165 protein-coding genes and 2 pseudogenes are annotated in these 189,692 nt (G+C 55.1%); 89 read left to right on the top strand and 78 right to left on the bottom strand.

Translation table 11 applies throughout. From position 1 onward, the window contains the following. The first annotated feature begins 738 nt into the window (after window positions 1-738). Together V6575_RS15030 and V6575_RS15025 are read left to right on the top strand one after the other, a co-directional pair. Complete coding sequence (locus tag V6575_RS15030) at window positions 739-1,041, top strand: helix-turn-helix transcriptional regulator (protein ID WP_340275457.1); 303 nt, start codon at window positions 739-741, stop codon at window positions 1,039-1,041. Continuing rightward, complete coding sequence (locus tag V6575_RS15025) at window positions 1,034-2,251, top strand: type II toxin-antitoxin system HipA family toxin (RefSeq protein ID WP_340275455.1); 1,218 nt, start codon at window positions 1,034-1,036, stop codon at window positions 2,249-2,251. Before V6575_RS15030 ends, V6575_RS15025 begins: the two co-directional genes overlap by 8 nt. A gap of 711 nt (window positions 2,252-2,962) precedes the next feature. On the opposite strand, the gene V6575_RS15020 is transcribed toward V6575_RS15025, so the two are convergent. The 7 genes from V6575_RS15020 to V6575_RS14990 all read right to left on the bottom strand — a co-directional run bounded on the left by V6575_RS15020 (window position 2,963) and on the right by V6575_RS14990 (window position 11,225). Next, a complete protein-coding gene (locus V6575_RS15020; RefSeq protein WP_340275453.1) occupies window positions 2,963-4,774 on the bottom strand; it encodes an ABC transporter ATP-binding protein in 1,812 nt (603 codons plus the stop codon). A 66-nt stretch (window positions 4,775-4,840) separates the two neighbouring features. Then, entirely contained in the window at window positions 4,841-5,794 is a 954-nt protein-coding gene (locus V6575_RS15015; RefSeq protein ID WP_340275450.1) for an acetamidase/formamidase family protein, read from the bottom strand. After that, window positions 5,784-7,412: an ABC transporter substrate-binding protein gene (locus V6575_RS15010; RefSeq protein WP_340275448.1), complete on the bottom strand. Its 1,629-nt coding sequence runs from the start codon at window positions 7,410-7,412 to the stop codon at window positions 5,784-5,786. Before V6575_RS15010 ends, V6575_RS15015 begins: the two co-directional genes overlap by 11 nt. A gap of 84 nt (window positions 7,413-7,496) precedes the next feature. After that, a complete protein-coding gene (locus tag V6575_RS15005) occupies window positions 7,497-8,417 on the bottom strand; it encodes an ABC transporter permease (RefSeq protein WP_340275446.1) in 921 nt (306 codons plus the stop codon). Then, a complete protein-coding gene (locus V6575_RS15000) occupies window positions 8,418-9,344 on the bottom strand; it encodes an ABC transporter permease (RefSeq protein ID WP_340275445.1) in 927 nt (308 codons plus the stop codon). After that, window positions 9,322-9,939 (bottom strand): ANTAR domain-containing response regulator, encoded by a 618-nt coding sequence (locus V6575_RS14995; protein ID WP_340275443.1) that lies wholly within the window; start codon window positions 9,937-9,939, stop codon window positions 9,322-9,324. Before V6575_RS14995 ends, V6575_RS15000 begins: the two co-directional genes overlap by 23 nt. Next, on the bottom strand, window positions 9,936-11,225 hold the full coding sequence (locus V6575_RS14990; protein ID WP_340275441.1) for a transporter substrate-binding domain-containing protein: 1,290 nt from the start codon (window positions 11,223-11,225) through the stop codon (window positions 9,936-9,938). Before V6575_RS14990 ends, V6575_RS14995 begins: the two co-directional genes overlap by 4 nt. 653 nt (window positions 11,226-11,878) lie before the next feature. Between V6575_RS14990 and V6575_RS14985 the strand changes: the two genes are divergently transcribed. The 19 genes from V6575_RS14985 (at window position 11,879) to V6575_RS14895 (ending at window position 31,004) form a co-directional block, all read left to right on the top strand. After that, window positions 11,879-12,595, top strand: a complete 717-nt coding sequence (locus V6575_RS14985) for a FadR/GntR family transcriptional regulator (RefSeq protein WP_340275440.1) — start codon at window positions 11,879-11,881, stop codon at window positions 12,593-12,595. Further along, window positions 12,585-13,610 carry an ABC transporter ATP-binding protein gene (locus V6575_RS14980; protein ID WP_340275438.1) on the top strand — a complete coding sequence of 342 codons (1,026 nt, stop codon included), beginning with the start codon at window positions 12,585-12,587 and terminating at the stop codon, window positions 13,608-13,610. The genes V6575_RS14985 and V6575_RS14980 overlap by 11 nt, the downstream gene beginning before the upstream one ends. Next, a complete protein-coding gene (locus V6575_RS14975; protein ID WP_340275437.1) occupies window positions 13,607-14,731 on the top strand; it encodes an ABC transporter ATP-binding protein in 1,125 nt (374 codons plus the stop codon). The genes V6575_RS14980 and V6575_RS14975 overlap by 4 nt, the downstream gene beginning before the upstream one ends. A 1-nt stretch (window position 14,732) precedes the next feature. Continuing rightward, entirely contained in the window at window positions 14,733-16,238 is a 1,506-nt protein-coding gene (locus tag V6575_RS14970) for an ABC transporter substrate-binding protein (RefSeq protein WP_340275435.1), read from the top strand. 57 nt (window positions 16,239-16,295) lie between these two features. Continuing rightward, complete coding sequence (locus V6575_RS14965; RefSeq protein WP_340275434.1) at window positions 16,296-17,243, top strand: ABC transporter permease; 948 nt, start codon at window positions 16,296-16,298, stop codon at window positions 17,241-17,243. A gap of 8 nt (window positions 17,244-17,251) precedes the next feature. After that, on the top strand, window positions 17,252-18,118 hold the full coding sequence (locus V6575_RS14960; RefSeq protein ID WP_340275479.1) for an ABC transporter permease: 867 nt from the start codon (window positions 17,252-17,254) through the stop codon (window positions 18,116-18,118). Between the two features lie 32 nt (window positions 18,119-18,150). After that, the gene (locus V6575_RS14955; RefSeq protein ID WP_340275432.1) at window positions 18,151-19,938 is read left to right on the top strand and encodes a gamma-glutamyltransferase family protein; all 1,788 of its coding nucleotides are present in this window, start codon (window positions 18,151-18,153) and stop codon (window positions 19,936-19,938) included. A 301-nt stretch (window positions 19,939-20,239) separates the two neighbouring features. After that, complete coding sequence (locus V6575_RS14950; protein ID WP_340275430.1) at window positions 20,240-21,079, top strand: transporter substrate-binding domain-containing protein; 840 nt, start codon at window positions 20,240-20,242, stop codon at window positions 21,077-21,079. An 81-nt stretch (window positions 21,080-21,160) separates the two neighbouring features. Then, window positions 21,161-21,904 carry an amino acid ABC transporter ATP-binding protein gene (locus V6575_RS14945; protein ID WP_340275429.1) on the top strand — a complete coding sequence of 248 codons (744 nt, stop codon included), beginning with the start codon at window positions 21,161-21,163 and terminating at the stop codon, window positions 21,902-21,904. Window positions 21,905-21,916: 12 nt separating this feature from the next. Then, a complete protein-coding gene (locus tag V6575_RS14940) occupies window positions 21,917-22,600 on the top strand; it encodes an amino acid ABC transporter permease (protein ID WP_340275427.1) in 684 nt (227 codons plus the stop codon). Beyond that, a complete protein-coding gene (locus tag V6575_RS14935; RefSeq protein WP_340275426.1) occupies window positions 22,600-23,265 on the top strand; it encodes an amino acid ABC transporter permease in 666 nt (221 codons plus the stop codon). Before V6575_RS14940 ends, V6575_RS14935 begins: the two co-directional genes overlap by 1 nt. A 15-nt stretch (window positions 23,266-23,280) precedes the next feature. Beyond that, the gene (locus V6575_RS14930; RefSeq protein ID WP_340275425.1) at window positions 23,281-24,210 is read left to right on the top strand and encodes an N-carbamoyl-D-amino-acid hydrolase; all 930 of its coding nucleotides are present in this window, start codon (window positions 23,281-23,283) and stop codon (window positions 24,208-24,210) included. Next, window positions 24,207-24,875, top strand: coding sequence for a flavin reductase family protein (locus V6575_RS14925; protein WP_340275424.1), 669 nt, complete (start codon window positions 24,207-24,209; stop codon window positions 24,873-24,875). The genes V6575_RS14930 and V6575_RS14925 overlap by 4 nt, the downstream gene beginning before the upstream one ends. Continuing rightward, window positions 24,872-25,810: a dihydrodipicolinate synthase family protein gene (locus V6575_RS14920; RefSeq protein ID WP_340275423.1), complete on the top strand. Its 939-nt coding sequence runs from the start codon at window positions 24,872-24,874 to the stop codon at window positions 25,808-25,810. The genes V6575_RS14925 and V6575_RS14920 overlap by 4 nt, the downstream gene beginning before the upstream one ends. Further along, window positions 25,800-26,588 (top strand): SDR family oxidoreductase, encoded by a 789-nt coding sequence (locus V6575_RS14915; protein ID WP_340275421.1) that lies wholly within the window; start codon window positions 25,800-25,802, stop codon window positions 26,586-26,588. The genes V6575_RS14920 and V6575_RS14915 overlap by 11 nt, the downstream gene beginning before the upstream one ends. A 22-nt stretch (window positions 26,589-26,610) precedes the next feature. Then, the gene (gene hydA / locus V6575_RS14910) at window positions 26,611-28,074 is read left to right on the top strand and encodes a dihydropyrimidinase (protein WP_340275418.1); all 1,464 of its coding nucleotides are present in this window, start codon (window positions 26,611-26,613) and stop codon (window positions 28,072-28,074) included. A 22-nt stretch (window positions 28,075-28,096) separates the two neighbouring features. Further along, window positions 28,097-28,747, top strand: coding sequence for an aspartate/glutamate racemase family protein (locus V6575_RS14905; RefSeq protein WP_340275417.1), 651 nt, complete (start codon window positions 28,097-28,099; stop codon window positions 28,745-28,747). 29 nt (window positions 28,748-28,776) lie between these two features. Beyond that, a complete protein-coding gene (locus tag V6575_RS14900) occupies window positions 28,777-29,676 on the top strand; it encodes a LysR family transcriptional regulator (RefSeq protein ID WP_340275416.1) in 900 nt (299 codons plus the stop codon). Between the two features lie 401 nt (window positions 29,677-30,077). Beyond that, complete coding sequence (locus tag V6575_RS14895; RefSeq protein ID WP_340275414.1) at window positions 30,078-31,004, top strand: MYG1 family protein; 927 nt, start codon at window positions 30,078-30,080, stop codon at window positions 31,002-31,004. Here the strand turns inward: V6575_RS14895 and V6575_RS14890 are convergent. Beyond that, window positions 30,951-31,556 (bottom strand): annotated as a pseudogene (locus V6575_RS14890) (hypothetical protein); the annotation flags it as partial. The gene V6575_RS14895 and the pseudogene V6575_RS14890 sit on opposite strands and share 54 nt — an antisense overlap. 80 nt (window positions 31,557-31,636) lie before the next feature. Between V6575_RS14890 and V6575_RS23350 the strand changes: the two are divergent. Next, window positions 31,637-31,795 (top strand): annotated as a pseudogene (locus V6575_RS23350) (helix-turn-helix domain-containing protein); the annotation flags it as partial. Here the strand turns inward: V6575_RS23350 and V6575_RS14885 are convergent. Beyond that, window positions 31,796-32,005: a hypothetical protein gene (locus V6575_RS14885; RefSeq protein WP_340275412.1), complete on the bottom strand. Its 210-nt coding sequence runs from the start codon at window positions 32,003-32,005 to the stop codon at window positions 31,796-31,798. It lies immediately after the preceding pseudogene. A 54-nt stretch (window positions 32,006-32,059) separates the two neighbouring features. Here V6575_RS14885 and V6575_RS14880 point away from each other — a divergent pair, with 54 nt between their 5' ends. The 3 genes from V6575_RS14880 to V6575_RS14870 all read left to right on the top strand — a co-directional run bounded on the left by V6575_RS14880 (window position 32,060) and on the right by V6575_RS14870 (window position 36,340). Beyond that, entirely contained in the window at window positions 32,060-32,455 is a 396-nt protein-coding gene (locus V6575_RS14880) for a hypothetical protein (RefSeq protein WP_340275411.1), read from the top strand. Window positions 32,456-32,590: 135 nt separating this feature from the next. Then, window positions 32,591-33,721 (top strand): metallophosphoesterase family protein, encoded by a 1,131-nt coding sequence (locus V6575_RS14875; protein WP_340275409.1) that lies wholly within the window; start codon window positions 32,591-32,593, stop codon window positions 33,719-33,721. Further along, window positions 33,722-36,340, top strand: a complete 2,619-nt coding sequence (locus V6575_RS14870) for an AAA family ATPase (RefSeq protein ID WP_340275407.1) — start codon at window positions 33,722-33,724, stop codon at window positions 36,338-36,340. Between the two features lie 11 nt (window positions 36,341-36,351). Here V6575_RS14870 and V6575_RS14865 read toward each other — a convergent pair whose 3' ends face one another. From V6575_RS14865 to V6575_RS14805, 13 genes are all read right to left on the bottom strand, one after another. Next, window positions 36,352-37,578, bottom strand: coding sequence for a hypothetical protein (locus tag V6575_RS14865; RefSeq protein ID WP_340275406.1), 1,227 nt, complete (start codon window positions 37,576-37,578; stop codon window positions 36,352-36,354). Then, window positions 37,572-38,222: a hypothetical protein gene (locus tag V6575_RS14860; RefSeq protein WP_340275405.1), complete on the bottom strand. Its 651-nt coding sequence runs from the start codon at window positions 38,220-38,222 to the stop codon at window positions 37,572-37,574. Before V6575_RS14860 ends, V6575_RS14865 begins: the two co-directional genes overlap by 7 nt. Beyond that, complete coding sequence (locus V6575_RS14855) at window positions 38,219-39,154, bottom strand: vWA domain-containing protein (RefSeq protein WP_340275403.1); 936 nt, start codon at window positions 39,152-39,154, stop codon at window positions 38,219-38,221. The genes V6575_RS14860 and V6575_RS14855 overlap by 4 nt, the downstream gene beginning before the upstream one ends. Then, a complete protein-coding gene (locus V6575_RS14850) occupies window positions 39,151-40,110 on the bottom strand; it encodes a VWA domain-containing protein (protein ID WP_340275401.1) in 960 nt (319 codons plus the stop codon). The genes V6575_RS14855 and V6575_RS14850 overlap by 4 nt, the downstream gene beginning before the upstream one ends. Next, window positions 40,107-40,478 carry a hypothetical protein gene (locus V6575_RS14845; RefSeq protein ID WP_340275400.1) on the bottom strand — a complete coding sequence of 124 codons (372 nt, stop codon included), beginning with the start codon at window positions 40,476-40,478 and terminating at the stop codon, window positions 40,107-40,109. The genes V6575_RS14850 and V6575_RS14845 overlap by 4 nt, the downstream gene beginning before the upstream one ends. After that, the gene (locus V6575_RS14840; RefSeq protein ID WP_340275398.1) at window positions 40,475-41,332 is read right to left on the bottom strand and encodes a DUF58 domain-containing protein; all 858 of its coding nucleotides are present in this window, start codon (window positions 41,330-41,332) and stop codon (window positions 40,475-40,477) included. The genes V6575_RS14845 and V6575_RS14840 overlap by 4 nt, the downstream gene beginning before the upstream one ends. Next, window positions 41,329-42,345 carry an AAA family ATPase gene (locus tag V6575_RS14835; RefSeq protein ID WP_422785581.1) on the bottom strand — a complete coding sequence of 339 codons (1,017 nt, stop codon included), beginning with the start codon at window positions 42,343-42,345 and terminating at the stop codon, window positions 41,329-41,331. The genes V6575_RS14840 and V6575_RS14835 overlap by 4 nt, the downstream gene beginning before the upstream one ends. A 286-nt stretch (window positions 42,346-42,631) precedes the next feature. Then, a complete protein-coding gene (locus V6575_RS14830) occupies window positions 42,632-43,543 on the bottom strand; it encodes an SMP-30/gluconolactonase/LRE family protein (protein ID WP_340275396.1) in 912 nt (303 codons plus the stop codon). Further along, window positions 43,540-44,487 carry an ABC transporter permease gene (locus V6575_RS14825; protein WP_422785583.1) on the bottom strand — a complete coding sequence of 316 codons (948 nt, stop codon included), beginning with the start codon at window positions 44,485-44,487 and terminating at the stop codon, window positions 43,540-43,542. The genes V6575_RS14830 and V6575_RS14825 overlap by 4 nt, the downstream gene beginning before the upstream one ends. 7 nt (window positions 44,488-44,494) lie before the next feature. Next, a complete protein-coding gene (locus V6575_RS14820; protein WP_340275392.1) occupies window positions 44,495-45,436 on the bottom strand; it encodes an ABC transporter permease in 942 nt (313 codons plus the stop codon). Then, window positions 45,433-46,845: an ATP-binding cassette domain-containing protein gene (locus tag V6575_RS14815; RefSeq protein ID WP_340275476.1), complete on the bottom strand. Its 1,413-nt coding sequence runs from the start codon at window positions 46,843-46,845 to the stop codon at window positions 45,433-45,435. The genes V6575_RS14820 and V6575_RS14815 overlap by 4 nt, the downstream gene beginning before the upstream one ends. 82 nt (window positions 46,846-46,927) lie before the next feature. Beyond that, the gene (locus V6575_RS14810; protein WP_340275390.1) at window positions 46,928-47,944 is read right to left on the bottom strand and encodes an ABC transporter substrate-binding protein; all 1,017 of its coding nucleotides are present in this window, start codon (window positions 47,942-47,944) and stop codon (window positions 46,928-46,930) included. A 317-nt stretch (window positions 47,945-48,261) separates the two neighbouring features. Continuing rightward, on the bottom strand, window positions 48,262-49,509 hold the full coding sequence (locus tag V6575_RS14805) for a cation:proton antiporter (protein WP_340275388.1): 1,248 nt from the start codon (window positions 49,507-49,509) through the stop codon (window positions 48,262-48,264). 144 nt (window positions 49,510-49,653) lie between these two features. Between V6575_RS14805 and V6575_RS14800 the strand changes: the two genes are divergently transcribed. Beyond that, window positions 49,654-50,922, top strand: a complete 1,269-nt coding sequence (locus V6575_RS14800) for a GAF domain-containing sensor histidine kinase (protein WP_340275386.1) — start codon at window positions 49,654-49,656, stop codon at window positions 50,920-50,922. Next, entirely contained in the window at window positions 50,919-51,677 is a 759-nt protein-coding gene (locus V6575_RS14795; protein WP_340275383.1) for a response regulator transcription factor, read from the top strand. Before V6575_RS14800 ends, V6575_RS14795 begins: the two co-directional genes overlap by 4 nt. Before the next feature lie 22 nt (window positions 51,678-51,699). Here the strand turns inward: V6575_RS14795 and V6575_RS14790 are convergent, their stop codons facing one another. From V6575_RS14790 to V6575_RS14775, 4 genes are all read right to left on the bottom strand, one after another. Continuing rightward, complete coding sequence (locus V6575_RS14790) at window positions 51,700-52,746, bottom strand: LacI family DNA-binding transcriptional regulator (RefSeq protein WP_340275381.1); 1,047 nt, start codon at window positions 52,744-52,746, stop codon at window positions 51,700-51,702. Between the two features lie 59 nt (window positions 52,747-52,805). Next, complete coding sequence (locus V6575_RS14785; RefSeq protein WP_340275380.1) at window positions 52,806-54,287, bottom strand: tripartite tricarboxylate transporter permease; 1,482 nt, start codon at window positions 54,285-54,287, stop codon at window positions 52,806-52,808. A 14-nt stretch (window positions 54,288-54,301) separates the two neighbouring features. Next, entirely contained in the window at window positions 54,302-54,721 is a 420-nt protein-coding gene (locus V6575_RS14780; RefSeq protein ID WP_340275379.1) for a tripartite tricarboxylate transporter TctB family protein, read from the bottom strand. 62 nt (window positions 54,722-54,783) lie between these two features. Continuing rightward, window positions 54,784-55,830 (bottom strand): ABC transporter substrate-binding protein, encoded by a 1,047-nt coding sequence (locus tag V6575_RS14775; RefSeq protein ID WP_340275377.1) that lies wholly within the window; start codon window positions 55,828-55,830, stop codon window positions 54,784-54,786. A gap of 224 nt (window positions 55,831-56,054) precedes the next feature. Here V6575_RS14775 and araD point away from each other — a divergent pair, with 224 nt between their 5' ends. Genes araD through V6575_RS14760 form a run of 3 tightly spaced genes read left to right on the top strand, consistent with a single transcriptional unit; the run spans window position 56,055 to window position 59,476 of the window. Beyond that, window positions 56,055-57,797, top strand: coding sequence for an L-arabinonate dehydratase (gene araD, locus V6575_RS14770; protein ID WP_422785580.1), 1,743 nt, complete (start codon window positions 56,055-56,057; stop codon window positions 57,795-57,797). A gap of 35 nt (window positions 57,798-57,832) precedes the next feature. Next, window positions 57,833-58,732, top strand: coding sequence for a dihydrodipicolinate synthase family protein (locus V6575_RS14765; RefSeq protein ID WP_340275376.1), 900 nt, complete (start codon window positions 57,833-57,835; stop codon window positions 58,730-58,732). Between the two features lie 33 nt (window positions 58,733-58,765). Continuing rightward, complete coding sequence (locus V6575_RS14760) at window positions 58,766-59,476, top strand: ribonuclease activity regulator RraA (RefSeq protein WP_340275375.1); 711 nt, start codon at window positions 58,766-58,768, stop codon at window positions 59,474-59,476. Between the two features lie 272 nt (window positions 59,477-59,748). Here the strand turns inward: V6575_RS14760 and V6575_RS14755 are convergent, their stop codons facing one another. Further along, window positions 59,749-60,150, bottom strand: coding sequence for a VOC family protein (locus V6575_RS14755; RefSeq protein WP_340275373.1), 402 nt, complete (start codon window positions 60,148-60,150; stop codon window positions 59,749-59,751). Between the two features lie 255 nt (window positions 60,151-60,405). Between V6575_RS14755 and V6575_RS14750 the strand changes: the two genes are divergently transcribed. Then, complete coding sequence (locus V6575_RS14750) at window positions 60,406-62,064, top strand: alpha/beta hydrolase (protein WP_340275371.1); 1,659 nt, start codon at window positions 60,406-60,408, stop codon at window positions 62,062-62,064. A 49-nt stretch (window positions 62,065-62,113) separates the two neighbouring features. Here the strand turns inward: V6575_RS14750 and V6575_RS14745 are convergent, their stop codons facing one another. From V6575_RS14745 to V6575_RS14725, 5 genes are all read right to left on the bottom strand, one after another. Beyond that, window positions 62,114-62,626, bottom strand: coding sequence for a GNAT family N-acetyltransferase (locus V6575_RS14745; protein ID WP_340275370.1), 513 nt, complete (start codon window positions 62,624-62,626; stop codon window positions 62,114-62,116). Between the two features lie 65 nt (window positions 62,627-62,691). Beyond that, window positions 62,692-63,090 carry a rhodanese-like domain-containing protein gene (locus V6575_RS14740; protein ID WP_340275369.1) on the bottom strand — a complete coding sequence of 133 codons (399 nt, stop codon included), beginning with the start codon at window positions 63,088-63,090 and terminating at the stop codon, window positions 62,692-62,694. Window positions 63,091-63,207: 117 nt separating this feature from the next. After that, on the bottom strand, window positions 63,208-63,951 hold the full coding sequence (locus V6575_RS14735) for a class I SAM-dependent methyltransferase (RefSeq protein WP_340275368.1): 744 nt from the start codon (window positions 63,949-63,951) through the stop codon (window positions 63,208-63,210). A gap of 10 nt (window positions 63,952-63,961) precedes the next feature. Then, complete coding sequence (locus tag V6575_RS14730) at window positions 63,962-64,414, bottom strand: DNA polymerase III subunit chi (RefSeq protein ID WP_340275472.1); 453 nt, start codon at window positions 64,412-64,414, stop codon at window positions 63,962-63,964. A gap of 471 nt (window positions 64,415-64,885) precedes the next feature. Next, window positions 64,886-66,385, bottom strand: coding sequence for a leucyl aminopeptidase (locus V6575_RS14725; protein WP_340275470.1), 1,500 nt, complete (start codon window positions 66,383-66,385; stop codon window positions 64,886-64,888). A 235-nt stretch (window positions 66,386-66,620) separates the two neighbouring features. On the opposite strand from V6575_RS14725, the gene lptF reads away from it, so the two are divergent. From lptF to rsmA, 6 genes are all read left to right on the top strand, one after another. Continuing rightward, window positions 66,621-67,808 (top strand): LPS export ABC transporter permease LptF, encoded by a 1,188-nt coding sequence (gene lptF / locus V6575_RS14720; RefSeq protein WP_340275366.1) that lies wholly within the window; start codon window positions 66,621-66,623, stop codon window positions 67,806-67,808. 4 nt (window positions 67,809-67,812) lie between these two features. Then, a complete protein-coding gene (gene lptG / locus V6575_RS14715) occupies window positions 67,813-68,907 on the top strand; it encodes an LPS export ABC transporter permease LptG (RefSeq protein ID WP_340275364.1) in 1,095 nt (364 codons plus the stop codon). Further along, the gene (locus V6575_RS14710) at window positions 68,900-71,326 is read left to right on the top strand and encodes an LPS-assembly protein LptD (RefSeq protein WP_340275363.1); all 2,427 of its coding nucleotides are present in this window, start codon (window positions 68,900-68,902) and stop codon (window positions 71,324-71,326) included. The genes lptG and V6575_RS14710 overlap by 8 nt, the downstream gene beginning before the upstream one ends. A 167-nt stretch (window positions 71,327-71,493) precedes the next feature. Then, window positions 71,494-72,414: a SurA N-terminal domain-containing protein gene (locus tag V6575_RS14705; RefSeq protein ID WP_340275361.1), complete on the top strand. Its 921-nt coding sequence runs from the start codon at window positions 71,494-71,496 to the stop codon at window positions 72,412-72,414. A 4-nt stretch (window positions 72,415-72,418) separates the two neighbouring features. Next, the gene (gene pdxA / locus V6575_RS14700) at window positions 72,419-73,438 is read left to right on the top strand and encodes a 4-hydroxythreonine-4-phosphate dehydrogenase PdxA (protein ID WP_340275359.1); all 1,020 of its coding nucleotides are present in this window, start codon (window positions 72,419-72,421) and stop codon (window positions 73,436-73,438) included. Window positions 73,439-73,441: 3 nt separating this feature from the next. Next, window positions 73,442-74,290, top strand: coding sequence for a 16S rRNA (adenine(1518)-N(6)/adenine(1519)-N(6))-dimethyltransferase RsmA (gene rsmA, locus V6575_RS14695; RefSeq protein ID WP_340275357.1), 849 nt, complete (start codon window positions 73,442-73,444; stop codon window positions 74,288-74,290). A gap of 101 nt (window positions 74,291-74,391) precedes the next feature. Here rsmA and V6575_RS14690 read toward each other — a convergent pair whose 3' ends face one another. Together V6575_RS14690 and V6575_RS14685 are read right to left on the bottom strand one after the other, a co-directional pair. Further along, the gene (locus V6575_RS14690; protein ID WP_340275355.1) at window positions 74,392-75,033 is read right to left on the bottom strand and encodes a LysE family translocator; all 642 of its coding nucleotides are present in this window, start codon (window positions 75,031-75,033) and stop codon (window positions 74,392-74,394) included. 154 nt (window positions 75,034-75,187) lie between these two features. Next, entirely contained in the window at window positions 75,188-76,081 is an 894-nt protein-coding gene (locus tag V6575_RS14685; protein ID WP_340275354.1) for an MBL fold metallo-hydrolase, read from the bottom strand. 214 nt (window positions 76,082-76,295) lie between these two features. On the opposite strand from V6575_RS14685, the gene V6575_RS14680 reads away from it, so the two are divergent. After that, window positions 76,296-77,216: a LysR family transcriptional regulator gene (locus tag V6575_RS14680; protein WP_340275353.1), complete on the top strand. Its 921-nt coding sequence runs from the start codon at window positions 76,296-76,298 to the stop codon at window positions 77,214-77,216. Window positions 77,217-77,369: 153 nt separating this feature from the next. Here the strand turns inward: V6575_RS14680 and gmk are convergent, their stop codons facing one another. The 7 genes from gmk to fabD all read right to left on the bottom strand — a co-directional run bounded on the left by gmk (window position 77,370) and on the right by fabD (window position 83,901). Next, window positions 77,370-78,065, bottom strand: coding sequence for a guanylate kinase (gene gmk / locus V6575_RS14675; RefSeq protein ID WP_340275351.1), 696 nt, complete (start codon window positions 78,063-78,065; stop codon window positions 77,370-77,372). A gap of 4 nt (window positions 78,066-78,069) precedes the next feature. After that, window positions 78,070-78,963 (bottom strand): YicC/YloC family endoribonuclease, encoded by an 894-nt coding sequence (locus V6575_RS14670; RefSeq protein WP_340275349.1) that lies wholly within the window; start codon window positions 78,961-78,963, stop codon window positions 78,070-78,072. Window positions 78,964-78,975: 12 nt separating this feature from the next. Further along, complete coding sequence (gene mltG / locus V6575_RS14665) at window positions 78,976-80,103, bottom strand: endolytic transglycosylase MltG (RefSeq protein WP_340275348.1); 1,128 nt, start codon at window positions 80,101-80,103, stop codon at window positions 78,976-78,978. 149 nt (window positions 80,104-80,252) lie between these two features. Further along, window positions 80,253-81,518 (bottom strand): beta-ketoacyl-ACP synthase II, encoded by a 1,266-nt coding sequence (fabF, locus tag V6575_RS14660; protein WP_340275347.1) that lies wholly within the window; start codon window positions 81,516-81,518, stop codon window positions 80,253-80,255. An 85-nt stretch (window positions 81,519-81,603) separates the two neighbouring features. Next, entirely contained in the window at window positions 81,604-81,840 is a 237-nt protein-coding gene (locus V6575_RS14655; protein WP_340275346.1) for an acyl carrier protein, read from the bottom strand. Between the two features lie 298 nt (window positions 81,841-82,138). Then, window positions 82,139-82,876 carry a 3-oxoacyl-[acyl-carrier-protein] reductase gene (gene fabG / locus V6575_RS14650; protein ID WP_340275345.1) on the bottom strand — a complete coding sequence of 246 codons (738 nt, stop codon included), beginning with the start codon at window positions 82,874-82,876 and terminating at the stop codon, window positions 82,139-82,141. Between the two features lie 80 nt (window positions 82,877-82,956). Next, the gene (gene fabD, locus V6575_RS14645) at window positions 82,957-83,901 is read right to left on the bottom strand and encodes an ACP S-malonyltransferase (protein WP_340275344.1); all 945 of its coding nucleotides are present in this window, start codon (window positions 83,899-83,901) and stop codon (window positions 82,957-82,959) included. A 502-nt stretch (window positions 83,902-84,403) separates the two neighbouring features. Here fabD and rpsF point away from each other — a divergent pair. From rpsF to V6575_RS14600, 9 genes are all read left to right on the top strand, one after another. After that, window positions 84,404-84,871, top strand: coding sequence for a 30S ribosomal protein S6 (rpsF, locus tag V6575_RS14640; RefSeq protein ID WP_340275343.1), 468 nt, complete (start codon window positions 84,404-84,406; stop codon window positions 84,869-84,871). 6 nt (window positions 84,872-84,877) lie between these two features. Next, a complete protein-coding gene (gene rpsR, locus V6575_RS14635; protein ID WP_340275341.1) occupies window positions 84,878-85,126 on the top strand; it encodes a 30S ribosomal protein S18 in 249 nt (82 codons plus the stop codon). A 125-nt stretch (window positions 85,127-85,251) separates the two neighbouring features. Continuing rightward, a complete protein-coding gene (gene rplI, locus V6575_RS14630) occupies window positions 85,252-85,857 on the top strand; it encodes a 50S ribosomal protein L9 (protein WP_340275339.1) in 606 nt (201 codons plus the stop codon). 361 nt (window positions 85,858-86,218) lie between these two features. Beyond that, window positions 86,219-87,703 carry a replicative DNA helicase gene (locus tag V6575_RS14625; protein WP_340275337.1) on the top strand — a complete coding sequence of 495 codons (1,485 nt, stop codon included), beginning with the start codon at window positions 86,219-86,221 and terminating at the stop codon, window positions 87,701-87,703. Between the two features lie 198 nt (window positions 87,704-87,901). After that, window positions 87,902-89,068, top strand: a complete 1,167-nt coding sequence (gene alr / locus V6575_RS14620; RefSeq protein WP_340275336.1) for an alanine racemase — start codon at window positions 87,902-87,904, stop codon at window positions 89,066-89,068. A 34-nt stretch (window positions 89,069-89,102) separates the two neighbouring features. Continuing rightward, window positions 89,103-90,497, top strand: coding sequence for a DNA repair protein RadA (gene radA / locus V6575_RS14615; protein WP_340275335.1), 1,395 nt, complete (start codon window positions 89,103-89,105; stop codon window positions 90,495-90,497). 80 nt (window positions 90,498-90,577) lie between these two features. Further along, entirely contained in the window at window positions 90,578-91,189 is a 612-nt protein-coding gene (locus V6575_RS14610; RefSeq protein WP_340275333.1) for a CvpA family protein, read from the top strand. 71 nt (window positions 91,190-91,260) lie between these two features. Beyond that, a complete protein-coding gene (gene purF / locus V6575_RS14605) occupies window positions 91,261-92,733 on the top strand; it encodes an amidophosphoribosyltransferase (RefSeq protein ID WP_340275332.1) in 1,473 nt (490 codons plus the stop codon). Window positions 92,734-92,741: 8 nt separating this feature from the next. Further along, entirely contained in the window at window positions 92,742-93,470 is a 729-nt protein-coding gene (locus tag V6575_RS14600; protein ID WP_340275331.1) for an SDR family NAD(P)-dependent oxidoreductase, read from the top strand. A gap of 88 nt (window positions 93,471-93,558) precedes the next feature. On the opposite strand, the gene V6575_RS14595 is transcribed toward V6575_RS14600, so the two are convergent. From V6575_RS14595 to V6575_RS14580, 4 genes are all read right to left on the bottom strand, one after another. Continuing rightward, entirely contained in the window at window positions 93,559-94,365 is an 807-nt protein-coding gene (locus tag V6575_RS14595; RefSeq protein WP_340275330.1) for an inositol monophosphatase family protein, read from the bottom strand. Between the two features lie 84 nt (window positions 94,366-94,449). Further along, window positions 94,450-95,892, bottom strand: a complete 1,443-nt coding sequence (gene der / locus V6575_RS14590; protein ID WP_340275327.1) for a ribosome biogenesis GTPase Der — start codon at window positions 95,890-95,892, stop codon at window positions 94,450-94,452. Between the two features lie 41 nt (window positions 95,893-95,933). After that, window positions 95,934-97,280: an outer membrane protein assembly factor BamB family protein gene (locus tag V6575_RS14585; RefSeq protein WP_340275326.1), complete on the bottom strand. Its 1,347-nt coding sequence runs from the start codon at window positions 97,278-97,280 to the stop codon at window positions 95,934-95,936. Then, window positions 97,277-97,957 (bottom strand): tetratricopeptide repeat protein, encoded by a 681-nt coding sequence (locus V6575_RS14580; protein ID WP_340275324.1) that lies wholly within the window; start codon window positions 97,955-97,957, stop codon window positions 97,277-97,279. Before V6575_RS14580 ends, V6575_RS14585 begins: the two co-directional genes overlap by 4 nt. 509 nt (window positions 97,958-98,466) lie before the next feature. On the opposite strand from V6575_RS14580, the gene V6575_RS14575 reads away from it, so the two are divergent. Beyond that, entirely contained in the window at window positions 98,467-98,766 is a 300-nt protein-coding gene (locus V6575_RS14575; RefSeq protein ID WP_340275322.1) for a PilZ domain-containing protein, read from the top strand. Window positions 98,767-98,826: 60 nt separating this feature from the next. Here the strand turns inward: V6575_RS14575 and V6575_RS14570 are convergent, their stop codons facing one another. The 6 genes from V6575_RS14570 to V6575_RS14545 all read right to left on the bottom strand — a co-directional run bounded on the left by V6575_RS14570 (window position 98,827) and on the right by V6575_RS14545 (window position 105,285). Continuing rightward, window positions 98,827-99,963, bottom strand: a complete 1,137-nt coding sequence (locus V6575_RS14570) for a Gfo/Idh/MocA family protein (protein ID WP_340275320.1) — start codon at window positions 99,961-99,963, stop codon at window positions 98,827-98,829. Between the two features lie 9 nt (window positions 99,964-99,972). After that, window positions 99,973-100,719 carry a sugar phosphate isomerase/epimerase family protein gene (locus V6575_RS14565; RefSeq protein WP_340275319.1) on the bottom strand — a complete coding sequence of 249 codons (747 nt, stop codon included), beginning with the start codon at window positions 100,717-100,719 and terminating at the stop codon, window positions 99,973-99,975. Between the two features lie 184 nt (window positions 100,720-100,903). Next, entirely contained in the window at window positions 100,904-101,992 is a 1,089-nt protein-coding gene (locus tag V6575_RS14560) for an ABC transporter ATP-binding protein (RefSeq protein ID WP_340275318.1), read from the bottom strand. Between the two features lie 3 nt (window positions 101,993-101,995). Then, window positions 101,996-102,931 (bottom strand): carbohydrate ABC transporter permease, encoded by a 936-nt coding sequence (locus tag V6575_RS14555; protein ID WP_422785582.1) that lies wholly within the window; start codon window positions 102,929-102,931, stop codon window positions 101,996-101,998. Window positions 102,932-102,983: 52 nt separating this feature from the next. Further along, window positions 102,984-103,880, bottom strand: coding sequence for a carbohydrate ABC transporter permease (locus V6575_RS14550; protein WP_340275317.1), 897 nt, complete (start codon window positions 103,878-103,880; stop codon window positions 102,984-102,986). Window positions 103,881-104,055: 175 nt separating this feature from the next. Further along, window positions 104,056-105,285: an ABC transporter substrate-binding protein gene (locus tag V6575_RS14545; protein ID WP_340275466.1), complete on the bottom strand. Its 1,230-nt coding sequence runs from the start codon at window positions 105,283-105,285 to the stop codon at window positions 104,056-104,058. A 534-nt stretch (window positions 105,286-105,819) separates the two neighbouring features. Here V6575_RS14545 and V6575_RS14540 point away from each other — a divergent pair. Beyond that, the gene (locus V6575_RS14540) at window positions 105,820-106,890 is read left to right on the top strand and encodes a LacI family DNA-binding transcriptional regulator (RefSeq protein ID WP_422785579.1); all 1,071 of its coding nucleotides are present in this window, start codon (window positions 105,820-105,822) and stop codon (window positions 106,888-106,890) included. A gap of 64 nt (window positions 106,891-106,954) precedes the next feature. On the opposite strand, the gene V6575_RS14535 is transcribed toward V6575_RS14540, so the two are convergent. Next, a complete protein-coding gene (locus V6575_RS14535; protein WP_340275316.1) occupies window positions 106,955-107,992 on the bottom strand; it encodes a LacI family DNA-binding transcriptional regulator in 1,038 nt (345 codons plus the stop codon). 239 nt (window positions 107,993-108,231) lie between these two features. Between V6575_RS14535 and V6575_RS14530 the strand changes: the two genes are divergently transcribed. The 5 genes from V6575_RS14530 to V6575_RS14510 all read left to right on the top strand — a co-directional run bounded on the left by V6575_RS14530 (window position 108,232) and on the right by V6575_RS14510 (window position 114,196). Beyond that, window positions 108,232-109,863 (top strand): sugar ABC transporter ATP-binding protein, encoded by a 1,632-nt coding sequence (locus V6575_RS14530; protein WP_340275315.1) that lies wholly within the window; start codon window positions 108,232-108,234, stop codon window positions 109,861-109,863. Continuing rightward, window positions 109,853-110,851: an ABC transporter permease gene (locus V6575_RS14525; protein ID WP_340275463.1), complete on the top strand. Its 999-nt coding sequence runs from the start codon at window positions 109,853-109,855 to the stop codon at window positions 110,849-110,851. The genes V6575_RS14530 and V6575_RS14525 overlap by 11 nt, the downstream gene beginning before the upstream one ends. 76 nt (window positions 110,852-110,927) lie before the next feature. Next, window positions 110,928-111,881, top strand: coding sequence for an ABC transporter substrate-binding protein (locus V6575_RS14520; protein WP_340275314.1), 954 nt, complete (start codon window positions 110,928-110,930; stop codon window positions 111,879-111,881). A 71-nt stretch (window positions 111,882-111,952) separates the two neighbouring features. Continuing rightward, window positions 111,953-113,008, top strand: coding sequence for a sugar phosphate isomerase/epimerase family protein (locus V6575_RS14515; protein ID WP_340275313.1), 1,056 nt, complete (start codon window positions 111,953-111,955; stop codon window positions 113,006-113,008). Between the two features lie 15 nt (window positions 113,009-113,023). Next, window positions 113,024-114,196, top strand: coding sequence for a Gfo/Idh/MocA family protein (locus tag V6575_RS14510; RefSeq protein WP_340275312.1), 1,173 nt, complete (start codon window positions 113,024-113,026; stop codon window positions 114,194-114,196). A gap of 75 nt (window positions 114,197-114,271) precedes the next feature. On the opposite strand, the gene V6575_RS14505 is transcribed toward V6575_RS14510, so the two are convergent. The 8 genes from V6575_RS14505 to V6575_RS14470 form a co-directional block, all read right to left on the bottom strand. Further along, entirely contained in the window at window positions 114,272-114,685 is a 414-nt protein-coding gene (locus V6575_RS14505; RefSeq protein ID WP_340275311.1) for a Fur family transcriptional regulator, read from the bottom strand. Further along, window positions 114,682-115,506: a metal ABC transporter permease gene (locus V6575_RS14500; protein ID WP_340275310.1), complete on the bottom strand. Its 825-nt coding sequence runs from the start codon at window positions 115,504-115,506 to the stop codon at window positions 114,682-114,684. The genes V6575_RS14505 and V6575_RS14500 overlap by 4 nt, the downstream gene beginning before the upstream one ends. After that, window positions 115,499-116,368, bottom strand: a complete 870-nt coding sequence (locus V6575_RS14495) for an ATP-binding cassette domain-containing protein (protein ID WP_340275461.1) — start codon at window positions 116,366-116,368, stop codon at window positions 115,499-115,501. Before V6575_RS14495 ends, V6575_RS14500 begins: the two co-directional genes overlap by 8 nt. Before the next feature lie 166 nt (window positions 116,369-116,534). Continuing rightward, entirely contained in the window at window positions 116,535-118,475 is a 1,941-nt protein-coding gene (gene cysN / locus V6575_RS14490; RefSeq protein ID WP_340275309.1) for a sulfate adenylyltransferase subunit CysN, read from the bottom strand. After that, window positions 118,475-119,404 (bottom strand): sulfate adenylyltransferase subunit CysD, encoded by a 930-nt coding sequence (cysD, locus tag V6575_RS14485; RefSeq protein ID WP_340275308.1) that lies wholly within the window; start codon window positions 119,402-119,404, stop codon window positions 118,475-118,477. Before cysD ends, cysN begins: the two co-directional genes overlap by 1 nt. A 111-nt stretch (window positions 119,405-119,515) precedes the next feature. Continuing rightward, window positions 119,516-120,394 carry a 3'(2'),5'-bisphosphate nucleotidase CysQ gene (gene cysQ / locus V6575_RS14480; RefSeq protein ID WP_340275307.1) on the bottom strand — a complete coding sequence of 293 codons (879 nt, stop codon included), beginning with the start codon at window positions 120,392-120,394 and terminating at the stop codon, window positions 119,516-119,518. 704 nt (window positions 120,395-121,098) lie between these two features. Continuing rightward, window positions 121,099-121,752 carry a hypothetical protein gene (locus V6575_RS14475; RefSeq protein ID WP_340275306.1) on the bottom strand — a complete coding sequence of 218 codons (654 nt, stop codon included), beginning with the start codon at window positions 121,750-121,752 and terminating at the stop codon, window positions 121,099-121,101. A 244-nt stretch (window positions 121,753-121,996) separates the two neighbouring features. After that, window positions 121,997-122,365, bottom strand: coding sequence for a winged helix-turn-helix transcriptional regulator (locus V6575_RS14470; protein ID WP_340275305.1), 369 nt, complete (start codon window positions 122,363-122,365; stop codon window positions 121,997-121,999). Between the two features lie 96 nt (window positions 122,366-122,461). Here V6575_RS14470 and V6575_RS14465 point away from each other — a divergent pair, with 96 nt between their 5' ends. The 3 genes from V6575_RS14465 (at window position 122,462) to V6575_RS14455 (ending at window position 125,282) form a co-directional block, all read left to right on the top strand. Beyond that, window positions 122,462-123,298, top strand: coding sequence for a nuclear transport factor 2 family protein (locus V6575_RS14465; protein WP_340275304.1), 837 nt, complete (start codon window positions 122,462-122,464; stop codon window positions 123,296-123,298). Window positions 123,299-123,655: 357 nt separating this feature from the next. Next, window positions 123,656-124,171 carry a hypothetical protein gene (locus tag V6575_RS14460; RefSeq protein WP_340275303.1) on the top strand — a complete coding sequence of 172 codons (516 nt, stop codon included), beginning with the start codon at window positions 123,656-123,658 and terminating at the stop codon, window positions 124,169-124,171. Window positions 124,172-124,436: 265 nt separating this feature from the next. After that, entirely contained in the window at window positions 124,437-125,282 is an 846-nt protein-coding gene (locus V6575_RS14455; RefSeq protein WP_340275302.1) for an SEL1-like repeat protein, read from the top strand. A 357-nt stretch (window positions 125,283-125,639) separates the two neighbouring features. Here V6575_RS14455 and V6575_RS14450 read toward each other — a convergent pair whose 3' ends face one another. From V6575_RS14450 to V6575_RS14435, 4 genes are read right to left on the bottom strand one after another with little or no spacing between them, the layout of a single operon-like run. Next, window positions 125,640-127,106 carry an FGGY-family carbohydrate kinase gene (locus V6575_RS14450; protein WP_340275300.1) on the bottom strand — a complete coding sequence of 489 codons (1,467 nt, stop codon included), beginning with the start codon at window positions 127,104-127,106 and terminating at the stop codon, window positions 125,640-125,642. Window positions 127,107-127,112: 6 nt separating this feature from the next. Beyond that, window positions 127,113-128,072 (bottom strand): transketolase family protein, encoded by a 960-nt coding sequence (locus V6575_RS14445; protein ID WP_340275299.1) that lies wholly within the window; start codon window positions 128,070-128,072, stop codon window positions 127,113-127,115. Continuing rightward, window positions 128,072-128,917, bottom strand: a complete 846-nt coding sequence (locus V6575_RS14440) for a transketolase (protein ID WP_340275298.1) — start codon at window positions 128,915-128,917, stop codon at window positions 128,072-128,074. Before V6575_RS14440 ends, V6575_RS14445 begins: the two co-directional genes overlap by 1 nt. A gap of 11 nt (window positions 128,918-128,928) precedes the next feature. Next, window positions 128,929-130,398 carry an L-fucose/L-arabinose isomerase family protein gene (locus V6575_RS14435; RefSeq protein WP_340275297.1) on the bottom strand — a complete coding sequence of 490 codons (1,470 nt, stop codon included), beginning with the start codon at window positions 130,396-130,398 and terminating at the stop codon, window positions 128,929-128,931. 336 nt (window positions 130,399-130,734) lie between these two features. Between V6575_RS14435 and V6575_RS14430 the strand changes: the two genes are divergently transcribed. From V6575_RS14430 to V6575_RS14335, 20 genes are all read left to right on the top strand, one after another. Continuing rightward, window positions 130,735-131,676 carry a D-ribose ABC transporter substrate-binding protein gene (locus tag V6575_RS14430; RefSeq protein ID WP_340275296.1) on the top strand — a complete coding sequence of 314 codons (942 nt, stop codon included), beginning with the start codon at window positions 130,735-130,737 and terminating at the stop codon, window positions 131,674-131,676. Window positions 131,677-131,770: 94 nt separating this feature from the next. Then, window positions 131,771-132,418: a DUF2291 family protein gene (locus V6575_RS14425; RefSeq protein ID WP_340275294.1), complete on the top strand. Its 648-nt coding sequence runs from the start codon at window positions 131,771-131,773 to the stop codon at window positions 132,416-132,418. Beyond that, window positions 132,415-133,947, top strand: coding sequence for a sugar ABC transporter ATP-binding protein (locus tag V6575_RS14420; RefSeq protein ID WP_340275292.1), 1,533 nt, complete (start codon window positions 132,415-132,417; stop codon window positions 133,945-133,947). Before V6575_RS14425 ends, V6575_RS14420 begins: the two co-directional genes overlap by 4 nt. Then, window positions 133,944-135,005 (top strand): ABC transporter permease, encoded by a 1,062-nt coding sequence (locus V6575_RS14415; RefSeq protein WP_340275291.1) that lies wholly within the window; start codon window positions 133,944-133,946, stop codon window positions 135,003-135,005. Before V6575_RS14420 ends, V6575_RS14415 begins: the two co-directional genes overlap by 4 nt. 112 nt (window positions 135,006-135,117) lie before the next feature. Further along, the gene (locus V6575_RS14410; RefSeq protein WP_340275289.1) at window positions 135,118-135,972 is read left to right on the top strand and encodes a DeoR/GlpR family DNA-binding transcription regulator; all 855 of its coding nucleotides are present in this window, start codon (window positions 135,118-135,120) and stop codon (window positions 135,970-135,972) included. 325 nt (window positions 135,973-136,297) lie between these two features. After that, the gene (locus tag V6575_RS14405) at window positions 136,298-137,347 is read left to right on the top strand and encodes a C4-dicarboxylate TRAP transporter substrate-binding protein (protein WP_340275287.1); all 1,050 of its coding nucleotides are present in this window, start codon (window positions 136,298-136,300) and stop codon (window positions 137,345-137,347) included. Window positions 137,348-137,479: 132 nt separating this feature from the next. Further along, window positions 137,480-138,004 carry a TRAP transporter small permease gene (locus V6575_RS14400; RefSeq protein WP_340275284.1) on the top strand — a complete coding sequence of 175 codons (525 nt, stop codon included), beginning with the start codon at window positions 137,480-137,482 and terminating at the stop codon, window positions 138,002-138,004. Beyond that, a complete protein-coding gene (locus V6575_RS14395; RefSeq protein WP_340275282.1) occupies window positions 138,004-139,344 on the top strand; it encodes a TRAP transporter large permease in 1,341 nt (446 codons plus the stop codon). The genes V6575_RS14400 and V6575_RS14395 overlap by 1 nt, the downstream gene beginning before the upstream one ends. Before the next feature lie 12 nt (window positions 139,345-139,356). Then, entirely contained in the window at window positions 139,357-140,160 is an 804-nt protein-coding gene (locus tag V6575_RS14390; RefSeq protein ID WP_340275279.1) for an IclR family transcriptional regulator, read from the top strand. Between the two features lie 78 nt (window positions 140,161-140,238). Next, window positions 140,239-142,353 (top strand): 3-hydroxyacyl-CoA dehydrogenase NAD-binding domain-containing protein, encoded by a 2,115-nt coding sequence (locus tag V6575_RS14385; protein ID WP_340275277.1) that lies wholly within the window; start codon window positions 140,239-140,241, stop codon window positions 142,351-142,353. Then, window positions 142,350-143,525, top strand: coding sequence for an acetyl-CoA C-acyltransferase (locus V6575_RS14380; protein WP_340275276.1), 1,176 nt, complete (start codon window positions 142,350-142,352; stop codon window positions 143,523-143,525). Before V6575_RS14385 ends, V6575_RS14380 begins: the two co-directional genes overlap by 4 nt. 12 nt (window positions 143,526-143,537) lie before the next feature. Continuing rightward, a complete protein-coding gene (locus tag V6575_RS14375; protein WP_340275274.1) occupies window positions 143,538-144,734 on the top strand; it encodes an acyl-CoA dehydrogenase family protein in 1,197 nt (398 codons plus the stop codon). Between the two features lie 10 nt (window positions 144,735-144,744). Beyond that, window positions 144,745-145,878: an acyl-CoA dehydrogenase family protein gene (locus tag V6575_RS14370; protein ID WP_340275272.1), complete on the top strand. Its 1,134-nt coding sequence runs from the start codon at window positions 144,745-144,747 to the stop codon at window positions 145,876-145,878. Between the two features lie 18 nt (window positions 145,879-145,896). Further along, window positions 145,897-146,379, top strand: a complete 483-nt coding sequence (locus V6575_RS14365; protein ID WP_340275271.1) for a PaaI family thioesterase — start codon at window positions 145,897-145,899, stop codon at window positions 146,377-146,379. After that, the gene (locus V6575_RS14360; RefSeq protein WP_340275270.1) at window positions 146,376-147,203 is read left to right on the top strand and encodes an oxepin-CoA hydrolase, alternative type; all 828 of its coding nucleotides are present in this window, start codon (window positions 146,376-146,378) and stop codon (window positions 147,201-147,203) included. The genes V6575_RS14365 and V6575_RS14360 overlap by 4 nt, the downstream gene beginning before the upstream one ends. Next, on the top strand, window positions 147,200-148,231 hold the full coding sequence (locus tag V6575_RS14355; protein WP_340275268.1) for an NAD(P)H-dependent flavin oxidoreductase: 1,032 nt from the start codon (window positions 147,200-147,202) through the stop codon (window positions 148,229-148,231). The genes V6575_RS14360 and V6575_RS14355 overlap by 4 nt, the downstream gene beginning before the upstream one ends. After that, window positions 148,228-149,742 (top strand): class I adenylate-forming enzyme family protein, encoded by a 1,515-nt coding sequence (locus tag V6575_RS14350; protein WP_340275266.1) that lies wholly within the window; start codon window positions 148,228-148,230, stop codon window positions 149,740-149,742. The genes V6575_RS14355 and V6575_RS14350 overlap by 4 nt, the downstream gene beginning before the upstream one ends. 139 nt (window positions 149,743-149,881) lie before the next feature. Then, complete coding sequence (locus V6575_RS14345; RefSeq protein WP_340275264.1) at window positions 149,882-150,703, top strand: bifunctional allantoicase/(S)-ureidoglycine aminohydrolase; 822 nt, start codon at window positions 149,882-149,884, stop codon at window positions 150,701-150,703. A 7-nt stretch (window positions 150,704-150,710) separates the two neighbouring features. After that, window positions 150,711-151,205, top strand: a complete 495-nt coding sequence (locus V6575_RS14340) for an ureidoglycolate lyase (protein WP_340275262.1) — start codon at window positions 150,711-150,713, stop codon at window positions 151,203-151,205. A gap of 68 nt (window positions 151,206-151,273) precedes the next feature. After that, entirely contained in the window at window positions 151,274-151,843 is a 570-nt protein-coding gene (locus tag V6575_RS14335; RefSeq protein WP_340275260.1) for a hypothetical protein, read from the top strand. Window positions 151,844-151,957: 114 nt separating this feature from the next. On the opposite strand, the gene V6575_RS14330 is transcribed toward V6575_RS14335, so the two are convergent. The 3 genes from V6575_RS14330 to V6575_RS14320 form a co-directional block, all read right to left on the bottom strand. Next, window positions 151,958-155,047 carry an efflux RND transporter permease subunit gene (locus tag V6575_RS14330; protein ID WP_340275258.1) on the bottom strand — a complete coding sequence of 1,030 codons (3,090 nt, stop codon included), beginning with the start codon at window positions 155,045-155,047 and terminating at the stop codon, window positions 151,958-151,960. 33 nt (window positions 155,048-155,080) lie between these two features. Continuing rightward, a complete protein-coding gene (locus V6575_RS14325; protein ID WP_340275256.1) occupies window positions 155,081-156,178 on the bottom strand; it encodes an efflux RND transporter periplasmic adaptor subunit in 1,098 nt (365 codons plus the stop codon). Window positions 156,179-156,811: 633 nt separating this feature from the next. Then, window positions 156,812-158,428 (bottom strand): EAL domain-containing protein, encoded by a 1,617-nt coding sequence (locus tag V6575_RS14320; RefSeq protein ID WP_340275255.1) that lies wholly within the window; start codon window positions 158,426-158,428, stop codon window positions 156,812-156,814. A 309-nt stretch (window positions 158,429-158,737) separates the two neighbouring features. Between V6575_RS14320 and V6575_RS14315 the strand changes: the two genes are divergently transcribed. Next, entirely contained in the window at window positions 158,738-159,925 is a 1,188-nt protein-coding gene (locus V6575_RS14315; protein ID WP_340275253.1) for a hypothetical protein, read from the top strand. A gap of 132 nt (window positions 159,926-160,057) precedes the next feature. Then, on the top strand, window positions 160,058-162,256 hold the full coding sequence (locus V6575_RS14310; RefSeq protein WP_340275252.1) for a hypothetical protein: 2,199 nt from the start codon (window positions 160,058-160,060) through the stop codon (window positions 162,254-162,256). A gap of 47 nt (window positions 162,257-162,303) precedes the next feature. Here V6575_RS14310 and V6575_RS14305 read toward each other — a convergent pair whose 3' ends face one another. From V6575_RS14305 to V6575_RS14295, 3 genes are all read right to left on the bottom strand, one after another. After that, window positions 162,304-164,025 carry an ABC transporter ATP-binding protein gene (locus tag V6575_RS14305; RefSeq protein WP_340275459.1) on the bottom strand — a complete coding sequence of 574 codons (1,722 nt, stop codon included), beginning with the start codon at window positions 164,023-164,025 and terminating at the stop codon, window positions 162,304-162,306. 217 nt (window positions 164,026-164,242) lie between these two features. Then, window positions 164,243-166,024: an aspartate--tRNA ligase gene (aspS, locus tag V6575_RS14300; RefSeq protein ID WP_340275458.1), complete on the bottom strand. Its 1,782-nt coding sequence runs from the start codon at window positions 166,022-166,024 to the stop codon at window positions 164,243-164,245. 240 nt (window positions 166,025-166,264) lie between these two features. Then, entirely contained in the window at window positions 166,265-166,909 is a 645-nt protein-coding gene (locus tag V6575_RS14295) for a nucleotide-binding protein (protein ID WP_340275250.1), read from the bottom strand. Window positions 166,910-167,132: 223 nt separating this feature from the next. Here V6575_RS14295 and rnd point away from each other — a divergent pair, with 223 nt between their 5' ends. Further along, the gene (rnd, locus tag V6575_RS14290) at window positions 167,133-168,320 is read left to right on the top strand and encodes a ribonuclease D (protein ID WP_340275247.1); all 1,188 of its coding nucleotides are present in this window, start codon (window positions 167,133-167,135) and stop codon (window positions 168,318-168,320) included. A gap of 99 nt (window positions 168,321-168,419) precedes the next feature. Here the strand turns inward: rnd and V6575_RS14285 are convergent, their stop codons facing one another. The 4 genes from V6575_RS14285 to V6575_RS14270 form a co-directional block, all read right to left on the bottom strand. Beyond that, entirely contained in the window at window positions 168,420-169,946 is a 1,527-nt protein-coding gene (locus V6575_RS14285; RefSeq protein WP_340275245.1) for a Ppx/GppA phosphatase family protein, read from the bottom strand. A 16-nt stretch (window positions 169,947-169,962) separates the two neighbouring features. Further along, window positions 169,963-172,182 (bottom strand): RNA degradosome polyphosphate kinase, encoded by a 2,220-nt coding sequence (locus tag V6575_RS14280; RefSeq protein ID WP_340275243.1) that lies wholly within the window; start codon window positions 172,180-172,182, stop codon window positions 169,963-169,965. A gap of 81 nt (window positions 172,183-172,263) precedes the next feature. Continuing rightward, window positions 172,264-172,950 carry a P-loop NTPase family protein gene (locus V6575_RS14275; RefSeq protein ID WP_340275242.1) on the bottom strand — a complete coding sequence of 229 codons (687 nt, stop codon included), beginning with the start codon at window positions 172,948-172,950 and terminating at the stop codon, window positions 172,264-172,266. A gap of 12 nt (window positions 172,951-172,962) precedes the next feature. Continuing rightward, window positions 172,963-174,048 (bottom strand): AI-2E family transporter, encoded by a 1,086-nt coding sequence (locus tag V6575_RS14270; RefSeq protein WP_340275241.1) that lies wholly within the window; start codon window positions 174,046-174,048, stop codon window positions 172,963-172,965. 340 nt (window positions 174,049-174,388) lie between these two features. Here V6575_RS14270 and purM point away from each other — a divergent pair, with 340 nt between their 5' ends. The 3 genes from purM (at window position 174,389) to V6575_RS14255 (ending at window position 177,658) form a co-directional block, all read left to right on the top strand. Next, window positions 174,389-175,495 (top strand): phosphoribosylformylglycinamidine cyclo-ligase, encoded by a 1,107-nt coding sequence (purM, locus tag V6575_RS14265; RefSeq protein WP_340275240.1) that lies wholly within the window; start codon window positions 174,389-174,391, stop codon window positions 175,493-175,495. Beyond that, window positions 175,492-176,148, top strand: a complete 657-nt coding sequence (gene purN, locus V6575_RS14260; RefSeq protein ID WP_340275239.1) for a phosphoribosylglycinamide formyltransferase — start codon at window positions 175,492-175,494, stop codon at window positions 176,146-176,148. The genes purM and purN overlap by 4 nt, the downstream gene beginning before the upstream one ends. Window positions 176,149-176,521: 373 nt before the next feature. Further along, the gene (locus V6575_RS14255) at window positions 176,522-177,658 is read left to right on the top strand and encodes a DNA alkylation repair protein (protein WP_340275238.1); all 1,137 of its coding nucleotides are present in this window, start codon (window positions 176,522-176,524) and stop codon (window positions 177,656-177,658) included. Window positions 177,659-177,763: 105 nt separating this feature from the next. Here V6575_RS14255 and V6575_RS14250 read toward each other — a convergent pair whose 3' ends face one another. Continuing rightward, the gene (locus V6575_RS14250) at window positions 177,764-179,860 is read right to left on the bottom strand and encodes a molybdopterin-containing oxidoreductase family protein (RefSeq protein ID WP_340275237.1); all 2,097 of its coding nucleotides are present in this window, start codon (window positions 179,858-179,860) and stop codon (window positions 177,764-177,766) included. Between the two features lie 268 nt (window positions 179,861-180,128). Continuing rightward, a complete protein-coding gene (gene ndk / locus V6575_RS14245; protein ID WP_340275236.1) occupies window positions 180,129-180,551 on the bottom strand; it encodes a nucleoside-diphosphate kinase in 423 nt (140 codons plus the stop codon). A 461-nt stretch (window positions 180,552-181,012) separates the two neighbouring features. Between ndk and V6575_RS14240 the strand changes: the two genes are divergently transcribed. Beyond that, the gene (locus V6575_RS14240) at window positions 181,013-181,828 is read left to right on the top strand and encodes a DUF4344 domain-containing metallopeptidase (RefSeq protein ID WP_340275235.1); all 816 of its coding nucleotides are present in this window, start codon (window positions 181,013-181,015) and stop codon (window positions 181,826-181,828) included. A 260-nt stretch (window positions 181,829-182,088) separates the two neighbouring features. After that, window positions 182,089-183,972, top strand: coding sequence for an ABC-F family ATP-binding cassette domain-containing protein (locus V6575_RS14235; protein WP_340275234.1), 1,884 nt, complete (start codon window positions 182,089-182,091; stop codon window positions 183,970-183,972). Window positions 183,973-184,084: 112 nt separating this feature from the next. Here V6575_RS14235 and V6575_RS14230 read toward each other — a convergent pair whose 3' ends face one another. Next, on the bottom strand, window positions 184,085-185,323 hold the full coding sequence (locus V6575_RS14230) for a saccharopine dehydrogenase family protein (protein WP_340275233.1): 1,239 nt from the start codon (window positions 185,321-185,323) through the stop codon (window positions 184,085-184,087). Window positions 185,324-185,417: 94 nt separating this feature from the next. Continuing rightward, window positions 185,418-186,515, bottom strand: coding sequence for a carboxynorspermidine decarboxylase (locus tag V6575_RS14225; RefSeq protein ID WP_340275232.1), 1,098 nt, complete (start codon window positions 186,513-186,515; stop codon window positions 185,418-185,420). 273 nt (window positions 186,516-186,788) lie between these two features. Here V6575_RS14225 and V6575_RS14220 point away from each other — a divergent pair, with 273 nt between their 5' ends. From V6575_RS14220 to V6575_RS14205, 4 genes are all read left to right on the top strand, one after another. Further along, on the top strand, window positions 186,789-187,277 hold the full coding sequence (locus tag V6575_RS14220; RefSeq protein ID WP_340275231.1) for a peptidase associated/transthyretin-like domain-containing protein: 489 nt from the start codon (window positions 186,789-186,791) through the stop codon (window positions 187,275-187,277). A gap of 26 nt (window positions 187,278-187,303) precedes the next feature. Beyond that, the gene (locus V6575_RS14215) at window positions 187,304-187,900 is read left to right on the top strand and encodes a ferric reductase-like transmembrane domain-containing protein (RefSeq protein WP_340275229.1); all 597 of its coding nucleotides are present in this window, start codon (window positions 187,304-187,306) and stop codon (window positions 187,898-187,900) included. A 130-nt stretch (window positions 187,901-188,030) separates the two neighbouring features. Beyond that, complete coding sequence (locus V6575_RS14210; protein ID WP_340275227.1) at window positions 188,031-188,669, top strand: TetR/AcrR family transcriptional regulator; 639 nt, start codon at window positions 188,031-188,033, stop codon at window positions 188,667-188,669. Then, entirely contained in the window at window positions 188,666-189,466 is an 801-nt protein-coding gene (locus V6575_RS14205; protein ID WP_340275226.1) for a hypothetical protein, read from the top strand. Before V6575_RS14210 ends, V6575_RS14205 begins: the two co-directional genes overlap by 4 nt. Window positions 189,467-189,692: the final 226 nt, after the last annotated feature.

Genomic DNA, 189,692 nt, shown 5'->3' with positions numbered 1-189,692 from the left:
ATACTGTCCGATACCTTGGTGTGGACATCGAAGACGCTCTGGAATTGGCAGAGCATACGGAGATTTGATGGTAAGCGGCCCCGCGCAAAGTGGGGCCGTACACCATTCTAAAGTTAGTAATGCTGCCGCGCAGCAACGCATTTCCAAGTTGGTCGTTCACGGTACTGTTTACGTCACCCGAAACTTGTCGTTCGCCGCAACCTGCTAAAAGGTCGCTGAAGCGCCAGACGTAATCGGTCGAGCTAGCGTCCAGAATTGGAAGCGGCACCTAGGAAATATAGGTTGAAATCTCGCCCTTCGGTCGACAGCTCAGGCTGCGCATAAGCCAGGGCTGCATTTGAAATAACTGTCAATCAGGCTCTGATTTTTCATGGCTGATTACGCAGCTTTAAGTGGATAATCGCTCAGATTTAAGCTGTCATTCATACCAATTTCGATGCACGGCGGAAGCTACTGGAGGCCGGGCGCACAACGAGATTTTGCGGACATCGAAGTACCTCTACTGGGAGCTATGGTGGCGCTGGAGCGGGCATAGCTCCCAGCGCGACGCCCAGATTACAGAAACGTGAACCCTTATGTTCGCTCATGAATACATTATCGATTGCAATGTTAACTTGAGATAACAAAAAACAGGTTGAGTACTGTCAGGCAGATTCCATGCCACCATAGGCCGCATATTGACAGTAATGTTATCTATAGATAACATTATCGAACTTTATGTTCTTTGGAGATGGCATTATGTCCACTGCGATCAAGATCCCCCGGGCTGCGCGCAAAGAGCTTATGACCTTCGGGGAAAACATTCGTGTTGCACGTCTGCGCCGGAAGCTAACGGCCGAGATCATCGCGCAGCGTGCCGGAACAACACGGCAGACTGTGGCCAAGATCGAGGATGGGGATCCGGCGGTCAAGATAGGCACTTATGTGGCTGTGCTGCAGGCGCTCGGCCTCCTGAAAGGATGGGGGCATCTCGACGACCCGGTCGGAGATCAGATGTCTCTGGATGGGCTTCCCCAGCGGGCAAGGATGAAGAATGGTTGAGATCTGGATCGACTGGAAGGGTTTGCGCCGTGTCGGCACGCTTCACCGGGCTGGGGGACGAGGTCGGGAGCGAGTATCCTTCACTTATCATGAAGATTGGCTCGCTGATGAAAACGCTTTTGGCCTTTCGCCGGACATGCCCCTAGGACCGGGGCAGTTCGTGCCAGAGGCAGGGCAGGACATGCTCGCAGCGCTCGGGGATTCCTCCCCGGACACATGGGGCCGAACCGTCATGCGGCGCTACGAAGGGCGTATAGCCGAGGCGGAGGAACGACGCCCGAGGACGCTGCAAGAAACCGACTACCTGTTGGGCGTGAACGACGAGACCCGGTTGGGTGCCCTGAGGTATAAGGTTGATGACCAGTTCCAAGCGCGCGACGGGATAGGCGTGCCCGCGTTGCTCAGTCTGGGAGATCTGCTCCAGGCATCCCAGCGTGTTCTTCGTAGGGAAGAGACAGCCGAAGACCTCAGAATACTGTTTGCTCCGGGAAGCTCTCTGGGCGGGGCACGGCCGAAGGCCAGCATCCTTGATCAGCACGGTCGCCTTTCTGTAGCGAAATTCCCGAAGGATACGGACAACCACTGCGTTGAGCGCTGGGAAGCTATCACGCTGCAGTTGGCCCGGCGAGCCGGAATTACGGTTGCGGATCACACTCTGGAGATGGCCGGCGACAAACCCGTCTTGTTGTCCCACCGGTTTGATCGGAACGAAGAGGGCAGGATCCCGTTCATCTCGGCGATGGCCATGCTTAACGGGCGGGATGGTGAAAGCTACAGCTACCTGGACCTGGCGGACGTAATCACCTCGGAAAGCGTAACCCCGGACAAGGATCGCGAGGAACTCTTCAGGCGGGTCGTCTTTTCCATCCTCGTGACGAATCTCGATGACCACATGCGCAATCACGGTTTTCTTCGCGGGAAGGGAGGCTGGTACCTCTCACCAGCTTATGACATCAACCCGGTCACGAACCAGCCGCGCGTGCTCAAGAGCTACGTGAACGACGACAATCCGGATGCCAGCATCGAACTGCACCGTTCTCAGCACGAGAATTACCTTCTCGAGGCCAAAGAGGCCGATGAGATCATTGCGGAGGTGGCCGAGGCCACGAAGACTTGGAAGGAAGTCGCACGTGCTTTGGGCGCACCGGAGTGGGAGATCAAGGAGATGGTGTCAGCCTTCGAGCACGAGGAAATGGACCTCGTCCAGTAATGCGGTCAACGTAGGCATCGGTCTGCCGACAATTTCTAGGTCTGCTCTTGACGTAGCCGTGCCCAAAGCCGCCAGTCCGCCCTCGGCCCCACTTCAGACATTCATCAACGAAGCAGCGCTCGAGCCGACGCCTGTTACCCGAGCTCGCTGATGGCTTAGAAAACCTGTTCGGCCACCCTACCCGACCCAAAACTCTCGGCGGGAATCGGCTCGACGGTTGTTCTGAAACGAGGTTTTGCCGCGATAGGTTCAAAACTTTGATTCCGTTTGGAACAGAACTTTGGTTCTCCGGTATCGCGGACATACTTCCACTAATGATTCCAGAAAGTTACAGACCCCCTTGTTCAAAACTTTGGTTCTCTCACCAGTTGTCCCGTGTCCATGCATGCATAGGATTGCCTTTTTAGGCCAATAAGCGGCTCAAACGGCCCTGAAACAATGAACCCGCCCATCGGAGACGATCGGGCGGGTTTTTGTGTTTTTGGTTGGCAATGACCCCAGCTTTAGGACAGGATGAAGGCAGACTGTCCATTGTCGGCTTATGGCTTCAGTGTAACGAACACATAACTTGCTATATTCAAGTGTACTGAGGTGTGTTTCCGACAAGACTTAAGAAGATGGAAGTGCGTGCATATCACGAAGAAATATAAGCAATTTCGCAAAATATCGGACATTAACTGCAACACACAATTTACTTAATAGGTCCTGAGCCTATGAAAGATCTGCCTCGAGTGTTTCTGCTACAAGGTGACGGCCGCCCACATCTATGTAGCGGACTCGCTCGACTATATTTCCAACACGATGGATCGGCGAGGGAATATCGCCGACGGGTATCTTGAAAACATCACGCCGCCGGGATGGATCCGGAACAGGCACGGCTTCCAGAAGCCGCTTTGTATAGGGATGACACGGGTTCTCGAAAATCTGACTGCGGGTACCGATCTCGACAATCTGGCCGAGGTACATAACGCCCACTCTATGAGAGACCTGCTCCACCACGGCCATATCATGGGAAATGAACAGAAACGACAGACCAAGGTCGTCCTGCAATTCCTTCAGAAGATCCAACACCTGGGCCTGAACGGAAGCATCGAGCGCCGAGACGCTTTCGTCCGCAATGATGGCCTTGGGCGATAGAGCCAGGGCGCGGGCGATACAGATGCGCTGGCGTTGGCCGCCTGAAAACTCATGTGGGTGCCGGTTCATCTGCGCCGATGTGAGACCAACCCGGTCAAACAGCGCGGCGACCCGGTCGTGAAGCTTCTGCCCCTTTGCAATTCCATGAATAATCAGTGGTTCCCCAACCAGATCCCCGACAGTCATCCGTGGATCCAGTGACGCATAGGGATCCTGGAAGATCATTTGCAGATCACGGCGCGCCCTGCGGTCAGCCACCGGCCCGCCCAGCCCAACATGATTGCCCCCGACTCTAACCGTCCCCTCCCATGGCACAAGGTTCATCAGGGCCTTGCCGATGGTCGACTTGCCGCAACCACTTTCCCCAACCAAACCGAGTGTCTCTCCTGCATTAAGGTCAAATGACACGCCTTCCACGGCATGAACACGGGAGACGACATTGTTGAAAACCCCACCCCGCAGATCAAACCGGACTGTCAGGTCATTGACCTCAACAACCGGACCGATTTCTGATACTTGCCCCTTTGTCGCTTCGGCCTTACCGGCCATATCGCCAAGTTTCGGCACCGCGTCGAGGAGCTCCCGAGTGTAGGCGTCTTTCGGCGTCTCGAAGATCTCTCCTACAGGACCATCCTCAACGATATTGCCATGGTTCATGACGATGACCCGGTCCGCCATTTCTGCAACAACCCCCATATCATGGGTAATCAGAATCACGGCTGTGCCGAAGTCGCGCTGAAGATCACGGATCAGTTGCAGGATCTGCGCCTGTATGGTCACGTCCAGCGCCGTGGTCGGCTCATCGGCAATCAGAACCTTGGGATTGCAGGCCAGCGCCATTGCGATCATCACCCGCTGGCGCATGCCGCCGGACAATTCATGCGGATATTGTTTCAAGCGGCGCACGGGTTCGGACAGGCGCACAGCCTCCATTGTCTCCAATGCCCGCTTTTCCGCCTGGCTTCTTGAGAGATCCTGGTGGGCGATGATCGCCTCACGCAACTGCCGGCCGATGGTCAGAACAGGGTTGAGCGATGTCATCGGCTCCTGAAAGATCATGGCAATGTCTCTGCCACGGACCTTTCTCATGGCGATTTCATCAACTTGGCAGAGATCCTTGCCGCCCAGAAGAATTTCCCCGCTTCCGATCCTGGCCATAGGCTCGGGCAGCAACCCCATGATCGACAGCGCCGTCATGGATTTTCCCGATCCGGATTCTCCGGCTATGCAAAGGGTTTCACCTTTATGCAAGTCGAAAGACAGGTCCTTCACAACAGTACGGCTGCCGTCAGGTGTGGCCACTTGCGTGCTGAGATTCCGGACTGAAAGGACAACCTCATCCATGGCGATCTCCTTCAAGGCAGCGGTTGCGTCAAGCTCAGGCATTGGTTTGGTCACAATCTCAGGAGAAACAGCAAATCCCGGCGGAGAGCCCCCGCCGAGATATTGAAGTTATTCAAGAACGATCTTGGGGAAGTAGAAGGACACCACCCAGTTCGGCATGTCGACGATCTCGGAAATCCTGAGGTCACCGCAGACAGAGCAGAGCATATAGGCATCCACAGCGCTGTAGCCATGGCGGGCACACAGAAGGTCAATCATGTTCGAGACGGCAGCTTGTGCGCCCTCAAACAGATTTTCCCCTATGCCTGTCGTGACTTCATAGCCCTTCTCGTCAAGGTGACGGGTCACGGGACCAGGTGTTTCGAACCGCGGCATCTTTAGGTTTTCACCTTTCAGAACGTCCAGCTCGACCACCACGCTCATCGGACTTTCAATCGCCGTCCCACAGACCTCACCATCACCTTGTGCGGCGTGGGTGTCGCCAATTGAGAACAGCGCCCCTGCGACTTCAACCGGCAGATAAAGCGTCGTTCCGGCAGCAAGGTCCCGAATGTCGAGATTACCACCAACGCGGCGCGGCGGGACAATGGAATGCAGGCCTGCCTCCGCTGGGGCCAAGCCTATCGTGCCGGCGAAAGGCTTCAACGGAACTTTCCCGTGCGGGGAAAACGCCGATGTTCCAAGCTTGTCCTTGTCGTAGGACCAGAGATGAAGAGCCGGATCCTTGAACTGATCTGCCAGAAGGCCGAACCCCGGAATGTTGGCAGTCCAGCCAAACCCTGACGGCTTGAACTGGTGGATTTTCACCGCCAGCGTGTCGCCAGGCTCGGCCCCATCCACATAGATGGGACCATTGACCGGATTGATCTTGCCAAAATCCAAGGTCGCAACGTCATCAACAGTGCTCGCCGAGGTCAATTGCCCCGACGAGCTGTCGTTGCATTCGAACTCCATCACCGTTCCGGGCGTCACCTTCTCGACAGGGACAATTGAATTGTCCCAGCCAAAATGGTGCTGCGCTGCGTGGATGGTATAGCTCGCGGCTTTGCAGTTACTGCACATCTTTCGCCCATACGTAGTCATAGTTTACAGGGATATGAACCGGATCGACGAAGATGGCGTCCGGGCCACCCAGACGTTCCGAGCGCATGGTAAAGCGCTGTTCGTTGAAAATCGGTGCCCAGGCAGCATCGTCCATCACGGAGATGAAGATCTTTCGCCAAAGCTCCTCGCGTTCTGCCTTCATGGCCGGGTCGGTCATGCTGTCGGCTTCGGTCGCCAGCTTGTCCAGTTCCTCGTTGCAGTACCAAGACCAGTTCCAGCCGCCCTTGACCGCACCGGAACAGCCCAGGATCGGGCCGTAGAAGTTTGACGGATCCGGGAAATCGGCAATCCAGGCCATGCCGCCAGACCAGATCATTGGTGCCTGATCAGGCTCACCACCTGCTGCAATCACGTTGGCTTGGGCCAGTGTTTTCAGTTCAGCCTTTATGCCAATATTGGCAAGGTCAGCCTGAATAGACTGTGCAATCCGCGGGTTCGGGTCCGTGTTGTAAACGTAAAGTTCCGTTTCGAATCCGTCGCCGAGACCTGCCTCGGTCAGAAGTGCCTTGGCTGCTTCCGGATCAAACGGGTAGCCTTGGTAGTCCTTGTCGTAGCCAGGCATGGACGGCGGCAACGGCTGGTTGGCCGGAACAGCCCGACCGTTGATGATCCGAACGATCCGGTCTTTGTTGATGGCCATATTGACGGCCTTGCGGACCTCGAGCTTGTCAAAAGGAGGCCTCTTGACGTTCATCGTTACATAGCCGGTCTGCAGCTGGCCACCTTCGATGATCAGATCCTTGTATTGCGGATCTTTGGTAACCTCGAGAAACTTTGCTGGAGGAATTCCGTCGCCTGGAATATCCACTTCTCCGCGCTGAAGGCGAAGGAGAGCAACAACAGGCTCCTGGCCAACTTCGAAAGTGATCTCGTCGAGCTTGGGAAGACCGTCTCTCCAATAGCTTTCGTTGCGCTTGAACACCAAGCGCTGGCCGAGGGTCCACTCCTCCAGCGAAAAGGCACCGGAACCAACCGGGTGTTTGCCAAAGTCGTCTCCCCACTTCTCAACTTCCTCCTTCGGGACGATAGAAGAGAAGTTGATCGCCATGACATGCAAGAAGGTCGCATCGGGGCGGGACAGTTCAATCTTGACCGTGTATGGATCGACAACCGTAACACCTTCCAGCGTTTCAGTGTCTCCGCTCGCGACTGCGTCAAATCCCTTGATAGAGCCGAAAAAGCCGGCGCCAGGGCTCTGTGTCTTCGGATTGGACACGCGCTCCAGCGAATATTTCACATCTTCGGCAGTCAGCTCACGACCGTTGTGGAATGTGACGCCCTTTCGAAGGGTGAAGGTGAAGGTCTGGCCATCATCGGAGATGGTGTAATCCTCGGCAAGATCCTTCATCAAGTTGGTCGTGCCCGGCTCATAGTCCATAAGACCATCGAACAGGCTCTTGATCATGGACCAGTTCTGCCAATCGTAGCCGATGGCGGGGTCGAGAGTGGAGACGTCATCCTTATAGGTGACAATCATCGAACCACCTTGTTTGATGTCATCAGCCGCGGCCGGGAGCGCAAAGGCTGCGGTTAGAAGAGCGGCGGCAGCCACTCCCGTCAGAAATCTACTTTTCATGTTCCATTCTCCGGTTGTCTGGTTACATCGCGCGGTGGCAGCTCTAACGGCGGCCTGTCGAGCAAAGTCAATATTTTGCGCTTGTCAGCGCAGCTTGATCCGCGGATCGATCAAAGGAGCGATCAGATCTGCCAGGAAATTTCCAAGAACGATGGCGCAGGCCGAAACAAGCGTGACGCCCATGATGATCGGGATGTCGACGCGCTGGATTGCCTGCCAGGCCAACTGGCCGATGCCAGGCCAGCCAAATACGCTTTCAACCACGACAATCCCGCTCATGAAGAGACCAATATCGATGCCGATCATTGCCACAATGGGAAGAAGGGCGTTGGGGACGGCATGGCCGAACAAAACTTGAACGCGACCGAGCCCCTTGGCTCTGGCAGTGCGAATGAAATCCTGACGCAGAACATCGATCATCGCCGAGCGCATCATGCGCGTATACCAGCCCGCTCCCAGGATACCCATGGTGATGGACGGCAGCACCAAATGCATGAAAGTGCCGTACCCGCCGATCGGAAACCATCCGAGCTGCACCGCAAAAATGTAGAGCAACAAAATGCCAACAACGAATTGAGGCGAGGAAACTCCGGTAAACGACAGCACCATGAGCGTCGTGTCAGTGGTCGTGTTTCGACGCACTGCCGCAACAAGTCCCATCGTAATGCCAAGCAGAAGTTCGCAGAAAATCGACCCGGCCATCAGCAAGAGCGTCGCTGGCAATCGCGAAGCGATCAACTCGGATACTTCTGTTTTCTGCAAGTAAGACCGTCCAAGATCCCCCTGCACAAGCGCCAGTAAATACCGAGCGTATTGCTGATAAAATGGCAAGTTCAGCCCCAGCTGCTCCCGAATGTTTTCGACGGTTTGAGCCGTAGCACTCCGTCCAGCAATCTGCCGTGCTGGATCAGCGGGAACCAGATACAGAAGCACGAAGGTGAAGAGCGAGACACCAACCAAGATCAGCAGCGATTGCATCAAGCGCCGGAGGACATAAGACAGCATTTAGTGCCTCCCCTTCTGGGTTGGGTCCAGCTCTTCACGAAGTGCATCGCCGAGAAGATTGAACGACAGCGCGAGTGCAATGATGGCAAACCCCGGAATGAACACGAGCCAGGGCGCGGAGGTGAAATACGTCTGGTTTTCAAAGATGATGTTTCCCCAGGATGGCGTCGGAGGTTGAACGCCAATTCCCAGATAACTCAACGTGGCCTCAAGCAGCACGGTGGTCGAAATACCGAGGGTGCCAAACACCAGAATGGATGAAACAAGATGTGGCAGAATATGCTTGAACAGGATCCGGAAAGTTCCAGCCCCGATCGCCCGTTCTGCCAAAATGAATTCCCGCTCTGACAATGAGCGTGTCTCCGTATAGACCACACGCGCCATTTGCACCCAGTTGACCATCGCAATCACCATTGCAACGATCCAGAGGCTTGGCCGGAACAAGGCTGCCAGCGTGATTGCAAGCAAAAGCGCTGGAAACGCCATCATCAAGTCGGTGAACCGCATGAGAACCGTTTCCACCCAACCTCGGAAAAATCCGGCAAGAATGCCGACCAGTGCTCCGACTGCGACTGCAATTCCGTTTGCGACCAGACCAATGATCAATGATGTTCGAGCCCCATAGATCAAACGGGATAGGAGATCTCTTCCCAATAGATCCGTTCCAAGCCAGAAATGTTCTCCCGGAGGCAGTGGTGCTCCCTCCAGGGTCAGGCCCTCGAAAAACTGTTCTGATGGATCAAAGGGGGCAACCAAAGGCGCCAGTACAGCAGCTCCAACGATGCAGACGATTGAAACGAGTGCGAGAACCGCAAGCTTTCGCTTCATCAGGCGTCTCAACACGCCGGGCTGACGACTTTCAGGGGCCGAAGTTCCCCCCGTTTGCACAGCCGTTCGGATAACTTCAGGCTTCACGTCGACAGCCATCTGCACCTCCGGTTTGAGAGTTCATCAAATCGGCGGCTTCTTCTATCGAGAGACGCGCGGCCATTGCTAGATCCCGTAAGATCCGGTAGGCCGTTTGCGGATCACAGTTATGCAGCTGCATAAGCGACATGATTGCAGTCACCACTTGCGGGCGACGCGATAGCCGTTGTTCAAGCACGCTGATACGGTTTTCAAAGGCTCGCCGGGCATCAAAGGAGTGTTGGGCGACAACGAGGGCGCCGTAGACACCGCTTGACGTGATCGGCTTGTTCAGATGCGCCCCGGCACCGCGCCGAATGGCCCATTCGACCCGGCCTGGCGCTTCCGTGCCCATTAGGGCAATCATCGGCATTGGTTGCACATCAAAGGCCCAGGGGAACTGCGCCTCATGCCCCATGTCTGCGTCAAAAACCAGGACGTTTGCTTTTGAATGCTCCATTCCAAGTTCAGGCCAAACACAATCGACGGCAATGCCAAGGCGGTCCATCTGACGACAGACACCATCCCGATCCGAATGAGGGCGATGCAAAATTGCGGCGGTCCACCCCCTGAAGCTGGGGGTCGTGAAACCTTGAGAGCGCAGAGATGAAGTCATGAGCCCACCAGCCTCAACCCTGGGAACCGATCCGGGGCCGGCTCAACGCTTGAGGAATGCCCCAATGCCCCTGCGCTCTGTGGATCATAATCAACAAGATAAGGATCGGGAGCGAGAGGCGCTTCCAAACTGCCAAGCAAACGAAACTCCGGGTGGGACGCTGCCGCCAAAGCTCCTTCCACAACACCTATATAGGGTGTCAGATGTGTATGCTGCGTTCGACCATCAACTTGCAGGGCTCCCAGCGGCGTCATCAGCGAAGTTTTGGGCAAACGCGCTATAATGGCATCGGGATCTGCCGATCCGGTTGATGCAATTGCTCGCGCCAGAAGCCAGACTGCCAGATACGGCCCCACAAACATTGCCGAGACCTGAACATCCGGACCGCGAAGATCCCGCATCCGGGTCATGAAGGACTGGTTTTCCGAAGTTGGCAGCGTCTGAAAATAGGTCGAGGTGGAGATCAATCCTTCTGCATCTCGCCCAAGCACAGATAATTCCGCCTCGGTCAAATTGCAGCTCAGCACCGGACAGGAGGGCGGACGGAAATACGGATCCTCATCTCCGAGTTGCCGATAAGCTTTTAGAAAAGCATAGCTGCTTGTCCCAATCAGGTTGTTGAGAACAAAATCTGGCCGTTTCTGGCGTATTTCAGCAATGAGATGGGCGATGTCATTGTCACCAATAGAGACATAGCGCTCGCCAAGAACGCTGCCGCCAACCCCTGTCAGCAACTCACGCGCAATCCTGTTGATCTCCCAGCCCCAGATATAGTTCGAACCGGTCAGAAAGGCGCGATTTCCAAAGGCAGGCACTGCATAGCGGAACAGAGGCACCACATTCTGGTTCGGGCAAGCCCCAGTGTAAATAACACGATCGTGGCTTTCAAACCCCTCATAGGGAACCGTGTACCAAAGAAGCCCTTGCTGACGCTCAAGCACAGGCAAGACTTCCTTCCGGCTCCAGGACGTCTGACACCCGACAATATGAGCACAGCCCTGATTGCGCATCATCTGATCCGCAAGCATGGCATACCGTTCTGCATCACCTCCCGGATCGGCCGCAACACCGCGAAGTGTGAAATCAAACTCGCCAGAAGCATTGACCTCGTCAATTGCAGTACTAGCGCCAAGCCCACCTTCCCGGCCAATAACCGAGTAAGACCCAGTCTCTGAAAAGAGCACGCCGACGGGTATGTCCTGTGGCGCCATGATGTAGCTCTCCTCTTCATTGCCGTGCCACTCCTGAGCCAAGCCGGCTTCGCCGAGGGCAAGTGCCTCAACCATCGGAACGGCATAAAAAAACCCCGACCCACAGCCAGAAGGACTGTGAAAGATCGGGGCGAAATTGCCATGCGGCTAAACGATTGCCGCTATTTAATAGTAAATCTTGACGATCTATGACAGCTTGTCAATGCTATTTTGCATAATTTATTTACCTGCCCATTATTTGGACACCAGACCATCATGACAGGGAATGAAGCAAGACCATTCGCAACACCGCCCCACCAAACACTCATGTGAAAAACCAAAACGTCTGAAGCATCTAGCCGGCGCTTTCGAAGCTGGACAGAACTGTTCGAACACGTTCAACGCTCAATTGCCACTCATTGGTTCCCTTATACTTTACACATAATCAAGGTGAAACAAAGCGCCAAACGCGCCTAAATTGGTCGCTTAGAACGCTTAGATTTCTGGCATTTCTATTTTCCTTAGCGTCCACCCCTCCCCCAGGACACCCTTATTTCAACACTAAAAATAAATATTTATGTCTAAAATTAAACGAAAACCCTCATAAATTCAGCACTCTAGAGAGCCTTACATCTCTGACCAGCCAACATTTTCGTCGAGATCAACATCTGCCTAAAACGATGGCTTGCGCCTTCGGTAACTTCGATCCAATAATGAGACCAATCGAAATTGGTTCACTTAGGTAATTCATGGCTGATAACGAAAAACCGTCTCAACGAAATTCCAGTCTGGCCTTGGAACGGTTGCGGATCATCGTCAATCAGCTCCAGATGGACGGCCTGGACCAACTGCCGACGGAGCGTGAACTGGCCGAACAAATCGGTGTCGGCCGCCGGGCCATTCGCCGGGCGCTGGAAGCTTTGGAAACCGAAGGCCGTATCTGGAGACGCCAGGGAGCCGGGACATTCATAGGCCCGCAACCAATTCATCCAGAACAACAAATCCGGAGACTGCCGGAGACAAGCAACATGCTTGAAGTCATGGAAGTCCGGCTTCGGATCGAACCCGTGCTTGCGCAGATGGCAGCCCTGAGAGCCACACCGGCAGATGTCGCTAACATGCGAGACATTGCAGAAAAAGTTGCAAATGCCGAAGACATGGACAGTCGAGAACTATGGGATGGAGCCCTGCACCGGGCCATTGCGACGGCTGCAGGCAACACTCTATTTCTAACGCTCTTCGACATCGTTGATCGTGTCCGTCAGGATCACGCCTGGCGTCATGTTCGAGAAGCGCTGCGAACGAGCAAGGCCATATCACTCTACAAAACCCAGCACCTCGACATCATCAAAGCCATTGAACGCCGGGATCCGATTACCGCCGAACAAATCATGCGCCAACATCTCTTGACACTACAGGAGCGCCTTCTGTTTCAAACCTCGGCGGAACCAAGCAATGCAGATTGAACAGACTTCAGCAGGTCAGGACACAGGGCAGCCTTTGCTGAAAGTCGATGATCTTGCGCTCCGTTTCAAAGGCACCAAGGCCAATGTGGTCGATGGAGTTTCGTTCTCCGTCAACGCTGGTGAAACACTCTGCATTGTCGGTGAAAGCGGGTGCGGGAAGTCTGTGACGGCCTTGTCTTTGATGGGGTTGCTGCCCATGCCTCCGGGCGAGATTGTCTCCGGAACTGCGCTTTTCAATGGCAGTGACCTTCTGGCTTTGCCCTCCCGAGCGCTTGGCAACATCCGCGGCAACGAAATGGCGATGATCTTTCAGGAGCCTATGACCTCTCTGAACCCGTCCTATCGCATCGGTGAACAGATCGCAGAAGTCGTATTGCGGCACAGGAAAGTCAGCAAGAGTGAAGCACGCCAGCGTGCCCTGAAAATGCTGGAGAAGGTCAAGATCCCGGCAGCAGCCCAGCGATTTAGAGACTACCCACACCAACTCTCCGGAGGTATGCGCCAGCGTGTGATGATCGCCATGGCCCTGGCCAATGATCCCCAGCTGCTCATCGCCGACGAGCCGACAACCGCACTCGATGTAACCATTCAGGCGCAGATCATCGATCTAATAAGAACCCTGCAGGACGAGACTGGAACGGCCTTGATCATGATCACCCATGACCTTGGCGTTGTCGCAGGTATCGCCGATAAAGTCGCGGTGATGTACGCAGGTCAGATTGTCGAACAAGGCCCGGTTGAGGACATTTTCGACAATCCTCAACATCCTTATACTCTTGGATTGATGAGCTCGGTTCCTTCAATCGGCCAGCGCTCTGGTCGCCTGACCACGATCTCCGGCATGGTGCCGACCATCGACAGGATGCCAGCCGGATGCCGTTTCGCTCCACGTTGCCCCTTTTCGGCAGAAGCTTGTCGCCTGTCGCCTCCTCCCCTGACTGAGCTTGAAAGCGGTCATTCCGTTGCCTGCGTTCATGCGCCTTTGGAAACCCATTTCGCGGAGGTCGGCGCATGACGATCGCAACCAACGAGCGCATCCTTGAAACTAAGGCCATCGCCCGGCACTTCGTCAGCGGTGACAAGCTGTTTGCTGAAAAACAGGTGGTCCGCGCGGTCGACGGCGTTGATCTGATCGTAAAACGCGGCGAGACCCTTTCAATCGTCGGTGAGAGTGGCTGCGGAAAATCCACCTTGGCCCGACTGCTTGTCCGGCTGATCCAGCCGACCAGCGGGCAAGTGTTTTATGACGGCAATGACATCAGTAAATTGTCGCAAGGCGACATGCGCCGATTGCGCAAGGATCTGCAATTCGTCTTTCAGGATCCGTTCTCGTCGCTGAACCCGCGGATGACCGTGGGCTCAATCATTGAAGAGCCGCTGAAAGTTCACACCAAACTCTCCAGGGCAGAGCGCAGTCAGAAAGTTGCTGATCTTCTGCGCAAGGTGGGTCTTAGGGCAGAGTTTGCGAACCGTTATCCTCACGAGTTTTCAGGTGGCCAGCGTCAACGCATAGGCATTGCACGCGCGCTTGCGAGCGGACCCAAAATCATCATTGGCGATGAGCCGGTTTCGGCCCTGGATGTATCCGTTCAGGCGCAGGTCATCAATCTTCTGGAAGACCTGAAAGATGAGCTCGACCTGACGCTGGTGCTGATTGCCCATGACCTTGCAGTTATCCGGCACATGAGCGACCGGGTTGCCGTCATGTATCTCGGGGAAATTGTCGAGCAGGCAGAAACAAACGACCTCTACGACCGCCCTTTGCATCCCTATACGCAGGCCCTGATGCAGGCGATTCCAATCCCGTCCCCTCATGCTCGTTCGATGGGCACCGAGCTGAAAGGCGACGTTCCATCTCCCCTCAATCCGCCAGGCGGGTGCCGGTTCCATACCCGGTGCCCGCACGCAACAGACCTGTGCGCCAACAAAAAGCCTGCACTTGTTCAAGCCGATAACAACAGACTGGTTGCTTGCCATCACTGGCAGGTCGTCGCCAGCTGCCACGACACCGAAATTAGTGAACCGCAACGCCAAGCATCGGTAGAGAAGCGGTTCGCCCTTTACCGGGCCGCGAGCCAGAAAAACACGCCCCAAACAGCAGGCTCCGGTCCAATCCCCCCCCAGAGGAGTACTTAATATGCGTAAGAAGCTACTTGCAGCGCTTTTGCTAAGCGCCAGCACAATCATCACCCCGGCACTTGCGGCTGACCTGCGCATCGGCTTGCAGGAAGATCCGGACGTTCTTGATCCCGATCAGTCTCGCACCTTTGTCGGGCGTATCGTCTATGCTTCGCTTTGCGACAAGCTCGTTGACATCACTCCCGACCTGGAACTCATTCCGCAGCTGGCAACAGGTTGGTCCTGGTCTGACGACGGACTGACCCTGACAATGGACCTGCGCGAAGGTGCGACCTTCCACGATGGCACGCCATTTGATGCAGAGGCTGTCAAAGCAAATATCGACCGCTCGCAGAACATGCCGGAAAGCCGTCGTAAGAGTGAAGTCAAATCCATCGAAAGCGTATCGGTCACGGGACCGCTTCAGGTTCAGTTCAAACTGAAGAACCCTGACGCAACGCTTCTGGCCCAGTTCGCCGACCGTTCCGGAATGATGCTGTCACCAACGGCAACAGCAGCGGTTGGTACCGACTTTGGCGCTGCCCCAGTGTGCTCCGGTCCATTCAAGTTTGTTGAGCGCATTCAGCAGGATCGCATTGTCCTGGAGAAATTTGCCGAATATTGGAACGCAGATGCAATCCACTTCGACAAGGTGACTTTCTTACCGATCCCAGACACGACCGTACGCCTGGCAAACGTTCGATCTGGCGATCTGGACATGCTTGAACGTCTGGCGGCGACAGATGCAGCATCGGTAAAGGCAGATGCAAATCTGCAGTATGAAGAAGCTGTCAGCCTTGGCTATCAGGGTATTACGGTGAATGTGAACAATGGTCCAAAGGGCGACAACCCATTTGGCAATGATGCCAAGATCCGTCAAGCTTTCAGCCTGTCTCTTGACCGCGACGCCATCAATCAGGTTGTGTTCGAAGGGGCTTTTGCTCCCGGCAACCAGCCATTCCCACCGACCAGCCCATGGTACGACAAGGACTACCCAATCGAAGCACGGGATGTCGAAAAAGCCAAGGCCCTGCTTAAGGAAGCCGGTTACGACAGCCTGGACGTGGAAGTGCAAGTTGCGAACAATCCGGTTCAGACCCAGATGATGCAGGTTGTCCAATCCATGGCTGCTGAAGCTGGCTTTAACGTCAAACTGAAGTCGATGGAATTCGCAAGCCTCCTGGCGGATCAGTCCGCAGGTGAATACCAGGCAAGCCAGGTTGGTTGGTCCGGCCGTGTCGATCCGGATGGCAACATTCACCAGTTCATGACCTGCAAGGGCGGAATCAACGATTCCAAGGTTTGCATTCCTGAAGTGGACAAACTTCTGGACGAGGCCCGCGTCAGCACGGACAACGCTGTTCGCAAGGCGAAATATGATGAAGCCCGCGCAATCCTGATCAAGGAATTGCCGATCATCTATCTCTACCACCCAACCTGGATCTGGACCCTGTCCTCCAAGCTGGAAGGCTTCACGCCTTATCCAGACGGCATGATCCGTCTCGAGAACGTCAAGCTCAAGTAATGTCCTGGGGCCCCGGCGCTAAGTCGGGGCTCTCCCTTCTGATTGCGGATTTAGACCATGCTGTCCTACATCGCCCGCCGATTGGCGATTGCGATTCCGACCCTGATCCTTGTGTCGATTTTCGTGTTCGTGCTGCAAAAGCTTCTGCCGGGTGATCCGGCTCTGGTTTTGGCTGGCGAAGAACGCGATCCACAGATGTTGGAATTCATTCGGGAAAAGTATCGGCTCAACGATCCGATCATCTATCAGTATGTCTACTGGATGAAAGCCATGTTGCAGGGCGATCTGGGTGTTTCACTGCGCACAAATCAGCCAGTTCTGGAACTGATTGGCGACAAGCTGCCCGTCACCATTCAGCTGGCGACCATGGCCATGATCATCGCCTTCGTCATCGGCATTCCCACCGGCATCCTGTCTGCCGTCAAAAAAGGCACGGCAATTGACTATATCGCCAATATCGTCGCGCTGTCAGGTCTTTCCATTCCCAATTTCTGGCTTGGCATCATGTTGATCCTGCTGGTTTCAGTCAATCTCGGTTGGCTTCCGGCGTCTGGCTATGAATCCCCCTTTGTCGATCTTGGACGATCCTTGAAAACCATGATCATGCCAGCTTTTGTGCTGGGCACAGCTCTTGCCGCCACATTGATGCGACACACGCGCTCAGCGATGCTGGGTGTTCTGAAAGCGGATTACGTTCGCACCGCACGAGCAAAAGGCCTGAATGAGACCATAGTCATCATCAAACACGCCTTCCGCAATGCCCTGCTTCCCATTGTGACCTTAAGCGCACTTTTGTTTGGCGAGCTTCTGGCAGGGGCCGTTCTGACTGAACAGATCTTTACCATTCCAGGCTTTGGCAAACTGATTGTCGATGCCGTTTTCACCCGTGACTATGCCGTCGTGCAAGGCGTTGTGATGTGTACAGCAGCAGGCTTCATCCTCATGAACCTGATCGCCGACGTCCTCTACTTCCTGCTCAATCCGCGCATGAGGGCCAGCCTGTGACCACATCAATTGATCTCAACGCCCCCGAAACAGACGGTGTCCGTCTGGAAAGCCGAGCCTGGAAAAAACTGAAGTCGAACAAGAGTGCTCTTGTTGGATGCATCATTGTCACTTTCTTTGCTCTGCTTGCCATTCTTGCGCCACTGCTGCCAATTGCAGATCCAATCGCAACCAGCTGGAGCGCTGTGCGAAAAGCCCCATCAGCCGCCCACTGGCTTGGTACCGATGAAATCGGGAGAGACATTCTCTCGCGCATGATCTGGGGTGCACAGGCATCCCTGATGGCAGGTGTTGTTTCAGTTTTTATTGCCGTTCTGGTCGGCGTGCCGTTCGGACTGATATCCGGTTACTTCGGCGGCTGGGTTGATCAGGCGATCTCCCGGGTCGCCGATGCGCTCCTGGCAACACCGTTCCTGATTCTGGCCATTGCCCTTGCCGCTTTTCTCGGGCCAAGCCTGTCTAATGCAATGATCGCAATCGGTCTTTCGGCCATGCCGATCTTCGTGCGCCTGACACGCGGCCAGGTCCTCAGCGTAAAAACTGAAGATTACGTTGAGGGCGCAAGAGCCATCGGCCTGACCGACTTTGCCATCATAAGCCGCTACATCTTGCCGAATGTCTTTGCGCCCGTTCTGGTTCAGGCAACACTAACAGTTGCGACAGCCATCATCGCTGAAGCCAGCCTGTCCTTCCTTGGTCTTGGCCAACAGGCCCCCTCGCCCAGCTGGGGCTCCATGCTCAATGTCGCCAAGAATTTCATGACCCAGGCTCCCTGGATGGCCTGGTGGCCAGGTGCAGCAATCTTCCTGGTCGTGCTCGGCTTCAACCTCCTTGGTGACGGCCTGCGCGATGCGCTTGACCCTCGCGAGGGCTGATCTTTTATTGCATTAAATATAAAGAGAAAAAAATGACAAGATTTACAACTAGGCCGGAAATCAAGGGAACTTTCGGGGTTGTCACCTCGACGCACTGGATCGCGACGGCTGTCGGTATGAAGATCCTGGAACAGGGTGGGAATGCCTTCGATGCCGCTGTCGCAACCGGGTTGGTTCTTCAAGTGGTTGAGCCGCACCTGAATGGACCAGCAGGCGATTTGCCGATCATTTTATACGATGCCAAAACCGAAAAAAGCGAAGTGATCTGCGGTCAGGGCACGGCTCCGGCAGGAGCAACCATCGAGCACTACAAGAACGAGGGCATTGACCTGATCCCGGGCAACGGCCTGTTGGCAACTGTCATTCCAGGAGCCTTTGACGCCTGGATGCTGATGCTGCGTGATTATGGCAGCCTGCCGTTGCGCGACGTCCTTGAGCCGGCAATCTCCTATGCCCGCGATGGCCACCCGATGCTGGAACGCGTCTGCGCAACCATTGACGGGTTGAAAGATTTCTTCCGCGAGGAATGGCCGACCTCCTATAAGACATGGCTGCCCGGTGGCGAAACGCCCCAGCCAGACGCTTTGTTCAAGAATCTGGAATTGGCGGCCATGTGGACTCGCCTGCTGGAAGAAAGTGAAGCAAAGGAAGGCAGAGAAGCCCAGATCGATGCGGCCCGTGATTGTTTTTATCGTGGCTTCATTGCCGAGGCGATCTGCGATTACCTCAAGACCGCCGAAGTCATGGACGGCAGTGGCAGCCGCCACAAGGGTGTCCTAAGCGCGGAAGATCTTGCAAATTGGCACGCCACTGTCGAGGCTCCACTGACCGACGACTACCATGGCTGGACCGTCGCCAAGACCGGACCTTGGGGTCAGGGCCCTGTTTTGCTCCAGTCCCTTGCCTTGCTGCGCGGTTATGACATTGCCAGTCTCGATCCGGCCGGACCTGACTTCGTACATCTGGTAACCGAAGCCATGAAGCTCGCCTATGCGGATCGCGAGATCTACTATGGCGACCCGGACTTCTGCGACGTACCTATGGCCGACCTGTTGTCAGAGGCCTACAACGCTGAGCGCCGCAAGTTGATCGGTGACACTGCTTCTATCGACCTGAAACCCGGCACACTGCCCGGTTTTGAATCTCAGGTCGCGCGCACAATGGACGTGATCAACGCCACTGGCATTTCGGAAACCGGCGTCTATGAGCCAACCATGTCGCACTTGTCCGAAAAGCGCGGCGACACGGTTCATATCGACATCATAGACAAATGGGGCAACATGGTCTCGGCAACCCCATCCGGTGGTTGGCTGCAATCTTCACCAATTATTCCAGGTCTTGGCTTTTGCCTGAATTCGCGGGCCCAGATGTTCTGGCTTGATGAAGGCCTGCCTGGATCCCTTGCACCAGGCAAGCGCCCGCGCACAACCTTGACCCCAAGTCTGGCTTTCTTCGAGGGACGCCCAACCCTGGTATTCGGAACACCCGGTGGCGACCAACAGGACCAGTGGCAGCTGTCGCTGTTCCTCAGGATCGTTCATCACGGACTGAACCTCCAGGAAGCTATCGATCTGCCGTTGTTCCACACAACCCATTTCCCCGCATCCTTCCATCCGCGCCAGCGTCAACCAGGCCATATCATGGTGGAAGAAAACATCGGCGAGGAAGCTCTCAAGGTTTTGCGTGACAAGGGACATTCTGTTGAAGCGGCCCCCGAGTGGTCCGTAGGCCGATTGACCGCAGCCAAGCGAGAAGCCGACGGCCTGCTCAAAGCCGCCGCGACACCGCGCCTGATGCAGGCTTATGCAATAGGCCGCTGATTGATTACCGCTTCATCTGTCCAACAGAAGCGCCAAGTTCTTCTGTTGGACAGATGAGTTAAGTCGTCTGTGATAACGCGTCGATACTCTGCTCTGTATTCTTTATATAACTTTATATTATATATTTATTTCATATTTAATAACTGAAGTTATTGATAATGTTTGTTTTTTAATCATGATGAATTTGTGACCTATCGCTTCTCAAGTTGATCCGCAGCGCCCTCCCGCGTCTTTCAGATCATATCTTACAAAGCCTGCCTTTCCCAACTTGTTGGGAAACCGGTCTTGAATGGAGTATTCGATGAAATTCAGCAATTTTCGCATCGCAGTCGCCTTGGCAGCATCCCTGTCAATCTCCCCGGCCTTGGCCGAAGACGTCTACAACGTTGCCCTAGATGGAACATTCGCACCGCACGCCATGCCCAAACTCAGCGGCGGCGTTGAAGGCTTCAATGTCGACCTTGCCGAAGAACTCGGCAAAGAACTCGGCGCAACCATGAATGTTACGGCTGCTCAGTGGTCGGGCCTTCTGCCTGGCATGCAGGCCGGCACCTATGACTTCCTGGTCGCCCCCACTACGGTAACCGAAGAGCGCGCCGGAAACATGTTATTCAGTGAAGGATATCTGAACACGGACTTCCAGTTCTTGGTGAAAGCCGACGCAGAAGAAGTCGATACGCTAGAAGGCTTCAAAGGCAAGGTTATTGCCGTGAACAAGGGCTCGGCTTATGATAAATGGGCTCGTGGTCTGACCGACACCGTTGGCTGGACGGTAGAATCTTATGGAACAAACACTGACGCTGTACAGGCAGTCATGTCCGGCCGGGCCTTTGCGAATGTCGCAGGCAACACGGCCAGCGCCTGGGCTGCCAAAAAGAACCCAGCCCTGAAGCTTTCCTACCTGTATTCCACCGGCAAGGTATTCGCCATGCCGTTCCCGAAGGACAAACCGGAACTTCGCGCCAAGATCGAAGGCGCATTGGAATGCCTGAAACAAAAGGGCGTTCTTGCTGCGCTTTCCGAGAAATGGTTTGGCGTAAGCCCCGCCGAGGGTTCTGCCGCAGTGACCATTTACCCTGGCTACGGCGTGCCTGACCTTGAAGGCTATATCGCCGAAACTCATGAGCTTTCCTGCTCTTGAGTCCACGCATATCAATCATGATGACAGGTCCGTCACAGGGCCTGTCATTCCCATCCGCGACGATGTGCGAAAGTGATCCCTGTGCCTCAGCCCCTTCCCATTCTCAATGTCGAGGATCTTCATCTCCTCTACGGTAACATAAAAGCTCTCGACGGTATCACGCTCGAAGCTAGAACCGGAGAACTCACCTTTCTGATCGGCCCATCCGGTTCCGGCAAAAGCAGCCTCCTCCGCTGCTGCAACCGACTGGAAGATCCGAGCTCAGGCCGTATCCTGGTAGACGGTGAAGACATCACGCAACGCAACATCAATTTGAACCGTATCAGACGCGGCATCGGCATGGTGTTTCAGTCCTTCAACCTCTACCCGCATATGACAGCCAAAGGGAATGTAACGCTGGCTCTGCGCAAGGTTCTGGGAAAAAACAGAAAAGAAGCCGAAGAGATCGGTCTGGCACAGCTTGAGCGTGTCGGCCTTCTCGATCGTGCCGATCACTTTCCGAACCAGCTTTCAGGCGGACAACAGCAACGCGTTGCAATCGCCCGCGCGCTGGCGCTGGAACCAAAGATCATGCTGTTCGATGAGCCGACCAGCGCGCTTGACCCTGAGCTCGTGGGTGAAGTCCTCCGGGTCATGCGGCAATTGAAAGAAGATGGCATGACCATGGTTGTGGTGAGCCACGAGATGCGTTTTGCCAAGACGGCTGCGGATCACGTCGTCTTCATGGCCGACGGAAAGATCGTGGAAGCTGGTCCTCCGGGGCAGATCTTTGATGCACCTTGCGCCGAGCGCACACGCGCCTTCCTTCAAGAAGCCCACCATTAGGACGCTGCTCAGATGACGCGCTCCGAACGCTTTATCGATACCTTCTTCAAATATGACGTGATGCAACAATATTGGCCGGACATTCTGAAAGGCCTGTTCGTCACATGTCAGATCGCTGTGCTCGTGGTCATCTTCGGTCTTGCCCTCGGTCTTGGCCTCGCGATCTTGCGCTGCTACCGGGTTCGGCTGGTGAATTTCTGCATCATCATCTTCATCGATATGCTTCGTGCCCTGCCACCTCTGGTACTGATCCTGATTTTGTATTTCGGTTTGCCGAACATCGGGATCACCTTGTCCGGTTATCTGGTGCTTTGGCTTGTGCTCACGCTTGTGCTTGCCGCTTTTGCAGAGGAAATATTCTGGGCCGGAATCCTGTCGGTTCCACAAGGCCAGTGGCAGGCAGCCCGATCGACCGGGATGGGCTATTTCCAGACCCTGATCTATGTCGTGCTGCCGCAGGCCATCCGCATGACCATTGCGCCCCTCACCAACAGAACGATCGCCATTACCAAGAATACGGCACTCGGCATGGTTATAGGGGTTGGCGAACTTCTCAATCAGGCGACAACCGCCCAGTCCTTCGCAGGCAATGCAACGCCGCTGATGATGGCCACCATTGCCTACTTCATCCTTTTCATCCCAGTGGTCTACGCCGGCAGGCGCATTGAACAGGCATTCGCCTGGAGGAAGCGTTGATGGAACAGTTCCTCTTCCAGTTTTTCAATCTCGACATCATGATCCATGCTTGGCCGATCATGCTTCGAGGTTTCGGCATGACACTCCTGCTATGTGCGGTCGTTATTCCCATGGGCTTGGTCGGCGGTCTTCTGGTCGCGCTTGCCAGCACAACACCACAACGGTGGATACGCTGGCCGACAGCAGTGCTTGTTGATCTATTCCGCGCAGTGCCACCTCTGGCTCTGTTGATCTTTATCTCGGCTGGACTTCCCTTTGCAGGGATCCGCCTCAGCCCTTTCACGGCGGTTTGCTTGTCGTTTTTATTAAACAACTCGGCATACTACGGCGAGATTTACCGCGCAGGCATAGACTCGATAGGCACCGGCCAATCTGAAGCTGCCCGTTCCACCGGCCTCAATGCCTTTCAGTCCATGGCCTATGTTGTCTTGCCCCAGGCTGTTCGTAATGTGTTGCCTGATCTGGTCAGCAACACCATAGAGGTCGTTAAACTGACGTCTCTGGCCAGCGTCGTTGCCTTTTCCGAACTTCTATACTCGGCCGACATGGCCCGCTCCATCACCTACAACGCCTCGCCAATCGTTATGGCGGCAGGCTTCTATCTTGTGCTCCTGTGGCCTGCAGTCCGTCTGGCAAGCCGCCTGGAACGTAAGCTCTCGACATGATCAGGAGATCACTTCATGCGTAAAATCGTAACTGCTGCTCTTCAGATGGGACCAATCCAGAAATCTGAAAGCCGAAAGGATGTGGTTGATCGGATGATTAGCCTCCTCGACCAGGCCAAGGCAGCTGGCGCAACCCTAGCAGTCTTTCCCGAGCTGGCCTTCACCACATTTTTTCCCCGCTGGTACATGGAAAATCCTGCTGAAGTTGATACTTGGTTCGAAGCCGAAGTTCCGTCTGCAGAGACGAAGCCGCTGTTTGATCGAGCCCGCGAGCACGGCATTGGAATGTATGTCGGCTATGCAGAAAATACATCGGACGGCCACTACTTCAACACATCAATCCTGACCGCTCCCACTGGTGAAATTATCGGAAAATACCGGAAGGTACACCTGCCCGGACATTCGGAATTCGATACGGAGCGCGACTTTCAGCATCTAGAAAAGCGCTACTTTGAACCTGGTGATCTCGGCTTTCCGGTCTGGCATAGCCAGAGTGGCATCATGGGCATGTGCATCTGCAACGACAGACGCTGGCCAGAGACCTACCGGGTCATGGGGCTTCAAGGCGTGGAAATGATCATGCTTGGCTACAACACCCCGGCGGTCAATTCGCAAATGCCGTCAGAAGGACCCGAGGACCGCCTGTTTCATCACCGGCTCAGCGTGCAATCCGGTGCTTATCAAAACGCGACCTGGGTAGTTGCAGTGGCAAAGGCGGGTATCGAGGATGGTTTCCCCTTGATTGGGGGTAGTTTGATCGTCGATCCGAACGGAAAGATCATGGCCGAAAGCAAGACTCTGGGAGATGAAATCCTGGTGCATTCCTGCGATCTGGACCTATGTACCTTCGGCAAGGAAACCATCTTTGATTTCGCCCGTCATCGGCGCATTGAGCACTACGGGCTCATCACCGAGCGCACCGGTGCCGAAGTACCGCCAGAATGACCGACATGTTCCTCGATTTCGATGAACTGGACGGAAGGTCCCGTTACAAACTGCTGACTGCCACGGTGGTTCCACGCCCCATCGCGCTCGTAAGCACTGTTTCCGCCAACGGCGTCGTCAACGCTGCTCCCTTCAGCTTCTTCAATATCTTTTCGGAAGATCCGGCACTTGCCATCCTGGGCCTGGAGGCGCGCCGCGACACCAATGGTATGAAGGACACCACACGTAACATCATCGACACGGGCGAACTGGTGATCAATCTGGTCGACCAGAAAATGGGAGATGCCATGGCCGCCTGCGCGGCGGATCTGCCCAAAGACATAAGCGAACTTCCCTTTGCAGGTTTGACAGAAGCACCATCCAAGCGTGTTACCCCTCCCGGGATCGCAGAGTCCCCCATACGCTTGGAATGCCGCTTGTTTGAGATGCGCAAGATCACATCATCACGGCACTTATGCATCGCCGAGATCTTGGCACTTCATTCAAGGGATGGATTAATCGACCCCGAAAATCTGCATGTCGATACGTCTGCCTATACCCCGATTGGGCGACTTCATGGCGAACACTATGTTGCTGTTGAACACAGCTTCGAAATTCCCGTCCCTCATCTACCGCAGACCATAGCCGGGACATCCGGATCCCCTAAGGAGGAAACTGGCTCATGAAACTGGGCATTGACGCCAAAGGCGTCTTTATAATTTCGGCGACACCTTTCACAGACACGGGACAGATAGATTACGCCAGCGCAGACAGCCTGGTGGAATTCTATCTTGAGCGCGGGGTCACCGGAATGACCATTCTGGGCATGATGGGGGAAGCACCAAAGCTGTCCGATGCGGAATCGCTCGCATTCATGAGCCACATGATTGAGCGCGTAGGCGGGCGTGTCCCGGTTGTTGTTGGCGTTTCCAATCCCGGCATAACAAATCTGGCAAGCCTGTCCCATGCCGCCATGGATAAAGGCGCTGCTGGTGTCATGGTCGCCCCAATGCGTGGCCTGGCGACTGAAGAACGTATCTACAGCTACTTCGCGCAGGTGTTTGCAGCTCTCGGTCCAGATATTCCTGTCTGTTTTCAAGACTTTCCCTTGAGCACAGGCGTTTCCATATCCGTGGACCTTTTCACACGTCTGGTTCTGGAATTCGAACAACTTGTCATGCTCAAGCATGAAGACTGGCCCGGCCTCAACAAATTGTCTGCCATGCGCAAGTTAAGTCAGGACAGTGGTGCCCGTCGGGTGTCGGTTCTGTGCGGCAATGGTGGGATTTTCCTGCCAGAGGAAATGACCCGCGGTGCCGATGGTGCGATGACCGGCTTTGCCTTTCCGGAAATGCTGGTGGACGTGGTCGGCCTGTCCAATGAAGGCGACAGTTCTCGCGCCAGAGACATCTTTGATGCCTATTTGCCGCTGGTACGACTGGAGCAACAGCCAGGTGCCGGATTGGCCATCCGCAAAGAAATCCTCCGCCGCCGGGGTGCCATATCCAATGCTGCCACGCGAGCACCCGGACCAAAACTGTCAGCAGAAGACTGCAAGGACCTGGATCGTCTGCTCGCCCGCCTCGACGCACGCTTGAAGGAACTTGGACATGAATCTTGATCTCAACGGAAAACGCGCCCTCGTTCTGGCCTCCAGCCAGGGACTGGGCCTCGGCGTTGCCAGCAGCCTTGTCAAGGAAGGCGCACATGTTTGCCTCAGTGGACGGTCGGAAGAAAAATTGAAGGCGAGCGCTGATGAGCTGACACACTCAGGTCCCGGCAAAGCCGATTACATTATAAGCGACCTGTCCGCCTCAACAGCTGCCGAAGACCTTTACAAAGCCGCCGTTGAGAAGATGGGCGGCGTTGACATTCTGGTCAACAACACAGGCGGCCCGCCTCCCGGAGCAACGACAGACCATGCAGCTGACCTCTGGCGCAGCCAGTTTGACACCATGGTGGCACGGGTGATCGAGATCGCAAACCTCTGCTTGCCATTGATGAAGGAAAACGGCTGGGGTCGCATCCTCACCATCACATCATCCGGTGTCATTCAGCCGATCCCGAACCTCGCCATGTCAAACACGCTCAGATCCGCCCTTGTTGGCTGGTCAAAATCACTGGCAGGTGAAGTCTCTGGCTACGGCGTTACGTCGAACGTTCTGGTTCCTGGCCGCATTCATACCGCCCGCGTGGATGAGCTGGACGGAAAAGCAGCCGAACGGCAGGGCAAAGAACTCGAAGAAGTGCGCAAGGCGTCCCGTGCGACTATTCCAGCTGGACGCTATGGCGCCGTTGGAGAGTTTGCCGACGTGGCAACTTTCCTGGTCTCCGCGCGCGCCAGCTACGTAACAGGCAGTGTTGTCCGCTGTGACGGCGGCCTGATCAAATCAGTCTGAATAAAGTTCGCAGGAGAACCTCATGGCAGAATTCGACCTTGTCATCCGTGGCGGCACAATCGCAACAGCAACGGATACGTTCACATCCGACATAGGCATTCGCGATGGCCGCATCGCGGCCCTGGCTCTTGGTCTGGAAGGCGGATTCAAAACCATTGATGCTACAGGCAAATTCGTCTTGCCCGGCGGCATCGAAACCCATTGCCATATCGCCCAGGAATCAGCCACCGGTGCAATGACCGCTGACGACTATTATTCGGGCAGTGTTTCTGCGGCTTTCGGTGGAAATTCTACAATAGTGCCCTTCGCCGCCCAGCACAGAGGTCAGACCATCAAGGATGTGATCCGCACCTATGATGACCGGGCAGCTCCAAACTCCGTCCTCGACTATTCCTATCATCTGATTGTTTCAGATCCTACGGAAGAGGTTCTGCGAGAAGAGCTTCCGATGGCCTTCGAGCGCGGGATTACCTCATTCAAGGTCTTCATGACCTACGACAAAATGATCGTCTCCGACGAGCACATGCTGGACATCCTGGTGACCGCACGGGAAAACGGAGCGCTCACCATGGTTCATGCGGAGAACAATGCGCTCATTAAGTGGATGGTGGACAGGTTGATCGCCCGCGGTTACGACGCGCCGAAATACCATGCAGTCAGCCATCCGGCGTCAGCTGAGGTCGAAGCGATCCAGCGTGGTATCGCCCTCGCCTCTTTCGTCGAAGCACCGCTTCTATTCGTTCACGTCTCCACGGACGCAGGCGCGCGCGCCATTGCCGAAGCACGCATGAACGGTCAGATGATTTTTGGCGAAACATGCCCGCAATACATGTTCCTGACGGCCGACAATCTGGATATACCGGGAACTGAGGGCACCAAATTCTGCTGTTCACCGCCGCTTCGGGACAAGGCAACACAAGACGTCCTTTGGCGACACCTGAACGCAGGAACCCTGCAGCTTTATTCCTCGGATCATGCCCCCTACCGTTATGACGAGACAGGCAAATTGTCCAACGGCCCCAATCCCCCGTTCAATAAGGTCGCCAATGGAATGCCAGGCATCGAACTGCGAGCTCCGCTGCTATTTTCCGAAGGCGTTGCCACGGGACGCATCTCCCTGAACACTTTCGTTGCGCTAACCGCAAGCAATGCCGCACGTCTGTTCGGTATGAGCGAGCGCAAGGGATCCATAGCAATCGGCATGGATGCAGACATAGCCATCTGGGATCCGGAAAAGAAGACACAGGTCACGGCGACTGGCATGCATGACAACATGGACTACACCCCGTTCGAGGGCATGGAACTGACAGGCTGGCCAGTAACGGTCCTCAATCGCGGCAACATCATTGTCGATGGCGGCGCCCTTAAAGCCGAACGCGGTGCAGGACAGTTCATCAAACGCCTTCCATTTGATGCTACCGGTTTCCTGCCAACACGAGCGCCTGAAATGACACAGGCAACTAACTTTGGCGCCAAACTTTTTTAACTCGCTGACAGGGATACGGTGCATGATGAAAAAGATCCTGGTGATCAATCCGAACTCCAATCCGGCAGTTACCGAAGGCTTTTCAGATTCAATAGAAGCCTTGCGTCTGACAAGCGGCCCTGAGATCGAATGCATCACGCTCGAAGAAGGCCCCTGGGGCATTGAGACCCAGGAGCATGCTGACAGTGTGGTCATTCCACTCAGAGATCTGATGCTGGCGCGAACAGACGCCGATGCCTTTGTCATCGCCTGTTATTCAGACCCAGGCATCGAAGTCTGCCGGAAAGCCGTACCCGAACCGGTTTTCGGCATTCAGGAAAGCGGTGTGTTTGCTGCGCTTCAGCGTGGGGAACGTTTCGGCGTCATTGCGCTTGGACCAAAATCAATCGAACGGCATCTGCCCTACATTCGTCACTTGGGCGTCGAAAGCAGGCTCGCTGCAGAACTCCCGTTGAATCTTTCCGTTGAGGAGAGCGAAAGCGAAGGAGCTTTCCCGCGTATTCTGCAGGTGGCCCGTGAGCTGAGCGAAAAGGCTGGTGCCGACACGCTGATTCTGGGCTGCGCAGGTATGGCACGCCATCGCCAAAAGCTTGAGAACGCGATAGGTTTGCCGGTAACCGACCCGACACAGGCAGCTGTCTGCCAGGCCCTTGGCACGGTTCTGCTTGCATGAGAGGTCTCGCATGACCGTTGGAGAGCTCTTTGAAAATCAACCGGAAGAATGATCTCAGTCTCCGTCTTCTTGAGATATTCGAAGCCTTGATGCGCTGTCAGACGACCACAGCTGCGGCAGAAGACCTTGGAATTTCCCAACCGGCTGTTTCAAACGGCATCATCTCCCTGGAAAAACAGCTCGGCTTTACGCTGTTTGAAAGGGCGGGGCGCCAACTGCGCCCCACCGAAGATGCCCGGTTGTTTCTGGAAGAGGTCGAACCTCTTTTCTCGATCCTGAGAAATATAGAGACGGAAGCCCGGGATCTGAGGGCCGCAAAATCCGGACGCCTTCGCCTGTCAACCACGCCCCCTCTTGGACATGGGGCCTTGCCTGCTGTGCTCTCCCCCTTCCTAAACGACCGACCCAACGCTACGGTCCAATACTCCGTCCGGCGCCTGGAAACTGTCATGCAGAATGTGCAGATGGGCGTCGCCGATATCGGCTTCGTCCTCGGGCTAAAAACCCACATGGATCTCGACATTATTCCGCTGGCCGAGCGTAACATGGTCTGCATACTTCCGTTAGGTCATCCACTCACGGAACTGGATGTCATCAGCCCGGTCGATCTGCAGGGGCATACACTTATCGGACTGGAAAGCCACATCGGGACAAACATTCGAAATGCATTTGAGGAATGCGGCATTCCATTTCATGCAAAAGTGGAAGTCCGATATTGCCACACCGCCTGCATATTGGCCGGAGCAGGCATAGGTGCCTCCGTGGTCGACCCCTTTTCCGCGTTCTTCTCCAGCAACCTCAACATCATCACCCGACCATTCGTGCCTGGCACAACAATCGTTGCCAGCGCAGCAGTCCGACGAGGTTCTTCCCTACCGCGCATTGCGGTCGATTTCATAGAACTCGTGAAGCGCGAACTATCCGGTTAGCGAATCATGCCCAATCCATTCCACGGCAAGCGCCAACTATTCCTCTGCCGCCCCCAAGCACGCAGAGCCTCGTAAGACTCTGTGCATTCCTCGTTAAATCTACAGTTGCTGAAATTACCTTTGCCCATCACGGTCGCCTTGCCTCAAATTTAGGAAAGAAGGTGTCTATAAAGACAGGCGCTGTTTAAACCATCCAAAATCAATCACGGTTCCATCATTTTCATACAAATAATCCGGGCTGTTTCAGTTCGCTCAGTGAATTCACGTCTTGGACGCGAAACCCTAACTCGAATAGAAATGTTGATCTGGCCGCAATTCCTTGTAAATACGGTCTCTCAAACCACCCATGACTTCCAGGGTGGTTAACTTTTGATATGCACTTCCCCTTGGAGCGTCTCCCGATGACAACCACGACCATCACACACCTTGTGACCCATTCTGGCGGCTTCCATGCGGACGAGTTGCTCTCCTCTGTCGTACTCACGCGTCTTTTCCCTAACGCCGGACTGAGGCGTAGTCGGGACAAGCAATGGCTGACCCCTGCAGATGAGAAGATCATCTACGACGTGGGCGGAGACTATGATGCAGATCGCCAAATTTTTGACCACCATCAGCGGCCTGGTCCGCTGCGTGAAGATGATCAACCTTATAGTTCTTTCGGTTTGATTTGGGCCCATTATGGGCAAGCATATTTGGCTGCGATGGACGTCCCAGAACATGACATTGAGGACATCCATACCGCTTTTGACACAAAATTTGTGCTGCCCATCGATCTTCTGGACAATGGCGCGATTGAGCCATCAGTCGCAGGACCACTGTCGATTTTGACGTTGCCTGCTCTTTTGGGAAGTTTGAAGCCAGTGTTCGACGATCCGTCACCAACGGCTGACGACGACGCCTTTTTTGCAGCTCTGCCCATCGCACGCAGCTTCATCGAGGCCCTTGTTCGCAACATGGCAGCAAAGGCGCGCTCTCAGAGCATCGTCATGGAAGCAATCGTAAAAGCTGGCACCTCCCCCATCCTCGAATTGCCGACGGGCATGCCTTACCGCTCAGCACTTGAAAAGGCCGAGGCCGATCACATGCTGTTCGTGGTGAACCCGCGCGGAGATGACTGGACGCTGAATGGCATCAAGCTGTCGAATGACACCTTTGATCAGCGCGCTGATCTGCCTGCCGATTGGGCCGGTCTGACAGGGACTGCACTGGAAGAGGCAAGCGGCGTCAAAGGTGCAAAGTTCTGCCACAACGCACGCTTTATAGCCGTTGCAAGCTCACGTAAAGCGATCCTGCAAATGGCTGAACTTGCAGTCAAAGCCAATCAATAAGGGCAAGCTCCCCACAGCCGGATCATGTCTCATGACTTTGTAATATCTGATGCAGACGCGGCCGAATTTCTCCGGCCGCGCAAGTGTATTATTCAGCTGGAACTGCACCTGGATGGTTTTTTCCACGTGGTGCTTCTCCCCAACGGGACGTACCTTCAGATTTGCGAAGAAGGCGATCACAAGGAGTCCTGCCATACAATACATAGTCGTATTGTAGAGAGATGGTGTCGGGTCGACAGTCCCTGCCGGCGCGATTTCCATCAAGCGAGCAATGGTAACGGTTTTTGCCGTGACCAGTTCATTCAACTGATCAATTGACGCCCCGAACTTTTCCGCGAAAGCTGCCGGTTCCACCTTTGAGACAAGATCTGAAATGGCACTTTTCTTGGACATGTTTCGCAAATAGGTAATTGCAAACGGTCCAAGAACACCGGCTGTCGACCAGGCGGTCAGCAGTCGTCCATGAATACCGCCCACATGCATTGTACCAAAGATATCGGCCAGATAGGCCGGTATCGTTGCAAAGCCACCGCCATACATCGTGAAGATGATCATGGTCGCACAAGAATGACCACACCTGTTCGTACAGCCGAGAGCAAATCGTTCTGTGACACCATTATGGGGAGTGTGCAGCGGCTATTGCAGCCGCCTTCGGGATCTCCGTGCGCACTGTTTACAAGTGGCTTCGGCGCTTCTGCGAAGATGGCACAACGGGGCTTTGCCAACGCCCTAGCGTCCCAAGCATGTGTGCACTGGCCAACATGTCCGGTTGGCGTGACCTGATCTGCTGATTACGGCAATTGCATCTGACGTCGCTGGAGATATCCGCTCTTCTCAGATTTCCTAGATAAACCATCGCTCACGCCTTGAAAACCTGGGGCGTGAACCGGCTTGATCGGCTCACGCCAGCCGAACCCGTGCGCCGCTTTGAGCGAGCGCGGCAAGGCGAACTGCTGCATCTGGACATCAAGAAACTTCGCCGTTTCAACAAGATAGACCATAGAATCTCGGGACACCACAAACGCAAGCGATACAAGGAACTTGGGTAGACTTATGTGCATGTGATCCTCAACGATCACAGCCGGGTGGCCAATGTAAAGATGCTGAAGGATCAGACGGCCTTTACCTGGGCCATGTTTCTGGTCCGCGCCGTCAAATGGTTCAGGGCAAGGGGAGCACTCATCGAGCGGCTGATGACCGACAATGGTGTGGGCTTAAGGCCCGCAAGTTCAAGGCGACTGTCACTCAGCTCGGAGCAGGGCACCTGCGCACGGGGCCCTATATCCTCAAGAACAAACGGCAAGGCCGAAGGATTCATCAAAACCCTGCAAAAGGAATGGGCCTACGCCATGCAACATCAGTCCTCACAGCGCCCTAAACATGAAACTGCCAATCAACAGATTAACTCAAAAACCGTGAACAACCTCATTAGAGACAACAACTTGACTTAACTGGTTGAGTATCTGGACTTTCGACCATTTAACAGGTTCATTGCTACCAACATTCTGTACACTGACGTTTGAAAAGTTGGCTGATCCAGCGCTTTCAAAACATTATGAAAACTGGCCCAATGGAAGTCACGCTCGGTGATCAAATTTATTCATTCCTCTGATCTTCATCTTGGAAAACCCTTCGGTCGATATCCGGAGGATGTGCGGGTTCGCCTTAGGCAGGCGCGTTCCGAGTCACTACCGCGACTGGCCTCTCTGGCGCGAGAGCATAAGGCCAGTCATATCCTGCTCGCAGGCGACACGTTTGACCAAACGACGCCAGCACCAGCGGTCATCCGGCAAGCGCTGAACATGATGCGGGAAGCTGACTATGTGACGTGGATTGTAATGCCCGGCAATCATGACCACACCAATGCGACAGAACTCTGGCGCCAGGTTGCACAGGACGCCCCGCCGAATGTTGTCGTGTTACTAGAGCCTGAACCCTATATTTTAACCCCTCAGACCACCCTGCTGCCAGCGCCCCCCACCGAACGTCATCCGGGCCGCGATTTGACCGAATGGTTCGACAGCGCCGCGACACAAGACACACTGCGTATTGGATTGGCCCATGGGTCGGTCACGGATTTCGACAACAGCGAAGACGGTGGATCCTCGATCATTGCACCGGACCGCGCAAAACGCGCCGGCTTGAGTTATCTCGGCCTTGGTGACTGGCACGGACAACTTCAGATCGGACCGGAGACCTGGTACTCTGGCGCACCAGAAGCAGACGGATTCAAACACACGCAGGCCCCTTCCGCGCTGCTGGTAGAAATTGCTGGAAAAGCCGCACCTGCAAAGGTCACCTCCCTACCAACGGGTTCAATCAACTGGCAACATGTTGTGCTGGACCTCGCCGGGGATCTTCCTGACGAACAGGCTTCCGATGCAGCCCATGACGCCGTGTTGCCGCCATTGACCGAGCGGGCACTGACCATGTTTGAGCTCGTCATCACAGGTCGAGCGAAGCCTCTTGAGCGTGTGGCACTGGAACAGGCCATCACCAAGGTTACACCAGATTTTTTATGGCACAGCGCGGATCTCAGCGCTTTGGGCTTGGTGCATAATACCGCAGACCTTGATGCCATCGACCGTCAAGGCGCGCTCCGCGCAGCAGCAGAAGCTCTTGCCCTGGAAGCAGCAGACGAGACGTTGACACCGGAAGACCGCGGGGCCGCTCAGGTCGCCCTGTCACACCTCTTTTCTTTTGCATTGGAGGCGTGATTGAAGCTTCTCGCCCTTCATCTGACGAATGTTCGCAAGTTCACCGGGAAACGCGCCTCCATCACCGGGATCGGCAACGGCATCACTGTGGTCTCCGAAGCGAATGAGTTCGGAAAATCCACCTTCTTCGATGCGATCCACGCGCTGTTTTTCGAGAAATACAGCTCTTCTGCCAAGACGGTTAAGTCCCTTCAGCCCTATTCTGGCGGCGCGGTCGAGATCGCAGCCGATGTGGAGACCGATCAGGGCGCATTCCGTGTCGGAAAACGGTTTATATCCCGCAAAGCAGCGACAATTACGCAACTGCCCAATTCTACGACCATCGCACAGGATGACGAGGCTGAACGCTGGATTTACAACCTGCTGGGCGACGCAAGCGAAGGCCCTACAGGGCTTTTGTGGGTCCGTCAGGGCCTCGTCGGACTGGAGCCGGACAACACCAAGGAAAAGACGCAACTTAAAGAAACCCGCCGCGATCTACTGTCCTCGGTTGCTGGTGAAATCGACGCCATGACAGGTGGTCGGCGGATGGACCGGGTGATGCGCCGTGTTGCCGAAAGCCTCAGCGAGTTCACCACCAAAACAGGTCGAAAAGCCGGGCCGTGGAAAACTGCGTCAGATGAAGGTGAGGCGCTTGAAGCCGAGTTGGCCAATGTGACCACGAAGGTCCAAGCGCTCGACACTGCATTGAACGAGCGTAAGACAGCTGAAGCCTCTTTGAGGCGTCTCGACAACCCAGATGCCAAAGCCCGCCGGGACGAGGCATTCTCAGCAGCGAAAACCGCCATGGACGAAGCGCGAGCCCATGCGGGAACTGTCACGGCAGCAAGGCAAGAGCGTGATTTGGCAACGTTGAAAGCGAAAAGCGCCCAGTCCGATCTGGATGCCTTTTTAAGTGCAATCAATACCCTTCAGCAAGCGGAAAAGCTCGCGACTGCCAGTTCTAAAAAATCAATGGAAGCAAAGAGCGAAGCTTCCCGGTTGAAAACGGCTCTTGAGGCCGCACAGTCCCTGCACAAAAGTGCGGTTGAAGCCGTTGTCGACACCCGTAAGCAGCTTGATGACACACGCCAGCAGATCACAGCGCGAAAGGCAAAGGCTGATGCCGCCCAGCTGGATCGCCAGATCACCAAAGCGGACATCGCCAGCCGCGACTGTGACACGGCCAGGGCGATCATAAAGGCCTCCAACGCAACTGCGGAGTGGCTACGCCATGTCGAGGAAGCCGAGGCGGAGCTGGCCAAATGCAAATCTACCATAGAGGCACAGGCCACGACCTTGACCATCACCTATCAAGGCGAAGCCCGGATCACCCTGGGCGGCGCAATAGTGCAAGCTGATCAGCCCCTGCCTCTTGACGGCGACACCCATCTAGATCTTCCGGGCATAGGAACCATGACCCTTCGCGCTCAGGGCGCTGGCGCGGACGGCAAGGCCCGACTAGCTACAGCGGAAGGTACGCTCGCAAATACCTTGGCACATGCAGGCGCCGCCACACTCCAGGATGCGCGCGCATTGGCGGCAAAGCGGGCTAATGCAGTAACAAAAGCCGATCTTGATCAAGCCGTGCTGGACACGCTCGCACCGAACGGCATTGAGGCATTGCGCAGCGCAAAGGCAGATGCCGATCTGGCTGCCACCGGGGCCCATGACAACGCCCTTCCCGTCATCGCTGAGTTGGAAGCAGATCTGACCCAGACAGAACAGGCAGAAATCACAACGCGGCAAAACCTGATGAATGTTGAAGCGGACCACGCCTCCGCGCGCGAAACTGCCGTGAAACTCCAAGCCGCCGCAGAGACTGCACAACAAGAACTAGAACGGGCCACAGCCGGTGCAGGTCCGATAGAGTGCCGCGACAACCGCCGCGCGGACCATTTGCGCGATCAGGCACAGACACAAGAGGCCTTGACCAAGTCTGAGGCAAATTTGCAGACCATGATCGCAGCGGCCCCAGATCTGGACACGGCCACAGCAGAGTTGAAACGGGCCGAGGACGCAGTGATCGCAGTGCGTCAGGAACGGATGCAGGTCGGGGAAAAGCTGGCGGCGCTCTCTTCTGAAATCAGAACATTGGCCGGAAACGGCATCGAAGAACGCCGCGATGAACTGGAAGGACAACTGGAGGCGGTCCGTGCAACTGAAGCCCGCTTTGCCCGCCAGGCCGCCGCTTTGATCCGGCTGCAAACAGCATTGGGCGCTGAACGGAATGCGGCGAGAGATACCTATTTTGGCCCGGTTCAAGAAGAACTCAAACCGCTTCTGTCGATATTGCACCGGGACGCAGCGCTGAGCTTCGACAGCGAAAGCCTGCTGCCCACAGGGCTGATGCGCGCTGACGCCAAAGAGACCTTGGATGACCTGTCAGGCGGCACTCAGGAGCAGATCGCGATCCTGACGCGCCTGGCTTTCGCACGCCTGTTTGCGCGACAAGGACGGCACATGCCGATCATTTTGGATGATGCGCTGGTTTACTCCGACGATGACCGGATCATCAAGATGTTCACGGCCCTGACGCGAGTGGCACAGGATCAACAAATCCTCGTCTTCTCATGCCGTCAATTGGCGTTCCAGGACCTGGGCGGTTCACGGCCAAAGATAGAAATCACCGACGTTTGAAGGCCTGCAGGTTATTTGTTGATCCACGTCAGCTTTTTCGCAGCTCTGCGTGCTGCTGACATGGTGTTCCCGGCATCTATCGGTTTGCCGGCGAAAACTTCAGCATCCAGAGCGCTGGTGAGCTCCAAGCGCTCAGCTTCATCCAAAGTCGTCTCAGACGTCAGCAGCTCTGACATTCGGCCTCGAAATGTGGCTATGTTGCCTTCGCGTTCAAGGCGGCGCAGCTCGGCAAAACGGCGCTGACGTTCAATCCAGTGTCCCATGCGCTGAATGGGACCATAGCTGTAACGCCGGCCGAATAACCCGGCACTCACCGCAATCACAAGCCCTGCGGCAAACCCGACTGCTATCTTCGCGCCGGGTTTAAAGCCTGCTTGCCAGCCGGAACTGTCATTGTTTGCAAAGCTCGCATAGCCGATCGGAGACGACGGAATTGAAATGGATTTCACTTGCCGATCAGTGGTGTCGAAATAGGGAATTGGGATTTGCGGAATCACGCCTGGCTCGCCGGTAATCGGCCGCATATACCAGACCCAGACCACAGTGCTGACCGGACCTTCCGAGGTCAATTGCAGGGAACGTTCTTCGGGCGGTATGAAGGTGATCAACCACGGCTCGCGCATGGGCGGTTGCTGTGGCAGGAGTTCCGGCGGCACCCCAAGCGCACGAAAAACAACGCGGCGTTCAATGTTCTCACCATCGACAAGCAACGCCGGATTACCTGCCCAAGTGTCTGAAATTTCGATGGCCTTGACCGGCAACCAGTCATCCCCAGCTCCCGCAGGTTTCGCTGCGATTTCAAGGGTCACCGGCTCTGAGCGCACAAGCATGATCTGCCGCTGCTGGGCGCGGTTCATCAGCTCCAGTTCGTGGGCAATTGGCAAGAGCGTGAGAGATCCAGGCCGCTTGGCGTAAAGGGCGATACGCCGTTCAAGAATGACAGTTGGCAGACCGCCGATGCGCTTTTCAGACCATTGATCCGGCTTCAACTGGATCCAGTCAAAATCTGCCATGCGGCGCAGCTTCAGTTCTTCATTGGTGATCGTTTCACGGTAATATCCGCGCACGGTCGCCAGCACCATCTCACCTTCAATCGGCACAGTGTCGCGTGGGTCAAGTTCAAGCTCAAGCCGCACATCAAACTCAGTATCCGGGGTTCTCTCCTGTGCGCCAAGAGGACCGGCCAAAGTCAGAAAAAACACAACAAAACAACACGCGACCTGAAACCACCTCACCATTTTGACGGCTCCGCCTTGTGCGCTTCTCCTGCTGTCACCCGTCGTTCCATTTCAGCAGCCAAACGCCCCCCCAGATAGGCCCCAGGCGAATCCGCAAGGGTCTCAAGCCAATCCTCGCCAGCGCTGACCGTCCGATTGTCGATACCGCGTTCTAGCCGCCGTACGCCGTCTGTGGGGCCTTGCGCCTCTATGGCCTGGCTGGGGTTGTTAGGATCAAAAGCGACCACGTTGAGGCCAGCTGCTCTCAAGGTCACTTCAATGCGACCATGGCCGGAAGATTCACCAATGACCGGCACGACAAGGCTGGAGACGATTTCCTGATTAAGGCGAGCGTCCCTGTCATATTCATTTGAGAATAGCACCGCATCAAAATAGGCAACGGACAACTCGTATTTTCCGGTCATGGCAAGGCTGAGCGCCCGGTCATAGGTCGCGCTGCGGCCAACTCTGGTAAAGCCTTCATCGGCTTCCTTGTAACGGCCCATTTCATAGAGCGCTGCGGCTTGGGCCGCCGGATCCGACAACAAGGGATAGGCAAGCTGCGGCGCACCGGACAACCAAAAAAATTTGGCCCAAGCGTCTTTGCCAGCAGCAAGACCTGCCAGACAGGCAATCAACAGAAGTATTTTCGTGGTGCGGCTCATATCTCGCGCCTCTGCCGATAGATGGGCAACAACGCCAGAAGACCCGCCAAAAAGAACCAAGGCCCATAGTCGGTGAACAAGATTGCCCGGCTGGCTTGCTCCTGCGCACTCAAAGACCGTCGCGCGGCCAGAAGGCCTTCCAGAGGTCCGAGATTCCTTGCGCTAACGACGATCCCGCCGCCATCCTCAGCCAGGCGCTCTAATTGCTCAGGGCTGGCCGGTGTCACGCCGTAAGGTGGTGCCTTGTGGTTCACGAAAACGCCAGAGACCCGAACACCGCCCTGCGCCAGTGCTCCGGCTTCATAAAGCGCATCAGGTCCAATTCCGCCGCCATCTGTCACAATGACAACATCCGCGTTTTCCGCATCTGCATCGATCAATGTCTGTCGGGCGAGTGCCAAAGCCCGGTCGGGCCGACTGCCCCCAACCGGCATTGTGTCTGTGTCAAGAACCGCAATCGACGACTTTAGAGCCTGAGGTTCTTCTGTCGGCACACTGACCAGAAAGCTTTCGCCGGAAAACACCGAAAGCGCCACCGGCCGGGTGCCGCTACGGTCCAAAAGACGGGCAACACTGGCTTGTGCATCCGGCAAACCACCGCCTTCAACAATCGACGGCGACACATCCAGGACGATCATGATCGCATTCAGATTGCGGAAGATGGGCGCGCCTTCATTGCGCTTCGCAGGACCGGACAGCCCGATGGCCATCAGCACGCCAGAGACCGCCATGACCCAGGGCCGGAAATCCCTTGCGCCCAGATCCACATGACCAAGGCGCATGAGCGTAGGCAACAGCGCCGGGTCAATCATGCTGCGCCAACGGGCAAATCCATCGGCGCGCTTTGACGCGAGAAAAGCCATGCCGATGAGCACTGGAATCATAAGAAACCAGAGCGGGCGCAGAAATGCGACGGGGCCGAGATCGATCATGCCCAATGCTCCCGCCTGATGAAGAGCAACACGGCCAAGATCAGCAGTGCGATGCCACCTGGCCACATCCAATAGGGTTTCCAGGTCTGGATCGGTGGCGCGGATGACGGGCTGGGCTCCAGCTCATCAATGGCTTCTGTGACATCACGCAGATCATCTGTGGTCTTCACACGGAACATCCGCCCTTCTGCGGCCTCAGCAATCGCACGCAAGGTTGAAGTGTCCACCGCATCGCGCGACGACGGAGCTGTTTCAAGATCAGCCGGGCCAAGAGCAATAGTGTATATACGGATGCCGTATTCTGCCGCGACTCCGGCTGCGGCCACCGGATCCGTTGAGCCGGATGTGTCCTGTCCGTCAGACAGCAGGATGATGACGCGGCTTTTTGCATCTCGTTCCCGCAAGCGTTTGATCGCAATGCCCAGACCATCAGCAATCGCCGTAGACTTACCGGAAATGCCGATAATCGTTTTTTCAACCACATGCGCAACGGAGGCGACATCGTGTGTCGGAGCCGCGGCGACATATGCCTTGTCGCCAAATACCACCAGCCCAACGCTATCGCCTCCCCGGCCGCGGACAAACTCTGCGGCGACTTTTTGCACGGCGGTTAAACGGGACACATGCGTTCCATCGAGGCTAAAATCCTCCCGCTCCATTGAGCCTGAAAGATCCAGCGCGATGATGATATCCCGACCTGATGAGGGCAGGATGTCCAGAACCTCCTCTTGCCGAGGCCCCATGACTGCCAGGACTGCAAGGGTCCAGATCAGAGCAGGAGCCAATTGATTGGCCCGGCGCGCTGCGGCGCGGGTTTTGAGCGGCTTGAGGGCTTTGCCCACGGCCTGGGGCAGCGCCAAAGCGCCGCTTTGCCAGTCCTCAGGCGTCAAAAGCCAGCGCACCAAAAAAGGCATTGGCAGCAGGAGAGCAGCGTAAGGAAATGCAAAACCGATCATTTTGCAGACCGCGCTGCAGTCATAATGGCTTGTTCAAGCAAGACTGGATCCGTCGATACTGAGGGATTGTACATCGCCTCCAGGAGGCCAAGCCGACCAGCCGCTGGTTCATCATAGCGCTTCAGCAATTCTGCCAGTCCGACCAGCCGGGCCTCCTCCTTGAGTGTTGCAAGTTTGGCAATATCGGCGCGGACCTGATCAACTCTGCTGACCTTTCGGGTTGTCACTAGAGCAATCACCTTCACCAGCAAAAGACCGACGAGAAGTCCGAGGCACAGCGCTAGCAATGCATCACGAAAAGTGAACTCGGCAAAGCTCAAAGGAATGCGGATGGGCGCAAGATTTGCGAGCAGTTCCTCCTGGGTCAAGCCAAGCCCCCATGATCAATTGCATCAGCGGCTGGAATAACGCGCACATCGATGCCGAACCCGGCAAGTTCTTTCGCGGAGGTAGAAGCTTCAAGCCGACCCCGCTTCAGGGATTTGCCAAGCTTGGCAGAAAACACACCTTCAGGCGGATCAATCTCCAACGCATCCTGCACTAGCAAAATGGTCAGTCTGCATTTGCGCATCAACGTGCGCGCGGCGGCCTCAAAGTGATCGCCCGGCTCATCAAAGCCTGTCGCCAGAACAATGTCACAGCCCGGTCGGGCGAAGCCAATCGCCCGGTCCAGGATCACATCCAGTGTTGGCGTCTCGACATTTGCGCGCAGCGCTTCCTGAAGAGCCAAGTCATGGGACCGCGCCAAAGCACCTGCAACACTGAGCATGGCAGCTTCTCGCGGCTTGGGAGCGATGTTGTCGAAATGGTCATCGCGAAATGTAACGCAGCCGACTTGTCCGCCGCCAGCCACAACCTGCCAACCTTCAACAGCCAGTGCTTCAGCAGCAGCAACTGAACGTAACCGGCCTTGTGTACCCCAAAACATGGAGGAGCGAAAATCAGCGACAAGCAGCGCAGTGCGGTCCACTTGTTCGTGCCGACTGCGCAATTGCGGGCGACCACTGCGGGCAGAGGCTCCCGGATCAATCTGGCGCGGATCATCACCATCCTGAAACGGCCTGAGATCATAGATATCGCCGCCGTCGCCAAGCTTTGGACCGGAAGCCGAACCGACCACCGATTTGGCAAAACTCGACGAACTGGCAAGCCCGGCAAAGGCAGCCAACTCTATCAGCCGTTCAATACTGACCTCAACGCCACTGGTAAGACTTGCGCTCACAGGGGCTTCACCTGGTCCAACACTTCGGCAAAGATCGTGCGCGACGTTTCCCCGGCGGCCTGAGCCCTCCAAGTTGGCACCATACGATGGCAAATGATATCAGGTGCCAGCGCTTGCACGTCTTCCGGCACGCCGTAAGCCCGCCCATGCAGAAAAGCGCGTGCACGAACTGCGGCGGCCAGAGCCAACGAACCACGCGGCGACACCGCATGACGGATACGGCTGCCAACTGACACACCATCTGTATCCCGCCGGGTCGCCATCACCAGAGCCACGATATATTGCTTGAGCGCCATAGAAAGATGCACCTGCAGCACATCTTCTTTCATGGCCGCAAGGGTTTTGCGATCCAGCAAGGAATCCAACGGAGCAGCATGGGCCTTCAGCTCATCTTCGACCAGATCGAGGATTGCCATTTCGGCAATTTCATCGGGCAATTCCAGCACGACATGCATCAGGAAACGGTCGAGCTGCGCCTCAGGCAGCGGAAACGTGCCTTCGTTTTCCAGCGGGTTCTGCGTCGCAACCACCATAAAGGGATCAGGCAAGGCACGGGTCTTGCCGCCTGCGGTGACCTGCCCCTCGCCCATACCTTCCAGTAAGGCAGACTGCACCTTGGGCGGTGCGCGGTTGATCTCATCGACCAGCACCAGATTGTGAAACAATGGTCCGGGCAGAAACTCGGTCGTGCCGCTATCCTGGCGAAAAACCTGCATGCCGGTGATGTCACCAGGCATCAGATCCGGCGTACATTGAATGCGGGAGAAATCCCCTTCCAGGCCATCGGCCAACCGTCGTACAGATCGGGTTTTCGCCAGACCGGGTGCGCCTTCGATCAAGACATGCCCGCCTGTCAGAAGGGCAATCATCAAGCGTTCGATCAAGACTTCCTGGCCGACAAGGCCGGACTTCATGCGGTCAATAAGGCTTATGGCCGGAGCACGATTGAATTCAGCCGAATCTGAAGCCGGGAGTTCGGGTGCAAAGTCGGGCGAAGGTATTGAATCTGCCAAAGGTCATTCCTTTTTAATCCGACCACGACAAATACATGCATCGAATATTAATCCCGGCCCATGAACAAACACGGCTACAGAACTCTAAAAAGAAATTACAGACAGTCCAGCCTTCTGAGACAAATCAAACTTAATCAATAGGTCGCAATATTTACTCTCAACGCACGCAAATCAACAAAGGCGCCGATACAGAATCTGGAATACAAAAATGCATTTAAATGAAAGATAGCGGCACAATAGATCTCACCAATTCAAGCCAATGCCGTCAAAAAACATCCAGCAGCGATCACATCCCACCTCTGATTGATACGCCGATGCTGTAAACCGATGTGGTGGCCGTGATGAAGATGCGGTTGGCACGAGGTCCACCGAAGCAGAGGTTTGCGACAACTTCCGGAACCATGATTTTGCCAAGCCGCGTTCCATCGGCACCGAAGCAATGAATACCGTCAGCGGCCGAACTCCATAGATTTCCGGAAACATCTACCCGAATCCCGTCCGGCAATCCCTTGTCGATGGTCGCAAAGACCCGGTCATCGACGATATTTCCCGCTTCATCGCAATCAAAAGCACGGATGACGGATGGCACATCCGGGTCATGGCTGGACCCAGATTCCGCGACATAAAGCGTTTTTTCATCCGGCGAAAATACTAGTCCATTTGGCTGCGTAAAATCGGTAATTTTGGCTTCAAGCTGACCGGTCGCTGGATCCACCCGATAAACATTGCGGGAGGGTTGCTCCGGCTCGGCCTGATAGCCCTCATAATCACTCAGGATGCCATAAGTTGGATCGGTGAACCAGATCGCGCCGTTCGACTGTGCAATGACATCATTGGGTGAATTCAGCCGCTTGCCTTGATAACTGTCCGCAATCACAGTCCGTGAACCATCAGGCTCTGTGCGGGTTACAGACCGTGTGCCATGCTGGCAAGTGACCAAACGCCCCTGCCGGTCGCGCGTGTTGCCATTGGCATAATCTGAGCCATTGCGGAATACACTCACCTGACCATCCAGCGTCAGCCGCATGATCCGTTCGCTGGGTATGTCAGAAAACAGCAACAACTGGTGATCGGCGAACCAGACTGGGCCTTCCGTCCACTCATATCCAGTCGTGAGTTGGCGCAGATGCGCGTTCGGCTGGATCAGAGCGCGAAAGCGCGGGTCATCGATTTGATAGAGATTGTCAACCTGTGTCATGCGGAAGCCTTTCGACCGGACGCAGCCGCGACGATCGCAATAATGATTGTACCGGTCATGATCAGGCGAACCCCTGCCCCGAACCCGTATGAATTGAGCATCGACACAACGAGGAACATCAGTAAAGCTCCCCCCCAGATACCCGGCACATTTGAGTTACCGCCTGCGATAGAACTTCCCCCGATCACGACCACTGCAATTGAGATCAGAAGATACTCAGCACCCATGTTGAGCGCCGCTCCGCCTGAAAAACTCGCCAGCAGATATCCGGTCAGGGAGGCGAGGACAGCACATCCGATAAAGGTAACGGCATTGACCGCTTCCACCGGAACTCCGCTCAGACGGGCCGCGCGCCTGTTCTGCCCGACCGCAGACAGCCATCGGCCGAATATCGTGCGCTCCAGCAGAATCCACCCCACCACGGCAACCAGAATGCCGACGACCGTCATATTGGGAATGCCAAGAACAGACCCGGTGGTGAAATCGGCCAGAGCCTGCGGCGGCTTGATGCGCAAACCCCGGTTCGACCAAATCGCAAGCGATTGATACAGAAACGAGGCGGATAGCGTGGCGATGATCGGAGGAATGCGCAAAAGACGGATTAACGCATAGTTGAACGCCCCTGCCCCAAAACCAACCAACAAGGCGATCAGTAGACCCGGCAAGATCATTGAAGTCTCGCCGCCCATGTACTTCAGTGACAACGTGCCAGCGAGCGTCATGGTCGCCGGGATCGACAGATCGACGTTGCCCGGACCCATGGTGATAACGAACATCTGTCCGATACCGACAATGGCGGAGAAACTCGCAAACGTCAGAGCTGCAGATAAAAGCGCGCCGTTGCCGCTGCCTTGCGTCAACGCGAAGGTTGCAAAAAACGTCAGGCCACTTGCCAGGAAGGCCCAGAACCAAGGCCGCTGAGGCAGACGAACGAAGGTCGAAATGATGGGATTATCCATTTTTCGCTTCCTTCCACTTGGATCCACTGCGGTTGAATACAAGCCGAACCGCTAGCACCAGGATCAAGATCGCGCCCTGCGCACCGATCTGCCAATCCGGCGACAGCCGCATGAATGACAGGAAGCTGCCCGCCAGCGAAAGCGTCAGGGCTCCGATCACCGCCCCAACCGGCGAAATCCTGCCGCCGGTGAATTCGCCGCCGCCCAGGATCACTCCTGCAATGGACAAAAGCGTGTAGCGAAGCGCTATATTCGCATCGGCAGATGTTGTCAGACCGACAAGGCAAATGCCGGACAGGACACCGAAAAACCCTGCCAGAGCATACGCGCCAGCCTTGAGTTTCATGACGGACCAGCCAGCCCGCGCGACAGCCTGTGCATTGCCGCCCACAGCCCGCAACAAGGTTCCCGTCGCAGAGCGCATGATCAGAATATGCGTGACCGCCGCAATCAGCACACAGGCAACGACTGCCATCGGCACCAACGGCGGCTTGGTCGTCATCAGCGTTCTGATCCATCCAGGAGCAGCGCCACCTGGAGATGGTAGCAACAGAACGGCAAGACCGGCCCAGACAAAGGACATGCCAAGCGTCACCACGATTGCCGGCAGTTGGCGGATGTGAATGAGCGCGCCCATGGCCGCATAAACAAGGATCGCCGCGAACAGAATTGCCCCGCCTAGAAGCGGCGCGTCATAGAGAAACGTCGCCGTCACGCAAGCAACGAAACTGATAAAGGTTCCAATCGACAGATCGATGTCATTGACCATGATGATCATCATCTGGGCAATAGTCGCCAAGGCTATCGGTACAGCCAGATTGAACAGCAGATTCAGACCGAAATAGCTCATGGTCCTAGGTTGCAAATAAAACACTGCTGCAAGCAGAACTGCGAGCGACAGAACCGGCAGGAGGATCCTGTACTTAGCGCTCATGAAGCTGCCTCATGCATTTCAAACGACGCCGCCAGGATGTTTTCCTCACTGATGTCAGTGCCTGTCAACTCAGCGGAAATCTGGCCATTCCGAAAAACAAAGACGCGATCGCATTGGATGACTTCATCGGTCTCGGTAGAGTACCAAAGGAACGTTCTCCCGGCCTCGGCTTCCTGGCGGATCATCTCATAGGCTTCCTGTTTGGTCCCCACATCAACCCCGCGCATGGGATCATCCATCACCACGATTGGAGCGGATGACGCCAGGGATCTGGCAAACAGAACCTTTTGCTGATTGCCGCCAGAAAGCGACAGGATGGGATTGTTCATATTGTCCGTCCTGATACCGATTTTTTTCCTCCAGTCATCGGCGAGTACCACCTCGGCCTTTCGATCGACCAGACCACCGCGCAAGAGCTTCGGAAGTGTTGTCAGCGTCAGGTTCTGCAGAATTGACCATAGCGCCATGACCCCGTCTCGACCCCGATCACCAGCCACAAATGTGACTTCCGGATTTCGCGTGTGCCGGAGGCCTGCTGACCTCGACATGAAAAAACGTGCCAGTGCCTCGGCCTGCCCGTGACCTGCAAGGCCTGCAAGCCCGACAATCTCGCCGCGCCTTGCAGATAATCCGTCCGGCGTTGTCAGGACTTCCTCGCCGATGTGGGAGCCTCTGCCGGTGGAGGTCGCGGCCTTGGCCTTTAAACCTGCAACATGCCCCATCGCGTCGATCAGACCTTGCTGAGTGAATTCGCTGGCTGCACCGCTGACGATGACCTTGCCGTCTTTCATGACATCAATACGGGTCGCGACATCAAAGACTTCACCGAGCATATGCGAGATGAAAACAACCGCACCGCCCGCTGCACAGAATGCCCGGACATGATCCAGCAATTGCTTGGCAACAGCGGAATCGAGGGATGATGTCGGCTCGTCCAGAATAACCAGCCTTGCAGCGATGCTGCCTTCGGCAAATCCTGTGGCAATCTCGACCATCTGTCGTTCGGCCAGCGTCAAGTCGCCGACTGTCGCACCCGGGTCGATGCCGTGGCCTGGGAAAACCCGATCCAAAGCTGATGAGATCCGTTTACGCGCTGTTTTACGCCAGCCGAAACCACCCAGGTCCCGATGCGGGACGCGAATGGTTTCTTCAACAGTCAGATTGGGGCAAAGCGACAATTCCTGAAACACACTGCGTACACCGCAAGACCGTGCCACAGCTGCGCCGCGTCCTGTTCCCCCATTGGGCAGTGTGTATTCCACACTGCCGCCCGTCGGGGTCAGCCCGCCGTTGATGACATTGACCGCAGTGGATTTTCCCGCGCCATTGTGGCCGATCAGCCCGATGCATTCGCCCGGGCTGATAGTCAAGCTCACCCCGTCGAGTGCGCGCACGGCGCCAAACGCCATGTGCACATCCGTCAGGGCAACCAGCGGGCCTGCCGGTGGCGAACCACCAGCCTGTGTTACCGGTTGCAAAAGCACCGCTCCCTTATTTGGCTGCTGCGATTACAGCTTTCGCGTCGTCCAGGCTGTATTCAACGTTGGCAACAGACCCTTCCGGGGTCGCAGCAAGCGTTTCATCCAGCGTGTCCTGGGTGACTTTCAGGAACGGAACAGTCAGATCTTTTGGTACATCGGCGCCCTCAAGCACCTGTTGTGCAACCCACATGGCAAGGGTTCCAACGCCTGGCGCGATGGACAGAGACAGGGTCTCATAGCCGTTGGCATCACGTGATTCAGCCCACCATTTCATTTCATCCTGGCGGTTGCCCATCACAATGATCGGGATATCGCGTCCTGCTGCCTTGATCGCCTGCGCTGCGCCATATCCATCGCCGCCCTGGGTCACAACACCAGCGATGTCCGGAAGGCTCGGAAGAATGCCTGCAACGGCTTTCTGGGCAACATCCTGAGCCCAATCGCCATGAACAGACCCGACGATCTTGAAATTCGGATGTTCGCTCACGCCCTGCCCAATGCCTGCATGGATTTCATCATCCACGAAAACGCCAGCAAGACCACGGATCTCCAGCAGGTTACCGCCATCCGGCAAACGGGTTGCGAGATATTCTACCTGCTGCCGGCCCATTTCCTTGAAATCAACCGCGATGCGCCACGCGCAAGGCTCAGTCACGATGCCGTCAAAAGAAACGACTGTGATGCCCGCATCGCAAGCTTCCTTGACAGCACCATTGAGCGCTGTTGGAGACGCTGCATTGACGACGATTGCGTCATATCCCTGAAGGATCATGTTCTGGATCTGGGCAGCCTGTTCGGTTGCCTGGTTTTCAGATGTCGTAAAGGCGTCTGCTGCTGCGACAACCCCGTCTTCCACAGCCTTGCCACCCACCTTGCTCCAGCTTTCCAGCATGGCCTGTCGCCATGAGTTGCCAGCATAATTATTTGAAAGGGCAATCCGTTTGTCGGCGGTGTCTGCAACAGCGAACCCTGGAAGGGTCACCGAAACGAGCGCAACGGCTGCCAAGAGCTTTGCTTTGGTATTCATAGTTCCTCCCTGGCGCAGTTATGCGCCTATTGATCAATAGACGCAGTTCCCAGGCTGCATCCGATCTCAAGAGTGTTTGCTGGACGTAAAACTGTAAAGCCTTATATGCGCAACACAGTTGCGGGAACCCGCAACTGTGTTGCAGCTCATCGATTGGTAGAGGACTTTCCGCAGCCTGTTCTGTATTTCAAGTCCGCGTCAGCGTAAAATCCCCAGGCTGATGACCTCTCGACCACGAAAAGCGCCCGGTCACCTCAACCAAGGTAAACAAATGCCGCTTTGAGAATTTACACGTGTCATTGCTGGGGCCCATCGGATTATCCAGATTGACGGGGCAAAGGCCTGGCGCTCTCTGCGACCGGGCGATGCGCAGCGGCATCCTCCTGGTCGCGCATCCGACGTGCATACCAAATTGCTCCTGGAACGGCAGTAATTCCGTGCAGAACCGCGCTGATCCAAACCGCATTGATCGCAACAATCTGCACCATCTCTGCCGTCCCATTTTCCTGACCATCCACCACCAGCAGCGCAAACAAAGCTGTCGCCAACCCACGCGGACCAAACCAGCCAAAAAACAACCGTGTCGTCGGAGATGCATCAGAACCGATAAGCGAAACCCAGATCGCCAAGGGCCGGACCACGAACAGACTGACCAGGATCAATGCGAACACCGGCCAGGTCAGCCCGGCGATCGCCTCGGGCACCAAAACCGCGCCAAGCAGGTAAAAGGCCATCCACGACAGCAACTGCCCTTCACTCTCAGTGAACTCGAAAACAAACTCGCAGCGCCCACGCACAACGATGCCAAACCCCAGCCCCCCAGCGAAGGCGGCAATAAATCCGTTACCGCCAATCATCTGCGCCAGGATATACGAGGCCACCGCCAGGGCCAGCGCCGCAATTCCCTCATAAATCTCCGAGGTGGTGCCTCGCTCCTTTGCGCGGATCAGCAACCATCCGCCTATGCAACCGACAATCACTCCGGCCAGTGGCCCCAGCGTGATCTGCTTCAAACCAAACCATAGCCACCCACCGCCCGGCGCTTCGGTCTCGGCCGCCACCAGAGCTGCCATGAGCAACACCAACGGCAGAGCCATGCCGTCATTGAGCCCGCTTTCCACTGTCAGTGCCCGCCGTGAACGTTCGGGAACCATCGGATTACTCACCACCGGCTGACCAAGCGCCGCATCCGTTGGCACCAGAATCGCAGCCACCAGCGCAATTACCGCCAGTGGCCAACCTGGCAACATCAGCCAGCCAAACAACGTTCCAAGTACAAATCCCAGCGGCAGTCCAAATGCCAACATCCGCACAGGCCAGCCATGATCCCGGCGCAAGGCCCGCGCATCGGTCTGTGCCGCATCAAGAAAAAGCAGCAAAACCAATGCAATTTCCGCCACCACATCCAGCATTTCTTCTGAAAACGGCTCCGGCACCAGGCCGGCCCACCAACTCACGACGCCAAACCCCATGAAGGCCATCGGCGCAGACAGAAATGTCGAAGAAAGACGTCGCGCCAACAGCGAAAACCCAACCAAGAACAACGCTAAAAGCAAATACGCCATATTGTCTCGCCAATCCTTTTAAATACCATGTCATAGTGACCGTGTTCATCCATACGAAAGACACCATCGCGCAGGATACAACAACAACGAATCCAGCCTACCCTGCGACAATGAAGACCAGCAACGGGAGGTGCTTGTCGTCCTATGCAACAGGAAGCAAAAACAAAACACGAGGCGGAAGATACAAATCCGCTGATCTCGCTGCTGCGCATTTCCAGCCATCTGGCGGGACAAGTCGAGATTCGTGCAGCGCTTCGTTCCGTCAAGACGGAGATCGAAAATCTATTGCCTATTGACCATCTTGATGTTTGCCTGGTCGATGACAAGGGAATTTGGAATACGGTCTATGAAGTCGGGATACGCACGCGTTGGAGCCTGTCGCGCTCACCGGTTGCGCACTCACCCATACGTCGCATCCTGCACAACGAGATAGATTACATGATGAGCGGCAACGCGATGGAAGACCCGCGCTACGTCTATGAAGGCGCGCTGGCTCAACCGATCATCAAGCATCAACTCCGCAGCCGGGTCAATGTGGCCATGAAGGTGCTGGGCCGTACCATTGGCGCGCTGAATTGCTCCTCTCGCACACCTGACCTCTACGACGAGCACACCTTAAAGCGCGTGCAACATATCGCAGATGTCCTCGCACCCTATTTCTACTCTCTCCGGGCGACAGAAAAAGCCCAACAATCCGCAATTGTTCGGGCCGAAGCTCAAGCTCGCGAAGAAGGTCTGCGTCAGGGCGCGCTCGAATTGACGCAGGTTCTTGAGCAGGAACGACAGCGCATTGGCATGGACCTCCATGATCAGACACTGGCGGATCTGACCCGCATTATGCGGGACCTGGAAACAGCTGAAGCCCCTGAAGACACGGCGGCGGTGATCTGCAGCATTCAGGACTGTATCGAGGACTTGCGCCGGATCATCGACACGGCGGTGCCTACATTGCTGGAAATGTTCGGCTTTGCTCATGCCTTGCGGATCCATCTTGAGAAAGCCGTTGGGGACGTAGATGGAACAAGCCTTCTGGTGTCCGATGACACAAATGGTGGCGTTGATGCATTGAACCCGACGACCCGGATTGCACTGTTCCGGATTGCACAAGAAGCCATCAACAACGCGGCCCGACATGCAGGTGCTGACCAGATCAGCGTGAATGTCAGCCTGGAAAACTCCGAGATGAAAATCACGATAGCCGACAACGGCTGCGGCTTAGATAAATCGGCTGCCGGCGCGAATACTGACAAGGTCACCGGGGGCGTTGCGCACATGCGTACGCGGGCGAAGTTGATTGCCGCTGATTTCAAATTATCCCAACGAAATGGAACTCGGGTTCAGGTTCGCTTGCCACTGCCAGCAGGCGGCAACCCAACAGCGGACAAAAATGAGACAAGGGAGGCCGCGCAATGAAACTGCTTTTGATCGAGGACGACAAGTTTCACGCCGACTACCTCACAAAGGCCGTTCAAGAGGCCTTGCCCGAGGTCACCGAAATCATCCACGCCCTTGATGGCTACGAAGGAGAAGCAGAAGCGCGGCGGCTCGCAGCTCAATTCGTGGTCATGGATCTTCAGATGAAGGGCCGTAACGGAATAGACGCTGCACGTACCATCTGGGCCGAACGGCCGCAGACCCGAATCCTGTTCTGGTCCAACTATTCTGACGAGGCCTATATGCGCGGCATTGCCCGGATCGTGCCGCAGGACTCTTCTTATGGATATGTGCTCAAAACCGCAACGCGCGAACGCCTTCATCTGGCGTTGAGGGCCGTTCTTCTGGAAGCTCAAATTCTGGTGGATCAGCAAATTTACAAAGTTCAACGCCAGACCCAGACCCACGACACCCTGACAGACAGCGAATATTCGGTGCTGATCGACATGTCACTTGGTCTGTCCGACAAATTGATTGCAAAACGCCAGGGCATGTCATTGCGAACCGTGCAGAACCGTTTGTTGTCGCTTTACGACAAACTCGGGGTCGACAGTCTGGAAACTGCCCCCGGCAACATCGCGATAAACAAGAGAACCCGCGCTATCACCCGCGCCTTGAACTTACGTGCGATCAATCCCGAAAGCCTCGAAAGCGCCGAGCGCGACCTCCAGAAATGGCTGCACCGCAGCCGCTCCCATGAACGCACAGAAATACAGGACACCGAGACCGGCTAGGGCTGAAAGAGGGATTAAAACCTCAGGATGACGCGCGGTCCTGGATTTCGAAGCCGATGTCAATGAGCGGGGCTGTCAGGTCTATTCCTGCGAACCGTTGAACAAGCGCATCAGCAGCTGCGCGGCCAAGCGCCTCACGGTCGACCCGAACTGTGGTGATGGCCGGATGGGTATGGGCAGCGAAATCCTGATCCCCGAAACCAATCACCGCAATGTCTTCAGGCACACGTAGACCGCGCGCTTGCGCCTCGATAACAACGCCATGGGCCAAAATATCCGAGCTGCAGAAGATGACGCCATCGCCAAATCCGTGCTGATCGATCAAGTCAGAAAGACCAGCGCGCCCATTCGCAAGGCTTGCCTGAGCCTCGAAATTGCTTTCCAGCACGACATTGCCCGTCAGTGCTGTGAACCGGTCTGAGAAGGCGTTCTTCCGCCTCAAGGCCCGCTCGTCCCCAGCTGAGACGGTCGCGGCACGCACATAACCCTTGCCCGCTGCAAATTCAGCCACCGACCGCCCGGCTTCCATATGTGAGAAGCCGACACACAGGTCGATGGGCGTCTCTGTGGTATCCCAAACCTCCACCACCGGGATGCCCGCCCCAAGCAGAGACCGACGCGCAGCTACGGTATGGCGCATGCCGGTCAGCAGCATGGCGTCAGGTCGCCGCGACAAGTGGGCTGCAATGAGTTTTTCCTCATCATCTGGAGCAAGGCCCGTTTCGGACAGAAGAATTTCATACCCGTTCTGGCGCATGACTTCGTTGAACGGCTTGATCATCGAGGTATAGGTGATGTTGGTGATGGACGGCACAAGCGCCGAGATCAACATGCTTCTTTTGGAGGCTAGAGCACCAGCAATCGCATTGGGAACAAACCCTGTTGCTTCAATGGCTTCCTTGATTTTCCTCAAGGTCTCACTAGAAACTTTTGAAGGGTCTGAAAGCGCGCGCGAAACAGTCACCTGCGAGACGCCAGCCATGCGGCCAACAGCCGCCATGGTCACTGCCCGGGAGGGCGTCTTGCGCGCATTTGAAGTTATGTCAGAAATCATGTCGGTTTTGCTCATTAGCCGCATATTCCATTGCCCCCTGCCAGAGCGCAAGGGTCACGCTATGATTTCATCGTTTACACATTTTTGTTGCGCTTCGACATGATAACTGATCCAGCAATTGAAGCTATGATGAGGCCCCAAAGCAGCATGGCAATCCAGCTCTTGGTAAAGAAGATTGTCACATCGCCGAAGGATTCAAGGCTCTTGACGAAATAGACTTCCGCTGATGGTCCCAGAATAAAACCAATGATGAAGGGGGCCACTTCCAAACGAATTTTGGTCGCTAGCCAACCGAATATGCCAAAGATCAAAAGTGTCCATACATCGAACATGATGCCGTAATTGATCGTATAGGCACCGATCACACACATCATCAAAATGACTGGAAAGAGAATATGTTTTGGGATCGTCACCACCATGGCGAAATAGCGGATAGCCACATACATTATGACAAACATGGCCAGATTCGCGATCAACATGGCGAAAATCATGGCGTTCCAGGTATCCGGATTGTTACCGATGAACAGCGGCCCGACCTGAACGCCCTGAAGCGTGAAGGCCCCGATCAGCAGCGCTGTGGTGGAATCGCCAGGTATTCCCAATGACAAAAGAGGTACCAGCGCACCGCCAGTCAGCCCGTTGTTGCCAGATTCAGAGGCAATGATCCCCGCAGGCTCGCCCTTGCCGAAACGCTCCGGGTGTTTGGAAAACGTCTTGGCATTCGAATAAGCCAAAATGGAGGCGGCTGATCCACCCACCCCCGGTAGAATGCCAATGAAGGTGCCAATGCCGGAGGAGCGAACCAGATTGATGATCTGGCCTTTGAAAACTGAAAAGGAAAAGCGCGACTTGGCCCCGACTGTGATGCCGCTTGAACCATGCCCCTCTGGCACCCCGATTTCCGCCTGCTCCAGAATGGCTGCAAGCCCGAACAAGCCGATCAGCACCGGCAACAGCGAAAAGCCGCTGTCGAGCCAGTATTCTGCGCTCTCGGGAACAAGTCGAAGCTCGCCGTTGCCGCCCTTCGAGATATCATAGGTTCCGATCAACGCGACAAAAATGCCGAGAACCCCGGAGAATATGCCGATCAGCATGTCCGACGACAGAGCCGCCATGACCGTCAGCGCAAAGAAGATGATCAGAAATTTCTCCACATAGGAGAATTTGATGGCGAAATCGGCCAGGGTTGGTGCGAAAAGATACAGGATCAAGAGACTGATCAACCCGCCAACCAGGGACGAGCAGATGCCAATGCGAAGCGCCTTCTCCCCCTCGCCCTTCAAGGACATGGGATAGCCGTCAAAGGTCGTGGTGATGGAACTCGGTGTCCCAGGGATCCCCAAAAGGATGGCCGGCACCAGACCACCGGAAATACCGCCAACATAAAGGCCGAGAAGAAGAGCAAGGCCGTTTTCCAAGCCAAGCGAATAGGTGATTGGCAGGCATATTGCGACTGCCATGGTCGCTGTCATGCCTGGAATCGCACCAAAAATAATTCCGACACAGGTTCCACCAACGACAAGCGAAAGAAAAACCGGATTGATCAGCTCAATCATTATGGATCCCGCCCCTAAGGCAACGTGAGAAAGAGTGGATAGGTAAACAGCCACCAGACGAAGGTGGGGCCGATCAAGGCCGTCAAAACCATGGGGATCAGGCTGCGCGGGGCACGGTCATGCATGAGCAAAAGCCCGACCAGGAAGACGAAAGGCACGGAACAGATCAGAAAGCCCATGCCGGTATTTGGCCAAATATTTCCGACCGGCACCATGAGGGAAAAGTAGATCAGCGTCAGAGTGATCGTGCCAAGAAATCGCATCTTGTCCATGCGGCTCAGAACATCTCCCCAGTAACGGACACTCCCCGCAATGCGACGCCGGTCCCTGATCAAAATGGCAAGGCCCAGCAGTCCGAGGACGGCCGCTATCAATGACGGAAATAGAAGATGTGACGTCTCGAAATTGATGGTCACCTGCGTGAGCGAGCCCAAATATCCCTCCCCTGATAGGATGTAGGCAGCCCGGCTTGATTTGCCGGGCCGCAAGCTGGCAATTAATTACCAGAGATCTCAGCAATCACGTTCCGATAGGTGTCGCGTTTTGCTCCCAGATGAGACAGCGCCTCATCAGATGGCAGGAAATTCGGGATAAAAAAGGCACCTTTCTGGCGCTCCTGAATCTCACCCTTGGAAAAGACCTCGGTCAACGCGGTATCGATCTGCTTAGCAATCGCAGGATCCATATCCGGGTTGTAGAGGAAGAAGAACTCTTTATCGAAAGTGAAGTCCTTTTCTCCGTCCAGTGTGACGCTTGTTGCCGGAGACGCATACTTCAGCAGCTGATCAAGGGTGGTGTTGCCCATGCCCTTGGCAGGAGCTTGCTGAAGTGTTTCGGCGCGAGCAGTAACCCAGACAAACCGCATCGCCTTCGCATCATCCGCCGGAAGTTGGGTGAATTGCTCATTGGCCTGTATAGAGCCGTTGATCACGTCGGCCAGATCATCCCACATCGCCTGGTTCTTGTCGGACTGCGATCCCGTGTTCACAGCAACCAGATTTTCTTCAGAACCCGGTGCGCGAACACGCGCCGCATTCTTCATGGCTGAAAAGCCGATTTCAGACACGCCGCCCGGCTGAATGGCGACACGCACACGCGTACCAGCCTTGGCAGCATCAAGAATGTCTTCCATGGATTGATAAGGAGAATCGGCTGGCACCAAATAGGCATTGCCGGGATTGATCGCCACAGTCGGTCCAAAAGTGTAATTGGCAAACGGATCGTCATAACCGCGGCGACCATAGAGATTGCCCAGATAAGACTGATCGTGAAAGATCATCAGGGTCGAACCGCGCTTGTCACGCTTCAGCGCCTTAAAGGCTTCTGTTGCACCAACCGCATCCACCTTGATGTTGATGCCCAGATGTTCGCCAAGCGCCTCAGCCACAATTGCCGAGTTCTGATAGGTGTCACCACCAGTCGACTTGGAGCCGATCACCAGCCGCACATTGCCCGGTAACTCCTGCGCGAATGCCATCATCGGCTGAGCAACAAGCACTGCAGCTCCAGCTGCTGCAAGGATTGTTCTGCGTGTCAATTTCATAGCGTCCTCCCGGTAGCCGCACCCGCGGCTGTGAATCTTCCAAAATACGGGCGCACTCCTCTCGCCCAAGCGCTTTATGTATGCGCTTCCATAAAACTCCTACACCAACACAAAACAGTGTCAAGTTATATTAATCAGTAAACAATTTCAGAATTTATCGTATTGACGTTTCATATTGTATACGCATACATCAAAGCTAGATAACAAATTTCAGGACCGCGTGTATGGACAACAACACAAGATTGAAACCTGAGCAGCTCAGAAGTTCCCGATGGTTTGCACCTGATGACCTGCGCAGTTTCGGCCATCGCTCTCGCATGATGCAGCTCGGCTACGCAGAGGAAGAATTCCTGGAACGACCAATGATCGGGGTCATGAACACCTGGTCAGAGTTGAATGCCTGTCACGGCCATTTCCCAGAACGCGTCAAAGACGTCAAACGCGGCATTGCCCAGGCCGGTGGCTTTGGCGTCGAAATGCCGTCCTTGTCGGTGGACGAGAGCTTTACCAAACCGACTTCCATGCTCTATCGCAACATGCTCGCCATGGAAGTGGAAGAGATGATCCGCTCCCACCCGCTCGACGGCGTGGTTCTTATGGGTGGGTGCGACAAGACAACGCCCGGCCTCGTGATGGGCGCGATCACCGCTGGTGTTCCCATGATCTTCCTGCCCGCAGGCCCCATGCTGCGAGGGCACTATGCCGGCAAGGTTCTGGGGTCGGGCTCAGATGCATGGAAATATTGGGATGAGCGGCGTGCCGGCGCAATCACGGATGAGGAATGGCTCGGCATTCAGGGCGGAATCGCCCGGTCTGTCGGAACCTGCATGACCATGGGTACCGCCTCAACCATGACAGCCATCACCGACGCACTGGGCTTGACCCTCCCCGGCGCATCTTCAGTGCCTGCAGCCGATTCAGGCCATCAGCGCATGTCGTCCGAATGTGGTCGCCGGATCGTCGACATGGTGTGGGAAGATCTGACCCCAAACAAGATCATCACAGATGCCGCCGTCCAGAATGCAGCAACCGTGGCCATGGCAACAGGGTGTTCTACAAATGCCGTTGTTCATCTGATCGCCATTGCACGTCGTGCTGGCGTTGACCTTTCCCTCGACGATCTGGATTCGCTTGGGCGAACAACACCCCTCATTGCGAACATCCGCCCATCTGGAAAAGATTACCTGATGGAGGATTTCTACTACGCTGGCGGGTTGCGTGCCCTGATGAAACAGTTGGCAGAGCGCCTCGACACCAGCTGCGTCACCGTCACGGGCAAATCCATGGCCGAAGGGCTAGAGGGTGCCAAAGTCTATAATGATGATGTCATCCGCCCCTTGTCCAACCCGGTCTATCAGGAAGGCTCACTTGCGGTTCTGCGTGGCAATCTATGCCCGGATGGAGCGGTTATAAAACCGGCGGCTTGCGATCCGAAATACCATATGCACGAAGGACCGGCACTGGTCTTCGACAGCTACCCGGAGATGAAGGCTGCCATCGACGATGAGCATCTGGATGTCACGCCAGATCACGTACTTGTCTTGCGCAATGCAGGGCCGCTGGGCGGTCCGGGGTTTCCCGAATGGGGCATGTTGCCCATCCCGAAGGCGCTGATCAAGCAAGGACATCGCGACATGTTGCGCATTTCTGATGCCCGAATGTCGGGCACCTCCTATGGCGCCTGCGTGCTTCACGTCTGCCCGGAAGCCTTTATCGGCGGACCACTGGTGCTTTTGCGTACCGGCGACACAATACGTCTCGATCTGCCAAACCGTAGCCTCGATATGCTCGTCGATGACGACGAACTACAGCGGAGAAAAGCGGAATGGACAGCCCCTGCCCCCAAGTTTGACAGAGGCTACGGCTGGATGTTTGCCCGTCACGTGACCCAGGCCGACAAGGGCTGCGACTTTGACTATCTTGAAGCCGGTTTTGGCTCTGCCGCTGGTGAACCCGACATTTATTGATCCCCATACTGACACTCACTTGAAAAGACCTCTTCATGCCTCACGATCTAGACACAGCCCTTACCGGGATATCCGGCATTCTGGTGACCCCCTATGGTCCCGATGGTGACATCGCACCACAAAAGCTGACACCTGTTATCGACAAGGCCCTGGCCGCTGGCCTTCACATGCCAGTCGTCAATGGCAACACCGGCGAATTCTATGCGCTGACCACCGATGAAGCCTGTACCATGGCCCGGGAAGTCACTGCCATGGTCGATGGCCGCGCACCGGTGCTAGCCGGTATCGGCCGCGGACTTCGCGATGCCTGCAAACTGGCCAAAGTGTCTGCCGAGGCTGGAGCTACCGCCCTGATGATCCACCAGCCGCCAGACCCATTTGTTTCGCCGCGCGGCACCGTTGACTACGTTAAGGCAATTTCAGGTGCGTCCGGCGGGCTCCCCATCATGCTTTATCTGCGCAATGACGCCATTGGGACAAGCGCCATTGCAGACCTTTGTGCTGTACCCGGTGTCAAGGGCGTCAAATGGGCCACCCCCAATCCACAAAAGCTGGCCGCTGCGATATCTGCCTGTGACCCGTCCATCGTCTGGGTTGGCGGGCTGGCAGAAGTCTGGGCCCCGGCATTTTATGCAGTTGGCGCGCGTGGTTTCACATCCGGGCTGATCAATGTCTGGCCAGAACGATCCCTGGCGATCCATACAGCGCTTGAAGCCTCTGATTACAAGAAGGCAAATGCACTGATTGCAGAGATGCAGGCGTTTGAGGACATCCGCGCCGAGGAAATGAACGGAACCAATGTCACCGGTGTGAAAGCCGCACTGCAGGAACTTGGAATAGACTGCGGCCCAACCCGCGCGCCCTCAGCCTGGCCTTTGACCGAGCCTCAGCAAACAAAGCTGCGTGACTTCCTGCGCCGTAGCAACCTGATTTAAGTCTGACGATACAGAGTAAGAAAGAGCCAAGTGATGAACGAAGATACCCGGCAGAAACTGATGGATGTATCGGTCGCAACCCTCGCCACGGCACTATACAAGCGCGGCTTGCGCGGTCAGGTCATTCAAGGCGTGCATCCCATTGGCCGCAAGGGCCGCAACATGGTCGGGCCAGCCTTTACGTTGCGCTACATGCCAGCGCGGGAAGACCGCAACCAGCTTGCCGAGTTCCGCAACCCGGAACATCCCCAGCGTGTTGCCATTGAAACCTGCCCGAAAGGCCATGTGCTGGTCATGGACAGCCGCAAGAGCGCAACGGCGGCGTCAGCAGGCGATATTCTGATCACACGCCTGATGATGCGCGGCGGTGCTGGCATCGTGACTGATGGCGGGTTTCGAGATGCGGCAACCATCGGAGATCTGGACATTCCAGCCTACCACACGCGCCCATCAAGCCCAACCAACCTGACAACCAATGAAGCGATTGAGCTCAACGGCCCGATCGGCTGCGGCGATGCACCTGTCTTTCCAGGCGACATCATCGTCGGCGACGACGATTGTGTCATCGTCATACCTGCCCATCTGGCTGATGAGATTGCAACGGAAGCGGTTGAAATGAGTGCTTACGAGGATTTCGTCGTGGAGCGGGTCAAAGACGGCGAAAGCATCATCGGCCTCTACCCTTGCACAAACGACGAACACCAGGTCACCTTCAAGGCATGGCGCGAACAAAACGGCAGATAACGCCAACACGTAAATAAACGCATGGGCTTGGCCAACCGCAGATGTAAAAGCCGGATTTAGTGTTGGAGCACGGAGGTCAGCTCCATAAAATTGAACGCCATAGTCGCTCCGCCCCAGATCGACCTGGGCTTACAACTGTATGGGCCTGAGCCCTAAGCAGGGCTCTCCCCTTTAAGTTTTTCCTAGGCATTTTTAACGCCGGAGGATCCCATTTTATAAGTCAACTCATTGTTCGAAATACACGTGAGCCAGTCTGTATAGCCAAAACCGTCCTACGTCACAGGCCAGATCAACTCGATGCGCAGCCCGCCCGGTTCGACGAACATCATGTGCTTACGCGGTCCGCCGGACAGGAGTTCGGGCATGAATTCGATCTTCACACCAGGCCAGGCAGCAACTTTCACAGCAACGTGCTGAAGCTTTTCTTCGCTGGATATGCCAAGCGCCAGGTGGTGCAAACCAACATTGGCCCGGCGATCAAACGGCGTCATCGGCCCTTGTCGGTCCACCTGCCAGAGCGTCAACCGACAGATCCCGTCAGATACAGCAGTGCGCGGATACTCCAGATCCTTTCCGACTTCTTCCCACCCAAGTCCGCGCACGAAGAACGCAGTCGTTTGCTCAAGGTCATGAACAGATAGACCAAGATGATGGATTCCACTTGTTTCAGGCATGTATGTTCCTTATTTTTTAAATAGGGAGAGTATAGAAAAAATAGAACATCGTCTCATGTCATGAGATCTAACTGCATTAATTGTCACTTCTAAAGCTCATTTTGAGTCTAATTTTAATCATCTTTTTGCATGGTTACCGACAGAATTATGCGGGTTGGCCCTAGGTCAAGCTGTCATTAAATTCGGCTACCCGCCCCCGCTCCACGCGCTCAAAGCCAAACGCCCAAGCGGCTGCCAGATGAAGGAACATTCTTTATGCTGAGCTATGTCTCGCGATTGAAACTCTCTGCTTTGGGAGTGGCCCTGGGCCTCTTGTTCTTCGCTGCGTCCCTGACCCCATCCATGATCCCGAAGTCAGCCGTTCTGTTCGGTGTTCTCGGTGGCCTTGCCATGACGATCGGTTATTTAATTGCCGTCGTCCTGATCGGCCTTTGGCACTATATGCAATTGCCCGTCACCCACTCGAAAATCGGCAGGGGGCTGGTCCGAAGCGCACTAACCCTAATGGGCATAGCCGCTCTGATCTGGGGCCTGATGATCCATCGTCCAGGCCAGGACAGCATTCGAGCCCTTATGGGCATGGAGCCGCTCGGCTCTGGCCATGAAGTGCTTGTTCTGGCCGTATCTGCAGCCGTGTTTATGGTACTTCTGCTGCTTGGACGGATCTTTTTGTTTTTCATCCGACGTCTGGACAGTCCTCTGGCACGCTTCGTTCCGCCACGTGTCGCTATCGCCCTCAGCATCGTTGTTGTGGCCACCTTCAGCTGGTATGTCAGCAATGGCGTGCTGCTGCGTTGGGGACTGAACACCGTTGACAGCGCGCTGGCGGAAGTCGATGCGCTGATAGATCCTGCGATCTCGGCCCCAACCAACCCGCTGCGCTCGGGAAGCCCAGCCTCCCTGATCGGATGGGAGACTATGGGCGCACGGGGCCGATCCTTTGCTGCCGGCGGCTGGGATGCCATTGCGATCTCAGAGTTTTATAGCGACGCTCAGGCGGACGACTATGAGGTTCTCGATCCCATTCGTATTTACGCAGGCCTGAACTCTGCAGAAACAATTGAGGCCCGCGCCCAGCTGGTTCTCGATGAAATGATCCGTACCAAAGCCTTTGAGCGCTCTGCCGTGGTTATCGCGACGCCGACAGGTACAGGCTGGGTCGATGAGGCTGCTGTTGACCCGCTGGAAGTTCTTTTTCGCGGCGATATTGCTATCGTCAGCATGCAGTATTCTTATCTCATGAGCCCACTTGCTCTCTTCGTCGAGCCTGATGTTGCGCCAGATTCCGCGAGGGCTTTGGTGAGGGCCGTTCAAGGCTATTGGTCCAAACTACCAGAAGCGACACGGCCAAAGCTATACCTGTTCGGGCTGAGCCTCGGCTCTTATGGCTCCGAGCAGGCGCTTTCACTCATTGACTGGATGGATGATCCGGCGAGTGGTGCGCTCTGGTCGGGACCAACCTATGGCAACGTCCTGTGGAAACAACTGACCCACAGCCGGACCCCAGGATCTCTTGTTTGGCTGCCGAAAATCGGCGACGGCAAGACCGTGCGTTTCACCACTCAGGAAAACGCCTTGATAGAGCCGGGCAAGGTTTGGACGGATCCACGGATCGTCTATCTTCAATATCCCAGTGACCCAATCACCTTTTTCGAGACTTCCCTTGCTGTCCGCCCATCTGACTGGATGATTGAAAAACGGGCTCCGGACGTATCAGATCTGGTCCGCTGGTATCCAATTGTCACTATGCTGCAATTGGGCATAGACATGCTGGCAGCTGCAGATGTTCCTGCCGGATACGGTCATCTATTTGCCGCTTCCCACTATATTGATGCTTGGGTTGCGTTGAGCGAACCAAGCAACATTTCGGAAGCGGATGTGACCCGTTTAAAGGCAGATTTTGCACCAAAGTAACGCAAAACCTGGGTACAAAAGTGTATGATTATCGGCTTTTTCCCAGAGTTCACGAAGCCATTTGGGGCACATGTCGATAGACCAGATCCCGTGGATCATTGCGCGGGGCTGCGCTATCCAGCGTAGCCCCCAATCGCTCGGCAAGAGCAATGGAGCGTGTGTTGCCGGGATCAATATAGCTGACAAGCGTGGTGAGCTTCAAACTGCTGAAAGCCCAGTCCCGAAAAGATTCGGCGGCCTCAAATGCAACACCCCTGCCCTCGGCACCTGGATACACGAGCCAGCCAAGTTCTTTCTCTGGAAACAAAGGCCCGTGGTTGATCCCGACTTGACCGAGACAGGCACCCGTTGCCTGCTCCTCAATCATCAACGCACCATGGCCGAACAGTGCCCATTGCGCGACGTCATGACAAAACAGCGCCCAGGCACCACTGGCCTTGTATGGCCCTCCCATAAACTGTGCCCGATCTGATGCCATCAGCTCCGCATAGGCAGGCCAATCGTCATAGGTCATGGGGCGGAGTAAAAAACTGCCTGTGCGCAGAACGGGAACATCAGTCATCTCGTTGCCACCTTATCTGCCTGAGTGTTTTTGCAATCGGATTTACAACATTCAGGCTTTTGCAGTTAAGCTTTCTCTGGCACCTCAACCGGACCATCCTTGGCCGCCCAGTCGTTGAAGCCGTCTTTCAGGTGGGCACAGGCAAAGCCCATGTCGTTGAGCGTTGCGACGGTCAGCGCTGAACGCCAGCCGGACGCACAATGAAAGATGAAGGTTTTGTCGTCACCGAAGGCTTCCTTGAAATACGGACTCTCCGGATCAACCCAGAACTCGGCCATACCGCGCGGACAATGGAGACTGCCCGGAATGAAGCCTGAGCGCTGACGCTCACGCACATCGCGCAGATCCACAATCACCACCTTTGGGTCCTCCATCATTGCAATGGCATCGGTGGTCTCGATTTCCCGTATCCGGGCTTTGGCCTGTTGTACCAATTCGGCCGATGAAACCTTCAATTTGGTCAATGGATATTCCTTCCAATAAAGCCTTGTCTGTAACGTCTGTGTTCGGGCTTCCGCAACACCCTGGTGAAGCTTAAACACGCAATCACATGGCACCTTCGTGACGCTTGAATGCCGCGATCACATGGCACCTTCGTGACGCTTAAACACCGCGATAACATGCGGGATCACCCGCCCCGGACGCATCAGATCGTAGAAGCGATGATCCACCAGTTCCAATCCGTACTTCTCGAATGCGCGCCACTCGGATGGCATCACCGGCCAGGGCGGACCGTCGGCCTCCGTGCCTTCTTCCCGGCTTCGGTTGATGAACAGCAGCGTTCCGCCGGGCGCAACAAGACTGGCCAAAGCAGGAATGGCCGCATCGCGCAGCGGGCTGGCCATAGCTTGCACCGTGTAGCACTCGTGAACCAGATCAAAAGCTCCAACCCACTCCGGAGGCAGAGCGAATAAATCGCTCGCGATATAATCGACTGCACTTTCTGGAAACCGCTGTTTTGCCCAGTCTATGGCCTCAGGCACAAAATCAAAAGCTGTTGTGACATAACCGGCATGGCTCAGCGCTTCCGCATTGTCACCCAGACCGCAGGCGACATCGACCGCAGTTGGTTTGTCGCCCGGCTCAGAACTGTGATGATGTGCCGGATTATCCTGGAGCCAGTCGATCAAAACTTGCTTTGGCGCAAGATCGGCCCAAGCGACAGCTGCCGGATCACCGCCTGCCTCTTGGTAAACTGTTCGAAACCAGGACTGTCGGTCTTCAGCATCGCCGCCCTTGGCACCGGTCAATACGTCAATCCGCGCCCGCGCGGCATCCCGGCGGGCAAGAAAGGCATCAGAATGGAGTTTGTTTCCGTCGCTCATGATCTGCGTATTAGGCCTTTCGTTCCCAGCCACCGCTTTCAGTCTGCTGCCAGTACGTGGCCTCAAAGCCCTCGGCCTTGGCTTCTTTCCAGCGGATCCGGGCATCAGCGAGTTCTTCCGGATCATTGCCGTCAAACATATAGACAGCACGTTGATAGTCCGCGAGCGACGGCGGCACGGCCTTGTCCACCAGGAACCTTACTTTCGCGTTGTTGGGATTATCGCCCTCCGCCGTCAAATAAATCGGCTGGGCATCCGTGTAGCCATCTTCCTTGATGCCGTGCGGCAAGAAGCTGTCATCCTGAAAAGTCCACAGATGAGAATCCAGAGACCTGCGGCGTTCATCAGACCCGGTCTGAACAACCACCCGCCAGTCACGCTCCAGACATTTAAGCAGCAACTTCGGCAAAGCAGCCTCCAACGGCTGATGCATCAGATGGTAAAACAACACGTCGATGCTCATGGCTGTCACACTGGCCTTCACACTGTGGGCGCTCAACAATTGAACCGTTCCATCCCAAACGGTTAACGGATGTGGTGCCCCAGCGCAACACATGCAGGCAAGCATGCAGAATTCGAGTTTTTCAGCATAGACATGTGAGCAAAGGCGTACCATTAACGCTTCGCAAATATCGATTGGCTAATTCTATCGATTAGAAATTCTCGCAGGTCTCACTGCGAAACAACGCCGGTTTGGGCTCATCTAAAACTGACGTCTTGGGGGATGTTATGATTGCGCGTGTAGTGGTGTTTTTCACACTTGTATTTGCCATGGCTGGAGCGACGGCCAGCCTGGGTTTGGTTGTCACGGAAGAAGCGACAGCTTGTCAGGCTTATAAGACCTGCTGATTTTCAGGTGTTATCCAATACAATCGAATACATAAAAAAACCCGCCAGATTTGGCGGGTTTTTGTTTGAAAGACAGACTGGAAAATCAGTCCTCGTAAAAGTCAGCCACGAGGCGATCCAGAAGCCGCACACCATAACCGGTTGCCCAGCTCTGGTTGATCTCGTTTTTGGCCGGGCCAAATCCAGTTCCAGCGATATCAAGATGCGCCCAAGGCACATCATTGGTGAAGCGTTGCAGGAATTGCGCTGCCGTGATTGAGCCTGCCATACGCCCGCCTGTGTTCTTGACGTCTGCATTGGGCGTATCGATCAGCTTGTCATAGTCCTTGCTGAGCGGCATGCGCCAAACAGTTTCGCCGGAAGACTTACCCGCAGTGTCGAGATTTTCAGCCAGCTCATCACTGTTGGAATACATACCCGCATTGAGGTGACCGAGAGCAACAAGAACCGCGCCCGTTAGCGTGGCCAGATCGATCATGAAGGCTGGCTTGAAGCGGCTCTGAGTATACCAAAGGGCATCTGCGAGAACGAGACGCCCTTCCGCATCCGTGTTGAGCACCTCGATGGTCGTTCCCGACATGGCGGTCAGGATATCGCCGGGACGATAAGCATTGCCGTCGGGCATGTTTTCGACGCACCCTATAACGCCGATGACATTTGCCTTCGCCTTGCGGGCTGCCAGCGCATGCATCAAGCCGGTAACGGCGGCAGCTCCACCCATGTCGCCCTTCATCTCATCCATGCCACCAGCAGGCTTGATCGAGATCCCGCCCGTATCAAAGACAACGCCCTTGCCGACAAATGCCAACGGCGCATCGCCCTTTTTGCCGCCATTCCAGCGCATGACCGCAAGTCTTGGTGGACGAACAGAGCCTTGAGAAACCGCCAAGAGCGCGCCCATCTTGAGCTTCTTCATTTCTTTTTCGGTGAGGATTTCCACCTCAACACCAAGCTTTTCCAGATCGCTTGCTGCCTTGGCAAATTCCACCGGCCCCAAATCATTGGGCGGCAAGTTCACAAGATCCCGCGCCAAACATACGCCATCGGCAACGCCTTCAAGCCCAGCCCAGACCTTTTTGGTTGCCTTGGGATCAGAAACTGCGATCTCAAGCTTATGCGCAAGCGGCGCACCATCTTCGGATTTTTTGGTCTTATAGGTGTCGAAACTATAAGAGCGCAGCTTCGCCCCCATACCAATCGTTGCCGCCGCCTCAGAAGAGCCTGCCACGACGCCAGGCAGGTCATAAACAACTGTCGCTTTTTCAATTTTAAAGCTCTTCAGAATACCCTGGATCGAACCACCGAGCTTCATCCAATCATCTTCTTCCAGCTCATCAACCTTGCCGAGACCGAAGACGATAATGCGATCCAGGCCAATGCCTGCAGGAGCGATGAGATCAAGTGTGGTTGATTTCGAGCCCTTGAAACCGGCAACTGAAGCTGCTCGATCAAAACCACCAGCGAGACCAGCCAAGAGATCTGTGGCCGCTGGGCCGAATGACAGGTCTTCGCCTGCGAGCAATATAGCCACACCACCACTTGGGGCTCCCGACTTTACGAAAGATACCTTGGTCAGTTTGCTCATTTTCAGTCCTGATCTCTTTTCGCCGATATCATCGGCCATGTTTTCCCGCACGGGCTGTGCGGCGTCTTGCCTGATCATGGTGTTTCTCACTCCCAACGGCAAGCACCTGTAAAATTAATCAATCTTTACCATGCTTGTTGATGCGATATTCACCACAAATCGTATTATTGGCTTTAGAGATCAAGAGTCGATACAAGATTGCATACATTTGGACTTGGCCCAGAATATCAGCGTTATGAAAACTATCGAGCGATACATAATCAAACGTGCGTTCGTCGCCTTCGCCATGACACTGGCGGCGATGACTGGCGTTGTATGGGCAACGCAGGCACTTCGGCAGCTCGACCTGGTGACCTCCAAAGGCCAGACAATCGTGCAATTTATCAGCATCACCATGCTGGCGATGCCGTTCCTGATTGTTATTGTCGCCCCTTTCGCCCTCATGATCGCGTTGATCCTGGTGCTCAATGCACTGTCCAGTGACAGCGAACTGATTGTCATCAATGCGACAGGCGGTTCACGCTTTCTCGTTCTGAAGCCCGTGATGCTGTTCGCGGCTTTCGTATTTGCATTGAGCGCATCCATGTCACTGTATTTTGCGCCTTTGGGGCTTGCAGAATTGCGGGAAGAAATCTCCCGGGTGCGCGCCGATTTGATCGCCAACATCGTAAAACCTGGACGCTTTATCTCAGTGGAGGATGGCCTGACGTTCCACATCAGGAATCGATCAGGAAATGGCATTCTTGATGGCCTGTTGATGCATGACACGCGGGACAAAGACATTACTTTCACCTATCAGGCTGAAACGGGCCAGATCATCGAAGCTGCGAACCGCACCTTGCTTGTTATGCAAAATGGGACCATTCAACGACGCCCACGAGCCGATGGTGATATTTCAATCGTCCGCTTTCAGTCCTATGCCTTTGACCTTTCCAGCCTCATTCCCGAGGCTTCAGCCCCGGTCTTCAAGGCAAGCGAGCGGTCAACTGAGAACTTGCTGGCGCCAAGCGCAAATGACAAATATGCGGTGGCTAATCCTGACAAGCTAAAAACGGAACTGTTTGAACGCTTCAGCCAACCACTCTACTGCATCGCTTTTGCCTTGATTGTCTTTGCCTTTCTCGGACGCGCCCGGACAACCCGCCAAAACCGCTCGGTCGCAGTTCTGGGCGCAATAGTTGGCTGCATCGGGCTGCGCACAACCGGATTTGGCATCACTGCCATCACCGGCGGCAACATACACCTGCTGGCGCTACTTTTTGCTGTGCCGCTCATCGGAATCATACTGGCCTTCTGGGCGATCCTGCGCGACGAGCATATGCCAATGCCAAAGTGGATGCGGGTCATTATTGACAATCTGTCTGCACTGATCGACAGGATTGCAGACCGCATCAACGAACGAAGCACTGGCGGGGTGTCCTGATCTCATGATTTTGGGCCGCACCCTCGCCTTGTATTTCTCTGGCCGCTTCCTGAAAGCCATTCTGGGCCTGTTTCTTCTGGCAGCTGTCCTCATATACCTGTTTGACGTTCTGGAACTGGTGCGACGAGGCGGTGACCGCGAAGGCTTCTCGGTGTTGCGCGTCAGCCTGATCTCGCTGTTGCGCGTGCCACTTCTGCTAGAGCAGGTGATCCCTTTCGCTGTTCTCTTCGGCTCCATTGCCGCTTTCGTCAGCCTCAGCCGCGCTCTTGAACTTGTTGTCGCTCGGGCCTCGGGTATTTCGGTCTGGCAATTCACCACACCTGCGATCCTTGTCGGTCTTGTTCTAGGTATCCTGTCGATCACAGCCTACAATCCGGCCGCAGTCTGGCTTCAACACAAATCCGATGAGGTCGCCATCGGGCTTTTCGGCTCTGAGCAAAGTCTGCTTTTGCAAACGACGAGTGATGTCTGGGTGCGTCAGGATGGTCTAGATGGCGAATCTGTTCTGCTGGCCAAGCATTTGCTTGAAGGAGGAACAAGACTGCTGGATGTGACCATCTTCACTTTCGACAAAAGCGGGACCTTTCAGGAACGTATAGAGGCGCGAGAAGCACGGCTCAGGAACCGTGTCTGGTATCTGCGCGATGCAACTGTCTACACGACAGAGCGTGATCCACAGCATTACGGCCTTTATGAAGTAAGCACATATTTGACCGCGACAGAGGTGCGAGAAAGCATAGGCTCTCCCGAATCAATCTCCTTTTGGAACCTGCCGCGCTTCATAGAACTGGCTCGCAACGCCGGTTTGCCCGCATATCGGTATGCTCTGCAATATCAAACTCTTCTGGCCCGCCCACTGCTTTTAGCGGCAATGATCCTCATTGCAGCTGCCGTTTCATTGAGAGTTTCTCGATTTGGTGGGCTCGGCGGAATGATTCTGGGTGGAATCCTTTCTGGCTTCGTGCTTTACGTTCTATCTGAGCTCGCAAAGGACTTTGGTGGTGCTGGTATTATTCCGCCAATTGTCGCAGCGTGGGCTCCTGGGGTTTTTGGAGTGCTTATGGGGCTTACCATTCTGTTGCATCAGGAAGATGGATGAAGAACGCGTGATCTGTCCTTCAAACATCGTTCCTAAAACAGATGGACGGGGTGCCGTGCGCAGGGTTGGTCCTGCAGCGCGAACCCTTGGTTTTGCATTCACACTTTCTGTTTCCAGCGTTACCCTGCTTGCCGCCGTTAGCACTACAGAGCTTCGGGCACAGGATAGCCTTGCTGACACGCTCGCCGGGCAAGTGCGTGATGATGCGCAGATGCAGCTTGAATCAGCTCAGATCATCTATGATTTCGATAAGGACGTCATCACTGCATCCGGCAAGGTGCAGGTGCTCTACGACAGCTATACCGTAGAAGCCGATCAGATCGTGTTTGATCGTGGTACTGCGACGCTGACAGCGCGCGGCAATGTCATCATGACAGAACCTGAAGGCAACATAGTTCGCAGCAACGAGTTGATCCTGTCCGATGATCTCGCCGAAGGGTTCGCCAAGGCACTGCAGATCGACACACCAGAGCGCACAAGGTTCATCGCGGAGCAGGCCAGCCGAACAGCGGGCAATGTTACGACGTTCGAAAACGGCATTTATACAGTTTACACCCGCCCGACGACCCCACTGAACAAGCCGCCTCTATGGAGAATTCGTGCTGCGACGATCATTCATGATCAGAAAGAGCGCACGATTTACTATGAGGATGCCTCGCTGGAGTTGTTTGGCCAGCCCGTTGCCTACATGCCGTATTTCTCGATGCCCGATCCGACCGTGAAACGGAAATCAGGTTTCCTGATGCCAAGCGGCGTGATTGCCGACCGGCTTGGTTATGGCGTCTCAGTTCCCTATTATTGGGCGCTTAGTCCGAGCTATGACCTGACAACGACCATTACCCCGTTGAGCTCACAGGGTGTTCTGGGAGACGTGAATTTCCGTCATCGTCTGATGTCCGGTTCTTATTCGATTGCTGCAGCTGGCCTGTTCCAGGCGCGCCCATCCGAGTTTGCCGGATCAAGCGGTGACACACGATGGCGCGGTGCTGTCAACACCACTGGTTCTTTCAATCTGACGGATGAGTGGAGCTACGGCTGGAACCTGACCTACAAGAGCGACCGTGCGTTTCTTGAAGACTATTCATTCACCAGCTTCGATGACAATGGTGAAACCTCTGAAATCTACCTGGATGGAAACACCACCCGCAATGCTCTGACATTCCGCGGATATGCCTTCTCACTGTCACAGGAAGACTACACCACGGACGGCCTGAACAATCCGAGTTCTGCCTTCTCTCCAATCGGCCAATCGCTTCAGGACAAACAGCCTTTCGTCCTACCGGTGATTGATTACAGCTACGTCTTTGATGATCCGATCGCCGGCGGAGAGTTGTCCCTTGGAGCTAACTTCACCTCCTTGACACGTGCCGAGACAGACGCTTTTCAAGCGACTGGATCTGATGTGAACCGATTCCGCGGCGTTGATGGTACATTCTCCAGACTGTCTCTCAAGAGTGATTGGCGACGGACATTCATTGACCCACTTGGACAGGTATTCACCCCGTTTGCCTACGTCAGAGGCGACCTCTTCTTCTTAGCCTCGGCAGACAAGAACGTGACAGCGCTAGCTGACGAATCCTTTGTCGGTCGTGCCATGCCTGCAGCCGGGCTTGAATATCGCTATCCTATCATCGCAACGTTTGATGGCGGCAATCAGATCTTTGAACCCGTCGCACAGGTCATTGTTCGTCCAAACGAACAGCGGATCGGTGAGCTGCCAAACGAAGATGCCCAAAGCATCGTTTTCGACGCGACGACGCTGTTCAACTACGATAAATTCTCCGGTTTTGACCGCGCAGAAGGCGGGTCGAGAATGAATGTCGGTCTGAACTACAAGTTACAGCTGAATAATGGTCACTTCCTCAGCGCTCTATTCGGACGTTCCTACCAGATCGCCGGGGACAACTCCTATGCGAAGGCTGATATTCTGGGAGCTACTCAGGATTCAGGTTTGGCGACAGGTCAATCAGACTATGTAAGCAGCGTCTATATCGACACCGATTACGGTGTCCGACTTGGCGCACAGGCCCGATTGGATGACAAAGACTTCCGCGTACGGCGCTTTCAGGCACAGGCGACAGGAACCTATGGACCCGTTGTCTCCTCTCTGGCCTATGCTTTCCTCGGTGAGCAGCCCGATCTTGGAATCAACGATCCACGTGAGGAAGTTCTCGGTTCTGCCAGTCTGAGGCTTCAGGAAAACTGGCGCGTATTTGGCTCGCTTCGTTATGATCTGGAGAATATGGACATCGTTCAGGATGGCTTCGGCCTAGGCTATGACGACGAAGGGTTCTCATTCTCGGTTTCATATGCGGAAGACAGAAGCAGGAACAATGGCGAGGAAGTCGATAGAACGATCTTTTTCCGCGTTGGTCTTCGCACCATCGGCAACACGCAAGTTTCAACTGGAACACAGTAATCACGCAAAAGTAGCCTGAATTTGTTGTTTTAGGCCTTCTTTACGACACATCCAGCCTTGCTTAGTGTTTGCATGCTTTGAAATAGCTGCATAATTGTGCAACATCTCAGGCATCATAAATCAAACGCCACTTAGCAGGTCGGCTTTACGGCACGGACAGGGTTTCAATGCGCTTCAGGTTTCTTATTCCGCTTTTCTGCCTGATCCTCTTGGGTCTTCCCCAGCAGAGTGTGCTCGCCCAGACCTCTATCAAGGTCGTCGTCAACGACGAAGCGATTACATCCTACGATATTGCTCAGCGTGCTCGCCTGATTTCAATGACGCAACGCAAGAACAAGTCTGTCGCCCGACGTCTTGCGAAAGAAGAACTGATTGACGACAAGCTTAAGATGACCGAGGCCGCACGCGTCAGGGTGTCTATCTCGGATGCAGAGGTCAATGAGGCTTATTCAAACATTGCGCGAAGCGTGAAGATGTCCCCCTCAAACCTATCGAGCGCATTGAGGCGTGGGGGCGTAAATCCTCAAACACTCAAAGATCGTTTGAAAGCACAGCTCGCCTGGTCCCAGGTTGTCAGAAATCTCTTTCAGGCCAAGATCAACGTTACTGATTCCGATGTCATTGCCGCTCTGCGCAAGTCGGACAAGAAAGATCAAGACACCAGCATTGAATATGAGCTGAAGCAGGTCATTGTCGTTGTTCCCAAGAAATCCAGTGGCGGTTTCAAGTCCAAACGGCAGCGCGAGAGCGCGCAAATTCGCAAGACCTTCAATGGTTGCGAGCAGGCAGGCTCAGTGCTCAGCCAATATAAAGAAGTTGTCTTGCGTCCTGTTGGACGGAAGCTGGAAACAGAACTCCCCCCGAACATGCGTGAAAGCATTGCAAAAACCGGCGTCGGACGCCTGACAAAGGCGCAGAAAACCGACCGGGGCTATGAAATGATCGCCGTTTGCGACAAGCAAGAAATCAAGTCAGATATTGCAGCACGTACGGAAATGAAATCCGAACTGCGTGCGAAAGAAGGTGAATCACTGTCCCGGCGGCACCTGATGGACTTGCGTCGCCGCGCCACCATCGTCGAGCGATGATCAGATGGTTTCTGTAGCCAAACCGCTGGCTGTCACTAGTGGCGAACCCGCAGGTATTGGCCCTGATATTATGCTGCTGTCCTGGATCGCTCGCAAGGCACGATCCCTGCCAGCTTTCTATTGGCGCGGTGATCCGGACTTCATCAGTCGCCGTGCGAAACGCATTGGACTTGATATTCCCTTCGCAGTGGTGGAACCGGAAGAAGCAGCTGCCTGTTTTTCCAAGTGTCTGCCGCTGGTCAAAACCGGCGATGCAATCGATGATCGTCCAGGTGAAGAAATTGAAGACACAGCAAAGTCGGTAATTGCCTCGATCGAGGCTTGTGTCCATGACGTGCTCAAAGGACAAGCGTCAGGCGTTGTGACAAACCCGATCAACAAGGCTGCCCTTTATGGCGCAGGATTCACATTTCCCGGTCATACGGAATACCTTGGCCACCTGGCTGACAAGCTTTGGACAGAGCCGCCTTATCACCCTGTCATGATGATTGCTGGCCCTGACCTTATGGTTGTGCCCATCACGATTCATATCGCGCTGAAAGACGTGCCTGAGGCCTTGACCGAAGACCTGATCGTCAAGACGGCCACAATCACGGCAAACGATCTGAAGCATCGCTTTGGTTTCTCGGCACCGCGTATTGCGCTTTGTGGCCTGAACCCGCATGCGGGAGAAAATGGAGCAATGGGCCTTGAGGAACAAACCATCATCATGCCAGCGATCGAACGCTTGAGAGCTGACGGGATTGATGTTGCTGGGCCCCTGCCCGCCGACACGATGTTTCACCCTGAAGCACGAAGGACGTATGATTGTGCTCTTGGCATGTATCATGATCAGGTTCTGGTTCCCGCTAAGACAATCGGCTTCGACGATTCCGTCAACGTGACCCTCGGACTGCCTTTCATACGTACATCGCCCGATCATGGTACGGCCTATTCATTGGCTGGAACCGGTAAGGCCCGCCCGGACAGCTTTTCAGCTGCTCTCAGGATGGCGGCCGTCCTATCAGATCCAGGTGCGATCTAGACTATGCCCCAGATAGACGACCTACCGCCGCTACGCGAAGTTATTGCCAACCACAGCCTCGACGCCCGCAAGTCTCTTGGACAGAACTTTCTCCTCGACCTCAATCTGACGTCAAGGATTGCACGTGCAGCAGCTCCTCTTGAAGACTGCACGGTGCTTGAGATTGGACCCGGTCCAGGCGGCTTGACACGCGCATTGTTGGCAGCTGGCGCAAAGCGCGTCATCGCCATAGAGAAAGACACCAGATGCCTGCCTGCTTTGGCAGAGATCTCGGCGCATTATGACGGACGGCTTGAGGTGATTGAGGGAGATGCTCTCAAGATCGATCCGGTCGCCCTTGCTGGCAGTGACAAGATCAAGATCGTCGCCAATTTACCTTATAATGTTGGCACGCAGCTTCTGCTCAACTGGATCACCCCGGACAACTGGCCGCCTTTTTGGTCCTCGTTGACGCTGATGTTCCAAAAGGAAGTCGGAGCACGTATCGTCGCCCGACCTGGTAGCAAGGCCTATGGTCGATTGTCCGTCCTTGCCGGATGGCGCACCGAGAGCAACATGCTGTTTGACCTGAACCCCAAGGCCTTCACCCCGCCGCCAAAGGTCACGTCAACCGTCATCCATATGACGCCCCTGTCGGAGCCTTTACACTGTTCGCGCAAGAACCTGGAACGCGTGACTTCCGCAGCTTTTGGCCAACGGCGCAAGATGCTACGGGCAAGCCTGAAATCCCTCGGAGGTCCTGCAGACGACTTGCTGGAGCGCGCAGGCCTTGAACCGACTGCTCGTGCAGAAGAAATTGATGTCGAGGGTTTCGTTCGGCTGGCAAATTGCTTCAGTGAGGGCTTGGGTTAGCGTAAATCAGGTTCGTCAATCCTGACGACCGCGCAGCAGGTCAAAACCACACATAAGCGCTTCATTTCAAAGAAGACGTAGAATCTTCGCTCAAGCCCGGTTCAGCTGCGCCGTGCAAGAGTTGCTGCAGCTTGCCCAAGAATGAAAACGCCCGTTGCTCCTATTATACAGCCAGAAAACCGTTTCAACTTTAAAAGCGCACCCGATGTCGTCATCATTTGTCGTGCACCGGACGCTAGTAAAGCGTAAGGCGTCAGGGTTGCGAACAGGACCGTGACAGTCAGAACGCTCAAAGCGAACCATTCCGATATGCCTACGCTCTCCAAATCCAGAACGGTCGGTAGCAAAGCAAGATAGAAAATGATGGTTTTTGGATTACCAAGCGTAACTGTAAAACCAGCGAACACAGATGTTAAGCCATTGCGAATCTTAATATTTTCGACTTGAGTGAGCCCAGCTTCACTTCTCCAGAATTTATAAGCAAGATATATCAGATAGGCTCCACCGAGTATCTTAATCACCACAAAAGCGCCCGCAAAAAGCTGGGCTACAGCAGCAAGGCCAGCAACAGCTATCGTCAGGTAGGCAATATCGCCAAGTGCAATGCCGACGAGAAAGAAGAAAGAAGCGCGCAATCCGCTGCCCAGGGATTGCCCAACAAGCGCTGCAACCCCAGGGCCTGGAATAATTGCGGCGATAGACAAAGCCACAGAATACGCGATGAGCGATGTTATCATGTCCATGAAGCAGGCAACCTAATTAGCCAGAGGGGCCAACCATATTCATCATGAGCCGCAGGGCAAGGACGTGATTAGGGTTAAGGCCTATAAAAATGCAGTGATAGAATCACGAAATAAAAAAGCCCCCCGGTTACGGAGGGCTTTCTTCAAAAGGGCCTTAGCCCCACTTCATCTCGCCTTTGGCGACTTTCGCGCCCACCTGCAAGGCGACTTCCAGCCCAAGGCCGGGGAAGCGGCTTTGCATTGCGGCAATCAGTTCAGCGCTGTCTGCTGATTTGGCCACTTCTTCTTCAAATGCCACCAGATAGTCGCGGGTGAACTCGATAGACGCCAGACCATTGTTCATGCCTTCCGCGGCATGTCCTGCGATCACCAAGCTTGGATTGCGAGCGATCATGGTATCAAGTTCGCTGATCCATCCAGCACGCAATTCTGGTGTTGCTGTATCCGCTGTCCACACATGCAGGCCATCAAAGACCAAAACGCCGCCGAGAACTGCATTGAGTGATGGAACCCACAAATAGCGACGGTTTGGAACTGCACTGGCTGTCACAATTTCAATTGTTGTGCCTTCCAGCTCAAGTGTTGGTGCGTCATAGGCTTCCGGAAAGACGATCTGTTCCAGTTTCTGTGGACCGAATTCACCCAGTCTTGGGCCCCATACGTCAATTTTCTTTTGAGCGCTGGCCTTGATCGCTTCAACCGTTGCCGTAGCTGCAATCACACGTGCCTCAGGAAAGGCTGCTATAACAGGCGTAAGGCCGAAGTAGAAATCAGGATCGCTCTGGCTGATGTAGATTGTTGTCAAGCGCTTGCCTGTGGCCTGAATAGCCTTCACCAATGCATCGCCGTCCGGGAAATTGAACCCGCCGTCGATCAGGATAGCTTCTGCATCACCGGTCAACAGAGTAGGTGCACGGAAAAAACCATTTTCTCCAGAGCGGGTGCCACTCCATTTCACAGTGGCGTCGCTAGAAAGCGCGATCTGCGTCAGCAGAGGAGTCGCAGCAGTGGCTGCAAGGGTGGTGAGTAGGCTTCTGCGTGTAAACATGATTTTTCCTATGAATTTCGGGTGCGGTACATTGAGATACCCTCACACCATGTCGACTGTCCGCGACCATTTTTGAGATGAATGACCTCTCGCCGCCAACCCGCCAGACATGAAGAGGCTCCCCTCCAAGATGTGCCTTGCCTGATAGATAGCGCAAGAAATTGTCATTGATAGATACTCAATTGCGCCATAGTGTATCCTAAAAGGAAACAATATGGCGCAACTCGACGTTCGTAACAATCTCAATCGCCTCGCCCACTTTGTTGCGATCATCGAAGAAGGCACGATAACGGCGGCGGCTCAACGACTTGGAGTTGGCAAGGCAGTTGTCAGCAAGCAACTCATCATGCTTGAGGCTGATGTCGGCGTAGATCTGGTCATTCGAAACACCCGCCACCTGAAACCGACCGATGTTGGATTGACGTTCTATGAAAAATCCAAGTCCGCGCTCGAGCAGGCCAATGAAGCCTATGCTGCGGCTAGAGACGGCACCCATGAACCGATTGGTCGGTTACGCATAACGGCACCGGTTGACTATGGAACGCTGCACATCGCCCCCTTGCTCGGGCATTATAGCCGCGCATATCCCAAGGTTCAGATCGATCTGACACTCAGCGATGATCGTCTTGACCCCGTGCAGCATCAATTCGATCTGTCGTTTCGCGTGGGGTGGCTGAAAGATTCCAGCAATCTGACCCGGAAAATTGCTGACTTTAAGGAACTTGCCGTGTGCTCACGGGAGTTCGCGCGTGACAATCAGATTGAGCATCCATCTCAATTGGAGCGCTGCAGCTTTATTGCCAATAAAGCGCTGTCGAACCCAACGAAATGGTCGTTCTCAAACAAGGAAGAAACGGTCGAGATTGACGCCAGAAAAGCCATCAACATGAATTTTGGGGCCGCAATTAAGACGACAGTAATGGCAGGCGGAGGTGTCGCAGTCCTGCCGGATTTCCTAGTTTCATCCGAGTTGGCCGCAGGATCCATGATACACGTTTTTCCGAACTGGAAACTTCGCCGGGGCGGGATTTTTGCCGTCTTTCCCGCGACAAAACACCGATCTGCGGCGAGCAAAATGTTCATCGACATGGTCCTTGCTCACCACAAGGGCCGGGTTGAGATACCTAAAAGATAACCTGTGACTGCAGCGCCTCTAATGTCACTTGGCTCTTTGAGCTTAGAATATGCATTTATCCATGAAAATCAGCCACCTACCAGCTTTCGAAATACATACCGGCAAGAAATTGCCCCCCTCTCCCCGCGTATAATCCTGATGGGCTTACCCACCTTATTTAAGCTCATCCTGCAGGTCGTCGACCATACCGTCCATCAACTTTCCAACGGCACCTGAGCGCTTCTGCTTGAGCCGTTCTGCCTTCAAGATGGCACGAACATTCTCATAGGCGCGCTCTAGGTCTTCATTGACGACAACATAATCGTATCTGCTCCAGTGACGCATTTCACCGACTGCGGTCTTGAGGCGCTTTAAAATGACCTCTTCAGTATCCTCAGCACGTCCACGCAAACGGGATTTCATCTCGGAGATGGACGGAGGTAAAATGAAGATAGACACCACATCATCGCGCATTTTCTCATAGAGCTGAAAGGTGCCCTGAATGTCGATGTCAAACAGGATGTCCCTGCCACTTTCAATTGTCGCTTCAACCGGCCCACGCGGGGTCCCATAGGAATTGCCGTGAACTGTGGCCCACTCCAGAAGATCTCCGCTTTCTGCCATTTCGGAAAACCGCTCATTATCGACGAAATGATAATGCACGCCATCAACTTCAGTCGACCGCCTCGCACGGGTCGTGGCGGAAATCGAAAGTTCCAGATTGTCTTCACGCTCCAAAAGCATGCGAGCAAGTGTCGACTTTCCAGCACCGGATGGCGACGACAGAACCAGCATCAACCCACGTCGTTCCTGCTCGGCCTGATCGGCACTGACAATTGTGCCGCTTGCAGTGCTTTTGGTCTCTGACATAGGGTTACTCCAGGTTCTGGATTTGCTCGCGCATTTGATCAATGACAGACTTGAGATCGAGGCCAATCGACGTCAACTCCACATCGTTCGATTTGGAGCAAAGGGTATTTGTTTCACGGTTGAATTCCTGCGCCAGAAAATCAAGCCGGCGACCAATCGGGCCGCCCGTTGCCAGAAGTTCCTGAACAGCGCTCACATGAGCTTGCAGACGATCCAGCTCTTCGCGGATATCTGCCTTTGTCGCCAAGATCGCCACCTCCTGGTGCAGGCGCTGGGGGGCCAATGCGCCGCTGGATGCATCAAGCAAAGCAACGACCTGAGCAGACAGGCGCGCCTTGATGGCCTCCGCCGTACGCGCCGGCAGAGTTTCTGCCCTGCTCGTCAGCTCAGCAACCAATGCAACTTGGTCGCCGACAACCTTGCCGATCACGGCTCCCTCGCCGCGACGCATGTCAACCAGCGCTTCCAGCGCCTCGTCCAGCGTTTCCAGCAAGGCCGCAATCATCGCAGCTCTGGTTTCCTCGTCGTCCTCTTGCTCCTTGAGCTCGAAGACACCTTTTTGAGCCAGGATGCCGTCCAAAGTTGGCGGCGCCACATCCGGCACACGGACTTTAAGAAGTTCAATGGCTGACAGAACGGCTTCCAAAGCTCTTTCATTGACAGAAAGAACCGCCTCGCCTTCATCACGCTTCATGGACAAGCCGACAGAAACGTTGCCACGCTTGAGGGCCTTGGCGCAACGTTCGCGAATATTCTGCTCCAGATTTTCCAGACCCGCAGGAATCCTGACCCTGACGTCAAGGTTCTTGCCATTTACGGACCTGATTTCCCACGTCCAGCGAACGACACCGGCTTCCCCTTGAACCCGGGCAAAACCGGTCATGCTGGCTACCGCCATGTCGTTCTCCTGTCAGTTCGATTTTGGTGCAGCGGCCTTGTTTTTTTCAGCTGCGCGCCGCTCACGTTCAACCTTGCGCCATTTGCGCACATTCGCCTGGTGCTGAGCATAGGTCTCGGAGAAGACATGTCCACCCGTACCGTCAGCGACAAAATAAAGGTCATTGGTCCGCGACGGGTTAGCCACCGCTTCCATGGCAGCCTTACCCGGATTGCCGATTGGCCCAGGAGGCAAGGCATCAATCTGATATGTGTTATAAGCAGTCGCTTTCTTGAGATCCGACTGCTTGATAGCGGAGCGATCCGTGGTCCAGGCGTCACCGCCATAGAGACCATAAAGAATGGTCGGATCCGACTGCAGGCGCATGCTCTGGTTCAGCCGATTGACAAAGACACCAGCAACGCGGGAGCGCTCATCTGCTTTCGCAGTTTCTTTTTCCACGATGGAGGCCAGTACAACCAGCTCTTCGGGAGAAGAAATCGGCAGGTCTTCACTGCGACGCGACCAAATTTCGGTAAGAAGCTTGGTCTGGGCATCTTTCATCTTGTCGATCAGCTGTTGCCGGGTGCTCCCGCGCGTGAAAGCGTATGTCTCCGGCAGGAGATCACCTTCTTCTGGAATGTCCGTAATATCGCCAACCAGAACTGGGTTGTTGCGCACGCGTTCCAAGATCTGGGCGGTTGACCAGCCTTCAGGCACAGTCACCGCATGAGTCACTGCATTGCCCTCGACCAGGTCGGTCATGACGTCCTTCATGCTGGTACCAGCCCGGAAGGCATATTCACCGGCTTTCAGCTTTGTCGCGTTCTTGTAAAAACGAACGCCGGCATTGAAAACCAACTCGTCGAATAGACTGTCGTCGATGACATTCTGTGATTTCAAACGTTGGGTGATGCCCGAAAGACCTGATCCGGAAGAGATCACAACCGTGCTATCTTCGCTCAAGGGACCGGCTTTTTCAAAAGCCGCTTTGCCAAAATATAACGCAGCTCCTGCGCCTATCAATGCGAACACGGCCAAGGATATGACCATGTTGATCAGGATGACGACAGGGTTGCGAACATGACGCGATCTTGGCGGCGGACCTGGGGCCGGTTCCGGCTGGATCGCCTCGCGTGGGCTTTTCGGCTTGATGCGCATCTAAAACGCTCCTCGTAATAAGAGCCGGATGCAAATCCGGTCGATACCTTCAGCGCAGCTCATCAGATCCGCATAGCGTAAAGATGGCGCTGCCGAAGAAAACCTGCCGCCGAACGTTTTATACGGCGGCAGGCTACCGGTGTTGGTGGTTAAACCGCCAGTTTCTTAAACACAAGAGATGCATTGGTGCCGCCAAAGCCGAAGGAATTCGACAGGGCCACATCAATATTCATTTTCTTGGCTTTGTGAGGGACAAGATCGATCTTGGTTTCAATTGACGGATTGTCAAGATTGATTGTTGGCGGGGCCATGCTGTCGCGAATCGCCAGAACGGAGAATATCGCCTCGATAGCACCAGCAGCGCCAAGCAAATGGCCTGTCGATGATTTGGTGGAGGACATGGTCAGCTTGTCAGCAGTCTCTCCAGCAAGTCGTGTGACCGCGCCCAATTCGATCTCATCGCCAAGCGGCGTGGAAGTGCCATGAGCGTTGATGTAGTCAACCTCACCTGCACTCACACCAGCCCGCTTCAGAGCGGCCTGCATGCAGCGGAAAGCACCATCGCCATCAGCAGCAGGTGCTGTGATATGATGCGCATCACCGGACAAGCCGTAGCCAACCACTTCTGCATAAATCTTGGCACCGCGCGCAATTGCGTGCTCGTACTCTTCAAGAATGACTACGCCAGCGCCCTCTCCCATGACAAAGCCATCGCGGCCCTTGTCATAAGGGCGTGAGCCCTTTTCGGGATCGTCGTTGTATCCGGTCGAGAGCGCGCGGCAAGCTGCAAAGCCTGCAAGCGACAGTCTGCAGACCGGAGATTCCGTTCCGCCGGCAACCATGACATCCGCATCACCGAAAGCGATCAAACGAGATGCATCACCGATTGCATGCGCGCCTGTAGAACAGGCGGTCACAACGGCGTGGTTCGGGCCCTTGAGGCCATGGCGAATTGAGACATAGCCACCAGCCAGATTAATCAATCGTCCGGGGATAAAGAATGGCGACAGGCGACGGGGCCCTTTTTCCGCCAAAACGTGAGCTGCTTCCTCGATGCCTTGAAGGCCACCGATTCCGGAGCCGATCAAAACGCCGGAGCGAATCTGTTGGTCGTAATTTTCCGCTTTCCAGCCGCTGTCTGCCAACGCCTGTTCAGCTGCAGCCAAGGCATAGACGATAAAGTCATCCACCTTGCGCTGTTCTTTTGGGGCCATCCAGTCATCTGGATTAAACGCCCCCTCCACAGAGGAGTCGCGCGGGATCTGCGCTGCGATCTGACAAGCCAAATCGTCTACCTTGAAATCGGTGACCTTATTGGCCCCGCTCTTCCCTTCAAGGATATTCTTCCAAGAAACATCAACGTTTCCGCCAAGCGGAGACACCATGCCCAATCCGGTTACGACAACTCGCCTCATGAACCCGCACTTGTTTCGGGCAGAGCAACCAAAAGGCTCGCCTCTGCCCGCTTATCCATTTTACGTCAGATTTACATCCGCCGAATTAGCCAGCGTTCTTTTCCAGGAACTTAACAGCATCGCCAACCGTCAGAATGGTTTCAGCTGCATCATCTGGAATCTCAACACCGAACTCTTCTTCGAAAGCCATGACGAGCTCAACTGTGTCGAGGCTGTCTGCGCCCAGATCATCGATGAAGCTAGCAGCTTCCACAACCTTTTCGGCATCTACGCCCAGGTGCTCGATGACGATTTTCTTTACTCGATCCGCAGTATCGCTCATTTTACATTTCCTTGAGTTTACAGTCTTCCGTAGAAATTCCGGTTCAGGCCTCTCATCAGTCCACCACCCGAATTTCAATCTACACATTCAGGCGCGAACCATCTCGTTTCCCTTTTGGGCCAACGAATTTTTCACGCCTTCAAACACGCTCTGGCAAGGCCAAGTCTGAATTCAGAACGACACCCTACATCTTGGAACAATCGGCGGCTAGGTAACATACTTTCTGAGCCTTGACCAGCCAGTCCCAACAGCACCTGTGCCATCGGGAATCTTTTTGCCAGAATACGAGTTATTCCTTTTAAATCATGGCCATACCGCCATTAACATGGAGTGTTTGCCCCGTCACATAGGCCGCTTCATCACTTGCCAGATAAAGAGAAGCAGCTGCGATCTCGGCAGCCTTCCCCAGACGACCAGCAGGAACACTGTGCAGAATCGCTTCTTTCTGCTTGTCGTTGAGTTCATCCGTCATGGCCGTCTCGATGAACCCTGGTGCCACCGTATTGACCGTGATGTTCCGGCTCGCGACTTCACGCGCCAGCGACTTGTACATGCCGATCATGCCTGCTTTTGCAGCAGCATAGTTTGTCTGGCCAGGATTTCCGGTCACGCCAACCACGGAGGTAATTCCGACGATGCGGCCGGTTCGACGCTTCATCATTCCCTTGATAGCAGAACGACACAGGCGGAAACCGGACGTCAAATTGACTTCAAGAACCTGATCCCACTCGTCATCTTTCATGCGCATGAAAATGTTATCGCGGGTGATTCCGGCATTGTTGATCAGAATATCAACCTTGCCCATTTTCTCTTCCGCAGTCGGAAGCAAAGCATCGACAGCGGCACGATCCGACAGGTTTGCAGGCGCAATAAACGCGCGCTCCCCAAGGTCTGCAGCCAGAGCTTCAAGCTTTTCAGCTCGGGTGCCGGACAAGGTCACTGTCGCGCCATTTGCATGCAGAGCACGCGCGATCGCTTCACCGATACCACCGGTGGCGCCGGTCACAAGAGCCGCTTTTCCCTCAAGGGTAAACATGATGGCTTCCTTATACTCAGGACCGGACCTTGAGGTATCGCACCTCCCGCCGTCCGGCCTTCTAATTAACTAGGTTGGGATTAGACGGACAGCTTTTCAATGAGCGCGTCAATATCATCTGGTGAATTCACAGGGATACCAACGGTTTCCTTTGCAATCCGTTTGACCATGCCGGTCAGAACCTTGCCTGTACCAAGCTCAACAAATGTATCCACACCTTCAGCTGCAAGCCAGGTTACAGATTCGCGCCAGCGGACAGTTCCAGTGACCTGTTCAACAAGACGGCTGCGGATTTCGGCAGGATCCGTGATTGGGCGCGCAAGAACATTGGCGACCAAAGGCACACGAGGTGCACGCAGGGACGCATTGGCGAATGCCTCAGCCATGGCATCGGCAGCCGGGGCCATCAATGCGCAATGGAACGGCGCACTCACCGGAAGAAGTAGGGCACGCCGCGCGCCTTTCGCCTTTGCAATATCAATTGCGCGCTCAACAGCACCGACATGGCCTGATACAACCACCTGACCGGGCGCATTATCATTTGCCGCCTGACACACCTCGCCCTGAGCAGCTTCCTGCGCAACGCTTTGCGCAGTCTCGAAATCCAGCCCAAGCAGCGCCGCCATTGCACCCTGTCCGACAGGAACAGCACTTTGCATTGCATCACCGCGCACACGCAACAGGCGCGCAGCCGTTGCAATGTCGAGAGACCCTGCAGCTGCAAGCGCAGAATATTCGCCCAATGAATGACCTGCGACAAAACTGACGGTGGCCTCAAGATCAAGACCGCGCGCTTCCAGAACCCGCATGGTCGCAAGGCTCACCGCCATCAAAGCAGGTTGAGCATTTGCAGTCAGCGTAAGATCAGATTCAGGACCGTTCCACATTATCTCGGAGAGCTTTTGCCCCAGAGCCTCATCGACCTCCTCGAAAACAGTGCGCGCTTCAGCATAAGTATCGGCCAAAACCTTGCCCATTCCAATTGCCTGGCTTCCCTGTCCGGGGAAAGTGAATGCAATGCTCATGCGCTGTGCGCCTCCGTTACCGTGGTCATTCTATCTATATCGTTCAATCAGGGCACATGCTTACCCAATTACACGAACCAATCAGCACAGTGCCCTAGGGCGCGAGCCTATGATATAGAGTAGGTCATTGAGTCAAGAGCTGAGCGCACCAAGGCCCTGCCTTTGAGCGAATGAATGCTATTTCATGACATTTTCACGACGCATAATCCATCTCGACTTTCATTTGTTTCAATCGATCAGGATTGGTCGCACATGAAAAGCGCGTGTCATTTGCTGTAAATCACAGTTCCGACTTGCTTTTGCATCAGATATGTCTATAGAACGCCTCGCATCCGGAAACTTGGCCGGGGGCTGAACGGAAGGGCGTGCAAGCGTCTAGGTGTGTAAAAAGACCTGTCTTCCCGTGTCTCCGCTCTCGTTTTAGAATTCTCGTATCCTTTCCGGGGTCACGAGGAGGCTTCGCGCCAGTTTCCGAATTGAAACCAAGGAAAGGCTTTTTTACATGCCTCTATACGAGCACGTGTTCCTGGCACGCCAGGACGTTTCGGCCCAACAGGTCGAAGCCCTCGTCGAACATTACAAGGCCCTCATCGAAGGCGCTGGCGGAACTGTTGGCAAGGTGGAAACTTGGGGTCTGCGGTCCCTCGCATACCGCATCAAGAAGAATCGTAAGGCTCATTACACACTGATGAACCTCGACGCACCGCATGAAGCGGTTGCCGAGATGGAACGTCAGATGGGCCTGAGCGAAGACGTCCTGCGCTTCATGACCTTCAAGGTCGATGAGCTGGACGACGAGCCGTCTGCAATGATGCAGAAGCGCGATCGTGATGATCGTCGTGGTGGTCGTGGCGAGCGCTTCGGTGGTAATGAGCGCGGCGGTGATCGTGGCGGAGACCGCGGTGGCCGTGGTGGCGATCGTGGCGGTGACCGGGGCGAACGCGCTCCGCGTCGTGCAGAGGCGGAGTAAGAGATCATGGTTGATATCGCACAAATCCCAAGCCGTCGTCCTTTCTTCCGTCGCCGGAAGACCTGCCCGTTCTCAGGCGCAAACTCGCCGAAGATCGACTATAAGGACGTACGTCTCCTGCAGCGCTACATTTCAGAGCGTGGCAAGATCGTACCAAGCCGTATCACCGCCGTTTCTGCAAAGAAGCAGCGTGAACTGGCCCGCGCAATCAAACGCGCTCGCCTGCTCGGCCTTCTGCCTTTCGTAATCAGCTAAGCTGAAAACAGCCCGGGCTTGCCCGGGCTGCCGGATTGAGGCCGACCGGATCCTTTGGTGATCGGCCTCTAACCGCCTCACATGATAGAGAATCAGGGGCGGGACAGACCGCAGGAGCAAATTCCATGCAAGTAATTCTTCTTGAGCGCATCGCAAAGCTCGGCCAGATGGGCGACACTGTTCGTGTACGCGACGGTTATGCCCGTAACTTCCTTCTGCCGCAGGGCAAAGCCCTCCGTGCAAACAAGGGCAACATGGCTCGCTTTGAAGAGCAGCGCGCCCAGTTGGAAGCGCGCAATCTTGAGCGCAAGTCCGAAGCTGAATCCGTTTCCTCCAAGATGGACGGCCAAATCCAGGTCATGATCCGCTCGGCTGGTGAAACGGGTCAGCTTTACGGTTCAGTGTCTAAGCGAGACATTGCCGATGGCCTGACAGAAAGCGGCTTCTCCGTTTCCCGTGGACAGGTAGAGCTCAACACACCAATCAAGACAATCGGCCTGCACAGCGTTCTTATCACTCTGCACCCAGAAGTCGAAGTCACGGTTCAAATCAACGTTGCTCGTTCTGAGGACGAAGCATCCCGTCAGGCAGCCGGTGAAGACCTCACCTCTCCTGAGCAGGACATCTTCGAATTTGAAGAAGACGACGAAGACGAATCTGAAGGCGATGACGAAGACGGCGCAGAAGACGATGCTTCTGATGACGTTGCTGAGGAAGAAAAGACGGCCTAATCGGCATTTTTCTTTTCAACGATTGAAAAAATTGACGGCGGCGCCCTTTGGGCGCCGTTTTCATTTTTGGATTGTTACCATAAAATACACTTTTTCACGCGCCCACTTTAAGTTGAAATGCTATTCTCGCCGCCCGAAAACGAGGGGCTTTCAATGCATGCGTTAACTTTCCTTAACGTTATCAAACTCTAAACTTTAACTGCATGTGAGTCGCGTTCTGCCTCCCACGTCAAGGCTCCACCCCTGATATCCCCGCTGATTTCGACCCGGCTAAGGGAATCGGAGTCAAGGTTTTTGATTCCTTGAAGCACTGCCAGCCTACCGGTTAGACCTAGGTCAAATAGGTCACTCGGGGGATGCCATGAAGGGCAAGTTACAATCGGTCGAAACGGAAGAAACGGCGCAACGTCTCGCACCGCACAATGCCGAGGCCGAACGTCAGTTGCTGGGCGCGATTCTCGTCAACAACGAGACTTATTATCGCGTTTCAGACTTTCTGGAGCCCTTTCATTTTTTCGTTCCTCCCCATCAGGATATCTATGAAAAAATCGGCCAGCTGATCCGTGCGGGCAAGACCGCCTCGCCAATCACGCTGAAGACATTTTACCCAGCCGACACAAAGATCGCTGACCTGAGCGCGACCCAGTTTCTGCTCCGCCTTGCCGCGGATGCTGCCTCTATTATCAACGCAGAAGACTATGGCCGGACTATCTATGATCTTGCCCTGCGCCGGAATTTGATTCGAATCGGCGAAGACATGGTCAACATCGCCTTCGATGCACCAATTGATGTGCCGCCGACCCAACAGATTGATGATGCTGAGCGACGCCTGTTTGAATTGGCGGAAACAGGGCGACAGGAAGGTGGCTTTGTCAGTTTTGGCGATGCGCTGACCGAAACCATCGAAATGGCTCACGCCGCATGGAACCGTGAAGGCGCCCTGTCTGGTATTTCCACAGGCTTGACCGAGCTTGACCGCCTTCTAGGTGGATTGCAGCATTCGGATTTGGTTGTGCTCGCTGCACGTCCTGCGATGGGCAAGACATCGCTGGTCACGAACATTGCCTACAACATCGCTCAAGCCTATCAAGCCGAAGAACAGCCTGATGGATCGATAAAGACGGTCAACGGCGGTGTGGTTGGCTTCTTCTCTCTGGAAATGTCGGCAGAACAGCTGGCCACACGTATTATTTCAGAGCAGACGGAAATCTCCTCCTCAAAAATCCGCCGCGGTGACATTACCGAATCTGATTTTGAGAAACTCGCAGCGGCCTCCCAGCATATGCAGACAGTGCCCCTGCACGTCGATCAGACAGGCGGTATTTCCATCGCATCTCTGGTGGCCCGAGCACGACGGTTGAAACGCCAGCGCGGCCTTGATCTCATCGTGGTCGACTATATTCAGCTTCTTTCGGGCACATCCAAAACAGCTGGCAACCGCGTTCAGGAAGTCACCGAAATCACCACTGGCCTCAAAGCGCTGGCCAAGGAACTGAACGTACCGATTCTGGCGTTGTCACAGCTCTCGCGTCAGGTTGAGAACCGCGACGACAAGCGTCCTCAGCTCTCGGATTTGCGCGAATCGGGATCGATCGAGCAGGACGCCGACGTTGTTATGTTCATCTATCGCGAGGAATATTATCTGTCGAAGACGGAGCCAGAAGAAGGCTCCCCGGAATATGAAGTCTGGCGCGACAAGGTTGAGCGGGTGAAGGGCAAGGCGGAAGTCATCATCGCCAAGCAGCGTCACGGCCCAACCGGCACTGCAAACCTTCACTTTGAAGGCCAGTATACACGGTTCTCCGATTTGGCGGAGGATGAGTACCTTCCAGAACGTCACGAATAAGTTGGACACCACAAATAGGCTGGCCAAAACAATACGGTTGGAGATGAATTCAGGGTGGATCTATTGCATACATCGACATGCGCATGGTCCTTTGCCGCATCGCGGTAGTATCTTGAATGAACGGACCTGCCATGCACCGATTCGGCAGGATAGAGTTGGCCGCCCCCTTTCGAGTGACTGATGCAAAAGGCGATACCCTTGCAGGATAATATACGCTCATCCGCCTCTGTTGTTGGCGAGGCGCTGTCTGGTGGCAGGCTAACCATCGACCGAGATGCCATCGCCGCAAACTGGCGTTTACTAGAGGGTCACCTGAAAGCTGGCACCACCTGCGCTGCCACCATCAAGGCAGACGGCTATGGCACAGGTGCGACAGGCACAGCTCAGTCACTTTGGGATGCGGGATGTAAAACATTCTTTGTCGCTCTGCCCGGCGAAGGCCTGATTTTACGAGAAGCGCTTCCGGACGCCACCATCTACATTCTGGGAGGCCTGTTTCCAGGTGCAGCAGGCGACCTTCAATCGGCCAGGCTGATCCCGGTGCTGAACTCTGTTCCTGAAGTCGAGGAATGGGCAGCGTTCTGCCGTGCACAAGGTCAAAAGTCTAAGGCCGCGCTTCAGCTGAACACCGGCATGAACCGCCTGGGCATGGACCCAAACGAGTTCGCTAATGTCATGGCGCGACCAGAGATCACTGACAGTTTTGATCAGGCGCTTCTGATGACCCACCTGGCGTGTGGCTCTGATCCAGATCATCCGCTCAATAGGCGCCAGCTGGAGGCCTTTCGGGCTGCAACGGATCCGTTTCGACAGATCCCTCGCTCCATGGCCAATTCGGCAGGCGTGTTTCTGGGCGAGAACTATCACTTTGACCTTGCACGCCCTGGCATTTCGCTCTTTGGCGGCAAGGCAATTGATACGCAGGCCAACGTTATGGCACCGGTGGCCATGGTCGAAGCGCGTATCATGCAAGTGAGATTTGTACCTGCTGGGCAGACTATCGGTTATGGCGGCGCAGCCACTGCTCAACGCGACTTAAAAGTAGCTTTGGTCGCGGCAGGCTATGCAGACGGCTTGCTTCGCCGCGCAGGCTCCTCCGATGACAGGCCTGGTGGTTTTGGCCAGATCGGCCGCCACAAAGTTCCACTGATCGGCCGAGTATCGATGGACATGATTGCCGTTGATGTCACGGATGTGCCGGGCGACCTTGCCTCACGCGGTTCCTTTGTGGAAATGCTCGGCCCCAATGTTGATGCCGCAGACCTTGCCGCTTATGCCGACACCATTGACTACGAATATCTGACCTCGCTGGGGCAGCGCTATCACCGTCGCTACCAGCCTCTGCCCACTCCGGATCAAAAATGACCGGGATTCAGCAGGCCCAAGGAGTTTCCGCTTAATGGCGCGTCGTTCCAGTAGTTTCATCTGCCAGTCTTGCGGTGCTGTCTATGCGAAGTGGACCGGGCGCTGCGAATCCTGCGGTGAGTGGAACTCCATCTCAGAAGAACAGGCCAGCGGCGGCATTGGCGGCGGCCCATCCAAGAACAAGCCAACCAAGGGACGCATCGTTCCTCTGGTTGGCCTTCAAGGCGACACCAAGGAAGCCCCCCGCATCCAAAGCGGGATCAAGGAACTTGACCGGGTCGCTGGTGGTGGGTTCGTGCGCGGCTCGGCCCTGCTGGTTGGCGGCGCTCCCGGCATTGGCAAATCAACCCTGCTAATTCAGGCAGCGGCCGCCTTTGCCAGGCTAGGCCACAAGGCCGTTTATATCTCTGGTGAAGAAGCCATTGGCCAGGTTCGCCTGCGCGCTGAACGCCTTGGACTGACAGATGCACCGGTTGCCCTAGCGGCTGAAACCAGTGTTGAGGATATTCTGGCGACGATGCAGGACGGAGAGCCGCCTGCCCTGCTGATACTCGATTCGATCCAGACACTGTGGACAGAACAGGCAGATTCTCCCCCTGGCACTGTGACCCAGGTGCGCGCATCGGCACAGGCCATGGTGCGTTACGCCAAGAAGTTCGGCACAACCCTCGTTCTGGTCGGCCATGTAACGAAAGATGGCCAGATCGCAGGCCCGCGCGTTGTCGAGCATATGGTCGATGCCGTGATGTATTTTGAAGGCGACGGAGCGCATCAGTTCCGCATCCTGCGCTCGGTCAAGAACCGCTTTGGCGCGACCGATGAAATCGGCGTCTTCGAGATGACAGGTGCCGGACTTGCAGAAGTTGCCAATCCGTCGGCGTTGTTTTTGGGTGAACGCTCAACCAATTCCCCAGGGGCTGCTGTTTTTGCGGGTCTGGAAGGCTCGCGCCCGCTCTTGATCGAAATACAGGCACTGGTGGCCCCCTCCCCCCTTGGAACGCCACGTCGCGCTGTCATCGGCTGGGACACTGCCCGGCTTTCAATGATCCTTGCCGTGCTGGAAGCGCGCTGCGGAGTACGGTTTTCACAGCATGATGTCTACCTGAATGTGGCAGGCGGACTTAAAGTCAATGAGCCTGGCGCCGATCTGGCTGTGGCTGCAGCCCTGGTCTCTTCGCTCAGCGGGCTTGCCCTTCCGGCCAATTGCGTCTATTTCGGCGAGGTCAGCTTGTCTGGGGCGATCAGACCGGTCGCTCAGGCACAATCCAGGCTGAAAGAGTCCCAGAAACTGGGGTTCGACAAGGCATTTTGTCCACAAGGCAACTTGAAGGATAAAATGCAATCTGATTTCGCGGCGACTGGCCTTGAGGATCTCGGGGATTTCATCGCCAAAATTTCGGTAAAAGCGGGTGCAGGAAAAGAATCCTGATATCCTTGCCATAGCCAAATAGAACGGCTTCCGGCGCAACATGCGCAACGACAGGCCGGCACAAGGGACTGAACAGACACATGCCGATCACGCTGCTAGACGGAATACTACTCGTCATCATGCTCATCTCGGCGGTTCTGGCCATGATCCGCGGATTTGTACGCGAAGTGTTGTCCATTGCCTCTTGGGTTGCTGCTGCTGCTGCCGCTTTCCTGCTCTACAAGCAGGTCCTGCCTTTCGCCAAGCAGTACATTGCCCATGACCTGGTCGCTCTCGGGGCATCCGTTGCGGTCGTGTTCATTGTGACCCTTCTGATCGTCTCCTACATCACCATGCGCATTTCAGACTTTGTTCTGGACAGCCGCATTGGGGCTTTGGATCGCACTCTGGGCTTCGTCTTTGGAGCTCTCAGAGGCATGTTGCTTGTCGTCGTCGCCATGATGTTTTTCAACTGGTTCGTTCAGCCTGAACAACAGCCGGGCTGGATCGTCAAGGCGAAGTCCCGTCCCATCCTGATCTCCATCGGTGAACGCCTCGTGGCGATCCTGCCGGAAGATCCGGAACGTGCTATCATGGACAAGCTACGCCCTAACGCCTCCCCAGAAGCCAGTGCTGGCGGCGAAAACGAAGAGGCTGGATACAGCCCCTCCGAGCGTCAGGGCATTGAGCAGCTGACCACCGGCGGCAACTAAAAATAAATCCCGAAAGCGCAAAATGCTTCCGGGTGGCAATGTGACCAGTCGGCATTACAAGGAACTACTCCATGCACGGCGAGATCGATCTCAGCGAGCCTTTCGACCCGGATGCCGACACACTGCGCGAAGAGTGCGGCGTTTTTGGCATTCTGGGCCACGAAGATGCCAGCGCCCTGACCGCCTTGGGGCTGCATGCCCTGCAGCATCGCGGACAGGAAGCTGCCGGGATCGTGACCTTCGACAATGACCAGTTTCGGGCAGAGCGCCACCTTGGCCTCGTCGGCGATCATTTTTCCAAAGCCGAGACAATGGAGCGCCTCACCGGCATGGGTGCCGTGGGGCATGTGCGCTACTCAACAACCGGTGAGACGATCCTGCGCAATGTGCAGCCATTGTTTGCCGAGTTGGAAGGCGGCGGCATTGCCATCTGCCACAATGGCAACTTCACAAATGCGCTGACAATTCGCCAGCAACTGATCCGCGACGGAGCCATCTGCCAGTCCACATCGGATTCTGAAGTTGTTCTGCAGCTGGTCGCCCGCTCCCGCGAGCACAAGATCGTTGACCGTTTCATTGATGCCATCACCAAGATGGAAGGTGCCTATGCACTGGTTGCCCTGACAGCGAAGAAGCTGATCGGCGCGCGTGATCCTCTGGGAATTCGCCCCCTGGTGCTTGGCGACCTCAATGGCGCGCCTATCCTGGCGTCCGAGACCTGTGCCCTCGACATCATCGGCGCGACATTCATCCGCGAAGTCGAAAATGGCGAAGTCGTAGTTTGTACCCCAAGCGGCATCGAGAGCTACTTTCCCTTCGGCAAGCAGCCCGCCCGCCCATGCATCTTTGAATATATCTACTTTTCCCGTCCCGATTCAGTCATCGGCGGTCGCAGCGTTTATAACGTGCGCCGGGAAATGGGCCGTCACCTGGCCAGAGAATCCATCGTCGACTGCGATGTGGTCGTTCCGGTGCCCGACAGCGGCGTTCCCGCTGCCATCGGCTTCAGCCAGGAAAGCGGCGTACCGTTTGAGCTGGGCATCATCCGGAACCATTATGTTGGCCGCACCTTCATTGAGCCGACCCAGCAGATCCGGACACTTGGCGTCAAACTGAAGCATTCGGCCAACAAGGCAATCATCCAGGGCAAGCGCGTCATTCTGATTGATGACAGCCTCGTGCGTGGCACCACCTCGGTGAAGATCGTGCAGATGATCCGGGATGCTGGTGCAACCGAAGTTCACTTCCGCCTCGCCTGCCCACCGATCCGCTATTCGGACTATTACGGCATCGATACGCCGGTGCGCGAAAAGCTTCTGGCGGCAAAATACAACATGGAAGAAATGCGCAAGTATATTGGCGCAGACACGCTGTCCTTCCTGTCGATTGATGGCCTCTACCGGGCAATGGGCTTTGAGGGCCGTGACAACGAAAACCCGCAGTTCACAGATCATTGTTTCACCGGAGACTATCCAACGCCACTGACCGATCTGGCTGAAGACCATGATTTCGTTCGCTCACCGCGCCTTGTCGAAGTAGGCTAGGACACATCATGGTTCAGGATTTTGATGGACGCATCGCGCTGGTCACAGGTGCCTCGCGCGGCATTGGCTATCAGCTGGCTAAAGAACTCGGCAGCCGCGGGGCTCATGTCATCGCCATTGCCAGAACTGTTGGCGCACTGGAAGAGCTGGATGATGACATCAAGACAGCAGGCGGCCAGACAACGCTGGTTCCCGTTGATCTGACTGACTTCGATGCGCTGGATCGTCTGGGCGCTGCTGTCTATGAGCGCTGGAAGAAACTCGACATTCTGGTCGGCAATGCCGCACAGCTCGGCGTGTTGTCGCCCCTTGGACACATTGGCCCGAAGGACTTCGACAAGGTCATGGCGACCAGCGTGACCGCCAACTGGCGTCTCATTCGCTCACTCGACCCGCTGCTGCGCCAATCCGATTCTGGTCGCGCCGTTTTCATGACCTCCCATCACGCGCGCGAGTGCACGCCCTTCTGGGGGCTGCAGTCGGTCTCAAAAGCCGCTCTGGAGGCTCTTGTGCGGACTTACGCCCATGAGACGGAAAAGACAGCCATGCGGGTCAATCTGTTCGACCCTGGTCCTGTGCGGACCGGACTGCGCGCCAAGGCTATGCCCGGCGAAAACCCGGACAAGCTGCCCCAGCCGGTTGATGTGGTTCCCGAGCTTCTGGCTATGCTGCTCCCGGATGTCGGAGTCACAGGTCAACTCTATGACCGCACCAAAGGCGGCTTTCAGGCACTGTAAAACCCATCTGAATTTGATCTAACCAACAGACAAAAAAGGCGCGCCGATCGGACGCGCCTTTTTGAATTGGTCAGAGAGCTCTTGCCGTTTAAGCAGACTGTTTCATCTCCAACGGCGCGAAGGACGCATCGGCGATGTCGCAAATTTCCTTGAAGACGCCCGGACCACCAACAACAACGCGCGCGCCGTTGATCAGGGTGTCATGCGCATCATAGGGCGCGACTTCACCGCCCGCTTCCGTGGTGATCAACATGCCAGCCAGGCAATCCCAGGCGTTCATGTGGGATTCGCAGTAGCCGATCAGACGACCGGAGGCCGCATAGGCCAGCATCAGTCCACCGGACGCATTGCGGAAAAACACTCCGCCCTTTGACACGAGCGCCCCAATGCAGTTGATCGCATCGCTGGCCGTTGTGCGGCCATTGAAGCCAATGCCCAAAGATCCATTGGACAGGCTGTCACTGTCGGTCACTTTGATCGGGCGGTCATTGACGAAGGCCCCATGGCCCTTTGCAGCGCGGAACGTCTCATTGACATTCGGGTCATGAATCACGCCGACGATGGTCTCGCCATTGTGTACGCACGCAATGATCACACACCACTGGGGAATGCTGGTCAGAAAGTTGGCCGTTCCGTCAATCGGATCAATCACCCATGTGTAACCGGACGTTCCCTCAACATCACCATGCTCTTCGCCAACAATCCCATCTTCAGGATAAGCTGCAGCAAGCGCCTTGCGAACGAGGGTCTCCACATCGCGGTCCGCCTCGGACACAAGGTCCTGATGGCCTTTTTTCGTAACAGTCAGCGTTTCGAGACGGCGGAAATAATCCATCCCGAGGTCACCGGCCTTACGGGCCAGCGTTGCGGCAAAATCAAGCCGTTCGATCGACATAAAATATCTCCTTGAAGGAAAACAGAATCGGTTCCGCGGAACGGAACCGCCTTGCTGTAAGAGGCTTTTGCGACGGAAAGTTGACTATTGGATCTTGCGCTTCTTTTTCACCGCATAAGGATTGTCACCCTTTCGGTAAGAGAGCCGGATCGGCGTGCCGTGAATATTGAAGGTTTCACGCAGCTTGTTGACCAAATAGCGGGTGTAGCTTTCTGGCAGCTGTTCCGGACGGGAGGAGAACGCAATGAAATGCGGAGGCCGTGTCTTGGCCTGCGTGACATAGCGCAAACGCACACGACGGCCGGCAACAGCAGGTGTCGGATGGTTCGCAGTGACCTTTTCCAGCCATCTGTTCAACTTCGATGTCGAAACGCGGGAGTTCCAAGCCTCATAGGCCTTGAACACGCCTTCGAACAGGCGATCAATCCCCTGCCCCTGAATGCCGGACATGGTGACAATCTGGACACCACGGATCTGGTTGAAATAGCGATCATTGGCATCCTTGATGCGCTTCCAGGCTGCGTCACGATCCTCGATCAGATCCCACTTGTTGACCGCAACCACCAGCGCACGACCTTCACGGGCAACCAGTTCGATAATCTGCAGATCCTGCTTCTCAAAGGAATTGGTCGCATCCAGCGTGATCACAACGACTTCGGCGAATTTAATCGCACGAAGGGCATCTGCAACCGAGAGCTTTTCCAGCTTTTCCTGAACACGTGCCTTACGGCGAATACCTGCTGTATCAAACAGTTTGATATGCCGGTCTTGCCAGATCCATTCGACCGAGATGGAATCGCGGGTAATCCCGGCTTCCGGCCCCGTCAACATGCGCTCTTCGCCCAGCATGGAGTTGATCAGCGTCGATTTGCCTGCATTTGGTCGTCCAACGATGGCAACCCGCAAAGGCCTCTCTGTGGTACCAACAGGGATCTCTTGCTCAATTGGCTCGCCATCTTCATCGACATCGACGTTGGTGACGGCTTCCTCGATTTCGATATCTTCAGCAGCTTCAGCTTCTTCTGCGTCAATACGGTCGACCAAAGGCTTCAGCGCATCATAAAGATCAGACAAGCCCTCGCCATGCTCCGCAGAGAAGGCAATCGGATCACCAAGGCCAAGCGCGAAGGATTCATAGAGCCCGCTGTGGCCCGCCTTGCCTTCGGCCTTGTTGGCCAGGAGAATGACCGGCCTGGTGGTCTTGCGCGCAACTTCTGCAAAATGGGCATCAAGCGGGGTCACGCCCGCCCGCGCATCAATCACGAAGAGCACGGCATCGGCCTCGAGAATCGCTTCTTCGGTCTGACGGCGCATACGGCCCGCCAAACTGGCACTGTCAGCGTCTTCCAGACCGGCTGTGTCAACAATGGTGAACTTCAGGTCACCAAGACGCGCTTCGCCAGGGCGACGGTCACGGGTCACACCTGGGGTGTCGTCGACCAGCGCCAGGCGTTTGCCCACAAGCCGATTGAACAACGTGGACTTACCGACATTCGGCCGTCCGATAATGGCGACTTTGGCGCCCACACTCATTACTCCTGATAAGCCGCGCTGACCCGGCGTCCGGGTCAGTTATATGCAGCGACGGCGTCATCGCCGTCCAATACGATCATCCGCCCACCGGCAATGATCGGGGTCACATAGACCTTTGTCTTTACGTCGTAGGTGGCCATGATCTTGCCTGAAGCAGCATCAAGCATCGCCATGCGTCCATCGCTGGATACAGCGACCAGTGCACCATTCGCAAGCACCGGACCTGCCCAATTGCGTCGTTTTTTCTTTTTTTCCGGCCGTGGCAAGGTGGTTGTCCAAATAGCCTCGCCCGTCTTGCGGTCCATGGCGACCATGCGATCATCCAAATCCACCATGAAAAGCGCGCTTCCAGACACAACCGGTGTGTGCACACTTCCCAAATCCTGTTGCCAAACCCGTTCGCCGGTTTTCAGGGAAGCAGCAATGGTTCGCCCTGCAACACCTGTTGCGAAGACCGTATTACCTGAAATGATCGGGCTGGCCGACACATCAGAAAGACCAGACACTGCCAACGTGCGGAAACCGCGGGCAACACCGTCAATCCAGACCGGCTCGCCCGTCTTGATATCCAGCGCCATGATTTCTCCGGAAGAGAAAGGCACCACAACGCGATTACCGGAAATCGCCGGATTGGCCGATGACAACACGCCAGCGTTTTCTTCTATACCAGCGTAACTCCAGGCCTCGGTACCATCTTCCTGTTTAACAGCAAAGACTTCATTGGACTGGGACACGACAAAGACAAGGCCGTTGCCTGCAACAGGAGCGCCGCGCGCTGGCGTTTCAAGATCGGTAGTCCACAGAACCTGACCGGAGGCTGCATCAAGTGCTGCAAGTTTCCGATAGCCAGTCGCCGCATAGACGATATTGCCCGAAACGGTAACTCCGCCACCAGGCGCTATGCCCTTTTCGTCTTCGGGGCGCAAAGACCGGGTCCAAAGCTTGGCGCCGCCCGTGCTGAGCGCAACAACGTCGCCATTGGGCTTGTAAACAAAAATACGCCCCGCCGCGCTGACCGGGCGTGCAGAGCCGCGCAGCGCGTCAGATGTTAAGCTACCGCCGGACGATCCAATCTGGGCGCGCCAAGCGCGGGAACCAGATACGCTGATCGCAACATTGCCCGGATCATTGGTCAGTCCACCACCAGCTGTACTCCAGTCCTGCCCTCCAGACGCTTTGCCAATAGACGCAGTGCCACCTTGAGCAACAACGCCAGGATCAACACCGTCAAATACGGGACGCCGTTCACCAGAAAGTGTTTTGTCCTTGGAGAAAGGATTGATGCTGTCTGAAAATTCCGAAACGCTACTGCAACCGGCGAGCATCAGGGAAAGAACCAGCGCACCACAGGCCGGACGCCAGCTGAATGACTTGTCAATCACTTGTCGGCTCCTTCAGAACCCTCAGCCGGACCGTTGGTCCCGTCAATCACCTGGGTCAGAATACCAACGCGGCGTGTCACATCTGTCGGTGTTGCAGGGTCATCCGTCAGAGCCTTGATCCAAGAGCGGGCAGTCTTGATATCGCCAGCTTTCCAGGCTGCAACAGCCAGAATCTCACGGGCCCCGGAGCGGAAAGGACCATCTGCACCGGTCAGGCCTTCGACACGATCAGAGATCGCATCATAATCTTCCGTATCGACTGCGATATAAGCAGCACGGAGACTTGAAATCTCGCGAAGCCCCTTGTTCACAGACGTATCAGCGGAGACTGCATCAAATTCGGCAAGCGCTTCGTCCGAACGATCCGTGCGCGCCAGTTCAGTCGCACCGCGCATGCGAGCCAGAGCAGGATAGCCACCAGTAGAGGTTGCCAGGTCCGCAAATATCTTTTCAGCTTCGGCAGAATCACCGCTCTCCGACAGCCGGACAGCTTCAAAGAATGCGTCACCAGCCTGTTGGGACTGATTTTCCTGCCAGTACACCCAGCCACGGTAACCACCTGTGACCACCACGACCAAGACAGCAACTACGATCACCCAGGGGCCTAGGCGATCCCAAAGCCGACGGTACTTCTCCTGACGGATGTCTTCATCGACCTCACGAAAAATATCGGACATGCTTGTCTTGTTCCTGCATTCAAATATGTGGAGCCTATCTCCCGGTTCACAATGGCGCGAACCAGAAGCCTGACGTGTGCGAAACAATATCGCCTTGCCTCAGTTGAGGCAAACGCCTGTATAGGCTTCTTTTCAACGGTTTAATGGCACAAGTTAGGCAGAGACCGATTTTCTGTCTCGCTTTCCTCACGCCATGATCGACCGTGCTTACGTCAAGGGATAGCCAATGACAAGCTCGCAACCTTTTCAAACCTGAAAACAATCAGCAAATTCGCTGTATTTGGAACCCGGCTTAACATCTGGGTTCCACATTTCAGTCGGAGCAAGTGTTGTTTCAAACCGAGAAGAAAACAATTGCCCGCGGCCTCTTCTCGCGAAGCCCTTGCCAATCCCCCCAAGGCCTTTAGGGGATGTTCTGCATATACCCCTTGCGAGTCACCAATCAAATCAAAGTTTTGTTCACATTCATTGCCCATACTTACTTCTGATTGCATTCCCAGGAAAAGAGCATGTCTGAGTCACCTGAACATACCGAAAACCGTAGGTGCAATGAGCGCCGAAGAACGCTGAAGGCAGCCCGCATTGTATTTGCCGGCCTGACCCAAGTGTTCAATTGCACGATCCGAAACGCCAGCGACACAGGGGCTTTACTGGTTTTACCCAGCTCAATTGGGGTCCCGAATTCATTTTTGCTCTATGTTGATAATGAAAGCACACGGCGTCCGGCCGAAGTGATTTGGCGCAGGGAAGATCGCATGGGCGTTCGGTATACTGGTCCAGCAGAAAGCACGATCAAAAAACTATCCTGACAAAAATTCGATCAAAAGCATAAAACGGCAAAGCTGAGCTTCGCCGTTTTATTGATCAGGTTACGCACGAAGCATGGCCTCGGCTTCAGCCTTAGTGAGCGCTGCCGGGCGCTCACATGGTGTTTGAATATCAATGAAACTGCCCGTCTCTCCGGACTTGAGGATCGAGGTCATCACGTCGACCGCATGTAGCCCACGATCCAGTGAACAGCGATAGTCCCGACCAGCAATCAGGGCCTGAGCCATGTCAGCCAATCCGGCAGCCCGATAGTTCGCCATTTTACCATGCGCATGATCCTGGTTCGGAATGCCGAAGGGATGTCCATCATCTGGCAAGACACTTGCATTTCCCTTGCTGTCCGTGAGCGTTACATCTCCACCAAAAAAATTCGGGTCCGGAACATAAAGCGAGCCCTCCGTTCCATAAAGCTCCATATGGTCATGACGATGTGCCCAGACATCCCAGCTGGCTGACAAGGTGATCGTTGCGCCGGACACGAATTCCAACAGGGCATGAATATTTGTCGGCGTCTTGACAGGGATTTCCTCACCAGCACGCGGTTCGCTTGAAATGGTGCGCGTCGGCGTTGCCATAGACGTCAGAGCCGCAACACGTTTGACCGGTCCGACCAGATTGACCAGATTCGCGATGTAGTAAGGTCCAAGATCCAGAATTGGCCCGCCGCCTGGCAGAAAGAAAAAGTCAGGATTCGGATGCCATTGCTCCATGCCATGGCTCATGACGTGGCATGTGCCCGAGGTGATCTGCCCAATCTTGCCTTCATCTATCGCCTTGCGAGCTCGCTGATGAGCACCGCCCAGGAACGTATCTGGCGCTGTGCCAACTTTCAGGTTCTTTTCCCGGGCCAATGCCTGCATTGCCAGGCCATCTTCCAGTGACAGAGCCAGCGGCTTTTCAGAATAAACATGCTTCCCAGCACTCAGAATCTCCCGGGAGACAGGCCAGTGGGCATCAGGGACGGTCAGATTGACAATAATGTCAATATCATCTGCTTCCAGAAGGTCATGCACCGTGTCTGCCCGAATGCCGAACTCGTCTGCCCGCACTTGTGCAGCTCCCCGCTTCAGATCCGCACAGGCACGCACCTGCACACCCTTGAACAAAGGCAGAAACTCGAAATATGTCGTTGAAATATTACCGCATCCGATGATGCCAACACCCAGTGTGTCGCTCATAATCCTGCCCTACCAGTTCTTTGAAGCTTCAATTGAACGCTTGGCGAAACGGATCGCATCGCTCGGTTTGTCATGTTCCATCACGAACAGGCGCGTCGGCGTGTTTTTCAAGACCGCGATCAGCTGTTTCCAATCCATTGTGCCCTGCCCGACATCCGCCCAGCCGTCCTCGTCAGCACATTCGCCTTTGGAAGCAATATCCTTGACGTGCACCGCACTCAGACGGTCTCCGTAATCCTTGATCCACTCCAATGGATCCGCACCACCGCGAACAATCCAGGCGATATCAGCTTCCCAGCTGATGCTCTGGGCATTGTCCAGTATGAGCCTCATGGGAATGCTGCCATCGCTGAGCGGCACAAATTCGAAATCGTGATTGTGCCAGCCAAAAGTGAAGCCCTTTGCCCCATAGCGCGTCTGGAGCGCCTCAAGGCGTTTGGCAAAATCAATCCAGCCCACAGCATCAACCGGGCGTTCGCTTGCATCCAGATAAGGGCAATAGATATGGGTGATACCAAGTGCCTTGGCGATCTCAAGCACCCTGGCCTCATCATCTTCCAGCATCTGCAGTGAGAAGTGGCCGGATGGCATCGCAAGGCCTACAGAATCCATAGAAGCTCTGGTTGCGACTGCATCGTCATAGACGCCACCGTAGCCTTCGACCTGTGTGTAGCCAGCCTCCGCAATCGTCTTAAGCATACCCTCAAGCGAGGGGTAATCTCTGGCACTGTAAAGCTGAAAAGAATAATCGGTCATTTTTCTCTCCCATGGCCGTTTGGTCGACCTTTATGGTGTCAATGAAATGCCTGCCGTTCGTGCCGCTGGAGGACAACATGCGAGCGTCAGGCGTCAGATCCACAAAGTCTTGCGGATCTTTGGGTTGTGATCAGATCCGCAAAGAACGGACCTATGGGCAAGGCCTGGCTTTCTGGCTGAGCCTTTAGATACGGTCTTCCGTGCTGGCATCGAACAGGGATGCATGGGCCAGATCAAAAGTGACGAACACCTTGTCGCCTGGTCGATATTCGCCAGCGCTATCAGCCCGAACAGACATGGAATGGCTACCGAGGCGAAGCCAGACCAGACTGTCTGCCCCCATGGGTTCTTCCAACTCCACGACTGCAGGAAGATTGGGGCCGCTCGTTGCCTCCCGCGTAATCGTCAAATGCTCAGGACGAACACCGAAGATCACATCCTGGCCATTGAACATGTCTGTTTGAGCATCATATCCATCCAGTGAAACGGATTGATCCGGCCCCAGAAGCACCGAACTGCCCCCCGCTTGGGCTAGCAAAGACCCTTTCAGAAAGTTCATGGACGGCGACCCTATGAAGCCGGCGACGAATAGATTGACCGGCTTGTTGTAAATCGTCAGCGGGGCATCAAGCTGTTGGATTATTCCACCCTTCATGACGGCAATACGATCAGCCAGAGTCAGAGCCTCGATCTGGTCATGAGTGACGTAAATCATCGTGTTTTTAAGGTTCTGGTGCAGGCGCTTGAGCTCTACACGCAACTCGGCCCGCAGTTTCGCGTCCAAATTGGACAGAGGCTCGTCAAACAGGAACACATCCACGTCGCGCACCAGCGCCCGGCCAATGGCAACGCGTTGGCGCTGACCGCCAGAAAGCTGAGCGGGCTTGCGCTTTAACAAGGACTGGATCTGTAGAACTTCTGCGGCCCGCTCAATCCGCTTGGCAATCTCCCCCTTGGGCAATCCAGCAATCTTAAGTCCAAATGAGAGGTTCTTCTCCACGCTCATTTGCGGATAGAGCGCATAGGACTGGAACACCATGCCGATGCCCCGGTCTTTTGGCTCTTCCCAGGTGACATTCTTGCCGGAAATGAAGATCTGACCCTCGGAAATATCCAGCAGCCCCGCAATGCAATTGAGCAGCGTGGACTTGCCACAGCCAGATGGCCCGAGCAGCACCAGAAACTCCCCCTCATCAATGTCGAGATTAAGGGTGTGGAGCACTTCCAGAGAGCCGAATTTCAGAGTCAGGTCGCGGACGGAGACGCTTGTCATGCTTTAGCCCTTCACCGCGCCGGCTGCGATGCCGCGCACGAAAAGTTTTCCAGAAACGAAATAAACCACAAGAGGAACCAGGCCGGTCAGGATCGTGGCCGCCATATTGACGTTGTATTCAATCACGCCCTGGTTCGAATTGACGATGTTGTTGAGCTGGACTGTCATCGGATAGAGGTCCGGCTTGGTGAAAATCACCCCGAACAAAAAGTCATTCCAGATGCCTGTGACTTGCAAAATGATCGCCACCACAAAGATCGGCAGGCTCATCGGCAACATGATCTGAAAGTAGATTGCCCAAAAGCCAGCACCATCGACCCGCGCCGCCTTGAAGAGCTCTTCAGGCATGGAGGCAAAGTAATTGCGAAACAGAAGTGTCAGGATCGGCATGCCAAAGACCGTATGGACCAGCACCAGACCACTCAGGCTGCCATAAAGGCCCATTTCCCTGAGCAGGATCACCATCGGATAAATCATCACCTGATATGGAATGAAAGCGCCAACGATCAGGATGATAAAGAACACCTCGCCGCCCTTGAACTTCCAATTTGCCAAGGCGTAGCCATTCACAGAGGCGATGATGATCGACAGGATCACTGACGGCACAAGAATGCGAACAGAATTCCAGAAACCGCGAGACAGGCCATCGCAATTAAGCCCCGTGCAAGCTTCCGACCAGGCCTGCACCCAAGGCTGAAATGTCACCTCCACTGGCGGTGCAAAGATGTTGCCGATCCGGATTTCCGGCATACCCTTCAGGGACGTGACCATCATCACATAGAGCGGCAGCAGATAATACAGCGCCACCATGATGAGCGTTCCATAAAGCATGATGTTGCGGCCGGTGATCTTCTTCCGTAGCCGCACACCTTTCGGGCCCTCCTTGATGCGATTGCTCGCAGCTGGCTGCATAATGGTTGTGCCGCTTGGTGCATCCATATGAGGCGCAATCAAAGCCCCTTTGAAGGGTTTTCCGTTGGATAATTTGATATCAGACACGACGCGCCTTGCCTCCAAATTCGATGTAGGCCCAAGGCACGACAACAATGATCACCGAGAGCAGCATCATGGTTGAGGCCGCGAACCCCTGACCGAGGTTCTGTGACAGGAACATTGCGTCATAAACATATTTGGCCGGCACTTCGGACGCGATTCCAGGGCCTCCGCCTGTTTGGGCAACAATCAGGTCATAGACCTTGATGATACCCGAGGCGATCAACACAACGGCGGTAACAAAGATGCCTCGCATCATTGGAATGACGATGAAGAAATAGGTTTTCCAAGTCGGAATGCCGTCAACGCGCGAGGCTTTCCAAATATCCTCGTCAATGCCGCGCAGCCCCGCCAGCATCAAGCACATGATCAGGCCGGTTTCATGCCATAAACCGGCGATCAAAACCCCGTAAATCACGATGTCTGAATTATACAGCGGATCGAAAGCGAAACTCTCGAACCCCATACTGCGAACGACGTGCTGAATGCCAAAGTCGGGATTGAGAATCCATTGCCACGCAAGCCCGGTCACAATGAAGCTGAGCGCGAAAGGATAGAGGAAAATTGTACGGAACGTGTCCTCAAAACGGATTTTCTGATCCAGCAACGTGGCCAGCAAGAAGCCGATCAGAAGAGCGAAGATCAGCGAGAACACACCGTAGATGGCAAGGTTTTCAATTGAGATTAGCCACTTGCTGCTCGACCACAGGCGCTCGTATTGAGCCAGGCCAACAAATTTTTCCTTGGGCAACAGCTTGGAGCTTGTAAAGGAATAAAGGACCGTCCACGCAGTGCCTCCCAGAAAAACCACCAATGCCGTGGCAATCATTGGGATCGCTGCCACTTTGGCGCTTAAATTCCGGTGCCACCTCATGGGGCGTTTTGCAACCGCCATACTTCCATAACCTCAGTCGCAGCAACATTTCCGAAACGATGGAAACGGCTTGCTTTCACCACATGACATGACACGTAGGATCATCCGGACCGCGGACGCAATCCTTGAACGTCTCCGGCCTCGATTGCCTTCATGTCGAAGGAAAGCGAGACCGGATCTTGTCAATCGTCAGACATCAGCTCGCATTTGATACAATCTTGGCAAAACGGGCCTGAGCGTCCTCAGCTGTGATCGAGGTGTCGTTGAAGAACTCAACGAAGAGGTCATTCACTTGAGTCAAATCATCTGCAGACATCAATTGATCTGGGGACTGGATGACATTGCCTTTCGCCAAAATATCGAGGCCTTTTTTCATGCAGTCATTTGCAGCAGCCAGATCAACATCACCGCGCACTGGAAGCGAGCCCTTCTTGAGATTGAAGGCCACCTGCGTTGCCGGAGCCATCATGACTTTTGCAAGTTCGGCCTGAGCTGCCGAGATCTCCGGATCATCCACTTTCGGGAAATAGAACGCATCTCCGCCAGTCTGAATGACTTCGTTGACGCCAAGGCCGGGAAGACAGCTGTAATCCTCGCCCGCAACCTGGCCCGCAACCTGGAACTCTCCCTGGGCCCAGTCACCCATGATCTGTCCGGCGGCCTTGCCTGTGATCACCATATTTGTGGCGTCGTTCCAGTTCTGGACGTTTGAGCCTTTGGACATCTCCCGTGCCGTGGCAGCTGCCTGGAACGCCTTTGCAAGCTCTGGCCCAGCGGCCATCTCGGCATCCTTACCCCCAAAAACGGCAGTGTAAGCTTCCGGTCCGGCGAGGGCGACCAACAGGACCTGAAACGCCAGCGTTGTCTGCCAAGGCTGCTGCCCGACCGCCAGCGGAAGAATACCTGCAGCCTGCAGCTTCGGCGCAGCGGCTGAATATTCCTCCCAGTTTGTTGGAACAGGAAGGCCAACTTTTTCAAAGGCTTCGTTATTGAGCCACAACCACTGCTGTGAGTGAATGTTGACCGGAACACAATAAATCTTGCCATCCAGCGTGCAGCTGTCGAGAAGAGTTGGCGGATAGACGACATCTTTCCAGCTGCCTTCAGCGGCGATGTCGGAGAGATCGCGCATCAAACCGGCTTCCACCAGCTCTTCTGCCTGACGGCCATGGTTGAACTGAGTTGCGCCCATAGGGTCTCCGCCGGTGATGCGGGAAATCATGATTGGACGCGCTGTTCCTCCGGATCCGGCAATCGCGCCATCAACCCACTTGTTGCCAGTCGCATCAAAGGCCTTGGCAAACTCTGCGACTGCAGCCGCTTCGCCCCCGGATGTCCACCAGTGCGTCACTTCCAGATCAGTTGCCAATGCAGCCCCACCAAGTGGCATTGCAACTGCTGCCATCAAAAGGCCCAGTCGTCCCATCCCAGATTTCGAAATTCCCATGTCATTTCCTCCCATAACTGCAATTTACTGCAACGTTATAGATCGAGACTAAATCGGGTCTTTGGATTTTACAAGAGCACACCCAAAAGTAGCTGTGCGGGTGCGAAGGGAGGGCTATTATTTTGATTCAAGAAAGCACTAAAACCCTATATATTTAATCACATAATCGTCATTTATCATTGAAAATCTTATTGTTTTCAGATTAGAGAAGCGCTTTGAAACGAAACAAAATGCCCATTAGCAGTTGCAGCATTCAATCGTCATATATGGGAAAAACCAACGCGAGATAAGAGACATTGTTGCATTTAACTGTAACGTTTTAGTATTCTTCCCATCATCGCCGAAATACGACGTATCTAGATCGAAGCATAACTGTCGGCCCGCTTCAGATGGCACCCGAACACAAACGCCTTGAATCCAAAACAAAAGGCACCGGATACATTTCCCTTTCCCGCAGGATGAGGGGCACCTAAAACACAGAGTGAATTCACCAGCCCGATCAGGATCCACCTCGTGACAGATCAAAAGCCCAGCACTGCTTTGGCTACCAAGGAAAAAGACCGAAAGGCGGATGCTCAAAACGAGACGAGCAGCGCAGAACCGCGCACACGTCCCACACTCAAAACAATTGCATTCATGACAGGTCTCGGGATCACAACCATCTCCAAGGCGCTGAAGGATGCACCTGACATTGGTGAGGCAACCAAGAAGAGAGTTCGCCATGTGGCGGACCAGGTTGGCTATCGGCCAAATCGGGCGGGCGTTCGCCTTCGGACCGGCAAGACCAACGTCATCAGCTTGATCTTAAACACGGAAGAAGAGATCCTGGGTCTGACAAGTCAGATGATTCAGGGGATATCAGAAGTGCTGGCTGGCACGCCCTATCATCTTGTCGTCACGCCCTACACCCACGCCAGCGACCCGATGGATCCGGTCAAATATGTTGTCGAAACCGGTTCTGCCGACGGCATCATCATGTCGCGCATGGAGCCCGAAGATCCACGCGTGCGGTATCTGCACGACAAGAACATGCCTTTTGTCACCCACGGACGAACAGAAATGGGCATTGATCACGCCTTTCATGATTATGACAACAAGACCTTTGCCAGCGATGCTGTCGATGTTCTGGTCAGGCTTGGACGTAAACGGCTTACGTTGCTCGGCCCTCCCCGCACCCTGACCTATTCAAGGCACATGAGCGAAGGCTTCCTGGAGGGGATCGCCAGGCACGACCTGCAGCAAATTCCACTCAATCAGATCACCATTGACGATGACATCCAGACGATAGCCAATGCCGTTAAAAAACTCATGAGCGGAGACATGGCACCAGATGGCATTGTCTGCGGCGCAGGAAGTGCGGGCATTGCTGCGGCCTTTGGCGCTGAACAGGCAGGCTTTGAACTGGGCCGGAAAGTCGACATCGTCTCCAAACAGTCCTCATTTGATATGCTCAAATGGTTCCGGCCGGGCTTGAACGTCATCAGTGAGGATTTTCGCGACGCAGGTAGGGATCTTGCCCGCAAGGTTTTGGCCAGGATTGATGGAACTCCCCCTTCACAACTGCAAACTCTCGCCTATTCCTGACCTTAAGATCTGACATCGCTCCCGAGACCCTAGCCCTGATCCAGCCTCAGCCTCATAAGAGTGGTTAGATGGCCCGTGACAGGCCGAAGCCCCCCGGGGCGCCGGTGCTGCCTCGAATGATCAACTCGACAGGTAAAATGACCGGACCTTCGTTAGTCGGCTTTCGCTCGACCATGTCGAGCATCTTTTCCATAGCAGCCTCACCAATCAAACGCCGGGGCTGACGCACTGTTGTGAGTGGCGGCGTAGTGCAGCTTGAAAACGGTATGTCATCAAAGCCAAGCACCGAGAAGTCCACAGGCACAATGAAGCCGCGCTTGCTGAGCGCCAGCAACACGCCAATGGCCATGTCGTCATTGGCGCAGAAGAAAGCCGTTGGCAGAGAATCGCGAATAAACAGCCGCTCAACAGCCAATCGGCCACCTTCGATGGAAAAATCGCCGTCAAGAATCAAGTCCCGATCAACAGGCAAGCCCATTTGCCCCAGCGCCTCCTCGTATCCAGCTAGACGATCAATGGACAATATATTGGATGCTGGCCCTGATATATAGGCAATGCGCCGATGCCCCAGCTCCACCAGATGACGCACTCCGATCCGCGCGCCATGGCGATTGTCCACACCAATGAAGGGCACATATTCATCGGGAATCGCCTCACAAGCAGCCACGATCGGGGGCAAATGCTGACGCACTTCGGCTGCACCATAAGGCAGGTGCCCGGTCATCAGCACAATGCCATCTGCCTTGTTGGAACGGGTATAGTTCAGGTACGTCGCCTCGGTGCGAGGATCATTTTCGGTGTTGCCGATCAAAAGGCCATAACCACGACGGCTGGCTGCAGCCTCGAGTCCAAGCAGAATATTAGCAAAGAATGTATTCGATATATCCGGTACCAAGGCCAGGATCATCTTTGAAGACTTGTTGCGCAGGCTCTGCGCCATGGCATTTGCCGTGAAGCCCGTTTTGGCAATCGCAGCGTTGACCTTCTTGCGGGTTGCCTCAGCCACTTTCCCCGGATGATGCACAGCCCGGCTGACCGTCGCAATAGACACGCCTGCAATCCGCGCTACATCCTCGATTGTTGCCGTCTCACGTTGCTTCAAGCACTTTCTCCACCCTAACCTCCCACTTTTAGGCGGTTTCCCCTCTCTTAAGCAAGAAGCCAGACCTCTCCCGCAAGACAAGAATGTAAACCTTTACATAAAACATGAAAAGGTTTACACAATTCATAATACGACTAATTTTGACTTATCGCAGGATGCTGAGAAAATCCAAATTGCCTCTTTATCACACCTAAAAAGCTATATCGTTCGCCGGACATCGGCGCTCTGGGAGGAGAATTATGAACGATTTGCGCGCTGATACCGCGACCAGTGAATCACCTGCTCCATCGGGGCATACGAGCCCTTGTGATCAAGCACCCAACGCCCGGCCAATTTTGTCTGCGCGCCACATATCCAAATCGTTTGGTGACATTCAGGTCCTCTTCGGAATCGATTTTGATGTCCACCCAGGCGAGGTTCATGCGCTCATAGGCGAGAATGGCGCTGGCAAATCCACCTTGATGAAAATTCTGTCAGGCTACCATCAGCCAACCTCCGGCAAACTCCTGCTTGACGCAAAAGAGATCACCTTGCCTCCAGATGGTCTTGCAGAGGCTCTTGGCGTTGTCCTGATCCACCAGGAATTTAACCTGGCCGAGCAGCTTTCCGTTGAAGAAAACATTTTTTTGGGCCGTGAATTGCGCAAAGGCTGGTTCATTGATCACGCCGCCATGCGCCGCGAAACTGAGAACTATCTGAGGCAGCTCAAGGTCGACCTTGCCCCTGATGCCATTGTCGCTGATTTGTCGGTTTCACAAAAGCAGTTCGTTGAGATCGCCCGTGCCCTCAGCCGCCAGGCACGCGTTCTAATCATGGACGAGCCGACCGCAGTTCTGACACCAGATGAAACCACTGCCTTCTTTGAGCAGATCCACCTTATGCGCGAAAGAGGCGTCGGCATTGTTCTCATCTCTCATAAGCTTGACGAGGTGAAGGAACTGGCCAACCGGGTCACCGTGCTTCGTGACGGCCACCCGATCATCTCCACTGCGGCTGATGAGCTGAGCGAAGATGACATGGCACGCCATATGGTTGGTCGCGATTTGTCAGACATGTTCCCGCCCAAGCATGAACCAGACGTCGACACGCCCAACGTATTAAGCGTGAAAAACCTTAGTGTCGGAGCAACCCTCCAGAATGTCTCTTTTGATCTTAAAAAAGGCGAGATATTAGGATTTGCAGGCCTAATCGGCTCTGGGCGTTCGGCCTTGTTCGAGACCATCATTGGGTTACGCCAAAGGACAGCCGGGTCCACAAGGCTCAGCGGTGATTTGATTGAACTGACCGCTCTGGAACAGGCGCGCGATCATGGCATTGCCTATCTGACGAAAGACCGCAAGGGCCAGGGGCTGCTCTTGAGCGATGGCCTGAAAATCAACCTCACCCTGTTTGCCCTGAGCCAATTCAGCAAAAAGGGCCTGATTGACGACAAGCTGGAAGAAGAAGCACTGGATCGAGCCATTCGCCGGTTCGACATCCGGGTGCGCGACCGCTCAGTCCCCGTTGGCGCCTTGTCCGGCGGCAACCAGCAGAAGCTTCTGCTTGGCAAGGTATTGGAGATCGACCCTGACATATTGATCGTGGATGAGCCGACGCGCGGCATTGATGTCGGCACCAAACAGCAGATCTACAATTTCATTGCAGCCCTCGCTGCTGAAGGAAAATCCATCGTCCTGATCTCCTCGGAGATGCCGGAAATCATTGGCATGAGCCACCGTGTGGCGGTCATGCGTTCCGGTCATCTGACAGGCATCCTGTCGGGAGACGAGATCGAGGAACACGAAATCATGCGCTACGCGACCGGCCTCAAGGGCGAAGGCGCGAAAGCCGCACATGGGGAGATTGATATCCATGCAGAAAATGCTTCGTAAGCCTTCCCCGTTTGGGATTGGCTCTTTTGAATTCAAGACATGGGGGCCCCTGCTCGCTCTGGTTTGCCTGATGATCCTTGGAACGTCGCTGAACACGTCCTTCCTGTCAGAAGGGAACATTTCCAACATCCTGACCCGCAGTGCCTTCATTGGCATCATTGCGGTTGGAGCAACGTTCGTCATAACGTCCGGGGGCATTGACCTGTCGGTCGGGGCCATGGCTGCCGTCATCTCCGGCATGATGATCATCATGATGAATGCGCTGATGTCCGTGTTTGACAGTGCAAGCCTGATCATCGCCTGCGGCATTCTTCTATCACTTGTTCTGGGTTTGCTTGCTGGCGCAATCAATGGCGTTGTCACCACCCGTGGTAAGATCGAGGCCTTCATTGTCACCCTGGGCACGATGGGTATCTTTCGCTCTCTAGTGACCTATTTCGCCGACGGCGGAACCCTGTCTCTCGACTTTGCCATTCGCGGTGCCTATCGGCCATTTTATTATGGCTCGGTTCTGGGCATTCCGGTTCCAGTTCTCGTGTTTTCAGTGGTTGCCGCAATCGGCTGGGTCATTCTCAACCGGACAGCATTTGGTCGCCATTGCCGGGCCATCGGATCCAACGAGGCGGTCGCCCGCTATTCAGCGGTACAGGTCAACCGGGTCAAGACACTGACCTACATTGTGCAAGGTCTTTGCGTATCGTTGGCAACCATCATTTACGTACCGCGCCTTGGTTCGGCATCCTCTTCAACCGGCGTCTTGTGGGAATTGGAAGCGATTGCAGCTGTCATCATCGGCGGCACAGTTCTCAAGGGCGGGTCAGGCCGGATTGGTGGAACTGTGATTGGCGCAATCATGCTGACCATGATTGGCAACATCCTCAATCTGACAGATCTGATCTCCAATTACCTGAACGGCGCAGTTCAGGGGACGATCATCATTGTTGCCGTCTGGTTGCAAAGAGGCGGCTGGAAAAATCAGGGCGATTAAACGCCTGGTATCGTGCCGCTGGGATCCAGTTGGTGCAAATCCGGGGTAACCCGGGCAATAGGGAGTGGAGGAACAAATGAAATTCACAGGTAAATTCCTTGGACTGGCGACTGCGCTTGCCATGTCCTTTGCAGGGGCGACTCTTGCCGCCGACAAGATCAAGATTGGGGTATCTATCCCCTCAGCCACACATGGCTGGGCCGGTGGCCTGAACTATCACGCCAATGTCGCGGTTGAACGGATGGAAGAACTCTATCCGAACATCGACATGATCCTCGTGACAGCTTCTGATGCTTCGGCTCAGGCCAACGATCTGGAGGATCTTGTCAGCGTGCATAATATTGATGCCCTGGTGATCCTTCCCTTCGAATCCGAGCCACTCACAGACCCGGTTCGCATGGTGAAAGAAAGCGGCGCATTCGTCACCGTTGTTGACCGTGGCCTGAGCCTGCCCGGCATTGAAGACCTCTATGTAGCAGGCAACAACCCTGAGCTTGGCCGTGTCTCGGCTAAATTCATCAAGGAAAAGCTGAACAACAAGGGCGACATCGTTGTGCTTCGCGGTATTCCAACCGTGATCGATGAAGAGCGCGTAGACGCGTTCATGGCGGAAATTGAGGGAACCGACATCAATGTTCTTGATATGAAACACGCCAACTGGAACCGGGATGACGGCTTTGAAGTGATGCAGGACTTCCTGTCCCGTTTCCCTAAAATCGACGCTGTCTGGGCGCAGGATGACGACATCGCCATCGGTGTAATCGAAGCCGTCAAACAGGCTGGCCGCGAAGATGAACTGTTCATTCTCGGTGGAGCGGGCATGAAAGACATCATCAAACGCGTGATGGACGGCGACCGCTTAGTTCCAGCCGATGTTCTCTATCCGCCAGCAATGATCGCAACAGCAATCGAGCTGACCACTCTCAACTATGTCTCCAACGCACCTGTCACAGGACGTTTCATTCTTGGCGCTCCCTTGGTCACACCGGAAAACGCTGAAAACTATTACTTCCCGGACTCGCCTTTCTAATCAAAGCGGGTCAACCTTGGCAGGCGTTCAGCAAGGGGACGCCTGCTCTTTTTTCGTTTGGGAGAAACCACATGAAAACCATGAAGGGGCCAGGGCTTTTCCTGGCACAATTTGCAGGCGACGCCGCCCCATTCAATTCGCTTGAAGCCATAGCCACCTGGGCAGCAGACCTTGGCTACAAGGGCCTGCAGCTCCCGACTTTCGACGGTCGCCTGTTTGACCTGAATCAGGCAGCAGCCTCAAAGGGCTATTGCGACGACATGAAGGGTATGCTTGCCGACAAAGGACTTGAGGTCACAGAGCTTTCAACCCATCTTCAAGGTCAGCTGGTTGCGGTTCACCCTGCGTTCAACGAATCCTTTGACGCCTTTGCGCCCGAAGCTGTGCATGGCAACCCAGAAGCCCGGACGGAATGGGCTGTAGACCAGATGAAGAAGGCTGCTGTTGCCAGCCGACACTTTGGTCTGGATGCCAGCGTCAGCTTTCCCGGTGCCCTCGCCTGGCCCTATGTCTACCCTTGGCCACAGCGTCCCGCAGGCTTGATCGACACAGCCTTTGAGGAACTGGCTAAGCGCTGGAAACCTATCCTGGATGTCTATGACGAGCATGGCGTCGATGTCTGTTATGAAATCCATCCGGGCGAGGATGTTTTTGACGGGGCAACATTCGAGATGTTCCTCGACGCGCTGGATGGCCATGCGCGCTGCTGCATCAACTATGACCCGTCTCATTTCGTTCTTCAGCAGCTGGATTACCTCGCCTTCATCGACATTTATCATGAGCGGATCAAGGCGTTTCACGTCAAGGATGCCGAGTTTAACCCGGACGGCCGTCAGGGCGTTTATTCTGGCTATCAGCCTTGGGTGAGCCGGGCTGGCAGGTTCCGCTCCCTTGGGGACGGGCAAGTCGATTTCGCCGGTATTTTTTCCAAGCTTGCCGCCTATGACTACGACAGTTGGGCCGTTCTGGAGTGGGAATGTGCTCTGAAACATCCCGAGAACGGCGCGGCCGAAGGCGCACCCTTCATTGCAGATCACATCATCCGTGTAACCGAACATGCATTCGATGATTTCGCCGGTGGGTCCGCCGATACAGCGAAGAACCGAAGTATGCTTGGGCTGGACTGAGAGAAAGAAACTCACATGACAATCGAAACTGTAAACAGCCCCAAACCATTGGCAACGATCCGCCTCGGCATGGTCGGTGGCGGGCAAGGCGCCTTTATCGGGGCTGTTCACCGCATTGCGGCCAGGATTGACGGTGATTACCAGCTGGTTGCAGGCGCGTTGTCCTCTGATCCAGAGCGTGCGAAAGCCTCTGGCGCTGAATTGGGCCTGGCGCCAGAGCGGTGTTATGCCAACTATGAGGAGATGGCAAAGGCGGAAGCTGCGCGGCCTGACGGCATCGAGGCCGTTGCAATCGTGACGCCGAACCACATGCACTATCCGATTGCCAAGGCCTTTCTTGAAGCCGGCATTCACATCATCTGCGACAAGCCAATGACCTCGACACTGGCGGATGCGGAAGTCATGGCGAAGCTTGCCAAGGCCTCAAACAAGCTCTTTGTCCTGACGCATAATTACTCCGGCTATCCAATGATCCGCCAGGCCCGGGAAATGGTTACATCAGGCGAACTTGGCAGGATCCGGCTTGTTCAGATGGAATACGTTCAGGACTGGCTGACTGAAGACCTGGAATCATCAGGTCAAAAGCAGGCTTCCTGGCGCACGGACCCTGCTAAATCTGGAGCCGGCGGCTGCATTGGCGACATTGGAACCCATGCTTTTCAGCTTGGCAGTTTCGTCTCCGGCCTGGAGACACAGACCATCCTGGCAGATCTTACCAGCTTTGTACCCGGCAGGCGCGTTGATGACAATGTCAGCGTTCTTCTTCGGTTTTCCGGCGGCGCAAAAGGCATGCTCTGGGCCAGCCAGGTTGCCCCCGGAAACGAGAACGGCCTTTCCCTAAGGGTCTTTGGCGACAAGGGCGGGCTGGAATGGCATCAGGAACAACCAAACCACCTCTGGTTCACACCATTCGGCCAACCAAAGCGTCTGCTCACGCGCGGTGGCGCTGGCACCACGCCTGCCAGCGAACGGGTAACGCGTGTGCCAGCAGGCCACCCGGAAGGCTATCTGGAAGGCTTTGCCACGATTTACCACGAGGCCGCAGAGGCAATTCGCGCAAACCGCGACGGTCAGCTTGCCCCTAAAGGCGTTCTCTATCCGGGGATCTGCGACGGAATTTCCGGCATGCGCTTCATCGATGCCTGTATCCGCTCATCCAAGGACGGCGGCGTCTGGACCATGCTTTAAGGGGGACCGACTGAAAGCAGAGTTTACATGAAAGGATGTCTTGTAACCTCTGCCCCCATTTGTGATTATGCAATCTCAGTTAACTGAGCATCTGGAGCAGTGACCACGAAGTTCAACGGTGGTCTTGGCCAGTTTAAAGCCTTCGGTCTTGGCCCAACCCTTTAAGAGAGACATAGCCTCATCAGGCGCGAATTCCTTTACGAGGCCGCAATCTTCGCAGATGGCGAAGGCGGCTGTATCGTGCGCGGTGCATCCCGGATGCCGACAGGCAACGAAAGCATTCAGGCTTTCCAGCCGGTGCACCATGCCAAAATCAACCAGCTTGTCCAGCGCACGATAGACCTGAAGCGGCGCGCGAAATCCATCGTCACGCAAATGGTCTAGGATTGCATAGGCCGTCAAAGGTCCTTCAGAGCCTGTCAGAGCGCCGAACACGAGCGCCTGGTTCTTTGTGAGGGTCGGTTGGTCATTCTCGTGATGATGGCTCACGGCGCTTCTCCCCTATTAGGTCTGGTTCTGCTACGCTTGAGGCGAGGTGGTATCTGACTGATTACGAAAAGCCCCAGCGCTGCAACAACAATCGACGGGCCGGACGGCGTATCCCATTCCAGTGATCCGAATAGTCCAGCCACTACAGCAATGGCTCCAATCAAAGCCGCCAAAATCGCCATTTGTTCGGGTCCACTCGACAGACGGCGAGCCGTGGCTGCCGGCATGATCAAAAGAGCCGTGATCAACAACACGCCGACGATTTTCATGGCAATGGCAATCACGCCAGCCATTAGCAACATAAACACCAGATTGACCTTTTCAGGAGCCATGCCCTCTGCAGCTGCCAGATCCGGGTTAACCGTTGCGGCAAACAAGGGACGCCAGATCCAGAACAAAACGCCGAGCACAACAGCACCGCCAATGTACACCACCGCGATGTCTGGTTTGGACACGGCCAGAATATCGCCAAACAACAGTCCCAGCAGATCCATCCGTACCCAGGTCATGAAGGCAAGACAGACCAGTCCTACAGCCAGAGCGGAATGAGACAACAGACCCAGCAAGGCGTCAGATGACAAGGTCTCGCGCTTGCGCAAATAGATAAGCATCAAGGACAGAGCTGTAGACACCACGAACACAGAAAGCGTCGTGTTAATTTCAAGCAGCAGCGAGAGAGCGACACCCAGAAGAGCCGCATGGGACAGTGTATCGCCGAAATAGGCCATCCGGCGCCAGACAATGAAACACCCAAGTGGCCCGGCGATCAACGACACGCCAACACCTGCAACCAAGGCCCGGACGAAAAAATCATCAAGCATCAGCTCGCTCCCTGTCCGCATCATTTTGTGTGATCACGGTATCTAGGTGTTGATGCGGTTCCTCAGCTCCATGTTTCGCAGAACAATGCTCGCCCGCGCAATCATCAGAGACCGAGCCATCTGCATGACGCACACGACCATCGGGCAAATGCACATGGTCATGATTATGTTCATAAACGGCCAGAGCAGCATCCCCCCTGTGGCCAAACAGCTTTTGAAACACGGGACTTTGCGACACGGCCTTCGGCGTCCCTCGGCAACACACATGGCCATTCAGGCAGACCACTTGATCCGTTGCCGCCATCACCACATGTAAATCATGAGAAATCATCAGGATGCCACAGCCGATGTCTTCACCCAGTCCGGAAATCAGATCATAGATGGCAATTTCACCTGCATAATCCACTCCTTGCACCGGCTCATCCAGAACCAAAAGGTCCGGCTTGCGGGCAATGGCGCGCGCGAGCTGAACCCGCTGCATTTCCCCGCCAGAAAGATGGCGGACTTCTGCGTGGAGCAAATGCTGAACACCGGTTTTTTCCAGCGCTGCATCAATCTCGCCTGCGCTCAAGCGTGCGGTCAGACTCATGAAACGGGCAACGCTGAGAGGCAACGTCCAGTCAATCAGGAGTTTCTGGGGCACATAGCCCACACGAAGTCCGCTTCGACGGGAAGACTTTCCTTCGCTGGGCTCCAAAATGCCCAAGGCAAGCTTGGCGGTCGTCGATTTTCCAGAACCGTTCGGGCCAATCAGGGTAACGATTTCACCGCGCATGACCGATAGATCAACGCCGCGTACCAACCACTGCCCACCACGCTTAACACCTGCCTGTTGCAGCTGAAACAGCGGGGATTTCTGCATATCCGATGACACCAAGACATTCTCCTGACCGAGCTTCGGCCATTCACGTTATAATATAACGATATAAGCGCCCAATGCTGTCTTGGCAATATCTTCAGCTTAGAACCCTGGATCAAAACTCACAGAGATTTCTGATCCAGGGTCCATACGCAGTTCTCACAAGCCGTTAGATACCGCCGCCGCCGGAAACGAATGATGGCGAGAGCAGATAGTTGTTTTCACGCAAGTATCTAACAATTTCTTCAGCAACGTCCTCAGGATCCCTGCCGACGTTCTGAATGCGGATCTCAGGAGTCTCGGGAGCCTCATACGGGCTTGAGATGCCGGTGAAGTGCTTGATCTCACCGGCCTCGGCCTTGGCATAGAGCCCCTTGGGATCGCGCTTCTTGCAATCTTCAAGCGGCGTATCTACGAAGATCTCGATGAATTCGCCGTCGGCCACCATTTCCCGCGCAAGCTGACGCTCTGCCTGGAACGGCGAGATGAAGGAACACAACACGATCAAACCGGCATCGGTCATCAGGCTTGCAACTTCTCCGACCCTGCGGATGTTTTCCACCCGGTCTGCATCGGAGAAGCCAAGATCCCTGTTGAGGCCGTGGCGCACGTTGTCGCCATCAAGCGTGTAAGTGTGGCGACCTTCCAGATGCAGTTTCTTTTCAACAATCGATGCAATGGTCGATTTTCCGGAGCCGGAAAGCCCTGTGAACCAGAGAATTGCAGGTTTCTGACCAAGGCTTTCGGACCTTGTGTGTTTGTCGACATCCAGCGCCTGCCAATGAATATTGGTTGCCCGGCGCAGCGCAAACCACACCATGCCGGCACCAACAGTCGCGTTAGTGACACGGTCAATCAGGATGAAAGACCCCGTGGTCCGGTTCGCCTCATAGGGGTCAAAGGCGACCGGGGCCGACAGCGACAAATTGCAGAAGGCGATTTCATTCAGCTCCAGCTGCTTACCTGCCACATGCTCAAACGAGTTGACGTTGATCTTGTGCTTGATTTCCGTCACCGTCGCGGTCACGGTCTTCGTACCAATCTTCATCAGATAAGACCGGCCCGGCAGCAAGGCATCCTCCGCCATCCAGATGAGATGAGCGGCCATCTGATCGGCTACATCGGGTCGTGAGCCAGAAGCTGCCAAGAGATCCCCGCGGGAGATGTCAATTTCATCGTCCAGTGTGATCGTTACGGCTTCGCCTGCACGGGCTGCAGAAGCATCCCCTGCCGGTGTCAGGATATCCGCAACCCTGGAGGTTTTCCCGGAGGCTGAGACAACCAGCTCATCACCGACCTTCACAGAACCGGCTGCAATCGTTCCTGAATACCCGCGAAAATCCAGATTCGGCCGGTTGACCCACTGGACTGGAAACCGGAATGGCTGAGTCAATTCATGCTCACCGATCTGGACGGTTTCCAGATGCTGCAATAAACTTGGCCCCTGGTACCAGCCCATATTGTCACTGTGCCCTGTGACATTGTCGCCATAGCGCGCAGACATTGGGATCGCCTGCTGGGTTTCAAAGTCAAACCCTGCCGCAAAGGCCTCAAATTCATCGCGGATCTCTTCAAAGCGGCCTTGCGAAAAATCAACCAGATCAATCTTGTTCACCGCCAGAACAACATGGCGGATGCCAAGCAGCGAGGCAATGAAGGCATGTCGGCGGGTCTGCACCATCAGCCCATGGCGTGCATCGACCAGCAAGACGGCCAGATCCGCCGTTGAGGCTCCGGTCGCCATGTTGCGAGTGTATTGCTCGTGGCCCGGCGTATCGGCAACAATGAATTTGCGCTTGTCAGTGGCAAAGAAGCGGTAGGCGACATCAATGGTGATGCCCTGTTCGCGCTCGGCCTCTAGACCATCCACCAGCAACGCCAGATCAATGTCCTCACCGACCGTGCCGTGCTTGCGGCTGTCCTTTTCCAGCACAGCCAGCTGATCTTCAAAAATCAACTTGGTGTCATAGAGCAGGCGGCCGATCAGTGTGGACTTGCCGTCATCCACAGAGCCACAGGTCAGAAACCGGAGCTGATCCTTTTCTTCCTGAGCCAGAATGTAATTTGTGACCGCCTCTTCGGCAGCCAAGGGGCTTTGAAGCTCAGACATTAGAAATACCCCTCGCGCTTTTTCTTTTCCATGGAGGCGTTGTCGTCGTTGTCAATCAGACGACCGGACCGCTCAGACGTCCTTGCAATCAGCATCTCCTTGACGATGGCCTCCAGCGTGTCTGCATCGGATTCAATCGCCCCTGTCAGCGGGTAGCAGCCGAGGGTGCGGAACCGGACCAGCTTTTCTTCAACAACCTCATCAGCTGCCAACGGAAAACGTTCGTCATCAACCATGATCAGCATGCCGTCGCGCCGTACCACCGGGCGCTTGGCTGCCATATAGAGCGGCACCATGGGAATATCTTCGGTCAAAATGTACTGCCAGATGTCCAGCTCGGTCCAGTTGGACAGAGGAAAAGCACGGATGCTTTCACCTTTGGCGACACGAGCGTTGTAGAGGCTCCAGAGTTCCGGACGCTGGTTCTTGGGATCCCAGCCATGGCTGGAATTGCGGAAGGAAAACACCCGTTCCTTGGCCCGGGATTTTTCTTCGTCCCGCCGCGCGCCGCCAAAGGCTGCATCAAAGCCATGTTTGTCGAGTGCCTGTTTCAGCGCCTCTGTCTTCATGATGTGCGTGTGCACCGAGGAGCCATGGTCAAACGGGTTGATGCCCTGTGCCAAGCCGTCCGGGTTGGAGTGAACGAGCAGATCCAGCCCGAGCCGCTTCACTGTGTCATCACGAAACTTGATCATCTCGCGGAACTTCCAGGTCGTGTCGACGTGGAGCAGCGGAAACGGCGGCTTGGACGGATAAAATGCCTTCATCGCAAGATGAAGCATCACGGAGGAATCCTTGCCTATCGAATAGAGCATCACCGGATTGCGAAACTCTGCCGCAACCTCGCGGATGATGTGAATGCTTTCCGCCTCGAGCTTCTTCAAATTGCTCAGGCGATCGGCCGTCAGGCCCGTAGCCGTCGTATCCATCTGGATCAACCTTTTAAGTGTCAGGGCCAGCAGCACCAAATGCTCAGCTGCCTTCGCAAATTTTAGTGTGGCAAACCACGCTGACGTTGCAGCGCTGGTTCTAAAACAATGTCAGACCGCTTTCGCCAACAGACCAGCTGCGCCGAGAAGGTCGCGATTGCTCAGGGCGACAAAGAACGGGCTCAGCAAGTCCGCTTTCTGCGCCTGGGGTGGCACCTGGTATGTGACTGGAGAATGATCTTCGAGCCTGAGGACTTCGCCGCCAGCAGCCCGCAGAACCGCGTCACCGGCTGCGATGTCCCACTGCATGGTTGGACCAAGACGCGGATAAAGATCCGCTTTGCCTTCGGCTACGACACAAAACTTCAAAGATGAGCCGACAGACACGGTTTCGGCCACTTGAAACTGCTCGATAAAGGCAGATGTCGCTTTGGACAGATGAGACCGGCTGGCCAGAACCGATAGCCCTTCAAAGGGAGACTGCCGGACTGAGATCCTCGAAATGGTCTCTATGCCACCGTTCTGAACTTTAGCTTTGAAAGCCCCGCTTTCTGAGGTGCCCTCTCCGCTCAAATCCGCAGGCAGCGTACCACCCCAATAGATGTCGCCCAGCACAGGCGCATAGACCACGCCGAAGACCGGAACGCCCTGATCAACCAAAGCGATATTGACTGTGAATTCTCCATTCTGGCTGACGAACTCCTTGGTTCCGTCCAGCGGATCCACCAGAAAATACCGCTCAGCGACTTCTGGCAGATGTCCCGCTTCAACCGCTTCCTCGGCAACAACCGGCACAGACTGAAACGACTCTTTCAGACCTGCCAAGATGACAGCTTCAGCTGCCTGATCCGCAATCGTTACAGGCGAACCATCGGCTTTGACAGCCGCTGTGAAGTCTCCCTGATAGATCGTCATAATCTCGCGACCTGCCTCCAGGGCCAGAAAAAGAAGAGCGCTGATTTCAGGCGATGGTGCGTTGAGCGCGGGCACGGCGGGGTCCTGTGTTCCGTTAAGATGTTGGCGAACCATACATCCAATCTTCAAGCTTCGAAACAAACGGCGTTTTGTTCCTTGACCCAACACAGGTTTTTTAAACTCAATAATGCCGACAAGCTAAAATGAAGGCGGCGGATGAGACGCGGGGCGAAACACTAAACAGAGACCTGTTCCAACTCCAAAATATTGCCTTCGCAATCTCGTATATAGACAATATAAAAGGGCGCATCGGTTGTTCCAAAGTTGGTGATTTCGCCAAGCTTTGCGCCTCCTGCTTCAAGAATCTTTGTTATGGTAGATTGGATATCGGCGACTTCAAAAGACAGGTGTCGAAGCCCGAGTTCATCAACTTTCGGGTCTGAACGGTCTTCACTGCTTTTGTACTCAAGCAGCTCAAGAAAGGGCTTTTCCTGCCCAGGAAACGTCAACAGATTGAGTAGATCACACTGTTGGGCAGTCCGTTCCCGCGCGACACTGCCTCGCCTGATAGGACTCTTGACGGTCGACGTTCCTCACATCCAAAAACAGCCCTATAAAAGTACGATAGCCTATCGGCATCGCGCGCCGTTAAACTGATATGGGCAAGTTTCATAGTCGATCCTCCCCGAAGCCTGTGATGAGGATTGATTTGAGCCGCCACCTTGCCCAAATGAGCAACCCGACGAGGCCGGGTCGCCCTATCGTCCCTGACCTCAAGTCTAGATCCTGCAGATCTCTATCTTGATCTTATCGAGCTTGGCCAGCAATTCATTTGCCTTAGGAACGCGCATCTTGTCACGAAGGCCCTGTGTTTTCTGTTTCACTTTCTGATCGAATTTGATGGCCTGTTCCGCGAAACCCTTGGCTTTGGTTTTTTCGCCCAATAGGAGGCAAACCTTCGCATTTGCCAAACTTTCCTTGGCGCTGGGCGCGTATTTGACTTCATCGGCCAAGACCGAGCCGTCAACGGATTCATAAACGTAATCTCTATAACCACTTGACGCAAAAAATTCAGGAACAATCTTTTCATTGTATTGGTCCCTGACGTGATTTTGCGCATTTTTTAAAAGCGCTGCAAATTGGTCAGAGTTGACAGCGCTTAGGATGGCGTCATTCCCTTCCTTGCCATCAGCTTCTGCCGCAGTTTTTCGTGTCTCATATAAACGCTGAGCCGCCGCAGAATGCTTTTCCATATACTTAAGCTTCACCTTCGGTGACGGTGCGAAAAATTTATGATAAATTTGTTGCTGCTTCTCCTTATTGATGTTCGTGAATACGAAGGCCCACTCGTTGACGAGTCCTTTTCTTTTCATGAATTTTGATAAGTGTAACATCATCATTTTTTCTTTGACTAAAATATTCAAGTCAGTCATTCGCGTTTCCCTTCCATCTGTTACGTGTCGCCAGTAAGTCGTCCGCAACTTGGAAAAGGTTCACTATCAATATATTTTTATTTGCTGATTACACGAATACGCCTGATGCAGGCAGGAGCGTGCAAACTCATTTTCAGGGTGCAATTGGCTCTTGCCTTAACGAGCGTATTCAAGGACCTGACCTGATCCAGCCTCATACTTTAGCAGCACGGTGACAAAGACTAGATCAGGTTCGCCTCCATCCTCACATCTGATCGTAATCTAGGCGCGCTTTTTGCACTGCGCTGAAGTTTTCTGCTGCCCAGAGCACCATCGGCTTCAGGGTTTCCAACATGGAACGGCCCATGGGGGTCAAGCCGTAGGAAACGGCGACTGGAGGTCCGGGGGTGACCGTGCGGGTGACATAGCCGTCGCGCTCCAGCATGCGAAGGTTTTCGGTCAAGACCCGCTGGCTGATGTCGCCCAGCAGACGTTTGATTGCTGAAAACCGCAGATCTCCGTCCTCCAAAGCCAGGATCAGCAGGGATTGCCACTTGCCGTTCACGGTGCCGAGCACAGAGCGCACAGGGCAATGTTCAGCGTCTTCTCGAGTGATCGCGGTTACCGGCAGCATACTTGGTTCCTTTAAGGTGCGTAATTGACACTAAGTGCGAAAATGATACCAACTCCGATATCGTAACTCAACTGACCTGTCATAAAGGACCTGACCATGCGCCTGACCACTTTGACCCTCGCTGCCGCTACGTTGCTCAGCGTTGCATCCGCTCATGCGGCCGATTCCAACAAGGACATTGCCAAAGCTGCCCTCAATGCAATCTTCGTCGATCATGATGCGCAAGCTGCAACCAATCTTCTTGCGGAAGACTACATCCAGCATAACCCTTATGTTCCAACCGGCGCTGCCCCAATCATCGGCTTCATTCCGAAACTAAAGAAAAGCGGCATGACGCCGACGATCCACCGCGTCATCGCTGAGGATGATCTGGTCGTGCTCCATATCACCTATGATAATGCGCAACCAGCAGGGGCTGACACTCTGGTCGCTTTCGATGTGTTCCGGATTGAAGAAGGCAAGGTCGCCGAGCATTGGGACAATCTCGAGCCCAAGACCGCGCCCAATCCATCTGGCCACAGCCAGACCGACGGCGCGACGGAGATTACCGATCTCGACAAGACAGCCGCCAACAAGGCTTTGGTTGTTGATTTTCTGGAAACTGTGCTGAAGAACGGCGATGCGTCCAACGTCACTGATTTCATCTCGGCCGAAACCTATATTCAGCACAACAGCAACATCGGCGACGGCCTTGACGGCCTGGGTGCCGCACTGAAAGCCATGGCCGAACAGGGCATCACGGTAAAATATGACAAGATCCATCTCGTCGTCGCTGAAGGCAATTTCGTCTTTGCCGCCTCAGAAGGACACCTCGGCGGCAAGCCAACCGCGTTCTTTGACCTCTTCCGGGTCGAAGAAGGCCGGATCGTTGAACATTGGGACACAGTCTCGGAAATCCCAGCCGAAATGGCCCACGCCAACGGTAAGTTCTGAGGTTTTAATTCTGGGATTCTGGTCCAAACAGGCCACTATTTTCCCTTAACTGACAGAGCCATACCTAGTGACAGCCGGGTATGGCTTTGTGCTTTGCGGCGCGACATCACCTCACTTCGGCACGCGAAGGGATAGGGACGGACAATTGAGTTTTGGAGTACACGAATGTCCGGAATGGGGCCGGGAACGGACTAGCAGCTTGTGGGAGCGAAGCGGATGAAGCAGACATTAGACTTTCGCGACTGCGGTGCCGCGCCCCCCCCCTGAGCCGACCTTCGTGTCATCTGCAGTGAACGCCTGCATGAATCCATATTTACCAAAGTGGTGCGACCAACGCGGACGTGGTATTCTACCGTCATGAATACCCTAGAGCTTCAACTTGACGATGTGACGCAGTTTTTCTGTGACGTGGGTCAACACGGATGGAGCGATCTGATCGTCGCCCATAAGGCAGACTTGCTGGTTTTTAGGGTGAGCCACGTTCTGACAGACTTCCCCGCAGAAGTCCTTAAGATTGCGCGGGCCATTATTGAAAACTCCCCTATCCGAGCCGCACTATGTGACGAGCCGGGCGGAGCAGTGATCGCAGTCGAACCTGATAAAAAACAACCGCATACATCGATATTGTCGATATATGAAATCCACGGAGAAATTGCTGGTTTTGACGAATCTGAAGAAGGCAAACTTGTGCTGTCCCTTCGGATAAGAAGACAAAGGCTTGTTGGGATGCTTTTGGCCGAACTCTGGAAAACGCATGTGAGTCTAAAGCACTCTTCATATCAAAATGACAGAAGCGAATTTCCCCATAAAGAACTGAAAGTAATCAACAATATCTGGAATGCAAGTGACTTGGGGCCGTCATTCCTCAAATAGGCAACGGCGGCTTCTTCCCGCAAAGCTGGCCTCCTTTAAAGATGCAGCGAACGATCGCCTCCCGCACAAACCAGTCCCCCCCGCAGACCTGCCCCGGATTTTGACATCGGGATTGCCGCTGATATTGTCGCGCCTGGCCCGGTCGGCATGCAAGTTTCTGATGAAGCCGATTATGCTGGCTATGTGGTTTTTGATATAGGCAGGCGGAAAAGGTCCATTCTGAGCAAACCAACACCGCAACAACAACCATGCACAGGATCTAGCTATGTCTGGACTATTTGAAGATGGCTGGGCCGCTTATGAAAGAGGCGATCACCCGGTGGCGCTGAAACATTTTCGGCTGGCTGCGGACCAGGGCGATGTGAGAGCGCAATACTACCTGGGCATCGCCTATGACAATGGTGAAGGGGTGCCGCAGGATCATGTCGAGGCCGTGAAATGGTATCGAAAGGCAGCTGAACAAAATAATGCCAGCGCGCAATACAATCTGGGCATCGCCTATGACAACGGTGACGGCGTGCCCCAGGACTATGTCGAGGCCGCGAAATGGTATCGAAAGGCGGCCGAACAGGGCCATGTCAGAGCGCAATTCAATATAGGCATTGCCTGTGGCTACGGTGAAGGTGTACCGCAGGATCATGCCGAGGCCGCAAAATGGTTTAGCAAGGCAGCTGAGCACAATGATGCCCGAGCGCAATACAATCTGGGCATCGCTTATGACAGCGGTGAAGGTGTGTCGCAGGATTTTGTCGAGGCCGCAAAATGGTTTCGCTGTGCGGCTGAACAGAATGACGCCAGAGCGCAATACAATCTGGCGCTTGCCTATGACAGCGGTGATGGAGTGCCAGAGGATTCCGCAGAGGCCGCAAAATGGTATCAAAGAGCGGCCGAACAGGGACTTGCCAGCGCGCAGACCAACCTTGGCACTGCCTATGCCACTGGCGAAGGCGTGGATCAGAGCTACGTGCTTGCCCACATGTGGTTCAGTTTGGCCGCGGCGCAAGGCAATGACAACAGCCTTGAAAACCTCGAGATTGTTGCCAGCAACATGACAGCTGAAGAAATTGCCACAGCGCAAAAATTGGCGAGCGAGTGGAAGCCCAACCAATAGGTCTTCAGTCCCTCAATCGCCAATTCCGCTCATCCGAGCCCTGAATACAGGTGCGGACCAATCCAGCCGCACCACCTCCCCCTACCCCGGCAACCCCAGCGGCCGCTCTCGTCGCCAGTGGTATAACACCTTGGCCAGCGCCGCCGACACAGGTCTCCGGCCTTATTGATGACAGCTCCGGGTCGAATAAATCTTCTGCCAAAAACCAAATCAGCAGCTGCATCGCTTTACAACAAGCCAATATAATCCATCGCGACAACGAAGCCTTCTGCTGATCCACCTGCCAGCCAAACACCATTGACCTGAAGAGGACTGGCGTGGGCACGGTCAAGCTGTGAAGATTGCGTTGATCCCGCTTCAAGGCAATGCTTCAGCCCAGCCTTGGAGAAGAGTTGTGCGCTGAGGTACGGATAGGGTTTTCGGATTAAAGCTCTGCGCCTGATCCTTGCCGTCCAGCAGATCGATGCCCAGAGACCGGAAGGCCATGGCGGCTGCGCCGATTGCGCCGACTTCGGCCTGGCTTGCGCGGGTTACGGATCTGTCCAGAACATCGGCCTGCAGCTGCATCAGGAAGTCATTGGCCGATGCGCCGCCATCGGCGAGCAGGCCTTTGAGCCTGGCCCCCATATCATTTTCCATGGCGATGAAGACATCTGCAATCTGCAGTGCAATGGCCTCGAGTGTGGCGCGGGCAATATGCGCTGGCTGGGTCGCGAGTGTCATACCGGAAATTGTACCGGTGGCGCTGTCATTCCAATGGGGCGCGCCAAGGCCCGCCAGCGCTGGTACGAACACCACGCCGCCAGACTCCGGCACACTCTGCGCCAGCTCGGACAAGGCCGGAGCATCCGCCAGCCCCAGCAATGTCGCCACAAAGGAGGCTGCCTGAGCAGAAACAGTGATGTTACCTTCCAACGCATAGGCCGTGCCGTCCCGGTCAGTCCACGCAATGGTGCTCGACAATCCGTGGCGCGATGGCGTGCGCTCTGCGGTTAGGGTCATCAGGGATGAGCCGGTGCCGTAGGTCGCCTTGACCAGACCGGGTTGGCGAACACCATGACCATAGAGCGCGGCATGGCTGTCACCCATCATGGCCAGAATAGGCGTGCCATCGGCAAGCGCCGTGCTGCTGTTCGCTGTGTGGCCGAACAGACTGTCTGAGGGTTTGGGCTTAGGCAGGACAGAGAGCGGCACATTAAAGACCTCTCCCAATGCGCTGTCCCAATTGAGCGTTCCGGTGTTGAACAGCTGCGTGCGCGAGGCATTGGAATGATCGGTGGCGAATTCCCGGCCCGCGGTCAATTTGTAAAGCAGCCAGCTGTCGACGGTTCCGGCGCGCAATCTGCCAGCGTCCGCCAGCGCTTTGGCCTCAGGAACATTCTGCAAAATCCAGGCGAGCTTTGAGGCTGGAAAAAGCGCATTGATCGAAAGCCCTGTGACCTCGACGACGGCAGCATCTGCGCCGCCTGCGCGCAGCTCATCACATGCTTTCGTCGTCCGTCTGCATTGCCATAGAATCGCCGGCGTGATGGATTTGCCAGTTTCGTCATCCCAGACCACCAGCGTCTCGCGCTGATTGGCGATGGCGATGCCCATCACCTCCACATCATTTGCCGCCACGATCTCACAGATGACAGCCTGAACACTGACCCAGATGTGCTCGGCAGACTGCTCCGCCCAACCGGGCTTGGGATAGCTGGATTTCAGCGGTGCGGAGGCTTTGGCGAGCATATTCCCCGCGCTGTCGATCAGAACGGCTTTTGTGTTCGTCGTGCCCTGATCTATGGCGATGACATGAGCTTGGCTTGCGTCCCTCTCAGTCATGACGCCTCACGTCCGCTTGCGGGCAAGAACACGGCGGGCAGCAGCGGCAACCCCGGTCTCGGACAGGTCGAAATGATCGAACAGCCACTCAACCGAGCCCGTTGGCACAAAGCCCGGAAAGCCGAGCATTTCCATCGGAACCGGGCTATTCCTTACCGTGAGTTCTGCCACTGCGCCGCCAAGCCCGCCGCGCACATGCGCTTCCTCGACTGTGACGATTGCACCCGTGTTTGCCGCCTCAAGAACGGCGGTCTCATCCAGCGGGTTGATTGACGACATGTTGAGCACCCGTGCTGAGATCCCCTCACCTGCCAGCGCATCGGACGCTGCCTGCGCCAAATGCACCGTGGTGCCACAGGCGATGATACTGACATCACTGCCCTGACGGATCAACTCGGCTTTGCCCGGCTGGAACACGCGGTTCGCGACAGATAACTCCGGCACAGGCATGCGGCTGACACGAATGAACACCGGACCTTCATGACCGGCGGCCCATTTGACTGCTTCCGCAGTCTCCCAAGGATCAGACGGCACAATCAGGGTCAGGTTGTTCAAGACCCGGAGCCAAGCAAAATCCTCAATGGAATGATGGGTTGGCCCCAGTTCTCCATAAGCCACGCCGGACGATTGGCCGATCAGCTTTACGTTGAAATTTGAATAGGCCACATCCGCCTTGATCTGTTCCAGGGCACGGCCTGTCAGGAAACAGGAGGCGGCAGACACAAACGGGATATGACCGGCATTGGCCAGTCCGGCACCAACGCCCACCATGGTCTGTTCTGCAATGCCAACATTAACCAGCCGGTCCGGGAAAGCCTTCTGGAATCCGCCGAGCTTCGAGGACCCAATGGAATCATTCACAACGGCAGTGATCCGGCTGTCCTCGGCTGCAAGCGCTTCCAGGGTTTTCGCAAAAGCATTGCGGCAATCAAACAGATCAGCTGTGTTTGGGGCGGCCTGGGCCATCAGACAAGCTCCTTCATGGCAGTGTCAAATTGTTCGGCATTTGGCACGCCATGATGCCAGGAGGCCTGGTTCTCCATGAAGGAAACGCCTTTGCCCTTGACCGTGTTGGCGATTACGCAAAGCGGCTTGCCCCGGCCTTTGCAAGGGGCGGACAGTGCAGTGAACAGGGCCTCATGGTCGTGGCCATCGACAATCTCGACATGCCAGCCGAATGCCCGAAACTTGCCGTCCAGCGGATCAAGACTGTTAGTCTCTTCCGTGCCCGCGCCTTGTTGCAGGCGATTGCGATCCACGATCAGGGTCATGTTTTCCAACTTGCGATGGCCAGCAGTCATCGCAGCTTCCCAGTTGGACCCTTCCTGCAGCTCGCCATCGCCTGTCAAAACATAGGTGCGATGGTTTGCGCCCGTAATCTGCCCTGCAATTGCAATTCCCAATGCAACAGGCACACCATGGCCGAGCGGCCCGGTGTTGGTTTCAACGCCCGGGACATAGTTGCGGTTTGGATGGCCATTCAGCTTGGACTGAGGCTGCATATAAGTGTCCAGCCAACTCTCCTCGAAATAACCCGCCGCGCAGAGCGCTGTATACAGCGCGCCAGTGGCATGGCCCTTCGACATGATGAAGCGATCCCGGCCTGGCAGCTCAGGCTGTTTCGGATCATAATGCAACACACCGAAATACAGCGTCGCAATTGCATCAATGGCAGAAAAATCACCGCCCGGATGCCCCAGCTGCGCATCATAAACCATCTTGAAGGCGCGCCGCCGCATCCATAAGGCACGATCCCGGATCACCGGCACGGGATCATTGGGGTGGGCGATAACATTAGAAGAGTGAGCCATCAGCGGGCCTTTCATGAGAAGCGTTGAGGCTGAAACAAACTTGGTTCTGTTGGCATGTTGTGGCCGTAGATCGGCCAGCCGAGATAACGGGTGACGGCCTCATTGACCACATCTGCATGATGACCACGCACCATCGCCACATGATGTTCAAAACCGTTTTGGGTGACGAAGCGCATCAGCTCGCGCAAACGCTCGACCTTGGTCACGGCAATGCCGCCATCCATCGGGAACGGGTCATCCGTGAACTCGCCTTCGCCCAGGTAACATTTGAGCGTTCCTGCCCGATCATCAGAGGACAGGCGGAAATAGGTCATTGGGCCGGCCTTGACCTTGCCCTTGACCGCACCGAAGCATTTTGACCGCCCGATGGTTTCACCCAGAACGTCCAACTCGCCAATTTCAGGTGTGTCACCAATGAAGCTCTTGGGGAAATTGCCGCAGTGGGTGCAGACACATTTGTCTGCTTCCCGGCCGTAATTGTTGTTCCAGTCGAGGATTGCCGGCGGTGCTTCAGATGCCAGCGCAAGCGCGTACATGGAGATCGCGCCCATAATGTCCACCTCGCAGGCGGACGGCATCAGTTCCTCGCCCATCATCGACATGGTGACACAAGTGGCGCAGCCGAAATTGTCCTGCAGGGAGCGCCAGCACTGGATCGCGCTTGCGTCACACTCATTTTCTTCAATCCAGCGGTTGACCGCGAGCGTCCATTTCGCCTGGGTGGTGATCTGCTCCAGCGTAATGTGGTCGGGGATCGTTCCATAGGACCGAATGCGATCCATCTTTTCCAAGAGGGCCGGATCCCCGTCCTTGATTGCCCCAGCCGCGCCCATCATTTCCGACAAATCCATGGTAACCACGGTGATACCGGTCGCCTGAAGCAGTTTTTCCGAATAGCGCATGGTCTGGAACGCGCCGGTGCGTGCACCAATCGCGCCAAGCCGAGCATTCGAGAGGCCGCGCACGGTCCGGCAAACACGTGAAAAGCGCTCAAGATCCTGACCAAACTCTTCACTGTCCGTATCGCAGGTGTGGTTGGTCGTCTCAGTAAATGGCACGCCGTATTGCCAGAAGTTGTTGGTGACAGACAGTTTGCCGCAGAATGCATCACGGCGTTCACTGACAGACACCTTGTCAACCTCGTCGTTGCTGGCCTGCACCATGATCGGCACTTTCAGCTTGGACCGGCTCACCAGCTCAGCAACAGCGATTTCATCGCCGAAATTCGGCAAGCAGATCACCAAACCGTCGATCTTGCCCGCATGTGTCTTGAAGTGATCGGCATAGAGCTTTGCGTCATCTATGGATTGGACCGCGCCATTGATCGTTGCCTCATAGGGCAAGATGACCGGTTCTACACCCAACCGCTCAAGATGGGCCAAAACGTCTTTGCGTGATTGCTGACAGGGCGCACCGTTAAAAAACGCCCGGCTGCCAATCACCACCCCCAACGCGACTTTCCGCCGAATACTGAGCGCCATCCCGATCTCCTCCCTGTATCAAACGCAGAATGACTCGCGTCGCCATCTCTTATCGTTTGTTTTCGTTTGTTTTCGTATATCTACTTTTTCATCACGAAGCAATGTCACAATTCAAACTGACACATGAACATTAGCCTGCGCCAAGCACACATGGCACCCAGAAGCGACTAGCCAACGTTGCTATTCAGTCATTTGCAAAATTCAGTATGGATCAAAGCGTGATATTTTTCACATGCACATAATACGAAAACAATTGACAACAACCAAAAGTAATTGACACTATGAACCACCGAAACTGCGTTCAAAACGAACCAGTCCGGTTTGGGAGGAAACAAAATGAACCTGAAACGCCGCCTTTTGGTTGCGACGATGGCACTTGGATTCGTTGCCAGTGCCCCCGTTTTCGCAAATGCCGCCGATCTCATCGCGATCATCACCCCTGGACATGACAACCCGTTCTTCAAGGCCGAGGCTGATGGCGCCGCAGCTCGTGCCAAGGAACTGGGCTATGAGACACTGGTGCTCGTCCATGACGATGATGCCAACAAACAATCTCAATTGTTCGACAGTGCGATTGCAGCCGGTGCCAAAGCCATCATCCTGGACAACGCGGGCGCCAATGCATCTGTTGCAGCTGTCCAAAAAGCCAAAGACGTTGAAATTCCATCGTTCCTGATTGATCGCGAAATCACCAAGAGCGGTGTTGCGGTCAGCCAAATCGTTTCGAACAACTATCAGGGCGCACAATTGGGCGCTGAAGAGTTCGTTAGATTGATGGGCGAAACCGGCGAATACGCTGAACTCGTCGGCAAGGAATCCGACACCAATGCAGGCATCCGCTCTTCCGGCTACCATGATGTGATTGATCAATACCCTGATCTGAAAATGGTTGCACAGCAGTCTGCAAACTGGTCCCAGACTGAAGCCTATGCCATCATGGAAACCATGCTGCAGGCGAACCCGGGCATCAAGGGTGTGATCTCCGGCAATGACACAATGGCAATGGGCGCATGGGCAGCTCTTGAAGCGGCTGGTCGCACCGACGTTATTGTGGTGGGCTTTGATGGCTCCAACGACGTTCGCGATTCCATTATGAAGGGCGGCATCAAGGCGACCGTCTTGCAGCCAGCCTATGCTCAGGCACAGATGGCCGTTGATCAGGCAGACAAGTACCTGAAGACAGGCTCCACCGGCCTTGATGAAAAGCAGCTGATGGATTGTGTTCTCGTCAACGCCGACAACGCTCCTAAGCTGGAAACATTCGCGCTTTCCAACTGATTTTAAGGCGCGCTATCCCTGGCGAATGAACCCGCTGGCGATCTGGCTCGCCGCATTCGGTGTGCGGCGAGCCTTTTGATTTCAAGGCCCAAAGATGCTCAAACCTTTTTTTCTACCAGTGTGTCTGGTTGCAGCCCTGTGCCTGCTTCCGGCATGTAAAATCGTCAAGACAGACCAGGCCTCCTCCGATGAAACTCCGGCGGGTCCCGAAGGGGATGAAACCCGTGTGTCTCTGATCGTCGAGGACAGCTTTGCAAGCAATGTCATCCCGAACATAAAATCCACAGCGACAGATATCAGCACATTGCAGAAAGCCGTTGCCAAGGGACTTGATGCAGCTGGTGATGCCTATGGCGTACGACCAAGCGGAGCAGGCAGTTCCTGGAACTTCGCAGTCACCGGCAAAGGCAAGATCGTTGCGCATAACCTGACTTCGAGGGCCGCAACGCTGGACCTGGACACGAACAGTGATGGCCAGGGCGACATAATTCTTCAACTCGGCCCCGTCGTCAAAGGCTCTGCCCTCAGAGATGTGTCTCCGACTTACGTCTTTACGAATTTCCGCGACCAAATCGAATTTGCGAAACTGGGGCGCGCACTGAACACTGCAGCTCTTGCAGGCATTACGCCCCCTGCGGGCGATCCAAGCGGCAAGACTGTTACGTTTGTGGGCGCGACATCCCTGCGCTCTGCGTCTGATCCAATCCGCGTTCTGCCCATAGAGCTTGAGGTTGCACAGTGAGCGAGCAGCACCCTATTGGCCTGACGTTACGCAACGCCACCAAGGTATATCCGGGCACCGTTGCGCTCAACAAGGTCGACTTCGACCTTCGAATGGGCGTGGTCAATGTGCTGGTGGGAGAAAATGGCGCTGGCAAATCCACGATGATGAAAGTCATCTCCGGAGTTGAGCAGCTGACCGAAGGCGAGATCACTCTGGATGGGCAACCTGTCCAATTCAACACCACCGCTGATGCTGTTCGAAATGGCGTCGGGATCGTGTTTCAGGAACTCAACCTGTTTCCGAACATGAGCGTGGCCGAAAACATCTTCATCGCCCGCGAGAAAACCCGCGGTGGTGTGGATATCGATGCGGCCTCGCAGATTTCGGAAACGCGCGCCCTGATGCAACGCCTTGAACAGGACATTGCACCGGAAACACTGGTCGGCGAGCTGCGCATCGGACAACAGCAGATTGTCGAAATCGCAAAAAGCCTGGCTCAAGATGCCCGTATCCTGATCCTCGATGAGCCAACCTCGGCCTTATCTGCGACGGAAGTCGAGGTTTTGTTTCGGGTGATTGGTGATCTGACGGCCTCGGGCGTGGGTATTGTCTATATTTCCCATCGGCTTGAAGAGCTGATCCGCATTGGTGACTACATCACGGTTTTACGCGACGGGGTCATCACAGGTTCACGCCCGATGGAGGGCGTCGACATGGACTGGATCGTGCGCAATATGATCGGGGCCGCCTCAAAGGATTTTCCGAGGGGTGAGGCAATAGAATTCGGGCCGGAAGTCTTTCGGGCCGAGCATGTCTCCCTGCCCCGCGCTGGCGGCGGTATGGCTGTGGACGATGTGTCGTTCTCTCTGAAATCCGGCGAGATATTGGGCATCTACGGCCTGATGGGCGCTGGACGCTCCGAGCTGCTTGAATGCGTGATGGCGCAGCACCCTAATCATGCGGGCAAGTTCTTTATCAGCGGCGAGCCCCTGATTGCCAAGGATGTATCCGGGCGGATCCATCAGGGTGTCGCCCTGATCCCTGAGAACCGAAAGATTGATGGGCTGATTGAAATCATGGCGATCCGGGAGAACATTACCCTTTCGTCTCTGGCCGACTTCAAACGGTTCTTCGATCTGGATCTGAAGGCCGAAGCGCGCACCGCGCTGGACTACATCAAACGGCTAACGATCAAGGTCGCCTCCCCTGAAAATCCGGTCTCTAGCCTGTCCGGTGGAAACCAGCAGAAAGTTGTGATCGGCAAGGCGCTGATGACCCGGCCCAAGGTGCTGTTGATGGATGAACCCTCACGCGGCATCGACATTGGCGCAAAGGCTGAGGTGTTCAGGGTCATGCGCGATCTCGCCGCTCAGGGGTTGGGCATTGTCTTTGTCACCTCTGACCTCGATGAGGTCATGGCGCTGTCCGACAGAATTCTCGTAATTGCGAATGGCCGTGTGGTTGACACGTTTGAGGCCAAATCCACAGATCCGGCGCAGGTTGTTGCCGCCGCAAACAGAAAAAAAGTCAAGGAAACGGCAGCATGAGTTCTGCGTCCCACAGCAAATCCACCGACTCCATGACCATGGCGCTCTTGACCATCCTGCGGATGCGGACTTTTGTCGCCTTGATCCTTGTGTTCTGTTTCTTCGCGATTGCAGCTCCAAACTTCCTGTCGGCGGCCAATGTGCTGATCATGTCCAAACATGTGGCGCTAAACGCCTTTTTGGCCATCGGCATGACTTTTGTGATCATTACCGGAGGCATTGATCTGTCGGTCGGCTCGATTGTCGGGCTCTGTGCAATGGTCGCAGGCTGGCTGGTGCTTTACGGCATTGATCCGGGCTTTGGTTGGTCAATCCAGTTCAACACCATCGAAATATGCCTGATTGTCATGGCGGTGGGGATTGCGGTTGGAGTGATAAACGGATTGCTGATCACCCGGCTCAGCGTCGCGCCATTCATCGCGACCCTTGGCACGCTTTATGTGGCTCGGGGTGCAGCTTTGCTGCTGTCCAATGGTGGCACCTTTCCCAATTTGACAGGCAACGCCGAGTACGGCTCCGACAGCTTCAGAGTGCTAGGTGCAGGTGAAGTCATAGGCATTCCTGTTTCGATCTGGTTGATGGTTGTGGTCGCCTTGATCTCGGCCTATGTGGCACGGCGCACGCCACTTGGTCGGCACATATATGCAGTGGGCGGAAATGAACGCGGTGCGGCCCTGTCCGGTGTCAAGGTGAACCGGGTCAAAATGGCGGTCTACATGTTCTCCGGCTTTTGCGCGGCGCTGGTTGGTTTGATCATTGCCTCTCAACTGCAGGCAGCCCACCCCGCAACGGGCGAGACTTTTGAGCTCAATGCCATTGCTGCGGCAGTTCTGGGCGGCACCTCCATGTCAGGTGGGCGCGGCCGGATCATCGGTACGGTTATCGGGGCCTTCGTGATCGGGATTTTGTCGGATGGGCTGGTGATGATGGGTGTGTCCTCATTCTGGCAGACAGTCATCAAGGGCGTCGTGATCATTGCCGCTGTGGTCATCGATCAGGCACAGCAGAAACTGCAGGCGAAGATGGTCATGCAACAGCAGGCTGCACAGCAGCGCTAGTGCCTCTTTCCGGCCCTGTTAAAAACCGCGCAGGTGCTGTACAGAAGCTTGAGAAAACAAGGTCATTCGCTCGCCTCGCCCGAGCGGATGGCACAGAAAAATGGATCTGCCCGTGTCGCCGAAATCAGTGTCGCCAAAATCCGGACCATCCAAATCACTACCGCTGAAATCAAGTGAACAGACCGACGGTGCTCTGACCGGACTTTTGTCCGCTCCTCGGCGCAAGAGGATCCTGGAGTGGCTGCAGGAAGAAGGCAGCGCGCGGGTGCGCGAATTGGCGACAGCTTTTCAAGTGTCCGAGGCAACCATTCGGCAAGACCTTGAGAAGATCGAAGGCGAAGGGCTCATCACGCGCGAGCATGGCGGCGCCTTCCTGAACACGGTTCCAGCGCAAGTCGGAACCATGACACTGCATCATGCTGAGAACATGGACCTCAAGTACCGCATTGGGGCCTTTGCCGCAAACCTGGTCTCTGACCGCGAAACCATCATTCTGGATGCAGGCACAACAACGACCGAAATCGCAACCCGTTTGGTAGCGCGCAAAAACCTGACCGTCATTACAAATGCTCTGAACATTGCGATGGTTCTGGGCGCAGTGCCCGGGTTTGCAGTCCATATGCCGGGCGGTCAATTCAAGGCCCCGACCCTGTCTCTTTCTGGTGACAAATCGGTCGAGTATTTCCGCAACATCTTTGCCGGGAAGCTGTTTCTGGCGACCGCCGGCGTAGCCGTTGACACCGGTCTGACCTATCCGAGCTTTGCGGATCTGCAGCTCAAGGAAGCCATGATCAAGGCGGCAAGCCACGTTTATCTGGTGGCAGATTCCACTAAGATCAACCGCTCGTCCTTCACCCGCCTCAGCTCTCTTGAAGTCGTACACTCCTTCATCACCGATGACGGCATCAGCGACAAGGACGCCCGTGAGTTTGAGCTGCGCGGAATCGAGATCCTGATCGCTCCTTAACAGCGCCCGTCTCCACCGATCAGTCCTACTCACGGCCCACTTCTGAATTCTGGCTTGAAATCCAAGCCTCTCCGATTTCCGTTTCTCCTATGAGTGACCGAATCCGCTTTGGCACGTTTGGACCGCGCTTCGACTGCCCTCCCGACAACAACACTCCCTCAAAAGATCCAACATCATTTATCATCGGTGATGAGCTGATAGGCACCTCCGCGTCATTTCCACTCGGTATTTTTCGGGGAAAGGGATTGCCAGGGACAGTCCCAAGCAGTACTATTTCAACATGCGGTTTCGAATTCCGCATAGTGGAATTCTGGGAGGAAGCCTAATGAAGTCACTATTCGCAGCTACAACAGCGGTCATCCTGAGCCTTTCGGCAACAGCTGCCATGGCCGAAACAACACTGATCCTTGGGGAAGCCGGTCCAAACAGGGGGGCGCGCGCAAAAGCGCTGCAGAGTTTTGTTGATGACGTGGAGGCCCGCTCGTCAGGCGATTTAAAAATTGACGTGCAATGGGGTGGAGCATTGTTCAAGGCAGGAGCGGCTGTTCAATCCATTGCTGACGGTGTGGCAGACATCGGGTCCGTGATTGCGGTCTATTTCCCGCAAGAAATGCTCGGCTACGGCATTGCCGATCTGCCTTTGCTCAACAACGATGCCTGGGTCGGCATGCGCGCCACCGATGAGTTGATGCGCACTGCCCCGTCCATTCAGGCTGACCTTGCAGACAAGAACCTTGTTTATGTCGGCACTTTCACCACGTCTCAGGTCAACATTGGCTGTAAAGACAAGGCAATCCGAAGCACCGATGACATCGCCGGACTGAAAGTTCGCGGCACAGGCGCTTACGGCAAAACCTTCGGCGACTATGGCGCCAACATGGTAAGCATGTCGATCTACAAGGCCTATCAAGGCCTGGACACAGGTTTGCTCGATTGCTCGCAAGGCTATTCCTATGCGGTTGCCGCTCTCAAGCAACAAGAAGTCATGACCAGCTATACCCTGCTCAACTGGGGACAGGTTGGCGGCGTTGGCTTGTTCATCAACAAGGACAGCTACGACAGCCTAGATGAAGCAGCAAAAACACAGCTCATGGAAGCTGGAGCTGCCATGTCTGACACTTTGGGCATGCTGATCACCGCAGACAATGAAGCAGCCATTGAGAAAATGCGCGCTGCTGGTGTTGAGATCATAGAGCTGCCTGATACTGAGCGAGACAAGCTGGTGACCGCAGGAGAGAAATACGTTCAGGACTGGTCCGACCGCGCCAATGCTGCCGGGTTAGACGGTACGGCCCTGCTCTCCCAGTATCAGGACCTCTTAAAGAAATACGACACCGAACGCACAGAAAAAGGCTACCCGTGGACGCGCGGATAACAAAGCCTATCTGAGACGACCGGATCTGCCCCCATCGGATCCGGCGTTTAGGAGGGCGAATGCCAACGCTTTCGCCCTCCTAAACACTTTCATATTGCCGTCCTGATTTTTGATGAGTTTCGCGGAGATCATATGATGCTGCACCGAGTGGAACGTCTTCTGCTTGATCTGGCCGTTTGCGCCATTTTCGGGCTTGGCCTCCTGATCACCCTTAGCGTTATGTCACGCGGGCTGTTTAATTCCGGCATTCCAGATACCGTTGTGCTGGTGCGGGAGCTGATGGTCGCAGCAATCCTGCTGCCTCTGGCCGCAGCGACTGCAAACCGGGCGCACATAGCCGTTGAATTCCTGGCCAACATGCTGCCCCCGCGCACGCAGGTCTGGATGATCGTCTTTGGCAGTCTGATTGGCCTTCTTGCCCTCATGCCCTTGCTCTATGCAGGCTGGCGCGAAGCAGCGAAGACCCTTTCAAACGGTTCGTTTTACTTTGGCGATCTGAATGTTCCCAAATGGCCGGGGCGGGTCTTGTTTCTCCTCGGCCTATCATTCTGCTGGGTTCGGCTTTTCATCATGTTCATTTCAGATTTAAAGGCAGCCATAGAAGGACGACTGGTTGACGGTGTCCACTTGCGCTCCAAGCAGATGGATAACCACTGATGGACGGAACAACCGTTGGCCTGTGCGCCTTTGGCGCCGTTCTGGGGCTTCTGGCCCTACGCGTTCCCATTGCCTTTGCGCTGGCAAGTGTCGCCGCTACCGGCGCATTCGTGATGTTCGCCTTCAGAACTGGAAGCTTCACGCCTGAACGGGCGATCAACCCGACGACGTCTCTGGTTTTTTCAAACTTCTACGACCTCGTTCATTCTTATGATTTGTCGATGATCCCCCTCTTCGTCGCGCTAGGGCATATCGCCTACCGTGCAGAAATAACGACCGCGATCTATCAGGCGGCCCGGGTCTGGTTGGTCAAGGTGCCGGGCGGTGTTGCCATGGCATCCGTGTTCGGCTGCGCCGGGTTTTCGGCCATCACCGGATCGTCCATTGCCTGCGCATCAACAATGGGCCGCATCTGCTCACCAGAAATGCTGCGGCTAGGCTATGACAAGCGGCTGGCAACGGCGAGCGTTGCCGCTGGCGGCACACTTGGCTCACTGATCCCGCCATCCGTTCTGTTCATTATCTATGGCATTTTTACCGAAACATCGATCAGCAAGCTGTTTCTGGCAGGCATTCTGCCGGGCATTCTGAGCCTTGTCGGTTTCCTGCTTGTGATTTACCTCTGGGTGCGAAGCGATCCGTCTGCGGCCCCTGCTTTTGACGGCAAGCTGGAGCGCGGAGATCGCAGGAGAGCCGCGCTTGCGGCATGGCCTGCGTGTATGATCTTCGTCATCATCGTGGGTGGCATTTACGGTGGTTTCTTCACCGCAACTGAAGCTGCTGCAATCTGTGTTGCTGTTGCAATCACAATCGGTTTTCTTCAGCGTAAACTCACCATTCAAGGGCTGATCCACAGCCTGCGTGAAACAGCTATTCAGACAGCCAGCATCTTCCTGATTGCCGCGTCCGCTAAAATTTTCGTCGCCTTCATCGCCCTCACAGGTGTTGCCAACGGCATTGGCGAGGCAGTTACGGCTGCCAATCTATCGCCCTTTGCCCTGATTGCGGCAATTGCGGTGATTTATCTTCTGCTCGGCATGTTCCTCGATCCTATCGGGATTATGGTTTTGACGCTGCCGCTAATGATCCCGCTGGTGGAATCCTATGGATTCGATCTTATCTGGTTTGGTGTTGTCATCATCAAACTGCTTGAAATCGGCCTGATTACACCACCGGTCGGCCTGAATGTCTTCGTGATAGGCAATGTCGTTGGCAAGTCGGTCAGAATTGACCAGATCTTCGCCGGGATCATGCGGTTTTTGAGTGTGGATGTGCTCGTGCTGCTGCTGATCATGGCCTTCCCGATCATTTCCACCCTCATCCCAAACACGATGCGATAGGGGAACATTTCTATGAGCGACATTGAAAACGATCGCCGTTTCGCAACCACCCTTGCACGCGGTTTGAGCGTTCTGCGTGCCTTTCGAGAATCCGATGACGGTCTGGGCAATGCGGACATTGCCGAGCGGACAGGCCTGCCCAAATCGACAGTTTCGAGGTTGACCTTCACACTGCAGTCATTGGGATATCTCAATCACGCAAGGCGTCACGACCGATACCGCCCCGGACCGGCCTTGCTGGCGCTTGGCAACATTGCCAGTGCCGCCATTTCCTTTGTCGACCTGTCCGCGCCTCTGATGCAACGGCTCGCCGATGATACGGGAACGCTCGCTCTTTTGGCCGTGCGGGACCACCGCAAGGCGATGCTGGTCAAGACGTGGAGACCAAGTGGCGTATCCTCCCTTTGGCTCGACGTCGGGCATCGCCTGCCCTTTGACGGATCATCCTCCGGACAGGCCTTGCTGGCTGCGCTGTCGGAAGACGCTTTTGCCGGATTGATGGATGATTGCCGGGAGCACGGACTTGACGAGCAACGCGCACGCGATATTCGTAGCAGCGCTCAAGACCAGATCATTACCCAAGGGTTTGTGATCGCAGATCCTGCCCATTATTTTTCGCCGAATGTCCACGCCGTATCGGTGCCGTTCCACCCAAGGGACCTCAGTGAACCTGTAATCTTCTCCTGCGGTGCCCTGCCAACCGACCTTACAATGGAGCGGATGCAGAGCGAGGTTGGGCCAAAGCTTCACGCTGCTGTCCGAGAGCTGGAGCGCCTGATGGGCCAAAGCCCAATCCGAAACCCATCTGATGCTTGACCTCCAGATAACACCTGCTGACTTGCGTCCACCATTGCCCCCAAAGGGCCATTTGAAACAAATTTTGGAGACCATGACATGTCCGCATTAGTGACTTATCAGCTTCGGGGAAGCATTGCGGTCGTGACCATCGACAATCCGCCGGTCAATGCGATCAGTCAGAAGGTCCGCGCCGAGCTGGACGCAGCCGTCACGCGGCTTTCCGAAGACACCAATGCCGTTGCAGCCGTCATCACCGGCGCTGGCAAAGTGTTCATTGGCGGGGCGGACATCTCGGAATTCGGCAAGCCCCCACAGGCTCCGTTCCTGACCGAAGTGCTCACCCGGCTTGAAGATTGCCCGAAGCCTATTGTCGCTGCAATCAATGGTGCAGCGCTTGGCGGCGGACTTGAAGTTGCGCTGGCAACGCATGGGCGGGTTGCCGTCTCCAGCGTGTCACTCGGTCTTCCCGAAGTCACACTGGGCGTGTTGCCAGGAGCTGGTGGAACACAACGTCTGCCAAGGCTCATCGGGACAGACGCAGCTCTCGACATCATCACGACAGGCAAGCCGGTCAAAGGCGATACAGCCCTTGCACTTGGTCTGATGGATGAGGTTTCCGAACAGCCTGACTTGCTCGACGCAGCTCTTCGTCTTGCCGAGAAGATCGCGCAAGCAGGCGCGCCGCAGGCAACAGGCCTCAGAGCCCTTCCCGCCCAGCCTGCGAACGGTTTTGACAGCATCCGCAGCAAGGTCAAGGCCAGTGCTCCGGGCCAAGTGAGCGCACTGAAGGCCATTGATGCGGTCGAAGCCGCCACCAAGCTGGGGCGCACTGAAGGGTTGGCCGAAGAACGGCGTTTGTTTTTGGAACTGATGGAAACGCCGCAAAGAGCTGCTCTCATTCACGCGTTCTTCTCCGAACGCAAAGCCGCGCACCAACCTGATGTTGCAGGCCTGATGCCAGAACCGTTCACGGAAATTGGCGTTGTTGGCGGCGGCACCATGGGCGCAGGGATTGCCACAGCAGCCCTCTCCGCAGGGCTAACAGTGACCCTGATTGAACGGGATCAGGCCGCTGCAGACAAGGCCTTTGAAACAATCTCCGGTAATCTGGCAGGTGCTGTGAAACGCGGCAAGCTGTCGGAAGAAGCGCGGCAAAGCATTTTGGCAGAAAAGCTGACGACCAGCACCAGCTATGACGCTCTATCGACTTCTGACATTCTGATTGAGGCCGTGTTTGAGAGCATGGACGTCAAAAAGCAGGTCTTTGCTCAGCTGGATGCGGTCGCAAAACCGGGCGCGACACTTGCGACTAACACATCCTACTTGGACATCAACGAGATCGCCGCCTCGACAACGCGCCCGCAGGGCGTGATCGGCCTGCATTTCTTCTCGCCAGCCCATGTAATGAGGCTGCTGGAAGTCGTTGTCGCCGAGAAGACAAGTCCGGCGCATACGGCGCGCGCCTTTGCCTTGGCAAAACGTCTCGGTAAAATCGGCGTCAGGGCCGGTGTTTGCGATGGTTTCATCGGCAATCGCATATTGAGCCATTACAAGACCGCCACAGATCACATGGTGATGGATGGCGCCTCGCCTTACGACATCGATGCCGCAGTCACCGCCCTTGGCTTCGCCATGGGGCCTTTCCAGGTGTCAGACTTGGCCGGAATCGACATTGGTCATGCTGCCCGCCAACGTCGCAAGCCATTCCGCCACGCCCTTGAACGCTCTGCAGACTATGCGGACAGGCTGTTCGAAAACGGTTGGCTTGGTCGGAAAACCGGACGCGGTTTCTATATCTACGACACAAACAGTCAGAAGGGCCGGATCAATCCGGATGTCCTGCCGCTGATTGAAGCCGAACGGAAAGCTGCTGGTATCAAGCCGCGCCATTTCTCGATGGAAGAGATCCAGCGCCGTTACATGGCAGCCATGATCAACGAGGCAGCGCGGGTTCTGACAGACGGCATTGCACAACGTCCATCAGACATCGATGTGGTGTTTCTGTCCGGCTATGGCTTTCCACGCTGGCGCGGTGGTCCGATGCATTTCGCAGACAGTCAGGGCCTGGCTAAAGTTCTCGACGATATTCGTTCGTTCGCAAGCGATGACGCCCATTTCTGGTCCGTGGCCCCGCTGCTTGAAGAGCTTGTGGCCAATGGGCAGACGTTTAACGACCTCAACAAAGCCAGCACCAAGGACACAAATTCATGAGCCGCGCTGTCATTGTCTCCGTTGCCCGGACTCCCGTTGGCAAAGCCCAACGAGGCGCGTTCAACCAGACCCATGGCGCTGTCATGAGCGGCCATGCAGCCCGACAAGCCGTTGAAAGATCCGGTATTGAGCCTAACCTGATCGAGGACAGCATCTGGGGCACTGGCTACCCGGAATATGTCACTGGCGGCAATATTGCCCGTCAGGCTGTCATCCGGGCAGGCCTTCCCGTCAGCATCGCTGGTACGACCGTCAACCGGTTCTGCGCCTCCGGTCTGCAGGCTATTGCCATGGGTGGTCACTTGATTTCCGCTGAAGGAGCGACTGCTGTTCTGGCAGGCGGCGTGGAGAGCATTTCCATGAACCAGCCCCCTGTCCGCTCGGCGCGTGAACCCTGGATTGATGAGCACAAGCCGGACCTTTACATGTCCATGATCGAGACCGCAGATATTGTCGCCGCACGCTATGGCATCAGCCGGGACGCACAGGATGAACTGGCCCTGCAAAGCCAACAGCGAACAGCCGCCGCCCAAGCAGCGGGCCGGTTCGACGCCGAAATCACCCCGATTGATGTGACAACGGCGGTCAAGGACAAGGCGACCGGCGAGATCATTCAAGTCGCCCGGCATTTTGACAAGGACGAATGCAACCGGCCGACGACAACGCTGGATGGTTTGAGCAGCCTGTCTCCGGTGCGCGGCGAAGGCCAATTCATCACCGCAGGCAATGCCTCCCAGCTCAGCGATGGCGCGGCTGCGCTTGTCATGATGAGCGAACGGGAAGCTGAAAAGCGCGGATTGGAGCCGCTCGGTGCGTTCCGTGGCTTTGCTGTTGCCGGGTGTGAACCGGATGAGATGGGCATCGGCCCGATCCACGCTGTACCACGCCTGCTGGAACGGCAAGGTCTCGGCGTCAAGGACATTGATCTTTGGGAGCTGAACGAAGCCTTCGCAAGTCAGGCGCTCTATTGCCGAGATCACCTAGGCATTGATCCGGAGCTTTGCAACGTTAACGGTGGGGCCATTTCGCTCGGCCATCCGTTCGGCATGACCGGTGTACGCATGACCGGGCATTTGTTGATCGAGGGGCGCCGCATAGGCGCGAAGCTGGGTGTTGTCACCATGTGTATCGGCGGCGGCCAGGGCGCTGCCGGTCTGTTTGAAATATTCTGAAGGGAACACGCTATGGATCTCACCTATACGGCGGAACAAAGTGCGTTTCGCGATGATGTGCGCGCATTCTTCAAGGCCAATTTACCTGCCAAACTGGCCGACAAGGTCCGGCTTGGAAAGTCGATCACAAAAGCTGACCATGAGGCGTGGCATGCCATCCTGAACTCGAAAGGCTGGCTGGCAGGAAACTGGCCAACCCGCTTTGGCGGCACAGGCTGGACCTCGGTTCAGCGGCACATTTTCGAAGAGGAAATGACCCACGCACATGCACCGCGTATTGTGCCCTTCGGTTTGGCCATGCTCGGCCCTGTGCTTCAGCAGTTTGGCTCGAAGGAGCAGCAGGATCACTACCTGCCGCGTATCCTGAATGGCGATGATTGGTGGTGCCAGGGATACTCTGAGCCCGGTGCCGGGTCAGATCTTGCCTCGGTCAAAACCTCTGCGGTACGCGACGGCTATGAGTATGTGGTCAATGGCCAGAAAACCTGGACCACACTTGGCCAATACGCCAACATGATCTTCTGCCTTGTGCGCACATCGACAACCGGCAAGCCGCAGGAAGGCATATCCTTTCTGCTGGTCGACATGAACACGCCGGGCATAACCCTTCGGCCCATCGTGTTGATTGATGGCTCGCCTGAGGTGAATGAAGTCTTTTTCGACAACGTCCGCGTTCCGATCGCCAATCTGGTGGGTGAAGAGAACAAAGGCTGGACCTATGCAAAATATCTACTCACCCACGAGCGGACCAACATCGCCGGTGTCGGCTTTGCCTCTGCTGGCCTTGAAAACCTGAAGCGCATCGCACGGCTTGAACGCGACGGCGACCGGCCTTTGATCGAGAACCCTCATTTCGCGGCGCGCATTGCGACGGTTTCCATCGATCTGATGGCGATGGCCACGACCAATCTGCGCGTTGTGGCAAAGGCTGCGGCTGGCGAGGCACCCGGTGCTGAAAGCTCCATGCTCAAGGTCAAGGGCACCCAGGTTCGCCAGGAAATCAATGCTCTGACACGGATCGCAGTTGGTCCTTATGCCATGCCGTTCGTCTCGGAAGCGCTTGAAGAGGGCTGGAACGAAGCCCCCATCGGGCCGGATTATGCCATGGCGGCCACCGCCTCGTATTTCAACAATCGCAAGCTGTCGATCTACGGCGGATCCAATGAGATCCAACGCACGATCATCAGCAAGGCAATCCTGGGTCTTTGAGGGCACGCACATGAATTTCGAACTCACAGACGAACGCCGGATGCTCGCCGATGCGTTGGGTCGGTTCCTGAAGGATAAGGCCACACCGGACGTGCGCCAAAAAGCGGAAGCCGAGGGTCTCGGCTTCTCTCCAGACGTCTGGACCGGACTGACGGAAATTGGCGTCCTGCACGCCCTGTTCAACGAAGACCGAGGCGGCTTCGGCGGCAAGGGCTTTGACCTGGCCGTGGTTTTTGAAGCGCTTGGCCGGGCTGGGGCTGTTGAGCCGGTTCTGGACACGGGCCTTCTGGCTGGCGGTTTGCTCGACCTTCTGGGCGGCGAAGCTTCACAGGCCCTGATTGATCAGGTGATGAACGGCGAAACACAGCTCGCTCTGGCGCATGGTGAACCGACCAGTCGCTATCACCTTGCCCGCGTCGAGACGAGAGCCATGCTGAACGGCGATGACTACGTGCTGAATGGCCGGAAGGCCGTGGTCGTGAATGGATCTGCTGCAAACACTATGCTGGTCAGCGCCCGGACATCTGGCGAGAGCAGCGCGAATGATGGTCTGTCGGTCTTTCTGGTCGACCCGCAGGCTGTTGGCGTAGAGATCAGAGATTATCCACTGGCCGGTGGCGGCCGTGCTGCGGAGCTGGTGCTGGCCAATGTCAAACTGCCGACGACGGCGCTCCTGGGCAGCGAAGGTCAGGCCTATGAAGCCATTGCCACGGTTCATGCCCGCGCTGTTCTGGCGCAATGTTCCGAGGCTGTCGGCTTGATGGACGCGATCTGCGCGCTGACCACCGATTACCTCAAAACCCGCCAGCAATTCGGCAAGCCCATTGGCAAATTCCAAGCCTTGCAACACCGGATGGCAGACATGCTGATCGAGATCGAACAGGCACGCTCTGCGGTGATCAATCTCGCCGGTCATCTGGAGGCAGATACGCAGACACGCGACATCCACGTAGCCGCCACCAAGAACCTGATCTCACGGACAGCCAAGCTGATTGCCGAGGAAAGCATCCAACTTCACGGCGGCATCGGTATGACCATGGAATATGAACTCGGGCATCTGGCAAAACGTTTGACTATGGTGGATCACCGCTTTGGTGACGGTATCCATCACCTTCAACGGTTCATCGATTTGGCCGTCATCTAAATTCAGGAGCGAAATACCATGACCAGCGATGCACCACAGAAAGACGAACCGGGGATCATCCGTAATGAAACCGGCACGCAACGTCTGGTCGGCTATGTTCTTGATGTTGGTCAGGGTGATGGCTCTGCCCGTTGCCATCTGGACATCAATGAGACGCACACAAACCGCCATGGTGTGATGCATGGCGGAATTGCCTCGACCCTGCTCGACAATGCCATGGGCGCGACGGGCAGCTTGAGCCTCGATGACACCGGTCAGCAGCCGTTCCTGACGATTTCAATGACGACCCAATTCCTGGCCCCGGCCAAATCAGGCACCAGGGTGACCGCCATTGGCCGCGTCGTCGGTGGAGGTCGGTCTCTTTTGTTCATAGACGGAACTCTGAAAGCAGAGGACGGCACATTGATCGCAACGGCCAATGGCGTTTTCAAAAGAGTTCCACCCCACAAATTGACAAGCTCCAATCCTGCCTCTGTCTTAGGCGCGGAGACAGGCAAATGACAGTTTCAGACAGTCCCGCTCAGCTTGCCCGCGTTGAAGACCATGGCGATCACCTCCTGATCATCAATGCCAACACAAAACGGCGCAATGCACTGAGCCCGGCGTTTTACGATGCCATTATCAGTGCCGTGACGCGCGCCAATGCGGCCCCTCAAATTGCCGCGCTTATTATCTGGGGCGAAGGCGGTTTCTTCTGCTCTGGCGGCGACCTCACGATGCTGGCCGCACGACGTGAACTTTCCCTGTCAGAACGTGCAAGCCGGATCGAACACCTGCACACTGTCATTCGAGCCATTCGATCTTGCCGTGTTCCGATCATTGCCGCGGTTGATGGCGGCGCTGCAGGCGCTGGATTGTCCATCGCGCTCGCCTGCGATCTGATTGTTGCAGCGGAAGACGCCAAATTCACGGCCTCTTATGTCAAGGCAGGCCTGGTGCCCGATGGCGGCTTGACTCACACGTTGACACGGGCCCTTCCCCACGCGGTCGCAATGCAAATGCTGCTCTTGGGCGACAGCCTGACAGCTGAGCGATTTTTCAAAGTCGGCCTGATTTCGGAACTTACACCGGCGGGTGAAAGCCTCGCTACTGCCTTGAAGACGACAAAGCGCCTTTGTGAGGGTGCAGGACAGGCACAAGTCACGATCAAGGCTCTGGTCTCCAAGACCGATAACGCGGCGCTGTTCCAGCAATTGGATCTTGAGCGCGACGCCATGGCGAAGGCACTTGGCGCGCCGGAAGCAGGCGAAGGCATATCGGCATTTTTGGAAAAGCGCACGCCGGATTTTCAATCAGTGCGGGCTACCCTGAAGGTTGATCAATGACCTCTTCAGCGACTGCCCCGCTGTTTGACACTGCAGTCACGCGCAATTTTGGCACCCGCTTACCGATTGTTGCCGGTGGATTGATGTGGCTCTCCAATGCTCATTATGTCTCCGCAGGTGCGCGAGCAGGCGTAATGTCGTTTCTGACGGCTGCCAGCTTTCCAGATCGAGACGATCTCCGCCGTGAAATCAGCCGCACCCGCGAGCTCAGTGGCGAAAAGCCGTTCGGCGTCAATGTCTCCATGCTGCCCAAGCTCGTACCAGGAGACAAGGTCGTCGATACTTTCCGGCTGATTGCTGATGAAGGTGTTCGCTTTGTTGAAACCTCTGGCCGCAACCCTGCCCACTATCTGGACGAGTTGAAAAAGGCCGGCATCATCGTTCTGCATAAGGTTCCCGGTGTTCGTTATGCAGCAAGCGCGGAGGCTGCAGGTGTTGATATGGTGTCCATCGTCGGCGCGGAATGCGGCGGTCATCCAAGCCTGGACATGATCGGCAGTCTCGTCAATCAGGGGCTCGCCTCCCAGCGGCTCAAGATCCCTTATCTGATTGGCGGTGGCGTTGGTACAGGCGGCCAGATCGCAGGATGTCTGGCCTCCGGGGCAGATGGGGTCATCATCGGGACGCGCTTCCTTGTCTCAAAGGAAATCAACGCCCATGACGACTATAAACAAGCACTAGCGACTGCGCGGGAAACAGACACTGACCTGACCTTGACCAGTGTGCACAACACAGTGCGCAGTCTGAGCAATGAGACAACACGGCTGGTCGCGGATCTGGAAGCCAAAGATCCCGACATCGGCATTGAGGCCCTGCTGCCGCATGTATCCGGCAAAATCGGCCGCAAAGCCTATGAAACCGGAGATGTCAGACAAGGCCTCCTGTCTGCTGGCCAGTCGCTTGGACTTACCCACAAAATTCAACCCTTGGCAGACATTGTCGGCCAACTGGAATTTGAAACCCGCACGGCCCTGCAACGTCTTGCCCGGCTGTCAAACCAGTTGCCGGAAGAAGGAACCAGAGCATGAGCGAACCGGTCACAGCCATACACCAGTTGGTCGAACGCAATGCACAGCAGTTCGGGTCTTCGCTAGCCCTGATCGATCATGATGGGCGCGAATTCACCTGGCAGTCATTCTCAGATTGCGTGGATGAGGCGGAGGCCGCGCTGGCCAAGGGCGGTTTGACGACAGGAGACCGGCTGATGATTGTTGCGGAGAACGCTGCTTCGGTAGCAGCGTTCCTGTTTGCAGCCAGTCGGCTCGGGGCCATCACAGTACCGGTCAATGCCCGCATGAGCGCACGCGAGCTGGAACGGATCACCGCCCACGCAAATCCCCGCATCATTATGTATACGACCGGCGTCTCAAAGGATGCCGCAGGACATGCTGCAGAGCAAACAACGCAAGAACTGGACGAAGCGTTCGGACGGGTTGAACTAAACGTCACCGGGATCAATGATCCAGAACCAACACCTCAAGGCACCACACCGCTGGCCGTTCTACTCTACACGACGGGCACCACTGGCGCGCCCAAGGGCGTCATGCTGACCCAGAAAAACCTCTTGTTCGCAGGAGAAACATCGGCCAGCTACAGAGGCATGACCAAGGACGACGTTGTCTATGGCGCCTTGCCCCTGACACATGTCTTCGGCCTTGCTTCCATGCTCATCGCTTCAGCCAGTATTGGTGCAGCCGTCCAGTTAGAGGCACGGTTCAAGCCGGACCGGCTTCTGGCTGCACTTCAGGACAAGGTGACGATCCTCCCGGCCGTTCCGCAAATGCACGCCCTCCTAATGAAATTGACCGAGGACATGGGCCTCACCCGGCTTTCAGACACGCAGCTGCGCTATGTTTCGTCTGGTGCAGCGCCGCTCGATCCGGCATGGAAACGCAAGGCAGAGGCATTCTATCAATTGCCGCTTCAAAACGGTTATGGCATGACAGAATCAACCGCAGGCATTTGTGGCACGCGCAACCCGATCGGATCCCCGGATATCAGCGTTGGCCCTCCCTTGCCCGGTGTTGAGATCGACCTGGACGAGGCTATTGGCAGCGAAAACGGCGTTGGGGAAATCCTGACCAAAGGCCCACACGTCATGCTTGGGTATTTCCGGAATCCTGATGAGACAGCAAAGGCTCTGCCGTCAGACGGTTACCTACGGACCGGAGATCTTGGCAAGATAGACGAGGACGGCAGGCTGCATGTGGTCGGGCGTGCCAAGGAGTTGATCATACGATCCGGCTTCAACGTCTACCCGCCGGAGGTGGAAGCAGCGCTGAACGATCATCCAGATGTCATCCAGTCTGCAGTCATCGGGCGTCGCACCTCAGATGGCAACGAGGACATTTTAGCTTTCGTCCAGTGCGCCGTACCAGCAAAGCTTGATATTGTCGGCCTTGAGGCCTTTGCAGCTGAACGACTGACCGCTTACAAACGCCCGTCCCGCATCGTCCCGACTGAGCAACTGCCGGCAGCCAGCACCGGCAAGATCCTAAAACACAAATTGCTTGAGGTGTTCAGCAACGAGCTTGGCTAGCACGCTGCAGTGGGCAAAAAAGCTTGGACGGCACCAGTGCTTCTCCCTAATATCGCCTTCATCCAATAGAGTTTTCCAATGGCTGTGACGAGCCGCCCGGAAATCTCCCAATTCAGCCAGGAACGACAAGGACTTGGAGATGAGCCAGAGCTCTTACTACGCGCCGACGGGCGGGCATCCTCCGCAAACTCAGCTGCTGACGGACCGTGCCATGTTCACAGAAGCCTATGCGGTCATCCCGAAGGGCACATTGCGCGACATCACAGCCAGTTACTTACCGTTTTGGGACAAGACACGGCTTTGGGTCATCGCCCGACCTCTGTCCGGTTTCGCTGAAACCTTCTCGCAGTACATCATGGAAGTTCAGCCGGGTGGCGGCAGCGACAGGCCTGAATCTGATCCAGAAGCTGAAGCCGGACTTTTTGTGGTCAGCGGTCATCTCAGCCTGACGATTGCCGGTGAGACCTTCCAGATGGAAGAAGGCGGCTATGCCTATCTTCCGCCGATGGCCGACTGGCAGGTAAAGAATGAAAGCGATGCGCCGGTGAGCTTTCACTGGATCCGCAAAGCCTATGAGCCCGTCGATGGACTGGAAATGCCTGATGCCTTCGTCACCAACGAGAAAGACATTGCGCCGACCGTCATGGCCGAGACAGATGGCAAATGGGCGACAACCCGTTTCGTTGATCCAGCGGACATGCGCCACGACATGCATGTCACCGTCGTGACCTTTGAACCGGGTGCAGTGATCCCTTTTCTTGAGACCCATGTGATGGAACACGGGCTGTATGTTCTGGAAGGCAAGGCTGTTTACCGGCTCAATCAGGATTGGGTTGAAGTGGAAGCTGGCGATTATATGTGGCTACGCGCGTTTTGCCCGCAGGCTTGCTATGCAGGTGGCCCCGGCAAATTTCGCTATCTTCTTTACAAAGACGTCAACCGTCACATGAAGCTGCCGTGAACCGGACATGAGTGACATAATCCACATCAAGCCTTTGACCAAAGAGGCCTTTGCGCCCTTTGGAGAGGTTCTGGACACAGATGGAACTCCGGACAAACTGATCAATCAGGGCCTGTGCGGACGGTATCACGACCTGGCAAACCTTGATTTTTCCGGGGCGGATGCTCGTGTCGGCATCAGCCTGTTCAAGTCGCAGAAGCGGACCCTGCCCTACAGCCTGGAAATGGTTGAACGGCATCCCTTGGGCAGTCAGGCGTTTTTGCCAATGAGCCAGGACCCGTTCCTCGTCATTGTCTGCCCGGATGAGAATGGCAAGCCGGGGCATCCCATGGCTTTTCTCACCTCCCCCGGACAGGGCATCAACTTTCACCGGGGCACCTGGCACGGCGTTTTGACGCCCTTGTCAGAGCCTGGACAGTTTGCGGTGATTGACCGGATCGGGGACGGGGATAATCTGGAAGAAGTCTGGTTCGATACGCCTTATGTCATTGCCAAAGCCTGACGTAGGTAGTTCACTGTTTTTTCAAAGGGCAAGTAAAAACCCTTGATGGTAGTTAGAGATCTGATTTCATGGCCGCTACTCCGTCCATCCGCTCTACCCTTTTCGCTGCTACATGCCTCGGGGCCATATTCGTTTCGACAGGCTTAATGTCCTTCGCCCATGCTCAGGATGACTCTTATGAAGTTTCAGCATTACCGACTGAAATAGCTGCCATTGGGACTGGGGAGCTGGACTGCGACCTGGATGATGCCATACCCTCCTTTGGTTTCCAGGCTCTCGAACTTGAAGATGGCGGAACGCTTTTTAACGTTCCTTGCCAGACCGCAGATGTAAACATTGAAGCCTATATAGCCAAGCTAGAGCCAGACGGTGGTGTCACGGTCTTCTCGTTCGCAACTGAGCCAGGCGACAACGCAGAGGCCTATAAAACAGCAATCAACCCGGAAGTTCTCAAGAACGGTCTCATCGTGCGCAGCAACTCCTTCTATGGGCCGGACGCCAATTGCGGTGTGCTAGACACTCATGAGCTGAGCGAAGACGGAACCGCCTATGACTTGGTAGAAAGGCGTGAGAAAACTGACTGCTCGGGCGATTACATCCCTCCTGTAACCTATCCTGTAATCTGGTCCGCCAACTGAATTCCCAGCTGTTTCGGACTTCAGATCTTATTTCCAGGATTCGAGCAAGAGATTGAAGACTTAAAAAAAGGCGGCCAAATTGACCGCCTTTTTTCTACATGCCGGCTCGGTGGGTCAAGCCGTCACGATCTTTGTATCATCTTCCGCTGATTTGGTTTTCTTCGGGGGGCGAATACGGAAAAACAGCGCGTAAAGTACAGGTGTTGCGATCAGGGTCAGGAAGGTCGCGAACGCCAGACCACCCATAATCGACACTGCCATGCCACGGAAGAATGCATCAGATAGAAGCGGAGCCATGCCCAGGATGGTTGTGATTGCAGCCAACATAACAGGCCGCATACGCGACACGCTCGCATCCACAATCGCCTTGTATTTTTCCTGACCTTCACCGATCAACAAGTCGATCTCCTCGAGAAGCACGATCGCATTCTTGATCAACATACCTGTCAGCGACAACACACCAAGAAGCGACATGAAGCCAAATGGCGTATCAGTGCCCAGAAGCGCAAGCGCCACTCCGTTGATCGACATCGGTACCATCAACCAAATTATCAGCGGTTGACGGACCGATCCAAACAACAAAATCGAAATGATCAACATAATCAGAAATCCAAGCGGAAGCTGGCCTCCCAAGGATTTTTGCGCCTTGCTGGTGCTTTCAAATTCTCCTCCCCACTCCAGACTGTAACCTGCAGGCAACTGCATGGCTTCAATCTGTGGCCGGATACGCGCCAGAGCAGAAGCTGCAGTTTCGCCTCCTGTCGTGTCTCCTTGGACAGTCAGGGTTCGGACGCGGTTCAGCCGGTGGATCAAAGTGTCCTGGGGCTCCATCTCGAATTTGGAAGCGATCTGTTGTACCGGAACGTAGAGGTTCTGACTGCTGCTCCTGACCAACGTATCGTTGATCGTCTCGGTTACAGAGACGCCTTCCTTACGTTCTTTTCTCGCAATGATCGGGATGCTTTCATCCCCATCACGATAGCTTCCAACGCGGATGCCATCGGTTGCAAACTGCAATGCGGCCGAGAGATCCTGGCGCGTAATACCGGCAATTCGGGCCCTGTCCTCGTCGAATTTAGGACGCACAACCAACTCACGCTGCCGCCAGTCTGTACGAATATCGCCGAGTTTATTGTCAGGGATCGCGAACAACGCCTGCGCTTCATCGCCCAGTGCCTTGAGAACATCAGCATCGGGACCGGAAAAACGTGCTTCTATTTTGGCACCGGAACCTGGGCCAAACACAATCCTCTGCGTCATGATCTGAGCATCTGGAAAATCGGTGCTGAACCGATCCCGCAGCTCAACGGCGAGCATATTGATATCGTCCCGGTTTTTCGTCCTTATGATCATCTGCGCATAAGCAGGATTGGCCGATTCCGGATTATACGTCAGCATGAACCTAGATGCGCCCTGACCGATGTAACTCGTAACGCTATCGACCCTTTGATCGTCAAGGACAACTGCCTCCATTGCCTTCAGATCGCGCTCTGTAGACCGAATATCGTTTCCCTGAGGAGCCCAATAATTCACGTAGAAAATAGGAGTGTTGCTGTCTGGAAAAAACGCCTGTTTTACGTTGCCAAAACTGATGAAGCAGGCAACCGTGACGCCAACAAGCACCACAACAGTCAAGAGCCTTGCATGCAAAGTTCCGATCAGAAACGTTCGGTAGACCCTATAGAGAATGCCCTTGTAGGGATCATGCGCTTCGCCACCCAATGTGGTTCTGAAAAAATACTTGCCGAAAAGCGGTGTCACCGTGATGGCAAATATCCATGACAGCAACAGTGAAATCCCGATCACCGCGAACAGCGAGAACAAGAACTCTCCTGTCGCATCCGGCGACAAGCCAATTCCGGAAAAGGCCATAATCCCAATAACAGTCGCCCCTAGAAGAGGCCACATGGTCTGTCTGACAACCTTGCTGGCCGCCGGGATCGCCGTTTGACCGCGCTGCATGTTGATCATCATGCCTTCGGCCACAACGATGGCATTGTCGACCAACATCCCCATGGCAATGATCAGGGCCCCAAGGGAAATTCGTTCCATCTCAATCGAAAAAATACGCATGAACAATACGGTCGCCATCACCGTCAGCAGCAACACGGTTCCGACGACAAGACTGGCACGCCACCCCATGAAGAGGCAAAGCACACCAATCACAATTGCAACGGACATGGCCAGATTGACGATAAATCCATTGACTGATTTTTCGACGAGAACATTCTGCTCGTAGATCGGATGGATTTCCATGCCGAGCGGCAGGTTGTCCTGAATTTCTGCGAGTTTCTCTTTTACCAACGCACCAACATCAACAATGTTGGTCCCTGCAATCTGTGACACCCCAAGGGTCACAGCTTCCTGGCCCTCATGCCGAATGATCTGGGTCGGCTGCTCAGGTTCACCAAGCGTCAGCGTGGCGACATCAGATAAGCGGATCATCGCTGTCGACCCCGGGTTGCCGACCACCAGATCTCTGATCCTTCCATATTCGTCAAAGGCCGAGGCAGTCATCAAGCGGACCCGCTTATCGCCCGCCAAACTGGACCCATTGGTCTGAATTGCATTCTCAGCAGCAAGAACATTGGCGACGTCGGCGATGGATACACCAAGGCCCGCGATTTTATCATCATCAATATCGAGGAAAATATTGTCCTCGGGTTCACCGGCAACTTCGACTTTGGCAACCCCATCGACAGTCAGAAGTTCGCGCCGGACCTTTTTAACAACCTGCCGGATTTCACGGCGCGAGTAACCATCTGCAGTAAAGGCATAATAAAGGCCGAATACATCGCCAAAGCTGTCATAAACCAGAGGCGTCTGAACACCATCTGGCAGATTGCGCGTTTCATCATTCACCTTGCGGCGAAGTTCGTCCCAGACCTGCGGAAGTTCTGCCCCGTCATAGGTGTTCTTGATCTCAACCTTGACGCGCGACAACCCAGGCTGTGAGACCGAGGTCAACTTGTCGAGTTGCGGCATTTGCTGGATCGCAGTTTCCAGTTTTTCCGTTACTTCGGTTTCAACCTCGGAAGCAGTTGCACCAGGGTATGCAGTTATGACTTGTGCCGTTTTGATGGTAAAGGACGGGTCTTCCAGCCGACCGACTGTGCTCAGGCCCCAAAGACCTCCCAACAGTGCCAGCAGCACAATCATCCATGTGTTGACCGGCTTTTCAATTGAGTATCGCGCAATATCCACGAGTGTGTATCCGTAATGGCTGACGTTGAAGGGTTAGCGAAGCGGCCGAACGATTTGGCCTTCACTCAAATAGGCGACACCAGCGGAGATAATCTGGTCCCCCTTTGAGATACCCTGCGTCACAGGCAGGTAGTCACCGGTCACGACACCGACCTGGACAGGTGTCTTCGTGACGGCTCCAGAGGCATCATCAAATCGCCAGACATATGCATTGCGGCTGCCATCAACAGCGACGGCGCCGACCGGCACCAGAAAACTGTTCTCAAGGTCAAAACCTTCCGGCTTCACCTGGACAACCACCGCAGCTGTCATCCCCGGATAAATCCGGACTTCCGGATCGCGGGGCATCGCCAAAGTGACGCGATAGGTCTGGGTGACTGGATCCACCTCAGTGGAATGCTCCCGATAGGTTACAGGAAACATCTTGCCCGGTAAGGATGGGAACTCAACATTCAAAGACGCAATGAGATCTTCCGACACCTTGGCAAACATGGATTCGGGAACATTGATGTCAATCTGAACCTCAGACACATCTTGCACACGCACCACGGCTGTGCCAACATTCACAGTTGTGAAACTATCGATGAGCCTGCGCGTTACAATGCCATCAAAAGGCGCATGTATCTGGGTGTATTCGAGATTCTGCTCTGCTGCGGCCAAAGCTTCGATGGCTAGGTCATAAGCGTTCTTCTGATCGTCGTAGCTCTTTTCGGAGATAACTGATCGGGCACGAAGCGTTTCCAGTCGCCCGAGATCCAGTTTTGCCTGTTGCAACTGCAACTTGGCTTCCCGCACTGCCCGTTCGTAATCTGTCGGGTCAAGCTTTGCCACAAGCTCACCCTTTGATATTTCCTGACTTTCTCGTACTGGCATTTCAATCAATTTACCGGCAACCTGAAAGGACAAATCAACGGTCTGTACGGCTTCAACACGCCCGGTAAAGCGGCGAGATAAAAGCCCGACTTGGTCCGAGACAGTGAAGATTTTCGCCGGGCGCGGTTTGGCGCTCAAGGCAGCTTCGGCAACGGCAACCGGATCGGGAATATCTTCCTGACACGCGCCAACGAGCGCAGCCAGAAGAAACACAGGAAGGAGACGCAGACGCGCGCCGTTGTTTTTAAATTTCGTCATCGTTTCGTCTTTCCGTCCTCATGCCTTGTCATAACAAATCCCTGCGCAACTGATTTCCGAGCTCAGCGAACCTCGCATGATCGTCTTCTGCTGCGCGCAGCCCATGCCATGGGCTTTGGTACATTTCATTCCGCCAAGGGTTGGGCAAACCGCCCCCTTAGATAATCGCAAGTTTCAATCAGGCTATACGTTGCCACGCACGCCCCATCGGACTGAGAGAAGGAGGTCCATGCCCGGCACATAAGTAGACTGCAAGTACAAAGCAGAACAGCGAGCAACCCACGCTTAATACAATGCATTCATCGTCTGGCTTCCCACGACGCATCGAACTTCCAAAACGCAGGCATCTCCGAAGATCCCCAGCCAAAAGTAAACTTACTAGTGCGGGTAACTGGTTCAGCTAAAGCAGACAAGCCTAAAATTGTATCTGGCCCAAAACCCACCTCAAAAAAGTAAAGGCAATTCCAATTTTATCGATAATATTCAATTGTTTATAAGAAACAGAAAAAGGTAAACTTTTAAGTTCACAAGCGGTTGGGAGATTGTTGCACCGTAGCAGGGTCAATCATTTTCGCTCATACAGTTCGACCGACTTCAGGTCGGTTAAAGCAAATCATTTCATGGGTGAGAACGCTAAGCGACAGCTTCCTCGACGTCTTCTTCACCATCAAGACTGCTGGAAAATTTGAAGCCCTCCGCGCCAATACGTTCTGCAAATTCAATAAATTGGTCAACAGGTAGTGGTCTTGCGAAAAAATAGCCCTGAGCAGCAGTCACGCCCAATTCCCGAAGGCGCTCAACCTGTTCTTCATGCTCAACCCCCTCGGCAATGATCCCCATGCCAAGATTGTCGGCCAACTCAACCATTGAATCGACAATCGTGGTCGAACTGGCATCATCTCCAATCGCGTCGATGAACATCTTGTCGATCTTGATGATGTCGACACCAAGTTTTTGCAGATAGGCCATCCCGCCATGGCCTGTCCCCACATCATCCAGGGCGACACGCACGCCAAGTGCCTGCATTTCGGCCATAATCTTGCGCGCTAGTTCCATATCCTCTAGCGGGTATCGCTCTGTGACCTCGACAACGATTTGCTGGAAGGAAATATTGGAGTTCTCATAAATCGAAGTGATGTCTGTCACCACCTCGCGATTGCGGAAATGTCCTGCAAAGAGGTTGATAGAAAGCTTCATGTCCGGGTTATCGAGATACAGCTGGCCAACTTCATCGCAGGTCTGCACCATCAGCTGGCGTGTCATTTCAAAAATATGACCGTTGCGCTCGGCATATTCCATAAATTGTCCAGGCGGTACGATCTCGCCGTTGGGACGACGCCACCGCATCAACACTTCGCAGCCGCGCATGCTACCAGTTTCAATATCCATAACCGGCTGATAATATGGGATAAACTCACCGTTCCTGATCGCCGCGATGAATTCATCATTGGCTTCGCTTTCCGGCCTCCAAGAGAACCAGACACCAATTGCGACAAACAGCAGCGCGAACGCGGCGCAGGCGGTCGCGGCAATCACCTTCAGCTCCTGAACCATATGAATGGCGGCTGACTTGGGAGCTACAATCGTCGCCTCAAGAGGGTAGCTGTCCGATTGCATTTTGACCACGATTGCATGGTCAGGATTTGAGCTCTCGGAATTGTAGCCGCCGGTGGCAAACCACAGAATGTCACCGCCAAGACGCAGCTCGGCACGTCGATAAGCTCGCAAATATTCTGGACCTGGATCAGACGCAATCGCCGCGGGTGTCACCTCGGCAAACAACCGATAGCCATTGCGAAGGTCCCAACTGACCACAGCGGCCCTTGCTCCGAGGAAAGACCGATCCAACATGCCGATGCCAACCAGAGGTCCATCCTGCTTGAGGATCGGCAGAATCGATTTCCCGCTCAGCCTCATGTCTGGAACAACGCACATTTGCTTGCCATCACGGTCAACAAGCCCAACCGCCTCAACGTAGCCTTCACCGGAAACAACGGTTTGAAACAGTTCTCGATCAATCGCATCGCAGGTCTGGATATCATCCCGATCAAGTCTTTGAAGAGCTGAAACTGTATCGCTGATGGCATTGTCGGCGCGCTGAATATACCGTTCTGCCATGGCAACCATTTCGGTCTCAGCCCGACGTTCAGCATATTGATTCAGAACCATATTAGCCACGAACAAGGGTGCAGTCGCCAGCAAGACGGCGATTACGACTGTTCGAAGAAATATGATGTAACGTTTGGACAACGCTTGGCCTTTATGGTGAGCAGACTGCTAATAATCTTGCGCCAGATGCGTAAACAAGCGCTGAACAATGGCTCGCGCTTCCTTGTTATCAATACATGTTCCCCTCCCCGATACCAGCATTCAACAACAGGCTTGCACAGCGAATTCCGCCTATGCGTTCTTTAATTACGGCTTTCTAAAAAGCCAATGATTGCTTATTCCATTGAAAAAGCAGCGTCAGGACTTCATCTAACCTTGTGTCCGATACCCACGTGACCCATCTTGCCGTTTCACAAGGGCCCCAATTCGCCGCATGCCCCGGAGATTATCATGAAGACCCACTTCCGCCGTTCCGCTTCCGCACTCGCGATCGGCTTGTTCATCGCAAATGCTGCAGGCAGCCTGCCCGCAAGAGCATTTGAGCCAAGCGGCAATGATGTCGCAGATGCTTTCCTGAACCTATTGGAAGCTCAGGAGGGCACAGTCGAGAGCTACTCCGCAGTCAACACTTCCGGCGATACAGTTACCATCGAAGGTATTAAGCTCACCGATGAGGGTGCTGACAACCTGAGAGTTACGATTGCGCGAACCGACCTGACAAATGCAGAGACGGTCTCAGGCGGACTTATGAAAGTCGGCGAGATGGCACTGTCCGGCCTTAACATGACGGCAGATGACGGCTCTCTATCGATTGCGTCTTTCTCTTCGACGGATTTGGTTCTTCCCACGGCAGCTGAGCTGACGGGCAGCGATGATGTCCCCCCGATGGCCCCCTCCTATGGCGAGCTCGAAATTCTGGGAACTGTCATTCAGGACGAAGACGGCAATCAGGCAACCGCATCGCGTATTTTCATTGCGATAGATGAAATGGACGGGGACCTTCCAACCGCATCCCGTTTTGCAATCGATGGCCTGCTGATCGATCCAGAATCATTGGATAACGATGGGAAAAAAACGCTCAGTGACCTTGGTTATGAGCAGATCAACATTTCCATAGCAGGATCCGGAAAATGGGTTCCAGAGGCTGCGACCGTAAACGTCGACGATCTTGAGATCACTGCAGATGACGCTGGAACAGTGAAGATGTCATTCATGCTGGGCGGTGTCACCCGTGACGTGGTCAACGAGCTGAACAAAACACAAGGTGAACCTGAAGACGCGCTTGGCCTTATTCAAGGGATCACGGTGAATTCAATCTCCCTAGCCGTCGACAATGACAGCCTTATCGAGCGTATTCTGGACATGCAGGCAAAGGAAATCGGAACAGACCGGGCCGGTATGGTTGCGCAGCTCCAAGGCGGCCTGCCCATGATGCTGTCACTGCTTCAAAATCCGGAGTTCCAGACCAAAGTGGCAACGGCCCTTGGCAGTTTCCTTAAGAATCCCGTGTCCTTGAACCTGGTAGCAACTCCGGCAGCGCCGGTTCCTGTTGCACAGATCATGGGAACTGCGATGATGGCCCCTCAGACCCTACCGCAAGTTCTGGGCCTCGATATCACTGCCAATAGCGGCGAATAACAACATAGGCCTGCCTGTCTGGCAGGCCTTTTTATTGAGCAGGTTTCTTTGGCGCGGCTTGCTTGACCGAGTGACCTTGATCAAACTCCCGGGATCAAGTTGGTCAACCCGGCTGAAATCTGGAGAGATGACATGGTGCACTCTATCCCAATTGGCCTGATCATGCGGGACGCCCGCAAGACAATTGCGGCCATGTCGATAGCTCTTGGCATATTGGGCAGTTCGCTGCCCGCCAATGCTCTGGAGAGCTCCGCACAACCAGAAACTGATCAAGCCTCTTCCCTGTCAGGAGATGCGATAGCAGTCCCGACAGCGAACGGGGACCAACTTAGCCCCGGCAATGCCGCAACAGATATGCTGAACGACTGGGTTGATACGCTGAATGCAATACCATCTGTCTCGACACACGTCGGCAGCATCCTCGCAGGCGATCGCAATAGATCGGCCACATTGAAAGATGTGGTCATCACCTATGACGTTCCGAGTGACATTTTTTTGGGAGGTGGCGACCTCTCACTGACCATCAGATTCGACGAAATGTATTTTGAGGGCCTTCGCCTTGCTGATGGGCTCTTGCTTGCAGACAATCTGGAAGTTGCAGAAGCACTTGAGGTCAGCGTGACCTTCCTGCCCGTAGTCGGCAAGGAGCAGTCCTCTGTTGATCTGGCAGACTTGGCCGGGTCCTTTGATGTTGAATATACAGATCTTCTGATCGAAGGCCTTACCGTGCCCCTCAGTCTCCAGAAGAGCGGTGAAAGCACGAGCCCATCCGGATTTGCTCTTGCTGCCCTGAACGCCCTTCGCAAGGTCAAGATTTCCAGAGCATTCATCGACCGGGTCACCGAGACACGCCGTTTCAGCGCAGGCGACACAAGCGCCACGACCTATGAAAACAGCTTTCTGATCAGATTTGATGACGGACGGATCGCAGAATACAGCGTCGATAACTTCCAAAACACAGAGGTTTTGGACAACAACACTGTCGAGAACACGAGCAAGACTGACACCACAATTGACCGCATCGTTTTTCGCGGTCTCGATATAGCGCCGCTTATCGCGCTCCTGGGAGGCTCATCAACCCAGGACCGCGACATCATACTTGCCCGCGAGGAAATCTCGAACCTACGTTTTTCCGCAGGCACAGTCACCGGATCCGTTAAAGACATACTTGTCGAGGATATCGGTGTCTTGAACCAGGACCCGTTGGCCATACTGGATCTGATCGACAAGGATTCCGCTGGAGACACGGTTGATGAAGACCAACTTGCACGAGCTGCAGCCGCTGCAATAGGAACGTTCAATATCGGTCGCGTCGAAATTGACGGCGTCGAAATTCAAGCTGGCGACAACACAGGCTCTCTTCGACGATTGCAAACCCGCGACCTTGGCGGAAATGGCTTAGGGGTGTTGTCCCTCGATGGTTTGTTTCTTCAAACTAGCCCCAACAACCATGTGAATGTCGGTCACTTCGCAATAGGCGATGTCGGGTTCCCCCCCCTTGAGGCCTTGTTTGCCCTCGATGAGGTCGACGAGCCTTCAATGGAGCAGATACTGGCTGCACTACCAACAATGGGAAAACTGGTCGTCAGCTCCGTTGATATAACCTCCGAGTTCTGGGCATCAGGGCAGCCAGCAGATCCGAATGGAACGACGAAACCCCACAACGTCAGTCTGTCCCTGCTGGAAGTCCTCCAGGGTGGCTTTATTTCCAATGTTGCGACCCGCAGCGCTTTGGTTGTCGACGGGTTGAACATACAAACACCTTTGCTTGGCGATCCTGAACTGGTGAAGTTCCTTGAGAAGATGGACATTCCGGATGTAGAGCTCAATCAAGCGGTCTCTATTCAATGGGATTCAGAGACGAAGGATCTTCATCTGAACGATCTTACGGTCCATATGCTTGGCGGCGGAACCATGTCCCTGTCCCTTGTTCTCGGCAATGTTCCCAAAACAGTATTTGAAAACCCTGACATGGCCCAGTTTGCGATGGCTTCGGCGACCTTCAAGTCCGCTCGACTGAGAATTTCTGGTGCATACCTGATTGACGCCTTCATCTCAAATGAGGCTGCAAAGAGCCAGATTCCCAAAGAGGTTCTGACGGAGATCTTTGCTGAGACCTTGAGCGAAGAACTGGGCACTGTGGCAAAAACCCGCTTCGGCAAGGACCTGGTCAGGGCGTTTGGAGCCTTCCTGTTGGACCCGGACGAGCTGGTCGTAAAGCTGTCGCCGGAGACCCCAGTAGCCATGACTGAGCTGCTCGGGCTCTATGTCACCAATCCAGATGCCATCCCTGCCCGCCTTGGGGCAAGTGTGTTTCCAGCCGGCGAATAGAACGCCCCGGTATCTGGACCTCGCACGGCTGGAAAGAGTCTGACCAATTATGCCTCGGAAGGCTTCCGGTTGTCGCGGAACTGCAGATCGCAAAGACGGCGATAGATGCCGTCTTCGGCATAGAGACTGTCATGGGTCCCGCTTTCGATCCTGCGACCGGCATCCATCACATGAAGCTGATCTGCATCGCGAACAGTCGCTAGACGGTGGGCGATCACCAAGGTCGTACGGCCTTTCATGAGACGCAGCAAAGCGCTCTGCACCTTGGCTTCAGATTCTGCATCCAGGGCCGAGGTTGCCTCGTCCAGAAGCAGGATCGGTGCATTTCTCAGCATGGCGCGAGCGATGGCGATGCGCTGACGCTGGCCACCAGAGAGATTGCCGCCGCCCTCGCCGACAGGCCCGTCGTAACCGCCGGGCTGGGCAAGAATGAAATCATGAGCATTGGCATCCTTCGCCGCCTGGACGATCTCTGCTTCCGAGGCTTCCGGGCGACCTACTGAAATATTATCACGCAAGGAACCATCAAACAGAAATGTATCCTGAGTCACGAAAGCGATCTGTGCGCGCAAGGAAACAAGTGTCACCTGTGTAATGTCTTGTCCGTCAATGCTGATCCGGCCTTGCTGAGGGTCATAGAACCGTTCGATCAGGCTGAACAAGGTTGATTTGCCTGCTCCAGATGCGCCAACGAGCGCCGTCGTCTGGCCAGCTTTGGCAGTCAGCGTCAGACCTTTGAGCGCGGTGCTTTCGCCATAGGAGAAATGCACATCATCAAACCGGATTTCTCCCCTGGACACTTCGAGCTCAATGGCACCGGGAACATCTTTGAGAACCGGCACATCATCAATCAGCTCGTACATCAGCCGAACACCCACCAGACTGTTGTTCAAATTGATGTGGAGACGAGCCAGGCGCTTGGCGGGATCATAGGCCAACAGCAAGGCAGTGATAAAAGCGAAGAATGCTCCGGGGTCCTGACCACGCTGCACGACAGAAAAGCCACCATAAAGGATCACCCCGGCGACGGCAAAACCACCAAGGGTTTCCATCAAGGGGGATGTTCGGGCCGTCAAAGACGCGATTTTGTTGGCTTGTTTCTCAACTTCGGACACAGCGACATTCATGGACTGCCCCATGCGGGGCTCCGCGCCGAAGGCCTTGACGATGCGGACGCCAAGCGCCGTTTCCTGAACCACTGACAGAATGCGTGCAGTCGAAACAAATTGGGACTTGGCGTGCTTGCGCACTCGCTTCACAAGCAAAGACACGCCAAGAACGGCCGGCGGCATGATAAGGAGTGCAAAAGCCGACAGCAGCGGGTCTTGAATGACCATGACGCTCAAAAGACCGACAATGGTCAGAACATCCCTGCCAAGGGTCACCACAATCATGTCGATCACACTGCGGGCCGCAGAGGTATTGTGCTGCATCCGCGTGACAAGCTCGCCAAGCGGGGTGCGGTCATGAAACGCAAGATCCTGTTCCAGCACACGGCCAAACAGACGACGTTGACAATCCGCCACGATGGCATTGCCTACCCGGCTGAGGATAACCGTCTGGCCGAAGGTTGCAGCGCCTTTGACCGTAAAAATGACCAAGACCGCCGCAGAGATCAGGTAGATCATCTGCTGATCACGATTGATGAAGACCTCGTTGATGACATCTTTCATGATCCAGGCGCTTGCGGCCGTGGAGGCTGCCACCAGTCCCATGAAAACAAATGCGATGGCATAACTGCGCGTATATTGCCGCGCGTTTTCCCACATCAAACGCTTTATCAACTGCACCGATCCATCCGGATCGTTGAACGTCTGCCACTTGGCTGGATTAAGCAAAACTGCCTCTTTCACGAAAAAGGGCCGGTTTCCCGGCCCTAGAAATATTCATCGGCCAAATCAAATGACTTGCCCCATATAAGCGGATCAGCGGAGCGATACCAGATGGATGACCATCTTTATGCCCATCTGCCAGCCTGCAACCGGCTTAGTTCTCCGGCAGGTTCAGACGCAAATGAAGTTCACGCAGCTGGGCTGATTGAGGCTCAGACGGTGCATTCATCATCAGATCTTCCGCTTTCTGGTTCATCGGGAACATGATGACTTCGCGAATGTTGGCTTCATCGGCCATCAACATGACCATACGGTCGATGCCAGCCGCACAACCGCCGTGTGGAGGTGCTCCATACTGGAATGCAGTGACCATGCCGCCGAAGCGCTTCTCGACTTCTTCCTTGCCATAACCGGCAATTTCAAAGGCCTTGTACATGATCTCCGGTTTGTGGTTCCGGATCGCGCCAGACACGAGCTCATGACCGTTACAGGCCAGATCATACTGATAGCCAAGAACTTCCAGTGGATCGCCTTCGAGCGCTTCCATTCCGCCCTGAGGCATGGAGAATGGGTTGTGTTCGAAATCGATCTCGCCGGTTTCTTCGTCTTTCTCGTAGATAGGGAAATCAACAATCCAGGCGAATTCAAAGCGGTTCATGTCGGTCAAACCAAGCTCTTCACCAATGATCAAGCGGGCTTTGCCAGCGACCTTTTCGAAGGCCTTCGGCTTTCCGCCAAGGAAGAATGCCGCATCGCCGACATCAAGGCCAAGCTGCTGGCGAATGGCTTCGGTGCGCTCTGGGCCAATGTTCTTGGCCAGTGGACCGGCAGCTTCTGTAGAGCCGTCTTCAGCTTTGCGCCAGAAGATGTAGCCCATACCCGGCAGGCCTTCCTGCTGAGCAAATTTGTTCATCCGGTCGCAGAATTTGCGGCTTCCACCCTTTGGAGCTGGAATGGCGCGGACTTGGGTGCCTTCCTGCTTCAACAGATTTGCGAAGATAGCAAAGCCTGAGCCATCGAAATGCTCGGACACGATCTGCATCTTGATCGGGTTACGAAGATCCGGCTTATCGGAGCCATACCAAAGTGCAGCATCCTTATAGGAGATCTGTGGCCAGTTGCGGTTGACCGGACGGCCATTGCCAAATTTCTCGAAGCAGCCTGCAATTACGGGCTCAATCGTATCGAAAACATCTTGCTGAGTGACGTAAGACATTTCCAGATCGAGCTGGTAAAAATCAGTTGGCGAGCGATCTGCGCGCGGATCTTCATCGCGGAAACACGGCGCAATCTGAAAGTACTTGTCGAAACCCGACACCATAATCAGCTGCTTGAACTGCTGTGGTGCCTGCGGCAAAGCGTAGAACTTGCCCGGATGCAAACGGGACGGCACGAGAAAGTCGCGTGCGCCTTCCGGCGACGACGCCGTGATGATCGGAGTCTGAAATTCGTTGAAACCAATGCCCCACATGCGCTGACGTAAATCAGCCACAACGTTGGAACGCAGAATCATGTTGTTGTGCAGCTTCTCGCGGCGCAAATCCAGATAGCGGTATTTCAGGCGAATTTCTTCCGGATATTCCTGATCACCGAAGACCGGCAGCGGAAGTTCCTTGGACGCGCCCAGAACTTCGAGGTCGCGGATAAAGATCTCGACTTCACCGGTTGCGATTTCAGGATTAACCGCATCGTCGGAACGCTTCTTCACGTCGCCATCAAGGCGAATACACCATTCGGAGCGCAGGGTTTCTGCCAGTTTAAAAGCTGATGAGTCCGGGTCAACGACACATTGCGTCATACCGTAATGGTCGCGCAGATCGATAAACAACAGGCCACCGTGATCGCGAACGCGATGAACCCAACCGGACAGACGAACGGTTTCGCCAACATGGGTTGCGCGCAGGTCGCCGCACGTATGACTACGGTAGGGATGCATGAAGTCCTCGACAGTTTCGAAAGCCAATAGGATATTTACGCGATCGCCGGACGGCAGAACACGTTGGCTGGAAAAGCCACGTTGGACAGCCAAAGTCAAGGGAGCGCCCAAGTTTCCGCCCGTTTATCGACTGCTTGAGTAAACAAGTCGCAGCCATCCGGGGAGACATCTGGAGCTAAATACGGCCTGCCCGCTCGCGGAAGGCAGCTTCGTTCAGATCAGGAACAAGCCTTGGCCCATTCAATCCAGCGCTTGCAGCAAGGGATGCCACTGGCCGCGAATTTCCATGGACGCAGCATCTGTGCGGTCAAAAATCGCCGTCCCCGATGCCGCTTCCCGTGCATAAATGACACGGTCTGTAATCCTGCAAAGCACCGGATAGCCGCGTTCCGTCAGCACCTCATCAAGTGCTGCCAGCTGAGTCGAGCGACGGCTGACGCGGTTCGCAATCACGAGAATTTCGGCTTTGCCCTTACGGACCCTTTTCACTTCAGAGATCCCATCGAGAAACTTCAGCGTTGCATCCCAATCAAAAACGGACGGAAGAACAGGAACAACAATATCGGTTGCCTCTGAAATCAATGTCTTGGCCAATTCGCTGCGCAAGCCACCCGGGCCATCAATGACGATAACATCCAGATCGCGGCCCTTGTCCGCCCCAATGTTATCAGCCTTGCTCCAGTTCAGCCCAACAATACGTGCATATTTCTGGCTGTCAGTCTGAGACTTGTCCCGGCGCTTGACCCACTCAAGACTAGACTTCTGGCGATCCGCGTCTGCAAGCGCGACGGCTTCTCCGCGCGATGCGAAATAGGTTGCGATGTTTGTCGCGAGGGTCGTTTTCCCGCATCCGCCTTTTGAGTTCACAACCAGTATTTTGCGCATATCGCAGTGTCCGCCCTGTTCTCGTCTGTTCCTGCAGTTCACGGTGTCCGACGACCCGACTTATCGCTCACCACCGTACCAGTCTCATGTCACGTTCCTGCAACACCCAGCAGTCTGAAATTACAATAAACGCACTAAATGCGCCTATTCAACTATTCAGACCGTTTTGGGTGTGATTTCGTGGCGACAAAGTGGCAAGACTGGGATATAGCTCCCAATCACCATGCATGTTATTACAAGTACAACAGAACTCGCCGCTGCTTGCGAACGTCTCGCCGCCCATGACTATGTCACGGTCGATACGGAATTCCTGCGCGAAACCACCTTTTGGCCAAAGCTTTGCGTCATTCAGATGGCTGGGCCGGACATGGCCTTCATCGTGGATGCCCTTGCTGAAGGGCTTGATCTTGCTCCGTTCTTCACGCTGATGCGTGACGAGAGCGTGACAAAGGTCTTTCACGCCGCCCGCCAGGATGTTGAAATTGTCTTCCATATGGGGGGGCTGATCCCGGCACCTCTGTTTGACACCCAGGTTGCAGCCATGGTGTGTGGTTTTGGTGATTCCATTTCCTACGACCAGCTGGTCCACAAGGTCTCCGGAGCTCACATCGACAAGTCGTCCCGTTTCACCGATTGGGCCCGTCGGCCCCTGACTCAGAAGCAGCTGGACTATGCCTTGGCCGATGTCACGCACCTGCGCGATGTCTATCAGTTCCTCAAGGCCAACCTGGCAGAGCAGAACCGGAGCCATTGGGTCGAAGATGAAATGAAGATCCTGACTTCGGAAGGGACCTATCATACTGAACCGGCCAATGCCTGGCAGCGCCTCAAGATGCGGGTGCGCAAGCCGATTGAATTGGCTGTGATGATGGAAGTTGCTGCCTGGCGCGAAAGCGAAGCCCAGGGGCGCGATGTGCCGCGCAGCCGGGTGATCAAGGACGACTCCATCTACGAGGTTGCCGCCCAGCAGCCACAGACAGCAGAAGCTCTTGGACGCTTGCGCACCATTCCGCGCGGATTCGAGCGGTCAAAGTCTGCCGATGAAATTCTGAAAGCCGTGCGACGGGCTGTTGCAATCCCGCGTGACCAGTTGCCAAAGCTGCCCAAGGGACGTCAGGCACCGGATGGATCAGCCGCTGCGGTGGATCTTCTGAAAGTTCTACTGAAACTGGTCAGTGAAGCAAATGGCGTTGCCTCCAAGGTCATTGCCACCGTGGATGATCTGGAAAAGATCGCAGCCAACGATCACGCGGATGTCGGAGCCATGAAGGGCTGGCGCCGGGAGCTCTTTGGAGAAACCGCGCTCAAACTGAAACGCGGCGAAGTTGCCCTTGCTTTCAGGGATCGTCAGATCGTTGCTCTTGAGCAGACTCCCGCTGAAGAAAAAGCGGAAACGGAAGCTGCTGAATAAGGTCTCTTTGCAATCCAGATTGCTCAACCGTTCCATTAAAACGCGCCTCAAAAGGGCGCGTTTTTTTAGTTTTAGCTCATCAGGACAGGCCCAATCACATCAGGTCGGCAATACCGCGACCATTCCCTTTTTGCCGTAAAGCTTGGCAAATTGGCCAAACCGCTTGCGCAGACGCTCGCCGTCGAACTTCGATAGGGTGGCCGGGAGCCGCAGCAAGACCATATCCTTATCGGCCAGCACGGACGTTTGTAGCAAGACCCCCGGCATTGAGGCGCTGATCAGAGACGCAACGCGCAGGACTGCACCTAGAAGCTTTGCACGCTCTCTCAGGCGATCTGTGGAGAGCTGCTTGATGACTGGAGACAAGCCCCCGTCCCTTAGTCCCTCGTGCCGATAAAAGACCGCTGCAGCCAAATAAGCCCGTCCGGCGTGTTCCAGCCCGACAAAGGCCGCATTCGAGATGATGTTGAGGCTTTGCTCACCGCGATAATCAGGATGGGCGCGCCAGCCAATATCCGCCAGAAGACAGGCGGAATGGCGCAAATGCTGTTCCTGCTCTGTCTCTTCTACACCCAATTCAGCAAAGACGCTGTCCGTCCACTCGATCAGCTCTTCGGAATGCTCCGGGGACCTGGCGCGCAGTATCGCCAACTCTCGAGCAGCCTCCACCACAGGATCGAGCCCCTGAATGTCCTCAGGGAGTTTTTCGTGCAGCAGCCCTTCACGCACTCCGATAGCCGACAGGATCACCTTCTCGGCTTTCATCGAAAGCAGGATCTGCTCCATCACGACGGCTCCGAATGGAACGAGCGCACGGCGTTGTTTGGAGACGACATCTGCACAATCGACACCCTCCAGATTGGGCTCCTGAAGAGAGCGACAAAAGGCAATCGCTTCGCCTGCAGGGATTTCGTAATTGTGCATGACGTGCAAAGGATAATTGTTCTGAACCATATGCAGCCGCGCCAGAGACCGCCAGGTGCCACCAACTGCATAAAAAACCCGCTCGCCTTCTGGCATGTCCGGCCATTTGTAGTCAGCAAGGCATTCTTCTGCGATCTTCTTTGCCTTGGAAATCTTGCCTTCTGCGGCTTCCTGAAGTCTTAACCCGCCAAGGGGAAATGTTGTTCCCTTGCCAGGTTTCACACCTGCAACACGGACCAGTTCAAGACTGCCGCCGCCCAGATCGCCCACGACGCCGCGTGGCTTCCAGAATCCCGCAATCACGCCAAGGGCGGAGTAATAGGCTTCCTCATTACCATCCAGAAGTCGCACTGGCTCACCCAGAGCCTCCTCGACGCGGGCCACGAACTCAGGGCCGTTCTTTGCATCCCGTGCAGCCGCTGTGGCAATCACATAAATTTCCTTGACGCCAATGTGATCGGCCAACGCTCGAAACCGATCGATGGCCTCCAGCGCAAGGTCAACGGATTCATCAGCAAGGCGCCCTGTGGCGGCAATGCCACGCCCCAGTCCAGCCAGCACCTTTTCATTGAACAGCATCGTCGGCGTTCGAGCCTTGCGCTCATAGACCACAAGACGCACAGAGTTAGAGCCGATATCGACGACTGCAATCGGCCCTGAGCCATTGAACCGGCCCCTTGCCGGCAAAAACTGACCTGTCATGTCAACCACTATGTATTCAACCCCTTGTGGGACGTTTCAGGAACGGACGTGGACTGTCGCTTTTAAGCGATTTCCCCCGCCCGGATAGTGATGGGTTCGTCATGAAATACCGGTGAGCGTTAAAAGGTTCTTCACTTGGCGCTGGAACCACACGTTCATGGCTACCATCAGACAGAATACGCCAACTTTGTTGATTGTCCTTGAGGTTCGCAACCATAATCTGATCCAGCACCTGCTCATGAACTGTGGCTGTCTGCAACGGCACAAGCACCTCGACACGGCGATCGATGTTACGCGGCATCAAATCAGCAGACCCAATGTAGATATGAGCTTCTGGTGATGGCAGGCCATGCCCATTGCCGAAACAGAAAATTCGGGAATGCTCCAGGAAACGCCCAACGATGGATTTCACGCGAATATTCTCCGACAGTCCTGCGATGCCCGGACGCAAACAACATATCCCGCGTATCACCAGATCAATCTGAACGCCCGCCTGACTTGCCCGGTAAAGGGCATCAATGATCTGGGGATCCACCAGAGAGTTCATTTTCATCCAGATTTGTGCCGGACGCCCAGCCTTGGCATGGTCGATTTCAGCTTCTGTCAATTCAAGCATACGCGGACGCAGGTTAACCGGCGAGATAGCCAGATACTTCAATTCTGCAGGCTCTGCGTATCCAGTGATGTAGTTGAACACGCGCGCAGCTTCCTGAGCGACGTTCGGATCATCAGTGAAGAACGACAGATCTTCGTAAATCCGGGCGGTGATCGGATGATAGTTGCCTGTGCCAATGTGACAATAGGTCTTGAGTTCACCATTTTCCCGGCGAACCACCATGGATAGCTTGGAATGGGTTTTCAGCTCTATGAAGCCGAAGACGACCTGCACGCCTGCACGCTCCAGATCTCGGGCCCACTTGATGTTGGCCGCCTCGTCAAATCGCGCCTTCAGTTCCACCAGCGCGGTCACTGACTTGCCCGCCTCGGCAGCCTCTATGAGCGCCTTGACGACAGGCGAGTTGTTTGAGGTTCGGTAAAGCGTCTGCTTGATCGCCACCACGTCTGGATCCTGCGCCGCCTGACGCAAGTACTGAACCACCACATCGAAGGATTCATAGGGGTGGTGGACGATCAGATCCTTTTGCTGGATCGCGGCAAAACAATCGCCGCCATGTTCGCGGATGCGCTCGGGAAACCGGGCCGTATAGGGCTCAAACTTAAGATCATCCCGGTCCTGATCGACAAGCTGCGACAGGTTGTTCAGCGCCAGCAAACCATCGGCGAGAAAGATTTCATTTTCCCGCATATCCAGCGAATTGGCGACAAACTCCTGAAGAGCAATTGGAGTGGTGTCCTGAATTTCAAGACGGATCACCGACCCACGGCGGCGGCGTTTGAGTGCACTCTCAAACAGGCGCACCAGATCTTCGGCCTCTTCCTCGATCTCAAGATCACTGTCACGAATGACGCGGAAAGTGCCTTTGCCGATAATCTCATAGTTCGGGAAAAGCCGTCCAATAAACAGACCAACCACTCGCTCAATAGCGATGAAGCGCGTAGCGCCTTCCGGACTGTCCGGCAATTGAACAAACCGTTCAACCTGGGTTGGAATACGCAGAAGCGCAATCATGCCTCGCCCGCCGCCAATCGGCGTAAGCTGGAACACGATGGAGAACCCGAGGTTTGGAATAAATGGAAACGGATGGGCCGGATCGATGGCCAAAGGCGTCAATACAGGGAAAATATACGACAGGAAATGATCTTCCAGCCAATTGAGATCTTCGGGCGGAAGCGTATTGCCATCGCGGATTTCTATGCCCTGTTCTGCAATCTCGGTACGTAATTCGCGCCAAATGCTCTGCTGGGAGGCCTGGAGCCTGAGCACTGCTTCCGAGATTTTCCTCAACTGGTCAGTTGGTGTCAGCCCGTCAACAGATCTGTTGGTGACCTCCGCCCGTTGCTGTCCGCGCAGGCCAGCCACCCGCACCATGAAGAACTCATCCAGGTTGTTGGCTGAAATCGACAGAAAGCGCACGCGCTCCAAAAGCGGGTGATTTCGGTTCATCGCCTCTTCCAGGACGCGATGATTGAACTGCAACCACGACAATTCTCGGTTCATGAAGCGAGCTGGCGAATTGATCAGATCCGTCATCTGGTCATCTTGCGCAGCTGCCACGGAATTGGGGGCACCGGCTGCAGCTTGAACCGCATGGGAAAGATCGACGTTCTCGTTCATCCCTGTCTCCTTTTAGGTGAGGCTTGCCGCCTCACCAATTCTTGTCCAAGTCGCAATAGACGCCCAGCGCGCATTGATCCTTTAGCGCGCATCATTGGACTGCACAACTTCGAGTACACGCCCAGCCAGCGGCTTGGTAATCTTGACGCGGCCTGCAAGTGCCTCCCGATCAATCGCCTCAACGGCACGGCAAGCAACTCCCAGTGAACGCTCCATGCGAACAACGAGATAGTCGACTACTCCGCTATCGATGACAATTTGACGATCCGAGAAAAGTTTCACCAAAACCTGCCGCAACAGATCATCATCCGGTTCCAGGATTTCCACAGGTGTGGCAGCACGCAGACGCGATATCAGGTCGGGCAGTTTGAGCGACCATGCAGTCGGCCATGTTCTGCTTGTGATCAAAACGCGCACATCGGCCTGACGGGCGGCATTCAGCAGATGGAACAGGGCAGTCTCCTCCACGCCCCGATGGGCATCTTCAACGGCAACCGCTCCAGCGGAAATCAGATCCGTCACACTGTCCACCGATAGATCCACCGCAGAAATGGTAGAAGCGCCAACCTCTTGATGCCAAGCCTCGACCAAATGCGTTTTGCCCGATCCGACCGGGCCTGCAAGTACAATCACATCAGAAGGCCAATCAGGCCAGCGCTCCAGAAGGTCCAGCGCAGCCCGGTTCGAGCTTCCTACCAGATAGTCGTCGCGGCCCAGCGCCTCTTCATGAGGCAAATCCAAAGGCAACTGGCGCGGAGGTTCCACCATCTTTTGAGGCGCCTATTCTTCCTGAGTCGCCTTTGAGCGACCGGTTCCTGTGTACAGTGGGCTCGCTAGGTACTGCTTCAAGGCAAATCGTGCAAGCACACCAATCATGGCTGAGGCAGGAACAGCGATCAACATCCCCACAAATCCGAACAGATAGCCAAAAGCGAACAGCGCAAACATCAAGATGACTGGATGAAGCCCGGTGCTTTTGCCAACCAACCTGGGCTGAAGAACATTCCCCTCAAGGAATTGGCCAATCGCAAAGACTATGCCGACGCCAATGATCATCGTCCAATCCGGCCAGAACTGTACAAGTGCAACACCAAGCGACACCATGAAGCCGAGCCCAGCGCCAACGAACGGAATAAAACTGACCAACCCGGCTCCCAGGCCGATCAACAAACCAAAGTTGAGGCCAACGACAGCAAGCCCAATAGCATAAAACAGGCCGAGCAAAACGCAGACAGACACCTGCCCCCGCACGAAGCCTGCAACTGCGCGGTCCATCTCACTGGCAAGGCCGCGCAGTGTGTCCAGGTGCTGGCGCGGCAACCAACCGTCGATCTTTGCAACCATGTTATCCCAGTCGAGCAAAAGATAGAACGCGACAACGGGCGTAATCAGGAATAGCGACAGGATCGACAGCAAGGCCTGCCCACCACTCCAAAGCGATTGCGCCAGGCCGCCCATCCAGCTTGCTCCCTGCGTTATCAACTCCCCCATGGACGCCTGCAAGCTTTCGCCACTTAATCCGGACATACTCAGCAGTCGTTCGCCGAAATTGCTCGACACCAACTGCTGAAGCTTTTTGACAAGCTCGGGCAGACTGTCGAGGAAACTGGCCAACTGACTGCCCAAGACCGGCAGGATCATTAAAAAGAACAAAATAAGAACAATCAGAAACACAAACAGGATGGTCAACGTCGCTGTCAAGCGCCCCATGCTCTTGGCCTCTAGCCAATCACAGACCGGGTCCAGCAGATAAGCCAGCGCCATGCCCGCCACGAATGGCAACATAACTTCGGAAAACACCATCATGAAACCAATGAAGAGGGCCAATGATATAAGCCAGAACTTCATTTGTCCGCGCAGGTTCATGCTCTCACTCCACGTACCGTAATTTTGTCTGCCCAAGCAGAACGAAATAATTCAACGCGCACCAGACTTACGCTGCGTACGATTATTGCCCTGCACTTAGGAATGTGGACAGGCAAAGGTCAACAAAGCACACGTAATTGCTGAGACTATCCACGGACAAGTCGGTATATCAACCGGTTAACGGCCAACCTGTGGATCCTAAAACGCTTCTAGACACTTTTGAGACGATTTCCCTAAACTTCTTCCCTGCTTCCATGCGCCCTCCCCTTGTGTTCCAATGCGACAGCCTGTAATCGCCTGCGTACCTTCAGGATCCAAATGCCATGCATCGGAGAGCCCCATGAGCGATAACACGCCCTCTGGAAATAACGGTCTGACTTACGCCCAGTCGGGAGTGGACATCGACGCGGGCAATGAACTGGTTCGGCGGATCAAGCCGCTGGTCAAGGCGACCTCCCGTCCAGGAGCAGACAGCGACATTGGCGGCTTCGGTGGTTTGTTCGACCTCAAGGGCGCAGGTCTCAAGGACCCTATCCTTGTGGCTGCCAATGACGGTGTCGGCACCAAGTTGAAGATCGCCATAGATACCAAGCAGCACCGCACTGTCGGGATCGACCTTGTGGCCATGTGTGTGAACGACCTGATCGTTCAGGGCGCTGAGCCTTTGTTCTTCCTCGACTACTTCGCCTGTGGCTCCCTTGAGCTGGAAACAGCGACGGATGTGGTCGCCGGCATTGCCGAGGGCTGCAAAATGTCAGGTTCTGCATTAATTGGCGGCGAGACCGCCGAGATGCCGGGCATGTACGCTGAAGATGATTATGATCTGGCCGGATTTTCTGTCGGTGCCGTCGAACGAGGTCAAATGCTGCCGCGCAAGGATCTGGGCGCAGGCGACGTTCTTCTGGGTCTGGCATCCTCTGGTGTTCACTCCAACGGCTATTCGATGGTTCGCAAAATCGTCGAGCTGTCCGGCCTGTCCTGGGAAGACTCTGCTCCCTTTGCTGAGGGCCAGTCCCTTGGTGAAGCACTGATGACCCCAACCAGGATTTACGTCAAACCTTTGCTGGCTGCGCTTAAGGCAACATCGGGTATCAAGGCACTTGCCCATATCACCGGCGGCGGACTTCCAGAGAACCTGCCCCGCGTTCTGCCAGACAACACGTCTGCCCGGATCGATCTTGCCGCAATTGACACTCCTGCCGTCTTCAAATGGCTGGCAGCAACAGGCGGCGTTGCCGAAAGCGAGATGCTGCGTACCTTCAACTGCGGTGTCGGCATGGTGGTCGTTGTTGCAGCCGAAGACGCTGACACCATCACAGAGGTTCTGTCCTCAGAGGGAGAAACAGTCTTCCGCATCGGCGAAATCACAGACACGGACGGAGCGTCTGTTGCCTTTGAAAACACTTTGGGTCTCTCATCTGCGTCTTCTGGGCAAGCAGCAAAATGAGCACGCGCAAAAAGATCGCGATTCTGATCTCCGGACGTGGCAGCAACATGATGTCGCTGATTGCAGCGGCCATGTCGCCAGACTATCCGGCGGAGATCGCTTTGGTCTTGTCCAACAAGCCGGACGCAGGTGGTCTTGCCAAAGCTGAAGAGCTGGGCATCAAGACAGAAGTTGTCGATCACAAGGACTATAAGGGCGACCGGGAGGCTTTCGAACGGGCCCTGAATGCCGTCCTGAAGGACAATGGCATCGAACTTGTGGTGCTGGCGGGCTTCATGCGCCTGCTGACCCCCTATCTTGTCAACGAGTGGCGCGACAGGATGATCAACATCCACCCGGCTCTCCTGCCCTCCTTTAAAGGCCTTAACACCCATGAGCGGGCACTGGACGAAGGCGTCAAGCTCCATGGTGCGACCGTGCATTTTGTTTCAGCCGATATGGACGATGGGCCGATCATCTCCCAAGGAGCGGTTCCGGTGCTTGATTGCGACACAGCAGAAAGCCTCGGCGCGCGCGTCCTCGGCATCGAACACCTGATCTATCCCAAAGCGCTGGAACTGGTTGCTTCCGGAAAAGCCAAGGTCAAAGGCCAGAAAGTCGCGATCAGCGGCGATGAAGACGACTTAAGCGGAAAAACGCTTCTGGTGCCTTAACAGGACTGAGCGAATACGCCGCCCGATCCGATCTCCTTATCCCCCATCCCGAGGGTCCTGCCCTTAAGGACTCAACATCGGATCCCTCTCGCTTGACGAGACGTACCGATATGGATGCCTTGATCAAGTTATGGCAGGCCGAAAATAAAGCGAGCTTGTGAGGCTGACATCTCATAGCTTCACCTCAATCCATTCCGCTCAAATTACAAGCAGCGTGACTGCTGACATGACGCTGTCAGGAAGGGGGGGCCGCTCGACGTGGAATAAGCATTTCACGTCTTGCACAAAGCCTGCAGGCGGTGTCATCAGGCAAGTGACTCCAAGGAGGGTCTGGATCACCTCACCCGCCAATCTTTCAACTGAAGGTTTCCCGATGGCAGAGCCTCTTAAATATCTCTTCAACGAAGCTCTGGTGATCGGAATGGCCGATCACTTTGTCAGACACTGGTCGGAATTTGACCGGCAAGGATTCTGCGCCGCAGTGCTGAACGGTTTTGATGACCTTGAATTGAAGCAGCGCTCCAACCGCGTCCGGGAGATGATGGAGCGGTTTCTGCCAAATGACTATGACCGCACTGCCGAAATCATGCTCGCATCCCTTGCGCCCGATCACAACGGCGATCTTGCGGGCGCGACAGTCACGGACCAAGGTATTGCCGGTTGGGCGATTGTACCGATGACAGAATATGCCGGACAACTGGGCGGTGATCATTTCGACACATCCATGCTGCTGATGAAGGAACTGACCAAGAGATTGACATCAGAATTCGGCATTCGGCACATATTGCTGCGAGAACCGCAGCGCACGATTGATCTGCTGGCCACCTGGACAGACGATCCAAGCCGCCACGTTCGCCGCCTCGTTTCGGAAGGGACAAGACCACGTCTGCCATGGGCCATGCGGTTGCCGTCGCTGATTGAGGACCCGTCCCCGGTCCTGCCGCTGCTTGAAGCGCTGAAAAATGACGACGAGGAATATGTCCGTCGGTCTGTGGCCAATCACCTCAATGACATTGCCAAGGACCACCCGGACCTCGTGGCAGGCATTGCGGGCAACTGGCTCAAGTGCGCTGATCGCACCCGGAGCCGCCTTGTCAAACACGCCTGCCGCAGCCTGATCAAACAAGGACATACCGCCACATTGGCAGCGCTCGGATATGGCAAGCCAAGCGTGGAAGTTGCGGGTCTTCAAGTCACTCATCGGCTGACATTGGGCGAGCACATCGACTTTTCGCTCGACATTCTCTCAACGGCAGAAACTGCCCAGCCACTGATCGTCGACTATATCATTCATCATCGCAAGGCTAATGGCACGACGTCACCGAAGGTATTCAAGTGGAAGACCTTCGAACTTGGCCAAGATCAGCAGATTACGTTGAGCAAACGCCACGCTATCCGTCCGATCACCACCCGAACCTATTACAGCGGCACGCATATGCTGGAAATTCAGATCAACGGCGAAAGCTTCGCCACAGCTGAGTTCGAGCTAGAAGTTTTACCGAAGGCGTGACTTCAATCTGGGCAGCGCCAAAAAACAACACCGCTGCTCACATAATAATTCAACCTGCTGAGAGATTGAGGCCGCACGCCGCGTTAAGCCATTGGCGCTAAATCGCTATCCGCGTTTCAGCCACACCGCAGTATCGTGGAATGCCGCACCGCCATAGGGTGCTACAGGGTCCGCGCCGGTGAGCGTGTTGATGCCCTTGCCGTCCGTAAAAGCCTCGTTCGGCCAGATGCCTTCGGAAATCACGGTGCCCGGCGTCAGGTCCTCATAGAACCTGGCATGTAGAGTCACGACGCCACGGGCATTGCCCATTTTGACCTGATCACCATCCCCGATGCCAAAGCGGGCAGCATCCTCGGATCGCAGCCAGATCTCCGGTTGCTTTTCCTTCTTCTTGCCGCTGTCCGTCTCGTTGAAGGTCGAGTTGAGGAACGAGCGCGCAGGTGCTGTGACCAGACGGAACGGATGTTCGCTGTCGGCGGCTTCAATTGCATCCCATTGATCAGGCAGCTCCGGCATGGCGTTCCACGGTCCCATTGGGCTGCCCAGCGGCTTGTTGGGTGCATTTGAGCGGCCCCAGTCCGGCTTGAAATGGAACTTGCCGTCGGCGTGACCGAAGCCTTTTATGAAGTGCGAAGTATCAAAATCCGGCTGCAGATCAATCCAGCGACCAGACTCAAGCTCTTCCAGTGTGCCATAGCCCGAGTGTTGCAGCATCCAGTCGATGTGCTCGTGGGACGTCATGTGGAAGCCTGGATGATCCGTCGCGCCGAGACGTTTCGCCAGTTCATTGACGACGAAGATGTTTTCCTTGGGCCCCTCAGGCGGATCGACAATCTTTGGCCCAAGCATCAGATGCTGGTGACCGCCGCCCTTGTAGACATCATCGTGCTCCAGAAACTGGGTCGCGGGCAAGACAACGTCTGCCATCTGCGCGGTTTCAGTCATGAATTGCTCATGCACGACGGTGAAGAGGTCTTCGCGGGCAAAGCCTTGCCTGACCAACTCCTGCTCGGGTGCGACTGACATCGGGTTGGTGTTCTGGACCAACATGGCCTTGACCTCAGGCCCGCCGAACAGCGCGTCCTTATCGCCGGTCAGGATCCGCCCAACCAGGCTTTGATCCAACGCACGGATCGTGGGATCCTTTAGATCACTTGCCTCAATCCTCGACTTGTCGAGATCATAAATCGCGCCGTTGTTGTGAAAGACGCCGCCGCCTTCATACTGCCAGCAACCCGTTACCGCACCAATGGAGGCAGCCGCATGCATGCCCACTGCGCCATTTCGCGAACGGGTGAAGCCATATCCGAGGCGGAAATAGGTTTTCTTCACCACACCAATAAGCTTGGCGACTTCCTCGATCTGGCTGACGTCCAGACCGGTGATCTTTGCTGCCCATTCAGGAGTTCTGGTCTGAAGATGCGCCTCCAGCTCCGCTGGGCAGTCGGTATATTTTTCCAGATAGTCGCGGTCGGCGAGATTGTCACGAAACAGCACATGCATGATGGCGCAAGCGAGCGCAGCATCAGTCCCCGGACGCAGAACAAGGCCAATATCGGCCTGCTTCATGGTTTGCGTACGATACACATCGACGACAATAATTTTCGCGCCGCGCTTTTTGCGGGCCGCAATCGCATGGGTCATGACGTTGACCTGTGTCGCGACCGGATTGGTCCCCCAGATCACGATCTGGTCGGAGACGGCCATCTCGCGCGGATCAGGTCCCGCCAATTTGCCCGTACCCGCCACATATCCGGTCCAGGCCATGTTCGTGCAAAAGCTGTCGAACTGCAGGGAATAACCCTTGGAATGGCGAAAGCGATGGATCGAATCCCGCTGCACCATGCCCATTGTTCCGGCATAGTGATAGGGCCAAATGCTCTGCGCGCCATGTTCGCGCTCGACCTGAAGGAAATTTTCGGCAACCAGATCCAGCGCCGCATCCCATGAAATTTCCTCGAACCTGACTTCGCCCTTTAGGCCTATTCGGCGCATTGGTTTAAGCAAACGATCCGGGTGATAGAGCCGCTCGGAATAGCGGGCCACCTTGGCGCAGATGACCCCAGCCGTGTAACTGTTGAGCGAAGACCCACGCAGACGCCCTATCTTGCCATCACTCAGCAGCTCCACGTCCAGTGCGCACGTTGAAGGGCAATCATGCGGGCAGGCGGAAAAGGTTGTGGTCGGCAAGGGCTTGTTCATCGGGGATCTTTTCGAAAATAAATATGAGACGTCAAGGTGACCGTCTCATTCCGAAGGGTCAAGGTAATCAATTGCCATGGTTACAAGTTTTTACCAGGCGCATCCCTTATCATGTACCGCTACCGCGGACTCCTCTTGAGAGCTTTCGTCCCTTCCGCGCTCACCCTACACACTGACCTGCTCCTTGCCTCAAAATACAAAAAGGGCCGACAACCAAATGGTGCCAGCCCTTTTCTAAGGTATTCTGCAGTTTCAAAAAAGTCAGCGATTAGCCGACGATTTCATTGCCTGCGAACCAGAATGCCATTTCTTCAGCAGCTGTTTCTGGAGCATCAGAACCGTGTACGGAGTTTTCGCCAATGGACAGAGCGAATTCCTTGCGGATCGTGCCTTCAGCAGCATCTGCTGGATTGGTTGCGCCCATGACTTCACGGTTCTTAGCAATGGCGTTTTCGCCTTCCAGAACCTGAACGATTGTCGGTGCGGACGACATGAATTCTGTCAGTTCGCCGAAGAAAGGACGCTCGCTGTGAACAGCATAGAAAGCCTCAGCCTGGCGAAGGGACATCCATACGCGCTTGGAAGCAACAACACGCAGGCCAGCTTCTTCCAGCTTTGCTGTGATAGCGCCTGTCAGGTTGCGCTTGGTTGCGTCCGGCTTGATCATCGAAAACGTGCGTTCAATCGCCATGGTATTTGGTCTTTCCAGGTTTCGGCTTATGAAAGCCGTTTGATAGTCATTCTGCCCAAACCATAGAGCCGGAGCAGCTACAAATTTGCGCTTGCTATATCTTCGCTGCGTGCCATCCGCAAGGGGTAAGCCCCGTGACAATTTGATGTCAGCCGTCAGTTTCGGGCCCCATGCCAGAATCGGCGGGCTCAGGCAGACCTTTGTCCCATCGGGTGAAGGCCGTTATTATCACCAACGTTAAAATTCAGCGGCGTTCTCCTGACGCTAATATCAAGGGAGAACGGGTGTCGCACTGCTAGATCTTGTTAGGTACAATCGCTATCTTTCCAAGGTGCAGAAATATTTGCTGCAATTGGGCACATTGGTCGTAGGGATAAAGACGGGTGTTATTCAGTAAATGCATTTGTCGACGCAAAAATGTTGCCAGTCTTTCAACTTCGTTGCGACTGAACCCAACAAATGTGCTGATCGCCACACTTCTGTTTTGTATTGCCTGGGTGCCACACCCAGCCAGAGCTGACGACGATCTAACCCCACGCATGGAATCCCTGACCAGGGAAAGCCTTGAAGAGCTTTTCGTCTTTGTCAGCGGCAACATCTTATTCACACTCTATCATGAAGCCGGACACATGCTTGTGTCTGAGCTCCAGCTGCCAATCCTCGGCCAGGAAGAAGATGCCGTCGACAATCTAGCGACCATCACCATGTTGTCTGCAGGTGACGACGACACGGATCTGTTGCTGACCAACGCCATGATCGGCTGGTTTTTAATCGCCGATGACAATGAGGAAGACCTCGTCTTTTACGGCGAACATGACCTTGATGAACAACGCGGTTACACGATGCTCTGCATGATGGCCGGTAGCGATCCGGATGCCTTTACCGAGCTTGCCGCAGATCTGGGTCTACCGAAAGAACGCGCGGAAACCTGTGCATGGGACTATGATCAGGCTGTCCAATCGTGGGATTCGGTGACCGAACCGTTTCTGCGCTCAGATACCGATACGAAACAGCGCATCACCGTGCTGCATGATCCGGCTTCACCCGAATTTGAAGCCATGTCGATCTTGCTGTACCAGAGCGAGTTGATGGAAAGCGTCGCAGAGGAACTCGATCGTCTCTACGAATTGCCTGCGCCGGTGACTTTCCGTGCAACCAGTTGCGGCGAGGAAAATGCCTACTGGGACCCTGATAAACGCGAAATGACCCTGTGTTATGAACTCCTGACAGGTTTCGCGGAGATCTACATGAATTCATTGGCAACTGGGGATCTATAACTCAGGTCAGTAAATAACTGACAATCGCCAGAGTACGCAAAGACCTGGAAGACGCCCCCCTTTCCCTCAAACAGCGATGACCAAAGTGAAGCGCTGAAAACAGAATTTGAAGATCTGAAGGCGGAGGTGGAAAATATTGTGACCATTTAACCGCTACCTGGCGCAATATTTTTAAAAATGCGGAATAAGATTTGGCAATCTTCACTGCAGCCGCGCCTTGCCTCTTGCGTCTTTTGCCACTTTGAGCCATTCCTCCGCCCATGCTACAGATAACCGACCTTACATACCGCATAGGCGGTCGCCTATTGATCGAAAATGCCAGCGTCACGCTGCCTGCGAAGACCAAGACTGGTCTTGTCGGGCGCAATGGCACAGGCAAATCGACCCTGTTCAAACTGATCACCGGGGACCTCAGCTCCGAAGGTGGATCGGTCACGATCCCGAAGCAATCGCGGATCGGCCAAGTCGCTCAGGAAGCGCCGGGGACCGAAGAGAGCCTGATCAGCGTTGTGCTGAAAGCCGACACGGAGCGCACCGCTCTACTGGCAGAAGCTGAAACGGCAACCGACCCGCAGCGCATTGCAGAAATCCATGTGCGTCTCGCGGACATCGACAGCCACACCGCAGAAGCGCGCGCAGGGGCGATCCTATCGGGTCTCGGCTTTGATGCAGAAACTCAGCAACGCCCCTGCTCTGCCTTTTCCGGTGGCTGGCGGATGCGCGTTGCTCTTGCCGCTGTGCTCTTTTCCGAACCGGATCTGCTGTTGCTGGATGAGCCGACCAACTATCTCGATCTGGAAGGCACCATGTGGTTGGAGAACTACGTGGCGCGCTATCCGCATCAAGTGCTGCTGATTTCCCATGACAGGGACCTTCTCAACAAGGCCGTGGACAGCATTGTCCATCTGGATCAGCGCAAGTTGACCTTTTACCGGGGCGGTTACGACAGTTTTGACCGCCAACGCCGCGAAACCATGATCCTTCAGCAGAAGGCCAAGGAAAAGCAGGATGTGCAGCGCAAGCATATGCAGGCTTTCGTTGACCGGTTCCGCGCCAAGGCGTCCAAGGCCCGTCAGGCCCAGTCGCGCCTGAAAATGCTGGAGCGGATGGAGCCGCTCACAGGAATGATGGAAGACAGTTCCACGCCGATCCATTTTCCAGATCCAAAGGGACGTTTGTCGCCGCCGATCCTGAAGTTGGAAGATGTCTCTGTCGGCTATGATGGCAAGGCTATTTTGAGAAAGATCACGGCCAGCATCGATCCCGATGACCGGATCGCCCTCCTGGGAGCGAACGGCAACGGCAAGTCGACTTTTGCCAAGCTGATCTCCGGCCGCCTGGATTCCATGGGCGGGGACATCACAAAGGCGTCCAAGCTGAAGATCGCGTTTTTCGCCCAGCACCAGATGGATGAATTGCGCCCGGCCGAAAATGCCATTGCCCATGTGCGCTCGTTGATGCCGATGGCATCCGAAGCACAGGTGCGCGCCCGCGTGGCGGGCTTTGGCCTGCCAACGGAAAAGATGACCACTCCGGCCAAGGATCTGTCAGGGGGCGAAAAAGCCCGTCTTCTGCTTGGGCTGGCAACCTTTGATGGTCCCAACATGATCATCCTGGATGAGCCGACCAACCATCTGGACATCGACAGCCGGGAAGCCTTGGTCATTGCCTTGAACGAATACCAGGGCGCTGTCATTCTGATCAGCCATGACCGGCATCTGGTCGAAGCCTGTGCTGACAGACTTTGGCTGGTAGGTGACGGCGGTGTTGCTCCCTATGACGGCGATATGGACGATTACCGCCAATTGATCCTCAAAGGCCCTGACGCAAAGAAAAAGAAGCCCAAGGCCGAGGAAGAACCAAAGCCGAAGCCTGCCAAAGCGCAAGAAAAACGCAAGGATGCCGCCGTCAAGCGGACCGAACTGAAACCTTTGCGCAAGCGGATCCAGGACGCGGAAAAAGAAATCGCACGCCTGCAGAAGAAACTGGCCATGATCGACGAGGAATTGTCTGATCCCGGTTTCTATGTTGCCGATGCGGCCAGGGCGGCAAAATTCGTCAAGGAACGGGCCTTCTGCGAGAAAAAGCTCGGCAAGATCGAAGAGGAATGGCTGGAGCTTTCGGCACAATATGAAGGTGCCTGAGGCACCTTAAATACTATTTGGCTGACAGTATTTTCGCATCATTCTAAGTGCCCCAACAAAAAAGCCCCGGTTCATCACCGGGGCTTTTTCAGTAAAGATTTCTATCCGAAGATCAGAACGTCAGCGGGCGCTCGCCGTTGGCGTCCTTGATGAAGGTCGGTAGCCCTATACGGTTGAGAATGTTCAGGAACGGCTTCGGATCCAGTTCCTCAACGTTTTTCATCGTGCCCACATCCCATGTTCCATCGGCAATCAGCATGGCGGCTGCGACTGGTGGAACGCCTGCCGTGTAGCTGATGCCTTGTGAACCGACTTCATTGTAGGCGTCCTTGTGATCGGCCACGTTGTAGATGAAAACTTCCGCGTCCTGGCCCTCCGTTTTGCCCTTCACCAGCGTGCCGATGCAGGTCTTACCGACATAGTCAGGTGCAAGGGAGCTGGGATCCGGCAGCACGGCCTTGACCAGCTTCAGCGGCACGACTTCGAGGCCCTCAGCTGTCTTGACCGGCTGTTCTGACAGGAGGCCAAGGTTGTTCAGAACAGTGAAGACGTTGATGTAGTGATCGCCAAAGCCCATCCAGAAGCGCACATCGGCGTTCGGATAGTTGGTGGCCAGCGAGTGGACCTCATCGTGGCCGGTCATATAGGCTTTCTGGGTGCCAACAACAGGCAGATCCCATTCTTTGCCGATCTCGAACATCTTGTTGGTCTGCCAAGCACCCTGCTGCCAGGAATAGACCGTGCCGGTGAACTCGCGGAAATTGATTTCCGGATCGAAGTTGGTCGAGAACCAGCGGCCATGATCGCCTGCATTGATATCAACGATATCGATGGAGGATGGCTCATTCACATAGTCATCGATAGCCAGCTTGGCATAGGCGTTGACGACGCCCGGATCAAAGCCAATGCCGAGGATGGCGGTGACTTTCTTCTCAGCGCAAGCCTCGCGGCGCTTCCATTCGTAGTTGCCGTACCAGGGCGGCGTCTCACAGATCTTGGCCGGGTCTTCGTGGATCGCCGTGTCCATATAGGCCGTGCCCGTCTCAAGGCAGGCTTCCAGAACAGTCATGTTGACGAAGGGCGAGCCGACATTGATGACAATCTGAACGCCGGTCTGGTGGATCAGATCAGCCACAGCGGCTGTGTCCATCGCATCGAGGGAATGAGCTTTAAAAACGCCGTCGACTTTCAGGCTGGCTTTTTCACGGACGCTCTCAATAATCTGATCACACTTTGCCTTGGTTCGCGAAGCGATATGCAGATCACCGAGCAGGTCGTTGTTCTGTGCGCATTTGTGGGCGGTCACCTGCGCGACGCCGCCGGCCCCAATAATCAATACGTTGCGTTTCATTTGGCCCATAGTCCTCCTTATTGGATATAAAAGGGTATTCCAGTTGTTCAGGACGCTGTGCGGCCCTGCTTTACCGCCACGTTATGCCCCCGGTTTAAGAGAGCGCGGCTGCGAAATCATCATAGCCGAAGCTGCGCGCCACATGCACGGAGCCATCCAGCTCCTTCACCGCGATGGACGGCATCTTGACGCCATTGAACCAGTTCTTCTTGACCATCGTGTAACCGGCGGCATCTTGCACTGACAATCGGTCGCCCGCCTTCAGCGGTTTTCCAAAGTGGAACTCACCGAAGATATCGCCTGCAAGGCACGACTTGCCGCAGATCATCCACTCTTCCGGTCCAGCATCCGGCGCTATCTTGGCGCTTTCGCGATAAATCAGCAAATCGAGCATATGAGCTTCGATAGAACTGTCGACGATGGCCAGGTTCTTGCCATTGTGCAGCGTGTCCAACACCGAGACTTCCAACGTGGTGGAGCGGGTGATCGCCGCCTCCCCCGGCTCCAGGTAGACCTGCACTTCGTTTTCGCCCGCAAAGCGCTTTAGCCGTTCAGCGAACTTCTCCAGCGGATAATTCTCTCCGGTGAAGTGAATGCCGCCGCCCAGGCTGATCCACGTCATCTGACGGATCAAAAAGCCGAAGCGCTGCTCGATATGGCTGAGCATACCATCGAACCGGTCAAAATCATCATTCTCACAGTTGTTGTGGAACATGAAGCCAGTGATGCGATCTGCGACCTTTGCGATCTCCTCAGGCTCATGCTCGCCAAGGCGCGAGAACGGCCGCGCAGGGTCTGCCAGATCAAACTCGGACGTCGAGACGCCCGGATTGACGCGCAGGCCCCGAACATGACCAGCCGACTGGCGATCGAACCGCTCCAGCTGGCCGATGCTGTTGAACAGGATCTTGTCAGAGCTGGCGACAACCTCGTCGATTTCATCATCGCCGTAAGCCACCGAGTAAGCGTGTGTTTCGCCAGGGAATTTCTCACGGCCCAGTTTGACCTCATAGAGCGAAGACGAAGTGGTGCCGTCCATATACTCACTCATGAAATCAAAAACGGACCAGGCAGCAAAACACTTCAGCGCCAGCAGCGATTTCGCCCCGGACTGCTCCCGCAGCCAGGCAATCTTCTCCATGTTCGGCAGAAGCTTCAACTTGTCGATCAGATAGTAGGGAGTGGGGATCATGTCGTGCCCTTTTCCGAAGCCGCACACAGCGCATATCACAAAGCAGGCCGATTAGCGCGTCTGGCTGTCACACTCAATCGAAAACGGAAATTTGGCTAAGATTTTGTCGGCGTTTGATCACCTCAGCCGCAAACTCACGAAACCGTGACTGTGGTTTATCCAGGCTCATGCCCTCCCCACCTTGGGATCGCTCAAAAACTCGCTAGATTTAAGGCGTGCCAAGTATAATTCACTTTATAGATACAATCCATCATCGTCCGAAAGGGAAGCCACATGACCGAGTTTCTCACAACCCGCCGCAGCCTTCTCGCCGCAACCGGTGCCGTGTTGGCAACTAGCGTGTCCGGCCTCTTGGTCCCGGCCCAAGCCAATGGTCTGGCCCCAACACCCTCGATGCGCGGCGGGTCGAACAATTACCGCCCCGGTGCGCCCATTGTCGACCGGATCGGTGGCGGAGGGTTCTGGATGACAGGCACTGTCAGGCGTGAGGGCGATGGCTTGCCACTTGCCGGCCAGCGCATCCAGATCTGGGCGCATACGACTGAGGGTAGCGAACGCGACCGGCGGAGCCATGGTGCAACGCTGACTGACGCAAAGGGTGTATTTCGCCTGGAGATGCCTCAGATCGTCCCGGCCTTCGGCCAACCGCATGCTCACCTTGCCTATGATGATCAGGCGTTTAAAACTGTGTTCCTGCGTCCCGTCATGACCAGTGCACGTGACACAAGCCTCAATGCGGATTTCGTGCTTCAACCGGCCTGACAACAGTGAGGCTCGAACAACCTTCCTTGAGACGCAGGTCTTTCATTTGGATAGCTCTAGCAGTTGCGATTGCCGTGCCGCTCGTCGCAGCCGCTTTCAGTCCATTGCTGGCCTGGCGGGATCCGGTCTACATCGCAGCGGGATTTGCAGGCATTGTCGCCCTGGCCCTGTTGTTGGCTCAGCCTTTGCTGGCAGGTGGGCATTTGCCCGGACTTTCCGCCCTGCAAGGACGACGCGCCCATCGCTGGGTTGGGGCCCTTCTGGTTGCGGTCGTTGTAATTCATGTTTCAGGTCTCTGGATCACCAGTCCGCCGGACGTAATTGATGCTCTGCTGTTCTCCTCTCCAACGCAGTTCTCTGTCTGGGGCGTTATCGCCATGTGGGCGGTGTTCGCTTCCGCAGTGCTAGCAGCCTTCCGTCGGCGTTTGCGTCTCCATCCAAAGACGTGGCGCATCGCCCACACTGCGCTCGCAGCTGTCATCGTCCTTGGCAGCGTTGTACACGCAGTGTTGATCGAAGGCACGATGGAAACAATGACAAAATTCGCCCTCTGCGCCCTCGTCGTACTGGTGACTGTAAAGGTCATCGCCGACCTGAAGCTTTGGGCAAGAGGTTCGCGCTGAGGCATGAATTCGGCAGAATTGCAGCTGGCCGGGTTGTTCCAAGTCATTGGCTGTTTCCCCTCTTACGCAGTGTCCATACACACCAAAAGCATGGCTTGACTCATAAATTAATGAGCGCTAATTAAATTATATGAATACAAAACAGACACCACGGCGCGGGCGCCCCCCGAGTTCGGATGGACGGGCAACGCAGGAGCGGATTCTGGATGCTGCGCTTGAGATCTTTGCCGAGCGCGGATTTGGCGGGGCGACCGTTCGCCAGATAGCGGCCAAGGTCGGCGTCAGTGATCCGGCGCTTTACGCCCACTTCAAAGGCAAACAGGCAATTTTCGAAGCGCTGATGCGTGAAGCTGGCCCGGACCTGCTTGGGGTGGTTGCTGGCGATAAACCGCTGATTGACATGCCAGCGCGCACGGCAATCCCAGAAGTGTTCGGTGCCATCGTTCTGGCCTGGACAAAGCCCCGCGCACGCGCCTTCACCTCCCTGATGCTTCGCATGGGACCAGAAGGCATCGGCAACGCCTTGAGAGAAGTGTCTGAACGCTTACAGCCCGCCTTCAGTGCCTGGCAGGCACGTGGAGACATTCGAAACGACATCCCGGCAGAAGTCGCTGTCTGGCAAGTGATCGGACCACTTTCCGGGCTTCGGATGACCTATCTGCATGGCATTGCGAGCGAGGCAGACGTTGCCCATGCCGTGACGCTGGCGAATGCCCATCTCGCACAGGTCGTACGCAGCCTCAATTCCAGCGAAGAAGAAACGCAATGAACGACGAGAGCAAGATGAGTGAACAGAGCAGCATGACTGGCCATCAGGAAAAATTGCAAATCGTTGGCCCAAAAGACAAGTTTCCGAAAGTCACTCTGGTTGAGCCAACACAATCCGGCTACCTGTTTCTGGCCCTTGAAGTTGATCATCGCCCGCCTGTGGGTTTCTTTGTCGAAAGCCAGCGCAAAAAGACACTGATCAAGAATCTCAAGGCCCTGGCACGACAACTGCTAGACAGCAATGACGTTCTGGAGGCGACCGTCTTCAAGGCGATGATCGTGCCGCCCGGACGCGGCGCGCTGCTCAAGGACCGCCCAGAGGTGAATATCGCCCGGTTTGACGTCACGCTGCTGGTGGAGTTCACGACCCCAGAGGCAGCCCAAAGCTTTGCTTCCAGCGTTCAATGGCAGGAGGCCTTGACGTCAGCTGACAAATTGGCGAGCAAATCAATCACTGTGACAGCCTCAAACGCGCGCCGGATCGGGCCGGTTGATCACTCCCGCGACGGTGTCTTCCTGTTCAACTACTTCTATGCGGACAGTCTGGATCTCAATCTGCAGGTCTGGAATTACACAGCCGGCTGGTTTGAAGACCAGACAGGCCTCGACAATTCCACGCTCCTGCTGCCGGATCCGAAACCGGGCATCAGTTACACAATCATCAATCATTGCCGATGGGACAGGCTGCGCGATATTCTGCCAGCGCTTCTGTTCAACCGGACCTTCCGCAGTTTCGTTCTGGCGAATTTCCAGAAAAACAACACGGCGGCCATGCCGATTCTCTACCGGTTGGCGTAAACACGGCGGCGGGCCATGTTTCCAGCATCAGGCAGCCATGCTCCTCCCCCTTTGAATTGGTCCTCACCTGTAGTTAGGAAACTGGAGGACCAGAGATGACTATGAAGCGACCAAAACCGGAAGAGATTGTCGTTAAGTTGCGACAGGTTGAAGTGCTGATGGGGCAAGGCATGACCCGGATTGATGCGATCAGACAGATCGAGCAGATGGGCCGATGTGACCGAGC

The organism is Roseibium algae, assembly GCF_037783265.1.
GTDB lineage: Bacteria > Pseudomonadota > Alphaproteobacteria > Rhizobiales > Stappiaceae > Roseibium > Roseibium algae.
The sequence above is the reverse complement of the archived record's forward strand: the minus strand, read 5'-3'. Positions and strand labels throughout refer to the sequence as shown.

Bases quoted from the DNA above. Each gene is read 5' to 3' on its own strand.
- V6575_RS14470 (WP_340275305.1), bottom strand. From the start codon at position 122,365: ATGCTGCCGGTAACCGCGATCACTCGAGAAGACGCTGAACATTGCCCT.
- V6575_RS14220 (WP_340275231.1), top strand. From the start codon at position 186,789: ATGACCGAGTTTCTCACAACCCGCCGCAGCCTTCTCGCCGCAACCGGT.
- V6575_RS14975 (WP_340275437.1), top strand. From the start codon at position 13,607: ATGACGATCGCAACCAACGAGCGCATCCTTGAAACTAAGGCCATCGCC.
- V6575_RS14855 (WP_340275403.1), bottom strand. From the start codon at position 39,154: ATGATCGATCTCGGCCCCGTCGCATTTCTGCGCCCGCTCTGGTTTCTT.
- V6575_RS15010 (WP_340275448.1), bottom strand. From the start codon at position 7,412: ATGAAAAGTAGATTTCTGACGGGAGTGGCTGCCGCCGCTCTTCTAACC.
- V6575_RS14250 (WP_340275237.1), bottom strand. From the start codon at position 179,860: ATGAACAAGCCCTTGCCGACCACAACCTTTTCCGCCTGCCCGCATGAT.
- V6575_RS14565 (WP_340275319.1), bottom strand. From the start codon at position 100,719: ATGACCGATTATTCTTTTCAGCTTTACAGTGCCAGAGATTACCCCTCG.
- V6575_RS14295 (WP_340275250.1), bottom strand. From the start codon at position 166,909: ATGCGCAAAATACTGGTTGTGAACTCAAAAGGCGGATGCGGGAAAACG.
- V6575_RS14940 (WP_340275427.1), top strand. From the start codon at position 21,917: ATGACGCGCTCCGAACGCTTTATCGATACCTTCTTCAAATATGACGTG.
- V6575_RS14755 (WP_340275373.1), bottom strand. From the start codon at position 60,150: ATGCCTGAAACAAGTGGAATCCATCATCTTGGTCTATCTGTTCATGAC.
- V6575_RS14305 (WP_340275459.1), bottom strand. From the start codon at position 164,025: ATGTGGGAAAACGCGCGGCAATATACGCGCAGTTATGCCATCGCATTT.
- V6575_RS14380 (WP_340275276.1), top strand. From the start codon at position 142,350: ATGAGCCGCGCTGTCATTGTCTCCGTTGCCCGGACTCCCGTTGGCAAA.
- V6575_RS14810 (WP_340275390.1), bottom strand. From the start codon at position 47,944: ATGAATACCAAAGCAAAGCTCTTGGCAGCCGTTGCGCTCGTTTCGGTG.
- rpsF (WP_340275343.1), top strand. From the start codon at position 84,404: ATGCCTCTATACGAGCACGTGTTCCTGGCACGCCAGGACGTTTCGGCC.
- V6575_RS14905 (WP_340275417.1), top strand. From the start codon at position 28,097: ATGATGAAAAAGATCCTGGTGATCAATCCGAACTCCAATCCGGCAGTT.
- V6575_RS14350 (WP_340275266.1), top strand. From the start codon at position 148,228: ATGAGCGAACCGGTCACAGCCATACACCAGTTGGTCGAACGCAATGCA.
- V6575_RS14210 (WP_340275227.1), top strand. From the start codon at position 188,031: ATGAATACAAAACAGACACCACGGCGCGGGCGCCCCCCGAGTTCGGAT.
- lptG (WP_340275364.1), top strand. From the start codon at position 67,813: ATGATTTTGGGCCGCACCCTCGCCTTGTATTTCTCTGGCCGCTTCCTG.
- V6575_RS14430 (WP_340275296.1), top strand. From the start codon at position 130,735: ATGAACCTGAAACGCCGCCTTTTGGTTGCGACGATGGCACTTGGATTC.
- pdxA (WP_340275359.1), top strand. From the start codon at position 72,419: ATGGTTTCTGTAGCCAAACCGCTGGCTGTCACTAGTGGCGAACCCGCA.
- V6575_RS14230 (WP_340275233.1), bottom strand. From the start codon at position 185,323: ATGAAACGCAACGTATTGATTATTGGGGCCGGCGGCGTCGCGCAGGTG.
- V6575_RS14205 (WP_340275226.1), top strand. From the start codon at position 188,666: ATGAACGACGAGAGCAAGATGAGTGAACAGAGCAGCATGACTGGCCAT.
- V6575_RS14750 (WP_340275371.1), top strand. From the start codon at position 60,406: ATGCTGAGCTATGTCTCGCGATTGAAACTCTCTGCTTTGGGAGTGGCC.
- V6575_RS14955 (WP_340275432.1), top strand. From the start codon at position 18,151: ATGACAAGATTTACAACTAGGCCGGAAATCAAGGGAACTTTCGGGGTT.
- V6575_RS14345 (WP_340275264.1), top strand. From the start codon at position 149,882: ATGAGCCAGAGCTCTTACTACGCGCCGACGGGCGGGCATCCTCCGCAA.
- V6575_RS14785 (WP_340275380.1), bottom strand. From the start codon at position 54,287: ATGATTGAGCTGATCAATCCGGTTTTTCTTTCGCTTGTCGTTGGTGGA.
- V6575_RS14500 (WP_340275310.1), bottom strand. From the start codon at position 115,506: ATGCTTGATGATTTTTTCGTCCGGGCCTTGGTTGCAGGTGTTGGCGTG.
- V6575_RS14270 (WP_340275241.1), bottom strand. From the start codon at position 174,048: ATGAACCTGCGCGGACAAATGAAGTTCTGGCTTATATCATTGGCCCTC.
- V6575_RS14440 (WP_340275298.1), bottom strand. From the start codon at position 128,917: ATGGCTCACTCTTCTAATGTTATCGCCCACCCCAATGATCCCGTGCCG.
- mltG (WP_340275348.1), bottom strand. From the start codon at position 80,103: ATGCGCATCAAGCCGAAAAGCCCACGCGAGGCGATCCAGCCGGAACCG.
- V6575_RS14455 (WP_340275302.1), top strand. From the start codon at position 124,437: ATGTCTGGACTATTTGAAGATGGCTGGGCCGCTTATGAAAGAGGCGAT.
- V6575_RS14315 (WP_340275253.1), top strand. From the start codon at position 158,738: ATGAAGACCCACTTCCGCCGTTCCGCTTCCGCACTCGCGATCGGCTTG.
- V6575_RS14760 (WP_340275375.1), top strand. From the start codon at position 58,766: ATGAACGAAGATACCCGGCAGAAACTGATGGATGTATCGGTCGCAACC.
- V6575_RS14895 (WP_340275414.1), top strand. From the start codon at position 30,078: ATGACAACCACGACCATCACACACCTTGTGACCCATTCTGGCGGCTTC.
- V6575_RS14435 (WP_340275297.1), bottom strand. From the start codon at position 130,398: ATGGCGCTCAGTATTCGGCGGAAAGTCGCGTTGGGGGTGGTGATTGGC.
- V6575_RS14225 (WP_340275232.1), bottom strand. From the start codon at position 186,515: ATGATCCCCACTCCCTACTATCTGATCGACAAGTTGAAGCTTCTGCCG.
- V6575_RS14745 (WP_340275370.1), bottom strand. From the start codon at position 62,626: ATGACTGATGTTCCCGTTCTGCGCACAGGCAGTTTTTTACTCCGCCCC.
- V6575_RS15015 (WP_340275450.1), bottom strand. From the start codon at position 5,794: ATGTGCAGTAACTGCAAAGCCGCGAGCTATACCATCCACGCAGCGCAG.
- V6575_RS14610 (WP_340275333.1), top strand. From the start codon at position 90,578: ATGCCGATCACGCTGCTAGACGGAATACTACTCGTCATCATGCTCATC.
- V6575_RS14625 (WP_340275337.1), top strand. From the start codon at position 86,219: ATGAAGGGCAAGTTACAATCGGTCGAAACGGAAGAAACGGCGCAACGT.
- V6575_RS14730 (WP_340275472.1), bottom strand. From the start codon at position 64,414: ATGAGCATCGACGTGTTGTTTTACCATCTGATGCATCAGCCGTTGGAG.
- V6575_RS14580 (WP_340275324.1), bottom strand. From the start codon at position 97,957: ATGTCCGATATTTTTCGTGAGGTCGATGAAGACATCCGTCAGGAGAAG.
- radA (WP_340275335.1), top strand. From the start codon at position 89,103: ATGGCGCGTCGTTCCAGTAGTTTCATCTGCCAGTCTTGCGGTGCTGTC.
- V6575_RS14705 (WP_340275361.1), top strand. From the start codon at position 71,494: ATGCGCTTCAGGTTTCTTATTCCGCTTTTCTGCCTGATCCTCTTGGGT.
- rpsR (WP_340275341.1), top strand. From the start codon at position 84,878: ATGGTTGATATCGCACAAATCCCAAGCCGTCGTCCTTTCTTCCGTCGC.
- V6575_RS14600 (WP_340275331.1), top strand. From the start codon at position 92,742: ATGGTTCAGGATTTTGATGGACGCATCGCGCTGGTCACAGGTGCCTCG.
- lptF (WP_340275366.1), top strand. From the start codon at position 66,621: ATGAAAACTATCGAGCGATACATAATCAAACGTGCGTTCGTCGCCTTC.
- ndk (WP_340275236.1), bottom strand. From the start codon at position 180,551: ATGGCGATTGAACGCACGTTTTCGATGATCAAGCCGGACGCAACCAAG.
- V6575_RS14815 (WP_340275476.1), bottom strand. From the start codon at position 46,845: ATGGCGTTTGGCGCCGTGCGCGCACTCGACGGGGTGAGCTTGACTATC.
- V6575_RS14570 (WP_340275320.1), bottom strand. From the start codon at position 99,963: ATGAGCGACACACTGGGTGTTGGCATCATCGGATGCGGTAATATTTCA.
- V6575_RS14995 (WP_340275443.1), bottom strand. From the start codon at position 9,939: ATGACTTCATCTCTGCGCTCTCAAGGTTTCACGACCCCCAGCTTCAGG.
- V6575_RS14310 (WP_340275252.1), top strand. From the start codon at position 160,058: ATGGTGCACTCTATCCCAATTGGCCTGATCATGCGGGACGCCCGCAAG.
- V6575_RS14965 (WP_340275434.1), top strand. From the start codon at position 16,296: ATGCTGTCCTACATCGCCCGCCGATTGGCGATTGCGATTCCGACCCTG.
- V6575_RS14285 (WP_340275245.1), bottom strand. From the start codon at position 169,946: ATGACAGGTCAGTTTTTGCCGGCAAGGGGCCGGTTCAATGGCTCAGGG.
- V6575_RS14495 (WP_340275461.1), bottom strand. From the start codon at position 116,368: ATGCAGAAATCCCCGCTGTTTCAGCTGCAACAGGCAGGTGTTAAGCGT.
- V6575_RS14680 (WP_340275353.1), top strand. From the start codon at position 76,296: ATGGCGCAACTCGACGTTCGTAACAATCTCAATCGCCTCGCCCACTTT.
- V6575_RS14850 (WP_340275401.1), bottom strand. From the start codon at position 40,110: ATGATCGGTTTTGCATTTCCTTACGCTGCTCTCCTGCTGCCAATGCCT.
- cysN (WP_340275309.1), bottom strand. From the start codon at position 118,475: ATGTCTGAGCTTCAAAGCCCCTTGGCTGCCGAAGAGGCGGTCACAAAT.
- V6575_RS15025 (WP_340275455.1), top strand. From the start codon at position 1,034: ATGGTTGAGATCTGGATCGACTGGAAGGGTTTGCGCCGTGTCGGCACG.
- cysD (WP_340275308.1), bottom strand. From the start codon at position 119,404: ATGGATACGACGGCTACGGGCCTGACGGCCGATCGCCTGAGCAATTTG.
- rnd (WP_340275247.1), top strand. From the start codon at position 167,133: ATGCATGTTATTACAAGTACAACAGAACTCGCCGCTGCTTGCGAACGT.
- V6575_RS14385 (WP_340275277.1), top strand. From the start codon at position 140,239: ATGTCCGCATTAGTGACTTATCAGCTTCGGGGAAGCATTGCGGTCGTG.
- purM (WP_340275240.1), top strand. From the start codon at position 174,389: ATGAGCGATAACACGCCCTCTGGAAATAACGGTCTGACTTACGCCCAG.
- V6575_RS14465 (WP_340275304.1), top strand. From the start codon at position 122,462: ATGCGCCTGACCACTTTGACCCTCGCTGCCGCTACGTTGCTCAGCGTT.
- V6575_RS15020 (WP_340275453.1), bottom strand. From the start codon at position 4,774: ATGCCTGAGCTTGACGCAACCGCTGCCTTGAAGGAGATCGCCATGGAT.
- V6575_RS14475 (WP_340275306.1), bottom strand. From the start codon at position 121,752: ATGACTGACTTGAATATTTTAGTCAAAGAAAAAATGATGATGTTACAC.
- V6575_RS14365 (WP_340275271.1), top strand. From the start codon at position 145,897: ATGACCAGCGATGCACCACAGAAAGACGAACCGGGGATCATCCGTAAT.
- V6575_RS14390 (WP_340275279.1), top strand. From the start codon at position 139,357: ATGAGCGACATTGAAAACGATCGCCGTTTCGCAACCACCCTTGCACGC.
- V6575_RS14335 (WP_340275260.1), top strand. From the start codon at position 151,274: ATGGCCGCTACTCCGTCCATCCGCTCTACCCTTTTCGCTGCTACATGC.
- V6575_RS15030 (WP_340275457.1), top strand. From the start codon at position 739: ATGTCCACTGCGATCAAGATCCCCCGGGCTGCGCGCAAAGAGCTTATG.
- V6575_RS14990 (WP_340275441.1), bottom strand. From the start codon at position 11,225: ATGGTTGAGGCACTTGCCCTCGGCGAAGCCGGCTTGGCTCAGGAGTGG.
- V6575_RS14800 (WP_340275386.1), top strand. From the start codon at position 49,654: ATGCAACAGGAAGCAAAAACAAAACACGAGGCGGAAGATACAAATCCG.
- V6575_RS14355 (WP_340275268.1), top strand. From the start codon at position 147,200: ATGACCTCTTCAGCGACTGCCCCGCTGTTTGACACTGCAGTCACGCGC.
- V6575_RS14280 (WP_340275243.1), bottom strand. From the start codon at position 172,182: ATGAACGAGAACGTCGATCTTTCCCATGCGGTTCAAGCTGCAGCCGGT.
- V6575_RS14865 (WP_340275406.1), bottom strand. From the start codon at position 37,578: ATGGTGAGGTGGTTTCAGGTCGCGTGTTGTTTTGTTGTGTTTTTTCTG.
- V6575_RS14685 (WP_340275354.1), bottom strand. From the start codon at position 76,081: ATGTTTACACGCAGAAGCCTACTCACCACCCTTGCAGCCACTGCTGCG.
- V6575_RS14980 (WP_340275438.1), top strand. From the start codon at position 12,585: ATGCAGATTGAACAGACTTCAGCAGGTCAGGACACAGGGCAGCCTTTG.
- V6575_RS14370 (WP_340275272.1), top strand. From the start codon at position 144,745: ATGAATTTCGAACTCACAGACGAACGCCGGATGCTCGCCGATGCGTTG.
- V6575_RS14425 (WP_340275294.1), top strand. From the start codon at position 131,771: ATGCTCAAACCTTTTTTTCTACCAGTGTGTCTGGTTGCAGCCCTGTGC.
- V6575_RS14400 (WP_340275284.1), top strand. From the start codon at position 137,480: ATGATGCTGCACCGAGTGGAACGTCTTCTGCTTGATCTGGCCGTTTGC.
- V6575_RS14550 (WP_340275317.1), bottom strand. From the start codon at position 103,880: ATGGCGGTTGCAAAACGCCCCATGAGGTGGCACCGGAATTTAAGCGCC.
- V6575_RS14805 (WP_340275388.1), bottom strand. From the start codon at position 49,509: ATGGCGTATTTGCTTTTAGCGTTGTTCTTGGTTGGGTTTTCGCTGTTG.
- V6575_RS14655 (WP_340275346.1), bottom strand. From the start codon at position 81,840: ATGAGCGATACTGCGGATCGAGTAAAGAAAATCGTCATCGAGCACCTG.
- hydA (WP_340275418.1), top strand. From the start codon at position 26,611: ATGGCAGAATTCGACCTTGTCATCCGTGGCGGCACAATCGCAACAGCA.
- V6575_RS14575 (WP_340275322.1), top strand. From the start codon at position 98,467: ATGTCTGAGTCACCTGAACATACCGAAAACCGTAGGTGCAATGAGCGC.
- V6575_RS14935 (WP_340275426.1), top strand. From the start codon at position 22,600: ATGGAACAGTTCCTCTTCCAGTTTTTCAATCTCGACATCATGATCCAT.
- rplI (WP_340275339.1), top strand. From the start codon at position 85,252: ATGCAAGTAATTCTTCTTGAGCGCATCGCAAAGCTCGGCCAGATGGGC.
- V6575_RS14340 (WP_340275262.1), top strand. From the start codon at position 150,711: ATGAGTGACATAATCCACATCAAGCCTTTGACCAAAGAGGCCTTTGCG.
- V6575_RS14690 (WP_340275355.1), bottom strand. From the start codon at position 75,033: ATGGACATGATAACATCGCTCATCGCGTATTCTGTGGCTTTGTCTATC.
- V6575_RS14325 (WP_340275256.1), bottom strand. From the start codon at position 156,178: ATGACGAAATTTAAAAACAACGGCGCGCGTCTGCGTCTCCTTCCTGTG.
- fabG (WP_340275345.1), bottom strand. From the start codon at position 82,876: ATGTTTACCCTTGAGGGAAAAGCGGCTCTTGTGACCGGCGCCACCGGT.
- V6575_RS14670 (WP_340275349.1), bottom strand. From the start codon at position 78,963: ATGGCGGTAGCCAGCATGACCGGTTTTGCCCGGGTTCAAGGGGAAGCC.
- V6575_RS14560 (WP_340275318.1), bottom strand. From the start codon at position 101,992: ATGACAAGCGTCTCCGTCCGCGACCTGACTCTGAAATTCGGCTCTCTG.
- V6575_RS14830 (WP_340275396.1), bottom strand. From the start codon at position 43,543: ATGACACAGGTTGACAATCTCTATCAAATCGATGACCCGCGCTTTCGC.
- V6575_RS14530 (WP_340275315.1), top strand. From the start codon at position 108,232: ATGAACGATTTGCGCGCTGATACCGCGACCAGTGAATCACCTGCTCCA.
- V6575_RS14820 (WP_340275392.1), bottom strand. From the start codon at position 45,436: ATGAGCGCTAAGTACAGGATCCTCCTGCCGGTTCTGTCGCTCGCAGTT.
- V6575_RS14950 (WP_340275430.1), top strand. From the start codon at position 20,240: ATGAAATTCAGCAATTTTCGCATCGCAGTCGCCTTGGCAGCATCCCTG.
- V6575_RS14545 (WP_340275466.1), bottom strand. From the start codon at position 105,285: ATGGGACGACTGGGCCTTTTGATGGCAGCAGTTGCAATGCCACTTGGT.
- V6575_RS14710 (WP_340275363.1), top strand. From the start codon at position 68,900: ATGGATGAAGAACGCGTGATCTGTCCTTCAAACATCGTTCCTAAAACA.
- V6575_RS14360 (WP_340275270.1), top strand. From the start codon at position 146,376: ATGACAGTTTCAGACAGTCCCGCTCAGCTTGCCCGCGTTGAAGACCAT.
- araD (WP_422785580.1), top strand. From the start codon at position 56,055: ATGGACAACAACACAAGATTGAAACCTGAGCAGCTCAGAAGTTCCCGA.
- V6575_RS14795 (WP_340275383.1), top strand. From the start codon at position 50,919: ATGAAACTGCTTTTGATCGAGGACGACAAGTTTCACGCCGACTACCTC.
- fabD (WP_340275344.1), bottom strand. From the start codon at position 83,901: ATGAGCATTGCATTCACTTTCCCCGGACAGGGAAGCCAGGCAATTGGA.
- V6575_RS14735 (WP_340275368.1), bottom strand. From the start codon at position 63,951: ATGAGCGACGGAAACAAACTCCATTCTGATGCCTTTCTTGCCCGCCGG.
- V6575_RS14525 (WP_340275463.1), top strand. From the start codon at position 109,853: ATGCTTCGTAAGCCTTCCCCGTTTGGGATTGGCTCTTTTGAATTCAAG.
- V6575_RS14510 (WP_340275312.1), top strand. From the start codon at position 113,024: ATGACAATCGAAACTGTAAACAGCCCCAAACCATTGGCAACGATCCGC.
- V6575_RS15000 (WP_340275445.1), bottom strand. From the start codon at position 9,344: ATGGCTGTCGACGTGAAGCCTGAAGTTATCCGAACGGCTGTGCAAACG.
- V6575_RS14255 (WP_340275238.1), top strand. From the start codon at position 176,522: ATGGCAGAGCCTCTTAAATATCTCTTCAACGAAGCTCTGGTGATCGGA.
- purF (WP_340275332.1), top strand. From the start codon at position 91,261: ATGCACGGCGAGATCGATCTCAGCGAGCCTTTCGACCCGGATGCCGAC.
- V6575_RS14775 (WP_340275377.1), bottom strand. From the start codon at position 55,830: ATGAAATTGACACGCAGAACAATCCTTGCAGCAGCTGGAGCTGCAGTG.
- V6575_RS14375 (WP_340275274.1), top strand. From the start codon at position 143,538: ATGGATCTCACCTATACGGCGGAACAAAGTGCGTTTCGCGATGATGTG.
- V6575_RS14915 (WP_340275421.1), top strand. From the start codon at position 25,800: ATGAATCTTGATCTCAACGGAAAACGCGCCCTCGTTCTGGCCTCCAGC.
- V6575_RS14235 (WP_340275234.1), top strand. From the start codon at position 182,089: ATGCTACAGATAACCGACCTTACATACCGCATAGGCGGTCGCCTATTG.
- V6575_RS14460 (WP_340275303.1), top strand. From the start codon at position 123,656: ATGAATACCCTAGAGCTTCAACTTGACGATGTGACGCAGTTTTTCTGT.
- V6575_RS14920 (WP_340275423.1), top strand. From the start codon at position 24,872: ATGAAACTGGGCATTGACGCCAAAGGCGTCTTTATAATTTCGGCGACA.
- V6575_RS14595 (WP_340275330.1), bottom strand. From the start codon at position 94,365: ATGTCGATCGAACGGCTTGATTTTGCCGCAACGCTGGCCCGTAAGGCC.
- purN (WP_340275239.1), top strand. From the start codon at position 175,492: ATGAGCACGCGCAAAAAGATCGCGATTCTGATCTCCGGACGTGGCAGC.
- V6575_RS14395 (WP_340275282.1), top strand. From the start codon at position 138,004: ATGGACGGAACAACCGTTGGCCTGTGCGCCTTTGGCGCCGTTCTGGGG.
- fabF (WP_340275347.1), bottom strand. From the start codon at position 81,518: ATGAGGCGAGTTGTCGTAACCGGATTGGGCATGGTGTCTCCGCTTGGC.
- V6575_RS14970 (WP_340275435.1), top strand. From the start codon at position 14,733: ATGCGTAAGAAGCTACTTGCAGCGCTTTTGCTAAGCGCCAGCACAATC.
- V6575_RS14930 (WP_340275425.1), top strand. From the start codon at position 23,281: ATGCGTAAAATCGTAACTGCTGCTCTTCAGATGGGACCAATCCAGAAA.
- V6575_RS14925 (WP_340275424.1), top strand. From the start codon at position 24,207: ATGACCGACATGTTCCTCGATTTCGATGAACTGGACGGAAGGTCCCGT.
- V6575_RS14555 (WP_422785582.1), bottom strand. From the start codon at position 102,931: ATGGATGCACCAAGCGGCACAACCATTATGCAGCCAGCTGCGAGCAAT.
- aspS (WP_340275458.1), bottom strand. From the start codon at position 166,024: ATGCATCCCTACCGTAGTCATACGTGCGGCGACCTGCGCGCAACCCAT.
- V6575_RS14885 (WP_340275412.1), bottom strand. From the start codon at position 32,005: ATGGTCTATCTTGTTGAAACGGCGAAGTTTCTTGATGTCCAGATGCAG.
- V6575_RS14765 (WP_340275376.1), top strand. From the start codon at position 57,833: ATGCCTCACGATCTAGACACAGCCCTTACCGGGATATCCGGCATTCTG.
- gmk (WP_340275351.1), bottom strand. From the start codon at position 78,065: ATGTCAGAGACCAAAAGCACTGCAAGCGGCACAATTGTCAGTGCCGAT.
- V6575_RS14415 (WP_340275291.1), top strand. From the start codon at position 133,944: ATGAGTTCTGCGTCCCACAGCAAATCCACCGACTCCATGACCATGGCG.
- V6575_RS14790 (WP_340275381.1), bottom strand. From the start codon at position 52,746: ATGAGCAAAACCGACATGATTTCTGACATAACTTCAAATGCGCGCAAG.
- V6575_RS14985 (WP_340275440.1), top strand. From the start codon at position 11,879: ATGGCTGATAACGAAAAACCGTCTCAACGAAATTCCAGTCTGGCCTTG.
- rsmA (WP_340275357.1), top strand. From the start codon at position 73,442: ATGCCCCAGATAGACGACCTACCGCCGCTACGCGAAGTTATTGCCAAC.
- V6575_RS14445 (WP_340275299.1), bottom strand. From the start codon at position 128,072: ATGGCCCAGGCCGCCCCAAACACAGCTGATCTGTTTGATTGCCGCAAT.
- V6575_RS14860 (WP_340275405.1), bottom strand. From the start codon at position 38,222: ATGAGCCGCACCACGAAAATACTTCTGTTGATTGCCTGTCTGGCAGGT.
- V6575_RS14515 (WP_340275313.1), top strand. From the start codon at position 111,953: ATGAAAACCATGAAGGGGCCAGGGCTTTTCCTGGCACAATTTGCAGGC.
- V6575_RS14725 (WP_340275470.1), bottom strand. From the start codon at position 66,385: ATGAGCAAACTGACCAAGGTATCTTTCGTAAAGTCGGGAGCCCCAAGT.
- V6575_RS14450 (WP_340275300.1), bottom strand. From the start codon at position 127,106: ATGACTGAGAGGGACGCAAGCCAAGCTCATGTCATCGCCATAGATCAG.
- V6575_RS14275 (WP_340275242.1), bottom strand. From the start codon at position 172,950: ATGGTGGAACCTCCGCGCCAGTTGCCTTTGGATTTGCCTCATGAAGAG.
- V6575_RS14405 (WP_340275287.1), top strand. From the start codon at position 136,298: ATGAAGTCACTATTCGCAGCTACAACAGCGGTCATCCTGAGCCTTTCG.
- V6575_RS14520 (WP_340275314.1), top strand. From the start codon at position 110,928: ATGAAATTCACAGGTAAATTCCTTGGACTGGCGACTGCGCTTGCCATG.
- V6575_RS15005 (WP_340275446.1), bottom strand. From the start codon at position 8,417: ATGCTGTCTTATGTCCTCCGGCGCTTGATGCAATCGCTGCTGATCTTG.